Source organism: Desulfuromonas sp. KJ2020 (genome assembly GCF_024197615.1).
In the GTDB taxonomy this organism is placed as follows: domain Bacteria; phylum Desulfobacterota; class Desulfuromonadia; order Desulfuromonadales; family SZUA-540; genus SZUA-540.
Map to the genome: position 1 here is coordinate 517170 of NZ_JAKUKE010000001.1, position 230686 is coordinate 747855.

A 230686-nucleotide genomic window follows, 5' to 3' on the forward strand; every position below is an offset into this window, starting at 1 on the left:
GAGGAGCTGCGCGAATTGCGGCGCATCCTTCGCTACCGGAACATGGTGGTCCGTACGGCGGTGCAGATGAAGAACAAAATGGCCGGGTTGATGATGGAGGTGGGCGCGACCTATGACAAAAAACGCCTGTATGGGCGGAAATATTTCAACCAATTGATGGAACGTGTTGAAGAGGTTCCCGGCTCGGTCAAAGAGCTGTTACAGCTGAGTCGCAGTAACCTCGAATTGTTCACGGCAATTCAGAAGAAGCTGATCAAGGCCTTGCGGGAGAAGCCTCTGATTCGGGATCGGGTCCAGTGCTTGATGAGCATCGACGGCGTCGGTGAAATTATGGCGCTCACCTGGGTTCTGGAGATAGGCGACCCCACTCGTTTTAACTCAAGCCGGGAAGCGATTAGCTATTGTGGCTTATGCAGCGCCCAGCGGGAATCGGCTGGGAAAAACCACCGTGGACCACTCTCCAAAAAGCGCAACAAGCATCTACAGACAATGCTGATTGAAGCGGCGAAGTTGGCCCCCAAATGGAACCCATACCTGGCCGCTCTGCATGAAAAAGAATTGGCAAAAGGCAATCGCAACCGGGCAACTTTGGCTGTGGCGCGCAAGTTGGTCGAATATTTGCTAGCCGTTGATCGGCGCGGCACCCCCTTCGAGGAGAAACAGCCTCAGGTCGCCTAAGCCATAGTAAAAACGACATAACCCTTGTTCCAAACGATCTTCCCGCCGGGCCTTGCTGATTTAGGGACTACGTGAGCTTTGCTGCACGACATGGGTAGTGTTTCGAGGCCGGCGGGTTGGCCCTAACTCAATCTTCTGCGAAGGGATTTATCCCGGAGGCAGCACATGGATGTCTGGTCGCCGATCGGGCGGACCACAGGAACAGATCAAAAAGGTTGGAAGGTGTGAGGGGTTAGAAAGCTTAAAAATGTCCCGGGAGGATATCCTCGTGGTGCAGGGAAATCTCCGTTTTCCCATTGACTTTACTTATCATGGATGTCCCTAATTTTGAATTTTAGAGGTCATGTGGCGGGTTGTGGGTGTGAAATGGAAGCTCGTAACGAGCAAGAACGAAAAACGCTCTTCATCGTTCTTGGAATCAACGCCTTCATGTTCATCTTCGAGCTGGTGCTTGGTCTGCTTGCTCAATCGACTGGCCTCATTGCGGACTCCCTAGACATGCTGGCAGATGCTTCCGTATATACTATCAGCCTCTATGCTGTTGGGAGGAGCGATGCTCTAAAAAACAAGTCAGCCAAGTTCAGTGGTTTTGCCCAAATATTGCTGGCACTACTGGTGCTAGCTGACGTTCTTCGGCGATTTTTCCTCGGCAGTGAACCCGTCATCGCCCTCATGATGGGAGTTGGTGTCATCGCTTTGGTTGCTAATGCCATTTGCCTCACGCTCATTGCAAAACACCGAGAGGGCGGGGTCCACATGCGAGCGTCATTGATATTTTCCAAAAATGATGTCATTGCCAATATCGGCGTTATCGTGGCCGGCGCCCTCGTTTGGGTGCTGGGTAGTCGCTACCCCGATCTTATCATTGGTTCTGGCATCGCAATTGTCGTTCTCCGTGGTGGCTTCCAAATCTTAAGAGAGGCAGCAGAGCATAAAAATACTGCTTCCTCTGAATCGACCAAAAACACCTAATGGTAAATTCAATATGCAAGCATGGGGCAAAGGGGACAAATTTATTTTGGTTCTAAACCCTTCACCCCACCACCGCTTATTGCGAATTGCGCACCTGAGACCGAATCCATTCACCCCCGTAAGGAGTTTTCCCCATTGGATATTCCACGGATCTTCAACATTACCGAAAGTGCTCACCGCATCCATAACCCGTTCACACCCGAAAAGCTCGCCACTCTGGGCACGGCGCTGCGCCTGGAAGCCGGGACCAGAATACTGGACCTCGGCAGCGGTTCAGGGGAGATGCTGTGCACCTGGGCGCGCGATTACGGGGTCATCGGCACCGGTATCGACCTGAGTCAGCTATTCACCGCGCAGGCGAAACGCCGGGCGGTTGAACTCGGTGTCACCGACCAAGTTACGTTCATTCATGGCGATGCGGCCGGCTATGTCGCGGACGAGAAGGTCGGGGTGGCGGCCTGCCTCGGTGCCACGTGGATCGGCGGGGGCGTCGCCGGCACCATCGCGCTGCTGGCGCAAAGCCTGCGCCCCGGCGGGATCATCCTTATCGGCGAACCCTACTGGCGGCAGCTGCCGCCGACGGAAGAGGTGGCCAAGGGGTGTCTTGCCGGCTCAATCGCCGACTTTCTGCTGTTGCCGGAACTTCTCGCCTCTTTCAGCCGCCTCGGCTACGACATCGTCGAAATGGTTTTGGCCGACAAGGACAGCTGGGACCGTTACGAGGCGGCCAAGTGGCTCACCATGCGCCGATGGCTTGAAGCTAACCCCGACGACACGTTCGCAAAAGAGGTTCGCGCCCAACTGACCTCGGAACCCGCGCGCTACGCCGCTTACACGCGCGAATACCTGGGCTGGGGCGTCTTTGCGCTGATGAAGCGGTGATGTTGGGGAGGATTAACGGTCTTCGCTGGATCACTGGCTGCGTATTCCAAGTTTAACCATAGTTCCCGTACACATTCTTGCCGTCCTCTCCCCAGATGTTAAAGTTCCTCTATGCCCAGTGAAAGGCCCGGGCCGACCACGCAAGCTGGCATCTGATATCGTCGTTTCCCTGCCGCTTACCCCAATTCCGGAGGCCATTCGATACCGATGACCGATGTCATGTCCATCATATGGCTCACCGCGGGCGCGGGCCTTTGCATCCCCGCCGGTGGAGCCATCGCTCGCCTTGAAAAAATACAGCCGCACTGGCTGGAAAACGAGTTCCGTCATGCCTTGATCGCCTTTGGTGGCGGCATCCTTCTGGGGGCGGTAGCGGTGGTTCTCATCCCTGAAGGGCTAGCCCGCCTGGATGAGCCTGTCTATGCGATTCCCATCACGCTGGTCGGTGGTATCCTTTTTTTTGCCATAGAAAGGTTTCTCGGGTTACGTCGAAGGGAATCTCCGCAGCTGATGGGGATGATGCTTGACTATATTCCAGAATCGATCGCCCTGGGCGGGATGGTGGCCCTGCAGTCCCCCGTCGCGCCCTTGCTGGCTCTGCTCATTGGCCTGCAGAACCTTCCTGAGGGATTCAACGCCTACCGGGAGTTGAAGAATATCAACCATTCCAAGCCCGACAAGACTCTCATGGTGATGTTTTCTTTAGTCATGTTGGGGCCTGTCGCCGGTCTTTTCGGATATTTCTTTCTGCATGAGCATGAAGCCATTCTGGCGACCATCATGCTCTTGGCCGCGGGAGGCATACTCTATCTCATCTTTCAGGATATTGCCCCGCAATCGCGCCTGAAAAAGCACTGGGCCCCTCCTTTGGGTGCCGTGTTTGGGTTTTGCCTGGCCTTGTTCAGCAAGGTCCTTTTAGGAGCGGGCTGAACCGTGTAACGCCCAGAAAAAACGGGTTCTTTTTCTTCGTTTCACCGCTGGTCGAAAAGGCTCACACTAAAACAGAGATGAGGTCATGAACAATTCGGAGGATCGCCAAACCGAATACAAAGAAGGCAGTTTGACCCTGATGGGGGCCGTGTCTTTAGGGACAGGGGTTATGATCGGTGCCGGCATATTTGCCCTGACCGGCCAGATGGCGGAGATGACCGGGCCGCTCTTTCCTTTGGCCTTTCTTTCGGCGGCCGTGATCGTGGCGTTCAGCGCCTACTCGTACGTGAAGATGTCCAACGCCTTCCCCTCGGCGGGGGGCATCGGCATGTATCTCCACAAAGCCTATGGCAGCACCTTGCCGACGGCTTTTCACGCCTTGCTGATGTATTTTTCGATGGTGATCGCCCAGAGTTTTCTGGCCCGCACCTTCGGCTCCTATACCGTTCAGCTTATGGAGGCGGGGGACCAGAGCCTGCTCGTTCCGGGACTGGGGATTGGCCTGCTGCTGGTGGCTTTCGTTATCAATTTGTCGGGCAACCGTCTGATTGAAGGGGTGGCTTCTTTTATTGGCCTGGTGAAAATCGGCGGCATTGTTCTCTTCGGGGTCGTCGGCGTATGGCTGGCCGACAGCCTCGCGGTGGATTTCACCCCAGCAACTGCCGCGTCGACGACCTCCGGCTTTCTGGCTGCGACCGCTCTGGGCATTCTTGCCTTTAAGGGCTTTACCACCATCACCAACAGCGGCTCAGAGCTTAAAGACCCCCATCGCAACGTGGGCAGGGCCATTACCATTTCGATTGTCTTGTGCGTGGTTATTTACAGCCTGGTGGGGCTGGCGGTGGCCAGTAACCTTTCAATCAGCGAAATTATCGCCACAAAGGATTATTCGCTCGCGGCGGCGGCCAAGCCGGTTCTGGGCAAGTTTGGCCTCTGGTTCACCGTCGTTTTGGCCATGATGGCCACGGCCGGCGGGATCATTGCCAGCATTTTCGCGGTATCCAGAATGCTGGCCATGCTTACGGAAATGAAACTGGTCCCCCACAGTCACTTCGGCATGCCGGGACCTATCCAGAAACACACCCTGGTCTACACCGTGGTTCTGGGGCTGGTACTGACGGCCTTCTTTGACCTGTCGCGGATCGCCGCCCTGGGCATCATTTTCTACCTGATCATGGATGTCGCGATTCACTGGGGTATCCTGCGCTATTTGCGCCAGGACATCGAGGCCAAGGCCTGGGTGCTGATAACGGCCATTGCCCTCGACCTTGTCGTGCTCGCCGGGTTTGTCTGGTTCAAACTGAAGACGGATGCTCTGGTTGTCGGCGTGGCGGCCGTGGCCATGATCCTGATTCTGGTGGCTGAAAAAATCTTTCTCAGCCGTCAGCCTGCGCCCGCAAGCGAGTCGGATACCGAACAGGAATCGGCCTGAAAGCCTGGGAGCGGGCATAGCAGTAGAATCGAATTTTATTTTTTCACGGGAGGTTAAAAGTGAATCACAATCTCTATATTGTCTGGGACGAAACGAACAATACGGGCATCCCCATCATTGATGAGCAGCACCGGGCCATCATTTCAACCATCAACACACTGCACTATTTCATTACCAACAAAAAGGGAGTTCACGAAATAAACTCCATTATTGTCGTGCTGGATCAATACACGAAATTTCATTTTTCCACGGAAGAAGGAATCATGAAAGATATTGCATTTCCAGACATTTCAGAACACATCAAGTTTCATCATGCGTTGGCTGATGCATCCAAAAAGGTCTCTATTCAGGTAAAAGAGGAGAATGACCCGGAAATTCTTCTCCGGTTTCTGAGGAACTGGTGGCTTAGCCACATCTGCGGTGAAGACCGAAAGTATGCAGACTTCTTGAAGGAAACTCAGAAGTAGCCGTCAGCTGCAACCTCCCTTCCCCTGTCGTTACACTTCGCTTTTGGGTTTGGCCTTGCGGGGCTTCCGCCGACGTCCCCGCCGGCGGCGGTTAGGCGCTTCAGCTGGCCTGGCCTCTTCCTGCTCGGCGGCCTTGGCCAGCGCCTTCTGCCAACTGGCGCCCAGTTCCTGCCCTTCTCCCAGCACTTTGGTCCACAGCATGAAAAGCTCGAGCACCTGCGGGGTAAGGGGATGACGGAGCAGGCGTTGTTCGCCTCGCTTGCCGCGCCCGCGGGCCAGGCGGTAACAGCCGACCAGCAGTTCGCGGGCCAGGTGGCGGATGCCGTGGGCGACATGAAAATAGCCGCAGTGGGGGGACAGCACCAGGTTGGCGATGCGCACGACCTCGGTGATGGGGGCCCCGTCCTCCTGGGGACAGGCCCGCCAGAAGCGGGAGAGGTAAAGGGCGGCCAGAGCGAGGTGCTCTTCGATGGGCTGCCCGGAGGCGGTGCGCGCATCGATCAGGCTCAGCAGGTCGAAGGTATTGTTGTCGGCCTCGAACCCCGCCAGCAGATAAGAGAGCAGCCCCAGGGACTGGGCCTGGCGCAGCACGTCGGCGGCCACCCGGTGCCGGAAGAGCTCCATGAGCTCTTCGCGGATGCGGGCCGGGGCCGCTTCGGCGATAAGGGGCGCCCGGGCATAGATGCCCTCGCGGGTCTGTTCGTCGAGGGAGAAGCCGAGCCGCGCGGCAAACTCGATGGCCCGCAGCATACGCACCGGGTCTTCGGTGAAGCGGACCTCCGGCTTGCCGATCACCCGGATGCGGTGGGCCCGCAGATCTTCGAGCCCGCCGACATAGTCGATGATGGAGAAGTCGGCGATATCGTAGAAAAGGGCGTTAATAGTGAAGTCGCGGCGAAAGGCGTCCTCACAGGGGGTACCGAAGACATTTTCGGCGAAGAAAAAATGATCGTCCGGGTTCTCCGGCAGCTCGTCCTCGCGCGGCAGGCGACGGAAGGTGGCTACTTCCACCAGGCTGTCCCGGCCGAAACGCACATGGGCGAGCCGAAAGCGACGGCCGACGAGAAAACAGTTGCGAAACAGCTTTTTTACCTGGTTGGGCGTAGCGTCGGTGCCGACGTCGAAATCCTTGGGCGTGCGCCCCAGCAGCAGGTCGCGGACGCTGCCGCCGACGAGATAGGCCTTGTGCCCGTGGCTGCGCAGCCGGTAAAGCACCTTGAGCGTGTTTTCGTCGATCTGCTTGCGGGAGATGGTGTGTTCGCTGCGGGGCAGGATGACCGGTGCGGCCGGCTGTCGAGGTATGTTTTCGTGGTCTGGATTCATGAGGGGATCGTTTCCTGGTGTTTGTCTCGCTGGCGCCTGCGGCGCACCGACTGCACAATCTAGCAAAAACTGCCGGAAGTGAAAAGGATTTATCCCGATCCGCACCGGCCGTTGATCTTTGTCGGGAAAAACCTTAGATTAACGGACGCACTAACGATCATTGGCTTGCCACGGAGAGCAGCATGTCCTTCAATCTCGTTGTCATACTCGGGCCCACGGCTTCGGGCAAAACCCGCCTGGGGGTCGAAGTGGCCCGCGCCTTGGGCGGCGAAATCATTTCCGCCGACTCGCGGCAGGTATATATCGGCATGGATATAGGCACCGGCAAGGACCTGGAGGAATACGGCGAGGTGCCCTATCACCTCATCGACCTGGTGCCGCCGGGGCATGAATTCAACGTCTTCGAATTTCAGCGACGCTTCTACCAGGTTTTCACCGAGATTCACGAGCGCGGCGTTCTGCCGATTCTTGTTGGGGGCACCGGCCTCTACCTCGACGCCGTTCTGCGCGGCTACCGGCTGGTGGAAGTCCCAGAAAATCCGGCCCTGCGTCAAAAGCTGGCGCCTCTCGCCACCGAAGCGCTGCAGCAGCGGCTGCTGGAACTGCGGCCTCAGCAGCACAACACCACGGACCTGGAGGATCGTGATCGCCTGATCCGGGCCATCGAAATCGCCGAGGGAGAAGCGGCCGCGGCCGCCACCCTGCCGCCGCCCCCCGACATCCGTCCTCTGATCTTCGGCGTGCGCTGGCCCCGCGAGGTGCTGCGGCAGCACATCACCCGGCGCCTGCGCGATCGGCTGGAGCAGGGGCTGATCGAAGAGGTGGAAAGCCTGCAACAGGCGGGGGTGCCTTTCGAGACGCTGGAGTTCTACGGGTTGGAATACCGCTATGTCGCCCAATACCTGCAGGGGGAACTGAACCGCAACGACATGGTGCAGAAGCTTAACAGCGCCATCCACCAGTTCGCCAAGCGCCAGGAGACCTGGTTCCGCCGCATGGAGCGCCAGGGGACGACCATCCACTGGGTGGACGGCGGTGACAGGTCAGCCGCGGCCATTCTCGCCCGTATCGGAGAAGGCGGGGCATGATCCCTGACAGCATAGGCCGCTACCTGCGCCGCCGGGGCATGGATGGCCCTTGGACGCTGGAAGGGGCGACGGCTCACCTCTTTGCCGGCGCGGTGGTGATTCCCTCCCTGGCCGAAGGCAACCACCTTTTCGCTACCCTGGCGAGTCTGGCCGCCGCCACGCCGCCACCGCAGCCCTGGCTCACCATCGTGGTCGTCAACCATCGCCGCCAGGCGGACCCGTACCGCCAGCAGGTCAACCGGGACGACCTGGCCCGACTCCGCCACAGCGGCGGTTCTTGCTGGGGGCTTCCCCTGGCCTGGGTCGATGCCGCCACCGATGGCCGGGAACTTCCCGATAAGGACGGCGTCGGGCTGGCCCGCAAGATCGGCTTCGATCTGGCCCTGCCCTGTCTGGATTACCGCGGCGCCGCGCCCCTGCTCGCCTCCCTCGATGCCGACACCCTGGTGCGGCCCGACTATTTTCTTGCCCTGCATCGGCATTTTCGCCAGGCTCGGGCGGGGGCCGCCGTCATTCCTTTTTGCCATCAGCCCGCCGACACCCCGGCAGGGCAAGCCGCTATCGACCGCTACGAACTCTATCTGCACCACTATGCCCTGGGGCTCGAGCTGGCCGGCTCGCCCTACGCCTTCTGGACCATCGGCAGCGCCCTGAGCTTTCGGGCGGAGGCCTACGCCCGCATGGGGGGCATGAACCGCCGCCAGGCCGGCGAAGATTTCTACTTTCTGCAGCAGATGGCCAAAACGGCCGGGGTCGCCCGCCTGCACGGCACCGAGGTGTATCCTTCTCCCCGCCTCTCCGATCGCACCCCTTTCGGCACCGGGCCGACCGTCGGCCGTCTGCTGGCCGGCGAGCAAGAGGCCGTGCGATTCTACCACCCGGAGTGTTTTCGGCTGCTGGGTCGTTGGCTGGAGCTGGTCGGCAGCGCGTTGGTGCACCCAGCGACCGAAGTTCTGGCGCAAGCCCGCCGCCTCTCGAACGATCTGGGCGATTTTCTGGACGGTAACGACTTCGGCTCGGTGTGGGAGCGGCTGCAACAAAACCATCCGCAGCCGGACGGTTTTCGGCGGGCTTTTCACGGCTGGTTCGACGGGTTGAAAACGTTGCAGCTTATCCATTGGATGAGTGATCGCCGGTTCGGCCGTCTGGCGCCGCAGGCAGCCCTGCCTCCCCTGCTGGCCTGGGCCGGATTGACGCCTGCCGACCACTCCGCAGCGCAGCTTGCCACCCTCAGGCGTCATCTGGCCGGCACCTCGACTTAAAAAATCTAAATTTTCTTTGAATTTTAACGGTTTTTTTAATATATTGCCGGTTTAAGAAAATGACCTTCACTGATTGAGGCTCTTATGGGACAGGAAATAAGCGACCAACCGGTACGGGAAAAAGCCGACCCGAGGAAAACCCTGCGTTCCCCGCTGATCGCCCTGCGCGTTCGCATGGATGATGGACAGAAGTCCTTTTTCGGCTATACCAAGAATATCAGTCGCAGTGGCATTTTCATCGGCACCGTCAACCCCCGGGAGCCCGGCAGTCAATTCCGGGTGGAGATCCCCCTGCCCTCGCCGTTGAACCGAACGGTCGAGTGCACCTGCGAAGTCGTCTGGAAGCGCCACTTTACCAAAGGGGCTCCCTACGAACCCGGCATGGGTCTCCGGTTTACCGACCTGCCGGAAGAAATCGCCAACGCCATTGACACCTGGATCGACAGCCAGGGGGGTTAGTTAGCCGTTTTACCCCTCACCTCTCTCCCCGCTTCAGGGCCTGGCGCAAATCGGAGGCAGCTAAAAGCCGATCGACCCGTTCCGGACCAACGCGACAACATCCACCGTCCACCTCATTTCCTGCCTTCACCCGCAACCCGCAACTGGAGTTTTCCGTGAAAAAATCGTCATTACTCGTTATTTTGCTGTTGGTCGCCGTCGGCGCCGGCGCATTCTACTACTTCCGCGACACCAGTGCCCCGGCTGTCACCCTTTCCCCTGACAGCGGCGCCGTCTCTCCCGCCCGTCCCCTCGAGCTGCATCTTGAAGACCCCGGGGCCGGCATCCGGGAGCTGACCGTCGCGCTGCTGCAGCAGGGCGGCGCCCATACCCTGCTGAGCAAAAGCTATCCAGCCGGCACGCGTATGATCCGGGAGGATTTGGACCTCGCCGCGGCCAACCTGGCGGAAGGAGCATTCGAAATCCTCATCACCGCCGGGGATCATGCCGTCTATCATTTCGGCAAAGGCAATCGGGTCGAGCAGAGCTTCTCCTTTACCTTCGACCGGACTCCGCCTCTGGCCACCGTGATCAGCACCGGTCACAATTTCGTGCAGGGCGGCGTGTCCCTCGTCACCTTCCGTCTCGCCGAAGAGGTCAGCCAGGCCGGTATCGTCGTTGCCGATCGCTTCATCCCGGCCCACCGCCAGGATTCCGGACTCTATGCCTGCCTCGTGCCTTTTCCCAACGATTTGCCCGAAAAGGATTTCGTCCCCCGCATACAGGCCGTCGATCTGGCCGGCAACGAAGCAATGACCGGCATCTTCTACCGGGCCAAGGAGCAGACCTTCCGGCAGCGCCGCATCAACATCGACGACCGCTTCCTGCAGGCCAAAACCCCTGAGTTCCAGGCCCTGGTGCCCGAGGGCGGCACGCCGGTGGAGATCTTTCTGGCCGTCAACCGCCAGCTGCGCCAGAGCAACCGGGAAAAACTGACCGAATTCGCCGGGCAGACCTCGGCCGCCCCCCTGTGGGAAGGCGTTTTTCTCCGGCAACCCCAGTCGGCCACCCTCGCCCTGTTCGGCGACCGCCGCAGCTACTACTACAACGACCAGAAGATCGACAGTCAGATTCACCTCGGCATCGACCTCGCCTCCGTCGCCCAAGCCCCGGTTCATGCCGCCAATTCCGGGCGCGTGGTTTTTGCCGGTTACCTGGGGATCTATGGCCAGTGCGTCATCATCGATCACGGCCTCGGCCTGCAGACCCTGTACGGCCATCTGAGCAAAATTGACGTGGCGCAGGATGAGACCGTGAGCAAAAACCAGGTTATCGGCAACACGGGCCTGACCGGCATGGCGGGAGGGGATCACCTGCACTTCGGCGTCGTCGTGGCCGGCGTGCCGGTCAATCCCATCGAATGGTGGGATGCCCAATGGCTGAAGAACAACGTCGATTCCCGCCTGGCGACTCCCTGAGTCCCGGCGGGGAATACACGAAAACAAGGGCCTGGTCGCCGCAGCGATCAGGCCCTTTGTGGTTCTAGCGGATGTGCACGGGGGCGAAACCTCCCCCCGGTGTGCGCATATTGGTCACCTGCCCCTGGTAGAGTCGCGCCGTCACGCCAAGGACGCGATCGCGATAGACATAGAGGCGGAAATCCGTCTTCAGCATGGCGTCACCGCTGGCGGTAAGGGACGGTTCGACCAGGCGCTGCACGAGGGTCTGCTCCGGCTCGAGCTGGTCAAAGCGGCTGCGGGATATCTTGCGGCCCAGCAGCACGCCGCGGCTGCCGAAACGGTCGACGGGCTTGAACACCCACTCCTTGCGCTCCTGCCACAGAGAATCAGGGGCCATGGCCGCCATCAGCCGGCTTTCGGGCACCGTCTCCGCCAGCAGGTCGAGGACCGCCGGGGAAACCCCGAGGGAGGCAATGGCCTCCCGGTCCGTCCACAGCGCCAGCCGACGCTTGTCGGCCAACAGACCATAGACATGGGGGTTGGGGGAGAGGCAGACCTTGCGGGCCAGATAGGCGGCGCGGAGACCGGCCATGGGCTCGCTCTCCAGGTAGAAATCGCAATGCCGGTTGTAGATGAAGTCCACCGGCTTGCCGTCATGAAAGACGCCCTCGCCCCCCCCCTGCAATTCCTGCGGATCGGCAATCAGCGCCGGAATGCCCCAGCGCGTGAAAAGCTCACGAAACGCCAGCATCTCGGGATAGAGAAACTGCTCGGCCGGTTGCTCGTCGACGATAACGAGCCGCCGGGGCAGCTGCTGGCGGCCAGCGCTGAAAGCGGCCATTTCGCGCAAAAAGGATTGGCGCAGCTGTTCTTCCAGCCGTCGCGGCAGCGCCAGGGTTCCCGGCGCTTCACCGGAGTGATGGGCCCGGTGGGCGAGCAGCCCGCCGCCGGCATTGGTATTGACCTCGATGAGGCTGGGCACTACCCCGGTCACATGAAAGTCGAACCCCATCATCACCGCGTCGTGCCCCGGGTCGAAGCGGGCGACCTCGGGCAGCAGGGGCGAAAGACTGTCTCGGTAACGCCGGTTGCGGCTCAGGACGAAAAGCGTCTTCACCAGGCGTATCATACTTTTTAAGGCGGGGCGCGGCAGGGTGACCGGTGTCCCGCTGACCGCTTCTTCGAAACCGCTCATCCTTCCTCCATCCAGTCAGGTGCAGGCGGTCATCATGCCACACTCGCGGCCTTTTGCAAATGGCCGGCGGGGCCAGCATTGACAAAGATGACACCTGGCGTAAAATTCTTTGCATCTTTGAGCAACACGATCGTCAACTCATCCGGCAAAGGAAACGGTCCTCCATGAAATATACCTGCCTGATTCTGTTCGTCCTCATTCTGGGTCAGACCCCGGCCTTCGGCGCCAAGCAGATGGAAAATCTCGGCGCCATCACCCCGACGACAGTCGATGATTTCCACAAGGTCATCGATAACCGCTGCGGCATCTGCCACTCCCGCGAGCGCGTGGATGTGGCCATTGCCCAGCGTCGGTCCCTCGAAAAACTGCAGCAGCAGATGATCGAGCGGGGAGCGGTTCTCGACCCCCGCGACAAAGAAGTGCTGGGCACCTTCTGGGGCCGCCCCTTCGCGGGCGAGGACAAACCCGCCCCGCAACCGGTCCATTAGCCCTGCCGCCGTCTTTTTACCGCCAACACGCCAGCCTCGCGGCCACTTCCCTCTGGACTGTCATGCATCAGATCAAAAACTGGCCCGCCGACGAGCGGCCACGGGAGAAGCTTCTGCACAAAGGGCCCGAAGCCCTGAGCGATGCCGAACTTCTCGCCCTCATCCTGCGCACCGGCGACGCCTCCAGCCGCTGCAGCGCCCTTGACCATGCGCGCCAGCTGCTGGCGCGTTTCTCCACCTTACGCAGCATGGCCCAGGCTTCAGTGACGGAGCTGTGCGAACTCAAGGGAATCGGCCCGGCCAAGGCGGCCGAGCTCAAGGCCGTCTTCGAACTGGCCCGCCGCTTCGCCGCGGCGCCTTTGCAGCCCGGGGAAAAATTCAGCTGCGCCGAAGAGGTCTTCCAGCATTTTCACGAGCGCCTGCGGGATCGGAAAAAAGAGGTTTTTCTGACGGTGCTGCTCGACAGCAAGAACCGGGTGATCCGTGAAATCCAGGTTTCGGAAGGGAGTCTCTCGGCCAGCATTGTCCATCCCCGGGAGGTCTTCGCTCCGGTGGTGCGGGAATCGGCGGCGGCCCTTCTGCTGGTGCACAATCACCCCTCCGGCGACCCCTCCCCGAGCCGGGAAGATCTCGACATCACCAGCCGCCTCCGCAGCGCCGGCGAACTCATGGGGGTCAGGGTGCTCGATCACATCATCATCGGCAATGGCACCTATGTCAGTCTGGCCGACCGCGGCCTCATGTCCTGACCCACTTCGGCGTACTCGAAAAAGCTTTTCTGCGGCAGGCGCACTTCCTGCTGCAGGAGCAGGTCATTGATCTCGGCCGGTCCGTAATATTCGGCTTCGGCGGCGCGGCCGTGGGGCAGCAGGAAGCCGAACTGGGGCACAAAGGTGTTGCGCTTGACCGAATGATCCAGAGTCAGCCCGGCGATGGCCAGAATGTTGCGCTCGCCGCTGTCGAAGGAATCGGTCAGGTAGGAGGCCAGCCGGTGAAACTGCCGCCAGGTGTTGATGTCGGCAAGGCGGCGGTGGGGGCGTTCGGAGGTCACGATGTCCGGCAGGAAATCGAAGACGGTCACCTCCAGCATCGCCTTGATGTCCTGGCTCTGCGGATCAAGGGCACGACTGAAGACAAAATATTCGGCGCCGAGCAGGCTGCCGATGGCTTGGGGCTCGGCGCCCAGGCCAGCCAGCACCACTTCGTTTTTTTCCACGAAGGCCGGATGCAGGCGGTAGACCTTGCCGTGACTTGAATCCCGCAGGGCTTCGCCGTCCACCAGGCGACGCAGATGCAGGACGATGCGGGCCTCATCGCTCTGACCGTGCCGAAAGAGATATTTGTAGGGGATCTCAACCTTGAGCCCGCCGACCCCGCGAAAGAGGCGGATGGAGGCGGCCGCCCGCCGGTAGATGACCAGATAGCCTTCCAGCAAACGATAGAGCGCGCTGCAGCAGGGGGCGACCTCGCCGTGAATCCGTTCGACATAGCCGATGCCCTCTTCCTCCCGGATGCCATGATGGCTGCCGCCCAGGATGACAAGATCCTGGCCGTGATGGGAGGCCGGCACCAGGCGCTGGGGATCGAGCAGTCCGCCGACGCGGCCGAGGTTGAAGACCGGACAGTCAAAGACATAGCCGAACAGGGCCTTCTTGATCCCCTGGCTTTCGTCCGAGCACTGCCAGACGGCAGGCAGAATCTGGCGGAACCCTTTATGGGCGGCGAGAGCGTTCATGCGGCCATAAAGTTCCATCAGTTCCATGGGGGACTGGTGCAGAAAGGGTTCGGCAGGGGGGGATATCGGCATGACTCGTCTCCTTTTTCAGGAAGAATAACACTGTTATACCAAGGATGCCAGGCCTAACCTCCCGATTAACCGCTTGAATTGCTGACCGAGATCATGATATTTTACCTTTCGACACACCTCACCAGGCCGGGGGAAACCAACCCGGCTTGTTTTTTTCCAGCAACCGCCAGACCGTGGATAAACCTGTGACCTCACCGATCGTGCCCCCCGCCGCCAAAACCCGACCCGAACTCTTGTCCCCCGCCGGCAGCCTGGAGGCCTTTTTCGCCGCCATGGAAGCGGGCGCTGACGCCGTCTATGCCGGCCTGCGCGATTTTTCCGCCCGCGCCAAGGCGCGCAATTTCACCCTCGGCGACATGGAGAGGATGCTGGCCTACGCCCATGGGCAGGGGCGCAAGGTCTATGTCACCCTCAATACCCTGGTCAAAGAGACGGAACTGCCGCAACTGGTCGACACCCTGAGCGCCCTGGAGGCCATGGGCATCGACGCCGTCATTCTGCAGGATCTGGCCGTGTGGCGTCTGGCCCGCGAGCACTTTCCCGGTCTGGAGCTGCACTCTTCCACCCAGATGACGGTGCACAACGCCGCCGGCGTCCGCATGCTCGAACGCATGGGCTTTACGCGGGCGGTGCTGGCTCGGGAGCTGAGCCTGGCCGAGATCACTGCCATTCGCGCCCAGACCAGCATGGAGCTGGAGCACTTCATCCACGGTGCCCTCTGCTTCTGCTTTTCGGGCCAGTGCTATTTCTCCTCCTATCTCGGTGGCAAAAGCGGCAACCGCGGGCGCTGCGCCCAACCCTGCCGGCGCCGCTACCGCTATCGCCAGCAGGAGGGCTACTACTTCTCCACCAACGACCTCTCCGCCATCGATCTGCTGCCGGAGCTCACCGAGGCGGGCATCATCAGCCTGAAGATCGAGGGACGCATGAAGAGCGCCGAGTACGTCTCCAACGTGGTGTCTGCCTACCGCCTGGCCCTGGACGCGACCCCCGCCCAGCGGGCCGAAGCGGTGCGCCAGGCGAAGGAGCATCTCAAGGCCTCCTTCGGCCGCAACCCGACCAAGGGCTTTCTGCCCGGCGGCATCCCGCACGACATCGCCATCCCCTCCGTCAAGGGGGCCACGGGCCGCTTTCTCGGCGAAGTCAGCCAGGTCAAAGGGGGAACCATCTCGTTCAAGACCCGCGACCGTCTTCATATCGGCGACCGTCTACGCATTCAGCCCAAAACAGACAAAGCGGGCACGGCTTTCACCATCAAGGAACTCCAACAGGGACGCCGGGCAGTCAAGAAAGTGGCGGCGGGCACCTTTGTCTCCGTGCCTTCCCCCTTTGAAAACACCTTCAAGGCGGGGGACGCCGTTTTCAAGGTCTCGTCCGAACAGGCTTTCACCCTGAGCGAAGCCGCCTGCCGCCGCAAGCTGGAGCAGGCCGGCCCTGTTCTCGACAAGGTCGACCTGACCGTCTCTCTGGCGGCAGCTCGCCTGACCCTGCGCGCCCAGGTCGGCGACTTCGACCTGGAGCAGAGCTTCCCCGTCGAAACCTTTGCCGCCGAAGAAAGTCCCCTCAGCCACCAGACCCTGGAGGCAGTTTTCGCCAAATGCGGTCCGGAGCCTTTCCAGCTGGGCGAGCTTGCCACCGGCGAGCTGCCGCCGGTGATCATCCCGCCCAGCCAGCTCAAGCAGATCCGCCGCGATTTCTATCAGCAGCTCGCCCAGGCGCTGCGCCGTGAACGTCAGACCCGGCAGAACCGCCGGCGTCAGGCCGCCCTCGCTGCCCTGCTGCCGGCCGGACCGCCCCTGCAGGAACGACGCCAGCTCACCCTGGGCTTGCGCGATCCGCGGGATATCGGCTTGCTCCTCGACCCGGACGTGGACCGGGTCATGCTGCCGCTGACCCCGTCCAACGTCAACCAGCTGCGCCTCGGCAAGGGCCTGAGCGGCAAAGAAGACCGCATTATCTGGGATATCCCTTTTGTGCTGCTGGGAAACCAATGGGACGATACCCGCAAAGCCATCAAGATCCTGGTCAGCCGCGGCTTCAGCCATTTCAGCCTGGGCAATCTCGGGCATTTTCCGCTTTTTGACGGGCTCGACGGCCTGCATCTGCACGCCAGCTACCGCCTCTTCAGCCTGAACAGCCAGGCTATTCTCGCCTGGCGTGAGCTGGGGGCCGAGGAAGTGTCCGTCTATATCGAGGACGACCGGGACAACCTGGCCGAACTGCTGGCGCGAGACACGGGCGTTTCCGCCGCCGCCACCGTCTATACCCGCGTCCCCCTTATCACCTCGCGCATTCCGATCCGCTCGGTGCGCGCCGATCAGCCGGTGCTTTCCGACCGCGGCGACACCTACCGGGTCGACCAGCGCGGCGGCCTTACAGTTCTCTCCTCCACCGTCGACTTCTCGCTGCTCGGGCAGCTGGATGTTCTGCAGTCCCTGGGCTGCCACCGTTTTATCGTCGACCTCTCCCACCTGGGCCCCCACTCTCCCGAAGGCAAAAAAGTGCTGCAGGTGCTCAAAAAGGGGGGAGAGGTGCCGGGAACCTCTTCCTTCAACTTCGAGCAGGGCCTGGAATAGGAGCGGGGGCCATGCCAGGCACGTCGGAATATCTTCTCCTCGTCGAAAAGACCGCCGTCGAGCCGGAGGGGCTGGCAGATGTCCTCCGCTTTTTGTTGGCGCAGTACGGACTCGACAGCTATCAGGCCCGCCAGCGCCTGCTCGGCGCCGGCAAAGCCCTGCTGGCCCGGGGTGACCACGACCGCCTGACCGCCATGGCCGCGCCTCTGCAGCAGGCGGGTGTCGCCGTCTGGGTCGTGCAGCCAACCCGACCCACCTTCGCGCCCGCCCGGGTGCGGGAGATCCGCCTTACCCCGGAGACCCTTTATTTCACAACCGAAAAAGGCACGACCGCGCTGCCCCGGGGAGCCACCGTCCTGGCTGTGCTGGCCGACCTAAGCGGCACCCTGGCCAAACGCCACATCAAGAACCTCTTGGCCCAAAACGCCTACCGCGGCCAGGAGCACATCGTCCCTCTCGATTCCCGCCAACACTATCGCATCATCCTGCGGGCCCAGCCTGTACTCGACGTCTACCTGTTGGATGACGACGGGCGGATCGCCGAAGCCCTGCGTTTTGTACCCGGGCGCTTCAACCCCCAAGGGCTGGGTGAGCGGGCGGGCCTGAGTGGGGCGGAAAACCTCCATCAGCTGGTTCAGCTTTTGCGCCGCCAGACCGACGACTTTACCCTGAACACCGAATTCGGCCTGGCCCAGCTCCCCGGCTGTCTGCTCGACGAAACGAAACTCGGCGAAAAAGCGTCACCGGAGAATCTCAACCGGCTCACCCTCTTCGGCTGGCGCCTGGCCGATCTGCGGCGGGCTCAGGCCGAGGCGAAACCAGGCAAACCCGAACCGGAGGCAGGAGTCGCCCCCCTGCTGGCGGCCGTCGCCGGCGTAACGAAGATGGACGAGGCGGCTGCCGAAACGGAGCCCACGACGGCACCCAACCCTTCCTCCTGGCGGGGCCTGCCGCCCCCACCGCCGGATACCCGCCAATCGCGGCACTTTTTCACGCGGCCCATCGCGGTCTTTTTTACCATGGCGGCCGTCGGCGCTGGTTTCGCCCTGCTTATGGGGCATAACAACCGGCTGCTGGGCGAATTCTTCCGCCAGGGGATCAGAACCGGCGTGCTGCCAGCCCTCCTTTCCGCCATTCTGCTGGCGAGCGGCTTTCATTTCATCCGCCTCAAGCGTCTGCTGGAAAACACCCCCACCAGCCGCATACGCTCCCTGGCCCTGGGAATGGTCGAGGTCCACGGTCGCGCCCGGCGGCGCTATGCCCTGGTCTCCCCCATGACCCAGTCCCCCTGCGTCTATTACCGCCTGAAAAAATACCGGCGCGACGATCGTAACCACACCTGGAACCTGGTGAGCACGCAGGACAGCGGCTACGTCCCTTTTCTGCTCGACGACGGCAGCGGCCGCGTCATCATCGACCCCCAGGGCGCTCGCGTGCGGCCCAAGTCGAGCCAGGAAGGCTACCCCGGCCAGACGAGCCTGCTCGTGCGGGGCAAGGACCCCGATGAAAAATGGGTGGAGGAGTTGATTCACGAGGGGAGCCCGGTCTATATTCTCGGACAGGCCTACCAGGAGCGCTCCCCGGCACCGACCCTGCGGGAACGCACCCGCGCGATTCTGCAGGGCTATAAGCAGGATGCGGCGAAACGGCAGCAGTTCGATAAAAACCGGGACGGCCATCTCAGCCCGGACGAATGGGACGAGGCGCGGCAGGCCGCTGAAGAAGAGGCCCTGCACCAGGCGCTTCATGCCACCGACAGCCGCGGGCGGGGCACGGTGATTATCGGCCGCGATCCGCACCGCCGCCTGCCCTTCATCATCGCCGAAACACCCTCGGAGGCGCACCTGACCCGCAACTACGGCCTGACCGCCATTCCCCTTTTCCTCGCCGCCGTGGCGGCGGCTTTCTGGTCTCTGACTCGGCTGGTCCCGCTACTGACCGGCCCTTAACCTTCCCTTTCACGAGGAGATACTTATGACAGGCTGGATCGTTTTCGCCGCTTTCCTGCTCATTCTCGCGGCCCTGATTCTGTACGCCGTGGTCCTGTACAACGGTTTTATTCACCTGAAAAACACCATCGACAAGGCCTGGAGCAATATCGACGTGCTGCTCAAACAACGCTTCGACGAACTGCCCAAGCTCATCAAGGTCTGTGAAGGCTACATGCAGCACGAGCAGAAGACCCTGGAAGAAGTCGTCAAGGCCCGCTCGGCCATCAACAACGCCGGCAGCGACCAGGAGAGGATGGGAGCCCAGAACGCCCTGACCGAGACCCTGCGCTCCCTCTTCATGGTGGTGGAACGCTACCCCGACCTCAAGGCCGATGTCGCCTTCCGCAATCTCGGCGCCCGCATCAGCGACCTGGAGGACCAGATCGCTGACCGCCGCGAGCTGTACAACGAGTCGGTCACCTTCTACAATATCCGCCTCGACCAGTTTCCCGACCTCGTCATCGCCCGGCTTTTCCACTTCACCACCCGCCCCCTCTGGCAGATAGACCCGGCCCACCGGCAGGATGTTCAGGTCGTTTTTGCCCACCACTAAAGGGAAGGGCGGTGGTGCTGACCCCGCTCTTCATGGAGTCTTTTTCGTGTTCCGATTTGTGAAACAGCCTGGAGTCCACCCATGAGCGCCGTCGGCCTGACCTACCTGGTCCTCATTCTGATTGCCTACGGCTTCAGCTCCAGCAATTCTCCGGAGAAGACGCGCAAGAGCCTCAAGATCGCCGGGCTATCCCTGTGGCGCCTCTTTCCCCTGCTCGTCGCCGTCTTTGGACTGGTCGGCCTCTTTCAAGTCTTTATCCCGCCGGAACTGATTGAAAAAATCCTGGGGGAGTCCTCCGGGCCCATCAGCCTTCTCCTCGGCGGCGGCATGGGCGCTGTCGCCATCGGTCCGCCGGCGGCGGCCTTCCCCCTGGCCGGCACCCTGCTTTCCGCCGGTGCCTGGCCGCCGGCCATCGCCGCCTTCATCGTCTCCTGGGTCTCCGTCGGCGTGGTCACCCTGCCTTTTGAGATGGGCGTCTTCGGTGCCCGCTACGCCCTGCTGCGGAACGGCATGGCCTTTGTCGCCGCCCTTGTCATCGGGCTGCTCATGGGAGCGATTATATGACCCCGGCGGGCACTCTCCTCGACAGAGGGATCAAGCTGCTGCGCTCCCAATGGCTGCTGCTGTCCGTGGTCGTCCTCTACCTGTGGGCCTTTCAGGTCGCCCCGGAGCGGGCGCAGGAAGCCCTGGCGGTGAGCGGACGCACCTTCGGCTCCGTACTGCTTATTATCATTTCGGTCTTTGGTCTGATGGGTTTGCTGCAGGTGTGGATCAGCCGCGACAAGGTCGCCGCCATGCTGGGCAAGGAAGGGGGCTGGAAAGCCCTGGTGATCGCCGCGGCCTGCGGCACGGTGCTTATCGGACCGGCCTATATCATCTTCCCCTTGCTGCAGAGCATCCGCGCCCAGGGGGCGCGCTGGGCCGTCATTACCGCCGTGCTGGCCGCCTATGCCGTGAAGATTCCGATGATTCCTCTGGAGGTGCAGTTTCTCGGCTGGAGCTTCTCCATCTCTCGCTCCGTCCTCACCATTCTTACCGCCATCCCCATCGGCCTGCTGGTCGAAGCCATTATGGAGTGGCGGCCTGCGTCCTATGGCGACAGGCCGCGCTGAAGATCTCCAAAAACAGTTGCGGACGGTGAATCAGGGGCAGTCCCCGATTCTCTTTCCCGTCGTGTAACTGATCATTTTCATCGGTTCCTGCCCGGGAAGAACGGTCTCCATGCGGACCTGGCCCTTAAAACTATCCCCCTGATAGGTCACCTCGCCCCGGGCCGTCGTCGTGCCCTCGTCCGAGGTGCACTGCATCACCCATCGCACCATATTGCCGGACACCGTGTTTTCCAGCAGGCGACACTGCTGGTCGGACTCGGCCCGCTGCGGGACGAGATCTTCCTTGCTCAGGCATTGGGTGTGGGTCATCGCCGGCATCTGCATGGGCATCCCGGGCATCTCCAGCCGGCTGCTTATCTCCCATAGCCCCGGCCGCATCTGCACCTCCGCGGCAAGTGCGACACCCCCCAAAGACAAACCGACAGCCAGAAACCAGGTCGCGAACGTTCTGAACATGACAAACCTCCTTCCGCCGAAGGGAATCCGCAAGGCGCCATGCATTCCGCCCCCCCTCGGAACAGCTTTAGGCCATTATACCTTTGTCGGAGCAAGGCGTCGCTAGCGCGAAAAATAATTTTTTCGTAAACCTTTTTCAGCGGCAATCGTCCAACGGGGATCACCGTCTCCAGGAGGATCCATGTCCGCTGAATCCAGATGGCTCAAAACGCTAAAGCAGGTCCAGCGCTGGGAGGCTACCAGCGACCCGGAATATCCCTTCTCCACTACCTGGTGCAACCAGGAACTGCGCATCCGCTTCAACCGCGCCAGACACACGACGTCCATGACCCTCCTGGTTGACGGAAGTCCCGTTCTCGATTTTGACGACTGGCCTGACCGCTCTTTCTAAGTCTTGTCGACGAGAGATGAGGGAGGGCTTTGCAGACCCAGAGCCCGCCAATCGCAGGCCGTGTAATCGGCCAGCAGCGCAAGCGGGATGAAGGTGTCGACCTCGTGAACGGGATATCCTGTCAACTGCTGCGTCAACTCCCGCATCAACTGGAGCTGCTGGAGAAAGGTCTGGCGAAAGTGCCAGCGCAGCTCTGCCTTTTTGAGCGGATCCGTCCCGACAAAGTTTAAAGTGCACCACTCCTCGGCAAAAACCTCCCCACTCACATCGACGTGCGGCAGGCCGTGCAGACGGCAGGTCAGAGGCCGCGCCTCATAGACCAGGCACAGCCCCTGTTCATCGAGCAGCGAGCACGGGGTGAGATCGTCTTCGGGGGTCTCCATCCACTCTTCGTGGGGGAGCAGGTTGAGAAGATAGGGGGGTTGCAGCTGGGGCCACTCCTCCTGCAGAGCCTCCAAACGTACCAGCGCCTTGGCCAGCACCGGCTGGCGCACCGTGGCGGGCAGGCGATCGAAAGCCTCTTTGAGCAGCCAGGCATCGAGCAGGGTGATATCGAAGAGGCCCCGGCAACACTGGGCGCACCCCTTCCGGCAGGTGATGGCCTCTCCAGCGGCGCTGGTACAGGTATCGAACCAGCGATCGGCGCTCGCCAGCAATTTTTCGTATTCCCGTAGAATCCGGCGGATTACCATGGCGACCTCGACTCAGGCTCGTTTCAGGCGGGGTATGCGCTGCACGGCGACCAGGGAGATTAGGCTCATCACCGCCCCGGCCACAAAGGGAATGCTGTAGTCGACCATCCACAGAGCGCCGCCGATGGCGGGGATGACCACAGCGGCAATGTGGTTGATGGTGAAGCTCACGGCCATGCTCGGGGCGATATCCCCCGGCTCGGCAATCTTCTGGAAATAGGTGCGGATGGCGATGGCGAAGTTGAAAAGGATATGGTCGAGGATGTACAGGGCCACGACCACCCAGCGCGACTCGGTGGTGGCGTAGAGCAGAAAGATGACAATCAGGCCGGCGTATTCCACCGAGAGGATGGCGCGCTCGCCAAAACGCACGATGGCCCGGCCGATGGCGGGGCTGAGAAAGAAGTTGACGGCGTTGTTGACGACGAAGAGCAGGGTGATCTCCGTCACCGAGAAGGCAAAGACCTTGACCATGAGAAACACGGCAAAGGCCATGAAGATCTGACGCCGCGCCCCGGACATGAAGGTGAGGAAATAGAAGAGGGCATATTGGCGGCGAAAGACCATCTCGGTGCGCTGGGGGGCCAGGTTGCGGTGGGTGGGATCCTGCCAGAGTCCCCAGATGCCGGCCGCTGTCACCAGGGCGCCGATGACCAGAAACATCGTGCGGTAGCTCAGGCTCTGGCCCATGAGGAAGATCAGCAGGCCGACCAGGATGCTGGTGGCTGCAGCCAGGCTGCGCAGGCGGCCGAAAATGAGGGGTGAAACGGCGGTGCTGAAATACTGCAGGGTGAGGGACTGGTTGGTGGTCTCGTAGTAGTGAAAGCCGAAGCTCATGATGAGAGTGGTCAGGATGAGGCCAGAATAGCTGGGGAAAAAGCCCGTCAGCCCGACGCCCAGACCGAGCAGGGTCACGGATAGGGCCGAGAGACGGTGCTCCCGCAGGACGAGCAGGACGAAGACGGCCAGCAGGGCCAGAAACCCGGGAACCTCGCGAATGGAGCCGAGCATACCGATCTGCTGCCCGTTGAGACCGGCTTCCTCAACGGCGAAGTTGTTGAAGAGAATCATCCAGCCCTGCAGGCCGACGACGGAAGCCGTGCTCTGGACGATCAAAAAGCGCAGCATGGGGCGCTGCTTATCACCAATCATGGGTTTTGCTACTTCTTCTTACGGTCGGCCTGACGCAACAGATCGCCTAGGGTCCCCATGGAGGAGGCCGGCTGCTCCTTTAGGTAGGCGCCGAAATCTTCCTGGACCTCGACCGCTTTGCTCTCGGTTTCAGTACCGGCCAAAGCCAGGGAGATGCGGCGGCTCTGACTGTCCACCGATTCGACCCGCACTTCCAGGCGCTGCCCTTCTTGCACAACCTCGCGGGGGTGGTTGATGCGCTTGCCCGCGCCGAGCTTGGAGATATGAATGAGGCCGTCGATACCGTCGGCGAGGGTGACAAAGGCGCCAAAAGGCGTCAGGCGCGCGACCTGGCCCTGCTGCACGGAACCCTCGGGGAACTGCAGAGGCGCCCGCTCCCAGGGATCGGCCAGGGTCTCCTTCAGGCTGAAGGAAAATCGCTGATTGTCCCAATCGAGCTTCTTGATGACCACCTGCACCGGCTGGCCAACGGCGAGAACCTCGCCGATATCCTCAACCCGCCCCCAGCCCACTTCCGAGATGGGCAGTAGCCCCTCGAGGCCGCCAATATCGACAAAGGCGCCGAAATCGCGCAGAGAAGTAACGGTGCCAGCCACGGTCATCCCTTCCTGCAGGGTCTGCCGCAGCTGTTCCCGCTGCTGTTGCTGTTCCTCTTCCAGAATGACCCGGTGGGACACCACGATGTTGCGCCCCTGCTCTTCATAGCGGCTGATTTTGAAGGGCAGATGGCGCCCGACGAACTGACCCGGGTCCTCGGTGCGGCGCAGGGCCATCTGCGAGTAGGGGCAGAAGGCCCGCACCTGACCGGCCAATTTGACCTCGTAGCCCCCCTTGATCTCTTTTTCCACCAGGCCGTCCACGGGGATGCCGCTGCGCCAGGCTTCTTCCAGCTGGGCGCTGCCGGTGCCAGCGCCTCCCATGCGGGTGGTGAAACGCAGTTCCCCGCCGGCGCGAGAAACGAAATAGGCTGAGATCCGGTCACCTTCGGTGACAGTCAGCTTCCCTTCGGCATCAAGGAGTTCCTTGCGATCGAGCACCCCCTCGCCCTTCTGGCCGACATCGAGAAAGACCCAATCGGCCGTAATCTGGAGGATGTCCGCCTCCACCTTCTGGCCCGGTGTTAGACTCTTCCCGCCAACAAAGCTCTGTTCCAGCAGTTCGGCAAAGCTCTCTTCCCCGTCGTTTTCTTCGTCTTCCCAGCGATCATCCACCATGTTTTCCTCCCCGAGGCCTTATGCGCCATGCTTCTATGAGCCTGGCGCATTCTACGTGGGCCCCGGAAAAAGTGCAAGCAGACCCTCGCCGTCGCGCCGAAAAAAGACCTTGTTAGCACAAACAGGGGCATGATAAAGTGTATGATTTTCAACCGCCAAACCACAGAAAGAAATCCATTTGTCCCGCAACGACTTACACCATATTTTTTCTCAGATCAATCGCCCTTCGCGCTACCTGGGCGGCGAACTGGGCAGCATCAAAAAAGACCAGGAAACGGTCGACCTGCGCTTTGCCCTGGCCTTCCCCGATGTCTACGAAGTGGGCATGAGCCACCTGGGCTTCGCCATTCTCTACTCGGTGCTCAACACCCAGGCGTCCATTGCGGCCGAGCGGGTCTATGCGCCCTGGCCCGACATGGAGGCGCATCTGCGCGCCAGCGACACCCCCCTGGCTTCCCTGGAAACGGAACGCCCCCTGGCCGACTTCGACCTGGTAGGCTTCACCCTGCAGTACGAGCTGTCCTACAGCAACGTGCTTAACATGCTCGACCTCGGCGGCATCCCCCGCCGGCGCCAGCAACGCGCCGACACCCACCCCCTGGTGGTCGTCGGCGGCCCCTGCGCCTACAACCCCGAGCCCCTGGCCGACTTCTTCGACTGCGCCGTGATCGGCGACGCCGAGGAGGCGGTGATCGAACTCTGCGAGGCTGTCCGCGCCTCCAAGGCCGCCCAGGAGGATCGCGACACCTTGCTGCGCCGGCTGAGCGTCATCGAAGGCGTCTACGTGCCGTCTCTGTTTGAGGTACGCTACCACGAGGATGGCACCGTCGCCGCCATCCAGCCGGAAACAGCCGACTATCCCCGCGTCCACCGGCGCTTTCTCAACGACCTGGAGACCGCCCCTTACCCCACGGCGCCCATTGTCCCCTTCATGAATACCGTGCATAACCGCGTCGCCATGGAAATCGCCCGCGGCTGCACCCGCGGCTGTCGTTTCTGCCAGGCGGGTTATATCTATCGGCCGGTGCGCGAGCGCAGTCCGCAAAAGATTGTCGAACTTATCGACCAGGCGTTGGAAGGTTCCGGCTACGAGGAAGTCTCCCTCCTCTCCCTGTCAACCGGCGACTACAGCTGCATCGAACCGCTGCTTAAAGAATTGATGAACCGCTACGCCCGCCGCAAGGTGGCGGTGTCCCTCCCCAGCCTGCGCGTCGGCTCGCTGACGCCGGAGTTGATGGAAGAGATCAAAAAAGTGCGCAAGACCGGCTTCACCCTCGCCCCCGAGGCCGGAACCGAGCGCCTGCGCCAGGTCATCAACAAGGGGATCACCGAAGAAGATCTGCTCACCGCCACCCACAACGCTTTCACTTTGGGCTGGCGCCGCATCAAACTCTATTTCATGATGGGCCTGCCCACGGAGACCGATGAGGACATCGAGGCCATCATCGATCTGGCCGTCAAGGTCAAGCGCAGCGGCAAGGGGACGGAAGGCGGCGCCGACGTGGCCCCTTCCGTGTCGACTTTCGTGCCCAAGGCCCATACCCCCTTTCAATGGGAAGCGCAGATCGGTATCGACGAGACGCTACGCCGCCAGCACCTGCTGCGCGATGGCCTGAAAAACCGCAAGATGCGCCTGAAATGGCACGACGCCCAGCTCTCCTTTCTCGAAGGGGTCTTCGCCCGGGGCGATCGGCGCCTGGGCCAGGTGCTCGAACGGGCGGTCGATCTCGGCTGCCGCTTTGATGGCTGGCAGGAACACTTCAATTTTGAGCGCTGGATGCAGGCTTTCGCCGAGAGCGGCCTCGAACCCGCCTGGTATCTGCGCGAGCGCTCGGAGGAGGAGACCCTGCCCTGGGACCACCTCGATTGCGGCATCCCCAAGGCCTTTTTCAGGCAGGAACGTCAACGGGCTCTGACGGGGACCTATACCCCCGACTGCCGCACCGGGCCGTGCAGTCAGTGCGGCGTCTGCGATTTCGACCAGCTGCGCATGCGCCTGACTGCCACGACGGCAGTGGTCAAGTCCCTGGAAACCGCGGCGGATAATAAACCGGTCAGCGAGGAGCGCTACAAGGTGCGCCTGCGGGTGCGCAAAGAGGGCAAGGCCCGCTTCGTCGGCCATCTCGAATTCATGACCCTCTTTCACCGGGCGGTGCGCCGGGGGCACATTCCGGTCCGCTTCTCGGCCGGGTTCAGCCCGCAGCCGCGCATCTCTTTCCCCGACGCGCTGCCAACGGGGGTCGAAAGCGACGCCGAGATCATTGACCTCGAGCTCTTTCAGCCCTGGACGTCCCAGCAGGTCGTCAGCACCCTGAACGCCCAGCTGCCCGAAGGCTTCCGGGTGCTGGAGGGGGCCGGCCTGCCTTGGCAGACCCCTTCGCCCTCGGCCTGTATTCGGGAAGTTATTTATCGCGTCGAGCTACCGCAAGAGGTACCCGCCGATCTGCCGGAACGCCTCGCCGCCTTTCTGGACGCGGCCGAAGTGCCGCACAGCAAGGAGAAGGGTCGCCAGACCGTCAACGTCGATATGCGCCCCTGGGTCCTCGGCCTGGATCTGGCCGACGGTGCCCTGATGCTGCACATGAAGCAGGGCAGCCCCACCGCCCTGACCGCCCACCTGCTCGGCCTTTCGCCGGATCAGGTACGGGCGCTACGCATCCGCAAGACGGCGACGGTGCTCGACCAATAGAAAACGCATTTTCAGAAATTTTATATAAACCTTTTTTTGACAGGGAGGAGCCATGACCAAAGAGCTGGTCATCAACACCACCTCCCACGAAACCCGTGTCGCCCTGCTGGAGAGCGGGCACATCGCCGAACTCTATATTGAACGGAGTCGGGAACGGGGGATCGTGGGCAACATCTACCAGGGGAAGGTCATCCGGGTTCTGCCCGGCATGCAGGCGGCCTTCGTCGACATCGGCCTGGAAAAGGCCGCCTTTCTCTACGTGGCCGACGTCCTCGATGAAATGGAAGCGGTCGAGCAGTTCGTCGAAGGGGCCAGCCAGCACGCCAAGCCCAGCGAAGGCGGGGACGACGATCGACCGCCGCTGCCTCCCATCGAAGACCTGCTGCAGGAAGGACAGATCATCCTGGCCCAGGTCGCCAAGGAGCCCATCGGCACCAAGGGCGCCCGCATCACCTCCCACATTTCGCTGCCGGGCCGCCACCTGGTCTATATGCCGACCGTTGATCACATCGGCATCTCCCGCCGCATCGAAAACGAAGAGGAGAAGGATCGCCTGCGCCTCATCATTGAAAGCATCCGCCCCCAGGGCACCGGCTTCATCGTGCGCACCGCCGCTGAAGGCAAGAGCGAGGAGGATCTGCGCGCCGACGTCGAGTTCCTGGTCGGCCTCTGGAAGGACATCGCCAAGCGCAAGGAGAACAAAAAGGCGCCCTGCCTCATCCATTCGGATCTCGACGTCACCAGCAAGGTGCTGCGCGACATCCTGACCGAGGATGTACGCCGCATCGTGGTCGACTCCCAGGAGGAGCACGACAAGATCGTCCGATTTTTGCAGACCTTCATGCCCAAGCTTAATGTGGACATCGAGCTTTACGACCAGGATGAACCGATCTTCGACGCCTTCGGCCTGGAGGTGGAAATCGCCCGCGCCTTGGGACGCAAGGTGTGGCTCAAGAGCGGCGGTTACATCATCATCGAGCAGACGGAAGCCCTCACCGCCATCGACGTCAACACGGGTCGCTTCGTGGGCAAGCACAACCTGGAGGACACCATCCTCAAGACCAACCTGGAGGCCGTCAAGGAGATCGCCTTTCAGCTGCGCCTGCGCAACATCGGCGGTCTGATCATCATCGATTTCATCGACATGGAAAAGGAGCTGCACCGGGAGAAAGTTCATTCGGCCCTGGAAGAAGCCCTGAAGAACGACAAGAGCAAGACCAACATCCTGAAGATCTCCGAGCTGGGATTGGTGGAAATGACCCGCAAGCGCGTGCGCGAAAGCATCGGGCGCACCCTCTGCGAACCTTGTCCCTACTGCGAAGGCAAGGGCTACGTGAAAAGCCGCACCACCCTGGCCTACGAGGTCTTTCGGGAAATCCGCCGCGAAATCCGCGACCTGCCCGGCTACCGCCTGACCCTGCAGGTCCACCCCGATATCGCCGCCCTGCTCTACGACGAGGAGCGACACGGCATCGAGGAGTTGGAAAGGCAGTTCGAAAAGCAGATCAGCATTACGGCCCGCCCGAACTTCCACATCGAGCAGTTCGATATCCTGGTCGGCTGAGGCCTGACACTATTTTTATTCCTTGACAGACAGGTGGTTTGGGCCTATAGTGCCGCGTTACCTATCTAAAAAGCACAGAGAGAGTGAGGTGAAACGCATTATGTACGCGGTGATCAAAACCGGAGGGAAACAGTACAAAGTATCCGAAGGCGACCTGTTGAAGGTCGAAAAGCTGGAAGGCGCGGTGGGAGATTCCATCGAGCTGACCGAAGTCCTCATGGTTGGCGGAGAAGAGGTTAAAATCGGAGCACCTCTATTGCCTGGCGCGAAAGTCAAAGCGCGGATCGTCGAGCAGGATAAAGACAAGAAGATTCTCGTCTTTCATTCCAAGCGGCGCAAAGGCTATCGCAAGACCTATGGACACCGTCAGCCTATCACTCGCCTGAAAATTACAGGTATTGAGGCGTAAGGAGATTTACCATGGCACACAAAAAAGGAGTTGGTAGCTCTCGTAACGGCCGTGACAGCGCTGGTAAACGCTTGGGCGTCAAGCGCTTTGGTGGTGAAGCCGTAACCTCCGGATCCATCCTGGTCCGGCAGCGTGGCACGACCTTCCACCCCGGCAACAACGTGGGCTGCGGCAAGGATTACACCCTTTACGCGCTGATCGACGGCAAAGTCAAGTTCGAGCGCAAAGGCAAAGATCGCCAGAAAATCAGCGTCTACGCTGACTGATCGTCCTGCCGACAGATCCAACCAAGGAAAAACCCGAGGTTCGCATTGAGAACTTCGGGTTTTTTTATGGTAAAAATGGATACGAAAAGCAAGCCCGCCGAATTTCGGCTGACCCCCTTGCTTTTGGTCTCCAACTGAACAGAATACCCCAGGAAGCTTTTCATGCGTTTTGTTGATTCCGTAAAAATCTTTGTCAAGGCCGGCGACGGCGGTCGCGGCTGCCTCTCTTTCCGCCGGGAGAAATTCGTGCCCATGGGCGGTCCCGACGGCGGCGACGGCGGCCATGGCGGCGACGTGTACTTCGAAGTCGACTCCAACCTCTCGACCCTGCTCGATTTTCGCTACAAGGTTCACTACAAGGCCGAACGCGGCGGCCACGGCATGGGCAAGAACATGCACGGCAAATCCGGTGAGGCCCTGGTCATCCACGTCCCGGCTGGCACCCTCATCTACGATGCCGACACCGACGAGCAGCTGGCCGACCTTACCGAAGCCGGTCAGCAGGTGCGCCTCCTCAAGGGCGGCATGGGCGGACGCGGCAACGCCCGCTTTGCGACCAGCACCAATCGCGCTCCTCGCCATACCCAGCCGGGCACGCCCGGAGAGGAACGCGCCCTGCGTCTTGAACTCAAACTGCTGGCCGATGTCGGCCTGGTCGGTCTGCCCAATGCCGGCAAATCCACCCTGATTGCCGCCACCTCGGCGGCCCGCCCCAAAATCGCCGACTATCCCTTCACTACCCTGGTGCCGAACCTCGGTGTTGTGCGCTACGGCGGCTTCAAAACCTTCGTCATGGCCGACATTCCCGGCCTGATTGAAGGCGCCAGCGAGGGACAGGGGCTCGGAACCCGGTTTTTACGCCACGTCGAACGCACGGATCTTTTTCTGCACCTGGTCGACCTGTCGGGCATGCAGCAGGGGGACCCCCTGGAAAACTTCCGCATTATCAATCAGGAACTGGCCCGCCACAACCCCGAGATGATGCAGAAGACCCAGTTTGTCGTGCTGTCCAAACTCGATGTCACGGAAGTGCGGGAACAGGTCGACGCCGTTCGCCCTTTCTTTGAGCAGCAAGGCTTTCGTGTCTTCCCCCTCTCGGCCATCACCGGCGAGGGCGTCAAGGAGCTGGTGGAAAGTATTGGACAGGAACTGGACCGCCGCCGGGAAAGCCCCGTGGCCGACACCGTCAGCGAACCTTGACAGGCATTCGGACGGCGGCTATGATGGCCATTCGTTTTTCGTCCTGATTTCAAACACTTTACGCGCATATCTACCATGATCAAGAATCTGCTTTCCCATGTGCGGCGTGTCGTCATCAAGATCGGCAGCGGCGTCATCTCCAACGAGGAAGGCCTCGACCCCGCCGTCATAGCCAATCTGACCGACGAGGTCGGCCATTTGCTCGACCGCGGCTTCGAAGTCATCCTCGTCTCCTCCGGGGCCGTGGCGGCAGGCAAGGGCGCCCTCGGCATCAGCGGCCGCCCCCAGACCATCCCCCTGAAGCAGGCCGCCGCCGCCATCGGCCAGACCCGCCTGATGCGCTGTTACAAGGACGCCTTTCTCGAGCAGGGACGGACGGTGGCTCAGGTCCTGCTTACCCGCGACGATCTCGCCAACCGGCGCCGCTATCTGAATGCCCGCAACACACTGATGACCCTGCTCGACCACCGCATCATCCCCATCATCAACGAAAACGACACCGTCGTGGTCGAAGAGATCCGCTTTGGCGACAATGACAACCTCTCCGCCATGGTCACCAACCTGGTGGAAGCCAATTTGCTGGTTATCCTCTCCGACGTCAATGGCCTGCATGACCGGGACCCGCGCAAGGATCCCAAGGCCCGACTGATCCCCGTGGTCGAACGCATCACCCCCGAGATCGAAGAGATGGCCGGCGGCAGCGGCACCCTGGGAACCGGCGGCATGGGCACCAAACTCAAGGCCGCCAAACGCGCCACCCTCTACGGTGTCGGCACTGCCATCATCAACGGCACTATCCCCGGCAACCTGCGTCGCCTCTTTGAAGGCGAAGAGGTCGGCACCTATTTTCTACCCGCCCGCAACCGCATGGCGGCCAAAAAACACTGGATCGCCTTTACCAAAAAGCCGCGCGGCAAACTCTTCCTCGACGAAGGAGCCGTCAAGGCGCTGCTAGAAGGGCACAAAAGCCTGCTCCCTTCCGGAATCAAGGGCGTGGAAGGGGGATTCGACCGCGGCGACGCCGTACGCCTCTACACCTTGGCCGGCGAGGAACTTGGCAAAGGGGTCACCAACTACTCCCTGGCCGAACTCCTTCCCATCATGGGTAAAAAATCGACGGAGATCGAAAAAATCCTCGGCTACAAGTACGGCGACGAGATTATCCACCGGGACAACCTCGTTCTCAACGGCTGAGCGTGATCGGTAGATATTGACCCTGGTTCGACAGCCACCGGTGCCGGGAGGTGGTGGTACAGACAAGGAGACAACCATGAATATGGCAGAGCAGATGGTTCAACTGGCCCGCGCTTCCAAAGAGGCCGGGCGCGTTTTGGCGCGACTCTCTTCGGCCGTGAAGGACGATCTTTTGCGGCACATGGCCGACGCCCTGGAACAGAACGCCGAGGCCCTGATTTCCGCCAACGAGAACGACCTGGCCGCCGCCCGTGACAAGGGGATGGCCCCGGCCATGGTCGACCGGCTGGTGCTGGATGAAAAACGCATCGTCGCCATGGCGGAGGGCCTGCGCGAAGTGGCGGCCCTGCCCGATCCCGTCGGCGAGATCACCGGCATGTGGCGCCGACCCAACGGCATCCAGGTCGGCCGCATGCGCATCCCCCTGGGCGTCATCGGCATCATCTACGAATCGCGCCCCAATGTCACGGCGGACGCCGCCGGTCTCTGCCTGAAGAGCGGCAATGCCGTCATCCTGCGCGGCGGCTCTGAAGCCATTCACTCCAATACGGCCATCGGTGACATTCTGCGCCAGCAGCTGGAAAAACTGGGGCTGCCCAAGGCCGCTCTGCAGGTTGTCCCCGTGACCGACCGGGCCGCTGTGCTTGAACTGCTCAAGCTCGAAGAGGAAATCGACCTGATCATCCCCCGCGGCGGCGAAGGGCTCATCCGCTTCGTCAGCGAGAATTCCCGTATTCCGGTCATCAAACACTACAAGGGGGTCTGCCATACCTTTATCGACGCCAGCGCCGATTTTGACATGGCCGAGAGGATCTGCGTCAACGCCAAGGTACAGCGCCCCGGCGTCTGCAACGCCATGGAGACCCTGCTCATCCACAAGGACATCGCCGAGACCTTCGTGCCGCAGATTGCCGCCGTCATGCGTAGCCACGGCGTCGAACTGCGCGGCTGCCCCCTCACCCGTTCGTTTGCACCTCAGATCAAGGCCGCGACGGAGGAGGACTGGTCGGCGGAATTTCTCGATCTTATCCTCGCCGTGCGCGTGGTTGACGATATGGAGGAAGCCATCGCCCACATCCAGCGCTACGGCTCCCTGCACACCGAGACCATCGTCACCCGCGACTACGAGAACTCCCAGCGCTTTCTGCGCGAGGTCAATTCCAGCGTGGTCATGGTCAACGCCTCCTCCCGCTTCTCCGACGGCAACCAGCTGGGACTTGGCGCGGAAATCGGCATCTCCACCACCAAACTGCACTCTTTTGGTCCCATGGGGCTGGAAGATCTGACCACCCGGAAATTCGTCGTGCTGGGGGACGGGCAGGTCAGGGCCTAGGGAGTGGTACGCAAGGTGAAGGCGCTATGAAAATCGGCATTTTAGGGGGCACGTTCAACCCGGTTCATTACGCCCACCTGCGCATCGCCGAAGAGGTGCGGGAGGTCTGCGGCCTCGACCGTATCCTGTTTCTTCCCGCCGCCACCCCGCCCCACAAGGAGGTGGCGGCCAACATCGCCTTTGCCCATCGCCTGGCCATGGTCCAGGCCGCCATCGCCGACAACCCTTTTTTCGCAGCTTCCGATCTCGAGAACCGGCGTCCCGGCAAGAGCTATTCGGTCCACACCCTGGAGATTCTTCGCGAGGAAAACCCCGGGGATGACTTCTATTTCATCATTGGCATGGATTCCTTTCGGGACCTCTCCACCTGGAAGGAATATGACCGCCTCTTCGCGCTCGCCCACCTTGTGGTCGCCAGCCGTCCTGGCATTGCCTGCGCCGATCCAGCCAGCCTGCTTCCCGTTGCCATCCGGGGGGACTTCTGTTATCATGACTCCTCCAAAAACCTGAGGCATCGCAGCGGAAATCACGTCATTTTTCTGGAAGAGACGTTTCTGGATATCTCCTCCACCGACATCCGTCACCTGATCGCCAACAGACGCTCTATCCGCTACCTCCTGCCCCCCGCGGCGGAAGAATATATCTTCAAGAAACGCCTCTACCGAGGCTGAGAAAGGTTTTCTGACTTTTGCAATCCAAAGACCGCGCTATACTGTGTGCAGCCTACGCACTAGAAAAAAAGGCCGTCAACGTCCGAATTCTCGAAGTGCAGGGGATTTCCACCCTGACAGATTATCTGGTTATCGCTTCCGGTTCGTCCGATCGCCAGGTACAGGCCATCGCCGAATCGGTACACCTCGGTCTGAAAAAGGAGCATGCCACCCTGCCTCTCGGCGTGGAAGGCATGAACGAAGGCCGCTGGGTCCTTATCGATTACGGCGATGTCATGGTGCACGTCTTTCAGGAGAACGTCCGGGAGTTTTACGATCTGGACGGTCTGTGGTCCGAAGCCGCCGAAATCGACATCCCTGAGAAGTACCACTGGGAGCGCAAGGCCAGGAACCTGTGAAGCTCCACCTGGTTTGCGTCGGCCGACTGTCCGAATCCTACCTGCGCGATGCCGCCGAGGATTTCAGCCGTCGCGTCCAACGCTACCTTCCCCTGACGGTCACCGAACTCAAGGAGGAAAAAGGGGGAAAGAAGGCGGATCCCGGTTTTTTCCGGGAAAGGGAAGGGGAACGGCTGCTGGCCAGAATAGCCGATGAGACCTTCGTGATTGCCTTGGATGAAAAAGGGAAGATACGCACATCGGAGGAGCTGGCGGATTTTCTCGGCCAGCATATGGTGCAGGGGACCGGAGAGCTGGCCTTTGTCATCGGCGGGGCCTACGGCCTTAGTGACGCCGTCCGGCAAAGGGCAAATCTGGTGTTGTCTCTCTCGCCCCTGACCTTTACGCATCAGATGGCCCGGGTTATTCTGTTCGAACAGATCTACCGCGGCATGACTATTCTGCGCAACGAGCCGTACCACAATCGTTAATCCGATCTTGTCACAGGAGAGCCGGACCATGGATCAACAGGAACAGGACCGCATTGAAAAGCTGTTGCTTGACCTTCGCCGCAGCGTCATGCGCGAAGTCAGCGAAGCCAATGCGGCTTCCCAGGAACTGGGCACCGATGGGGTTCCCGACATCGGAGATGTGGCCGCCAACAGCTATCACCGGGACGTCCTGATGAATCTCAATGAAGCCCAACGCCAGAAGCTCCGTGACATCGACGCCGCCCTGGATCGACTGGCCGAAGGCGAATATGGCATCTGCGCCCGCTGCGAAGAGGAAATCGACTCCCGCCGCCTGCTCGTGCGCCCTTTTTCGCGTTATTGTATTGACTGCAAATCGGATATTGAAAAATTCGGAGAATAGTTCGTCCAACCCTTGGAGACCCTTCGGGACCCAGCCCAGGAGAAGAACATGACTCTCATGGCCTTTCTGTTGCTTATCATCCTGTTCCTTGTCTTTTTCATCTATTTCCTGGGCCTCAATCCTCAGGACATCACCCTCTTTTTCCTGCCCGACCAGCCGCTGACCTATCCGGTGGCCATTGTCGTGGTAGGAGCCGTCCTGCTCGGTCTTGTCCTGGGTTATGGCGCCTATATTTACAGCACCTTTGCAGGCTTTTTCCGCAACTGGCGCAAGGATCGCGCTGAGAAAAAGAACAAGGAGGTCACCTCCCTCTATCGAGAAGGGGTGGGACGTCTTCTCTCCGGCGACATTAAAAAGGCCCATACACTGCTCCAGAAAACCCTCGACCGGGATCCATCCCGCGTGGAAACCTATATCGCCCTGGCCAGTGTCTATATACAGGAAAGCGAACCTCGCGAGGCCATCAACCTGCTCCTGAAAGCCAAAAATATTGATCCGAGAAACCTCGAGATTTTCTTCAAAATGGCGACGACCTACGAAGAAATGGGCCTTCTCGACGATGCCGCCCTGGCCTACCAGGAGATCATCACCCTGGAGAGCGACAACCGCAAGGCGCTGAGAGCCCTACGCGACATCCACATCAACAGTCAGCGCTGGCCAGAGGCCCTGGAACTGCAGAAACGGCTGATGAAGGTGGGGGTCAGCAAAAATCGGCTGGCGGATGAAAAAGCCAAGCTTCTCTTTATCCGCTATGAGGTGGCCGCACAGGCTGTTGCCGCCGGCAAGGGCGACGAGGCCAAGGACACGCTCAAAGATATCATCAAGCAGGACTCCGGCTTCACGCCGGCTCGGGTTTCCCTGGGGGACATTTACCAGGCTGAAAACAGGGCCGAAGAGGCAGCCCGCACCTGGCAGGAAGGCTACAAAGCACTATCCAAAAGCATTTTCCTGTCGCGCCTGGAAGAGCTCTATATGGGCGAAGAAGATCCTTCCACTCTGTTGTCTTTCTATCGCTCTGCCATTGTGGAGAAACCGCAGGACCTTTTGCTCCGGCTCTTTTTCGGCCGCCTCTGCCTGCGTCTCGAAATGGTCGATGAGGCGCTGGAAAACCTCTATGCCGTGGAAAGCTCCGGGATTGAATTTCCCCAGCTGCATAGCCTGCTGGCCGAAGCTCACCGCCGCCGCAACCGTTTTGACGATGCTATTCGTGAGTATCAGAAGGCCCTCGGGATCAACGCCCACCTCAGCTTTGGCTACGTGTGCGAAGAGTGCGGTGATGAAGAAACGAGTTGGAAGAGCCGTTGCGCCCATTGCGGTACCTGGGGCAGTTTTGCCTTGCCTAACCGCTCCTTGATCACTGGGGCCCGCCCCCTGGAAGTGCGGGAAATCCATCACGGGGAGAGAGAGGCATGGCAGGAAGAGGACTAAAAAGACCGATCGCCCTGGTTATTCTCGACGGCTGGGGCATCAACGACGCCTGCGTCAACAATGCCGTCTGCCAGGCCAAAAAACCTGTCCTTGACGACCTGTTCAGCCGCTATCCTTCCACCCGGCTCAATGCCTCCGGGCTGGCCGTCGGCCTGCCCGAGGGCCAGATGGGCAACTCGGAAGTCGGCCATCTCAATATCGGTGCCGGACGCATTGTCTACCAGGATCTCACCCGTATCAGCAAAAGCATCCGCGAAGGGGATTTTTTCCAGAACCCTGTGCTTCGGCAGGTAATGGAAAAGGTCAAACTTGGCGGGAGCAAACTGCATCTCATGGGTCTGCTTTCCGACGGCGGCGTCCACTCGCACAACACCCACCTCTATGCCCTGGTGCGCCTGGCCAAGTCCCTCGGCCTTTCCCAGGTCTGCATCCATGCCTTTCTGGACGGTCGCGACACCCCCCCCAAAAGCGGAGCCGGATACCTGCGGGCTCTGGAAGAGGAGCTTGCAGCCATCGGGATTGGCCGGATAGCCACTGTCAGCGGCCGCTTCTGGGCCATGGACCGCGATAACCGCTGGGACCGGGTCGAGAAAGCCTACCGTGCCCTTGCCCTCGGCGAGGGGAAGCGCTCCGAGTCGAGCGCCAAAGCCATCGAAGAGGCCTATGCGGCCGGGCAGACGGATGAATTCGTCGAGCCCCACGTCATCGCGCCAGCCGACCTGACCGCCGGCACCATAGACAATGGCGACGGCATCATCTTCTTCAACTTCCGCGCCGACCGAGCCCGTGAAATTACCCGCGTTTTTACGGACCCGGAATTTTCCGGCTTCATCCGTGCCAAAACGCCTGAACTCGGCGCCTTTGTCTGCATGACCGAGTACGACGAGACCTTTGGCCTGCCCGTCGCCTTTCCGCCCGAAACCTATCCCAACCTGCTGGGCGAAGTGATCTCCAAGGCCGGTCTGACCCAATTGCGCATCGCGGAAACGGAAAAATACGCGCATGTCACCTTTTTCTTCAACGGGGGCAGCGAAACACCTTTTCCAGGGGAAGATCGCGTTCTCATTCCCTCGCCCAAAGATGTGGCCACCTACGACCTGAAGCCCGCCATGAGCGCCCCGGCGGTTACCGATGAGGTCGTCGATCGCGTCATGTCTGGTAAATACGACTTCATTGTGCTCAATTTTGCCAACCCTGACATGGTCGGTCATACCGGCAACCTCGAAGCCGCCACCACGGCCATGGAAACAGTCGATGCCTGCCTCGGTCGGGTAGTGGAGACCGTTCTTGCCGCCGGCGGCACCCTACTGGTCACGGCCGATCACGGCAATTGCGAGCAGATGACCGACGGCAACGGGCAGCCCCACACGGCCCACACCGCCAACCCCGTCCCCCTGTTGCTGATCGATCCTGATCTGCCCGGGGCCGCACTGCAAGAAGGCATTCTGGCTGACCTGGCACCCACCATCCTTTCACTCATGAAGCTGGAAAAGCCTGAGGAAATGACGGGACAGAGCCTGCTGGTCCCGGCCTGAAACCCCCCTGGACACCATGAGCCTGTCCCGCTCTTTTGCCTTCAGGCGCCTTAGACCTCTCTGGGAGGGCGTGAGGGGAGAAATCGGCGGGCTGGTGGACTGCTTCCTGCCGGTCTGCTGCGCTTTCTGCGATACTCCCCTCACCAGCTCAACCCAGCCAGCCCTCTGTCCTGCCTGCCAGAACGCCCTGGCCGAGAACAAACCAGCCGCCTGCCCGCGATGCGCTCTACCCTACCCCGATTACGGCGGCAGCGACCATCTGTGTGGCGATTGTCTGCAGCACCCACCGCCCTACAGAACCGTTTGTGCTTTGGGGATTTATGAAGGTCCGCTGCGCCAGGCCATTCACCGCTTCAAATATCAGCAAGACTTTACCCTCGCCGCCCCCCTGGGCCACCTCCTTGCAGCAGCCGTTCGGCGCCAGGGTCTTTTGCCCGACCTTATTCTCCCTGTTCCCTTACACCCCAGCCGACTTCGTCAGCGAACCTTCAATCAGGCTCTGCTGCTTGCCCGTATTTTGGGAAAGCAAAGCAGCACCCCTGTAGCCCGAAAGCTGTTGCGGCGTCTTCGGCCCACACCTCCCCAACAGGGATTGTCCCTGGATGGCCGCCGCCACAATCTCAACCGGGCCTTTGCGCTGAGCTCCCCTCTCGACGGGGAATCGGTTCTGCTGGTCGACGATGTCATGACTTCCGGGGCGACCGTAGCGGCCTGCGCCGCAGTTCTGCTGGAAAATGGCGCCCAAACCGTTGAAGTCGCCATTCTGGCCCGAGCCGCCAAAGGCACGTAAACCATCGGTGATTTTCTCCTTCATGAGAAAAAAGAACTATGATATAAGAGTTCTTGACTATTTCTCTCTTCTTCAGCAGGGCCAGGCACAGCCATTGATCTCCCTGGCGGCAGGCGCGTAACGGCCGCCCGACCAGCTAGACCATGATAGAGGAAATTCCTATGTCCAACCTCCTCAGCACTCTTGGCCTTGAGCACGTCCTGCAAACCATACCCAGCGGCCTTTTTCTGGTCGACCTGAATCGAAATATCGTCTATTGGAACGCCGAAGCGGAACGTCTGACCGGCTATGCCGCCCACGAGATTGTCGGCAAGCCCTGCACTGCCCTGGAAGGCATCGAATGTGACCTGACCTGCGGCCTCTTCAGCGGCACACTGCCCAAGCCGATTATCGGGGCACGCTGCACCATCAAAACTCGCAGCGGCGTCCCCTTGATCATGTACAAAAACATCGACTACCTGCGAGACAAAGAAGGCCGCATCGTTGGCGGCATCGAGTCCTTTATCGATCTCAGCAAACAGGTGGAGCTTGAACAGCAACTGCGCGAACAGACGGTTCATCTGGAAGCCGCCGTACGTCAGCGCACCCTTGAGCTCGAAAACGAACGCACGCGCCTGGTCACCGCCCTCGACGCCATGACGGACTTCGCCTACATTGCCTCGGCAGACTATCAGGTTCAGTTTATGAACCGAGCCATGCTCGAGGCATTTGGCCCTATTGAAGGTCGCCCCTGCTATACGGCCCTGCATGGGCACCAGAGCCCCTGCACAGGCTGCCCTATGCAGAAAGTGCTGGCGGGAAAAACGGTCAAGGAAGAGCGACATTACGGCAGTAAAGGCCAGACCTTTGAAATCATCCACACCCCACTGATCACCTCTGCCGGCACCACCCAGAAGATGGCGGTTTTTCGCGATATTACCGAACGCAAAGCAGCCGAAGAGAAACTTCGCCACGCCAATCGCGAACTCGATGCCTTTGTCTACACCGTCTCCCACGATCTGAAAACGCCCCTGACGCCCATTCTCGGCTATGCCGATTTTCTTCGTGAGGAATACGCCGACAACCTCGACGAGCGTGCCCTGGATATTCTGGCTGAGATTGAGGGGCAAGGCCGCAAGATGTTGGCCCTGATGGAGGATATTCTGACCCTGGCCCGGCTGGGCAGAGTGGAGCTTCCGCGTGTCCCCGTCGACCTCAACCGGGTCGTGGAAGATATTCTTGAGGATTACCAGGTTCTGCGGCAGGAGATGAAGGTGCACATAAAGCTCGACACCCTCCCCGCGCTCCGTTTTCCCGAAACCCTGCTGTCTTCCCTTTTTTCCAACCTCATCGGCAACGCCCTGCGCTACGGCGCCAAACCGGGCGGATCCATAGAGATTGGCTCCCTCTGTGAAGACGGCACCTATCACATTTTCGTGCGCGATCACGGCCCGGGGCTTGATGATCAAGACAAGGCACATATCTTCGATCTCTTTTACCGCTCCCGAAATACCCGCAACAGACCCGGCACGGGGGTGGGGCTGACGACGGCCAAAAAAATCATGAACCTCTACGAAGGCCAGATCCGCGTGGAGGACACTCCGGGCGGGGGGTGCACTTTCTGGCTTGACTTCCCCGCCACCGATGATTCTGTTTAACAACAAAGTTTCCCCAGCCTGTCACTTTCACTTTTTGCCAACAGGATAACTATGGACCGTTTGTTCAAAGGGCACATGAAGTTCAGGGAAGAAGACTTCGAAAGTCACCGGGAACTCTTCAAGGAGCTCGGCCGGACCCAGAAACCGCACACCCTGTTCATCGGCTGTTCCGACTCGCGGGTTGTTCCCAACCTCATTACCCAGACCCACCCCGGCGAACTCTTCATCGTTCGCAACGTCGCCAATATCGTGCCCCCCTACCGTCAGACCGAAGAATATGTGGCCACCACTTCGGCCATCGAATATGCTGTGCAGGCTCTGGAAGTCGACACCATTGTCATCTGCGGCCATTCCAACTGCGGTGGCTGCGCGGCCCTGAACCTGCCGCCGGAGAAACTTGACCATCTGCCCCATGTGCGCAAGTGGCTGGAAGTTTCGAAGGAAGTCAAGGGGCGTGTCGACCGCCTGATGACCGACGACTCTCCCGAGGAACGGGAGTGGCTCACGGAGCAGATCAATATCCTGGTGCAGATGCGAAATCTGCTGACCTATCCCTATATTGAAGAGAAATATCGCAAAGGCGCTTTGAACATCTACGGCTGGCACTACATCATCGAGACCGGTGAAATCTACAATTTCAACGATGCCAAAGAGGTTTTTGAACTGGTCAGCTGACTTCTCCCGGCGGGCCTGTCTTCATAACAGGCCTGCCATTCCCCCGCGCCCCCTTGCCGGCATTCCGTCCTATTTATCCCCGAAATTCCCTCGGGACTCTATGACATGAAAAGCGTGGCTCCCGTTTCCCTTAAATAGTAATTTTTACCTTGACTATTATCGGGCGAGTGATAGATTACCTCCAAAGTGCCACCCCATTCCCGGCATTACAGGAGGGCCTCATGGAAGACCTATGGAAGCTGCACACCATGGAATATCGTCTCACCGACCTGGCCGAAAGAGCCGAATATGAGAAAATCGTCCGCCGCTTTCATGAGGAGGAAGAACACAGCCACCGTTCCCAGCTTCTCTACGGGCAGGCCCGTCTACGGCCGGCCCCAAAATCAGAATCGGATCAGGACTGAATTTCTGCACCCGCTTTCGTCAAAGCGCAGCCTGAGCGTCTATCCTCATTAGCAGCGCCAAAATCCTTGCCTGCCCGCGCTTTCCTATGTTAAAAATTGCTCTTTCCTGATTCACCCCCAACACCCTTCGGAGGTTTTCATCTATGGAGCTGCAAATACTTCCCCTCACCGGGCAGAAGCCCCGCGTTACCGACGAGAGCAAACTGGTCTTTGGCAAGCAGTTCACTGACCGCATGTTCATCATGGAATTCGATCGGCCCAAGGGCTGGCATTCGGCGCGCATCGCTCCTTACGCCCCCTTTTCGCTGGACCCGGCCGCTCTGGTTTTGCACTATGCCCAGGAAATCTTCGAAGGGCTCAAGGCTTTCCGCCGTCCGGACGGCAGCATCGCCCTCTTCAGACCCATGGACAACATCCAGCGCTTCAACCGTAGCGCCCGTCGCATGTGCATGCCCGAGGTGGACGAGGCTTTCTTCTTTAAAGCCCTGAAGGAACTGATCCGCCTGGAAGCCGATTGGGTTCCCCACAGCGAAGGGACCAGCCTCTACATTCGCCCTACCATGATCGCTACCGAACCGGTGCTTGGCGTCAAGCCGGCGGACCAATATTTTTGCTACATCATCCTGTCCCCTGTCGGCGCCTACTACAAAGGGGGACTGAATCCTGTCAAAATCTGGATCTCCGATGAGTACATCCGCGTTGCCCCCGGTGGTACCGGCGAAGCCAAAACTGGCGGCAACTACGCAGCCAGTCTCTACGCTTCGACGGAAGCCGGCGCTCAAGGTTACGACCAGGTACTCTGGCTCGATGCCGTCCACCGCAAGTACGTGGAGGAGGTCGGCAGCATGAATATCTGCTTCCTCTATGACGGCAAGGTCGTCACCTCTCCTCTCAAGGGCACCATCCTCGACGGCATTACCCGTCGCTCCATTCTCACCCTGATCCGGGAAATGGGCCTGGAGATCGAAGAACGCGCCCTGTCGGTCGATGAAATCCTTGAGGGCGCCGAGAACGGTCGCCTGCAGGAAGCCTTTGGTACGGGCACCGCCGCTGTTGTCTCTCCCGTCGGCCAGTTCACCTACCGTAACCGGACCGTGAGCCTGAGCAATGGCCGCATTGGGGAACTCACCCAGAAACTTTACGATACCCTGACGGGCATTCAGTATGGCCGCATCCCCGATTCCCACGGCTGGATCGAAATGATCTAAACCCGTCCCGAGTCCACCCGTGCAATCAGAACCCTGTTCAGGCCCCGAGCCTGAACAGGGTTTTTTTTCGCCCCCACCGCCGCTCTGCCCCCTGCCTAACAACTAGCCCCAACTGAGTACAAGGACAGCACTGAAAAAACTCTTTGTGTAGGCCCAGGCTAGCCCCGTCTTCCAGCCCAAGCTCAAGCACAGCCATAACTAGCTGTTTTTATGGCCTTTGCTATGCCTTTAAAAACGGGCCTCCCGGTACATGTTTTGGGCACGATACTTGCTATTGAGTTGTATTGCATTACAAGACTCTCTACCGCCCTTAACCCATGCCTGGAGGTATCGCCATGTGTCGTATCGGCGCCATTAAAAGCCGGAATTATGTCCACCCGAGCCAGGCCTTGCTGCTCATGCAGTCCCAACAGAAAGGCCACGACAATTCGGGATTCGCCATGGTCATGCATGATCTTGGTGGCATTTTTGAAGGGTATAAACATCTCCCCACGCTCTCCCTCGCCTGCACCGACGAGGGCCTGAAAATCGCCGAAGACATCCTGCATGCCGCCGGTTTCCAGCGTGTTCTGCAGTGGGTACCCGAAACCAACGATCAGCCCGGGCTCGACATTATCACCATGCCCAACTACGTCTTTGAGACCTTCGACTATCCCAAGCATTACAAAAAAGCGGGACAGCGGGAAAAGGAGGAACTCCTGCTGGACATGCGCCTGAAAATTCGTCGTGCCCTGGAGAAGGACGAGACAGGTTTCGTCTATTCCTTCTGGCCCGACGTTCTCACCCTGAAAGAAATCGGTGATCCACGCGATATCGGCACCTATTTCAACCTGTGGGAAGTGGATAAACGCTTCATGGCCAAGGTCATCACCGCCCAATGCCGACAGAATACCAACTACGACATCGTGCGCTATGCCGCCCACCCCTTCTTTCTGCAGGGATATACGGCGCTGGCCAACGGCGAGAACACCTTCTACCTGAAAAACGTCGAGTTTCAGCAGAAACTCCACCGAGGCTATATCGGCTTTGAGTCGGACTCCCAGTGCTTTCTCTACACACTCCACTACGCCCACCGGGAGCTCGGCTGGCCTCTTTCTTACTTCAAGCATGTCATCACCCCACTCCCCTTTGAGGAGATCGAACACCGCGACGACAAGGATTCCCTCCTTTCTATCCGTCAGTCCCTCGCCCACCTGGAGATCAACGGGCCCAACACCATCATCGGGGTACTGCCGGATAACACCCTTTTCACCTGCTGCGATGCGAAGAAGCTGCGTCCCATTGTGGTCGGCCGCTCCGAGGACATGGTGGTCTTTTCGTCCGAGGTTTGCGGCATCAACGAGATTCTGCCCGAACGGGACTGGGAAACGGACATTTATCCCCACGAGCGTGAAATCGTGGCTATTGATGAGAACCTGGAGGTTCACCGATGGAGACAATGAAAATCCAAGACATCACACCCAATGACCTGCCCTGGAAAATCCGCTACGACGCCAGTCGCTGCACCTTGTGCGGTTCCTGCGTGGCGGCCTGCTCCTTCCGGGCCATTGTCCCCAAGGTCGAACGCCGCCGGCTGGTCTTTTCGGAAGGGGATCTGCCCGAACCGAAGGCCCGCTTCAGTGCTGTGCCCGTCATCCGCCAGGCCCACTCGATCAAGAACTACTGCCGCGGCTGCGGCATCTGTGAAAAGGTCTGCCCGAACGACGCCATCGGTCCGCTGCGCAACGTGGACAACCGCCACCCGATCGTCACCCGTTGCCTCGGGGGCGATTCCATCAAACGCGGCGGCCGCAAGAATCTGGAGGGGACCGTCCGTACCCTCGACCGCCTGCGCGTCGGCCGCATCTCCCAGATGACCGACCCCAGCCTCGACGCCCAGCGCCACACCTTCGACCTGCTGGCCCCTTTCGGCCGCATCATGCCGGCGAACAAGCTCCCCTTCGCCGTCAACGAGACCGGACAGCTGGCGGCCTCCGGGCAGACACCGCCGGTACGCTGGATCTACCCCGTCATCATCGGCGACATGTCCATCGGCGCGCTCTCCTGGCGCATGTGGGAAGCTGTCGCCATGGCCGTCGCCTATCTCAACGAGGAGTGCGGCCTGCCCGTCCGCATGTCCTCGGGCGAAGGCGGCGTGCCGGAGCGCCTGCTCAAGAGCCGCTACCTCAAGTACATGATCCTGCAGATCGCCTCCGGCCATTTCGGCTGGAACCGTATCGCCAAGACGATGCCGTACATGACCGAGGACCCGGCCGGCATTCTCATCAAGATCGGCCAGGGCGCCAAGCCTGGTGACGGCGGTCTGCTCATGGCCCAGAAGGTGGCTGAACACATTCAGGCCATTCGCGGCGTTCCCAAGGCGGATCTGCTCTCCCCTCCCAACCATCAGGGGCTCTACTCCATCGAGGAGAGCGTGCAGAAGATGTTCCTGTCCTTCAATGCCGCTTTCAAGTTCCGCGTACCCGTCGCCATCAAGGTCGCCGCCTCGGCGACTTCGGTCTCGGTCTTCAACAACCTGGTGCGTGACCCCTACAACATCGTCGGCGGCTTCTTCCTCGACGGCATCGACGGCGGCACCGGCGCCGCCCATGAGGTCTCCCTCGACCATACCGGCCACCCCATCGTCAGCAAGCTGCGGGACTGCTATCTGGCGGCGGTGGCTCAGGGCCGACAGGGCCAGATCCCCCTGTGGGCGGCGGGAGGACTGGGCAAGACCGGCGACCTCGCCGCCGATGCCTTCAAGATGATCTGCCTGGGGGCCAACGGCGTCTTCACCGGCAAGCTGATTCTGCAGATGGCCGGCTGCGTCGGCAACGAAATGGGTCGCTGCAATGCCTGCAATACGGGCCTGTGTCCCGTCGGCATCACCACGCAGGAGCCAGCTCTGGCCCATCGCCTCGATGTGGAGAGAGCGGCCCAGAACATCGTCAACTACTTCCTGGCCATGGATCAGGAGCTGAAAAAGCTCATGGCGCCCATCGGCAACTCGTCCCTGCCCGTCGGCCGCGCCGACGCCCTTATTTCCACCGACCGGGCTGTGGCAGAGCGCTTGCAGATCCAGTACGTTTGCTAGGATCGTGAGGCCACGCCTCACTTTTTACGGGAGTTAATAATGGCGGCTCAAATCATCGGTTTCGACGAAAAAAAACAGCGCATTTCCACCCAGAAACTGCTGCAGCAGATCTATGCCTCCCTGGAAAAGGGCGAGACGGAATTTGAAATCCTCTCCTCCGGGCATCACAATATCGGCGGTCCCCTGTGGACTGCGGACGGCACGCCCCTGCGGTTCAAGGTGAAAAACCCCGGTCAGCGCGTCGGTTCCTTCGGCCTCGACGGCACCGAGATCATCGTGGAAGGCTCAGCCCCCGCCGATGCCGGCTGGCTTAATGCCGGCGCCACTCTGGTCATCAAGGGGGATGGCGGCGACACCACGGCCCACTGCGCCGCCAGCGGCAAGATCTATGTGGCCGGCCGCGTCGGTACGCGTTCCGGCTCGCTCATGAAGCACGACCCGGCCTATGAACCCCCTGAATTTTGGATTTTGAAAAATACCGGCAGTTTCTCTTTCGAATTCATGGGAGGTGGCCTCGGCATTGTTTGCGGAATCGACTGTGAAGATATGGACTCGGTCCTGGGTGATCGGGCCTGCATGGGTATGGTCGGTGGCACCATCTATGTACGCGGCCCCGTCCGCGGCCTTTCCGATGATGTCTGGCTGCTCGACCTCGACGAGGCGGATCGCGCCTTTTTAACAGCCGGCCTGCCGGTCTTTCTCGAAAAAGTCGACCGCCTCCATCGGCTTGAAACTCTGTCGGACTTTTCCTCCTGGCGCAAGATTGTCGCCAAAACCTATGAAGAGCGGCAGGTACACCACCGCATCACCATGCGGGAGTTCCGCCAGCAGAAATGGGTGGAAGGCGGCATCTTCGGCGATGTGGTTCAAGACGACTACCTGCATGTCGCCGGCCTGGTCAACAGCGGCGACGACCGCCTCAAAATTCCCCATTGGCAGGACAAAAAGTATGGCGCCCCCTGCCAGACTTCCTGCCCTTCGGCCATCCCCACCCAGGAACGCATCAAACTGCTGCGCCAGGGCAAGGTCAAGGAAGCCCTGGAACTGGTCCTGCACTATTCACCCTTTCCGGCCAGCGTTTGCGGCGAGGTCTGTCCCAACCTGTGCATGGATGCCTGCACCCGCCAGTTTCTCGATCACCCGGTCGCCATGAAGGAACTGGGTCGCCTGTCCCTGGAAGCCGAATCCCCCCGCCCGCAAGTCGACAGCGGCAAGTCCGTGGCCGTCATCGGCGGTGGCCCGGGAGGGCTTTCCGCCGCCTGGCAGCTGCGCCTGGCCGGCCATCAGGTCACCATCTACGAAGCCGACCAGGAGGTTGGCGGCAAGCTGCGCCAGGCTATCCCCTCGTCACGATTGCCGGAAAACTCCCTGAAGGCCGAAATCGAGCGGGTGAAAGACCTGGGAGTAACCATCCACACCCATACGCGGGTCGATACGAAAAAGTTTGAGGAGATCCGCCACAGCAGTGACGCCGTGGTCATCGCCAGCGGCGCGCACAATGCGGTCGTCATCCCCTTCCCGGGGCACGACCGCCTGGTCAAGGGCCTCGACTTCCTCAAGGAAATCAACGCCGGCCACCGTCCCGCCGTCGGTGAGAAGGTCGTGGTCATCGGGGCCGGCAACGCCGGTATGGACGTCTGCCTCGGCGCCTATGCCATGGGCGCCAAAAAAGTCACGGCCATCGACATCCAGCGCCCCGCTGCCTACAAACACGAAATCGATGGCGTCAAAGCCCTTGGCGGCGAAATCCGCTGGCCCGTCTTTACCGAGAAGGTAGACGCCAAGGGATTGTGGACCAAGCACGGCGAACTGATCGAGGCCGATACGGTCATCATCGCCATCGGTGAGCGACCCGACCTCTCCTATCTCCCCCGCGAATGGCTCACCGACCGGGGCATGATGGATGTAGACGCCTGCGGACAGGCGGTCAAAGCTCCCGGCGTGTTCGCCCTCGGCGACACGATCAAGCCAGGCCTGTTGACTCACGCCATCGGGCAAGGCGCTGATGTCGCCCGGATGATCCACGATTATCTGGCGGGCAAGGAGCTGACTCCTGTCAAGAAGCCGGAGGTCATCCCGCAGAGCTGTCTCTCCAAGGAGCTCTTCCGGCCCCAGAACCGCGGCCGTTTCTGCCTCACCGACGCCAAGGGCGAAACCGGCCGCTGTCTCTCCTGCGGCACCTGCCGCGACTGCTCCATGTGCCTCGAGGCCTGCCCTGAAGGGGCCATAAAACGGCTGGAGAAGGAGGATGGTTCCTTCGAATACCTATCGGACGACCACTACTGCATTGGCTGCGGCATCTGCGCCGGCATCTGCCCTTGCGGCATCTGGGCCATGGAACAGGTCGTCTGACTCTCGCCCTTGCGGCTCCCGGGGCCAACTATCCACCCCCGGGAGCCGCAATCCTCCTTAAAGCGCTTCTGATTTCCCACCCAAATCTCTGTCATTGCACGCGGCCGTTCCCGCAAAAACCTTGACCGCACGAGGTTTTTGCCTTAATTATTGTACTGTGCGCCGGCAGGAAAGGCACTTCTTCATGCCATCAAACGGCCAATGCGAAACCGACGGAGTTTCATGACCACCACCCAGCCATTACGAAAGCCTCTGATTCTTGTGGTCGATGATGCGGCGGTCATGCGGGAATTCTGTCGACAGGTACTGACAGAAGCCGACTTTGACGTGGCCCTGGCCGAAGGAGGAGAGGAAGCTCTTGACCTCTTCGCTCTGCTCAAACCCGATCTCGTCCTGCTCGACGTGGTCATGCCGGATATGGATGGTTTTGCCGTCTGCAGCGCGCTGCGGCAGATTCCCCACGGCGCCGGCATCCCCATTATCATGGTGACAGGACTGGATGACCCCGAGTCCATTCAGACGGCCTTCGAAATCGGCGCCACCGATTTTATCACCAAACCCATCAACGAAATCGTGCTGGCCAATCGCACCCGCTATGTCCTGCGAGCCAACAAGGCCTTTTCTGACCTCGCCGAGAACAAAACGCGACTGGCCACCGCCCAGCGCATCGCCCGTCTCGGCTACTGGGAACTCTCCTCCGAGGAAAATCTCGTCCGGTTGTCGGCCGAAGCCAGTTGCCTGCTGGGTTTGGGACTTTCGTCCATGGAAGTCAACTACGGCGACTTTTTCAGCCATATCCACCCAGACGACCAGATACGGGTCAAGGAAGTCTTCCGATCATCTCTGACGGCGCGCACCCCCTTCAGCCTTCACTACAAGGCGCTCCTGCCCCAGGGGCACGAACGCATCATTTTCAGCCAGGGCGAGTTTTCCCACGAGGGGGAAAAAGGCAACCCGCCACTGATCGGCATCATTCAGGATGTCTCCGCCTTCAAACAGGCGGAAGAGCAGATCCGCATGCTGGCCTTTTACGACAGCCTGACCGGCTTGGCCAACCGTCTCCTCTTCAAAGACCGCTGTGAGCAGGCGCTATCCTATGCCGCCCGCCAGGACAGACACGCGGCGCTGCTTTACCTCGACCTCGACCGTTTCAAGCGCATTAACGACACCTTCGGCCACGCCATCGGCGATCTCCTCCTGCAGGAAGTGGCCAAACGGCTCAACCATTGCCTGCGCCGGACGGATACCGCCTCGTTTATCGGCGCCGCCAGCCTCGATTCCTGCGTGTCGCGGCTGGGCGGCGATGAATTTTCCATCCTCCTCGGCGACCTGGGCAGTGCCCGCGATGCGGCGAAAATCGCCCGGCGACTCATTGCCGCCGTCTCCCAGCCCCTCCACCTTGAGGGCTTCGAATTGTGCGTCACCACCAGTATCGGCATCAGCCTCTTCCCCGCCGACGGCAACACGGTTGACACCCTGCTCAAAAACGCCGATACCGCCATGTATTACGCCAAGGATCAGGGTCGGGACAACTTCCAGTTTTATCAGGAATCGATGAACGCCTCGGCCCTTGAGCGTCTGGGTCTCGAACGGGACATCCGCAAAGCGCTGGAAAGGAACGAATTTCAACTCTATTTCCAGCCTCAGCTCAACTGTGAGACCGGCGAGGTAGTGGGGGGCGAGGCTCTGATCCGCTGGAATCATCCCGAAAGGGGGCTCATTTATCCCGATGAATTTATCCCTGTCGCCGAGGACTCGGGCCTGATCATCGCCATCAACGAATGGGTACTGCGGGCCGCCTGCCAGCAGAGCAAGGCGTGGGCGGAGGCCGGCTATGGCCGCATACGCATCGCCGTCAACCTGTCGGGCCGGAACACGACCATCCTGCAGATTGCCGAAACGGTGACCCGCGCCTTGCGCGAAAGCTGCCTTGACAGCCACCGTCTGGAGTTGGAAATCACCGAAAGCACCATCATGCAGAAGGAGGAGGAGACTACCGCCGCCCTGCACATGCTCAAGGACATGGGGATGCAGATCGCCATCGACGACTTCGGCACCGGCTACTCATCCCTGAGCTATCTGAAGAACTTTCCCATCGACACCCTCAAAATCGACCGCTCCTTTATCACCGACCTCTCTGCCGACCACAAAAACGCCGCCATCATCAAGTCGATTATCACCATGGCCCACAGCCTGGACCTCAATGTCGTCGCCGAGGGCGTCGAGAACAAGGAGCAGCTGTCCTTTCTGCGCAAACTCGGCTGCAACGAGATCCAGGGATTCCTGTTCAGCCGCCCCGTTACCGCCGATATTTTCGTCGGGCTGCTCAAACGGGATCACGTCTGGTAACGGACGCTTTTTCCCTTGATCCCTCTATCCCCCTCTGTTTTAATCCTGGGGCGTATCCCGCGATGATGTCGATTTTTCTTGAGTACGGAGATCCTCTTGCCCGTTTTGGAAGATAAACTTTTTCAGCGTATCAAAAAGCTCACGGGTCAGGCCATTGGCGACTTCAATCTCATCGAGGACGGCGACCGCATCCTCGTCGGCGTCTCGGGAGGCAAGGACTCCTACACGCTGCTGCACATTCTCGACCGCCTGCGCCGCCGCGCCCCCATCCGCTATGAGCTCGTGCCCGTCACCGTCGATTCCGGCTACCCCGGCTTCCGGACGGACCTCATCGCCGAACACCTGCGCGAACACGGCTTTGCCGACCGCGTGGAGCATACGGACTGTTACCGCATTATCACGGAAAAAAGGCGGCCTGGCTCGTCTTTCTGTGCCTTCTGCGCCCGGTTGCGCCGCGGCGTGCTGTACAGCGTGGCGGACGAACTCGGCTGCAACAAGCTGGCCCTGGGGCACCATCTTGACGATGTCATCGAGACCCTGCTGTTAAACCAGTTCTACATCGGCACCCTGGGGGCCATGAGCCCCAAGCTGCTGGCTGACAATGGCCGCCACACGGTCATCCGCCCCCTCGTCTACGTCCCCGAAGCGGATATCATCGAATTCGCCCGTCAAAACGCTTTTCCGCTCGTGTGCTGCTCCTGCCCGGCCCATGCCCGTCAGGACCAGAAGCGCCAGCGCATGAAAAAACTGATCAGCGATCTTTCCATCGAAATTCCCCATATCCGCCAGAGCATGATTGGCGCACTCGCCAACGTCCAGCCCCGCCATCTGCTCGATCGTCAGCTGAAGGATTTTGGGGCTGTGGAAAAATCGGCGAAGTCCGGTAAAGTGGATTGAAAGGTCAGAAGGGAGCCATTCAGGCTCACTGCGCCGGATCACCGTCCCTTTTCGAAACGATAGCATGATGCTGACTGATGCCCTTTGTCCGTCTTCGGCCACCAAAACCGTCTTTCTCGATCTGCCGCAGGCATCCCTTCAGGACGTGCTGCGCAGCCTGCTGCAACAATGGCACTTTGACCTGACCGAGTCCTCCACGAAGGCGAGGATGCAGCTCACGGCCCCCTCATCCCGCCAGCTGACCCTCCATGGACCAGCCGGTCTTTCGACCCATCTGTCCTTCCCGCTGCGCATTGAAGAGCTGTGGCGGGCCGTCGAAGCGCCTTTTTATCCTTTTCCCCGCGCCCATATCCGCCTGAACCTTGAACTTGCCCTCCTGCTCAATCTGCGGGGGCAACGCGAAGAGACCAGTCTGTCCAGCCTTTCCGACCGTGGCCTGCGTTTTCTCTGTGGGAGGGAGCTGGTCCCGGAGGAAGAGGTGGAAGCCGAAATGGAGCTTGAGGGGGAAGTCCTGCGCTTACAGGGAACAGTCATCTATGCCCAGAGCCGCGCCAACGGCTGGGAGACAGGGGCTGTTTTTCAGCACATCTCCCCGGCTGAGCGCCTGCGGGTGCGAAACTTCATCGTCCGCACCCTGCTGGCAAGAGTGCGGTCCGAGGTGGGGGAAGACTCTTTCCGCGAGGCTGTCGGCTATTTTCATCTGCCCGTTTCGGGCTGAACGGCATCTAGTCCGTGCACAGCAGCCGGGAGAAGACCTCGCGGATGTTTTCCGTGGTGCAATGATACTCTTCGAGGAAGACTTCATCGGGGCGGCGGGGGCGCTCGGGATACCCCAGACGCCGCGCCAGCTTGAGCAGATAAACGCGGTCGCTGGACAGCTCGCTGATCGACTGATCGTGCACCAGGCGTAATTTGTTTTCGAGGCGGCGCAAAAACTTGTAGCCGCTATCCAGCGCATCGAAGTCGGCGTCGGACAGCTTCTTGTGGTCATGGAGTACCTCGAGCCCCTTCAGGGTATTGGTCACCCTCAGCGCCTGGATGCGGCCGCCATGCCGCAACTGCAGATACTGGGCGATAAACTCCACATCCACCAGCCCGCCCCGGCCGGTCTTGATATTGAACCGACTGGCACCTTCGCGGGCGATTTCACTCTCCATCCGGTTGCGCAGCCGGCAGATCTCCTCCCGCAATTCCCCGGGCAAGGGCCTTTCATAGACGATATGCTCGGTAACCTGGGTAATGCGACGGGCCAGCGTCTCGGGGCCGACCACCACCCGGGCTTTGGTCAGGGCCTGACGCTCCCAGATCTGGGCTGAAGACTGATGGTAGCGCTCGTAGGCGGACAGACTCGTCACCAGCGGGCCCTGATTTCCCGAGGGTCGCAGCCGGGTATCGATCTGATAGACATAGCCCTCACGCGTCATGAGCGTCAGCACGGAAATGATGCGCTGGGCCAACCGGGCGAAATATTCCTGGTTGCTCTGCGGGCGAAAACGGTCGGGCTCCGTCCCCTCCACCGGCCGCGTCTGTCCTTCGCCTTCATAAATGAAGATGATGTCGAGATCCGAGTGGTAGTTGAGCTCCATACCCCCCAGTTTGCCCATGCCGACAACGGCAAAAGCCGCCTCATGCTCTTCCCCCTGCTCATCCGCGCAAAAAGGCAATCCAAAGCGGGGGATGAGTTCGGCCCGACTGATACGGTAGGCCTTTTTCAGACAGATGTCCGCCAGCTGGGACAACTGCAGCGTGCCTTCCCCCTGAGGCGTCTTGCCGTAGATGTCGTTCAGGGCGATGCGCAGCATCTCCTCGTTGCGGAAGCGCCGCAGTACATCGAGCTTGTCCTCGTAGTGGGGTGCCGTCTGCATCAGCGAGACCAGGTCCTTCTCCATGTCCACCGGCGGTTTGAAAGAGACGGCATAGGAGCGGGAGACGAGGGAATCGAGTATTTCCGGGTGCTGGATAAAAATACGGGAGAGGAACTGGCTGGTGCCGAAAAGAGAGATGAGAACACGGATAATCTCCCGGTTCTCGGCCAATAGAGCGAAAAAGGTGCCACGGGCCCGCAACGCCCCGAGGAAACGCTCGAGATTGAGCAGCGCCATATCGGGCTCGGGGGAGTCGAGCCCCTCCTGCATGAGCAGGGGCGCGATGCGTTCCAGCTGCCGGCGGGCCTTCTGGGTCAAATGGGCGTGGGGCGGGCCATCACGCAAAACCAGGAGGACCTCGTAAGCGGCATCGGGGTTTGTGCAGCCTTTCGATTCCAGAATATCCTTGACGTAATCGACCTCGGCGGCCGGGTCAAAAAGAAATCTGATCTCCGGGCGCACCTCTTCGCGAATCTCCTCTTCCGAGGTGTAGAAGAGGTCGAGATAGATGGCTTCCACCGCCTGACGGTGCTCTTCGAGGCAGCGGGAAAAAGCCCTTGCCTCCGGAAAACCGCAGCGCCTGGCCAGACTTTCGAGTTCCCGCTTGTCGACCGGGAGGGAATGCGTCTGCCGCTCCTGTACCACCTGAATGCGATGCTCCACCGTGCGCAGAAAGATATAGGCGCCGGTCAGCACCTGACAGTCGGCCTCTTCGATCAACCCTTCCTTATGCAGCACGGCGAGGGCCCGCAGAGAGTTCTTCTCGCGCAGGGCCATATTTTTGCCAGCATAAATCAGCTGCAGAGCCTGGATGAAAAACTCGATTTCGCGGATGCCGCCGCGCCCCAGCTTCAGGTTGAGCTCCCCCTCCTGTTCGCGCGTGAGGCTCTGGTTGATCTTCTGCTTCATGGTCTTGATGTCCTCGACCATGGCGTAATCGAGATAGCGGCGATAGATGAAGGGCTCCAGATTCCGCAGCAGACGCTCCCCCAGGGCGATGGACCCCGCCACCGGACGGGCCTTGAGCATGGCGGCCCGCTCCCAGCTCTGCCCCCAGCTTTCGTAATAGACCTCGGCGCTGCGCAGGGAGTTGGCCATCTCGCCGCTGTTCCCTTCAGGCCGCAGGCGCAGGTCGACGCGAAAGACAAAGCCATCGGCCGTCACCTCGCCGATGGCCCGGGTGATCATCTCGGCGAGCTTGACAAAGTATTGGTGCAGATGAAGGCTGTTCTTGCGGCCGCCGCGCCCGTCGTCGATGCCGGTGGTGCGACCCCGTTCGGAAGAATAGAAGTAGATGATGTCGATATCGGAGGAGAAGTTGAGCTCGCGGCCGCCGAACTTGCCCATGCCGAGGATGGTGAATTCCGGCTCCATGGGGCAGGTCCCGTCGGGGGCGTCGAGGAGAGGCGCGCCACATTCGTGACGCAGCAGGCGGTCACAGACCTCATAGGCCCGCTGCAGGGTCGCCGCCGCCAGGGCGGAGAGTTCGCCGGTGACCTCCTGCAGGTTGGCCAGGCCACAGAGATCGCGGCTGCCGATGCGAAGAACCTCACGGGCTTTGTACTGGCGCAGTCCCCGCTGCAGATCGTCAAATGAAGCCGCGTCGGGGATGCGCTGGCGCAGCTCGTCGAGCATGGCCGCCTCGTCCTTGGTCCGATCAAATTCACCGCCGGCAAAAAGGTCGTGAAAATAGATGGTTTTGCGACAGAGAATCGCCGTCAGAAAGAAGGACGCCCCCACCAGGGTCAGGAAGCGACGCCGCTGAACCGGGTCGAGTATGACTGCCAGAAAGGCGTCGCGGGGCAGGGTATCGGCCAGGCGCTCGCTGCCGTTGAGACATTGGTCGGGATCGGCGCTGTCGAGGGCTTCGGTCACCACAGCCGTCAGCAGGGTCGGATCGGCCAACAGCTGCCCCAACAGCCGCAGGTTGGTGGCACTCTTTTTCGGCTCGGCGAAACCGAGCTCCGCCGCCAAGGCCTGCAGCGAGGCATTACCCTTTTCCCCGTCGATCTCCTCAAAGCGGCGTCGCAACCTGGCAGGATCCATCTATTTCTCCTGGGCCAGCGCCCGCAATCCCCGCAGATAATCGCCTTTGACCACGCCGCGTTCGGTGATAATCGCCGTGATCAAGCGGGCCGGAGTCACATCGAAGGCCGGATTGCGGACGTCGATACCGTCCGGGGCCAGCTGCTTGTCGCCGACGTGGGTCACCTCGCGGCGGTCCCTCTCCTCGATGGGAATCAGGCTGCCGTCGGCCAGGCTCAGGTCGAGGGTGGATATGGGCGCCGCTACATAGAAGGGCAGTCCGTGCTCGCGGGCCAGCACCGCCACCGTATAGGTGCCGATCTTGTTGGCCGTGTCGCCGTTGGCGGCAATACGGTCGGCGCCGACGATGACGCAGTCGATCTCCCCGCGGCTCATGAGGTAACCGGCCATGTTGTCGCAGATGAGTGTCACCGGGATGCCGTCCTTGTGCAGTTCCCAGGCGGTCAGGCGCGAGCCCTGCAGGAAGGGGCGGGTCTCATCGGCGTAGACGCGGGTGACCTTGCCGGCAGCGGCCGCCGCCCGGATGACTCCCAGGGCTGTGCCGTACCCCCCGGTCGCCAGGGCGCCGGCGTTGCAGTGGGTGAGAATCCGCGCCCCGGTCGGAATGAGGGGTTCGCCGTGGGCGCCCATGGTCCGGTTGATCTCTTCGTCTTCGCGGCCGATCTCCTGGGCCTCGGCCAGCAGCAGACGCTTGACCTCGGCCAGACCCTGCTCCTGATGACGGACGGCGCAGGCCTTCATGCGGTCCAGGGCCCAGAAGAGGTTGACGGCGGTCGGCCGGGTAGCGGCCAGCTCGGCGCACACCTGCTCCCATTCCCGGAGAAAGTCCTCGAACCCTACCGTCTCGATGTCCCGGGCCCCGAAGGCCGCCCCGAAGGCCGCCGCCACGCCAATAGCCGGCGCTCCGCGTACCACCATGGTTTTGATCGCCTCGGCGACCTCCTGGTAATCGGTGTATTCGAGCCAGACTTCCTTGGTAGGCAGCAGGCGCTGATCGATCATGCGCAGGCGGCCATCCTTGAATTCAATCGGTTTGATGGACATGTGCTCTCCTCACCCTTTGAGTTTCTTCAGGAGCAGTTCGTTGACGAGGGCCGGATTGGCCTTGCCCCGACTGGCTTTCATGACCTGGCCGACCAGGAAGCCGAGAACCTTCTCCTTGCCGCCGCGGTACTCTTCCACCTGGTCGGCATTGGCGGCCAGCACCTCATCGACGATCTGTTCGATGGCGCCCGTGTCGGTCACCTGCTTCAGGCCCTTTTCCTCGATAATGGCGTCAGCCGCCTTGCCCGTCCGCCACATCTCCTCAAACACGGTCTTGGCGATCTTGCCGGAGATAGTACTGTCATCGAGGCGGGCCAGCAGGGCCGCCAGCCCCTCCGGCGTCACGGGACTGTCGCCAATGGCAATGCCGTCCTCGTTGAGGCGGCGCTGCACCTCCCCCATGACCCAATTGGCGCAAAGCTTGCCGTTGCCGTGCTTGGCGACCGTCGCATCGTAATAATCGGCCATGGCCCGATCGGCGGCGAGCACTTCGGCCTCCGTGCGGTTCAGGTCGAAGTCGCCCACAAAGCGCTCAATCTTGGCCTCGGGCAGTTCGGGCAGCTCGCGGCGAACCGCCTCAATCCACTCGGGGCTGACCACCAGGGGAACGAGGTCGGGATCGGGGAAGTAGCGGTAATCGTGGGCCTCTTCCTTGCCCCGCATGGAGCGGGTCATGCCGGTGGCGCTGTCGAAAAGGCGCGTCTCCTGCACGACCTTGCCGCCCTCGTCGAGAAGATCGGCCTGGCGCTCGACCTCGTATTCGATGGCCTGCTTGATGAAGCGGAAGGAGTTGATGTTCTTCAACTCGGCGCGGGTGCCGAACTCTTTCTGCCCCCAGGGCCGGATGGAGACGTTGGCGTCGCAGCGAAAGGAGCCCTCTTCCAGGTTGCCGTCGCAGACGCCGAGGTACATGACGATCTGGTGCAGCTTCTTCAGGTAGGCGATGGCCTCGTCGGCGCTGCGCATGTCCGGTTCGGAGACGATTTCCAGCAGTGGGGTACAGGCGCGGTTCAGGTCGACAAGCGAGCTGTTTTTGGCCTCGGGACTATCGCCGTGCAGCAGCTTGCCGGCGTCTTCCTCCATGTGAATGCGGGTGATGCCGACCCTTTTGCTCCCCGCCTCCGTCTCGATGTCGAGATGGCCGTGCTCGCAGATCGGCAGTTCGAACTGGGAGATCTGATAGCCCTTGGGCAGATCGGGATAAAAGTAGTTTTTGCGGGCGAAAATGGAGCGCGGCGCGATAGTGCAGTTCGTCGCCAAGCCGGTACGGATGGCGTATTCCACCACCTGCCGGTTAAGGACCGGCAGGGCGCCGGGCATCCCCAGACAGACGGGGCAGGTCTGGCTGTTGGGGGCGCTGCCGAAGCGGGTGGAGCAGCCGCAGAATATTTTGGTCTTCGTCGTCAGCTGGACATGCACCTCCAGCCCGATGACGACTTCATATTGGGAAGATTCCATGGTTGAACCTTTCTTGCCGTTTAGATGTCCGCTGTGCGGGTATGCCAGTCCGTCGCCTGCTCAAAGGCATAGCCTGTTCGCAGCAGGGTCTCTTCCTCGAAGGGGCGGCCGATGAGCTGCAGACCGATGGGCAGTCCCTCGCCCGAGAAGCCGCAGGGCAGGCTCAAGGCACAGGTGCCGGCCAGGTTGACGGGGATGGTGAAGATATCGGACAGGTACATCTGCAGCGGATCGGAAACCTTTTCCCCCAGGCGGAAGGCCGGGGTGGGGGCCACCGGCGTCAGCAGAACATCGACCTGCTCGAAAGCGTCGAGAAAATCCTGACGGATGAGCGTACGCACCTTCTGGGCCTTGAGGTAATAGGCGTCATAGTAGCCGGAGGAGAGGGCGTAGGTGCCCAGCATGATGCGGCGCTTGACTTCGGCCCCGAAACCGGCGGCGCGGGTCTGCTCGTACATGCCGATGAGCCCGCGGCCGGCGTCGACGCGGCTGCCGAAGCGGACCCCGTCGTAGCGGGCCAGGTTGCTCGACGCTTCGGCCGTGGCGATCAGATAGTAGCAGGCGACGGCGTAGTCCGTATGGGGCAGGCTGACCTCGACGAATTTGGCCCCCAGCTCCCGATAGGTGGCAATCGCCGCGTCCATGGCCGTCTTGACCTCGGGATCGAGTCCCTCGATGAAATACTCGCGGGGCAGGCCGATCTTCAGCCCCGTTACCCCCTCCTGGAGGTGGTTGCGGTAAGCGGGTACGGGACGATCCACCGAAGTGGAGTCGGCCGGATCATAGCCGGCCACAGCTTCGAGGAGAATGGCGCAGTCCTCCACGTCGCGGGTAACGGGCCCGACCTGGTCAAGGGAGGAGGCATAGGCGATGACCCCGTAACGGGAGACACGGCCGTAGGTGGGCTTGAGACCGACCACCCCGCAGTGCGAAGCGGGCTGGCGGATGGAGCCGCCCGTATCCGTTCCCAGGGTGGCCACCGCCTGCCGGGCCGCTACCGCCGCCGCCGAACCGCCGGAGGAACCGCCCGGGACCGTCGCCCTGTTCCAGGGGTTTTTGACTGCCCCGAAGGCGGAATTCTCGTTGGAGCTGCCCATGGCGAATTCATCCATGTTCAGCTTGCCGACAATCACCGCACCGCGCTCTTTCAGACGGGCCACCGCCGTGCCGTCATAGGGGGCGATGAAGTTGTCGAGAATCTTCGAGGCACAGGTGGTGCGCACCCCTGCCGTCAGAAAAATATCCTTGAGCGCCACGGGGATACCGGTGAGCACATCCGCATCGCCCGCGGCCAGACGGCGATCCGCTTCGGCCGCAGCGGCCAGGGCGTCCTCCCGGCACACGGTGACAAAAGCATTGATTTGATCATCGGTGGCGGCGATGCGGTCGAGAAAGGCCTGGGTGAGCTCGACCGACGTCGTCTCTCCCTGGCGCAGCAGCGCCTGCAGCTCGTGTATAGTTTTATTGATCAGTTCCATCGGTTCTCCTGTTCAGACGGAGGCTCATTCAATGACGCGGGGGACGCGGAAACAGCCGTTGTCGGCCTCGGGCGCATTGGCTAGGGCCTTATCCACGCCGATGGAGTCACGGACGACATCTTCGCGAAAGGCATTTTCCATGGGCACGGCATGAGCCGTCGGCACGATGCCGTCGGTGTCGAGCTCCTTGAGCTTCTCCACATAGTCCAGAATCGCATCCATCTGTCCGGTCAGGGCGTCCAGTTCTTCATCCTGCAGGGCAAGACGGGCCAGCCTGGCGACGTGCTCGACCTCCGCGCGGGTGATCTTCATAAGTTGTTCTCCTCCATGGGATTTTCACTCTCTGCAAGACCTGAAAAAGTAGCACGGGCCCGCGCAATTTTCAAGCATCAAGGCCCTGGTTGGCCCGGAAGACCGGACCGTATATATTGATTTTTTGGCCAGTCATGTTAAAAAGGAAGACAGTTCCCTTGTGTGCTCCGTCGACGACGGGCAAAACAATCCCCTAAAGGAGAAATGGAAAATGCGTAAAAACATCTGCTATCTACTTGTTGCCGGCCTCGTTTTGGCCGGTTGTGCCCAGCCCCAGACGAGGACGACTCAAGGCGCCATGGTCGGTACCGGTATTGGCGCCGCTGTTGGCGCCGGGCTTGGCCAGGTCATTGGCGGCGACACCGAAGCCACCCTCATCGGCGCCGGCATCGGGGCAGCCCTGGGCGGTGCCACCGGCGCCTCCATCGGGCGCTACATGGACAACCAGGAAGCTCTCATGCGCCAACAACTGGCCGGGGTCGAAGCGGCCAACATTCAGCGCAACGCCAACATGCTGGCCGTCACCTTCAAGTCCGACTTCATGTTCGATGTGAACTCCAGCAATCTCAAGCCCGGTTCCTACGACGAGATCGCCAGGGTGGCTCAGGTGCTCAACCAGTACCCACAGACCACTTTGCAGATTGCGGGTCATACCGATTCCACCGGCAGCGAAGCCTACAATCAGGATCTCTCGATCAAGCGCGCCAGTGCTGTCAAGAATGCGCTCACCGGTCAGGGGGTCAATCCCGCCCGCATGAATGTCATCGGCTTCGGCGAGTCCCAGCCTATTGCCGACAACAGCACCGAATACGGCCGTCAACTCAACCGCCGGGTGGTTATCACCATCGCACCTCAAGGCTGAGAGTCTCCCTGTTTCTACCATAAAAAACGGCTCCCGAGTTGTCCCGGGAGCCGTTTTTTATTTCATTGCGCCTGCCGCAAAGATTCACATACCGCTGATCCGCTCATCGGCCGGATAAGTGACATGAAAACGGGTAAGCAGGTCCTCTTTTTCCCCGGCGGCCAGCTCTCTGGTCCAGGTGACGGTGCCGTCCGTGGCGATCTCCGCTTCCGTCGCTTTCGGCGAGACGACGGTCACCGCAATCTTTTCGTGAACGGAGACGGGTACCTGGTCGCGGATCAGCAGACGCACAGGCCGCGCCTTGCCGTTGACAATCTCCGTCTTATAGGCGAAATGCTTGCGCGTCTGCTTGCTGAAGGCACCGATCTCTTCGGTGAACTGCTCCTGCAGACTGTGGGTGACCAGGATGGTTTCATCCAGTCCCAGAGCCAGGCGCATCTCCTCGCCGGTGGGGACAGAAGCCGTCACCCGGTTCGTTCCGACATAACGGCCATCCAGAAATATTTTCAGTTCCCCTTCCAGCAAGGGAAAGACGAAGGGATTCTTGAGGACTGCGGTCAGGGAGGCAAAGCGCGACAGTCGAGGCACGGCCAGATACTCAAAGGTCGATTCGGCCTCGGAGGTTGATATCAGAATCTTGTGGGGCTGGTTGTCGGACGGCAGCGCAATTTCCCGATTGAGCCGGTAGGACATGGACGTCGCCTCGCTTCGCACCTCGGGTTCATAGGCGCCTGCTGCAGCCATTTCCTCCATGGGCGCCGATTCCGCCATTTTCAGGCGATCCGCGGCCAGGGTGCGATAGGCCACCGGCGGCGGTTCATAGAGATCCACGCGCCAGGGAGAGAGAGGGGGAATTTCGCCGGAAACGCTCGGACGCGCCGTGGAAATTTCGACGCGGGCACCACCCAGATCCTCGCCCGTGGCCTGCTGGACCACCGCAAAGAAGTGGAGGGAAAGACGCTGCTGTGTCGAGTCGGCCCGCACCTCATACAGGGGTCGCCAGCGCACATCCGGGAGAAAGTAGGAATAGTCGAGTTCGATGGAAGCCGCCGTTTCGGCAAAGACCGTCACCCGCAGACTTTTCGAGTCCTCACGCAAGGGACCGAGGGCTTTCAGCTCCTTTTCCAGCTCCGTTTTTCTTCTCTCCAGTTCCGCAAGGGCTTGGTCGAGGCGGGCGATGTTTTCAAGCCGCGCCGCCACGGCCTTTTCCATCGCCCCCAGATAGCTCTGCACAACCTGGAAGGTCGTGTTCTGTTCCTGGGGAAAAGGCATCACTTTCTGCAGAAAAGCGATGGACTGGCTGTTGACTTCCCGCTCATTCTTATGACCGACGATCTCCATTTCAACCTCGTCGAGCTCCTTCTGCAGACCGCGCAGGCGTTCCTGCACCGGCTTCACCAGAGCCGTACGGCGCACCTGAATATCCAGAACGCTCACCTTGGCGGCCCCGCGGATACCAGCCTGCACCGAGTCATCCATGAGATTAGGCACCAGCCCCGTGATATCAAAAGAGGTCTCTCCCGGCGCTACGGAGACACGCAGGCTCTTTTTCACCATAGCCCGATCGGGATAGACGATCACTTCCCGCGTGGTCGCCGAGGAAGCTTCATACTCCGCCTGTCCCCAGGCGAGACAGGGCAACAGCAAAAACGGCACCAAGATGAGGCCTGAGACAGTTTTTCTCCACATATCCATCACCTCCACGCTACTGGGTTTGCCATATCAAGCGATTGGCAGTGAGCCGGGCTTCCTGACTCTTTAACGTGTCTTCATCAACGAAGAAATGTACTGAACCACCTGAGGGGAATTCCAGTCCAGTGCTCCGGTGACCGATTCCACAATCTTCCCGTCACGATCAATGATAAAGGTGTGGGGCAGACCGTAAACCTTATAGAGACTAGCCACGTCCTGGGTGCTGTCCAAAAGAATGGGGAAGTTCACTGGCACCTCTTTCAGAAATTGCTCCACAGCCTCCTTGCCGTCTTCCTGCACATTGATGGCGAGCATCACGAAATCACCCTCTTTGAACCCTTGGTAAAGCGCCTCCATAGACGGCATCTCTTCTTTGCAGGGTGGACACCAGGTCGACCAGAAGTTGAGAAAAACCACCTTGCCCCGATGCTGGGAAAGGGATACCGGCACACCCTGCATGTCCGTCAGGGTAAATTCAGGGGCCACCCCAAGGGAAGCTGACTCTGTCGCTGGCGTCGTCGACAGCTTGGTCTCGCGAAAACCCGGTCCTGTCACCAGAAAGTAAACAACAACCAAACCGATAATGACAGCGGCGATTATAAGCTTACGTTGCATGAAATAATTCTCCTTATGATCTTTTTCACAAAAACCGGCACCCGACCGGCCGTTGCGATAGAAACGATGTCGAGTTTTGACCGAAAAAAGAAGGGTAAAACAAAGCGGGAATAAAAAGCAAGGCTTGCCCGCGGAAGGTCAGTCTCACCTGGTGGGCCGCCGCTTTTTGACAGATTTCTTTTTTCGGCGATAATTTCATAAAGAACACTCAAGCCACCCATCAAGGAGGGATCTATGCCGCAAGAGTATAAAATGAAAGAAGCCCTGAAAATGGCCATCGAGGCCAAGAAGCATCTCATGGACTTTTATATCGAGGCCGCCGCGGCCACGGAAAATCCCAAGGGAAAAGTGGTTTTTACCCGCCTGGCCCAGGAGGTCCGCGAGAATGCCGGCAAGTTCTTTAAGCACTACAAATGGGACGACCTGGGTACCTTCGATGACTTTATGGCGAAGCCGGCCAGGGCGGACTCGGCCATGCTGCACGAACTGAAAAAGGCCATCGACAAGAACGTACACGAACGCAAGGCCCGCGAGATCGCCCTGCAGGAAGAGTCGGACATGGAGAAGAACTTCACGCTGGCTGCTTCGCACATCGTCGATCCGTCGGTGAAGGCCATTTTTATGGAAGTGGCCAAAGATACCCGTATCCATTATGAAATCATCGAATCGGAATACGCCCACACCATGGGCATGGTGCACGAAACGGATATCGATACTTACGTGCGCGAATAGAATCGCCTTCGTCGACACGTGAGTGATTTCGAACAACCAGAAGGACAAGGAGGAACGTAATGGCTGAAAAGGACGTGGTAAGCCACATTTTGAAATTCTGTCGGGATCACGCTTTTGCGAAAAAAGCTTTTCAGCAGATTGTCGTGGAAAAAAACAAGCGCATCCAATTGCCTGACGGCGAGGTGCAGTTGACGGACGAGGAGATGGCGGAATTCGTCGAGCGCTTCAGCGCCGAAATCGAGCCGACCCTCTATACCCCCAAACGCCTCTGATTCGCCCAGGTCGTCGTCTTTGGCCTTGTCGGCCCGGGACGGCGACCTTCACTTCATCAGACTGAAATCCCCCGTCAATGCGGGGGATTTCTCTTATCACGACCGAACCAGGCCACTATCGCCACCGCCTTGCCGAGAAACCACTCCCACAGGCGGTAGGTCCAGGGCCGAACTTGCCACTGCGTATATTCAACTTCATAGCAGCGGGGAAAATCCTCTTCGAAAAAGGCCTGAACCGCTTCGGTGATGTCCGGGGCTTCCACTTCCTGATTGGCTTCCAGGTTCCAGTGATCGTTCCAGCGGTCGCCATTGGCCGAGCCGATAGAGACCCAGTGGTCACACATAAGCACCTTGGCATGGAGAAAGTGGGGCTGGTATTCGAAGATACGCACCCCGTTACGCAGCATCCGCTCATAATGATGGCGGCCAATCCAGCGGATTTCCGGGTGATCCGTATAGGGGCCCGGCACCATCAGGCGCACATCCGCCCCATTGCCTGCGGCACGGATAAGGGCCCGGCGCAGCTTGGAGGAAGGGACAAAATAGGCCGTGGACAGCCAGACACGCTGACGGGCCTGGCGGATGTGGGCCACGAACGACCGTTTGATCTCGGAACGCCCCAAATAACGGGAATGAGCAGCCACCCGCCCCGCCTGGGTGCCGGGCGTTCGGTGAGCGGGCAGGGGATCCGGCAGTTGCAGGGGAACCGTTGACCAGCGGTTCCAGGTTTCCGCGAAAAGGGTCTGCCAATCCCTCACGCTCGGCCCCTCGATCTCAAGCATGACATCGTGCCAGAACCTCTCCGGCTCCGACTCTGGATCAAACTGGTTCTTCAGCCCCGTGCCGCCCGTGTAGGCCAGAACCCCATCCACCAGCAGCAGCTTGCGGTGGTTGCGAAAGAGATTGTGCTGGCCATGGAAAAACCGCAACGGATTGTAAAAGAGCAGATGTACCCCTGCCTGCCGCAGAAAGTCCCGATCACCCCGCGACAGGCCCAGACTGCCATAACCGTCGAAGAGGAGATAGACCGGCACCCCGCGTTCGGCCGCGTCGCCCAGCGCGGTGAAAAACCGGCTCGCCAGCATCCCGGATTCGACCAGATACATCTCCAGCAGGATATAGCGCCTGGCCTGCCGAATGCTGTCGAGCATGGCCGGAAAGAAACTGTCGCCATCCACCAGCAGCCGAAACCTGTGGCCGCTCTCCCATGACGCGCGCTCATCTTCTGTGGCTGGATTCGTCATAAAAGTCCTCTGCGACAAGCTGCGCCAGTCAGGCCTTGCGGGCCTTCAACAGTTGGCGCCCCACCCAGTGACTGGAAAATTGCAGGGCGGTACGACCACAGCGCTTGCTTTTGTCATGGGACCACTGGATGGCCGCCTCGCGCAGCTCCACCGACCAGTTCACCTGCAGGCCGTTTTGGGCCGCCAGCTTTTCCACACACTGCCGTACCACCCGCAGGTAGTGGTCCTGGGAAAAGACGTGGAAAGCCACCCACAGGCCGAAGCGGTCGGAGAGGGAAATCTTTTCCTCCACCCCTTCGCCGTGATGAATCTCGTTATTGACCATCTTGGCCCCGAGGTTGTCCGTCTCGTACTCGGGCAGCAGATGGCGACGGTTGGAGGTCGTGTAGATCCGGACGTTGTCGGGCGCCGAATAGACGGAACCGTCGAGGGCGCTCTTGAGCATCTTGTAGCTCGGCTCTCCCGGCTCGAAGCTGAGATCGTCGCACAGCAGGATAAACTTGAAGGGTTTGTCCTCGATGGCGGCAAAGATGTCCGGCAGGTAAGTCAGGTCGTCCTTGTCCACCTGCACCACCCGCAGCCCCTGGGGCGCGTAGGCATGCAGAAGGGCCCGCACCAGGGACGATTTGCCGGTGCCACGGGTTCCCCACAGCAGCACGTTGTTGGCCGGATAACCGGCGAGAAACTGGCGGGTATTCTCCTCCACGATCTCCTTCTGCTCATCGATCCCCAGCAACTCATCCAGACTGACCTTCYCCACCTTCTTCACCGGCTCCAAAGTGCCGGAAAAAGAATGGCGACGCCAGTTGGCGGCCAGGCAGGTCTTCCAGTCGATGATTTCCACCGGGCGGGGAAGGAGCTGCTCCAGAGAAGTCAGCACCCTCTCGAGCTGGGCGACTACTTCGGGCTTGAGGTTCATGGGGTTATCTCCTGTCGTCGTTGAGTGTAGCGAGTAAGCGCTGTCCCACAGGAGTAAGGAAGGTCGTGCGCCTGACGCCCCGACGCCGAGATGGGGCCCGGGGGCCTGCGGGAAGCAGGCCTATCATAACGCAAACAGGGCGAAGGGGATAAGTTTTTCTCAGACAGGAGGATGCAGAGGGATGGCGGGGAGCTAGTAGCCGATAAAAGTCCCCGCCGCATCCGCATCCACGGTGCCCACGTTGTTGGCACCGTCCGGTGAGACCAGGTAGGCTTCCACCTCCGCTGGCGAGGTGCCTTCCGTCATCCCCTTGATGGCGATGAGACCGTCACTGGCACCGCCGGTAGTGGTCAGGCTGAAGGTAGTGGCCGTATTGCTGTTGAGGTCGAGTCGCAGCGTGGAGCCATTGATAGAGGTGGCAGCAAAGCCACCGAGCCCGAGGGCATTGCCGGACACCGTCGCCGTCATGGTGCTGCTGGTATCCTGCAGCAGGGTGATGCCGCTGTCCACCAGGTTGAAGGCAATGTTCTTGGCGGCAAGCTCGCCGATGTTGCGGGCGTAGATACCCGTCGTACCGCCGGTGATACTGCCGCCGTTGACGGTGAATGAGCCGGCGCTGTTCTCCAGATGGAGGCTGTTGCCCAGAGATCCACCGATATCCACGTTGGCGACCGTCACATCGGCCAGGGAATTGGTGTAGGTGATGGTGTTGCCGCCGACGTTGTTGGGGTTGGTGACGGTGATGTCTCCAAAATTGATCAGACCGTCGGCGTCGTTGATTGCAATAGCCGAACCGATACGATCAAGGATGTCAACCTGATCGAAGGTGATGGCCGAACCCGCACCGATCCCGTCGATGTTGATGCTGGTGGTTGCCCCGTCGATGGAGGTATCGCCCAGGACCTGAAAGCGGGAACCAGCACTGAGATTGCTCAGGTTGATGCCGACGTCGCCGGCATTGACGGCACGGACCGAGGCCAGGGTCATGTTGGTCGTAATGGCATCCAGATCAATCGCCGGCGCATTGGTGGTATCGATGAGGCCATCGATCACCGTGAGAGTCGCCCCGGCGCTGTTGCGAGCCAGAATACCGGTGCCGCTGTTCGTGAAAATATCCAGATCCTTGAAAGTATAACGGCCGCTGTTGTTGTCAAGATAGAGGGGATCGTTGATCAGTCGGGTCGTGTCACTGCCCAGGGTGAGGTTGTCAAAGCTGACATTCCCCGCTGAATTGGTGATGCGCACCCCCTGGTTGTTCGCCGTCAGGGCCTGAATACGACTTTCAGGCGTGGCGGCAATAAAGTTGACCGAACCGCCGGCGCGCAGATCATTGATGTTGGCAATGTAGCCCGAGGCGCTGTCAATACGTCCACCGTAGCTGACGTTGGCAGCGCTGCCAGAGAGTCCAAAAGCCGTACCCGACTGACTGACAATCGTCGTATCGCTACCGAAGGTGAAGCGACCGTCCGAGCCATTGCGAATATCGATACCTACCGGGGAGCCCAGCTCTTCGAGCAGAGTAGAGCCTTCGAAACGATAATCACCATCGGCGTTGCTGAAGAGCAGGCCGCCGCCAGCCGTCGCTTCCAGGCTGCCCGTATTGAACGTCAGTGTGCCGCTGGCATGGTCGCTGACACGCACCAGGGCGGCGTCGCGGACCTGGGTCATATCCCCCTGATAGGTCACGCTGGCCGTGCTGCCATTGACGCGGAAAGCGTCGCCGGTGGGGCTGACAATGGACGTATCGGCACCGAAGGTGAAGCTGCCGCCGGAACCGGCCAGAATATCGACGCCGGCATCGCCGCCATCCAGGGTGGTCCGCCCCAGAAATTCATAGGTGCCGTCGGCGTTGACGAACTGCAGACCGTCGCCGTTGCTGGCCGTCACCGCGCCGTTGCGGAAAGTCAGCGTACCGCCGGCATGATTGGTCACTTCCACCGCACTGGCAAGATTGCCCTGGCCGAGCTGCCCTTCGTAGCTGACGGTGGCGCTGCTGTCCCGCACGGCCAAAGCGGAGCCTGTCGGATTGGTGATCCTCGTGCTGCTGCCGAAGGTGAAGCTGCCGGCCGAATCGGCCAGAATATCGATGCCGGCGTCCCCGCCATTGAGGCTGGTGACCCCCAGAAGTTCATAGGTGCCGTCGGCGTTGACAAACTGCAGGCCGTTGCCGTTGCTGGCGGTCAGATTGCCGGTCCGCAGGGTCAGAGTACCACCCGAGTGATTGGCCACATCAAGCAAGCTGGCCGCATTGGCCTGGCTCATGGAGCCGCTGTACACCAGATCGGCGGTGCTGTCACGCACCGTTAAAGCGGCGCCGGTGGGATTGACAATACTGGTGCCGCTTGAAAATTCAAAGCTGCCAGCCGAGTCGGCGAGGATATCAATACCGGCATTGCCCCCTTGCAACCTATTGGTTCCCAGGAAGGCGTAGAGGCCGTCCGCATTGGAGAACTGCAGGCCGTTGCCGTCAGTGGCCTCGATGGTGCCGGTGCGGAAGGTGACGGCTCCCCCCGTGTGATTGGCGACCTCCACGGCGTTGCCAGTGCCGTTCTGGGTAATCGTGCCGCTGTAATCGACAATAGCACTGCTGTCGCGCAGGGTGAAGGCGCTGCCGCTGGGCGTGAAAATACCCGTGTTGCTGCCGAAGGTGAAGCTGCCGGCCGAATCGGCCAGAATATCGATGCCGGCGTCGCCGCCGACCAGAGTCGTCGTGCCACGGAAATTGTAGGTGCCGTCCGCATTGCGGAACTGCAGGCCGTCACCGTTGCCGGCCACGAGCGTGCCGCTGTCGAAAGTCACCTCGCCACCGGTGTGATTGCGAATGGCAACGGTCGAGGTGGCACTGTCATGGCTCAGGTCCCCCTGATAGAGGAGATCAGCGCTACCGCCATCGACGGAGATGCCGACGCCGCCTGAATTGGCGACAGAGCTGCCCCGCCCGAAAGCGAGGGTGCCATCCGTCTCCACGATATCGACGCCCGTGCCGGCGGCGCTGTCCACCTGCAGACGGTTCGCCGCCAAGTCGAGCTGACTGTTGGCGATATGCACACCGGCATCGGTCGATCCCGTCGAGGCAATCGTTCCCGTTACGGTCATCTGCCCGGTCACGCCGGCAAAATCGAGGGCGCTGCCGCCGCCCGTCGCCGCCACCTCGGCCAGGGTCAGGTCGACAGCGGTCTCGCTCAGGACCAGCGCATCCCCGCCAACGGTACGCACGCCACCGGAAGCCACGCGCAGCGAGCCGCCGTTGCTGGCGACCAGCCCTTGCGCCCCGGCGGTTTGAATGCGTAAGTCGTCGATGGCGATCGTCGTCTGGTCATTGTTAAGCAGGGAAAGGGCCTCGCCGCTACTCGTTCCGGCGACATTCACCCGGCCAAAGGCCAGATCCGCGTTGCTGCCGTTCTGGATGCGCAGGCCCAGGCCGTCCTGATTCTCCAGGACAGTGCCACGAAAATCGAGGGCCCCCTGATGGCCGTCCAGGTCGATCACCCGTCCGCCCGTCTGAGCCAGCGTGCTGCCAGTGAAAGCCCCGCTCAGGTCACTGCGGGAAATCTGCAGGGCGGTGCCGCCGCCGGTAGAGGCCAGCAGACTGTCGGCCACGCTGAGGGTGCCGGTACTGTTGTCCAGGGCCAGGCCGGCAGTGGCGTAATCGCGCACATTGAGGTCGGCCAGGCCCAGAGAGTCGATGCCGTCGCCGACGATGCTGCGGGAACCGCCACTGATATTCAGGCCGGACAGGCGGTTGCCGCCAGCCAACGCCACCACGTCGCCCGTACTGGCCTGACTGAGCGTCGGACGGCCGCTGGCAGAGGCAATCGCCAGCTGATACTCCGGTCCTTCCGGTAACCCTTCAAAAGAAATAAGCCGGGTGCCGAGATTCCCGACCCCCATGAGCTGTTGCCGTTGCTGCAGGGTAAGGGCCGGACTTTCCGCGCCGCCTGAAGCGATCTGGCCGGCGTCGTTCACCAGAAAGAGGATATCACTGAGAGAGGAAGCCTGCTGGGCCTCTGCCAGAGTCATGGGGGCGCTCTGGGTACCGTCGGCCACGGAAAGGCCGTTGAGGCGCGTCCCGTCGGCATCGACGAAGAAGACATCAATGGGAGCTTCCGTTTCCGGATCGACCACGGCGTACTCGTCGGTAATGGTCACCGACGGCCCTTCCTCCGTCCCCGGCGTCTTGGCCATATTCTGGGCGAAGGTGACGATATCGACGTCACGAATGACCGGCCGCATCATGCGACGCTCAATCTCGGCCCGGGCATAGGTCGGCGGCGCTTCCTGGATAACTTTGCCCAGCGGGATGCGCATGTTGGCGAAACCGAAGCTCTGGGCCCCGCGCACCTGGTCATCCTGATATTCGACCCCCAGGCTCAGGCTGCTACCCAGGAGACTGAAGGGATCTTTGCGCTCGTAGGCCAGACGCAGGCGTGGCCCGGCCACTTCCGGAGTCAGCGCGTTGTCGAACCAGAAGTAGCCGGCGTGACCCCAGAGAGTGTTTTTCTCCCCAAATTCAAGACCGTAGCCGGCCTCGACGTCAAAACCATGCAGGGGCCTTTCGCGGGTCTCGTAGAGGGTGGTCCGCACGACCACGGCGGTGCGATCCAGTTCGACCCCCGTGGTGGAGAAGGCGTCAATCACATGGGAGGTGTTCTCGGGCAGATAGGCGTTGGCCCGGAGCTCCCAGTTGCGGCCCAGCAGTTCGGCCCCCAGGGTGAACTGCTGGAAGGAAAAGCCGTAGATACTGCTGCGATTGTCGTAGAAGGCGTAGGCGCCCCAGATGGCCTCACCCAGAAGAGGCAGGCCGTGGTCGAGAATCTTGCGGTAACCGAGACCGTAGTTGCCCTCGAGGCTCGAATCATCGGGCAGCACCACGCGCAGGTCGGCGAAGAAGATGGCGTCATCCGTCTGCCAGAAAGGCCACATCACGCTGAAGCGCCCCAGACTGCGATCCGTCCCCTCCTTGTACGTCATGTCCAACTGCGGCCCCCATTTGCCGGGCGGGGTGAAATAGGGAGCTACCATCCTTCCGGCCGCCAGAGACTTTTCCTGCTCATAGAAGGGAACATAGTCGTCCCTGTAGCTGGCCGGCAGGGGTTTTGGGGCGGTCGCCAGCGCCGGCGCGTCGACAGGATAGACGGCGCGATTGCTGAAAGCCTCGCCGGGCGGCGGCGTATAGGGCACCGGGACCGGCTCGCGGTATTCCTGCCTGGCCGCCGGCGGCGCACTGGCGACGACCCGGGGGGCGACCGGCCTGGCCGCTGGCGCCGGCACGGCTGCACGTTGACTCAGGAGGGTCTCTTCCCGGACGGGTCGGGGTACCCGTTCGGTCTGAATCCAGATTTCGACCCGGCGATTCTGGGCGCGGCCTTCTTCGCTGCTGTTGTCGGTGACGGGCAGGGTGTCGCCCAGGCCCTCTACCAGGACAGTCGCCTCGGGGGGAATTTCCAGAATACCCAGGAGATAGTCGGCCACGCTCTGCGCGCGCGCCTCGGACAGCTCGAAGTTATCCTTGAAGGGTTGTCCGGGGCTTCGCTGCAAGCGCCGGTCGTCCGTATGACCGGCCACGTAAATGTGAACGATGCGCAGGCCGTCGAGGGCCATGGACAGCCCCTTGAGCAAAGCCTTATCTTCAGCGCTCAGGGCATTGCTGCCGGAATCGAACCGGGGCCAAAGGACGTACTCCTTTTCCTCGAGGAGGGGCGCCGCCAGGGCCAGGTTATCCACCGCGGCTTCCCTGGCTAGCACGCCGCCGGGAGGCAAGGCGAGCAGCGTGGCCATCAGCAGGCTCAGCAGACGGCCAATTCCCGGCCTCAAGCCAGCCGCTTTATGGATCGTTTTGGGGAGAAAAATCATAAAAAGCATCCAAAAACCCCGGTGGCTGGGGTTAGGTTCGATCAGGGGACGGAGCTGCCCCAAGCTTCATATCGGTGCCACGGAGCCTAAAGTTTAGAAATAATGCCGCGAATTTTTCAGCGGCGAGAAAGGAAACGCCCGGGGGAAGCCGATTCCCCCGGGCGCGTTTTAAGGCGTGGTGCCGACATCCAGCGGCGCCAGCCGCCAGATATCGTCATTGTACTGGGTGATGGTACGGTCGGTGGAAAACTGGCCGCTGGCAGCCGTATTGAGGATGCTCAGGCGGGTCCACTGAGTCTGATCCAGATAGGCGGTGGCCACCCGCTGCTGGGCCTCGACGTAACTGCGAAAATCGGCGGCGACCAGCCAGGGGTCCTGGGGGTTGAGAATGGCCTGAACCAGGGGCTCGAAGAGGCCCGGCTCGAACTGACTGAAGTGGCCGCTCTGCAGCAGTTGCAAGACCCGCTGCAGGTCCGCATCGGCGGCGACGATGGCGTGCGGATCATAGTGCCGCCGCGCCTCCTCGACCTGCGCGGCATCCAGACCGAAGAGAAAAAAGTTGTCCGCACCAGCCTCTTCGCGAATCTCGATATTGGCCCCGTCCAGGGTGCCGATGGTGAGGGCGCCGTTCATCATGAACTTCATATTGCCCGTGCCCGAGGCCTCTTTGCCGGCGGTGGAGATCTGCTCGGACAGATCCGTCCCCGGACAGATGACCTCCATGGCGGAGACACCGTAGTCGGGGAAAAAGGCCACCTTGAGACGGTCGGCCACGTCCTCGTCCGCGTTGATACGGGCGGCGACATTGTTCACCAGCTTGATGATGAGCTTGGCGGTGGCGTAGCCGGGCGCCGCCTTGCCGCCGATGAGGACGCAGCGGGGCGTCCAGTTCTCACTATCCCCCCGCTTGAGACGGTCATAGAGATGAATCACATGCAGGATATTGAGGAGCTGGCGCTTGTACTCATGGATGCGCTTGACCTGCACATCGAAGAGCGCATCCAGGGGAAAATCGACCCCGCAGCGGCTCCGGACGACCTCGGCCAGGCGGGCCTTGTTCTGCCGTTTCACCTGGCGCCAGCGCGCCTGAAAGGCGGAATCGTCGGCCAGCGGCTTCAGCTGCCGCAGCCGGTCGAGTTCCGTCACCCAGCCCTCGCCCAGGGTCTCGTCGAGCAGGGCGCTCAGGCCCGGATTGGCCCAGAGCATCCAGCGCCGCGGGGTGACGCCGTTGGTCTTGTTGTTGAATTTTTCCGGCCAGAGTTCATAGAAATCGCGGAAAAGCCCTTCGGTGAGCAGGCGGGAGTGCAGAGCGGCGACGCCGTTGACGGAGAAGCTGCCGACGATGGCCAGATAGGCCATGCGGACCATGGGCTCCGGGCCTTCCTCGATGATGGACATGCGGCGCTGACGGTCGCTGTCGCCGGGCCAGCGCCGGGCCACCTCCGCCAGAAAGCGGGCATTGATCTCATAAATGATATCGAGCAGGCGCGGCAGCACCTGCCGGAAGAGACGCACGGGCCAGCGCTCCAGGGCTTCGGGCAGAAGCGTATGGTTGGTGTAGGCCAGCGTCCTGGTTGTGATCTCCCAGGCCTCGTCCCAGCCCAATCCTTTACCGTCCATGAGCAGGCGCATCAGCTCAGGGACGCTGCAGCTGGGGTGGGTATCGTTGAGCTGGAAGCAGTTCTTGGCGGCGAACTCGGCCAGGTCGCCGCCACAGACGCCGCACCAGCGTTGCAGCACATCCTGCAGGCTGGCGGAGGCGAGAAAATACTGCTGGCGCAGACGCAGCTCCTTGCCGTTCTCGCTGGCGTCGTTGGGGTAGAGCACCATGGTGATGTTTTCGGCGGCGTTCTTGGCGGCGACAGATTCGGGGTAACTGCCGGCATTGAACTCCCCCAGGTCGAACTCGTCGGTGGCCGCCGACTTCCACAGCCGCAGGGTGTTGACCATGCCGTTGCCATAACCGGGAACGGGGAGGTCATAAGGCACCGCCAGGACGTCGTGACTGTCGACCCAGCGGAAGCGCTGGCGACCCTCAGCATCCCGATAGGCCTCGCTACGCCCTTCAAACTGAATGCGCTGGGTGTATTCGGGGCGCTTGATCTCCCAGGGGTTGCCGGCCCGCAGCCAGTGGTCGGGCTCTTCCACCTGAAAACCGTTGACAATTTTCTGGCGGAACATGCCGTACTCATACCGGATGCCGTAGCCCATCACCGGCAGCCGCAAAGTGGCGCAGCTGTCCAGAAAACAAGCGGCCAGCCGGCCGAGGCCGCCGTTGCCCAGGCCGGCATCCTGTTCGGTATTCACCAGCTCCTCCAAATCGAGTCCGAGCTGATGCAGGGCCTGGGTCGTCGGTTCCGTCAGACCCAGGGCCAGCATGGCGTTCCCCAGAGCCCGCCCCATGAGAAATTCCATGGACAGGTAATAGGCCCGGCGGCAGTTATGCTCGTCGCAGGCATAGCGCGTCGTCTTCCAGCGCTCCATCAGGCGATCGCGCAGGGTCAGGGCCAGCGCCTCATAGATGTAGTGGCGGGAGCGACAATACTTGTCGCGGCCCAGGTTCAGCGTGTAGTAACTGCGGAAATCCTCGCTCAGACTCGCCGCATCCATCCCCAGGGGAGGAAGCTCGGTGAGGCTGGCGCAGGGACTGCTCTTGTCCAGGGGCTTGGTATACATGGATAGGTCCTCGGCCAAAAAAGGGGCGTCAACAGGGCGACACTCTATGCTTTACCATATTTTGACGCGATTGAAATACCGGCGGGCATTTTGATGCCCGCCGGCGGCGAGGCTCAGATCAGGCGGAGCAGGACGAGGTTGACGAGCCCGATAAGAAAACCGAGCAGGGCGCCGAAGAGGTTAATGTACTTGAACTGCTCTTTCATAATGCCCATAAGCAGCCCTTCCACCTTGAGGATATCGAGGGAATTGACTTTCTCCTCCACCATGCGGCTGACATTGAGGGTTTCCACCAGGGGCGGCACTTCCTTCTTGAGCAGCTCGGCCAGCTGCCCGTAGAGGCCGTCCACCAGCTCTTCGCGCACGTCCGTCGGGATACGGGACGACAGCTTGCCCAGGGGGCGCCCGAAAAGCCAGTTTTCCAGCCAGTTGGACAGCAGGGCATCGAGGGCGTCCCGTGCCTCGGTGGAACGCAGTAGAGCCAGCAGCCGGTCGGCGGCATAGTCGCGCCCCTGCTGCAAACCCCCGGACGGCAGGGCCTTTTCCAGCAGGGAGGCAAAGGAGCGATCCTTGATCTTTTCAAGACCGCTCTCGGTCAGCAGCAGCAGGGAATCGACGGCCTTGCGGCTCTGCACCATCGTCACCACACGCTCGCGGGCGAAGCGGCGCATTCCGGCGACTTTTTCATAGGAGACTTTTTCCAGGTAACTGGCCAGCGGCCGGTCGAGCAGGGCACCGACGCGCTCGCGCAGCAGGGCGGCCACTTCGGCCTGGGTCTTTTCTTCCCGCAGCCAGCGGGCGATTTCGTCCCCGGCCTTGTCGAGAAACTCGGGGATGCGGGCGTAGATCTTGTCCAGGTTGATAAAGCCGGCCAGCAGTCCCGACAGGCCGCCGAGGGAGTCGAGAAAACCCTCGATCCCTTCGCGCCCTTTCTGCACCAGACGCTGGCGGAAGTCGGGATCGTAGAGCATGCCGCCGAACTTCTCCAGCAAGGGAGGAATCTCCTTCTCCATCTGGACCAGGATGACCTCGACCAGATCCGCCGGCAGCAGTTCGCGGATCGACCGTTGCGAGGCCAGCAGGCGCTCGCTGCGACTGTCGACGAACGTGCCGACGGCGCGGCCGACGGCGGGGGAGGTCAGCAGCGTCGTGAGACGATCATCGAGATGGCCGCGCAGACCGCTGTAGCGCTCCGGCGTCAGAAAGCTCTCGAGATCGCGGGCCAGCAGTTCATCCCCCTTGCGCTGCAGATAACCGCGCAGCGCCTGCTCGAAGGCCTCGGAGTCGGCGTAGGCGAAGACCGACTTGACCACCTTGTAGCGCAGCAGGTCGACCAGGTCTCGAAAACGGCCACGAAAATCGACCGGCACCAGGGATTCGACGGTCCCCAGATCCCGGTCGAGGAAGCTGCCGAGCTTGTCGGCTACCGCCCCCTTGAGTTCACGGCGGAAGCCCTCTTTTTCCAACGCCCGGCCGACATCCTCGGACGTCAGCAGGTGGCTGCCGACCATCTCGCCCATCTTCTCCGCCAGTTCGCCGCGCTTGGCCGGAATGATCCCCGGCGTCAGGGGCAGGCGAATCCCGAGGAGGCGCCAAGGGTGCAAGGGGCGAAAGAGCATGCGGATGGCGATGTAGTTCGTCACATAGCCGATCAGGGCCCCAAGCAGGGGCGGCAGCAGATAAGGGAGGACCTGTTCGTAGGACATCGTCATAATCAACCGGCCAGAGCAGACTCAAGCAGAGACACTCAGCCCTCCATCTCGATCAGGGAGTGGTCGCCGATATTCATGCGGCGGGGCTTGCTCACCAGGGCGACGGCGTCGCCGAGGATCGAATCGCGCAGCACCATGCCGCGCACCTGGGAATCGGTGTTGATGATGGAATCGCGGATGACGCTCTCTTCGATGAGGCAGCCGGCCGCCACCGACACGTTGGGACCGATGACGCTGTTGCGTATCACCGCCCCCCGGCCGATATGCACCGGCTCAATGAGCACGGTGTTGTCCGCCTGACCGTGGCAGTGATGGCGCCCCTTGAGGAGGTAGCGGTTGGTCTTCAGCAGGGTTTCGGGCTTGCCGCAGTCGAGCCAGGCGTCGATTTCGGGGGCCCGGAATTTCAGGCCGTCGCCGATCATGTTCATGAAGACGGCGGGCAGATAATACTCCCCCTTGACCGTCTGGCCGGCCTCAATGGTCTTCTGCAGGTAGCCCATGAAGCGGGCGCCGTCCTTGAGATAATAGAGGCCAACCTGGGCCAGACGGGAGATGGGGGTGTCGGGCTTCTCCACCATGTCGACGATATAATCGCCCCGCAGCACGTTGACGCCGAAGCGCTGGTAGTCCTCGACCTCCTTGGAATAGATGAGGCCGTCGCAGTCACCGCACAGCGCCTGCAGGCGCGTCAGATCGGTGACGAAAATGGTGTCGTTGAACACCACCAGCACATCGTCGCCGGGGCGAATGCGCGGCGACGCCAGGGCGACGGCATGGGCCGGGCCGAGACGCTCTTTCTGCACGATATAGCTGCAGGACAGGTCCGGGAAAGTTTCGGTCATGAAGCGCTCGATCTGGGCGCCGTTTTCGTCGGTGATGAAGATGTACTCCTCGGCCTGCAGGGGCGCCAGCCGACTGACGATGTGTTCGAGCACCGTCTTGCCGGCAACATGGACGAGGGACTTGGCTTTGGTATGGGTATGGGGCCGCAGGCGTGTGCCCTTGCCGGCCACCGGCAGAACAATCTTCATGGTGCCTCCTGGGAAGGGATTGTCATCTTCACTAAGCTTGCGTAAGATGCATTCTTTTCAACGATAGTCCAGCCGCGCCAAGGCGCCGCCGTGGAAAGGATAAACGATGAAAGACCATCTGGTACGTATCGTCAGCCGGGACGGCTCCTTGCGGGCCGCCGCGGCTACCACCACCGCCCTGGCCGAAGCCATCTGTTCGCGGCAGGGAACCGACGCCACCGCCGCCGTCGCCCTCGGCCGCCTGGTCACGGGGACGGCGCTGCTCGGCAGCCTGCTCAAGGGCGATCAGCGCCTGGCCCTGATGATCGAGGGCAACGGCCCGCTGCAGAAGCTGCAGGCCGAGACCGATGCCGACGGCCATGTGCGAGGCTCCATCCGGATCCCCGTCGCCGACCTGCCCCTGCAGGAGGGCCGCTTCGACGTAGCAGGCGCCATCGGCCGCGCCGGTTTTCTCCACGTGGTCAAGGACCTGGGGCTCAAGGAGCCCTACCGCGGCATGGTCCAGCTCTATACCAGCGAGGTGGCTGAAGACCTCGCCTACTATCTGACCACCTCCGAACAGGTGCCCTCGTCGGTAGGGCTCGGCGTTTACATCGAAGCCGACGGCACCATCTCCAGCGCTGGCGGTTTTCTGGTGCAATCCCTGCCAAACGCCCGTGAGGAGACCCTGGTCCAGCTCGAAAAACGCCTTACCGACCTGCCGCCGCTGACCACCCTTCTCCGTCAGGGGTTGGCTCCCGTGCAAATCCTGGAGACCCTCTTTGCGGGCATCCCCTTTGACATCCTGGCGCAGACCGATCTGGAATTCCGCTGCCATTGTCGTCGGGACCAGGTCCGTCAGATGCTGCTTTCCCTGGGCCGGGAGGAGTTGCGGGAACTCAGCGAACGCGAGGAGCCGACCACGGTAACCTGTGAGTTCTGCAAGGAGGTCTACACCTTCAGCCGGGAGGAACTGCAGAAACTGCTTGAGACCTGAGAAGGGTCACTCCTCCTCGACGATCTCGCCGATCAGGTCATATTCTGAGGAGTCGGTGATGCGCAGGGAGACGATGTCGCCGACCTCGGCATAGCCGGCCGTGATATACACCTGCCCGTCGATATCAGGGGCTTGCCGAATGGAACGACCGCGCAGGAGCAGCTCCGTTTCCTCGCTGTAGCCCTCCACCAGCACCGGCTCGACGCGCCCCTTCAGGGCGCGGTTCTTGCGGAAGGAGACCCGGCTCTGGGCCTTCATCAACTTGTTGTAGCGGGCGTTTTTGGTCCGCTCGGGCACCTGCTCCTCCATGGCGGCCGCCGCCGTCCCTTCTTCCCGCGAATAGCGGAAGACCCCCACCCGTTCAAAATGTCCTTCGTTGACGAAATCGAGCAGGCGCTGGAACTCCTCCTCCGTCTCGCCGGGAAAACCGACGATAAACGAGGTGCGCAAGGTCAGGTCGGGAATGCACTGACGCATACGGTCGACCAGGCGGCGGATGCCGGCGGAGTCGATGCGGCGGTTCATCAGCCCCAGGATACGGTCGTCGAAATGCTGCAGGGGAATATCGAGGTAGTTGCAGATCTTCTCTTCGGCCGCGATAAGATCGATGAGTTCATCGCTCACGCCGTCAGGATAGGCATAGAGCAGCCGCAGCCAGGGCAGCTCCTCGATCTTGACCAGTTCGCGCAGCAGATCCTCCAGGCGGGCGCCGTCGTCGCGGTCGGTGCCGTAGGCGGTAATATCCTGGGCAATGAGATTGATCTCCTTAACCCCTGACGCCACCAGACGGCGCACTTCGCTCACCACCGAGTCGATGCTGCGGGAACGCAGGGTGCCGCGCAGCTGAGGAATGACGCAGTAGGAGCAATAATTGGCGCAGCCCTCGGCGATTTTGACATAGGTTGAATAAAAGGGGGAAGAGGTCACCCGGGGGGTCAGGTGGTCGTAGAGAAAATCCGGGGCGCTGACGGCGTACAAAGGCTCCTTGGCCGCCGAGCGTGCTTCGATCAGCTCGACGATGCGGGCCGCATCGGCCGTCCCCATGAAAAGGTCGACCTCCGGCAGTTCGGCCGCCAGTTCCTCCTGGTAGCGCTGCGGCAGGCAGCCGCTTACCACCAGCAATCGGCAGCGTCCCTCCTTTTTGTAGTCGGCCACTTCCAGAATCGTCTCGATGGACTCTTCCTTGGCGTCGTGGATGAAGGCGCAGGTATTGACGATGATGATGTCCGCCTGCGACTCGTCGGTGACGATCTCGAAGCGGTCGGCGGGAAGATGACCGAGCATGACCTCGGCGTCGACCAGATTTTTCGGGCAACCCAGGCTGACCAGACTGACTTTCTCTTTTTTCAAGGCCTTTATCCCGTCTCCATGTGATAGCTGTGCCGTTTTATTTGCTGCCCTGAAAAGACCCGAGCCCTAAGAGCGCATGTTGATGAACTGCAGTTCGACGTCGAGATCCTGCCCTTTGAGCAGTTGAATGACTTCCTGCAGATCGTCGATCTTCTTGCCGGCCACCCGGACCTGGTCTTCCATGATCTGCGGCTGCACTTTGAGTTTGCTGTCCTTGATGAGTTTGATGATCTCCTTGCCCTTTTCCTTGGAGATCCCCTGCACGATGGCGACCCGCTGCCGGACAGCACCGGCGGAGGCCGGCTCCTTCTTGCCGAAGTCGAGGCATTTGGGCGACACCTGGCGTCGCACCAGCTTGCCCTTGAGGATGTCAACGATGGCCTGCAGCTTGTAGTCGTCGGCGGCCAGAATGACGATGGCGTCCTTTTCCAGCGTCACCTCGTTGGTCGATCCCTTGAAGTCGAAACGCTGACTGATCTCCTTCACCGTCTGATTGACGGCGTTATCCACTTCCTGCATATCCACCTTGGATACGATGTCAAAACTCGGCATGTGACCCTCCCTGTGGCATGAGAATAAACGTCGACAAGAACGTCATTGAAACAGGTACTTATAGCATGTACCCGGATGAATTAAAAGTCTCTTTAGGTGGGTCTCGCCCCTAGAAGGACGGTCCGAACTGGTCGGGCGTCACCACTTCGACACCCTCGGGCACCTGAAAGGTAAACCGGCTGTCCGCCAGCTTCGGATTGATGCGCACCCCGGTAAAGGTCAGGTGGGTCCGGTTGCCGTTCGTGTCGATGATCTCTACCGTCCGCAGGGGAAAGACCGGCTCGCTACCCTGGCTCAGCATCGCTTCTTTTGCCACGGCCAGGCGCAGGGTCTGTATCATGGCCGAAGATTTTTTGGGCGCCAGCGCCAACAGGTAGTTGCCGTTCTGGTCCTGGCGCGGACTGGCCCAGGACAGGGTAAAATTTTCCGACAGGTTGCCGAGCCCGGTGATGAAGACCAGGGGATTTTCCTGGGCCTGACCGGCGCCGACCTCTGCGAGGGAGCTCTGGAGCACCTGCTGGTTCTCCGGCAGGTAAACCCAGACCGTCTCGCCATCGGAGACGATCTCCTGACGGGAGGGATTGGTATAGATCCAGCGGAACCTGACCTTGGCCGGCGTCTCTTTTTTCGGCGGGACAAATTTCACCTGCATGAGACCGCTGCCCTCCTGGCTCTGTTCGAGGGAGGCAATCACCGACTGCTGTGCAAAGGCGGCCTCGAAAGAAGCAATGGCCTGCCGCCCGCTGGAGTCGGGGCGAAAAGGAGCCTCCACGGCCTCAACCACGTGCGCCAGTTCCGGCTCCTGGGCGGGCGCCTCCCCGGCGACCAGCAGCAGAACGAGAGAACTAAAAATCGTCAAAAAAATCTTCAGGCGGTGCCATGCCATCGTATCAACCTCCGTATGGTCAAATCAGGTAATCGGACTGGGGTCCGCACACCGTTCTCACCCGAACCTGGCCCGTTGCCAGATCAAATTCCAGGGTGCGCCCGAAATCCCCGCCGACATCCTCACCCTGCAGGGGAATGCGCAAGGACTCCAGGGTCTGCCGGGCCTGGCGCACGTTGCGCGCCCCCACCCTGTCTTCGGCCGACCCCGGCAGCGAGGCAAACATGTGAGCGCCGCCGGCAATTCTGGCCCACATCCGTTGCCGGTCGGCCCCCAGGGCGGTCATCTCCGCCACCATGCCGAGGATGGCTCCGTCGACAAACTTGCCTGTTCTTTCCTCGGCCATCCCCGCCGGCGGGGCCGGCAACAGGGAATGAGCCAGGCCGCCGACCTTGACCGCCGGGTCGTAAAGCACAATCCCCAGACAGGAGCCGAGACCGGGGGCGATCAACCGCAACGGCGCCCTGGCCACGCGGCAGGCGGCGATGCCCACCTTTTCCCGGACCGGCGCCGTCATGCCTCCTCCAGCCTGCGCTCGAGGGCCGCCAGCAAAGAGGGGGCGGGGAGCAGAAAAAGATGCCCGACCATGGCTGCGGTCGCCTGCGGAGCGCCGACGAATTCGGTTTCCACCATCAAAACCGTATCGCCGCCCAGGCTCTGGGCGATGAGGATATCATCCACAATGGCCCCCAGCATATCGGCCGCCAGTGAGGGTGGGGAGGGTCGCAGCGCTATCCCCAGCAGGTCGCCAAGAACGCCAAGATAAACCGAGGCCAGAATGTTGGCAAGTTCCTGCAGCGCCGAAGAATCGAGCTCATCCAGATTCCGTTTCGGGCCCTGATGGGGACGCCCCAACAGACGGCTCAGCAACTCGCGGGCGCTCCCTTGCGAAAGAAGCAGCAAAAGATCGCCGCTGGCGTCGCCGACGATCTGCAGCGTCATGCCGACGACAGGCGTCTCGGCGCCGCCAAGCAGTTCGGGCACCTGGGCGATATCGACTTCAGCGACACGGGGCACCCGCAGTTCGACCCGTTCGGAGAGAAGCTGCGAAAGGGCCGTAGCCCCCTGCCCCATACCGATATGGCTGATTTCTCGCAGGGCGTCGAGCTGCAGGGCGGTGAGGCCTTGGCCCTTCATCGGGAATCCCCAGATGACTGGGCCTTAGGCGATTTATAGCGCTCCTCCAGCATGGCGGCAGGATCGATGATAAAGACCACCCGGCCGTCACCCAGCACGGTGGCGCCACTGACGCCGACCAGATGGTCAAGGGGAAAGCTGAGGCTCTGGACAAAAACCTGGCGGTGGCCAGCCAGCTTGTCGACCACCAGACCGACCCGCCGCCCGCGGATTTCCGTCAACACGACCGGAATGGATCCCGAAAAAGGGCGGGCCGGCAATCCGAGCATCTTGCGCAGGGACAGCAGCGGAACCTCTTCCTCGACCGGCTCTTCTCCCTCAAAGTCCTCGACCAGGCGAATGACTTTCTGGCGGCCGGATGAGAGGATATCCTCGGGCATGACCTCGAGGGGGCGCTGCACCCGGGTGACCGGAATGCCCATGAGCTGATCCTGGCAACGGACCAGAAGGATATGAATGATGGCTACCGACAGCGGCAGTTTGAGCAGAAAGCGCGTCCCCTGCCCGCGGGTACTGAAAATTTCCAGGGTGCCGCCGAGGTTTTCCACCGCCGACTTGACCACGTCCATACCGACCCCTCGTCCCGAGGTCTCCGTGACCGTCGAGGCCGTGGAAAAGCCGGGATAGCAGATGAGCTGCAAGGCGTCGGCATCGCGCAGGCCCCTAGCTTGCACAGGGGAAAGGAGGCCCTTTTCCACCGCGCGGCGCCGCAGCGCTTCGGGATCCATGCCGCGCCCATTGTCGGCAATCTCCACCAGGGCCAGGTCTTTGTCGCGCCAGGCCGCCACCCTGACTTCTCCGGCTGTTTCGATCCCGTGATCCACCGCATTGCGCACCATGTGCACGAGGGGGTCAGCCATCGCCTCCAGGATGGCCCGGTCCAGCTCGATATTTTCGCCGGCCAACTGCAGGGAGACGTTTTTCCCCGTGCTGCGGGCCAGGTCTCGGACCAGGCGGGGCAGCCGCCCCGTGATGCTCTCCAGCGGCATCATGCGCACCTGCAGCACATCGTGGTAAAGCTCGGAAATCAGCCGGTTGAGCTCATCCAGCCCGTCCCTGAGGCCGTCCCAGTTTTCGGTCTGGGAGGCGGCAAAAAGCTGATACCTGTTGGTTATGAGTTCCCCCGTCAACTGGATGAACCGATCGAGCAGATCGGTACGTACCCGGACGGAGCGGGCGGTCTCGGGCTTCTGTCTTTCCCGGGCCGATACCGATGGCGATGGTTCGGCAGGGGCGGGGGTCTTGGATTGCGACCCAGCCTCCGCCTGCCTTATGGCAACGCGGCTGACATCCCGGTTGCGCAGCAGGGCCGCACGCAGATCTTCCGCCGCCAATTCTGTATCCAGCAGCACATGCAGACGCCGCAGCGCCCCCCCCTGACGCAGGGTGGAGGCCGTCGGTTTACTGGCCAGCACGCTGCCGACGCTGGCCAGTTCTTTCAGCAGCACCATCGCCCGGATGGACGGCATTTCCGCATCCTGGGCCAATTCGATCGCAATCTGCATCCCCTGCAGGGGCACGGAGGGCCCACCGCCAGGGCTGGCGGGCGCCTGGGGGGAGGCCAGAAAATCGGCCACCGGCCGCTCCGGCCGGGAAGCCCTCAGATCCTCCAGCAACTTCTCCAGCCGGTCCAACCCGGCCATCAGGCGATCGACGGCTTCGACCGGCACCCGGCCACTCTGCCGGAAACCGGCCAGGTAGTCTTCCAGGTGGTGAGCCAGCTTGGCCGTCTGCTCGTAACCCATGGAAGCGGCCATCCCTTTGATGGAATGTGCCTCGCGGAAGAGGGCGTCGATCCCCGCCCGGTTGGCGGGATCCGCCTCCAGGGCGACAATCAGCTGCCCCATTTTCTCGAGATGCTCGGCCGCTTCGCTCAGAAACATCTCTTTGTATTTCGACATATCCATGTCAGTACCCGAAAAAGACCCGGTTAGCCGATTGAGGCGGCAGTCAGCCGGTTCGCGACCTCAAGCACCCGCTCGGCCTTGAACGGCTTGACGATAAAGTCCCTGGCCCCCGCCTCGACGGCTTCGGCCATCAGGGCCTCCTGCCCGAGGGCGCTGCACATGACGACCTGGGCCTGCGGGTGAAAGCTGAGGATATCCTTGAGCGCCTCGATGCCGCTGCGCTGGGGCATGACGATATCCATGGTCACCAGGTCGGGACGGAGCGTGCGGTACCGCTCCACCGCCTCTTCGCCGTTGGCGGCTTCGCCGACCACCTCATGCCCTGCCCCTGTGAATATCCCCCGCAGCATGTTGCGCATGAACAGAGCGTCGTCGACAATGAGGATTCTCAGCCCCATAATGCCCTCCTGTCTGGCGTCCTGGAATCACCCAGACCGCTTACCAGCTTTTCCACGTTCAGCAGGCACAGCTCCCTGTCTTCATGCTCCACCCGGCAACGAATATAGCCTTCTTCTTCCACCCCCGCGATGGCTTCGGGAATGGTGTCGGCTTCGAGCAGAACGAGCCCTTCTATGCTCTCTACCGTAAAACCCAGTACACACAAATCCGGATGGAGCACGACAACCCGCTTATCGCGCCGGGCACTGCCAGAGTCGATCAGGGCCGGCAGGTCCAGCACGGGGACGACCTTGCCGTGGAAATTGATGGCGCCGACATAAGGGAAGCCGGCCCGAGGGATAAAATAGAATTCGGGGGCCTTGACCACTTCCTGGATTTGGGCCACCTCCACTCCGAACAACCGGCCGCCGAGTGAAAAGGTGAGTATCTGTTCGAAATTCCCTTCGCTCATTCCCGTTCCGCCCCGATGTGAAATTGATCGACGGCCCGCATCAGGGAATCGGCCAGGGCCGAGAGTTCCTGAGCCGCATGGGACATTTCCTCCATGGCGGCGGACTGCTCCTGGGTCACGGCGGACACTTCCTCAGTGGAGGCGGCGTTATCCGTCACGACCCGGGAAATCTCGTCGATGGTCCGCACGATGCTGCTGGCCCCTTCCGCCTGCTTCACCGCCAGTTCAGCAATACTCGTGGCCTTGGTCTTGGTCTGAAGCGCCGTCTCGATAATCTCTTCGAAGGCGCTGCCCGTCACGTCCACGGCTTCATGGCCAGCGGCCATTTCACGGATAGTCTCCTTCATGGCCCCCTGCACCTTTTCGCTTTCGGCCTGAATTCCTTCGACCAGCGAGGTGATCTCTCCGGCCGAGCGTGCCGTCGAGTCGGCCAGCTTGCTGATTTCCTGGGCCACCACCGCAAAACCACGTCCCGACTCGCCCGCCCGCGCCGCTTCGATCGAAGCGTTCAGGGCCAAAAGGTTGGTCTTTTCGGCAATGCCCGTGATCACCTCGACAATCTTTTCGATCTTCTGCAGCCGCAAGCCGAATGAGAAGAGCTGATCCCCACCCTTTTCCACATCGCCCAGCACCTTCTTCATCCTCTCCATGGTCGAGCGGGCCGTTTGGCCGCCTTTTTGAGCCGTGGTTGCCGTTTCGGTAGCGGAGGAAGCGACCTTCTGAGCCGAAGCGGCGACCAGGTCGATGGACAGGGCTACCTCGCGGATCAGGCTTGAGGCCTTTTCCACCATCTCGGCCTGAGTCTCGGCGCCGCCGCTGATCTGCTCCACGGCGTTAGCGACCTCATGGGCCGAGGCCGTCATCTCCTCGGAGGTCGCCGTCAGTCCCTGGGCCGCATCGTTGACCTGCAGGGAGGTCGCCCGAATCTGGGTCACCAGTTGACGCAGGCTTTCGCCCACCCGGTTCAGCGAAGCCGCCAGATCGGCTGTCTCATCTTCCAGAAAGCTCGGCGGCACTTTGACGGCCCGTGAAAAATCGCCCTGGCTGAAACGTTCAGCCCCCGCATTGAGCAGGCGAATATTGGTACTGAAGGCCTTGGAAAAAAACCAGCCGATCACCAGACCGACCAGAAGCGCGCAGACGGTGGTAAAAAGCTGCTGCCACTGAGGGTCAACCCCCAGGTAGGGGACGATATAGGGGACAGCCACCGTTGAGGCAATGACGATGATGAACCCGATGACGAACTTGTAGGTGATCTCTACCCGCATCGATGCGCTCCTTTGCAAAGACTGACACTGTTCTTCATATCAAAGAGGCCTTGCGCCTGTAAATACGCTCGCTTAAACTTTCCGGTTCGAAACGGTCGCGACTCTTTCCCAGCAGAGTCTCGGACCTCCCCAGGACCAGCACCCCACCAGGGGGCAGGCTGTCGGCAAAACGCAGGAGAATTTTCTCCTGCTCCTCACGGGAAAAGTAAATCAGGACGTTCCGGCACATGATCAGATCGACCTTGGGATAGGCGGAATCGGCCAGGATGTTGTGATGGCGGAAGGAAACCAACTGCCGAAAGGACTCACGCAGACGATACTGCCCTTTCGACGGCTCGAAGCATTGCTCACGCAGAACCGCGGGCACCTCCGCCAGCCGCGAGGTGTCGAAGATCCCCTGACGCGCCCGCTCAAGGACCGCCTCGCTGACATCCGTACCGAGGATCCGCACCCTCATCCCTTCCTTGAGGAGTCCAGCCAGCAGAATCGCCAGCGAATAGGGCTCCTCGCCGCCGGCACAACCCACGCTCCACAGGCGCAGCTCCGGGCGCCCCTGCGCAGCAGGTGATGCCAGCAGATCGGGCAGGACCTTCTTCTCCAGCAGGACAAAGGTGCTGGGATTGCGAAAAAATTGCGACACATGAATGCTCAGGGCCGCCAGGAGAATATCTGCCTCTTCCGGCTGCCGGCGAAGCAGGTCGAGATACGCCGCGGCGTTATCAAACCCCAAGGCCCGCACTCGAGTGGCGATGCGCCGCTTGATGCAGCGGTCCTTGTACATCTCCAGGTTGAAACCTCGGGTTTCCCGCAAAAAGTCCGTCAGCTCGGCAAATTCCCGCTCTGGGAACTCACTGCCGACAAAAGGGGTTTTGCGCTTGGAGAGACCGTTTTCCACGGATATCCTTGCTTCGTCCCTCGGGCTGAAACCCTCAGGAAAAATGATTATAGCCTTTTGGGCTGCCGGTCGCCATCTGGCCGGAGCCGTTTCGAATACGGAGACCATCAGCCGCTGGGTCGATGTGTCCTATACGGGTCAGATCCAGATTGAACTGGCGCGAAAGTTCGCGCAGACGATCCTCCCGGTTGACCGGTACCGTAAAAAGCAGTTCGTAATCCTCGCCGCCGGCCAAGGCCAGGTCCAGCGAGGCCTGTCCCAGGGAGAGCGCCGCCTGAAAATCGGCGGAAAGGGGCAGTGCTGCCGCCTCGATGGTGGCGCCGGTTCCGGAAGCATCCAGTATGTGGCCGAGATCGGCCAGCAAGCCGTCGGACAGGTCGATCATGGCCGAAGGGATACCGGCAACCGCCAAGGCCCTGCCCAGTTCGGCCCGGGCCCGAGGGTCATGATGACGCGCGGCCAGATGGGAGGAAAGGGGTTGGCCCTGTTGCAGAAGCTGCAGAGCGAGGGCGCTGTCGCCCAGGGTGCCGGAAACGTAGACGGCATCGCCGGAGCAGGCCCCGTTACGACGGAGCATCTGCTCCGTCGGCACCTTCCCCTGCACCGTCACCGAAACGATCAATGGGCCAGGGGAGCGACAGGTATCGCCGCCGATGAGTCGCACCCCGTAGTCGCTAGCTGCCGCCAGAAAACCATCGATAAAGGCGTCGAGATCTTCCACCCTCAGGGTCGGCGCTACCGCCAGCCCCAGAAAAAGATACTCGGGATTGCCCCCCATCGCCGCCACATCGCTGACATTGACGGAGACACTCTTGCGCCCCAGACGGTAGAGGTCCGTCCAGTCCAGGCGGAAATGCACGCCTTCGATGAGCAGATCCTTGCTGGTGAGCAGAAGCTGACCAGCACGCACCTCGACGGCCGCGCAGTCATCGCCGATAGCCAGGTGCACCCCCGCCCCGCCGGCTCGCTGCCGGATCCGTTCGATGAAGCCGAACTCCCCGATCTCAGACAGTTTCATGACATCTTTCCAAAGCCACCTTCAGCACATCGTCCATGGTCTCGGCCAGGACAAAGTCTACCTTTTTACGCAGGTGGGGGGGGATGTCCACCAAATCCTTTTCATTGCGCCGGGGAATGATCACCGTCTTAATGCCGGCCCGCACAGCCGCCAGGGCCTTTTCCTTCAGACCGCCGATGGGCAGAACATGGCCGCGCAACGTCAACTCACCGGTCATGGCCACATCCTGCCGCACAGGAATTTCTGCCAGGGTCGAGATGATGGCCGTAGCCATGGTGATGCCGGCGCTGGGGCCATCCTTGGGAATGGCGCCAGCCGGCACGTGGACGTGGATATCCTTCTTGTCCAGAAAATCCTCCGCGATACCGAGAGCAGCGGCGCGGGTACGGGTGAAGGACAGGGCCGCCTGGGCGCTCTCCTTCATGACCTCGCCGAGTTGACCGGTCAGGGACAGCTGCCCCTTCCCCTTCATGATACTGGCCTCGACACTGAGGATCTCCCCCCCGACCTGGGTCCAGGCCAGGCCCGTGGCCACGCCGATCTCGCTCTCCCCTCGCTTCTCCTCCGGCAGAAACTTGGCCGGGCCTAGAAAACGGCTGACGGTGCCAGCGGTGACCTTCACCGACTTCTTGCGCCCCCCTTCGGCGAAACGGCGGGCGATCTTGCGGCAGATACTGCCCAGTTCCCGCTCGAGGTTGCGCAGCCCCGCCTCGGCCGTGTACTCGGCTATAACCTTCTGCAATGCCTGCCGGGTGAAGTCAGCGTCGCCCTGGCGCAGGCCATTGGCCTCAAGCTGACGGGGCACCAGGTACTTCTCGGCGATGAACAGTTTCTCCTCCAAGTCGTAGCCGGCCAGGCGGATGACCTCCATGCGATCTTTGAGGGCCGAAGGGATAGGATCCATCACATTGGCCGTGGCAATGAACATGACGTTGGAAAGGTCGAAGGGCAGGTTGATGTAGTGATCGGAAAAAGCGTGGTTCTGTTCAGGATCGAGCAGTTCCAGCAGCGCCGAGGAAGGGTCTCCCCGGAAGTCGGCCCCCAGCTTGTCCAACTCGTCGAGCATGAAAACCGGATTGTTGGTACCGGCCTGCTTGATCCCCTGTATGATGCGCCCGGGCAAGGCGCCGACGTAGGTGCGCCGATGACCACGGATTTCCGCCTCGTCGCGCACGCCCCCCAGGGAGATGCGCACGAACTGGCGACCCAGGGCCCGGGCGATGGACTTGCCCAGGCTGGTCTTGCCGACGCCGGGCGGGCCGACGAAGCAAAGCACGGGTCCTTTCAGGTTCCGGTTGAGTTTGCGTACGGCCAAAAACTCCAGAATCCGGTCCTTGACCTTTTCCAGATCGTAATGGTCTTCGTCCAGAATCTTTCGAGCCCGCTTCAAATCGAGCTTGTCGCGGGTGCCATGGCTCCAGGGCAAATCGGCGAGCCACTCCAGGTAAGTCAGCAGCATGGAGTACTCGGCAGCTTCGGGATGCATGGTCTCCAGGCGGCGCAGCTGTTTTTCCGCTTCGCCCATGGAATCAATCGGCAGACCGGCCTCGGCCAGGCGAGCGCGAAGCTCAGCCACATCCTCCGAGCGCTGATCGTTCTCGCCGAGCTCGGCCTGAATAGCGCGCATCTGTTCCCGTAAATAATATTCCCGCTGCGACTTGCTGACCTCCTCCTTGACCTGGCTCTGGATGCGTTCCTGCATGGTGAGCAGTTCCACTTCCCTGTCGAGGAGGGATTTGACCTTTTCCAGCCGCTGAAGCGGATCAAGTATCTCCAGGGTCTGCTGGGTATCGGCGACCTTCAGCCCGAGATTGCTGACCACGAGATCGGCGAGGTTGCCGGGGTCATCCACATTTTCCAGCACCACCGGGATCTCGGGTGGCAGACTCTTGCCCAGGGTCATGGCTCTGGTCAGAGAGTCGCGCACCGCGCGCATCAGCGCTTCGATTTCCAGAATCACCTTGACCGCCGGTTCAGGCGTCCTTTCCACCTGAGCCAGCAGGAAGGGCTCATCCTGCAGGACATCCCGAGTCCGGGCCCGGGAAACCCCCTGTACGAGGACCTTGACACGCCCATCCGGCAGCTTGAGCATGCGCATGATCATGGCCACCGTACCCACGCTGTAAATGTCTTCGGCCGCCGGGTCCTCGGCCTCGTCATCCTTCTGCGTCGCCAGGAAAATCAGGCGGTCACGGGCGAGGGCGGCGTCCACCGCCGCAATGGACTTGGGACGACCGACAAAAAGGGGAACAACCATGTGGGGAAAAACCACCACATCGCGCACCGGCAACAGGGGCAGATCTTCAGAGGTGATTTTATCCTTCTTGTTTTCTTTTTTTACCAACAGGACCTCCGCGGCCTTACGCCGTTTCATCAGGCTTTTCAACAGGAAACGCCCTGATGCGTCAAGATACAAAATCCACCGGGCAAAGTCCAGAAACTAACCGCCGGGGATACCCCGCCGAGAAAAAGGAGAAGGCTGAAAAAGACGAAGGGCGACCCCTTGAGGTCGCCCTTCGTCACATCCGTTGCTTTCAACCAGGCCTAGAGCTGCGGGCCGGCCTTGGTGAAATCGAAGTCGTCGCCATCCTTGACATACTTCTTGAAGTTTTCGATGAACATGCCGGCCAGCTTGTTGGCGGTAGCATCGAAGGCCTCTTTGTCGGCCCAGGCGTTGCGGGGGTTGAGCAGGGTACTATCCACACCCGGCAGGGCCTTGGGAATGTGAAGACGGAACCAGCGGGTCTGGTCGAACTCGGCCGTTTCGATGCTGCCGTCGAGTATGGCGTTAATGCAGGCGCGGGTGGCCTTGATGCTCATGCGCTGGCCGACTCCATAACCACCGCCAGCCCAACCGGTGTTGACCAGGTAGGCCTTGACGTCGTGCTTTTCCATCTTCTCGCCCAGGAGTTTGGCGTAAGCCGTCGGGTGCAGAGGCAGGAAGGCTTCGCCGAAGCAGGCCGAGAAGGTCGCCGAAGGCTCGGTGACGCCGCGCTCGGTACCTGCCACCTTGGCGGTATAACCGGAGAGGAAATAATACATGGCCTGCTCTTTAGTCAGCTTGGAAACAGGCGGCAGCACGCCAAAGGCATCGCAGGTCAGGAAAATGATGTTCTTCGGATGGGCGGCCTTGAGGCTTGCCTCGTGGTTTTCGATATGCTCGATGGGGTAGGAGACACGGGTGTTCTCCGTCTTGGCGCGGCTGTCGAAATCAATGACACCGTCGTCGTCGGCCACTACGTTTTCGAGCAGGGCATTGCGCTGGATCGCGTTGTAGATTTCGGGTTCGCTCTCCTGCGACAGGTTGATGACCTTGGCGTAGCAGCCGCCCTCGAAGTTGAAGATGCCGTCGTCGTCCCAGCCGTGCTCGTCGTCGCCGATGAGCTTGCGGGCCGCGTCCGTGGACAGGGTGGTCTTGCCGGTGCCGGAGAGTCCGAAGAAGAGGGCGACATCGCCTTTTTTGCCAACGTTGGCCGAGCAGTGCATGGAGAGAATCCCCTGCAGCGGCAGCCAGTAGTTCATCATGGTAAAGATGCCCTTCTTCATCTCGCCGCCGTACCAGGTGCCGCCGATAATCGCGACGTTCTTCTCGATGTTGAAGACGATGAAGACCTCGGAGTTGAGGCCGTGGCGCTCCCAGTCTTTGTTTACCAGATTGCTGGCATTGTAGACGGTGAAGTTGGGGGCAAAGTTCTGCAGGTCCTCCTCGCCGGGGCGGATGAACATGTTCCGGACGAAGTGGGACTGCCAGGCGAATTCGGTGACGAAGCGCACAGATTTGCGCGTCTTCTCGTTGGAGCCGCAGAAACCGTCGGTGACGTAAAGATCCTTGCCGGAGAGGTAGTCAAGGACTTCGGCATAGAGCTCGTCGAAAACTTCGGGGGCCATGGCCACATTAACCTTGCCCCAGGCGATGTTTTCGAAGGACGGCTTCTGGTGAACGAAATATTTGTCCTTGGGAGAACGCCCGGTGAACTTGCCCGTATCCACCATCATGGTGCCGTTGGAGGAGACCCGGCCCTCCTTGTTGGCGACTTCAGCCTCAAAAAGCTGGTCGTAACCCAGGTTATGATAGACCTTGCCAATCTGCTTCAGCCCCAGATCCTGTGCGGTAATTGCCACCGACTTTTCCATGGTTCTGTTCTCCCATTACCTTGGTTCAAAAGGTTTGAAAAGAAAAATCCTACGATTTCAGACAGACGGCACCCGGCAGTTTAGTCAAAGGTCGGCTGGAAAGGGCACCGCGCTTTCCCATATTTCTTCGAATTTCCCACAAAAGAGACAACGTTATACCCTTAAAAACCCGGTTCTTTTATCAAATTTAGCTCAAATAAAAAAGAAAAAATTGCCTTTTACCGTAAATAAAAAAGCAGATCCCTGGTGACAGCGACCCGCCTCCCTTCCCCAATCTATGACTGCTCCCATATTTTCAGTCTGACGAAACTTCCGAACGAACCCGCAGGTAGGCGACGATGGACCAGGTCTCCTCTTCGCTGAAATGGGCGCCGTAGGCCGGCATCACCGAACCACGGGAAAGATAAGGTTCGACCGTCTTCCCTTTGCGGATCCGCCAGAACAGATAGGCCGGATCGGCCTGACGGTAAAGAGGAGAAGTGAAGTTGGGGGCCGGGGGATAGAAAAAATCGGCACGTTGACTGCGCCCTTCCGACGGTCTGCCGTGGCACTCCGCGCAAAGCTGCCGAAAAATGCGTCGACCTTCCTCCTGGTTTTCAGCCCGCTGCAGATAACCGTCGGGCGGGGTCACCTTGGGGTAGGATGGGCCTCGGTCACTGCAGGCCACTACCAGCAGAAGAGAGAACAAAGAAACAGCGACGCGGCTAAACATGCACATCCTTTCCACTTTCAGGCGGCGGCCAGAGAGACTCCCCAGGTAGCCAGCTCGTCGGCTACGGCATCCACCACCTGCTCCAGGGCCCGGCCGACCGCGGGACTCAGCTCGAGCCCCGGCTCGATTGCGGCGACCTGCACCCCCCAGACCACGACCTCGGGCGGCAGATGTCCCTGCAGTTCCGCCACGGCGAGCAGATCCTGCAATCCCATCTGATGCACGGACAGTTTGCCGGCAAAGGCACGCGGCACCTCCTCGCCGGTCAGGCGCACGATCGTTCCGGCCGCCGTCTGCATGTCAAGGGCATCCACAATCAGCAGGCGTTCCACCCCTTCGAGCTGGGGGAGCAGGTCGAGACCCAGAGTCCCGCCATCGACCAACCGAACCTCCTGCGGAAAGACATAGCGCTCCTGCAGCCGCCGCACCACATGCACGCCCAGGGCATCGTCCCCCATCAGCAGGTTGCCCAGGCCCATCACCAGAATACCCACCTCAAAGCTCTCCCCGGTCAATGTACTTGTAGCCGCCGAAGATGCTGCTCATGGTGCCGTTCATTTCCTTCATGTCCATGAGCCAGGCACTGTAGATATGATTGATGACGAAACCGGCCAGCAGCCACATCACCAGATGATGAACGAGGCGCAGAGACTGATTGTCGATCAGCAGCCAGACCCACCCGAACAGGGAATCGTAGAGACCGCCGGGCGCATACTGTCCGTAGAGCGCGAAGCCGCTGATAATCTGCACAACAAAAAGGACGAAAACGCCGGCGTAGGCCAGAGTGGCCAGGGCATTGTGGCCAATTTCGTAGGGGATGCGCGAACCGGTGAAGGTGTAGTAGCGGAAAAATTCGAGGCCGTTCTTCTGCCCCTTGCGGGTGACCAGGGGCAGAAACATGCGCCAGGACGACCATTCGTTGCCCAGGAAAAACCAGATCATGCGGGCCAGCACGGAGAAGGCAAAGAGATAGGCGAAGACAAAATGGATAAAACGCATCCAACCCATGATATAGGCGGATGTCGTGTGGGCACCGACAAACGGATGACCGATGTAGATGCCGGTGACGGATAGAACCACCACGGACACCGCGTTGATCCAGTGCGTCAACCGAACCGGCAACTCCCAAACATAAAGGATGCGGATCATGAGCGGGCCTCCTTGTCAGAGAACTTTCACCTTGACGATCTCGCTGCCGCTCCCGTCGAGCAGGTGCACCGCGCAGGCCAGGCAGGGATCGAAGGAGTGAATGGTGCGCAGGATTTCCAGCGGCTGCTCCGGGTTGGCGATAGGCGTGCCGACCAGGGCCGCCTCGTAGGGTCCCATCTGCCCGAGCGGATCGCGCGGTCCGGCGTTCCAGGTGGAAGGCACCACGGCCTGGAAGTTGGCGATGGCGCCGTTTTCGATACGGATCCAGTGCCCCAGGGCGCCGCGGGGCGCCTCATGGTAACCGAAGCCCGCCGCCTCTTTCGGCCAGGTCGAGGGGTCCCATTTCTCGCCGCTGTGCACCTCGAGGATACCCCGCCCCATGTTGTCGGCGAGCTGGTCGAGCCAGGTCTCGTTCTTCTGGGCCAGCAGCAGGGTCTCGATCCCGCGGGCGGCGGTGCGGCCCAGGGTCGAAAAGAGCGCCTCCGGCCCCACATTCAGCTTGCCGAGGACAAAATCGACCACCTGCTTCACCTCGGGATGTCCCTTGGCGTAGGCGATGACCATACGCGCCAGCGGGCCGACCTCCATGGGCTGATCGAGATAGCGGGGGGCCTTGACCCAGGAATATTTGGCCTCGGTGTCGAGAAAATCGTAGGGCGGTTTGGGCCCCGTGTACTTGTGCGCGGTTTCCCCGTCGTAGGGGTGCAGCCCCTTGTCGTCACCAGCCTGGTAACTGTACCAGCTATGGGTGACGTATTCGGCGATCTTGGCCTGGTCCATCTCCAGCACATTGGCCAGGTCTTTGCCCAGCACGACGCCGCGCGGGAACCAGTTGGCCTCGACGCTGCCGCTGTTGTCCAGGGGGAAATCGCCGTAGGTGAGAAAGTTGCCCACGCCGCCGCCAATGCCGGCCCAATCCTTGTAAAAAGAGGCGACGGCCAGCAGATCGGGGATGTAGACCTGTTCGACGAAAGTCCGGGCCTTGCGCAGCAGCTTGCGGATGAAGGCGATCTTGTCGGCGTTGAGAGCGTTCTGGCTGTCGGGATCGACGGGGATGGACATGCCTCCCACCAGGAAAGTCTGCGGATGGGGGTTTTTCGAGCCGAGAATGGCGTGGATCTTGATGATGTCCTTCTGCCATTCCAGCGCTTCCAGATAGTGGGCCACCGCCATGAGGTTGGCTTCAGGCGGCAGCCGGTAGGCGCTGTGGCCCCAGTAGGCATTGGCGAAGGGCCCCAGGCGGCCGGTGCCGACGAAAGCGGCGATGCGCTCCTGGATCGCTTTGAAGTAGGCCGTTCCCGATACCGGCCAATCGGAGAGGGATTGGGCCAGCTTGGCGGTCGCGGCCGGGTCGGCCTTCAGGGCGCCGGTAATATCGACCCAGTCGAGGGCATGCAGGTGATAAAAATGGATCACGTGATCCTGGATGTTCTGGATACCCATGATCAGGTTGCGGATGAGGCGAGCGTTATCGGGGATCTGAATCCCCAGGGCATCTTCCACGCAGCGGATGCTGGCCATGGAATGCACCGTGGTGCAGACGCCGCAAAAGCGCTGGGTAAAATGGTGTGCGTCCCGCGGGTCCCGCCCCTTGAGGATGGTCTCGATGCCGCGAAAGGCCGTGGAGGAGCTCCAGGCATTGGCGATACGGCCATCCTCCAGTTGGGCCTCGATGCGCAGGTGCCCTTCGATGCGGGTGATCGGATCGACGACGATCTTCTTGGCCATGGCCTACTCCTCCTTGTCCTTTTGCACGAGGTTGTCCGATTTGAAGGCATGCCCCTTGCGGAACGCGCTGGCCACGCCATGGGCGGCAAAGGCCGCCGCCGTCCCTACCGCCAGGCCGACGCCGATCTGATCGGCGGTCACTTCGACCCCGAAACCCGGCACCTGCGGCAAACGACGGTAGAAGGGGGTCATGGTATCCCAGAAACCGGGCTCGGCACAGCCGATGCACCCGTGACCGGCCATGACCGGCCAGCTGGTGCCTTCGTTGTAGCGAATCGTCGGGCAGTTATGAAACGTCTCGGGTCCCTTGCACCCGAGCTTGTAGAGACAGAATCCCTTCCGATGCCCCTCGTCGCCGAAGGCCTCGGCGTACTGGCCGGCATCGAAATGGCTGCGGCGCTCGCAGTTGTCGTGAATGCGTTTGCCATAGGCAAAGAGGGGGCGGCCGAGGCGGTCGGTGGCCGGCAGGCGGTTGAAGGTGAGGAAATGGACGATGGTGGCGGTGAGGTTGTCGACATTCAGGGGGCAGCCTGGCAGGTTGAGGACCGTGGCGCCGGGGACGGCCTCCTGCACCGAGATGGCGCCGGTGGGGTTGGGGGCAGCGGCCGGCAGTCCGCCAAAGGTGGCGCAGTTGCCCACGGCGATGGTGGCGGCGGCATTACCGCACACCTTGCGAGCAATATTCAGGGCACTGTCGCCGGCGATGGTACAGTAGACGCCGCCATCTCCGGCGGGGATGGAGCCTTCGACCACGGCGATATACTGGCCTTTGTATTTATCCATGGCCTGGTGCTTGGCTTCCTCCGCCTGCTGGCCCGCGGCCGCCATGATCGTTTCATGGTATTCCACGGAGAGCAGATCGAGCAGGATCTCCGCTACGGTTGGCTGATTGGCTCGCAGCAGGGCCTCCGTATCCCCCGTGCAGCCTTGGAACTCCACCCAGATCACCGGCACCCGCAGATCTTCCAGGGCCTCGGCCACCCGGGGAACAAAAGACAGCGGCAACGCCAGCGTAGCCGTCATCCCCGTGCAGAATTTGATAAAATCACGACGGCTGACGCCGCGCGTCTCCCATTTCTGCAGGATCTTTTCAGGCAGCACAACGGCTTCAGCGGGAAAGTCTTCTTTCATCAGCCCAGCCTCCTCGATTCAAGGTAAAAAAAGCAGCGTTCGCATCACCCCAAGCCTCAAACAACAGCCAGCACCTTTTAATCCTAACCCTTCCATTATAGCGGCCTGACCTTCATGTCAAGCTTTCACCGAACACATTGTCTCCCCTTTTCGAGATTTCCATTAAGCCGTTGATCTTAAATGGTTATTTTTCCCATTTAGGGGCACCTCGCCGGACAGGTTGGCAACTGCGCCCATCTATACAAGATAGCCTTTGCTGTTATACTGATTTCAGCTTTCACAAACGTGGCAGAAAGGGGGAGCGAACATGCAAAAAGATGTAGGAAAATTCGGCATCAGTGATAAACGCGGCAGGGTCAAAACCAGTTCGGATCCTTATATCCCCGAAGAGGGGCGCAAGGAACCATCGCTCTGCAATGGCTGTAAGGCCGTGTATAAAAACAAGCGGTGGACCTTTGATCCCGACTTCTACGAAACAGCCAGCAAGGACTCCGGCTCGCACTGGGTCACCTGCCCGGCCTGTCAGAAAATCGAGCAGAAGTACGCGGAAGGCGTCGTGACCCTGCGTGGAGGGTACCTCTGGGAGCATGAAGAGGAAATCCGCAACATTCTCAAGAATGAAGAAACCAGGGCCATGGCCAAAAATCCCCTGGAGCGTATCATCCAGATCAGCCGACAGGACGACGCCCTGGTTGTGGAGACCACCGAAGAGAAGCTGGCGGAACATCTGGGAAGAGCCCTGCACAAAGCCCACCAGGGTGAAATCAACGTTTCTTGGACGGAAGACCACGCCAGATGCCGCGTCACCTGGGAGCGCGAAGCATAAAGGCGTGATCAACAGAACCGCGCGAAGGAACCGCGTCCTCTTCTCCCCGATCCTTCTTTGCCCTTCGCGGCCAGCTGATGGTCAAGGATGAGCATGTCTTCTTACCGTCTCTTGGAACATACGGCCGACATGGGCATCGAGGCGACCGCCGCGACCCTGGAGGACCTCTACGCGCAGGCCGCCAAAGGGCTCATTGCTATTATTTTCGGCAATACCAGCGGTCCGGCGCTGAGGGACCGCTTCATCGAACTGGACGGCAGCGATCTCGCCGACCTGCTGGTTCGCTGGCTCAATGAGATTCTCTACTTGGTCGAGATGGAGCATTTCCTTCCCTGCCAATTCACCCTCGACCCCATCCAGAACCATCACCTGCGGGGCAAGGTACGGGGCTTTCACTTTGATGAGGAGCGTGTGCAGGCGGAAAGGGAGGTCAAGGCCGTCACCTATCACCAGCTCGAGGTTCGCCGCCAGGCTGCGGGCTGGCTGGCTCGGGTCTACGTCGACCTGTGAGAGATGGAAAGATGAGCGTTAAGATCGAGCGAATCGATGCCTGCCGCTGGCGCATTCCCCGGGAAGGAGACATGCGTACCGACGGGCTGGTCTTCGCCAGCGAGAAGATGATCAATTTCCTGCGCCAGGAGCAGGCCCTCGAACAGGTACGCAACGTCGCCACCCTACCCGGCATCGTCGGCCCCTCCATCGCCATGCCGGACATTCACTGGGGCTACGGCTTTCCTATCGGCGGCGTCGCCGCCTTTTCGGCGGACGAGGGGGTCGTTTCTCCCGGCGGGGTCGGCTACGACATCAACTGCGGCGTACGCCTGTTGCGCAGTGGCCTGAGCGTGGCGGAAATCCGGCCCGTCGCCCAGAAGCTGGCCGACACGCTCTTTCGCAACATCCCCTCCGGGGTCGGCTCCTGCCGCCAGGATCTCAAACTCAGTTCATCCCAGGAGCTCAAGGTCCTGCGCCAGGGGGCCCGCTGGGCCGTGGAGCACGGCTACGGCAGTGAAGAGGATCTGCTCCATATCGAAGAGGGCGGCACCCTTGCCGGCGCCGACCCCGAACTGCTCTCCGAACGGGCCCTCGAACGCGGCCGTGCCCAGCTCGGCACTTTGGGCAGCGGTAATCACTTTCTCGAGGTGCAGGAGGTGGAAAGGATAGAGGATCCGGCCGCGGCGGAAGCTCTGGGCCTCTTTCCGGGGCAGATGACCGTCACCATCCACACGGGCAGCCGGGGGCTCGGCTACCAGGTGTGCGACGACTACCTGCGCCTCATGCAGAAGGCCAGCCAGAAATACGGCATCCACCTCCCCGACCGCCAGCTCTGCTGTGCCCCGCTGTCCAGCCCGGAAGGCAAGCAGTATCTGGCCGCCATGGCCTGCGCCGCCAACTTCGCCTTCGCCAACCGGCAGCTGATTACCGCCTGGGTGCGGGAATCTTTCGAGCAGGTGACGGGCAAGGGACCGGGAGACTTGCGCCTCTCCGTTATCTATGATGTCTGCCACAACATCGCCAAGTGGGAGAAGCATCCCGTCAAGGGCCGGGAGATGACCCTGTGCGTACACCGCAAGGGGGCCACCCGTGCCTTTCCTCCCGGCCACCCCGACACCCCGGCGCTCTACCGGCAGATTGGTCAGCCCGTGCTGATACCCGGCGACATGGGTCGCTATTCCTATGTTCTGGTGGGAACACAGGCAGGCTATGAAGAGACCTTCGGCTCGACCTGCCACGGGGCCGGCCGCGTTATGTCCCGGCATGCCGCCAAACGTGCCGCCCACGGCCGCAACATCGAGGCGGAACTGGCCAGGCAGGGTATCGTCATTCGGGCCGCCGGGCGGGCTACCGTGGCCGAAGAGATTCCGGAGGCCTACAAGGATGTCATGGAAGTGGTCGATGTGGTGCAGCAGGCGGGGATCGGTAAAATCGTGGCCCGGTTGCGGCCTGTCGTCGTCATCAAAGGCTGATTTCAGCCCGGAGTGATCTAAAAGAGGGAGATTTTCATGAAAGTATTCGTCACCGGAGCAACGGGATTTGTCGGCTCCGAGATCATCCGCCAGCTGACCGCGGCCGGACACACGGCTCGCTGTCTGGTCAGGCCGGGGTCGGAACACAAGATGGAGATTCTGAAGGGCGTGGAAATCCGGCACGGCGACGCCAGCCAACCGGAAACCCTGGTGGACGCCTTAAAAGGCTGTGAAGGGGTAATCCACCTCATCGGCATCATTCGCGAATTTCCCCACAAGGGAATCACTTTCAAAAAACTGCACGTCGAAGCGACCCGCCATATCTTACAGGCGGCCAGTGAACAGGGCGTCGGACGTTTCGTGCATATGAGTTCCAACGGTACGCGAGAGGGGGCGACCAGCGACTACCACCAAAGCAAATGGGCGGCCGAAGAACTGGTGCGGGATTCCGACCTCGACTGGACCATCTTCCGCCCCTCGGTCATCTTTGGTCCCGGCGACCAGTTCATCAACATGCTTGCCGATATGATGCACAAGCTCCCCGTCATGCCCGTCATCGGCGACGGCGCCTACCGCATGTCCCCCGTCGCCGTCGAGGATGTGGCCAAGGGCTTCATCAAAAGTCTCAAGCTCCAGGAAGCCAGCGGCCAGGTCTACCATTGCTGCGGTCCCCAGGCCCTTACCTACGATGAGATTCTCGACGAGATCGGGCGGGCTCTCGGCAAAACGTCCGTGACCAAGCTCCACCATCCCCTCTGCCTCATGAAGCCCGTGGTCGGCCTGCTGGACGGCTTTTCCTGGTTCCCTCTCACCCGCAACCAGTTGACTATGATGCTTGAGGGCAACGTCTGCGACCCTGAACCCTGGGCGAAGACCTTCGGGATCAAGCCGACCCCTCTGGCTGAAGGCATCGGCCGTTATCTGTCGTCCTGAGCCGCTTTATTTCGCCTCTTCCTGCCGCAGGGAGTCCAGATACTGGCGGATGCCGGCCTGCAGGGCGCTGGCGATCAGGTTGGAACAGTGCTCCTTCTCCTCGGGCAGGCCGCCGAGAGCGGCGATGACATCGGCATCCCCGACCGCCAGGGCTTCGCTCAGGGTTTTCCCCTTGACCAGTTCGCTCCCCATGGACGAGGTGGCGATAGCCGCCCCGCAGCCATAGATCTTGTAGCGGATATCGACCAGGCGGTCGTCCTCGATTTTGAGTGTCAGCAGCAGCGAGTCCCCACACCCGGGGTCGCCCACCTGCACCAGCACGGTGGGGTCGTCGATAATCCCCACATTGCGCGGATTGTTGAAATGATCCAGCACTGCTTCGGTATACATATTCCGGCTCTCCAACCTTTTCCCATGATGGCCGCCAATTAAGGTGATTCTTCCTCTGCAGGCTCTTCACCAACAACCAGGGCATAGCCTTCGATCAGGGCCTGGGCCGTTTTGCGGCGGGCGCTCGCCACCAGTCGCTGAACGGTGCCGCGAGAGATACCCATGCGTCCTCCGGCATCCTCCTGCGTCAGACCGAGCCCGTCGCAGAGATGCAGAGCTTCCAGTTCGTCGTGGTGAAGACGCAACCGCACCAACTCCTTCAGCGGGATGCCGGCGGGCTTGAATACCTGACTTGTTTCACCCTGAAAAGGGCAGCTGCAGTGGCGCGGTTTTTTGCTCCGTGGCGACATGCGGTGTCCTTCCCCTTAGCCGGCACACTTTTGCGGCTGCCCCGGTGAGGCGGCCGGGCCGAACACCCGGTCGGTATATTTGACGTACCAGGCGGCCGATTTAACCTGCACCACATAGGCCAGACTGATCACCAGAGCCGCCTCGGAACCCGCCGTCCCAAAGGCGTTGATGGCGACGGCCAAGGCGATGGAGAGGTTGCGCATGACCGTGCCATAGACCATGGCGATGGCATCTTCACGGGGGAGCAGCATCTTCCCGACCACCGTGCTGAGCACATAATTGAACAGGTACAGCAGCAGCAAAGGGATAAAGATCGCCACCAACTGTTCGGGGTGGGCCGCCACCGCCCTGGCCTTGAGGGCCAGGGCGATAAAGACGATCCCCAGCACGCCCAGCACCGACAGGGACGGGAAGAGCGGTGCCCAGGTGGTCTGAAAACGCTCCTGGCCGTAACGCCGGACGAGGGCGCGCTGGGTGAAATAACCGGCGATCATGGGCAGAAAGACCATAAGCCCAATCTGCTTGAGAATACTCAGCAGTTCGACCTCGACCTGCGCTCCCATGAGGCCGCGCACGTAAAAAGGCGTGGCCAGGGAACCGACGATCAGCCCGACCACCGTCATCTTCACGGCCGCGGCCAAATTCCCCTTGGCCAGACCGGTCCAGGAGATGGTCATGCCGCTCGTCGGCACCAGAGCCGCCAGCAGCAGACCGAGGGCCAGGTAGGGGCTGTTCGGAAAGAACAGCTGGCCAAAACCGAAGGCCACAAAAGGGATGATGGCGAAATTGACCACCTGGGTCAGCACCTGGGCCTTGGTATCCCCTCCCTCAAGCACCTTGCGGATCTTCAGGGTCACCATCATCGGGTAGACCATGAGAAAGGTGAAAGGGAGAATCAACGCCTTCAGAGGCCCCGCCTCCGCCAGCAGGCCATAGACGAAACCGGCGACCATCATCACCGGAATGGCGATGACCAGATTTTTACTGATCTTGTTCAACAGATTCCACATGAATTGCCACTCTTCCTTCCTCTACTTACGTGCCTCTTCCAGTATTTCCCGTATTTCCCTAAAGCTCTGATCGAGGGAAGTCGAAAACTCGTCATCCTCGACCAGGGCCGCCACCAGTTCCCGGGCGTAACTGAGAAAGCGGATCTGAGTCTTGCCATCTTGGGTGAAGGTCATGATGAACTTGGGCATCAGCACCGCCCGCTCCGGGTTTTTCATGAGACTCTGGGCTGCCCGCGTCGGTTTGCAGATCTGAATCATGTGCAGATCAAAATTCTGGCCCACCTCCAGACCATGCGCGCTGAAGGTATGCGCCATAGCCATTTTGTCTTCATTATGGATGGTGAAGCCCCGCCGACCAGCGGCCAGCGCCAGATCCTCCACAAAAAGGGGGAGCTTCTTGTCCGTCTCTGCTTTGTACAAGGTTGCCTGAGTCATGGATTTCGTCACCTTTTGTAATCGATTCTAGTGGTCGTGTCCACAGCCATGTCCGTGGCCATGGCCGCCGCAGGTGCCCTGCAGGGTCAACTCGGGCAGACTGTCTTCGCGCAGACAGGCGAGGTTGTCGGCCACCGTCACCCCCTGTGCCTGAAAAACCTTGAGGCCGACCCGGTTCAGGCCCATGAGAGCACCGCTGCCAATGCCGCCGACGACGATGGCATCTACCTGCTGTCCGCCGAGGGCGCGCAGGGGCTTGCACTGCCCGTGGGCATGATCTTTGTCACCGTTGTTCACGGCCTGAACGGCACGGCTCTCCGTATCGACGACCACGAACAAGGGGGCCGAACCGAAATGGCCAAAGACCACACTCTCCATCCCTTCATTACTCTCTACCGGAAAACAGATTTTCATGGCGTACCTCCTTGAGTTGTTTTGTGCATATGCACATTTAAACCGGGCCGCCATGATTGTCAACAGCTTTTTCGCCTAGGTTGGTGTATTTTATATTAAAAGAATTGTTGCATTTCATACCGTGCTTTAGCGTTCGGGGGAATCCACTTCGAAAAAACCTATCGCCCGCCCCCCGAAAAGACCCTGCCGCATAGACTTTATCCTTCTCTATTGCTTTTTAATATAGGTTTTATCGATATGTGTCATTGGTCAATACCTATACTTTCTCTTGACGGACGATACCATTCATGTCAGGATGTGCCGTCGCTCACATTCCATATCACGACGAATCTGGTCCAACCTGCCTCATCGACAAAAGGAGTGTTCTCATGTTCAAACGCCTCACCCTGACCTTCGCGCTCATCCTCCTCCTGTCCAGCGCCGCGCTGGCCGCCAACATGATGGAAGAAGACGCCGTAAAAAACCTGCTGGAGCAGGATAACGCCCTGATCCTGGTCGACATCCAACCCGCAGAGGCCTTTGCCAAGGCGCATATTCGCGGCTCACTGGAAACCAACGCTTTTCCCGCCAAAACCGCGGAGGAAAAAGCCCGACTGGATCAGGTGCTACCGGTGATCCAGTCCTCCGACCTGCCCGTTGTGATCGTCTGTCCGCGGGGAAAAAGCGGCGCCAGGAACAGCTACGACTATCTGCTCTCCAAAGGGGTGCCGGAAGACCGCTTATACATCCTGGAAGGCGGCATGGCCGACTGGCCCTTTGACGAACTGCTTGTGGAAGGCCGCTAGGCTTCATGCGTCTGGATCAACCCGATGATCTGGGGCGGCTGTGGAATGACATGGCCGCCCTTTGTACGTCCTGTGGGGTTTGCGTCACCCCCTGCGCTTTTCTGCGCCGCGAAGGGACGCCGGCGGCCATCTGCCGACGACAACCGCCAGCGGATCAACTGGAAACGGCCTACGACTGCTCCCTGTGCGGCCAGTGCGACGCCCTCTGCCCGGAAGGGCTGCGTCCCTCCGCCCTTTTTCTCGCCATGCGCCAGGCCCTAGTACGGCGCGGTGGCTTTGACGCCAGGGCCTACGCCGGCTGGCTGCGCTACGAAAAGCTCGGAAGCCACCCGCTCTTCCGCCGGCACCTCATTCCCCCGGGCTGCACGACCGTCTTCTTTCCCGGCTGTTCACTCCCCGGCTCACGCCCCGAAGGGGTACGCGACCTCCTTCGCCGCCTGCGCCAGCAGGACGCGTCCATCGGCCTCGTCCTCGACTGCTGCGGCAAGATTTCCCACGATCTCGGTCGCGAAGAATACTTCTCGGCTCTGTTCAACCGTCTCGCCGACAGTCTGCTGGCTCGGGGCGTTCGCCGCGTCCTCACCGCCTGCCCCGGCTGCAGTAAAATATTTCGGCACGCCGATTCACCTTTCGAGGTGAAAAGCGTGTACGAAGTGCTGGCAGCAGGAGCGGGGGAATCGACGCCCAGCGAAGCCGCATCGACGGTGGCCATTCACGACCCCTGTCCGGCCCGCTTTGACGCCGCCCAGCAGCAGGCAGTGCGCACCCTGGTAAGCCAAGCCGGCTGGCACATCGAGGAGTTGCCCGAGAGCGGCCGCACCACCCGCTGCTGCGGCCAGGGGGGGATGGTGGAGGGCAAACGACCCGGCACGGTCGTGAGCGAAGCCCGCCTCATCGCCGCCCAGGCCCAGGGACGCCCGCTGGTCACGTCCTGCGCCGCCTGCGCAAACGCCCTCGAACAGGCCGGCCCCGTCGCCCATGTCGCCGATCTGATGACCGGCGGGGGCGACTTTACCACCAAGGCGCCGCCCTCGGCCGTCCGCTGGCTGAACCGACTCGGGCTGCGCCTGCGGAGGACACTATGAAGCGCCCTTGGCTGCGGCTGTTTTGGCCTCTCCTCCTCATGCTTAGTGTTGCCGGTGCGGCTCTGGCGGCAGACGGCTTCTATCGGTTCACCGTTGAAGAGATGACTGGCTGGGAAGTTAAACCCTTCAAGGGGAACACGGATTATCGGCTGGTGGAGCAAGAGGGTCGCCAGGTTCTGCAGGCGAAAGCCCGGGGCACCGCCTCCGGCCTGGTCCGGAAGATCACCTTCGACCCCCATGAATACCGCTACCTGCGCTGGTCCTGGAAAATCGAGAGCCCCGTCGCCGGCGGCGACGCCCGTATCAAAAAAGGGGATGACTATGCCGCCCGAGTCTACGTGGTCTTTCCCGGCCGTTTCTTCTGGCAGACCAGGGCTCTCAACTACGTCTGGGCCAACCGGTTGCCCAAGGGCGACTTCATCCCCAACGCCTTCACCGCCAACGCCCGCCTGCTGGCCGTACAGTCCGGTGATGCCAAGGCAGGACAGTGGATAGACGAACAACGTGACCTCGTGGCCGACTATCGTCGCCTTTTCGGAGAAGAACCGCCCATGGCCGGAGCGCTGGCCATCATGACCGACGCCGACAATACCGGCGCCACCGCCATCGCCTGGTATGGCGACATCATCCTGTCGAAGAGCCCATGAAGTCCAAACATCTTCTCCTGCTACTGGTCGCGGCCCTCTTCGTCGGCCTCTTTTTCGCCCTGGATCTGGGACGCTTTCTTACCCTGGAAACCCTGCAGGACAACCGGCAGCGACTGCTCGCTGTGTACCGGGAGCATCCGCTGCTGATCGTCGCCACCTTCATGGCCCTCTATATCGTGCAGAGCGCCCTTTCTCTGCCCGGCGCCATCATTTTCGCCCTGTCGGCCGGGGCCATATTCGGCCCCTGGTGGGGGACCGTCACCGCCGTCACCGCCGCGACCGTTGGCGCCACCCTCTGCTTTCTCGCCGTGCGCACCCTCTGGTACCGGCAGGTAAGCGAACGCTTCGGAACCCGCCTTGAAGGCCTCAACCGCGAACTGGAAGCGCGGGGTCTGGGCTACCTGCTCTTTGTGCGCCTCGTCCCCGTCTTTCCCTTCTTCCTCATCAACCTGGCGGCCGGGCTTACCCGTCTGCCGCTGCGCACCTTTATGCTCGGCACGCTGGTGGGGATGCTTCCCGGCGGCTTTGTCTACGTCAACGCCGGCGCCAGCCTGGCCTCTGTCACCCGGGTGAGCGACATCGCCTCCCCCCGCGTCCTGGCTTCCCTCGCTCTCCTGGGCCTGCTCGCCCTCGTTCCCACCCTCTACATCCGTTTCAAAACCCGCCGGCGGCGAAACGCCGCTTGACCTTCTGACAGATATCCGCTCTATCCGTCCCGCCAGGATCATGAGTTTTCCTTTTTATCCTCCTTGAACCGTTTTAATAGGTAATAGGCTTCGCGATCTCTCTCACCGAGGCTTTGTGAAATGGTGCGGATGTGCCCTTCAATCTCGGGCATGATCCTTTCCTCCAGCACCCGGATCCGGCGTGTCAGGCGCAGCAGCTCCTCGCCCAGGCGTTTCAATTTGCCCTCGTAGGACGCCTGTTCCAGCATCTCCGCCAGGATCGTTTCAAACCCGTGGATGGCTTCTTCCAGGTGAACGGTGGTCTGGGCATAGTCGTAGGACCGCTGCGGCGGCGACCGAACCGGAGACCGGGTCGCCCGAACCTCCCGGTAGCGCAGCCCCAGAATATTGCCGGGGACCACGGTCACGCCGAGATCCTGGCGGCTGTCTCCGAGCAGAGAATCCAGCTCATTGGCTTCCTCGTTTCCCAGGCTGAGCCACAGTTCCGTCAATGCGCGCCGGTAGGTCTCCCGCAGGGCCTGCCGGCTCTCCAGCAGCGGTGTGGCCGTGGCCAGGAGCTCGCGGATCAGGGCCTGACGACGCCCCTTGAGAATGGCGACACTGCCGCCGACGGCCCGACGCCTGTCCTTGAGCCGCAGCATCTCGGTCCGGGTGGGGGGAATCATCCGCCCTCCAGATCAAATTCTTTCAGGAGCGCCGTGCCGATGTCGAGGGTCTCGGCGATGGTACGGCGCGCCTCCCCCTGATGAACGAGCCGGTTTTCGAAGGCCTCGGCAAAGGAGAGCACCTGGATATCCGCGCGGCTCATTCCTTCCCGACCGACGATAGCCTCGAGCTGTTGGAGCTCCCGCCCCCGGGCATAATGCCGATACAGCGCGTTGGCAAGATCCCGATGATCTTCCCTGGTTCGTCCGGCGCCAATGCCGCGCTGCATCAGCCGCGAGAGACTTGGCAGCACATCGATGGGAGGAAAAATCCCCCGCTGGTGCAGCTCCCGGGACAGCACCACCTGCCCTTCGGTGATATATCCGGTCAAATCGGGGATGGGATGGGTAATGTCATCCTCGGGCATGGTCGCCACCGGCAGCATGGTCACCGAGCCGGCCACCCCCTTCAGGCGCCCTGCCCGCTCGTAGAGGGAAGCCAGGTCGGAGTAAAGATACCCCGGGTAGCCGCGCCGGCCGGGCAGCTCTTCCCGTGAGGTGGAAATCTCCCTGAGAGCGTCGCAATAATTCAGCATGTCCGTCACCAGCACCAGCACATCCATGGCTTTTTCGAAGGCCAGGTACTCAGCCAGGGTCAGGGCAAGCCGAGGCGCCAGCAGGCGTTCGACCACCGGCTCGTCGGCCAGATTCACGAAGGCGACGAAGCCACCCCGCATGGTCTGTAGAACCTCCATGTAGAGGCTGTACTCGCGATGGGTCAGACCGAGCGCGGCAAAGACGACCACAAAAGGACCGCCGCCCCCCAGGCGGGCCTGACGCAGGATGCCGGCCGCGATTTCCCGGGCCGGCAGGCCGGCACAGGAGAAAACCGGCAGTTTCTGTCCGCGGACCAGGGTGTTGAGCCCGTCAATGGCCGAATACCCCGTTTCGATAAACTCTTCCGGTCGTGCCCGGGCCACGGGGTTGATCGGATAGCCGGTGATCGGCAGCCATTTCTCCGGCACGATGGTACGACGGCCGTCCACCGGCTGGAAAGAGCCGTTGAACACCCGCCCCAGACAGGCCGTGGATACGGGCGCCTTTTTGACCGCGTCGGAGAAGATCACCGTCGAATGCCCCAGGTCCAGACCCCGGGTCTCGCCGAAGACCTGCAGCAGGACAGTCTGGCCCTCGATCCTGAGGACTTCACCCTCCTGCCTCTCCCCCTGGGGGCCGAGAATGGTCACCGTCTCGCCGATACGTGCCTCGATGACGCCTTCCACGATCAACAGCGGACTGCGAATGGCGCCGATACTCTGATAGCGGTGTTCGCAAAGTCGCATCGTTCACTCCCTGTCCAGTTCCGCCAGGGCCTCATCGAGCAGGCCGTCGTCCTCAAGTCGCTGCTTCGCCCGGTCGTAGGCCTCCACAATGGCGGAAACTTTCTGCAAGGTCTGCTCCGGCGTACTGAAGGCCTCGGCCGTGTAGGCATTCTGACAGAGGAAGTCCCGCCGGAGGCGTTCGGCCACGCGGATGAGCAGACGGTCGGCATCCTGGAGCCCCTCCAGGCCGACGATCTCGGCCACCTCGCGAACCCCCTGTTCCCGCAGCAACAGGTCGCGGCAGCGGCGCACCAGCTCCGGCCAGCGCGGCGACACCGTCTCGGCAAAATGCTCCATCAGTCCCGAGGCATAGAGGGAATAGCTCTGCCCCCAGTGCACGGCGGGGAAATGTCGGCTGTGGGCCAGGGCAGTATCGAGCATATAAAAGGCGCCCGCCGCCCGTAGGCAGGCCTGGGTGACCGGTTCGGTAAAGTCGCCCCCCGGCGGCGATACCGCCAGCACCATGCTCAGAGAACCCAGGACCCCGGAACCCGTTTCCACCAGCCCGGCCCTTTCAAAAAACCCGGCCAGCCGCGAATTCAGATAGGTCGGATACCCTTCCTCGCCCGGCATCTCTTCAAGGGAGGAGGAGATTTCCCGCAGCGCCTCCGCCCAGCGCGACACGCTGTCGGCCAGCAACAGCACATGCAGCCCCATGTCCCGGTAATATTCGGCCAGGGTCACGGCCGTGTAGAGGGAGGCCTCCCGGGCGGCTACCGGCATATTGGAGGTGTTGGCGACAATCAGGGTGCGATCCATCAAGGCACCCCCGGTCCAGGGATCTTTCAGGGCGACAATCTCGTCCAGAAGCTCCGCCATCTCGTTTCCCCGCTCCCCGCAGCCGACATAAATAACGACATCGACATCGGCATATTTGGCCAGGGATTGCTCCAGCACGGTCTTCCCCGTGCCGAACCCGCCGGGGAAGATCGCCGTCCCCCCGCGCACCAGGGGGAACAGAAAGTCGAGACAGCGCTGGCCGGTCATCAGGGGCTGCCCGGGGGCGAGCTTGCGTTTGTAGGGACGCGGCTTACGGGCCGGCCATTCCTGCCAGCCGCGTAGCACCGTGCCGTCCTCCAGTTGCCCGAGGGGCTCCTGCAGGGACCATTCGCCACGGTGCAGCGAAGCGATTCGGCCAGCCGCCGGGGCAAAGAGGAGGTGACGGAAGGGCCCTTCCGCCACGGCAGCGAAAGGCTCTCCCGCTGTCACCGTCTCGCCGATCTTCTTGAGCGGCTCACATGGCCAGAGGCGATCACAATCGAGGGGAAAGGGGTCATGGCCGCTGCGGATAAAGGGGCCCGTGGCCTCCCGCAGGGCTTCGAGGGGTCTCTGCAGGCCATCGAAAAGCCTCCCCAGCAGACCCGGTCCAAGCTTGACTGTCAAGGGGAGGCCCAGCCCCTCGACCGGCTCACCGAGGGCCAGTCCCAGCGTATTTTCATACACCTGGACGACCGCCTTCTGCCGCTCGAGCCGCACCACTTCGCCGCAGAGGCGGTTCCGACCCACCACCACCCGGTCGTAGAGGCGCAGCCCCTCGCAATCGACGCTGACTGTGGGGCCGGATATGCCGACAATCCGTCCTGCCCTCTTCATGGCGATATCCTCACCTGGTAACCGAGCACCCGGGCCAGAAGCCGCTGCAGATAATTCTCTGCCTCAGCCTGCTGCGGCGCTGGCAAAATCAGCAGCACCCCGAACCAACGGCTCTCCAGTTCCCGCAGCCGTTCCGGTTCGATCTCGCTGAGAAGGCGCTCGTCGATCATCACCACGCCGGCATCCGGCTCGGACAGCGCCTCACGCAGCAACTCCTCCGCCTCTGTCGGCGCCGCCAGCCGCTGCTCCACCCCGGCCAGAGCGAAGCCGTAACGCGCATCCTGCGGGGTAAGAACTACCACCTTCTTCACGCCACCATCTCCTCTCGGCCGGCCTCTCCGGCCCTCGCCAAAAGGCTCAAATTGCGGGCCCGCAGGCGGCAGCGCCCCAGATAATCCAGCACCACCCCGGCCTGCAGCGGGTCCCTTCCCCAGCGCCGCAGCCGCCGCAGCAGGCCTCGCTCCAGCACAACCGACAGGGTCCTCCAGTCCTCCGGCGCCGCCTCCCCCGCCCAAGCGGCCGCGCAACGCAGCACTATGGTGAGATCCCCCTGTCGCCAAAGGGCTTCCAGTTCGGTCCGGGGCAGTCCGCCGCCAGGGAGCAATACCGGGGACTCAAGCCCCCAGCGCTGATGCTTGGCGAGGCGAAGCAGATTCCGGCGATCAACAAGGGCTTTGAAATAATCACCGACGACCCCCCGCAGCCGCCCGCGACCGGGAGCGACCAGAAAGCGGTCCATCAACTCCTCTTCGAAGCGCCGCCCCCCTTCCCGGCGATAGATCGCCTCCAGCCCCGCAAGGGCCGGCGACTCCTCCGAAAGAGCGGCGAGTGCCGCGGCGGCGGCCTCCGCACCGTCACGGCACTCGGACACGGTTCTTTGCCATCGCCCTAAGATCAGGCTGTCGGGAAACAGCGCCTCTTGCGTTAGCCCTTCTCCCTGACGGATAAAGCGAATCGCCCGGACCAGGCCCGGAAGTTCCCAGTAGGTCAGCAGCGGGGTAAAATCCTGCCGCCAGCGCGCATCCATCTGCCGAAACACCCAGGCACATTCCCGGCGAAAGGCTCTCCAGGGCGCCTCTGCCGAGGCCGGTTCCACCGGGGTTCGCCGATCGCTCAAAAGCTCCCGGCGGCGGGCGCGAAGCCGTGACAGCAGATAGTCCCGCGGATAACCGCCGCCTTCAGGGCTCTGCAGTAGGGGCATCGCCTTCCACCTCCTTGATGATCACGGCTATCAAGGCCGGCAGAAGATCCGGCCAGGCTCTGGCCAGCCGGACGGACAGGGTGTTGGCCACCTGAAACTGCCCGCCTGCCGCCCAGGCCTCCAGGCCGCCGACCATGGCCTCGTCGACGGCAATGGCCGCCTGTGGGAACAGCCGCTGCGCTTGTTCCCGCTCCCCCGGCACGACCCGCACCCTTTCCCAGGCGACGGGGGGAAGCTCCGCGGCCAGCCGTTCCAGAAGCGCCCCGTCGCTCTGGGCCAGCTCCGGCAGAAGCTCCCTCGCCAGCGCCAGGAGCCGGTCGGCCACATCCGCCAGTGCCTCCTCCCGCAGGCGTCCCGCCTCCTGCCGGGCCTGGGCCAGCATGTCTTCCCGTCGGGCAGCATGGCGAGAGGCCAGGGTACGCGCCTGCTCTTGTCGCAAGGACTCCTCCTGACCTCGCGCCTCGTCGCGCCGCCGGTCGGCCTCCCGGCGGGCCTCCTCCCAGAGAGCCTCTTCCCGCCGCCTCGCCTCAGCCCGCAGGCTGCTCATCAGCTCTTCATGGCCCATGGGCTAGATCATCATGATGATCATGGCCGCCACCACGAAGCCGAGGATGACCATGGTCTCGGGAATGGCCACCAGGATGATGACCGTGGCGGTCAATTCCGGCTTCTCCGCCAACGAGCCGGCTCCGGCGGCGCCAATGCGCGACTGGGCCCAGGCCGTGGCCAGGGCCGGCAGCCCGATGGCCAGTGCGGCGGCAAATGCGAGCCAAACCTTTTCCATAACCTTCTCCCTTCCTTAAGGCTCCCGCTTCTTTCGCAAAGGGGCAAAGGGGCGCCCCCCACCCTCGATAAACTTGCTGAAAAATTCAACATAATGCAGGCGCAGACCGTGGATGGTCGGCGCGAACACCCCCAGCAGCAGATTGAAGGCGTGCAGCAGCACGGCCACCAGCGTACCGACCAGGATGTCGCCGCTCATGCCGCCCAGGCGGTTGGCCACATGGGCCAACAGCACGCTGGATAAGCCAATGGCCATGATGCGCACGTAGGAGATGATGTTGCCGATGCTTTTGAGCAGCTCCAGGGGCGCCAGCAGCCCCCCCGCCAGAAAGAGCAGGGGGATGAGTACGGCCACCGTCACCAGCAGTGGGCGCAGTTCGAGTTCCGTCGAAGTCAACAGCATGAAGGCCACCAGTCCCGCCACGCCGACCATGACCCCCGCGGTGAGCAGTTTGAAGAGGGCCTGCCGGGAATGTCGTTGGCGAAAGGCACTCACCGCCCCGAACAGCAGGCCCAGGACCACATGCACCAGACCCACGGAGAGGGCAAACCAGATGGTCGGCACGATGGCCCTGGCGCGATCGAAGAGAAGGGGCTCCAGCCCGAGAACCTGCCCGCCCAGCTCGCCCAGGAATTCGCCGTAGAGAAAGCCGAAAAGGATAGTGTAGGCCGCACAGACCCCCAGGATGCGCGCGCCGTCCCGCACCAGCGGCCGGTTTTTGAACCACCACAGCAGCACCAGCGCCAGCAGCAGCAGGACCAGGCCATAGACGACATCCCCCAGGATCATGCCGAAGATCAACGGGAAAAAGATGGCCATAAAGGGGGTGGGATCAAAGGAGGCGTAGGCGGGCAGCGGCAAAAGTCGGGAGAAAATCTCGAAGGGAGCAAAATAACGGGGATTTCGCAACAGGACGGGCACCCGCTCCAGGTCCTCGGCCAGCAGGGCCAGCTCTTCCAGAACCACCTCCCCCTCGAATTCCGCCTGGAGGCGGGCCCTCAGGCTGTCGATCTGGCGAGCCGGCATCCAACCGATCAGCACAAAGCACAGATCCGTCTCATAGACCTGGCTGGTCGCCTGCAGAACGGCCAGACGTTCCTCGACGAGCTCCAGGCTGCTGGCGTAGATCGGCTTCCACTGTCGCGCGAACTGCTCCAGCGCCGCCTCAACCGTATGCTGCTGGGCCGCCAGTTCCTCGAGGCGGTCACCCAGAGAGGCTATTTTCTTGGCCAGGGGGAGGCCCGACAGCTCGGCCGGGAAGCTCAGCTCCGCCATCTTGGTCCGTTCAAGGGCCTCCCGCAGACGCGAGGCCTGTTCCGCCTCCGTCACCAGCAGCGCGACCTGGGTACCGTCCTCGGCCACCGCCGTCAGCATATCGAACCTGCTGCCGACCGCTTGGCTCACCGCCTCCCGCAGAACGTCGAGCAGCTCTGGCCGTCGAACCGTTACCCCAATCAATTCGACCTTGCCGGCGGCATCGACTCCTTCCACCAAGGAGCGCAGCGCCGGCAGCAGAACGACAAAGCGCCGCAGCTCATCCCGGCTTGCCCGACACTCCTCCAGAAGATTTTGCAGGCTGCGGCAGCGCTCCATGTGGCGGGGGAGGAGTTGAGCCAGAAGAGGGAGGAACTTGGCGGGGTCGAAATAGGTCTGTCGAAGGGGGGTGGGGGGCAGCAGGGCAAACAGATCGTGGACTTTGCGGCTGAAGTCCTCGTAGAAGAGCTTGGCGGACAGCTCACTTTCATCCAGAAGCAGCGTCCGGACGCGCCTGGCGTCGTCCTCGGGGACCAGCCCGTGGATGTCGGTCTCCAGCTGGACGATACCCTCGCGCCGGATCAGCGCCAATACCTCCAGCAGGCGTCCTTTGGGACCGGCGATTTCAACCTTGGACATCCCGATGATCATGCGCTTCCCCTGGCAGGATAAGGGCCAGGTGCACGCGCAGCAACTGGTTCAGCCAGTCATCTTCCAGACCGACCAGTCGCCGCGCAAAACCCTCTGCCTGTTCCCGCCTCTTCATGGCCTCGGCCCGGGCCTCGGCCGCCGCCCTCTCTTCCGCCTGCTGCGCCTCCTCTTGCAGGCGCGCCTCCAGATCGCGGGCCGCGGCGGCGAGTTCCTGCCGTACATCCGCCAGCCAGCGATCGACCTCAGCCGCCACCTCCTGGCGCCGGGCCTCCAGCTCCTTCTCCAGAGCGACAATATCCTGCAGCAAGGGGTCGGCCACGCAATCCTCCTGGCCCGCCGGCAGGGCCTGTCGTCACGGCCATGACGGGCTTTTCAGCTGAGGTGGGCATCCGTGAGGAAAGTATACCAGACTGTCCCCCGAATTCTGCAGAAAGGTCAAAGACTTAAAGGGCAGGGCGCCATCAGCGCCGCGACGTCAGCGCCATGAAGATCAGCAGATAGACGGTCGCGGCCAGAAAGGAGGACAGGGTGCCCCAGGCCACGCCGAAGGAGGGATAGGTGAAAGACACGGACAGGGCGTAGGTGATAAGAGCGCCCAGACCGAAGGGATAATTCTTGATGATGGTGTGAACCGGCTCTTTGCCGTAGGTGAAATGAATGATGAGCAGAAAGGGGAAAAGGGTGATGGGAAAGGCCGAGAGGATGCCGGCGGCATCGGGGCCGATGAGGCGGGCCAAGCCGGTGATCAGCAGGACGATGGAGGCGGCCGCCAGCCCGCGCAGCAGCAGCACCCAGCGGGTAAAGCGCACCGCCGTGGTCACGCGCACGTTCTTCAGGCGCCGGAAACGCCAGGCGTAAAAAGCCGTCACCGTCAGGGTGAAAAGCAGGCCCGACCCGAGGGAAAAATTGAAACGGTGCAGCAGCGCCGCCGCCAGCAGAAAGGCGGCCACGGCGGCGACCGCCGAAAAGAGCCGGGTATGGCGGTTTAATGACGCCGATACGACATAGTAGACATGCACCAGCACGAGGGAGGCACTGAGCCCCGCCACCGTATAGACGGCTCCCTGCGCCGCGAAGTCGCGGCCGTTTTCCAGCCCGATAAAAAAGAGGGCGATGGCGGTGCCGAGGGGATAGCCGGAGAGTATCCCCGCCACCCGCGGACTGACCCGCTCGGCCACCAGAGACAGGCCGACCACGGCGAGGATGGAAACCAGGATTTTGGCAAAAATGAGCAGGGTGGTCAAAGTAGGCTCCGGGTGTCGGCCTGACAGGCTCGCTGCAGCGACGGTGCTTATGGCAAAGCGCCCAAGGGTCTCATGGACGCCGTGTCACTCTAGCAGATTGACCTCTGTCTGCCTAGCCGCTGCCGCTGACAGGTGAGGCGCTTCCCTTTTCGCGCCCCTTTGCCTATAATGCCCCCTTCCCCAAAGGACATCCTCCATGAAACGCACTTTTTCCCCTGAAGTCCGCCTGCTGCTGCGGCAGGCCATTGACGATGCGCGCGGCAACGAGGTCTTCTTCCTCGGCCGCACCGATGCCGAGCGCCTGGTCGTCAGCGTCGAGGTGCTGGCCCGCGGCAACGCCGAGGCCGTTCCCGCCATTCTGCAGGAGTGCGCCTACGGCGACGTGGTCATCCACAACCACCCCTCCGGGCACCTGCAGCCCTCGGCAGCGGATCTGGAAATCGCCTCCCGGCTCGGCTCGCTAGGGGTCGGCTTCCACATTGTGGATAACCCTGTGGACAATGTGTACAAGGTGGTGGAAGCCTTCGCCTCGAAGGACGTGCAGCCCGTCGAGCCCCAGCGCGTGGACGACCTGCTCGGTCCCGCGGGGATCATCGCCCGTACCCTGCCGGGCTACGAAGACCGCCCGGAACAGCTGCGCATGGCCTTTGCCGTCGCCGAGGCCTTCAACAAGGGGCGCCTGACGGTCATCGAAGCGGGGACCGGCACGGGCAAAAGCCTCGCCTACCTGACCCCGGCCATCCTCTGGGCCCTGGGCAACGAAGAGCGGGTGGTGATCAGTACCAACACCATCAACCTGCAGGAGCAGCTCATCCGCAAGGATATCCCTTTTCTGCAGCGGGTCAGCAACCTGGAATTCCGCGCCGTGCTGGTGAAAGGGCGCGCCAACTATCTTTGTCTGCGCCGCAGCGAAAATATCCGTCAGGAGCCGGGGCTCTTCGACGACGAGCTGGCCGGCGAGCTCACCAGTATTCTCGAATGGGCCGGGCGCACCAGCGACGGCTCCAAGGAGGAGCTCCCCTTTATCCCCCGGGAACAGGTGTGGGAAGAGGTGCGCTGCGAAATCGACCAGTGCTCGCGGGTACGCTGCGCCCACTACAACCGCTGTTTTTTCCACAAGGCCCGCCGCCAGGCGGCCCAGGCCGACCTGCTGGTGGTCAATCACGCCCTGCTGCTCTCCGACCTGGCCCTGCGCCAGCAGACGGACAACTACACCGCCGCCGCCGTGCTGCCCCCCTTCGACCGTATCATTCTCGACGAGGCCCACCACCTGGAGGATGTGGCCACCCACTTCTTCGCCAGCCAGGTCACCCGCTTTTCCTTCGCCCGCGTGCTCAACAAGCTGCGCCATCCGCGCAAGCCGGAGAAGGGCCTGCTCCCCCGCTTCCTCAACGCCCTGGCCGCCAAGCTGCCCGACAGCCTGGACGAGCTCTACCGGGCCCTGCACGGCCGCGTCGAAAACCTTCTCGTCGACCGCCAGACCCTCTTCGACCGCTCGGTGCAAGAACTGGAAGGGATCGGTCAGGATCTCGCCGCCGCTCTCGGCCGCCCCATTCGCGAAAGGGAGGAAATAAAACAGCGGGTGGTGGCCGACTTCGCCGCCGGCGAGGTCTGGCAGACCCTCTGCGACCGGGTGCGCGCCCTGGCCAAAGAGACGGATCTGCTCGGCCAGGGCCTGCGCGCCCTGCTCAAGGACTGCGGCCGCCTGCCCGATGACGTGCATGAACACCTCGGCTCCAGCCTCACCGACCTGCGCGGCATCGCCGGCCGCCTGGAAAGCATCGCCGACGACCTGCGCTTTTTTGCCGCCGCCGAAGAGGGCACCTGCGCCTGGTTCGAGATCGTCGAGGGACGCATCGGCCGGGGCACCGGCGTCGTCACCCGCCTCTGTACGGCCCCTCTGGAAGTGGCCGGCAACCTCAAGGCCGCCGTCTATGACCGCTTCCGCTCGGTGGTCATGACCAGCGCCACCCTCTCCGTCGGCGGCCAGTTCATCTACTTCAAGCACCGGGTCGGCCTCGACCGCGCCGAACCGGCGCGCCTGGCCGAACTGCTGCTGGCCAGCCCCTTCAATTTCACCCAGCAAGCCCTGGTCGCCATCCCCACCGACATCCCCGAACCGGGACGCCCCGACTACCCGGCCAGCGTGCGCGATTTGGCTGAACGGGCCATCCTCACCGCCGACGGCCGCACCTTCGTCCTCTTCACCGCCTACTCGCTGCTGCGGCAGGTCTACGGCGAGGTCGCCCCGGTGCTCGGCGCCCGCGGCTATCACTGCCTGCGCCAGGGAGAGGAGAACCGCCATCGCCTGCTGAAAAAATTCGCCGGCGACCCCACCAGCGTCCTTTTCGCCACCGATTCCTTCTGGGAGGGGGTCGACGTGCCGGGGCGAGCCCTTGAGCAGGTCATCATCACCCGGCTCCCCTTCAAGGTGCCCACCGAGCCGGTGCTGGAGGCCCGGGCCGAGGCCATCGAGCTGGCCGGCGGCGATCCCTTCATGGAATACACGGTGCCGCAGGCCGTCATCAAGTTCAAGCAGGGCTTCGGCCGTCTCATCCGCCACCGCGACGACCGTGGCGTCGTGCTTATTCTCGACGCCCGCGTGGTCAAAAAGGGCTACGGCCGCATCTTTCTGCGCTCCCTGCCCGAGGCGCGGGTGGTCGCCGCCCCCACGGCGGAGGTCTTTGCCGCCATGACCGACTTTTTCACGGCGAGCGAACCTGAACCCACGGCCGAGGACCCCCCATGAACGATCGGTCTCGGCCGATCCGTCAGGTCGTCACCGCTTTTCTGCGGCACCAGGGCAAGATCCTGCTGCTGAAGCGCAGCGACCGGGTGCGCACCTACCGGGGCCGCTGGGCGGCGGTCAGCGGCTCTCTCGAGGAGCCGACTCCGCTGGCGCAGGCGCTACGGGAGATTCGGGAGGAGACAGGCCTGGGTGAAGACGACCTCTGCCTGGTCGCCGCCGCCCCGTGCCAGGAGGTGGTCGATGCGGAACTGGCGACCCGATGGCTCATTCATCCTTTTCTTTTTGAGGTGAACGGCTCGCCCGGAGTCCGCCTGGATTGGGGGCATGAGGAATGCCGCTGGGTTGAACCGACGGAGCTGGCCCACCACCGGACCGTGCCTGCCCTGGCCCAGGTACTCGCCACTTGCCTGCAGACGGAAGCCGGCAGCGAGGGCGACTGAATTCTTTTCTTTCACGTTGGGCAAGTCCTGCTATAATCCAGAAAGTTGTGCATACTGCCACCCTAAAATGAGGAAGGAGTCCCGCCATGGCCCGTCTCAAGAAGTGCAGAACCCTGATTCTTCTGTTCAGCCTCTTTTACCTGTTAAGCTCGGCGGCGACCGCCGTTGCCGGCACCGTTTCCATCACCAAGGCGGCCCAGGACGACGCCTTCCTCACCGACCTGGCCTATGACAACTTCTATCTCTCCAACAGCCAGCTGGCCCAGAGATATCCCTCCTACCAGGTGGCAGCCAACCAGGCTACCGCCGGCACCCTGGCCGCTGCGCCGGTAGAAAAGAAATCGAGTCTGAGCCTGCATAAGGTTCTCGGCTACAGTACCGTGCTGCTGGCCGCGGCCGCCGGTGTGGCTAACTCGGATGAAGATACCCACCATGCCCTGGCCTACACGGCCTCGGCCGCAGCGGCCGGCACCGTGCTGAGTGGGTATCTGCAGTACGGCGACCAGCTCGGCGGCGGTCAGGGGCTTTTCAGCGACCCCAATCTGCATGCCATTTTGGGAACTCTCGGCGCCGCCGCCCTCATCGCCGGCAGCGCCATGGCCGACGGCGGCAGCGAATCGAGCCACAGCGGCATCGCCGTCACCGGCGCCGGTCTCATGTTCCTCTCCATCATCGACATCAAGTGGTAAAGGCTTCCGATCCGCAGCATGGCCAAGATCCTGATTATTGACGACGACAAAACGTTTCTCACTTTCATGCAGGGATATGTAGCCGAAAACTATCCCTGCCTGGAAGTGGAAACCCGCCTCGACCCCCTGCAGGGGCTGGCCGCCATCACCGCGGATCTCAGTCTGCTGCTCCTCGACCTGGAGATGCCGGGGATGGACGGCGGCAAGATTCTGGCTTACGCCACCGCTAAAGGCTTAAACAAAAACCGCATCATCATCCTGTCGGGACGTGATGCCGATTACCTGCACGAACGTTTTCCTATGGGCTGCTGCCTGGCGGTGCTCAACAAGCACGAAGTCCGGCAGAAAGCCGTGCTCGACATGATCTTCAGTTCGCTGCAGCAAAAGGGCCAGTCCTAGGATTCGGACTCTGCAGTCGACCGGCCCGGGTGCAGCGCGGCATGAGAGGCGACCATGTCCCACCACACCCTCAAAACCGGCTATGCCAACCTGAGCGAACGGCTCAACCGCTTTCCCCAGGGGGCACCCCCCTCCCAGCTCCTGTACGACATCCTCGCCCTGCTGTTCAGTGAAAAAGAGGCCGACCTCGTCGCCCGCCTGCCCATTCGGCCCTTTTCCGCCGAAAAAGCGGCCAAGGCCTGGGGGGTCGGACTGGCCGAAGCCGAAACGACCCTGCAGCGCCTGGCCGATCGCGCCCTGCTCGTCGACATGCAGGTCAAGGGCCGCATGGAGTACGTGCTGCCGCCGCCCATGGCCGGCTTTTTCGAGTTCGCCCTCATGCGGCTGCGCGACGACATCGACCAGAAGCTCCTCTCCCAGCTCTACGAGCAATACATCAGCGTGGAAGAGGATTTCATCAAAGCCCTCTTCGTCAACGGCGACACCCAGCTCGGCCGCGTGCTGGTGCAGGAAGGCGCCCTCTCTCCCGAAAACGCCCTCTATGTGCTCGATTATGAACGGGCCACCGAGGTCATCGAGACCGCGACCGATATCGGCATCGGCCTGTGCTACTGCCGCCACAAGCGTTCCCATCTGGGCACCGCCTGCGAGGCCGAGATGGACATCTGCATGACCTTCAACACCGTGGCCGCCTCGCTCATCCGCCACGGCTACGCTCGCCGGGTGGAGCGTGGGGAGTGCCAGGAACTGCTGCACAAGGCCTGGGAGCAGAACCTGGCCCAGTTCGGCGAAAACGTACAGCAAGGGATGAATTTCATCTGCAACTGCTGCCCCTGCTGCTGCGAGGCCATGCTCGCCGCCCAGCGTTTCGGGCACATGAACCCGGTACACACCAGCAACTTCATCGTGCACGTCAAGGACAACTGCACCGGCTGCGGCCGCTGCCTGCCGACCTGCCCGGTCAAAATCATCCGCCTGGAAACGGAACAAGCCGACGGTCGGGGCCGCAAGACGGCGGTCATCGACGAAGAGCTCTGCCTCGGCTGCGGCGTCTGCGTGCGCAACTGCCCCCGCGGCGCCCTTCGTCTGCAGCCGCGCGCGCAGCGGGTCATCACCCCCGTCAACAGCGTCCACAAGGTGGTGCTCATGGCTATCGAGCGCGGCACCCTGCCCCATCTGCTCTTCGACAACCAGGTCCTGTGGAGCCACCGCGCCCTCGCCGCCGTCCTTGGCGTCATCCTCAAGCTGCCGCCGGTCAAGCAGCTGCTGGCCAGCGAGCAGGTGCGCTCTCGCTACCTGGCCTCTCTCTGCCAGCGGTTTCCCCTATGAGTGCTGCAGGCAAAACCGCTGGGCTCCGCTCCCTTTTCATCCTGGCTCTTGGGATCATTTGCCTTACGGCCCAGCCCCTGTCGGCAGCGGTCTACGAGCCGCCGCCCACTGCCATCCAGGCCCTCTTCGGTGCCGCGGTGTTTCACGACGACAGCCTGACTTTTCGGGAAGAATCCCCCGTTGACCCCGACGCTTACAAAGAGACGGACCTGTCGCAGATGCCAATGCTCGGCTTCGCCGCCCAGTATGCCCTGGCCGGGCAGAACAGCCAGGCCGGCTTCGAGGGGGGACTGCTCTTCGGCTGGCGTTCGCGCAGCACCTCCCTCACCAGCAACCTGGAGCAGACCAGCGTGCGCATCGAAACGTCTCTGTGGCTGCTCGATCTCTCCATGGGGCTCTACGCCAGCCACGTGATGGCCAACCGCCTGCGGCTCTCCGTCGGGGCCGGCCCCCTGCTGCTCTTCGCCACTTATGACGGCGAGAGGGAAGAAACCGACAGCCAGGGCGACACTGCCACCACCGATACCAGCGAAAACGCCTTCGGAATCGGCGGCTATGCGCGGGCCGCCATCGAATACCGCCTGCCGGATGGCGCCTTCATGGGCATCGGACTGCGCGGCGTCACCAGCAACCTTGAATTTGAAAAGGGGGTTGACACCTCGGGTCTTGAAGGAGTACAGGGTTTCATCAGCTATACGCGGCCCTTTTGAGTAAGCGGTCCTTTCATTTCCCTCCGGCGCGTTCCGGAACAATATCCAAGGAGGTAAGGTCACCATGAAGAAACTCGCAACCTGTCTGGCTCTTTTCATCCTCGCCCTGGGGACTGCCCTGCCGGCCTATTCGGCCGAATATATCAGCGGTCGCGCCGGTCTCTACTTTCCCGATGAAAGCGCCTTCGATACGGGTTACAACTTCGGAGTCGCCTACGGCTTTACTTTTACCCAAAACCCCCAGGTCTACGCCGAATTCGCCACCGGCTTCTACGGCGCCGAACTGGAGCGCAACAGCAGCGTCGATCTGACTGTCATCCCCTTTACCGCTTCTCTCATCCTCAATCATGCCATTGCCGGTACCCCCTTTGATCTCTACGCCGGGGCCGGGCCCGGTTTGTACCTGGCCATGATCGACTCCCCCTGGCACGACGATTCCGAACTCGAACTCGGCGTGCATCTGGTGGGCGGCGGCGCTTTCAACATCGACAGTCAGTTCGCCCTCTTCGCCGAACTGCGCGGCGACCTGGTGACGGATGACGTCGGCGGCGCTTTTCTCAACTTCGGTCTGAAATATAAATTCTAGGGCTGGCAGAAAACTCAGGTCTGACCTGGGAAACCAGGCTGGGGAAGGGCCTCGGCCTGGCTTCGTTATGAAGGGTGGCACCGCCAAAACATGGATATCGTACTGGGAATAGTGGGAGAATGCTGGGAGATCCTGGTTGAATCGGCCATCTACGTGCTCTTCGGTTTTTTTGCCGCCGGGGTACTCAAGGCCCTGATTCCGACTGAAGTCGTGGCCCGGCATCTGGGCCAGAGCAGCGCCGGCTCGGTGCTCAAGGCCTCGCTTTTCGGCGTTCCCCTGCCCCTGTGCTCCTGCGGGGTCATTCCGGCCGCCATCGGCCTGCGCCAGCAAGGGGCGAGCAAAGGGGCCTCGGCCGCCTTTCTCGTCTCGGTACCGGAGACGGGGGTCGACTCCATGGCCATCACCTGGGCCCTGCTCGATCCTCTCATGACCCTCATCCGGCCCCTCGCCGCCTTTGTCACCGCCACGGTGACGGGGCTGGCCATCAATCGCCTGCCGGACGAGGCCGGCGCCCCGGCAAAGCAGGGGACCGACACCACGACGCCGGGACAGGAGACGCCCGCACCCTTGCCCCTGGGCCGACGCCTGCGCGAGGGGATCGCCTACGCTTTCGGCGATCTGCTGGGGGATATCGGCAAGTGGCTGCTGCTTGGCATCGGCCTGGCCGGGATCATCGCCTATTTCGTCCCGGACGATTTCTTCGTCCGTTATCTGCATAGCGAACCGCTCTCTTTGCTGATCATGCTGGCTGTAGGCATCCCCCTCTACATCTGCGCCAGCGCCTCCACCCCCATCGCCGCCGCTCTGGTGCTCAAAGGTCTCTCCCCCGGCGCCGCCCTGGTCTTTCTGCTGGCCGGGCCGGCCACCAATGCCGCCACCATCACCGTGGTCTTCCGCTATTTCGGCCGCGCCGCCACCCTGGTTTATCTGCTCTCCATCGCCCTGTGCTCCCTCGCCCTCGGCTGGCTGACCAACCGCCTCTACGCCTTCAGCGGTCTCGACATCACGCGCTGGGTCAGCGAAGCGGGCGCCGCCACCGAGTCCCCCCTGATGGTGGTCGCCGCCGTTGTGCTGCTGGTACTGCTGGGGCGCTGCACCCTCCCCCGCAAAAAGGGCTGTAGCGGCAACCAGCCAGGCGGCACCTGAGGGCCTTCCTGCTGACCGACGGTTCGTCGGCCGGGATATCTCCTGAAAATCATAAAAAACCGGGAGCACGATGGTCATCATCATGTTCCCGGTTGCCCACTTTCTTCTACCGCTTTCTCAGCTCACCATTTTCCCAATGCTTCGTACAATCCCTTGCGGCCTTTGACGTCAAGCTTGTCGCATATCCGCTTCATGTAGGTTTTCACCGTCGATTCCGAAATAGCCAGATCCGAGGCAATTTGTCGATATGGCCGCCCATCGAGACTCTGGGCCAGTACCATGCACTCCCGCTCGGAAAGCAGCAGACGGATATTTTCCGGGAGAAGATCCTCGGCTGACGGAGCCGTAACCTCTGAGATTGCAGGGCGGGCACTATCCTCTGGCGCCCCCGATAACCCCTCGCCGCTGGCGGTCCGGTCAAAGGCCGCCAGGGGATGGCGTTGCCGGCTCAGAAAATAGAGCATGAGCACAGAAAGATTTAGAACGATGTGGCCGCTCAGGGCAATCGCCCCGGCCATGTCCTGCAAATGCCGCCCGAAGAGCTGTCCGCCGTAAATTCCCAGACACAAGATGGCCAGGCCGAGACCAAACGCGCGAACGGGACGCGCAAAGGACAGCAGAAAAGCCAGCAGGAACAGATCGACGAATCCCTGGCCGGCTTGCATGGCGAACATGCTCAGGTTGATGGTCAAAGGCTGGGGGTACTGCAACAGAGCAAAGGAGGCCATGCTCAGCACAATACCGAAGATCAGGGCCAGGTCCTGACTTTTCTCCGCCAGCCAGACGGCACCAAGAACTGTCGCCACATAAAAGAACAGTTCCAGGCCCGCGACCAGAGCCACGGGCTGATAGGCGGGATAAATCGAGCCATACATCAGCCCGCCGACGATATGAAAAACCAGCACGAAAGGGAGATAACGCCATAAAGGGACCGAAAAATGCGCGGCCTGCTTTTTTCCAACGGCCGGCAAGGGTGACAGCAGCAGCAAAAGGGGAAGTGTCACCAGGACAAAGTGACCGACCGACCCGCCGGGGAACCTGTGCAGGACAAATAACAACAGATTGGCCATAACCAGACCGGCGGCGGCCGCGAGGACCGGACGCCTGGTGCTGTGCAAGCGGCAGCAGGCCTCAACGGCGACAAAGGCGCCGGTAAAACTGAGTCCTGAGAGGAGCCAGGACCCCTGCCTCGGAAACAGAGGAATCGCCAGCGTGAGTGCCAAGGTGGCCAGAACGGCATAGGGGATCAGCTGCTTGAAGCGTTTTGGCGGCAACCATAGTGCCACCGCCATTAGAGTGAGGGCATGAGGCAGCAGAAAGTATCCTGTGGCTCCCCCCAGGCCGGCAGCCGCCGTCAAGGGACCGTCCATGGGAACAGCCAAAAGCCACAGAACAAAAGCCGCAAAAGGAAAAGAGGTTAGCATGGTGACATGAAACAATTATTAGAATTCTCGTGTGCGTAAAGACACATCCGTTGGGTTGAGACCTTTCCGTATACGGTCTCCAGTGTAGAAAATGAGGAGCAAAAGCACAAGGTTTACAAATAGTCGACTTTCAATCTATTGATATTTCTATAGAATCGCCCTTTGAAATGCGCACGCACCCTGATTTTTGCGTTTTTTAAGGAGGCAAAACAACCTTTAACCACGGGAGGTACTGTAATGTTCAAGGCAAGGTGGGTAACACTGCTGGCAACCCTCTTCGTTGGCACGCTGGCCATGTCCGGCTGCGGCAGCAGCGGGGGCGGGGGCGGAGGTGGTGGTGCTACAGTCACCGGCGGCGTCGTTGTCGATCCCTATATCGTCGGCGCTTCCTTTTTTGAAGACGCCAACGGCAACGGCCGCTGGGACGAGGGGGAGCAGATCTCCTCGTCTTCTGACGAAAACGGCCAGTTTACCTTTGCGACCACCATCCCCGCCGGTCGTACCATCATTCTGTATGAGCCCGGCAGCCACCAGGGCATCCCCTATACCGGCATGCTGGCCCGCACCATAAGAGCGACGGATGTCGATACTGTCGTGGTCTCCCCGCTGACCACCCTGGTCGCGCTGGGGCTCAGCGAGACGGAAATTGTCGACTATCTGACCGATGTCACCGACAACGGCACTGTTGCCCCTCTGGGAGTTGCCCTCACCGGCATCCCCACCTTTTCGGAGGAGCATATTTTTGCTGACCCCTACACCGGCCTCAACCAGCTGACCGCAGAGAACGTCACGGATGCGGATATTGCCTGCCTGCGCGCCAATGTCTACGCCGGGGCCCTGATGGAATTCTACCTGGCAGAACGCCTTGGTAGCACCCTGACGGAAGCGGAAGCACGCGGTTTATTCAGCGGCGCCTGGTTTGGCGCAAACCTGCTCACTTCGGCAGTCGAAGCGGTCTATTATGCCACCGCTCCGTCAGCGATGGCGCGCATCACTGCTGCCCTGCCCACAGGCTATGACTTTCCCGCCGTCACCATGCGCGATGTGGCCGACACCATTCCCGCCATTTTCACCTGGTGGAAACAGGAGGCCATCCGTCAATACATCGAGGATGAAGACAGCTATTTCGATCTGGGTGCCTTTACAGTCCAAGTCAATGCGGTTCAAGGGGGCGAGCTTGGCCTGAACTATTTCGCCATGAACAACGCGCAAAACGGTGCCGTGATCCAAGCGGTCACAGATGGCGCCTTCCCCCTGACCAACGACATCGGTCACCTCTACCTGCGGGAGGATGGCAGCGTCGGCAGCACCGGCGAACTTGCCTTTGCTGATGGACTTCTATCCGGCAAGGCCTTCTACCTGGGCAGCCTGTTCCGCTTTGCCGCCGATGGGAATCTGGAGCTCATCGGCCCAGTCGACGATAGTGGTCTCGCGGAAACCCAGACGATCCCCTGGAGCATCACCGCTGGCGTCCTCGATCTCGAATATACCGGCCTACCCTTCGACATGACCCTGGTGGCGGACTGGTCCAGCCACATCTACGCCCGCGCCTGGGGGGAACTTATGGATGGCCTGAGCGGGGCCACGGCCTTGCCTCTGGTCAAGATTCGCGAGCAGGATTCCGGAACCCTGTCCGGTGCTCAATTTATTGTCGATGACGGGATATGTACAAACAATCTGTGCGGCGGCTGGCTTGACCTGAGTTCTGAGACGACTGGCACCCTTCGCTACTATCCTGACGGCACCGCCTCCAGCTTCATCACCTGGGGCACCGATACCTACGGCGGCCTGGCTGTCACGCATGATGACGGCACCACCGACACCGTCTATTTCCTCAACGACAAAGGGGCGGTTGTCAGTCTGACCGACGCTGACAATGACGAAGTGGCTGACGAATACGATGACGACACCGAATTCAATCGGCCGCTTCTTTTCAGTGAAACAGCTCTCGATAATATCAGGCTTACCTTTTCAGGCTCGTATATTATCAATGAAAATGAAGAGTTCGAAACCCTGGAGCTTTGGGACAATAACGACTTTATGCTGAGCCACCCACTTGATGGAAATGTCTTCGGCGCCTGGGCTTACGATGAAGCTACAGGCCAACTGACCCTGACTCCCTCTGGTGCGACGAACGAAGAATTCCGTATCTGGTTTATAGAAAATTACGACGACGATGGCGCCGACATGCTCAGATTTTTCTATGAGGAAGATGACGAAAATGGCGAGCTGATTGAATCCGGTTTCGAGAGAGTGGAAAGAACCATTGCAATCCCACCTTACTAGCGCACATCCACGCCATAACCTGAATCCGGCCTGCACGGCTGGGTGAAAAAGTTAAAGAAAGAGGGGCCGGCAACTAGCTGGCCCCTCTTTCTTTATTGGTTCTCTTTTTTTCTGCTAGAAAGCCATATCCGGCTTCCACTCCTTCCACACCTTGCCGGCCAGTTCAGGACCGGGCTTCAGGGTAGGCTTGCCCGGCTGCCAGCCGGAAGGAGTTACCTCACCGGTCTTGGCCACATGCTGAAAGGCCTGCACCTGGCGGATCAGTTCGGAGACGTTGCGGCCGACCTCGGGGGTCAGCACTTCGGCGGCGCGGATGACGAAATCGGGGTCGATGAGAAAGCGTCCGCGGATATCGACGCCGGCCAGTTCTTCATAGACGCCGTAGGCCCGGCCGATGAGACCGCCGGCATCGGCGATGAGGGGGAAGGGCACGCCGCCGGGGACCATCTTGCTGAGCTCTTCTTCCTGCCAGATTTTGTGGCTGAAACGGCTGTCGGTGCTGGCCGCGAAGACTTCGACCCCCAGCTTTTTCAGTTCGGGATATTTGACGGCAACTGCCGTCAGCTCCGTCGGTCAGACGAAGGTGAAGTCGCCGGGATAAAAGCAGAGGACAATCCACTTGCCCCGGGAATCGGACAGCTTCATGTTCCTGAAGCCGCCATCCTGAAATACGGTTGCCTCAAAATCCGGGGCCTCTCGGCCTACACGTGCAGTCATGACGGCTTCCTCCTTTGCCATAGGTTGGGCCGACGGGGAAACTGCTTCAGGCTTCGCGCCTGCGACAGGACCTCCGGCCGGCTTGACACAGGACTCCTGCTTTGTGGGCATGATGAACCTCCTTGTCGTCTTGTTCACTCCCTGAAAAAAATCTTAGACGCCGGCGGCGGCATTGCAAGGCAGATTCTCATTTTCCCTGTCAGGATGCATCTCCGCCTTTCAGCGGTATAGTTGAAAGCAGAGCCTCAACCCTACAGGAGATGCCTGTGCCTGCCGCCCATTCCGCCCCTGACGCACCTCCCCCGGTCTTTGAAGCCCGCGACCTGACCAAAGTCTATGCCTTGGGCGAGATGGAGGTGCAGGCGCTGCGCGGGGTCGACTTCGATCTCCACGAGGGGGAGTTTGTGGTGCTGCTCGGCCCCTCGGGCAGCGGCAAGTCGACGTTGCTCAACATTCTGGGCGGCCTCGATGTGCCGACGAGCGGGCAGGTGCGCTACCGCGACCATGATCTCACCGCCTACGATGATGAAGCTCTCACCCGTTACCGACGCGATCACGTCGGTTTCGTCTTTCAGTTCTACAATCTCATACCCAGTCTGACCGCGCGGGAAAACGTGGCCCTCATCACCGAAATCGCGGCGAATCCCATGTCGCCCGAAGAAGCCTTGAAGCTGGTGAACCTGGGGGAGCGCCTGGATCACTTTCCGTCCCAGATGTCCGGCGGAGAACAGCAGCGTGTCGCCATCGCAAGGGCCATCGCCAAGCGGCCGGAGGTGCTGCTGTGTGACGAGCCGACGGGTGCGCTTGATGTAAAAACGGGCATCCTGGTGCTGGAGGTGATCGAAAAGGTCAATCGGGAACTCGGCACTACCACCGCCGTCATTACCCACAACGCCGTCATTGCGTCCATGGCCGACCGCATCGTTCACCTCTCCGACGGCCGTATCGTAAAGGAAGAGCATAATCGGGAGCGCGTCGCCGCCGAGCGCCTGCAATGGTGATCACCATGGGGATTTTACAGACAAAACTACGCCGCGATCTGCTGCAGATGAAAAGCCAGGCCCTGGCCATCGCCCTGGTCATGGCCTGCGGCATCGCCACTTTCGTCATGTCTCTCTCCACCCTGCAATCGCTGGAACGCACTCTGGACTCTTATTACGAGCAGTATGGCTTCGCCCAGGTTTTCACCCATCTCAAGCGCGCTCCGCAGGCCCTGGCCTCACGTCTGGCCCATATCCCGGGGGTCGCCCGGCTGGAGACCCGGGTCGTCGCCCAGGTGACTCTCGACATCGCCGGTCTGAGTGAACCGGCGACTGGCCGGCTGATCTCCCTTCCCCCAGGCAGACAGCCCCAACTCAACCGTCTGCACCTGCGGGAAGGCCGGTTACCCGCGCCCCAGCGGCGGGGGGAAGTGCTGGTCAACCAGCGCTTCGCCGAGGCCCATGGGCTTAAGCCCGGCGACCGGGTGCAGGCGATCCTCAATGGCCGCCGGCAGGCATTGAACATCGTAGGAATTGCCCTCTCGCCCGAATATGTCTATCAGATCCGTCCCGGGGAACTCATCCCCGACGATCGACGCTTTGGCGTCTTTTGGATGGGCTATGACGACCTGGCCGCCGCCTTTGACCTGGAAGGGGCCTTCAACGACGTCAGTCTCACGCTGGAGCCGGGAGCCATTCAAGCGGAGGTGCTGCAGCGGCTGGATGAGGCGACGGCGGACTACGGGGGGCAGGGGGCCTACGGCCGGGAGGATCAGATGTCCCACAAGCTGGTCTCCAACGAGATGACCCAGCTGCGTGGCATGGCGCTGATTCCACCCACCATTTTCCTGACGGTGGCGGCTTTCCTCATCAACGTGGTGCTCAGCCGCCTGATCAGCATCCAGCGGGAACAGATCGCCGCCCTGAAAGCCTTCGGCTACAGCCGTCTGGAAGTCGGCCTGCACTACCTGCGCTTCGGCCTGGCCATCTCCGTGGCCGGGGCCGTTCTGGGAACGGCGGCAGGGGCCTGGTTCGGACGAGGGATGACACGCATGTATGCCCGCTTTTTCAGTTTCCCCGTTTTCGACTACCACCTGGGCTTCGAGGTGGCCCTGATCGCCCTGCTGGTGAGCGGCGGCACGGCCGCCCTCGGCGTGTACGGCTCGGTGCGAAAGGCGGTGGAACTGCCCCCAGCCGAAGCCATGCGCCCCGAGCCGCCGGCGGCCTTCCGTCCCACCGTCGTCGAACGCCTGGGCTTGCAGCGATTTCTGACCCAGGGCGCCCGGATGATCCTGAGGCAACTCGAACGCCGGCCTTTCAAGGCCCTGTTCTCCTGCCTGGGCATCGCCCTGGCCGTGGCCGTTATGATCCTTGGCAGCTTTTCGGAAGATATTATCGAGAACCTCATCGATTTTCAGTTCTTTCAGGCGCAGAGACAGGACATGACAGTCACTCTGGTGGAGCCCGCCGATGGCCGCGCCCTGACCGCTCTCGCCCAACTGCCCGGTGTACGCCGGGCCGAACCGGTGCGCACCGTCCCCGTGCGCCTGAATTTCGGCCATCGCTCCCGACTGCTGGCCATCACCGGGCTGCCCCCCGACGCCAGCCTGCTGCGCCCTCTCAATCGCGATGGCCAGCCCGTTTTTCTACCGGAACAGGGTCTGGTCCTCTCAGCGGCCCTGGCCGAATTGCTGGAGGTGGCTCCCGGGCAGAAGGTGCGGGTCGACGTGCTGGAAGGGAACAGGCCGGTACGGCAGATCCCGGTGGCAGCCTTGGTCGAGGACTACACCGGCACCTCGGCCTATATGCGCCTGCGCACCCTCCAGAAGCTGATGCGGGAGGAAGATTCCATTTCTGGCGCCAATCTCCTGGTCGACAGCCGTTTTGAAGAAGAATTGTACCATCGCCTTAAAAAGACCCCGGCGGTGGCCGGAGTCACCCTCAAGCGGGGCGCCCTCGAGAGTTTCCGGAAAACCATGGCGGAAAACCTGCTCCGCATGCGCCTTTTCAACATGATTTTCGCCAGCATTATCGCCTTTGGAGTGGTATACAATAGTATGCGTGTGGCTCTTTCCGAACGCAGCCGTGAGCTCGCCACCTTACGGGTGATCGGATTTACCCGGACCGAGATTTCCTGGCTGCTGCTGGGAGAGGCCGGTTTGCTGACCCTGCTTGCCATCCCCCTGGGGCTGGTGCTCGGCACTGGGTTCGCCGCCTTGGCCACCTGGGCGCTGCAGACGGAGGTCTTGCGGTTTTCCCTCGTGGTCGACCCGTCCACCTACGGCACCGCCGCCCTGGTGATTCTCCTCGCGGCCGTGGCTTCGGGACTGGTCGTGCGGCGCAGACTGGACCGGCTCGACCTCATTGCCGTTCTCAAGGCCAGGGAGTAGACCCATGACCCCGACCATTCGCCGGCGCCTTTGGCTGGCCCTTCTTATCCTGATTCTCGGCGGGCTTTTCGCCTATGCCTTTGTACCCCGTCCCGTCGAGGTTGACATTGTTGAGGCCAACGAGGGCGCCCTGCAGATTAGCATCGACGAGGACGGCAAGACCCGCGTCAAAGAGCGCTACACCCTGGCCGCTCCTCTGGCTGGGCGTCTTCTCCGTATCGATCTCGATCCCGGCGATCCGGTTGAGGCCGGCCAGACGATGCTGGCCCTGGTCGAACCCGCGGTTCCCGCCCTGCTCGATGAACGGACCCTCGCCCAGAGTGAGGCCCGGGTCAAAGCGGCGGAAGCGGCCTTGAGCCGCAGTCTGGCCAACCAGAACAGTGCGGATCAGCGCCGCCGGCAGGCGGAGGCCAACCTCCAGCGGCGCCAGAAACTCTTCGATCAGCAGATGATCTCCCGCCAGGAGTTCGATGACGCCTCCTATGCCTCGCAGACGGCCCGCGAGGACCATCGGGCCGCTCTTTTTGCCGTGCAGATCGCCCGGGCCGAACTGACCCAGGCTAACGCGGCCCTGCTGCGCCTGCAGGAACTCAGGCCGGGCCAACCGCAGGACGCCTTCCCGCTGCTGGCGCCAGCCGACGGGCAGGTCCTGAGGGTTCTGCAGGAAAGCGCCACGGTCGTGACCCCCGGCACGCCCCTGGTGGAAGTGGGAAACGCCAAAGATCTTGAAGTCGTCATCGATGTCCTCTCCAGCGATGCCGTGCGCATCCGGCCCGGTCAGCGCGTCTTGCTCGAACAGTGGGGGGGAGGGGAGGCGCTGACAGGACGTGTCCGCCTGGTGGAACCGGCGGCCTATACCAAGGTTTCCGCCCTGGGCGTGGAGGAGCAGCGGGTCGACGTCGTCGTCGACCTGGAGGCTCCTCCAGACAGCCGGCCCACCCTGGGAGACGGCTATCGCGTCGAAGCCCGCATCATAGTCTGGGAGAAGGATAAGGTACTGAAGGTGCCTTCAGGCGCCCTCTTCCGCCGCGAAGGCCAGTGGGCCGTCTTCGTCGTGGACGGCAACCGCGCCCGCCTGCGCACCCTCACGACCGGCCAGAGCAATGGGTTGGAGACCGAAGTGTTGGCCGGACTGGAGGCCGCCGAGAGGGTGATCCTGCACCCCGGCGACAAAGTCGCCGAGGGAGTCCGCGTGCAGGTGCGCCGCTGACGCGGGAGTTGGTGGCCCCAAAGAAAGAGACCACCCCTTTTACCTCAATCATGGGAGACCTTTATGACTGATCCCCTGAAGTTCACCATCGGCGCCGCCGCCGGCGAACCTGTCAGCCAACTGGCCGCCATGTGCAACCGCCATGGCCTCATCACCGGGGCCACCGGCACCGGCAAAACCGTCACTCTGCAAATTCTGGCCGAGAGCTTCTCCCGCCTGGGAGTGCCCGTCTTTGCCGCTGACATCAAGGGCGATCTCTCTGGCCTCGCCGCCGCCGGCCAGCCCCACCCGAAAATCGACGAGCGGCTGACCCAGATTCCCCTCGAGAACTTTCAACTGCGCCCCTGTCCTACCCTTTTCTGGGATATCCACGGCGACAAGGGCCAGCCGGTGCGCACCACCCTCAGTGAGATGGGGCCGTTGCTGCTGAGCAACCTGCTGGAGCTTAACGATACCCAGGCCGGCGTCCTCTATGCCGGCTTCAAGATTGCCGACGACGAAGGGCTGCTCTTGCTCGACCTCAAGGACCTGCGCGCCCTGCTCAGCTGGATGGCCGAGAACGCCGGCACCCTGCGCCAGGGCTACGGCAATCTCTCGCCGGCCAGTATCGGCGCCATCCAGCGCAAGCTTCTCGTCCTGGAAAGTCAGGGGGCCGACCTCTTCTTCGGCGAACCGGCCCTGGTCCTCGCCGACCTCATGCAGACCGATTTTTCGGGGCAGGGCGTCATCAGCCTGCTCGACGCCACCCGCCTCTACGCCCAGGCGCCGCGCGTCTACACCACCTTTCTGCTTTGGCTGCTGTCCGAACTCTTTGAAAATCTGCCCGAGGTGGGCGATGCTGACAAGCCGAAGATGGTCTTCTTTTTTGATGAAGCCCACCTGCTCTTCGACCAGGCCCCCAAAGTCCTGCTCGACAAGATCGAACAGGTCGTCCGTCTCATCCGCTCCAAGGGGGTGGGTATTTTCTTCATCACCCAAAGCCCCCTCGACATCCCCGAGGACATTCTGGGCCAGCTGGGCCTGAAGATTCAGCATGCCCTGCGCGCCTTCACCCCCCGCGACCGCAAGGTCATCCGCGCCGTGGCCCAGACCTTTGCCGACAATCCGGCTTTCGATACCGAGGAAGCCATCACCGACCTCGGCACCGGCGAAGCCCTGGTCTCCACCCTCAGCGCCAAGGGGGCACCGCTACCGGTTCAGCGCACCCTCATCCGGCCGCCCGAATCGCGCATCGGTCCTTTGAACGAGGAAGAACGCCGCGAGCGCCTGCAGCGCTCGCCCCTCAAGGGCCGTTACGATACGCCGGTCGACCGCGAGTCGGCCTACGAAATTCTCAAGCAGCGCGCCGAAAGACAGCAGGTGGAAGCCGCGGCGACGCCACCGTCCAAACCGGCCGGTCGTGCCCGCCAGAGCCTGGGCGAGGCCTTTATGAAAAGCGCCGCCCGCACCATCGGCAACCAGGTGGGCCGTCAGCTCATCCGTGGCGTCCTGGGTACCTTGTTCGGCGGCGGCAAACGCTGAAAATATCTGTTTCCTTTAACTAAAAGCTTTTTTTGCTTCCGGCGCTGTGATAAGAAATAAAAATATCTAACTGAAAAAGAGTAAAATCGGTGGATGCGGTGGTGAACTCATGAACTATGGCGGTCTCGATTATCAATCCATCCTCGAAAACCTGTACGACGGGGTCTACTTTGTCGATCACGATCGCCGCATCACCTACTGGAACCGGGCGGCGGAGCTGATTACCGGCTACACGGCAGGCGAAGTTATCGGCAAACGCTGCTCCGACAACATCCTCATGCACGTTGATGACGCGGGGGTCAACCTCTGTGAAAATGGCTGTCCTCTGGCCCTGACCCTGAACGACTCCAACTACCGGGAAGCCGAATTCTATCTGCACCACAAAAAAGGACACCGGGTGCCTGTAGCCATCCGTATTTCGCCTTTAAAGGACCTGGGCGGACGACTGCTCGGGGCCGTAGAACTCTTTTCCGATTCGAGTCCCAAAAAAGCGATCATGCAGCAGGTCGCCGAACTGACCAAGCTGGCTATGCTCGATACCCTGACCCAACTGGCCAACCGCCGCTATCTCAAGATGGAACTGCAATCCCGCCTGGATGAACTCAAGCGCTACCACATACCTTTTGCCCTCGTCTTTATGGATATCGACCACTTCAAGAAAATCAATGACACCTACGGCCATAACACCGGCGACCTGATGCTGCAGATGGTGGCCAGAACACTGAGCATCAATGCCCGCTCTTTCGACCTGGTCGGCCGCTGGGGCGGTGAAGAGTTTGTCGCCATTTTGCGCAACGTCGACGGAGAGGGGATGCAGCAGATCGCCGAACGTTTCCGCCATCTGGTGGCCAAGGCCAGCTTGGAATATGGCGATATGAACCTGCAGGTCACTCTGTCCCTCGGTGGCACCCTGGCCATTCCCGGGGATACGATAGAGAGTCTGGTGCAGAGGGCTGACGCGCTCATGTATCTCAGTAAAAAGCAGGGTCGAAATCGCCTGAGCGTCGACGTGGGCAAGCCAGGCCACGGGAACACCAACAGTCGCCAAGCCCTTTCAAACGACGAACCCTTAAGTCCGGTGGGGGAGGCAGGCTGATGGGCGAGCGCCGCAACCACGAGCGATTCGATCTCAGTGTCGACATCAAGGTCATGGACGAAGGGGGCCGCACGACCCTCGGCATCACCCAGAACTTCAGCGACGGCGGCGCTCTGGTGCAAGTCGACCTTGAGCCGCCACCGGCCGTCGGCACGGTTATGAGCCTGCAGATCCACGATCCGGGGAGCGCCTTCGAACGCCCCGTTCTCAAGGCCCGGGTCATTCGTGTTTCCGCCGAGGGCATCGCCTTCGAACTGCTGCACGAGTAACATCGTCGGTTCATGGTTTTTATCTTCTGATGACTTACTCCTTTTAGCGCCACGGGAAATGTGCGGATGCTGACCAACCTTACCCTGGGCACCCTGTTGGGGTTGGCCGCCGGCTTCGCTCCCGGTCCTCTGCTCTTTCTCGTCCTGCGGGAAAGTCTGCATCACGGCAGCCCTGCCGGCATCCGCACAGCCCTGGCCCCGCTGATTTCCGACCCCCCCATCATCCTGCTCAGCTTTTTTCTCGTGGCCGAAATCGCCCGCTACGACCTTATCCTTGGCCTCATCTCCCTCGCCGGCGCTGCCCTGGTCGGCCATCTCGGTTGGGACAGTCTCAAAACGGCCGGCATCCAGATCGACCTGAACCAACCGGCTTCTTCCTCCCTGCGCAAGGGGGTCCTCATCAATATCCTCAGCCCGCATCCCTACATTTTCTGGTTCACCGTCGGCGCTCCCATTATCCTGCAGGCCAAAGACAGTGGTCCGCTGGCCATTGGCCTGTTTCTCGGCGGGTTTTATTTTTTTCTGGTCGGCTCCAAGATATTTTTGGCCGTTCTGATCGGCCGTTCCCGCGATTTTTTGGGGAGCCGCGCCTACCTGGCTATCATGCGCCTGCTCGGCGTCCTCCTGCTTCTTTTCGCCGTCCGGCTGCTGCTGGACGCCGCCGCTTTTTTTCTCTGAAAATTTCGACTGCCCGTTCTGGACCTTTTCCCACTTTTTTAATAGACTCTTCTCTGATGTGTTGCCTAAGGGGCTCACCACTCTACGCAACGGAGAACCTGCCATGGCGAAAATCGATACCCTGTTCAAGGTCTTAAAGGACAAGGGCGGCTCCGATCTGCACCTGTCTCCGACCAACCCGCCGCTGATGCGGGCTGCCGGCGACCTGGTGCCGGTGATGCCCAAGCCCCTCAGCCATGAGCAGAACAAGATGCTGCTCTACGAAATCATGACGGAGGAGCAACGGCAGAGCTTCGAGGAGAATCTCGACATCGACTTCGCCTATGAGGTACCGGCCCTGCAGTCACGCTTTCGCGCCAATATCTTTTACGGCCGTCTCGGCATCAGCGCCGTCTTCCGCCTGATCCCGACCCAGATTCTCACCGCCGAGCAGCTCGGACTGCCCCCTGGCGTCCTCAAGTTCACCCAGTACAAGCGGGGTCTGGTGCTGGTTACCGGCCCCACCGGCAGCGGCAAGTCCACCACCCTGGCGGCCATGATCGATCACGTCAACCGCACGCGACAGGAGCATATCCTCACCATTGAGGATCCCATCGAGTTCGTGCACGTCAGTCAGCAGAGCCTGGTCAACCAGCGTGAGGTCCGCCGCCATACCCAGTCCTTCGCCGCGGCCCTCAAGGCGGCCCTGCGCGAGGATCCCGACATCATTCTGGTCGGCGAAATGCGCGATCTGGAGACCATCGAACTGGCCATTACCGCGGCCGAGACCGGTCATCTCGTCTTCGGCACCCTGCACACCAACAGCGCCGCCAAAACCGTCGACCGCATCATCAACGTCTTCCCCACCAACCAGCAGGAGCAGATCCGCGCCATGCTCGGCGAATCTCTCAAGGGGGTCATCGCCCAGCAGCTGCTCAAGACCGTCGACGGCAAGCGCTGCGCTGCGCTGGAAATTCTCTCGGTCACCCCCGCCGTCGCCAACCTCATCCGCGAGGGAAAGACTTTCCAGATCCCTTCCATCATACAAACCGGCAAAGGGGAGGGGATGCAACTGATGGATCAGGCCCTGCAGACACTGCTGACCGAAAAGCGCATCACGGTGGAGGAAGCCCATCGCTATGCCGTCAATAAAGCCCAGTTCCCACTGCCCACCGGAAAAGGAGCCACCCATGGATGACGTCCGCATTGACAAGAACACCCGCCACCTCGAACTGCTGCTGGCCGATGGCAGCCACATTGAAGGCGAGGTTTTTCTCAGCCTTTACGGGGCGCGGCACAGCGGGCCCCAAAAGGTGATCGACCTGTTGCAGGAAACATCTCTCTTTCTTCCCATCAAAACATCCACGGGTACCATCCTGGTCAACCGCCAGCAGATCATGATCGTCCGCGTATCAGCCGACACGGAACTGGATGAGCTGATGACGCTGGGTCACAGGCGCCACCTTCGTATCCGCACCCTGGATCGGCAGGAAATTGAAGCCGACATTTACGTCGACATGCCCACCGGCTTCGGCCGGGTCATGGACTACCTCAACCAGCCCATGAAGTATTACACCTTTTTCGTACCCGACTACGTGCTCTATATCCACCCGCAGTTCATTCTCTCGGTTCAGGACTGACCCGGCCGGAGAGCCTAGCCGTCAGGAGGTCTTATGAAAAGCCGCATCGCCCAGGCCATCGATCTGCAGCACCAGCCCGTCGCCCTGCTCTGGAGCGACAGCAAGCCTGAAGGGGCCGTGCAGTTCAGCCCCGGCAAGTGGGGGTGTGTCATGTGGCTGGCGGCCGGGGCGGCCAGGGGAAAAGCCGGGGCTTGCGACCGTCAGACCTTCGGCTGTGTCGGTGGCGGGGTCGGCCTGGGTTTCGGCGACCAGTACGTCAACTTTCCCGGCGGCAAAGACTGTTTCTGCCACTTCCTCTCCTCGGGCAACGCCAACTGGGAGCAGGGAAGAAAGGCCGCCGAGCAGCTCAAACCCTTCATGCGCCCTGAAGCCCACGATAATTTCCTGCACGGCGAACGCTACCGCAAAACTCCCGAACGCGTGGAAAGTTTCATCCACAACCTCCCCATCACCGAGATCCCTAAACCCTACGTCGTCTTCAAGCCTCTGGACAGCGTCGACGAAAAGACCGAAAAACCGGAAGTCGTCATCTTTTTCGTCAATCCCGACCAGTTCGCCGCCTTGACCGTGCTCGCCAACTACGACCGCCCCGACAACGAGAACGTGCTCATCCCCTTCGCCGCCGGCTGCCAGGCTCTCGGCATCTACCCTTACCGCGAAGCGCAGCGACAACGTCCCCGGGCCGTGGCCGGCCTTATCGATCTGTCCGCCCGCCTGCAGGTGCGCAACCAGCTGGGCGAAAACCTGCTCAGCCTGGCCCTGCCCCTGGCCCTCTACCGCGAGATGGAAGCCAACGTTTCCGGATCCTTCCTGCAGCGACACACCTGGCAGGCTTTGGCGAAGGAAGACTCCTGAGCCCTTTCGAAAAATTAAACTTGACAAACCATTTCGACCGCCTACAATTATGACCAATTTGGTTATATTTGGACGGGCGAACGAGATCTCCCCTGCGCTATCGCTGGCAATATGGTGAGAACCCGTTAAAATTCATGCTGTCGTCCGTCGACAATCGCTCCAGAGGAGAAGGTTTTCATGGTTATCAGGCGCGTCTACGCATTCTACCGGGACGGCTTTCGCTCCATGGTGCTGGGTAAAACCCTGTGGAAGCTCATGCTCTTCAAGCTTTTCATCATGTTCGCCATCGTCAAATGGCTCTTTTTCCCCAACTATCTCAACACCCGCTTCGACACCGACGCCGAGCGGGCCAACCATGTCCTGGAAAATCTCACACGCAGCCAGGGCCATTAATTCTATTTCAGGGAGGTTACCGTGCTGGAACAAATCGACATGTCCATGGTGAACTGGGCGCGCGGGCAGTTTGCCCTGACCGCCATGTTCCACTGGATCTTTGTCCCCTTGACTTTGGGGCTCTCTTTTCTGCTGGCTTTTTTCGAGAGTCTCTATGTCAAGACCGGCAATGAACAGTGGAAGCGCATCACCAAATTCTGGATGCGGCTCTTCGCCGTCAATTTCGCCATCGGCATTGCCACTGGCATCATCCTCGAATTCGAGTTCGGCACCAACTGGTCCAACTACTCTTGGATGGTCGGCGACATCTTTGGCGCCCCCTTGGCCATCGAAGGCATTTTCGCCTTCTTCATCGAGGCGACCTTTTTCGCCGTCATGTTTTTCGGCTGGGACCGGGTCTCGAAGAAATTTCACCTCTTCTCCACCTGGATGGTGGCGGTCGGCTCCAACCTGTCGGCCCTGTGGATTCTGGTGGCCAACGGCTGGATGCAGAATCCCGTCGGCATGAAGTTCAACCCCGACACCGCCCGTTTCGAGATGGAGAACTTCTGGGAAGTCCTCGGCTCGCCCGTCGCTATCGGCCACTTCACTCACGCCACCAGTTCCGGCTTTCTGCTCGCTTCCCTTTTTGTGGTCAGTATCTCCAGCTGGTTTTTGCTCAAAAACCGGCATATCGAAATGGCCAAACGCAGCATTATGGTTGCCGCGGTCTTCGGCTTGATCTCCTCGGCCTACGTCGCCTTTACCGGCGACGAAACGGCCTATACGGCCGCCCAGGTGCAGCCCATGAAACTCGCCGCCATCGAAGGGCTTTACCAGGGAGAGGAAGGGAGTTCGCTGGCGGCGGTCGGCCTGCTGCGACCGGACATGCAGCCGGGGGATGACAAGGATCCCTACATCTTCGCCATCAAGATCCCCTATCTGCTCTCCCTGCTGGCCAACCGGGATCCCAACAGTTTCGTCCCCGGCATCAACGACCTGGTTTACGGCAACCCGGAGCAGAACATCGTCGGCGTCAATGCGCGCATGATCGAGGGCAAAACCGCCATCGAGCAGCTGGCCCTCTACAAAAACGCCCGGGGCAACGGGGATGAGGCGACCGCGGCCGCAGCACTCTCCCGCTTCGAGGCCGTCAGCGCCAACCTCGGCTACGGCTATCTCAGCAGCCCCGAGCAGGCCGTCCCCCCCGTGGCCCTCAATTTCTACAGCTTCCGGATCATGGTGGCGCTCGGCACCTTCTTTCCTCTGCTCTTTCTGGCCTACCTCTTCTTCACCTATCGCGGCACCATCGCCAAGCAGAAATGGCTGCTGATGGCAGGGGTCGTTTCCCTCTTCCTCGGCTACATCGCTCAGGAAGCCGGCTGGATCGTGGCGGAAGTCGGCCGTCAACCCTGGGCCATCCAGGGGTTGCTGCCGGTGCACGTCGCCACCTCCAATCTCACCACGGCAACGGTGCAGACCACCTTTTTCATGTTCCTGGGTCTTTTCACCCTGCTGCTGATTGCCGAAATCCGCATCATGCTGAAGCAGATTCACATCGGACCGGAGGGGAAATAATATGTTCGGAAATCTTGCGCACAGCCAATTGCAGCAGCTCTGGTGGATCATCGTCGCCACCGTGGGCTCCCTCTTTCTGTTCATGACCTTCGTACAAGGAGGACAGACCCTGCTGGCCACCGCCGCCAGGACGGAAGAGGAGAAATCCCTGATCATCAACTCCATCGGCCGCAAGTGGGAACTCACCTTTACCACCCTGGTGCTCTTCGGGGGCGCTTTTTTCGCCGCCTTTCCCCTCTTTTACGCCACCAGCTTCGGGGGCGCCTACTGGGTGTGGATTCTCATCCTCTTTACGTTCATTGTGCAGGCGGTGAGCTTTGAATACCGTCGTAAGCCAGGCAATCTGCTGGGAACCAAAACCTACGACGCCTTCCTCTTCATCAACGGCAGCGTCGGTCTGTTACTGATCGGGGCCGCCGTCGCCACTTTTTTCAGCGGCTCCAATTTTCAGCTCAGCGCCTATAACTCGGTCACCTGGCAGCATCCCCTGCGCGGCCTGGAAGCGGCCTTCAGCCTGTTCAATCTCTCCCTCGGCATCTTCCTGGCCTTTTTAGCCCGCATTCTTGGCGCCATGTACCTGCTCAATCATATTCACCACGATTCCCTGGAGGAGCGTCTGCGCAAAGCAGCCTTCAACAATCTGTTGTGCGCCCTGCCGTTCCTCCTGTATTTTCTGGCCCGTCTCCTCGTCATGGGCGGCTATGCCGTGGAGCCGCAGACAGGGGCCGTGGCGCTGGTCGCCGGCAAATACCTGAGCAACCTGCTGGCCATGCCCCTGGTGTTGATCCTGCTGCTGGCAGGCTTGGTTCTGGTGGTGGCCGCCGTGGCCCTCACCCGCTTCACGCCGCGACGCAGCGGCATCTGGCTGGCTGGACCCGGGACCGTTTTTGTCGGCCTTTCCCTCTTCTTCCTGGCCGGCTTCAACCACACGGCTTTTTACCCGTCCAAATTTGACCTGCAGAGCAGTCTGACCATCGCCAACGCCTCCAGTAGTCACTACACCCTGACGGCCATGAGCTATGTGGCAATCGCCGTCCCCTTCGTCCTGGCCTACATTGCCTATGTCTGGCGACTGATGGACGCCCGCAAACTGACCGTGGATGACCTGCAGGGCGAAGAAGCCGAAGACCTTTACTAGGAGGATATCGTCATGATTACTGTACTCGTTATCGGCTGGTTTGCCGTTATTCTGGTCTCCTATAAAGGAGCTGAATGGCTGCTGAAAAAGACCGACCTGCTGTAAGTTGTTTCGGCGAAGAGGAGCGGCAAGCTCCTCTTCGCCCCGTTCCGCCTCACTGGTGCCCCGCCCGTTTCCCCAAAGACCCTCGCCCACCCTGATTCACCGTATTTTTAAGAGGTTGCAAAAAATCCCCCGGACAGCTAGTCTATGGGGGTTTTTTGCGTGCCGGCGCCCAATGCCGGCGACTCAGAGCCAAGGAGGAAAGTTCTATGCCGTATGTACGTAATGTGGCCGTAATGGCTTTTCTTGTTCTACTGACCCTGCCCCTGGCGGCAGCGGCGGAAACCCGCTACGTGTCCGATCAGCTCGTTGTCACCCTGCGCCAGCAGCCGGCGGATCAGGCCGAGGTAATCGCCACGATGCGCACGGACACTCCCCTGGAAATCCTCGCCGAGGAGGGGCGCTATCTCCAAGTACGGATTCCGAGCGGGGAAAAAGGCTATGTTCTAAGTCAATATGTTACCAGCGAGCTGCCTAAACCCCTGATCATCGCTCGGCTGCAAAAAGAGCTGGCCGGGCTCCAGCAGAAGCTTGCCGCGGCGCAAAAAGCCCGTGAAGCCGCCATAAACGAGCTTCAGAATATCCAGGCAACCCTGGCAGAAGAAAGCCGGACCACGGAACAGCAGGTGACCGAGCTGCAAACCGCCCTCGACCAGACCCGCCGCGAACTCCAGGAGGCTACCGAGCGCTACGACACGCTCTTGGCCAACTCGCGCGAAGTCGTCAACATCACCAACGCCCGTAACCAGCTGGAAGAGGATAACGCCCGTCTAAACACCGAGATCGAGACGATCCGTCAGGAAAACAAGAAGCTGCTGACCACCGGCATGATCCAGTGGTTCCTGGCCGGCGGCGGGGTTTTTCTGATCGGCTGGCTGGTCGGAAAACTCTCCCGTAAGAGAAGAAGCTTCTGATGGCCACAGACGGCCGTCCTCCCTGTCTGATGCAGGAAAGCATTGACTTTCCGCAAACACTGTGTTAACCAAGCAATCCAACGTAAAAGGAGAGCTTCACGTGATGTTTTCCGGCAAAGGGCACAACATGGCAGCGGCGGCAGCCGCGGCGAAGGCGGCGGCAATTGGCCGCACCTGTGCCCATACCTTTGCTGGCTGACCGCAAGCGGTCCTTGAAAAGCGAGCAGGCCATGGGCGCAACCGTCCATGGCCTTTTCATATTCAGCTGTTTTTTCGCCGCAGGGCGACGCTACTACCAAGACGGGGAGACAGGTTATGCGCAACAATATTGTGCACATCGGCGCCGGAGAACTGACTTACGAGATCCGGGCTATTGTCGAGATTGCCGAGAAACTGAACAAGCTCGGCATGAAAACGAACATGGAAAACATCGGCGACCCCATCGCCAAGGGTGAGAAGATCCCCGACTGGATGAAGAAGATCGTCGCCGACCTGGCCATGAAGGACTGCTCTTACGGCTACTGCCCGACCCGGGGCGTGCTGGAGACCCGTGAATTTCTGGCCGAGTTGACCAACAAGCGCGGCAAAACGCAGATCAGCGCCGACGATATCCTTTTTTTCAACGGCCTCGGCGACGCCATCCAGAAGGTCTACGGCTTTCTGCGCCGTGAGGCCCGCGTCATCGGCCCGTCGCCGACCTATTCCACCCACTCCTCCGGCGAAGCGGCCCACGCCGGGCAAAAGCCGGTCTCCTACCGGCTCGATCCCGACAACAACTGGTACCCTGATCTCGACGATCTGCGCCTGTCGGTCAAATACAATCCGGCCATTGCCGGCATCCTCATCATCAATCCCGACAACCCCACGGGCGCGGTCTACCCGGAGCGCATTCTCAAGGAGATGATCGCCATCGCCAAGGAGTATGACCTCTTCATCATCTGCGATGAGATCTACCACAACATCGTCTACAACGGTCAGTCGACCAAGCCCATCTCCGACCTTATCGGCGACGTTCCCGCCATCGCCATGAAGGGGATCAGCAAGGAAGCGCCCTGGCCGGGGGCACGCTGCGGCTGGATCGAGGTCTATAATGCCGACAAGGACCCCATCTTCAAACAGTACGTGCAGAGCATCGTCAACTCCAAGATGGTCGAGGTCTGCTCCACCACCCTGCCGCAGAAGGCCATTCCGCCCATCATGAGTCACCCCAAGTATCCGGCCTATCTCGAAGAGCGCAAGAGCCGCTACGAGAGGTACTCCAACATCGCCTACGACCTGCTTAAGGAGGTCCCCGGCATCAAGGTCAACCGTACCAACGGCGCTTTCTACATGAGCATCGTCTTTGAAAAGGGCCGACTCAACGACCGCCAGAGCCTGCCTATCGAAATTCAGGAAGTCAAAAACCTGGTGGAAGACCTGGTCGGCCAACCGGGCGTCTCGCTGGATAAGCGCTTTGTCTATTACCTGCTGGCTTCCACGGGCATCTGCGTCGTCCCCATTTCCTCCTTCTGCACGCCGGAAATGGGCTTCCGCATCACCCTGCTCGAACGCAATGAAAAGGAATTCACCAGCATTTTCGAACGCATCGGCGCCAGCATTACCGCCTATCTTCAGTCCGCGCCTTAATAGAGAGCCGGCCCTCGGGCCGGCTTTTTCGTCGCCGCTGAAAGAGAGTCCATGACGACCTTCATCAAACCCAACCTGGAGCAGATCATCGACTCCCGGCAGGACCTCATCGCCTACCTTTCCCGCGGTGCCAAGCCGCGGGAGACCTGGGGCATCGGCGCCGAAATGGAAAAGCTGGTGGTCGACGCCGACACGGGCCAGGCCGCGACCTATGACCGTATCCGGGCCCTGCTTGAATCGCTGCTGGCTGACGGCGCCTGGATCGGCATTTACGAAGGCCCCCATCTCATCGCCCTGAAAGACGCCTCTTCTTCGGTGACCCTGGAACCCGGCGGCCAGTTGGAACTTTCCGGCGCCCTCTGTGCCGACATCCATTGTTGCCAGCAGGGATTTTCCCGTCATATCGACGACATCATAGGCGCCGGCCGCACCCTCGGGCTGCGTTTTCTCGGTCTGGGCGTGCAGCCCTTCAGCCGCCTGGAGGAGATCGGCTGGGTTCCCAAGGCCCGCTACGACATTATGGGGCCCTACATGCAACGCACCGGCGACATGGGACAGCGCATGATGAAGCAGAGCGCCGGCCTGCAGGTCAACCTCGACTACAGCAGTGAGGAGGACTGTTTCCGCAAGCTGCGTCTGGCCTTTCAGCTCTCCCCGCTCTTCTACGCCCTTTTCGCCAATTCCCCCCTCATGGATGGCAGGCCCAGCGGCTTCCTCTCCACCCGGGGCGAAATCTGGGCGCGCACCGATGCCGACCGCAGCGGCCTGGTCCCCCGTCTGCTCCTGCCGGGAGCCACCTTTGAGGACTACGCCGACTACGCTCTCGAAGTACCGATGTATTTCATCATTCGCGACGGGAAGTATGTTGATCTCACCCCGGAGCGCTTCAGCTTCCGTCGTTATCTTGAGGAAGGCTTCGGTCCGCATCGAGCCACCCTGGGCGACTGGGACCTGCATCTCTCCACCCTCTTTCCCGAGGCGCGCCTGCGCCCGCAGATCGAAATCCGCTCCGCCGACAGCCTCCCCTCCCGAATGACGCTGGCGGTGGCCGCCCTGGTCAAGGGACTCTTTTACGATGACCAGGCCTTCGCCGACAGCCAGGTCCTTTTTGCCAGAATGGATGTCGACACCCTCACCTCTGCCTACCGCCAGTCCTGGCGTCTCGGATTGCAGACCCCCTTTGGCGCCGGCACCCTGCAGACCCTGGCCCGGGATATCCTGACCATTGCCCGCGACAGCCTGCGACGACAAAAAGCCCTGGATGAAAACGGCCAGGACGAGACGATCTACCTGCAGGAGGTCGACGAAATCGCCCTTACCGGTAAAACCCTGGCCGAACGTCTACTCGAGCGTTGGCAGGGCTCCCCTGCGGACAAGCTGAACGCCCTCTATGCCCATTGCGGCTTCTGAATCGGCCGCGGACTGTCCATTTGCACAGTCCGTCACTGTCTCTTCGCAAATCAATCTTTACGCATCGACACGTAGGCAGCCCTGGTCAAAAGGGATATAGTCAGAACCATCAAAGGCTTGTTGTGGCAGGCGAGCTGGCGATACAAACCTCCTTTCGTTATCTCTGTTGGTTATCGGGCCGGTCAAACGGGATGCCTCCCCCACTTGACCGGCCCGAAATCTTTTCAGCCCCACCCACGGCACTCACCCCGACTGCACAAAAGCACAGTTCACCGGCGTGGCTCCTTATCCCAAGGTTTACGCAATGGCACGTGGAAAAGCGTGACGCCACCCGGTATAGTCATAACCATCAAAGGCTTGTTGTGGCAGGCGAGCTGGCGATAACTTCTTCATTGAAAACCTCCCGAACGCTCAAGGCCGAATGCAGGGATGCCTCCCCCTGAATTCGGCCTTGCGTCTTTTCAGACACCGAAATTTGCGGTCATCCGAGTTTTCACTGGCAGATCCCTTGAAAACGGGGGGCTTTCCTGCTTCAATGGAGCAGAACCCGCATCCCGCAAGGAGACGCCATGAAAAACCCCGACTTCAAAAATCCCGTCGTCAAGGCTTCCATCGATACCCTGCGCCTGCTGTCGGCGGATATGGTGGAAAGGGCCAACTCCGGCCATCCAGGCACCCCCATGGAGGCGGCACCGCTGGCCTATCTCCTCTTCCAGCGCCACCTGCGGCACAACCCGGCCAATCCGGCCTGGCCGGGCCGCGACCGCTTCATCCTCTCCTGCGGGCACGCCTCGGCCCTGCTCTACAGCCTGCTGCACCTGAGCGGCTACGACCTTTCCCTCGACGACCTCAAAAATTTTCGCCAGCTCGACAGCCGCACTCCCGGCCATCCCGAGTTCGGTCACACCCCCGGGGTCGAGACGACCACCGGGCCGCTGGGTCAGGGCTTCGCCGTCGGCGTCGGCATGGCCATGGGCGCCCGCCATCTCGCCGAAAGGATCGACGCCCGTCTCTTTGACGCCCGCGTCTACACCCTCTGCTCCGACGGCGACCTTATGGAAGGGGTGGCGTCCGAGGCGGCGTCCCTGGCGGGGCATCTGCGCCTGGGCAACCTCATTGCCCTCTACCTCGACAACCGCATCACCATCGAGGGGGAAACCGACCTGGCTTTCAGCGAAGAGGTCGCCACGCGTTTTCTCGCCTACGGCTGGCAGGTCCTGCGGGTGGAAGGGGAGAATCTGGCAGAGATCGACGCGGCCATCGAGGCGGCCAAAAACGATCCACGTCCGTCCCTCCTTATCGCCCGCACCCATATCGGCTTCGGCGCTCCCACCAAGCAGGACACCGCCGAGGCCCACGGCGCCCCCCTCGGCACTGACGAACTCGCGCAGACCAAGCGGGCCTTCGGCCGCCAGCCCGACGAGCACTTCGTCATCCCCGCCCGTGTGTGCCAGCACATGGGTCAGGCCGTTCGCCGCGGCCTCGCCCTGGAGCGCCAGTGGAGGCGCCGCTTCGACCGCCTGAACCAGTCCCTGCATTCACCCCTGACGGCCTGGCTGCAGAGCCGCGAAGGCGGCCTGCCCGATGGCTGGGGGGAGGAGCTGCCGACTTTTGAACCCGCCGACGGCCCCATGGCCACCCGCAAGGCGAGCGGCATCGTCCTCAACGCCCTCGCCGCCCGACTCCCTCTGCTGTTGGGCGGCTCGGCCGACCTGGCCCCTTCCAACAACACCGAACTCAAGGGGGAAGCCGCCTTTGGTCCCGGTCACAGCGGCCGCAATATTCACTTCGGCGTACGGGAACACGCCATGGGCGCCATCCTCAACGGCCTCGCCCACACCGACGGCCTCATCCCTTTCGGCGGCACCTTTCTCATCTTCTCCGAGTACATGCGCCCACCCATGCGGTTGGCCGCCATGATGGGACTGGCCCCCGTCTACGTCTTTACCCACGATTCCATCGGCCTTGGCGAAGACGGCCCCACCCACCAGCCGGTGGAACAGCTCGCCGCCCTGCGCGCCGTGCCCAATCTCCGGGTCATCCGTCCCGGCGACGCCAACGAAACGGCGGTCGCCTGGCACGAGGCCATCGCGCACCGAAGCGGTCCCACCGCCCTTATCCTCTCCCGCCAGAACCTGCCCATTCTGGACCGCAGCACACTCGCCTCGGCTGAGGGTCTGCGGCACGGTGGCTATGTGCTCGCCCGGGAAGAGGGCGACCTGGACATCCTGCTGCTGGCCAGCGGTTCAGAAGTCCCTCTCGCCCTGCAGGCCCGTAATATCCTGCAGCAGCAGGGGAAGGGGACCCGGGTCGTTTCTCTGCCCTGCTGGGAACTCTTTGAGGCTCAGGATGAAACCTACCGCCGGCAAGTGCTGCCCCCTTCCTGTCAGCGGCGCCTCGCCGTGGAAGCCGCCAGCCCCTTCGGCTGGGAGCGCTACGTCGGCCTGCAGGGTGCCGTCATTGGCCTCAACGGCTTCGGCGCCAGCGCCCCCGCTGACCAGCTTTTTGAGCGCTTTGGCTTCACCGCAGCCCAAATCGCCGCCCGCGCCCTGGCCCTGTAAACCTTTTGGCGGCCGCAACGTCTAATGAAACAAAATCACCGTGGCGGCAGTCGCCGGTCTTTAACCGATAACCGCCGCCGCGTTGACAGCTGAAGACCCTGGGGATACTCTCTGCGCATGGATGAAGGGACGGAAAAAATTATCCTCGAGCAGATACTCCAGGGCAATGACCGCGCTTTCGAGCAGTTGGTTCAGGGGCATGCCGCGCAGATACTGTCCCTGGCCACCCGTCTCATCGGGGACCGCGACGAGGCCGAGGATATCGCGCAGGAAGCCTTCCTGCGACTGCACCGCTCGCTGGGGACCTTTCGCGGCGACAGCAAAATATCGACCTGGCTCTACCGCACCGTCAGCCGCCTGGCCATCGACCACCTGCGAAGGGAGCAGAGGCGACGGAAGCTGTTCTTTTTCCGTAAAAGCGACGACGAAGAGCAGCCCGATCCGGTTGAAAGCGCCGCGGCACCCGATCCTTCGCCGCGGGAGGCGCTGCTGGCGCAAGAGACGCAGCGACGCCTCAACACCGTGCTGAAAAAACTCTCGCCCCGGCAGCGGGCCGTCTTCATCCTGCGTCACCAGGAGGAGCTGCCGCTGAAGGAGATTGCCCGGATACTTGAATTGGAAGAGGGAACGGTCAAGGCCCATCTGCACCGCGCCGTCACCGTCCTGCGCCACGAACTGCACGATCTGAAGGAAGGTTCGCCATGACCAGAGCCGACACAGGGCGCTGCCCGGAAGAGGAACTCACCCTCTATTATTATGGGGAGCTGGAACCGGACGAGCGCCGCGCCATTGAAAAGCACCTGGAAGGCTGTGCCGCCTGTCGCCAGCAGCTGGCCGCCCTGGAACCGCTGCTTGGCGCGCTGCCGAAGCCGGTCATCGAACTGGGCACCAAGGAAAAACAACGATTCAGCGCCCAGGTCATGGAACGCCTCGACCGGCGGCAAAAGCGGCGCTTTTTACCCCTCTTCGGCGGCGGGCTCGCCACGGCGGCGGCCGTGCTCCTGCTGCTGCTCAATACGGGTTCGCCCCCTGACTTGGCGCCACCGGCCGGCAACAACGGCATGGTCGCCGAATTGGAGGGACTGCCGGAGATGGAACTGCTGCGCAACCTGGAGATCCTGGAGGAATTCGAGCTGCTGCAGGAACTGGGGGATGTGAATGACCATGCCTGAACGGACGCTCGCCCTTGTGCTGCTGCTGGCGTCTCTGCTGCTCAGCCCCGGTTCTTTGTCGGCGGCCGAGACCCACACCAGGGATGGAAAGCCGGCCGAGGAAGAACCCCTGAGCGCTACGGATCGCGAAATCGTCGAGATGCTTGAGCTACTGCAAATGCTCGAACTGCTGCAGAATATGGACGTGCTGGCCATGGTGGAGGAGAACGAATGAAACGTATAGGAATGGCCCTTTTGCTGCTGATGGCTATGCTTGGGCTGGCCGGGCCGGTACTGGCCGACTCGCCGCCCCCGGCGACCGCACCGACCACCGAGCGCCAGCAGGCCCTGGAGCGCTGGCAGAATCTTTCGGACGCCGAACGCCAGCAGCTGCGCGAACGCTACCAGCAGTTTCAGGCTCTGCCCGCCGAGGAGCAGGAGCTGCTGCGCCAGCGTCTGCAACAGTTCCGGCAGGCGCCGCCCGAGCAACAGCAGCAGCTGCGCGAACGCTTTCAGCGCTGGCAGCAGCTCTCCGCCGAGCAGCGTGAACAGCTGCGCGCCACCTACCAGCGGTTCCAGTCGCTGCCCCCCGAAGAGCGCCAGCAGCTGCGACAGGAGATGGAGGAATTGCGCTCCCTGCCCACTGAACAGCGCCCGCAGCGCCGACAGGAAATCCGCCAGCGCTATTTTGGCAGCCCGGCGATGCGCTCCGGCGGCGGCACCCGCCATAACGGCGGCATGCACCGATGACGGGGCCGACCCGTCCCGCCCCCAGAGCCATGGCCCTCCGTTATGCGGTGCAGGGGGGCTTTTTGCTGTTCTATCTGTGGATCGGCTGGCGCTTCGCTCTCTGGGCCGCCGCCCTGGCTGGCAGCCAGACGCCCGCCGTGCCCCGGCCCGCCGCCGTCGACGGTTTTCTGCCCATCAGCGGCCTCATGGGCCTGCGGCACTGGACGCAGACCGGCGAACTGCACCCCGTCCACCCTGCCGCCGCCCTCATCCTGCTGGCCGCCCTCCTCACCGCCCTCCTGCTCAAACGGGGCTTCTGCTCCTGGGTCTGCCCCGTCTTCCCGCTGTCGGAAGGGCTCTGGCGCCTGGGAAAGCGCCTGACCGGGCGCACTTTGGCGCCGCCATTCTGGCTTGATCTCCCCCTGCGCAGCCTCAAATATCTGCTGCTCGGGTTTTTCGTCTATCAGATTCTGTGGATGATGCCGCTGCCCGCCCTGCGGTCCTTTTTGTCCTCCCCCTACCACAAGATCGCCGACGTGCGCCTGCTGCACTTCTTCCAGGATCCGTCCCTGACTTTTCTTGCCTTTCTCGTCGTCATGGGTCTGCTCAGCCTCTTCGTGCAGATGCCCTGGTGCCGCTATCTCTGCCCCTACGGCGCTCTCCTCGGCCTCTTCTCCCTGCTGTCCCTCAGCAAGATCCGCCGCAACGAACGCCACTGCATCCGCTGCGGCCTCTGCTCTTCCCGCTGTACCGCCTGGCTACCGGTCATGCACAAGCGCACCATCCGTTCGGCCGAGTGCTATGGCTGCTACCGCTGTGTGCAGGGCTGCCCGGCCCCCGGTGCCCTGCAGATGCAGGCCGGCGGACGTACCATCCCCTCCGTCCTTTTCGGCCTGGCCGTCGTCGCCCTCTTCGTCGTCATCTCTCTGGCTGGACGTTTCAGCGGTCACTGGCACAGCCAGGTGCCGCTGCAGGAAATCTCCCACTGGCTGCAGCTCCCCCGCTGAATCTTGCCTCGCTTCGGACGCGTGCGCTATTTTCATCCCTTGACATACGCCAAACTTACGCCTATAACTAGGGGCATCCCCAGCAGAAAGGAGGTCCCGTCAATGAGTCCGCTGACGCCGAAGCAGAAACAGATTTTCGACTACATCCGCAGCCATCTTGACCAGCACGGCTATGCCCCTACCCAGATGGAAATCGCCCGCGCTTTCGGCTTCACTTCCCTGGGCACGGTGCAGAACTATCTCAAGCGCCTGGAACGGGACGGCTATCTGGCCCGCGACTGGAACGCCCGCCGCGGCGCCCGCCCCCTGGCCCGGCGGCGCGACAGCTGGGAACTCCCTCTCGCCGGCTGGGTGGCCGCCGGCAAGCCCATCGAAGCGGTGGAACAGCAGGAGAGCATCGAGGTGCCGCCAGCCATGCTCGGTCCCGGCGAGCATTTCGTCCTGCGCGTCAAGGGGGATTCCATGATCGGCGACGGCATTCTCGACGGCGACTACGTCATCGTGCGCAAGCAGACCGAGGCCGTCAACGGCCAGACCGTCGTCGCCCTCATCGACAACGAGGCGACAGTTAAACGCCTCTACCGCAAGGGGGCCGCCATCGAACTGCATCCGGCCAACCCGGCCATGGCTCCCATTCTGGTCGACCCCACGGGCGATTTTCGCCTTGAAGGGGTGGTGGTCGGCGTCATCCGCCACTGCGCCTGAAGACCGGGGCCGATTTCGCCCCTGCCACTATGCCCCGCGATATCCTGCACCTGCATATTCCCGACTTTGCCGTCGCCGTCGCCCGCGTCATCGACCCGGCCTTGCGGCAACGCCCCGTCGCCCTGGCCTCCGGCACCTCGGAACGGGCCCTGCTGCAATGCGTCTCCACCGAGGGCCGCGCCGAAGGCCTCGTCCCCGGCATGGCGGTGCGGGTGGCCAGGCGCCTGTGTCCGCGCCTCACGCTTATCCCGCCCGACCCGGTCGCCCTGTTCCGGGCCCAGGCCGCTCTCTGCCGACTCGGTGCCGAAATCTCGCCCCTGGTTGAGCCGGAAATCGCCGGCCGCCTCTACCTCGATATCTCCGGCAGCCGCCGCCTGCTCGGTCCCGGCCGTGATGTCGCCGCCCGCCTGGAAGGGGAAGTCGACCGGCAGCTGCGCCTGAGCGGTGCTGTCGGCCTGGCCGGCAACAAGCTGGTGTCCCGTATCGCCGCCGGCTATCTGGAACGCCCCGGCGTCTGCGACGTCCTGCGCGGCAGCGAGGCCCCCTTCATCAGTACTCTGCCCGTCAGTGTCCTCCCCGGCGTGGGACAGACCCGCGCCAGCCTGCTGCTGCGTGAGCTCCACCTGCGCCGCGTCGGGGATTTGGCCGCGCTCTCCCTGGAGGAACTGCGCCTGCTCTTCGGCGGGTTCGCTCCCCTGCTGCGCCAGCGCGCCTGCGGCATCGACCCCTCGCCGGTGAGTCCGCCGGCCCGGACGCCGGAGGTCAGGGAGCAGGGCTTTCTGCCCCAGGCCGACAATGATGACGAGGCCCTGCTGGCCACCCTCGCCCGCCTGGTGGAAGGCTGCGCCTATCGTCTGCGTCAGCGCGGGCAAAGGGCCGGCCTCCTCGTGCTGACCCTCTACTACGAGGACGGCGTCACCGCCCGCCGCAGCCGCCGCCTGCCCAGCCCGGTCGCCGCCGACACGGCCCTTATGGACTCCGCCGAAGCCCTCTTTTACGCCACCTGCCAGCGCCGCGTGCGTCTCAAGGGGATGCGTCTGGCCTGCCGCGAGTTGGGCACCGCCCGACAGCTCGATCTTTTTGCGTCGGCCGGCGGGGAGCCCTCACGGCGGGAAGGCACCCTGCTGCAGGCTCTCGACCAGCTGCGCCAGCGCCACGGGGTCGATGTCGTCCGGCGCGGGCGCACGCTTCTCAGCCACCACCGGGAGGGCTGAAGTCATGCCCTTCGTCCATCTTCACTGCCAGTCGTCCTTCTCCCCCGGCTGGGGCGTCCACACCCCCGATGCCCTCTGCGAGCGGGCCGCTGCCCTGGGCCTCTCCCATCTGGCCCTGACCGACCGCAACGGGTTATACGGCATCCCCCATTTTCTCGAACAGGCCAGGCATCACGGCCTCAGGCCCCTTATTGGCGCCGAAGCCGTGACCGGGCAGCACCGGGCCGTGCTCCTGGCCCGCACGCCGGAAGGCTACGCCAATCTCTGCCAGCTCCTCTCCGACCTGCACACCCAGGCGGAATTCTCCCTCCCCCAGAAACTGAGGGAGCGGCGCCAGGGCCTCACCGTCCTCAGCGACGACCACGACCTGTTGGCCGCTCTGGCGGCGCAGGATCGTCGCCACCTCTACGTGGAAATCTCCCCGGGCCACGCCATGGAGGCGGCCCTGGCCCGCGCCCGCCAGCTGGAGTTGCCGCCGGTGGCCACCGCCCGCGCTCTGCTGCTGGAGGCAGCGGATTTCCCCCTGCACCGGGTGCTGCGAGCCATCGCCCTCAACCGCACCCTGTCGCGCCTGCGCCCCGAGGAGACCGCCAGCCCGCGTGACTGTCTCTACAGTGCCGAAGAGATGATCGCCCTCTTTCCCCACTGCCCGCAGGCCGTAGAGAACAGCCGGAAGATCGCCGCCGACTGTTGTACGGACTGGGACTTCTCCACCACGGTTTTCCCCCGCTTTCGCGATCTCGACGACGGCGCCGCCGCCCAGGAGCTGCGCCAGCGCGCTCACCAGGGGGCCCTGAGCCGCTACGGCCAGCTGACCGAGGGGGTTCGCCAGCGTCTGCACAAAGAGCTGGCCATCATCGAGGCCAAGGGCTTCGCCCACTACTTTCTGGTGGTGGAAGAGCTGGCCCGTCTGTCGCCCCGTACCTGCGGACGCGGCAGCGCCGCCGCTTCCCTGGTCGCCTACTGCCTGCAGATCACCCACGTTGATCCCATCCGCCACAACCTCTTCTTCGAGCGCTTTCTCAACGCCGAGCGGGTCGACCCGCCCGATATCGACATCGACTTCCCCTGGGACGAGCGCGATGCCGTCCTCGATGCCGCCTTCGCCCGCTACGGCAACCGCCGCGCCGCCATGGTCGGTGCCCATATCGGCTTTCGCGGCCGTGCCGCCCTGCGCGAAGTGGCCAAGGTCTACGGCCTGCCCGAGGCCGACATCGGCGCCATGACCGAACGCGTCTCCGGCTACTGGAAAGCCGAGCAGACTGCGGGCGCCGTCACCAGCCATCCCCTCTTTCGCGATGCCCCCCTGTCGCCGGAATGGCAGGAAATCCTCGCCGTCGCTCGCCGCCTGCAGGGACAGATGCGCCACCTCGCCCTGCACTGCGGCGGTCTGGTCATCGTGCCCGAGGAGATCCGCCGCCACGTTCCTGTCGAGAGGGCCGCCAAGGGCCGACCCGTCATCCAGTGGGAGAAGGATCAGGCCGAAGCGGCGGGGCTGGTCAAGATCGACATTCTCGGCAACCGTTCCCTCGCCGTCATCCGCGACGCGGCCGCCGCCATCCGCGCCTACGGCGGTTCCGACCTCGACCCCGCCCGCTGGTCTCCCCTTGACGATGAGGCGACCCGCCGGCTGCTGCAGCGCGGCGGCAGCATGGGCTGCTTCTACATCGAGTCGCCGGCCACCCGCCAGCTGCTACGCAAGATGTGGCAGGGACGCGCCGACGGGCAGCTCAGCGCCGAAGAACTCTTCGAGCACCTGGTCATGGCCTCTTCCATCATTCGACCGGCGGCCAACCGCTACATCCGCGAATTCGTCGCCCGTCTGCACGGCAAACCCTGGCGTTGCCTGCACCCGCTACTGGAGAGCGTCCTTGGCGAAACCTACGGCATGGCCATCTACCAGGAGCAGATCACCCAGATGGCCATGGCGCTGGCCGACTTCACCCCCTTCGAGGGGGACCAGCTGCGCAAGATCATCAGCAAGAAGCATCCGGGCCAGAAACTGGCCGATTACCGGCAGAAGTTCTTTCAGGGGGGAAAAAAGAAGGGATTGTCACCGGAACTGCTGGAGCAGGCCTGGCAGGAGGTGCTCTCCTTCGCCGGCTACTCGTTCTGCAAACCGCACTCGGCCTCCTACGCCCTGGTCAGCTGCCAGTCGGCCTGGCTCAAGACCCATTACCCGGCCGAGTTCATGGCCGCCGTCATCTCCAACCAGGGCGGCTACTATTCACCGCTGGCCTATCTGTCGGAGGCCCGGCGGCTCGGTCTGCGCATCCTGCCGCCGGACATCAATGCCAGCGACCGGGCCTATCGGGGCGAGGGCAGGGAGCTGCGCATCGGCCTCATGCAGATCAGCGGGCTCTCGCGGGGGACGTTGAAGGGAATTTTGGTAGAGCGGGAGCGGGGCGGGGATTTCAACAGTTTAAGTGATTTTCTGCGGCGGGTCGCCGTGCCGGTGGAGGACGGTCGCCTGCTCATCAAGGCCGGCTGCTTCGATGCCTTGGAGGGCAGGGAGGCGCGTGCCAATCTGCTGTGGCAGCTTCTGCGCGGCCGCAGCCAGACGCCGTCGGCCGCCAGCGGCTTGCTGTTTGCGGAAGAGCCGCGCCGTCAGATGGCCAGGCCGGCTCTCAGCGCCGACGAGATGGAGCGTCAGGAGGTGGAAGTTCTGGGGATGCCCATCTCCCGCCACCCGCTCAGCCGCTATCGCACCTTGCTGGCACGTCACCAGACCATCGCCGCCGCCGACCTCCCCCGCTGGGTCGGCCGTCACGTCAGCCTCGCCGCCTGGTGGGTGACGGGAAAGGTGGTGCAGACCGCCAAGGGGCAGCCCATGGAATTCATCTCCTTCGAAGACACCACCGCCATCTTCGACACCACCTTCTTCCCCCGCGCCTACGCCCGCTTCTGCCGCCTGCTGTCGCACCAGCGCCCCTACCTGCTCAAGGGCAAGGTCGAAGAGGAATTCGGCGTCTGCACCCTCAATGTCGAGTGGGTCGGTTTTCTCGACGAGGCTTAGGGACTTAAGGCAATTCGTAGAGGACGAGGCGGGATTGACGCTTGCCGAACACGCCCAGGTCGCCGGAAACGCCCACGGCCATGACGAGTTCGGCTTGACCGTCATTGTCGGCATCGGCCAGGCGAAAATCGGCGAGATAGCCCGGTTCCTCCTGCGTCTCCCACTCCGGCGTCATGTCCATGCCGTTCCAGCGCAGCGCCTTGATCTCAAAGCTCTTGAAGCGCCGGATCTTTTCCAAAAAGCCGCCGCCATGATTGGCCGGCACCAGCAGGGTGCCCTCCGGACCGGCCAGCAGACGCGGCTTCAGATAGCGGATTTCGCTGATCTGGCCCCGCTGGCGCGAGGGATAGCTCATGGTGGTCTCACTCCCCCCGAAAGATTCTTCGCTCCACCACAGGCGCTCCCCCCCGGCTCGCTGCACACGCAGTTGCCCACTGTCGGCGAGCTCGGCATAAAGCAGCTCTCCCCGAAAGGAGAAGGGCTTAAGCGCCAGCAGCTCGGCCCCTGCCGGCACCGTCAGGCTTTCGGCTTCGATCAGGCTCTCCCCCACCCGCGCCAGGCGCACCAGTGGCCCATCGAATTCTTTGCTGGAGGGGGTTTTTCGCTGCCCCAACAGGCGAATATGGCCCTGGCCGTCGTCATCCTTGCGAAAGAACCAGGGCAGCTCCTTTTCCACCACGACATAGGAGGCCTGCTCCCAGGCGACGACCACGGAGGCAAGACGCCCTCCCTCCACGGCCGAGACGTAGAGCTCGGTGCGGCCGTTCCCGTCCAGATCCAGCCCGTCCACCGCCAGGGCAGCCAAGCCGGAAGGCAAGTCGATCCGGCCCAGGGCTTCATAAACCCCTTGGCGCAGGCGACTGATTTCCAGCCGGTCCTCGTAGGCCAACACCGTCTCCAGGCTGCCATCCCCATTCAGGTCGGCCACCTCGACACCCACAGGTGTGCCAGACTGAAATGGCCCTTTCCACACCGCAGCGGCCGGCGTCTCGGCCCGGGTGATGACAGGGCTCGGCGGCGCTGCCGCCGTCATAGGGGGAGCCGCCAGGGCTTCTGTTGCCGGCAAGACGGCAGGCGCGCTTTCTTCCTCCTCCTCCAACAGGGGGTACCGTCGCAGCAACTGTCCCTGCCCGTCACGCACCTCCAGCAGGTCAGCCTGGAAGTGGAAAAGCAGCAGGGGTTTTTCTGCAGCCGTGGTGGAGAGACTTCCGTTTTCTACTCTCTCGTAGCCGCGCCATTGCAGATGGGGCAGCTGCGCCTTGAGCTCCAGATAAAGCGCCTCTCCCGTGCCTTTTTCATCCAGAAAGCGGGCCGGCACCGCCGTGAAACGCTGCAGCGAGTCCCCCACCGCCGCCTGCACTTCTGCCAGCGGCCGCACCTGCGACAGGCCACTCAGCACGAGGCTCACCTGTACATAGCCCCGAGGAGCCGCGTAGACGCCCAACACCTTGCCGGTGACGGGATGCACCACCGATTCGCCACCATCCGTCACGGCGAACAGGTCACCACTCACCACCCCATGGCTGTCATCCAGATCGATGAGGTAACCGCCGTCCACCGCCTTGACCACGGTCGCGGTCAGGGGCGAAAAATCGTCGGCGACTTGTGCCGCCAGATTTTCTGGCTGGGCAAGAGCCTGACTGGTCAGCCAGCCCAGTCCGATCAGCATCACAGCCAGCATCCGCAAGGTAGTGATCATCCGGGTCCTCCTTTATTTCCTGTTCGGCATAGGTTCCAAAAAGAAACGCATTCTACCACCGGTACCTTGACATTTCCATCCCGGAAACAGGAAAGCCCGCGGCGCGGGGCCACGGGCTTTCCATTTTTCGATTCAACACTTGAGCAGTTGAATTAGAAGTCGATCTGCCACTTGATGCCGGCAAAATACAGATCGCCCTGATCGTTGCCATTTCGATCATCCATCAGGTCATAGACGGTGTAGTGGGGGATGACGTTGAAATTTTCGGCCAGAGGAATGTGAGCCTGCACGAAGTAACCGAACTGCTCGTCCTTCTCGGCATAAGCGTCGCTGTCGTCAGCTTTGTAACCGACCCCGGCCACGCCTAAAACTTTTCCAAAGGCATAAGACGCCTGGACATAGCCAGCCAAGGTGGTAGCATCTTCGTCTAGAGCAGCGTCATAGTAGCCATAGCCCTCGCCATTATCCAGATCGGAAACCCAGTCCTGCATACCGAAGTCACCCAGGTTCTGACCGTAGAAGATGTTGCCCTGCAGCGCTACGGGACCCGCGTTGGTCTTCCAGTTAAAAGCGGCCATATAGGAATCGACCGACTCTTCGTTGAGCTCGTAATTCTGATAAGCCAAAGAAGCGCCGTAGGCCAAATAGCCTACGTCATGAATGTAACCGACAGCCAGCTTGGGCAGCCAATAATCAAAGTCTGCAGTGGTGTTTTTCATTTCCTGTGCATTGTTTTTAATGGCTGCGAACCAGAAACCGTTTTCCATGTCGACACGAATCTGCGGCAAACGGCCGTCATAGCTGTCGCCAAGACCGGCAAAGCCGTTGTCCACATTCGCTACTTCCCAGGAGCCAAAGCCATAGGGCGTGTAGTCCTGACCGACCAGAACGGTGCCTTTGCCAAAATCCCAGGTGCCATAAAGAAGTCGCAGGTTGACACCGGTGCCATACTCGAACCGACCACCAATCGCTTCATGGTTGAACTTGCCGCCGATACGGCTATTGCTCTGTAATTCCCAGTTCACATCGGAATCAAAGTCATGATACTGCCCCGTGCCCTCCATCAGGTACGTGGCCATACGGGCCGAACCGTATAGGCTGTATTCGGCCAGGGCCGGTGTTGCCACCATCAGAGCCAGAGCACTGAAGAGCAGAGCCATCGAAATACGCTTCATGGTTGAGAACCTCCTGAATTTGAAATGTGTTCATAAAATGGGTCGCGTTGGAAGCAATGGGTCAACACCTCAGCTGCCCCCACTCGACACGGATTTAATGGGCCTGGAACTCATACCCGCAGGCAGGACACTTCACCTTGACCGGCTCGCTGGTTGTCTGCTTGGCGCAGGCGCCCAAAGAGAGCGCAAAAAGGGTGACGAGTACCATGGCAATCAACTTCTTCATGATGTTCTTCTCCTTTCCTGATAGTGGATGTTCATTTCAAAAAACCCGTGAACATGGAACGCTCATTCACGGAATGACAACGAAAACCTTATACCATAGTCCCGTTTCTACACAACAGGGTTTTTCAATTTATCCTTTGTTTTAGCTAAACTCAGCAAGATTGACGCAAAAAGGCCCCCGGTGACGAGGGCCTTTTTGGTTTTGTGCTATGAAACCGTGCATTATTTCTCGACGGTGAACTGGCCGTCGGGAGCAATATTGCACTTGGCGTCGAGGTACTGCATGTTTTCCTTGTTGGTGTACTCGGACTCCAGCAGGGCGTAGAAAGAGCTGGCGCTGCGGCCGCCGGTGGTGCAGTAGAAGACAACGCGGCCCTCTTTATTCAGCTTCGCTACCGACTCCTTGGTGCGGAAGATGAAGTCCTCTTCGGTGATGTTAATGGCGCCGGGGATGTGGCCGGCGGCAAATTCTTCGGGATCACGTACGTCAATGAACTGGGCGCCTTTGGTCTCGACCAGCTTCTTAAACTCCTCGGGAGCGATCGCTTCGGGCAGAGCGTTGGCTTTGGCCGAAGCGGCCTCTTTCACCACACCGGAGGCCTCGTCGCCCCACAGGGGCAGACCGGCTTTTTTCCAGGCCGGCTCGCCAGCGGCATAGACCATGACATTTTTGTAGCCGAGGGAGAGAGCGGTAGCGGCCGCCTTATGGCTGAGCACGCAGTCATAGCCACCGCAGTAGAAGACCAGCTTGGTGGCCTTGTCTGCGGGCAGCAGACCTTTTTTGAGCTCCATTTCCACATTGGGGATGCTGACGGCCGTGGGGATGAAGGACTTGCGGTATTTGACCGCCGGACGGGAATCGACCAGCATGTAGGGGTCCTGGCTGGGCTTCATGACCAGCTTTTCAACGAACTTGGTCTCGACCTCGGTGTAGTGGCCTTGCTTGACCCACTCGGGCTCGCCTTCATACCAGACCTTGACGTTGGTAAACCCGGCCTTCATGGCGATTTCGGCCGACTCGGGGCTGAGCTTGCAGGTGACGCCGCCGCAGTAAAAGATAATCAGTTTGTCTTTAGGCAGCTGGTCCAGGCTGTTCTGCAGCTGCACCTTGGGGATGCTGATGGCGCCGGGTACGTGGCCAGCCTCGTATTTCACCGCTGGACGGGCATCAACCAGCACGAAGGTGCCGGCTTTGGCCGGATCGTTCATCAGAGCGGCGACTTCTGCGGTGGTTATAACCAGGGCCGGGTCTTGGGGAACGGGTTTTTCTTCGACCTTCACTTCGGCCGGCTGGGCTGACGTTGCAGCCAGGTTGGCACTGGGCGCCGTCGTGGTGCAGGCGCTGAAGGCAAAGGCGGCCAAGAGGGACAAGGCCAGGGTACGGATCATTTTGGTCATGCGTGTCTCCTTCAATGTGTTGATGTGTGACATGTATTGCCCTGGATCGGCATTCGTTTTGTGCCTCATTAAAAGCAGATTCTGTGCCACAACCAGAAAGATCATTCTTCTTTTCCGCATGTGATCTCTCGCCCACCCTGTTCTCTCAATTTTTACGAGAGTTTAGCCTGTACTTTTTCGTTGCGGTCCAATCTAAAAACAACGGACTTCCCCGCGCGGAGGGCGAGGAAGTCCGTCAAAATACGCTCTTTAGCCAAATAAAACAGTTTTTTGGAGAAATCCCCTACTGCAGTTCGTAGGCTACCACGTTGGAACGTCCTTTCGACATAAGGCTTTCCCGGGTGAAGGTGACCAGGGTCACCAGCTCTGCGGCGCCGTCATTGTCCACATCGCCCAGACGGAAATCGCTGAGATAGCCCTCACGCTGCTGGCTGTGCCAGGCCTCGTATAGCGTACGTCCGTCCCAGATCATGGCCCGCACCCGTCCTTTGGTAAAAGAAGGAGAACGGCTAAGGAAACGACTTCCCTCATGAGCTGTGACCAGCAGGTTTCCCCTGCCGTCCACTTCCAAGCGAGGAGGGATAAAGACGTAGCGCGGCGTCTTGAGAACAGGGTCACTCATGGGATCGGGGCGTTCGGAGTAGATCTCACTGCCGCCGTAAAGCTCTTCCGACTCCCAGAGGGTTTTACCCTCTTTAGACAGTACCACCAGTTTGCCCGAGGTTTTAAGCATGGCCACCAGTTCTTTGCCGTTGTCACCTATAAAGGGGGTGAAGCCGAAGAGGCTGACCCCTTTGGGAAGGGGTAGTGGTTTTCCTACCTGCCAATCCCCATTTTCATAGCGCACACGAAAGATCGGGCCGGAATAGTCGGTCGACGTATCGCCCCGGCGCTGTCCCAACAGAACGCGGCCTTCGCCGGGCAAGGTAACCGCCCGCAGATGCCAGGACAGCGTCTTGTCGTAAATTTTATAGGCACCATCCTGCCACTCGACTACTCGCGACATGAGCATGTCGTTGCGTACGGCGGTCAGGTAGATTTCGGGACGACCGTTGCCGTTCAGATCGGCTGCGTCGATGGTCATGATCGACTGGCCGAGGCCGAGGTCGACTTCCGCCACATGCTGGTAGCTTCCCTGCACATTCCGACCGATCGTGATCCCCGTCGGTAAGGCGACGGCCAGTTCCTGCTGTCCATCCCCATCGAGATCAGCGACTTCCACACCGACCGGGCGGCCCTGAATATCGGGGCCATACCATAGGCCCTGCTGGTCAGGGGTTGCATTGCGCACAATCGCGGGAGAGGTTGGCGGTGGGGCCATCACCAGGGCGGGAGCACTTATCGGGGCTGGGGTGGGAGCAGGCAAGGCGACGGGGGCCGGGGTGGCAGCTGCCGCTTTCGGCAGGGGCGCGTCGAGAGGATAGGCGTGAATCGGAGCGAAATCGGGGCCGCGGACCACCAGGCCGTCAGTCTGAAGGATGAAATAGAGGTCGGCATCGTTGTGGCCCTGTTCATCGGCCCGAGGCGGACGCGAAGCCTGGGCAGCATCGTAGGCCTGCCATTCCAGGGCCGGGGCGGCAGACTTGAGTTGGACGAAGAAATCCTCGCCGCCGCCGGCATAGTCGCGGAAAGTGGCCCGGACATTCTCAAAACGGCGAATAGCGTCCCCCGCCTTGAGATCTTCCCCTCCGGACACCGGGCGAGCGTAGGAATAGCCCCCCTTGACCCGCGTCACCTGCAGCAGCGCCTTGACCTCGTCGAGGGTGCCCATCACTTCTTTCGTCACGGGATGCACGATAGGTTCGCCGGGAACGACCACCGAAAAGAGATCGCCTACGGCGACGCCACGGCTGGCATCGAGATCGATGAGGTATTCGCCGTCCACCGGCATGATCACGTAACCGGACAGGGAAGCGAAGTCACGACCCAGGTCCTCGCTCAGCCCGGCAAGGGCCGGCAGCGAAAAACAGAGGGAGGCGAGCAGGGCACAGAGAGCAAGAACGAAGCGCCGGAGGCTGAGCATGGTCTTTCTCCTTGGTTGCAGCGGTTCAGATGCGGGCGAAGGTTTACACCCCGGGCGGGTAAAAAAAGGCCGGGCACAGGGCCCGGCCAAAAGCATAACAAAATCGTACTGTGGAGACAATCTTAGAAGACGTAGGTCAGCTTGGTTCCCAGCTTCCACATATTGTCAGATGCCCCGGTACCGGAAAGAGCCTCTCCAAATTCATCGTCAACAAGCAGATAGCCGCCGCCAGTGGTCCACTTAAGACCCTTGGTGATGGCGTAGTCGAAGTAAGCGTCAATCTCGTGACCGAAGGTGATGGAGCTAACAGGACCCATGTCGGCAGCCTGCTGGGCATAGATGTAAGCCGCACGGATGCCGGATTTCTCGTTAAAGAGGCGGGTGCCGGCGTCAAGGCGCACATACATGTAGTTGGAGTAGTACAGACCAGGCAGATTGTCTTTGCCAACACCGTCAAGGGCAGCAATACCGGCAGTAGTCAGCTTGCTGAACTCACCACCAGTCAGAACTTCTGACCAGTTCTGCAGGCCTTCGACGTCAACAAACTCACCCGTGGGGGTATCCTCATCACCGACATAGGCTGCGGAAATCCCGAAAGAGGTCGGCCCGTCAACATACAGCGCTTTAGCGAAGGCAGCGGTACCCAGACCATCGTCACCACCATCAACATCCCAGCTGCTGAACATCAAGCTGGCCTGCAGAGAGAGTTTGTCCATCTGGCCTTTAGCACCAGCGCCGAAGAAGTAAACATCCATGTTGGCGTCGCCGTCCTTCATGTAGCCCACTTCCGGAACCAGGGTGAAGTCACCAGCCTTTACAGCGTAGTTTACGCCATAGTAATCTTTTTCAAGTCCTTCACTGTCAGGCGTGTATCCATTATCGTAGGCAGTATTTGTCTGCTCATCGATTTTAATCCAAGAAAGACCAAGCCCGCGGTACTTCACGCTGATACCGCTCGCCTGTTCGTTGATGATATAGCCGCTGCCAAGATTGAAGGTGTGGGTACCCACCTTGAAATTGGCGTCCATGGTAGTGAAGTCAAGATAGGCGGATCTCAACTCAAGCTCATTTGTCTGATCTGCTCTCAAAGCACCGTTACCTTGGCCCCAAGCATAATCGGATTCGAGCTCAATAACTGCCTTGACTGCATCGTTGAGGGCAGCAGTGGTCATCAGACGGAAACGCTGCTCTACTGCGGCACTGGAGTCATCGTTGTCGTCATCGGCATCCCGGACGTTATCCGACATGATACCTGCCACTATAAACAGACCCTTGGCATCAAGGGTCAGAGCCACAGCAGGGGTGGCCAGGGCTACGGCCGCGAGGGTCGCAACCAGAATTTTAAGATATTTGCTCACAGTGTGCCTCCTGAAATGAAATAAATGATCACATCCTTAGCCTTCTTGACCGACAGGCGCTTCGAATTCATACCCGCAAGCAGGGCATTTTACACGGACGGAGTCCCCTTTGCCGGCAGGAGCGCAGGCAGCGAGTGACAGGGCGAACAGACTGACGAGAACCAACGAGATCAGTTTTTTCATGCGGCTTTCACCTCCTTCCCCAGAGTCAGATAAATGTGGCGGTCTTTGACAAGACCATCAGTTTGGCTGGCAACAGCCATGCCTTTTTCACATATCTGTTTCGATTAAGCAAAAAAAGCGCCAACCTCATTAAAATACAAAACAAAAACTACATGCGCAACTACCCGTATTCACTGAACCTTGAAAAAGACCCCGTGCGCAGGCGACACGAGGCTCTCATGATGCTTCTCAAATAACCACATCGCGTGGTGAATTCACCACACATTCTGGCGGTTTTTCTCTCCACATACAGCGCGACAACCACTTCGCCACCAGCGAAAACACCGGGAAGCCCGGTACAGGCTAAACGGGGAGACATATCGGCCGCGTGCCACATCACTCTTTGGTCTCCGCGGGCTTCGGCTGCTCCTCGGCCGCCTTGTGGGTTTTGGCCCGGGCCTTCATCAAATCCTTGATCTTCAAGCGCAGGTCATAGGCGGTAATAAGACTGCCGTCGCGCTGCACCTTCATATCGGGGTCGATGATCAGCACGCGGGGAATCAGGTAGACGTTGTAGGCCTTGAGGGCGGAGCCGTCATCGACCAGAGGCACATAGGGCAGGGTCTCCACCAGAGAGCCCACATGCCCCTTCACCATGGAGGGCGAATCCTGCACGTAAACGTCGACGATCTGCACATTGTTCTCTTTGAGGAAATCGCGGACGTCGTTGAATTCCTGCATCTGCTGCTTGCAGGTGGGGCACCAGGTGGTGGCCAGCTTGAGGATGATGAACTGCCCTTGGTAATCGGAAAGGTGGACTTCTTTGCCGTCGAGGTTTTTGAGCTTGAAATCGGGGGCGGGGGCACCCGCCTCAAGGGCCGAGGCCAAGGCGGGAGTAAAAAGCAGCAGGAGCAACAGGGGGAGGGCGGCGAACCAATGTTTTTTCATCAATTTGTCTCCGCGTCGCTGAAGGAAATAGGGGTTCACTGACGCCTCAGTCTATCAACCCAAATCGACAAGTCAAGAAAACCCGTTTTATTCTCCCTGTTTTAACTTTCGAGACTCCAGTATATTTTTATAAATACCAAAGTCAAGGCAAAAATGCCCAAGAACAGCAACCATTTGTTTTAAATGCATATTTAACAGACAAACATTGTTTTGTTTTTATTTTTACACCTCGCACAACTCCGTCAAAACGCCCCCGGTGGCCTTGGGATGCAAGAAGGCGATACGGGTGCCATGGGCGCCCCGGCGAGGCTTTTCATCGATAAGGCGAACCCCCTGGGCAGCCAGATCAGCCAGAACTGCGTCCAGATTGTCCACTTGATAAGCGAGGTGATGCACCCCTTCGCCGTTTTTCTCCAAAAACTTGGCTACAGGCGAATCTTCGCTGGTCGGCTCCAGCAGTTCGATGCGGCTTTCGCCCACGGCCAGAAAAGCGACGCGCACCTTCTGTTCGGCCACCTCTTCGGTGCCCTCGAAGGCCATCCCCATGACATCACGATAGAGCGGGAGGGCGCTCTCCAGACTTTTGACGGCAATACCGATGTGATTGATCTTTTTGGTCATGATCGCTCCTGAAAAGACGAAAGCCAGAGAACCGGGGGCCGGCTTCTGGCTTTCGTGAATCGCATTGAATTACAGAACCACGGTCTCCTGATGCTCGCCGAAGACATCCCGCAGCGTGTTGCAGATTTCGCCGAGAGAGGCGTAAACCCGCACGGCCTCCAGAATGGGCGGCATGAGGTTGTCCGTCCCCTGAGCGGCAGCCTTGAGAGCGGCCAGTTTTTCGTCGACGGCCTTTGGATCGCGGCCGGCCTTGACCGCGGCGATGGCCACCCGCTGTGCCTGCTCGACCTCAGGCTTGATTTTGAGCAGATCCTTGGGCGGCGCCTCTTTGATGGCGAACTGATTCACGCCGACGATGATCTGCTCTTTGCTTTCAATGGAGCGCTGATAGGCGTAGGCGCTGTCCTGGATTTCTTTCTGCTGGAAGCCCCGATTGATAGCCTCGGCGGCGCCGCCGAGATCGTCGATCTTCTGGATGTACTCCAGAGCCTTGGCTTCGATCTGGTCGGTAAGGCTCTCGACCAGGAAGGAGCCGGCCAGAGGATCGATGGAATCGGCCACGCCCGACTCATAGGCGATGACCTGCTGGGTGCGCAGGGCGATGCGGACGGAATCTTCCGTCGGCAGAGCGAGGGCCTCGTCGCGGCTGTTGGTGTGCAGCGACTGGGTGCCGCCGAGCACGGCGGCGAGGGCCTGAATGGTGACGCGCATGATGTTGTTGTCGGGCTGCTGGGCGGTGAGGGTACAGCCGGCGGTCTGGGTGTGGAAGCGCAGCATCTGGCTACGGGGATCCTTGGCGCCGAAGCGCTCTTTCATGATCTTGGCCCAGATGCGGCGGGCGGCGCGAAACTTGGCGACCTCTTCGAGGAGGTTGTTGTGGGCGTTGAAGAAGAAGGCCAATCGGGGGGCAAATTCATCGACATCGAGCCCAGCCTTGATGGCGGCCTCGACATAGGCGATCCCGTCGGCGAGAGTGAAGGCGACTTCCTGCACGGCGCTGGAGCCGGCCTCGCGGATGTGGTAGCCGGAGATGGAGATGGTGTTCCACTTGGGCACATGGTCTTTGCAGTAGGCGAAGATGTCGGTGATGATACGCATCGATTCGCTGGGGGGATAGATGTAGGTGCCGCGCGCCATGTATTCTTTGAGGATGTCATTCTGGATGGTCCCCATGATCTTGTCGGAAGAGACCCCCTGTTTTTCGGCCACGGCGATGTACATGGCCAGCAGCACGGCGGCGGAGGCGTTGATGGTCATGGAGGTGGAGACCTTGTCGAGGGGGATCTGGTCGAAAAGGATCTCCATGTCGGCCAGGGTATCAATAGCGACGCCGACCTTGCCCACTTCGCCCTCGGCCATGGCGTCGTCGGAGTCGTAGCCCATCTGGGTGGGCAGGTCGAAAGCGACGGAGAGACCGGTCTGACCGGCGCCGAGCAGGTAGCGATAGCGCTCGTTGGACTCTTTGGCGGTGCCGAAACCGGCGTACTGGCGCATGGTCCAGAAGCGCCCGCGATACATGGTAGGCTGCACGCCGCGAGTGAAGGGATATTCACCCGGGAAACCCAGCTTACCTTCGTAATCCGGAAAGTCAAAGCCGGGGAGAAAGACCCGCTCCATGTCCAGGTCGGAGGTCGTGGAGAAATCCTCGCGGCGCTCCTTGGCCTTATCCATCACTTTTTTAAGGGTCGTCGATTCCCAGTTTTTTTTCTGGTCCTGAATGCTCATGTAAAGCTCCTTCAAAACAGAGAGTAAGATATCGACTGCCGAGACAAAGGCCGTGGCGGTCGACTCAGTCGGTCATAATCCTAAGGGGTTCAGCGGGTCACCACGGCCAGCACCTCGACCTCCTGGCCGTCGAGAGAGAGCAGGCGGTGGCGAAGATCGGAGTCGAAGTAGATGGCGTCCCCTTCTTCTAGGATGAAACGCTGGTCTTCGAGGATGACTTCGGCGGTCCCGCGCAGGATCAGCAGAAACTCCTCGCCCTCGTGATTGTAGAGGGTTTCCTCTTCGGCCCGCTCGGAAACGGTGAGGACAAAGGGCTCCATCTTCTTGTTCTGCTTGTGGAAAGACAGGGCCTCGTAGGTATAGCCATGGCCCGTCCCCGCCTTGGAAATCACCCGGCTGATGACCCGTCGTTCGCCGCGGCGCACGACTTCGTATTTGCGATCCTCTTCGTCATCTTCAAAGAAATGCCCCATTTTGACGTCGAAAAAGCGGGCGATCTTGGAGAGGGTGGCGATGGGGGGCGAGACGTTGTTGTTCTCGATCTGCGAGATCAGGGCGGGTGAAAACCCGGTTTCCCGAGCGACATCCTGCAGCGTGAGTTTGCGGGCTTTGCGCAACGCCTTGATCTTGGTGCCGATATTGAATTCGAGAGCCATGAGCCATCCAGCGAAAATAGAAAATGGTTTTATAAGGGTTTTTTCTTAGCGGAAAACCCCATGATTGTCAATGTAATTATTTATCGTCAGTAAATGCACTTTATCGAAAATAAAGAGGATTTAGCTGACATTCCCCTGCGTCGAAATCACCCCTGTTGTGCGTTTTTTGCGCTGCCGCTCTTGCGACTCTCCCCTCACCTTTTATACTTTTTGAAAATGAAACAGTGAGGATCACCCACCGGCTGCCATTTGACCCATACCATCATCTTTTTTGCCTGAGGGGGTTTGCCATGACCGGACTTGAACTGGCCAAAAAACTGGAAGAGCACTCGGACAACCGTTACATCTTCATCCGCTGGTGGGGTGAAGACGCCGGACAGGATGAATACGAAACCCTGGATGCCTTTATCGAAAACGCCTCGGCAGAGCAGCAGATTGCCGGCTATGAGCTTCTCGATCTGGAAGGGATGTGGGACACCTTGAATCGCCTGCACCCCGATCAGGTCACCCGGGAGAAACGCCTGAACGGAGAATTCATCGTCTGGGCTCACGACAGCGGCGCCGGGGAAATGGTCATCGAGGACTGTCCCTATACGCCGGAAGCGCTGATGACCATCTTCAAGCTCGAACTGCTGCAGGAGCGCCCCCTGAGCTGAGCCAGCCGCCTATAAAAACGCCCCGCCCGACAATGGGCGAGGCGCCAGCTTTCAGGCTCCCCGACCACGGGGAGCCTTTTTTGTGGATCAGAGGATCACTTTCAGATACTCGCTGGTGCGGGCCCGCTTTTCACGCTCGATCTCTTTGGGATCGACCTCGACGAATTTCTCGTCGGGGGTGATCTTGAACAGGGGCTGTCCTTTGGAGACGATGATGCCGTCGCCGCCGGAGATGAGGATTTTGTCGATGGTGCCCGAGAAGGGCGCCCGCACCGTATTGAACATCTTCATGACTTCGATGATGTAGAGCGGCTGCCCCTTCTCGAAGTGCATTCCTTCCTCGACAAAGTGGGGCAGGCCCGGCGCTTCCTGGGCGTAATACATGCCGCCGCAGACCGCCACGATCTCGTCGGCCTTGGTCGCCGGCGGCGGCACCAGCACTTTTTTCATGCGCGCCTGCAGGTCGGGGTCGGTGAGATGGTCGGGGATGGTGATCTCGAGGTCGTCCTCGACTTTCAGATCCCAGAACTTGGTGTTGAGGGCAACCAGGAAGACCATGCCGAGCAGTTCGAGCCCGGCTTCGTAGCCAAAGTGGGAGGCGCGGATCTGCTCCCACATGTCGGCATCGAAACCGCCCTGCGGCTTGTCTTTCTGCAGCATCTCATTGAGCTGGAAGTAGTCTTCCTCGTGCAGACCGAAGGCCTCGTTGAGCTTGGCGTAGAAACGCACGGCTTTCTGCAGCAGCTCGTCGTCGTGGCTCCAGATCACTTCGGCGGCGGGGTCTTTCGGATTGTAGAGCTTGTTGAGGTAGTCGTAGGTCTCACTGAGCACGACCACGGGATTGCGCAGCCAGATGACCTTGCCTTTTTCCAGGCGGAAGTTCCGCTTGTTGAGGCTGAGCCAGCCCGAGAGCATGTGGGGATCGTCCAGCAGCTTCTCGATGGGGCGGGTCAGCAGCGTGCCCTTGCGGTCGAGGAGTTCGGACATGTTCTTGAGCTCTTTGCCGAGCACCTCGGGCTGATCGGCAAACTGCTCGGAGACCAGCTGGGCATAATGTTTCTTCATCTGCAGGAAGGCATAGACCGGGTCGAGCTTGTTGGCTTCTTCCTTCAGCATGCCGACGAGGGTGAGGTAAGGCACGACAAAACGGGTGGTCGGCTTGGCGTTGACCGTATTGCCGATAAACCAGTTCACCAGACCGTAGTGGAATTCAAGGTTGGTGGCCAGGTCGGTGCCGCGGATTTTGGTGTTGCGCAGCACTTTCGACAGATACTTGTAGCTCTCGAGGCGATTCTCCCCCTTGGTCAGCAGCAGGGCGATGTTGGAGTCGTAAGCCCCGGCCACCCGGTACTTCATGAACAGGCCGGTGTCGGGATTGAGGGCACTGATGCCCTGGTCGTCGCGGATTTCGCCCTCGATGGGGCGAGACCAGTAACGAATCACGCCCCCGGCATGAGGAGACAGGGAGGCGTCCGTGGCGTTGAGGCGGGCTTCCACGGCGGCGTTGAAGCGCACCACCCGTTCGGGCTTGGGCAGCCGCTTTTTGTGGCGGGCCATCAGCGCCATGGCTTCGACGAGGGATTCGACGATGAAATAATCGCTCTTGTCGTCGGGGTTGGTGAACTTGAGGCTGTAGCAGAGCTCGGTCACCCGGTGTTCCACCTGGATGCGGGTATTGACCTCCATGAAATAGTGGCGGTCGCGGTCGACAATGCACTCGAAGGTCGAGGCCGAGTCGAGGCCGACGGCCTGGCCGAAGCGCTCGGCCTCTTCTTCCATGCGCTTGAGCACGGTCAGGTCGGTCTCCAGGGCTTTGGCGGCCTGCTCTTCACCGGCGGCGCGGGCTTCGGCTATGCGCGTGGCCAGCCCTTCCTGGGTAACGGAGACTTCGAGCAGCTTCTGCTCGTGCATCTGCAGAGAGCAGTCGCGGCCGCCAAGAGCGATGCACCACTCGCCGTTGCCCAGCAGCTGGATCTCGTTATGGCGGGTCTGCTCGATGTTCAGCTCGATGAGCACGTTCTTGTTGTCACCAATGCCGTTGGCCTTGACTTCGTTGAGGACTTCCCGCACCAGGGTCGGCGCCTGGGAGGCCTCCTGCTCGATGAGAGCGGCGTTGATGTTTTTGGCCGTGAGCAGGGAAGCCCCGAGGATGCGCTGCCCCTTGCCGCCGCCACCGCCGATGGCCTTGAGGCGCACGCGGCTTTTGGGGTACTTGCGGAACATCTCGGTTACTTCAAACTGCACCTGGGCGCAGAGCTCTTCGATAGAGAAAAGATCGATCCCCTTCTGATAGGAAGCATAGAGGATGTGGTCGGCCAGCTCTTCGAGGGAAAGATCCTTATTGTCGAGGACCGCCTTGTCGCAGTCAAGGCTTTCGGCGTCGACCAGGGCCAGCAGCTTCGCACGGGTCGGGTGTTTTTTGACCAGGGTACGGGCGGTGACGTTGTCGATGCCGGGGGTGACGCTGACGTTGACGCTGAGGGCGGTGCGCTTGGCCTCGTCCTTTTTGCCGGCATTGGCCTGGGTGGAGGCGCAGGGGCCGATAAAGTTCAGGCCGGCTTTTTCGATAGCGGCGACGAATTCCTCATCCTCGGCCATGAAACCGTAGCCGGCGAAGATGGAATCGTAGCCGTTGTCCTTGGCGATGCGAATAATCTGATGGATACGCTCGACGCGTTCCTCCTTGCTCGCCCCTGAGTAATCGGGCACCCGGTGCACCCGGCGCGAATCGGTCAGCTGACGAAGCTCCGGCGACAGGGCATTGGGGTAGACAATGGAGTCCTTTTCCGAAAGCAGAATGCCGTAGTGGGTGATTCCCATTTCGTCATAGACGTCCATGGCCTCTTTTCGGATGGGGCCCCGGCAGACGATGAGGGGCTTGAGATCCTCGCAGGCAAAGGAGCGCACCCACTCGGAAGCGGCCTTGCCCAGGCGGCGGTCTCGGTGAATCAGGGGATTGTCATTATAGTAATCTCTTTGTTGAGCCATCGGTATATATCTCCAATCTGATTCCTTAGATAGGGTTCCGGTGAGGGCTTAATAAAACTCGCGCTGCACGCTCTGCATCGGGCCGGGTTTGTAGTGGCGCAGGAAGAAGTTGAGATTCTCCCCGAGCACCTTGCGCAGATCCGTCGGCATGACGATGCTGGAGATGGAGCCGAGGCTCAGAGCCTCTTTCGGGTTCATCAGCTCTTTCTCGTAGCGCAGATTAAGCTCGGCCTCGGCCGCCTTGAGCCAGTCGGCCGCCTCTTTTTCGGCGTCCTTCTTGGCCACATCGTCGCGCAGACCGGCATCGAGGCGTTCCTGAATGCCCCTCTTGACCCGCTCGGGAATCGATCCGCGCAGCTTGCGCAGTTCATCCTTGTAGACGAACTCCTTGCCGGCCGGCCCCATGACCGCCAGACGGGTGGTGGGCAGGGCCAGCACCAGGTCGGCCCCCGTCGGGTAGTTGTTGTAGGAGGCGTAGGCGCCACCGAAGGCGTTGCGGATGATGAGCAGGATGCGCGGCGTGCGGATATCGACGATGGAGTCGAGCATGGCGCGGCCGGCCTGCACGATACCGCGGGATTCCTGCTCGCGGCCGGGGAGGAAGCCGGTGGTGTCTTCCATGAAGATGAGCGGAATATTGTAGATATTGCAGAAACGGTTGAAGCGGGCGATCTTGTAGGCCGCGTCGCAGTCGATCTGACCGGAGTCGACGGCGCTGTTGTTGGCCACGAAGCCGACGACGTTGCCGCCGAGGCGGCCGAAAGCGGTGATGACGTTGCGGGCCCGGTCCGGCTGCATCTCGAAATAATCCCCGTGATCGCAGATCTGCTGGATCATGAGGGACACGTCGAAGGGGGTATTGAAGCCGGTGGGCGAATTGAAGGTCTTTTTCAGCAGGGTGTTGATCTCCCAGGTCTTGCGGTCGAGGGGATCGCTGGTCTCCTGGAAGGGCGCCATGACGCTGTTGTTGTCGGGCAGGTAGCTGAGCAGGCTGATGGCCGTGCGCAGGGCGGAGACTTCGTCCTCGACGGTGAGGTCGGCGACGCCTGACTTGCCGTGTACCTGCGGGCCGCCCAGCTCTTCCGGGGTGATGTCTTCACCCAGCACCGACTTGACCACGCCGGGACCGGTGAGACCGAAAAAGGTGTCGTTGGGCTGAATGACAAAACTGCCCTGCCGGGGCAGGTAGCTGCCGCCACCGGCATTGAAGCCGAACATGCACATGATGCTGGGCACCACACCGCTGATCTTGCGCAGGGCGGTGAAGGCTTCGGCGTAGCCGTCGAGGCCACCGACGCCGGCGGGGACGTAGGCGCCGGCACTGTCGTTCATGCCGATAAGGGGAATCCCCTTCTCGCCGGCCATCTGGAAGAGGCGGGCCAGTTTCTGGCCATTGGTGGCGTCCATGGAACCGGCGCGCACGGTGAAGTCGTGGCCGTAAAGAGCGACGTCGCGCCCCTTGATGTTGAGGATGCCGGTGACCAGCGAAGCCCCGTCGAGATTCTTGCCCCAGTTCTGGAAGAGGATGTTGGGATCTTTGTCGGTGAGCACGCGAATGCGCTCCCAGACCGTCATGCGCTTTTTGAAGTGCTGTTTTTCAATCTGGGCCACGCTGACCGATTTGATGGGCCGCTGAATGAGGTCATGTCCCTCTTTCATGGCCTCTTCATAGCCACCAGCGACGCCGGCGATTTCGCCGGGAATAGTGAATTCGACTTTTTCCGGTGGATCAAATGGATTCTTCAGTGAAGGTTTAATCGCTTTTTTCGACATTTCGGTTATCCCTCTGATTTGATAAGAACGATCTTTGCGGTACGCGTCACCCGGGCTAACCAGGCTTCACGGACCAACCCATCCTGTCTTTGCGGCAAAAAACAAAATTCCGCCGTACCGGAGAAGCCTCCGAAGCTGGGCGGTGATTTTTTCTTCAGCTCGAAAACCAGACCCCAGGGCAAGCCGCCGTCGAGTCTGCATTTTCGTCTAAAAATAAAAAGTAGTTTTATTTCCGCACCGATATAGCGAAAATGGCTGGAATTGTCAATAAAATAATTTATTGTCGATAAAAAGATTTAACGCTAATAAATGTTAATTTCAGGGGAGTTAGCCCTTCGGGGCGGCCTTTCCTCCCCCATGTATACGGCATCCTTTCTCCAAACTTTTGTTTTGTTATCCATCAACTTTTGCAAAGGGGAAAGGTGAAAGGCAACCGATGCCACCATGGGTGGCGATATTGACTTTTCTGCCGTGATCAACTACTTTGACGGCTGGGCGCGACCACCGGATTGGCGCGCATCTCGCGTCCGCGCAATACTCCAGACAGCAGGCTCTCTTTTGACTCCTTTGACGTTCAATCTGCCTATCGGGCTGCGGCTTTGGGAAAACGAATTCCGCCGCGGCAAATCCCCCCTCCACCGGGGCTACGCCTTCTCGCCACTGGAGGCCTCTTCGGACGCCTATCGCATTACCGTCATGGCCGAAGCGGACCAGATTTCCCGCCTTTTCCACAGCATTAGCCGGCTCTTTGGCCCCGAGGCCTTTCTCATCCTGGAATTTTATCCCCACGAAATGGAGGCTCCCGGCGAAGAGCCCAGCGGGCCCACTACTTTCTACAGCCCTTATCTGCCGACCGCCGAGCTGCTCCAGGCCCTTGATACCTACCTGCCTCGCCTGATTCACGATGGTTTCGTCGGTTTCGGCCTGGCCAACAACCGGGCCGGGCTCGAATTTTTCTATTCCGAAGAAAAGGTGCTGACCTGCTTTTCCGGCAACCACCTGCGCGTCATCGATCTGCTGAACCAGCATGGCCTGCCCCATCGCCCCGACCTGCTCACCCCCGGCGATTTTGGCCACGACCATCTTTCGCTCCTCTGCCTTCCCGCCGACGAGCTGCCTCCGTTTCTGGCCGAAATGGGTCAGGATGATCTCGACTACGTGCTCTTCTGTCAGGAAATTGTCGAGGCTCTCGACATGTATCCCGTTGAGGAGACCCTCAGCTTTTTTCTGTCCAAGAAGGAACAGGATGCCATCGAGGCCTGCCTGAGCCGCCACAGCGAATTCTCCGAGTTTGCCGAGGAAGATTTCGGCAGTCTGCTGCTGGACTGGAACGACTTTGTCAGCGAGTGTGAGGCCGCCTTTGAAGGCGACCTCTGGGAATATCAACAGGGGCTCAAGCTGCGCGACATGATCCAGTATGTTATCGAGGGGATCCCGCCGTCACTCGCGACCAAACTCAAGGAGATCCTGGCCGAACCGGATGCCCAGTTCCAGCGCAACCTGATCGACCGCCGCAAGCGGCTCGATGCCCCCGGCGACATTCCGGTGCGAGAGGAACGCTTCTGGTACCAGGGCGTGGTTCGCAACCAGGGAGCCTACCTGCGCCGGGACCTCATCCGCTGCGGCTGGTTCAAGCCCTGATCGCCACCGCTTCTTTGCTTTCATCTTTTCCCATGAGACACGCGCATGATTGCCCTGATCGCCGCCGTACCGCTTGAAACCGAGCTGCTGCGCCAGACCCTGTCGCCATGGGAAGTGCGCCAGTGCGCCGGGTACGACCTGTTTCGGGGCAGCTATGGGGGACGCTCCATCGGTCTGCTGCACTGCGGGGTCGGCAAGGTCAACGCGGCGGCGGCGACGAAGGCGCTCATCACTGCCTGTACGCCAAGCCTCATCCTCTCTTTCGGCTGCGGCGGCGCCTACCCCGGTGCCGGCCTGCTCACGGGAGACCTCGCCCTGGCAACGGCAGAAATCTACGGGGATGAGGGCGTTTTGACCCCCGGTGGTTTCTGCGATATGGAAGCCATTGGCTTTCCCCTGGCCCGCCGGGGCGGGGAAGCTTTTTTTAACCGGTTTCCACTGAAGGCCGCCCTGATCGAACACGCCGCCCCGCTCCTGAAGACGCTCTGCGACAGCAGAGGCTGCCGCTTTGCCTCCGGACCGTTTGTCACCATCTCTACTTGTTCGGGTACTTTGGCGGCCGGCCTGGCCATGGAAGAGCGCACCAGCGGGATTTGCGAAAATATGGAAGGGGCGGCTATCGCCCACGTCTGCCAACTGCACGACACCCCCTTTCTGGAGGTGCGGGGCATCTCCAACCTCACCGAAGACCGGGATTTTTCCCGCTGGGACCTGCGCGGTGCTGCCGCCATGGCCCAGCAAGGGGTGCTGACCCTGCTGGAAAACCGGCCGGAAAGGGCTATCTCCGCATGAGCCAGCAACTGACCCTGGGCTACTCGCCCTGCCCCAATGACACTTTTATCTTTCACGCCCTCATTCATGGCCTGATTCCAACGGGGGATCTGTGTTTTCGCGAACGCCTGGAGGATGTGGAGACTCTCAACCGCCTGGCCCTGGAGGGCACCCTCGATCTGACCAAAATCAGCTACCATGCCTTGGGCCATCTGCGCGACGATTACGCCCTCCTGCGCAGCGGCGGCGCTCTGGGGCGCGGCTGCGGTCCGTTGGTGGTGACAACCGGCGCCACCACCATGGAGGAGCTGAAAGGGAAAAAGATCGCCATCCCCGGCCGCCTGACGACCGCCAATCTCCTGCTGCAGCTTTATGGTGAAGGGTTCGAGGACGTGCTGATTCTGCCTTTCGATCAGATCATGGCCGTGATCCGGTCGGGGCAGGTCGAGGCCGGGGTGATCATTCACGAATCCCGCTTCACCTACCAGGCTCACGGTCTGACCCAGGTGGCCGACCTCGGGGCCTGGTGGGAACAGGAGACCGGTCTGCCCATCCCCCTGGGAGGCATTCTGGCCAAACGTTCCCTGGGCGCCGCCACGATCGCCCGCGTCGAAGCGGCTCTGCGCGCCAGCGTGGCCTACGCCCAGAGTCACCCGGAAAGCTCGCGGGCCTATATCCGTCAGCACTCTCAGGAGCTGGCCGATGACGTCATTGCCAGCCACATCGCCCTTTACGTCAACCCCTTCTCCCTCGACCTGGGCGAAGAGGGGGTGCGGGCGGTTGAAACCCTGCTGCAGCGGGCGGAGGAGCGCGGCATCGTCCCGCCCAGCCGACAGCCTCTCTTTGTGACCTGAAAGGGTCTGAAAAGACACAAAAAAAAGCGACTCCCGGCATGGGGTCGCTTTTTTTGTGTCAAAATGACAGGCGGTTTACCGCGCCATATGGACAGCTTTGATAAAGTGCGCGCCTACCGCCTCGGCCAGTCGGGCGACAATCTCCTCCGGGATGGGGGCATCGAGGGAGAGAACCACCATGGCTTCGCCGGCCTTCTCGCGGCGCCCCAGGTTGAGGGAGCCGATATTGATGTCGGCTTCGCCCAGGATGGTCCCGATTTTCCCGATCAGACCCGGCTTGTCATCATAGGTGATGACCAGCATGTGTTCTTCCGGCTGGAAATCGGTGTTAAAGTCGCGCATCTTGACGATTTTGGGAACACCGTCGAACAGGGTGCCGGCGATGATGCGACGTCCCTCGGGGGTCTCGATGGTCAGGGTGATGAGGTTCGAGAAGGAGCCGGCTTCGGTGTTGCGCACCTCTTCCACGTCAATCCCCATATTGCGGGCGATGAGGCGGGCGTTGACCATGTTGACTTCCTGCTCCGTATGGCGGTTGAGCAGTGCGGCCAGGCCGCACACGGTCAGGGGAGCGCAGTCGTAGCGGGCCAGCTTGCCGTTGTAGGTGAAAGTGACCTTGTTGGGGTTGGGGGTCGCCAGCTGGGAGATAAAGTCGCCGATGCGGCTGACCAGGGCCATGAAGGGTTTCATATGGTCCATGAGGTCGGGATCGAAACGGGGGATGTTGAGGGCGTTTTCCAGGGGGCGGCCGTCCAGGTAATTGACGATCTCCCGGCTGACATCGATCGCCACATTCTTCTGCGCTTCGAAGGTGTTGGCCCCAAGGTGGGGGGTGACGATCATCCTGGGGTGAGCGATGAGCTTCTGCAGGGTTTCGGTGCGCGGGGGCTCCTCGCTCCACACGTCGAAAGCGGCGCCGGCCACCTTGCTGCTTTCAAGGGCAGCCAGCATGGCCTCCTCGTTGATAATGCCGCCACGGGCGCAGTTGACAATGATGACGCCATCCTTCATGCCGGGGAAGTGCTCGGCACCTACCAGGTCGCGGGTTTCTTCGTTCAGAGGCGTATGCACGGTGATGATGTCAGCATAGCGCACGATGTCTTCGAGGGAGACCAGCTTGACCCCGAAATCTTCCGCCCGCTTTTCAGCGATGTAGGGATCACAGGCGATGACGTCGGCCTCGAAGGCCTTGCAGCGCAGCGCCACGCGGCCACCGACCTTGCCGAGGCCGATGATGCCGACGGTCTTGCCCTTGAGTTCATAGCCGGTAAAGGGCGCCCGCTTCCACTCGCCGCTTTTGAGGGAGGCGTTGGCCACCGTGACGTTGCGGCACAACGAAAGCAGAATGGCCATGGTATGTTCGGCCGCCGAATTGACGTTGCCGAAAGGGGCATTGACCACGATCACCCCTTTGCCGCTGGCCGCTTCCACATCGACATTGTCGATGCCAACCCCGGCGCGGGCGATTATCTTGAGCCTGGTGGCGTGATCCAGCAGCGGCTGATCGACCTGGGTGCCGCTGCGGGTGATGATGGCGTCGTAGGCTCCAATCGTCTGATGCAGCTCGGGAACGGACAGGCCGAGCTTGACGTCGACTTCGATACGGGGATCATCGAGAAGGGGCTGGAGCCCTTCCTGGGAAATTTCATCGGTAACAAGGACCTTCATGACGGCTCCTTTTGCGGGGGATGGGGACAGCCAAAAGACCCTGTCCCTTTTTTAGGCAAGCGCAAATCTTAAAACTTTACAGCGCCTCTGTCAACGCCGTATACCACGCCCAAAGCCTGTCCGAGGCAGAGCCCGACGATCATTTGATGCGTTTGAGATGACCCCCTTTTTCCCCATCCTTTACCGGGGCGGCGACACCTTCCTCCTCCCGCGCGCCCTCTTCTGCGTCTTCACCGAGAAAGGGCAGGGATTTTGTTTCAATCATGGTCTCAATGGAGGTGGCGATGGAGAGACACTGCTTCATACAGACGCGGCGCGCCGGGCAGCTGGTGCAGTCCGCTTCGCCGCCGGCGACCCGCAGGGCATGCACGACCAGTTCAACACTTTCGACCTGGGACAGCGGAATAAAAAACATATTTTTCCTCCTAGCGACGGGCAGACTGAACTGGCGCAACCGCACGCCGGTTCAATCTGCCCGAGTTTCGGCCGAACACTCTACCCTCTTTTACAGGGTTTTGCCAGCGACCGCCGCGTACTGCCGCAACTTTTCCATGACGGCGGCGAACTCCTGGGGCCGCAGGGACTGAGGCCCGTCACTGGCCGCCTTTTCGGGGCAGGGATGCACCTCGATAATGAGGCCGTCGCAGCCGGCGGCGACAGCGGCATAGCTCATGGAGGGGACGAGGCTGGCATGGCCGGTGGCATGGGAGGGATCGATCATCACGGGCAGGTGGGTCTGCTCCTTGAGAACCGGCACCGCCGAAATATCCAGGGTGTTGCGGGTGGCAGTCTCGAAGGTGCGGATCCCCCGTTCGCAGAGGATGACGCGACGGTTGCCCTCGGCCAGAATGTACTCGGCACTCATGAGGAACTCCTGGATGGTGGTGGCCATGCCGCGTTTGAGCAGCACCGGCTTGTCGAGCTTACCCAGCATTTTGAGCAGGGCGAAGTTCTGCACGTTGCGCGCCCCCACCTGCATGATATCCGCATAGCGGGCCACCAGCTCGACGTCCCGGGGGTTGACCACCTCGGTGACGATGGGCAGGCCGGTCTCCTGCCGCGCCAGATCGAGCAGCTTCAGCCCCTCTTCCTCCATCCCCTGGAACGAATAGGGGCTCGTCCGCGGCTTGAACGCCCCGCCGCGCAGCACCTTGGCGCCAGCCGCCTTGACCGCCCTGGCCGTCTCGACGATCTGCTCTTCGCTTTCCACCGAGCAGGGTCCGGCCATGACCACCAGGGAAGAACCGCCTATGGTCACACCCGGCGCCAGCTCGATTTCACTGGGAGCGGGGCACACTTCCCGACTAGCCAGTTTGTAAGGCTTAAGAATGGGGACCACGCTCTCCACGCCGGGCATGGACTCCAGAGACTGCAGCACCATCTTGCCCCGCTCATCCCCGACGGCGCCGATGACATTGCGGGTCTCCCCGTGGATGACGTGGGGCTTGTAACCGAGTTCGCGAATGCGTTTTTTCACTTCGGAAAGTTCTTCCTTGCCGACGCCTTGCTTCATGACGATGATCATTTTTTTGCCTCCTGGTGTGTGATCGCCTTGCCGTTAAATGAAAAAGGCCCCGGAGCTGGTCCCGGAGCCTTTTTGATTTCGATCACAAGCAAAAAGACCACGGGAAAACCCTCTGCCGGTCTGCCCATGGTCTCTGTCGGTTTGGTGTGTGGAGTCTTCTTACGCCAGCAAACCTCTTCCCAGGGCAGACGGTCTAAAATAACCGTACCAAAAGAAAAAGCGGCTAAAGATGGCGAAGGAAGAAAACATGTTCTGCTCCATTAAAAATCAATGATTTTTTCTTTTAGCAGTATTCAGGAGAGATAGCAAGAACTAAGTTGACCCCCTGCAAAGACCCCTTCGTCAGAATCCTGATATTTTTTCTTGACAGCACAAAGCGATTTAGCTATAAACGGGCTTCCAAACGCCCAGGTAGCTCAGTCGGTAGAGCAGAGGACTGAAAATCCTCGTGTCGGCAGTTCGATTCTGTCCCTGGGCACCAGAAATATCAAGGGCTTGCCATACCGACGGCAAGCCCTTTTTCTTTTTGTGTGTAATTTTGGTGTAATGCTGTCAGGAATCCTAAGAAGCACCTTCTAACCTCTGCTCCAGCCTGTCCATAGCATCCTGAATATGCTCCCCGTTCTGGTGTGCATACCTTAGCACCATAGCCAAAGTCTTATGCCCTGATATTCTCATGACCGTTGGCAGGTCTATGCCTTCCTGAACAAGATGCGTTACAGCAGTGTGCCTCATGGTGTGACGGACAATTTGCGAAGGGTCCAATCCTGCCGCCGCAACAACCCGCCTGAATGCTTTGTCCAGGTTGGTCACATGACCTGTTTTTGATTTGGCAGACGGGAACAGCCACTCCTCCCCCTCTTCTGCATTCTCTATGACTTCTTTCAACACATCGGCAAGCCGTCCGGTGATTGGCTGCTCTCTCGTTCCGGCCTTGCCCTCAGGGACATGAATCTGCTTTCTATTAATGTCTATATGCTCAAGCCGGATAGCGAGAATTTCTGATTTACGCATTCCCGTATCAATGCCTATCAGTATGAACAGATGGATGTGGGGGTTCTCGTCTTCCAGGGACATTTGTTGCAGAGATGATATTTGCTCTCTCGTGAGGTAGACAATCTTGTTCGATTCTTCAGGGAGCAGCTTAACCTTGCATGGCCTGTAAGGAATCCACTTCCAGTCTATAGCCTTATTAAACAGATGAGACAGCACCGCCAACTCTCGGTTGATTGTTCCATTACTCGTATTCTTCAGTGTAGAGATATCGAGGGGCTTATTCTTCTCCCCCCCTGGCACAGCCTTCTCTTTTGACCGCTTTTCCTTATAACGTTCAATGTCGCTAACTGTAATTTTCGACAATGGCTGATTACCGAAATACGGAACAAGATGCTGCTCCAGGCGGCGCTTTTTGTTCTTAATATCCTTACCGCCTTCCTCTTCCAGGTTTTCAATATATTTCTTGGAAGCCTCTCGGAACCCCATTGCAACCTTACGCCCTTGGGGGAGGTTCAAACGGTCTTCCCTGGCTTTTGTTCTCAACCCTGCTATGGCAGCCTCTACATGCTCACGGGTCACACCTTCGGATTCTTTCCCGATAGCCCTGTGAATCCGTTGGCCGTCTACCATGACATTGATTGCAAAACGACCGTCACCATTATTCAGCCGAGTGAATACAATGCCATGCTCTTCAATCTTCTCCCCCGCTTCTAGCCTTCTCATTTGCGGACGTGTGAGCTTTTCGTATTTGATTGCCATATCCCTGCCCTGTCTGCTTAATGCCTTGCCTTTATCGCCTGCTCGTTTATTTCATCCCAATTGGCTTTTATCTTTTCGTAGTTGGGTGTTCTATGAGCCTTCCAATATGTCTTCTTGTCCGCTTCGATTACCCGCCAAATCAGTTCTTCATCGTAGGTCAGTAACTCTGGGCAATGAAGACAGAGGTTAACAAAGCAAGTCACCTCGTCTTCATCGAATATGAGGTCTGGGAGATATTCTCCCTTTCCATTTGTCAGCCCCATTTCCTTGTCATGAAGAAGCCGTTCCAGTGCAAGTTCGATTACTGCCGTTATTGAAGTCCTTCGCTGAATACGGGCCAAGAGTTCAACGGAATATCTCATCTTCGGAGTAAGCCTTACCGTCAAGAGTTTCCCTTTTCCGCTGCTTGGCCTTCCTGCCTTTGCCATAGGTCCACCTCCCTGTGAGTGTTCATTCTGGGCAAATCTTAACAGCAATCTTTTTGTCTTGCAATATATTTTTTTATCTTGTATATTTTGTCTTACGAAATGGAGGACGGGCAATGAAGGTCACAGAAATTGAAATGCTTCCCGATGGGAGAATGGACGCCAACAATGCCGCACTGTATTTAGGCATGGCACCCAAAACCCTTGCCATGATGCGTTACCAGGGCAAAGGGCCTCTCTTCATCAAACGAGGCAGAATTTTCTATCGCAAGGACGACTTGGACCAATGGATTGCCGAAGGCTCAGGCATGAAAAGCACTGCTCAGGCAAGACTGGTCAAAGCATAAAATCTTTCTGTCCGTGGGCGGCTCAATACGTTGGCACGGACAGTTTCAAAAGTCGCTTACCAAGGAACCCGACAAAGGCGACACCGTGGGAGCAAAATCTCAGGGCGGGTCGGGGGCGGTCATGCAACCGCAGGCCTTTAGGCTACCTGTAAGAACCAGCAATGTTGCATGGGATTTGCTGGCCTCAGTTGGGACCTGAGGAAAACCGCTCACCCTCCCATTGATGCTTGGGTAGGGGGAGCTTTGTTCCTAATTGGTTTAGAAGAAAAAAAAGAAAAAACAAAAAATGGGTAGGGGCTAAAGGTAAGGGGAATAATAGAGGGATTGGATAAGGTAGGTAAGAGTAGATGAGGCTATTGATACTGATACTGTTCTTACTTCTATTCATTGCCCTACCTATGCCTAATTTCTGATTTCAGTAGATTGCAATTAACTGCATTCACTGTTTTTCCCGCCGCCCCGCCGTTGGAGGCATTAATGAGCAAGGGTGCATCTCAGTACAAGGGGCTTGTGGAGGCTCAGCAGGCTTCGCAGAACCCCCAGCATGACAAGTTCGGGCGTCTCACCAGTCTCTCCCCAGATAAGCTGGAGAAGGTGCATTCTATGGCCGTTCACGGCCATTCCCCACGCTTGATAGCCAGAAGTGTGCAAGTGGACATGGGGGAATGCTTGGACATAACGGAAAAGCACCTGGCACGGATTATTGAGAGATACAGGGTAGCCCACGTCCCTATTGACCAAATGATTGACCCTTACGTTTTGAGCCGGTTCACGGAGAAGGTCCGCCGCAACGTCAATCACATATCGGAACTGAGCGCCCTGATTGATTTGCAGAAGGAACGGCTCCGACAAGTCAGGCTAGAAGAGCTGGAGGCGGGGAAGCCTCTACAGATAACGGATAAGCAGATAGCCTTGCTCAACAGGCTTCTGAGGAGCTATTCCGATGCGGCCTGCAAGTCTGGGTTGGTTGATATCTTCGCCTCCGACTACAGGCGGGAAATCGAGGGTCAGGACGATGAACACGTATTCAGCATGGAAATGGTCTACAAGGGTTTTGTCAGACAACTTCATGCTACTGACCCTCAGAACTTCGAGCAGAACTTGCTTGAGTTCCTGGCTTGGAGCAAGGACTGATGTGGAACCAGCGCACAGGGAATTTCAGTTGCACTTAATTGCAATCATACGGCTGGAATCAGGGACATCCCTTGTTCCCCAGCCCGAATTTCCGTGATGCAGTCACCAGAAAAAAATTTCAGATTTAACACCAAAGGGGAACAGTATGAATGCAGCTAATTGCAATGGCGTAATCGGTCCTGATGAACTCATGCTCCTGGCACAGGCTCATATTGAAATACTCATTCGAGTTGGGAAACTGGGGGAGGGCTTTGCACGGCCTCACCGCATGAGCGAACAGGCCTTTAAAGAGGCAAGGGACCTCTTCAGGCAGATAAGAGCGAGGGGCCTTGATTGGAGCATGAGCGAATGGATTGAGGTCTTCCAGGAACTCTACGACGGAGACATGGAAAAGGTAAAAATAGTCCTATATCAAGGCCTGTCAATTCCTGTCTTGCATTAAGCTGGCGGTGGAGAAGTCGAAGGGTGTGAAGCTGGGAACCACATCCTCAACTCCAGGTAAAATTAAACATTATTATTCGTCTTCGTCAGTGTCAGAAACAGAATCATCTTCACATCTTTCGATTAATTTAACAATTTCTCCTAACTTAATTTCTATGTTTCCGTCTTCATGCCGTTTCGCTGCGAAATCAAGTAGATGATTTTCATAATTAGAGACTTGCCTAATGGGTTCACGTACATATCGTTCAATGAAATTAGCCATTGTATTTCCGGCTTCTTGTTCAAGGTGCTCCCATGCTGCATCACCAACATAGGCTTCCCCCCCTGATTCTCTAAATGCATTTTCTAAATCAGCGAGCCTATGGTTGGGTGTTGGGTCTAGTACAATAAGAATTGGTCGGTAGCCAGAGTTAATGCAGTCATTAGCAAAGCCAACCTCTTCTCCAAATCTCCCTTGTCCGCTTGCTGCAATAGTCACACGCAGCTTGAATTCGTAAGCTACCCTTGCTCCGTCGGGTCTTATGAGAACGCAATCCACTTGACGGCGTTTGTTTTGTTCCCCTGTCCTTAGTATGGGTGAATTGCGACCACTTGCAGGCTCACCGCCCAGTGCAGACGCAAGAATTGGCTCAAAAAGATAGCCGCTTTCTTGGGCAGAGCGATTGTCGATATCAAAAAACCATTTGCGCCAAGTTATCCATGATGCTAAAGCGTCAACCTGTAAACCACCATATTCGAGTAGAGAACGTGGTGAAACTTGAACCATAGTTGGAATTGGTTGTGCAACAAGTATTTTTGCGTATTTTTTGCGTCGTTTGTGTAGTTCAGAAAGGCAACGTAAATATGTTATGAAGTCTGGTATGTCCCTTTTCCCATCAAGAAAAAGGTTGATATAATCAATCCCATTCATGTTTGTGGTATCTTCAAACCACTCAAAATCAATATCATAATAATTTTGATTAGGAACGATTACATTTCTTATGTTTTCGGGAAGACGTTGAGTATTTTCTGTGTCCCTGTAGATGATTCCTATCAGCTTAGATAGTTCAGTGCCCAACAGCTCTATAGGAAGAGCTGTCTGGGGGCCAAGAAGCATTAACTTGGTAAGGAGCCTGTTTTCGTCTGCAGTTAATCGGCTATCTCTTGGCATAGTATCTCCTAACTAAAATCCATTTCAGTTTGTACGAGTTTTTCAAGGTTTCTATATGTCAATTCAAGCGCAGGACTCATGCCGGAAGCCTCTGTAAGTTGGAATCCCAACAATCGTGGTGATACATGATGTTGGGTATCCGAGCGAGAAGAGCCAAACTTTCCGTCAACTTCTATAAGATGCTTAGCGAATATAGAAGCCATCAATGGAGGAACTGCATTCCCAATCTGTTGAGCCTGTGATGCGGAATTACCATGAAATTCGAAGCAATCGGGAAATGATTGTATCCTGGCACATTCTCTTAATGTGAGTGCCCTGTCATAGTGTGGGTGGATGAATTCTCTTGAAGCCGCACCCGTTATAGTAAGGCAATTTAAATTACCGAATAACCGCTTAATCCCCGACGGGGCACCGCCACGCTTTTCTGTTGGCGTTCCATCTTTAACTCTTCTGTTTGCACGTCGTTTAAAGCTCTCGTGCCAGAGTTCTTCTGGTAAGTCCTTCATTGTTTCGCCACATTTTAGTTGACTGAATTTGACAGTATCTTGCTCAGTTGTCGTGTGGTAATGCATTGTCACGAATTTAGACTGGTTATTCCTACGCATAAACGAATCGTAACGGTTCGAAGGGGTTTCTGATTCGTATCCTACAAGAGTATCTTTTGATGAAGAGGCCATACCTAATCCTGCAGTAGCCTCATCAAATGTTGGAGCTAATGGCTTTCCGTTTGATTTTTTTGATTTGCCAGATTTATAAGAGTGGGTTTCTTTTGGAAAGACAAAATCTATTCCGACCCTATTGCCGATAATAAGAACCCTTTTCCGTGTCTGAGGTAAGCCATAACCAGCAAAGTTTACTTTTTGTATTCGAATTGAATAACCGATTCTTATAAATTCTGAGGCCAAACCAACTATTGCTTGTCCACTGCCTGAAGTTAGAACACCCTCCACATTTTCAAAGATGAACCATCGGGGCTTAAGTGTCTCTACTATATTTAAATAACTGAAAATGAGCTTATTTCTTGGGTCATTAGCCTGTCTGTTCCCTGCTGTGCTGAATCCTTGGCACGGAGGACCACCAATAATAACGAAGGGGGATGTGTTCCCGGTTAGTGACTTAAGGTATTGTGGCTCTAGAGAGTTAATATCTGCTTCGTGGCAGGGGCTGCCAATGTTGTGGCGATATGTTTCACACGCATCTCGGTTAATTTCAATGCCAGCTATTGGCTTAAGTCCGGCCATGGAAAAGCCCAAAGAGAAGCCGCCAGCCCCAGAAAATAACGAGAGAACGCAATCCTCAGAATTTTTAATAATCATCATGTTATTGTAGTTTTAAGGCCTTGTGTCACGAAAGTTGTTGGCTGATGATAGCACGAACCAGGGAGAAGAAGACCGGATTCTTGCCTATCCGTGGGGGAGGATGGAGGGCAATGAAGCCCCTCATGATTGAATCGGCAGATAAGGTCTCTTCAGGGGAACTCAATTGCATATCATCCTTTTGCACATTCACCCCATGATTATCAGATAGTTGCTTTAATCTCAAGCGTGGCATTGCAACCAATTGCAAACAATCCTATTGACAAACCCAAAAAACGAGTGTATAAAAACAGTAAATGGTCATTTGCTGAATTTACACAGGGAGGTGTGAACCATGAACGGATACATTGCTTACTACCGAGTCAGCACAGACAGGCAGGGAAAAAGCGGCTTAGGTCTGGACGCTCAGAAGAAGCAGGTTCGTGATTTCATCTCTAACGGTAATGGCACTTTGACCGCTGAATATGTTGAGGTGGAGTCGGGCAAGAACAATGACAGGCCGGAACTTGCAAAGGCAATCCGTCAATCTCAGCTCACCGGCAACAAACTTGTTATTGCCAAGCTGGACCGCCTCAGCCGTTCCCTGCACTACATTACCTCCCTTGCTGAGAGCAAGGTTGACTTCATCGTATGTGACCTTCCAGGTTGCGACCAATTCACCATCAACCTTTACGGCGCTCTTGCTCAGCGGGAGCGGGAACTTATCTCTACTCGCACGAAATCAGCCCTACAAGCTTCGAAAGCTCGTGGGAAGGTCCTGGGTAGCCCTCAGAACCTCACTGAGGATGCAGCGGCTAAAGGGCGGGTCCTGGGGGTGGAAGCAAGGAAGCAGAAGGCTGATGAATTTGCCGAGAAGGTAGCCCCGATTATCAATGGTTATATCAATGACGGCCTGAGCCTGAACCAGATTGCACGGGAACTGAACAAGGACAACATCTTGACCGCAAGGGGCAAGGCAGGTAGCTGGACCCCAACGGCAGTTAAGAACGTGCTGGACCGCCTTGCAGCTTAACCGCTGCAATCAATTTCACCGAACTCATTTCTGGCACAAGCAGCCCTAGACAGAAAACGCTTGATTTTTTCAGTGCGTGACACTATATATGGTGTCTCATTTTGCGTTGGTTAAAATTTGGCTTTGATACGGGTTTTGATTTGTGACACTACATACGGTGCGTAATGTCTGGTAAACTAAAAGTAGAAAATGTCATCCAGGAGCTACAAGACGCAGGCGCATCAATGCGTTGCTCCGAGATGAAGGCCCTTCTTGAGTCGCTAGGGTTCACGGTAAAGGACGGCAAGAGAGGTGGGCACAAGCTATATTTCCATGACGCCTTAGATGGGTTTTACTCTGGTTCGTATAATTGCGAACACGGCAAGAACCCTGAGCTGAAAAGGACATATATAAACAAGGTAGCTAAAGTTCTTGAGAAGTACAAATCAGAACTTATAGAAGCAAACAACGGGGAGCCAAAAAAATGATAGACGCAGAAAAATACAACATTTCAATAAAGAAGATTACAGAAGACGGGGAAATTTGTTACGAAGCAAAAGTCAAAGAGCTTCCAGATATCGCTGAGTACGCTGACACTTTTCAGGAAGCCTATGATTTAGCTTTGGATTCGATAAACACTACTTATGAATACTTTGAGGAGAAAGGGAAGCCCTTTCCCGCACCTTATGTTTCAAATGAAGAATATAGCGGTAGGGTGACTCTAAGGACCTCAAAGACTCTTCATAGATTCCTGGCTGAAAGCTCTGAAGAGGAAGGTGTCAGCTTAAATCAGCACATAGTGAATATTCTGACTTTCTACTCAGGCATCTATGCAAATCCAATTAAAGCCTTCAACTGGTTTGCAGCAGACAACCCTAAGCAACAAAGCTATGAGCTTCAAGTCAAACCACAAACAAGAAATCTAAGATTGGTTCAAAGAAACGATAGAGTATTGCCACACCAAGAGAGTGTTGGCTGGAGACGATAATGAAGGAACTTCTAAAAGCTGCTATAGACTCCCTAGAAATTCAAGACGTATACGTTGCCGGATTTTATAGCTGGTTAAAAGAAGATTTTGACCCTAAATACTCCCTAGAGAAAGATGACCTCACTGTTCAGTATAAACATGTTGTAGAAAAAGCTGTAATTGCTGAACTGCGTGATGAAGACGAGGACAACGTAATGAGACTATATAAAGTTTTCATTACTCTAGGGGCGAGATGGGTACATGGCGACCTTGAGGAAGATGATGATTCTCAGGACCCAACTAACCCTGATGAGAAAATCAAGGCCCTAATAGAGGCTCATTATATTTTGGAATACCGAATGGAGAATGAGGTCGAAGAGGGTAGCTTAGACGCTTTTGCCTTAAACAATGCTAGCTATCATGTATGGCCATACTGGAGAGAGCTGCTGATGAATCATTGCCTTAGGATGAACATGCCTAAGCTAGCCCTTCCCACTTTGCAACTTGCTAGCAACCGCAAATAGCGTACCTTTTGGGCCTCAAACTGTGTGTAATTTTGGTGTAATCGTGCCAAGAAAACACAAGAAATCGGCAGAACCCGAAAGAACGAGACAGAACTGCAATTAATTGCAACAAGTTGAAATAAAAACAAAAAGTGCGATTCAGAGTCTCAATGAGGGTTTTGAAAATTCCTTCGGGTTATTCTGAAAATCCTCGTGTCGGCAGTTCGATTCTGTCCCTGGGCACCAGAAAAATCAAGGGGTTGGCCTACTCAGGCCAACCCCTTTTTCTTTTGACGGCATACTGGCAGATTCGGCAAGGAAGGCGAAGTTGCTCATGACGTCGGATAGGGGGGGAATTGGTTGCTGTCCTGCGACATCAGTCGCACCAGTTTCGTATGCATGAATAATTTCTCCTTGCCGGCGGCCTTTTCTTCCAGTACGCCAATATCCACCAGCTTATTCAGGTAAACCGAGGCCGTTTGCCGTTGGGCGATATCCCGCTCCACCAGCGAGCTGATGCGACAATAGGGTTGTTCAAAGAGTACCTGCATCAACTCGTGACTGTATATCTTAGGGAGCTGCTCTTTGACGTAAAGAGACGTTTGCTCCATCAACTCCCGTACGGCGGCAATTTTCAGACAGGTCCAGCGCGATACCTGCGCGACCCCTTCGAGCATGAAAAGAATCCACTCCTGCCACTGATCATCCCGTGTTACCTGATTCAGCAAGCGGTAGTACGCCGATTTGTTCTGCACGATATAGCGGCTCAGATAGAGTATCGGCAGAGTCAGCAGCCCCTGTTCGATCAGATAGAGGACATTGAGGATACGTCCGGTGCGGCCATTGCCATCGTAAAAGGGGTGAATGGCTTCGAACTGGTAGTGGCTGATGGCCATCTTGATCAGCGGGTCCAGATCGTCTTCGGCATGGATAAAGCGTTCCCAGTTGCTCAGTAGATCACGGATGATCGATTCACCTTCAGGCGGCGTATAGATCACCTCGCCGGTGGTCTGATTGCCAATAACAGTACCCGGCAACCGGCGCAGCTCCATGGCCTGATTCTTCAGGGTACTGCAGACCTCGATGGCGGTTGCGGTGGACAGGGGCCGATCCTGCAGTTGCCGGAAACCCTGATACAGGGCGGTACGGTAACGTAGCGCCTCCCGGGTGGCCGCATCGGCTTCACTTTCCCGCTGGGCGTGGCGAAACAGCTTGTCGGTGGTGGTCAGGATATTCTCGATTTCCGAGCTGTCTTTAGCTTCCAGCAGCGGTAGCAGATTGATCAACAGATCCTGGTCCGGCAGCAATTCCCCCGCCTGCTTGAGCTCGGCAAGGGCGGCGCGAGCCGGGATGCAGGCCTTGAGAATTGTCCGGGTTTCGACCGCTTCCACCGGGGGAGGCAGGGGCGGCAGGGTGTTGTAGGGGTGATCTGGCTGCCATTTCATCTTTGTAAATTCGCCTTTTATCGACACATTGTGGGTAGCCGGTCCACGATATGTCGATAATATCGCCATGTCAATCCCTCGATGTCGAAATAAATCGATTCTGTCGACATAAGATGCGCTGACGCCCGGTTAAGGTTCATGGTATCGACATGAGCGGATGGATGTGTCGATATAGTTGAAATTTGTCGACACGTCCCAACCGACTGCCCGCTCTCGTCACGCCTCTCCGTTGAAGGCTCGGGTATCAAACGGCATCGAAATTTGTCCCATTACCGGCATCTAATCTCGTTGGCTTGTAATTTTTACACTGTTGGGCCATGTGCTTATAGTGGGACAAAATTAACAGCCGATCAACATGCTAGCCCCGTAGTGATTCTTGACCCAAAATTGACGCGACTTTTGTCATTTGTTGCAAGTTTTTGCAACAATCTATCGCTGTAAGAAGCAAGTTTAATTGAATTCACAGTCACGAGAACCAACTGAAAATCCTCGTGTCGGCAGTTCGATTCTGTCCCTGGGCACCAGCAATAACGACGGGCCAGCGATTTTTCGCTGGCCTTTTTTGTTACCGCATAAAATTTTGCTGAGGCATTCCAAAGCACCTGACTTTTCTATTAAATTTCTACCATATTCGGGCGCCAGCCTTTACCGCGCACCGGACGACAAAAGCCCCACGGCGCAACAGGCAACGGAAAACAGGCTCTTGACTTTGCGCCTAAAGCAGGTTTAATTAGTCGGGTCCCTTTTCATTGTCCATTACATCAAAAAGGAGGTTTACACATGAAAAAAATTCTCGTAGCAACTCTGGCCCTTTCCCTTCTGGCCACCACGGCTTTTGCCGCCGGTCAAGCCGACCGAAACACGGGCTGCGGCCTCGGTTCCCTGCTCTGGGAAGGCAAAGCGGACGGCTCCGTTATCTCCCAGTCCCTGCAGGCGACCACCAACGGGACCTTCGGCAACCAGACTTTCGGCATCACCTCCGGTACCCTCGGCTGCGAGCAGCCGGCCAACATTATCAAGAATGACCGCGCCCTCGCTTTCACCCGCGACAATCTCGACCCCCTGGCTCGTGACATCGCGGCCGGCGGCGGTGAGACCCTGGAGACCCTTGCTGAGCTGCTGGAAGTTCCCGCTGCTGAGCGCGCCAATCTCTACAGCCGCCTGCAGTCCAATTTCGAGCAGATTTTCGTCACCGGTCAGGAAAGCAGCGCCGACGTGATCGACAGCATCATCACCATCGCGGGTTAATGCGTTTCGCTTTTCACGACACCGTACAGGCACCTGAAAAGGGCGGGCTCGGGATTTTCATTCTCCCGGGCCTTGCCCTTTTTCTGTGCCTGATTTTTATCGGCTCCGCCGTCCAGGCTGCTGAGATCAGCGCCGAAGGGCTGCGCGAACGCGCTCGCCAGCAGCAGCTTCACCAGGATCCCTACTGGCTTACCTTGCTGCACTATCGCCCCTCCCTGCGGGGGCTGGGCAGCCTGATCGACGACCCCGACTTCTTTGTGGCGGACAACGGCAAGTGGGACGCCCAGGCGGAACTGGACGCCACCCTGCAGGCTTTCTTTGCACCACCACCTATCGACCAGTCCCCGGCCCGCTGCCGTTTTCCCGCCCGCTATGAATGGCTGAAAGAACAGCTGGGGGCCGAGGACGACGATTTTCCTGCCGCCACCTGCAGTGAACTCGACGAGGCCATCGCCCAGGTCGATCCCCGCTCGGCCGTCCTCATCTTTCCCGGCACCCACAACAACAGCCCTGCCTCCATGTTCGGGCACACCCTGATCATCATCGAAGGTCCCTACAAGAGCCGGCTGCTCTCCTACGCTGTCAACTATTCCGCCTTTACGGATGAAACCAACGGCTTCGCCTATGCGGTCAAGGGAATTTTCGGTCTTTACCGCGGCTACTTCTCGGTTCTTCCCTACTATCAGAAGCTGCGGGAATACAGGGATCTGGAACGACGGGATGTTTGGGAATATCCTCTCGATCTTGACGAGGACGAGACACGGCGCATGTTCCTGCACATTTGGGAGCTGAAAGACATCTACTCCGATTACTTCTTTTTCGATGAGAACTGCGCCTATCAACTGCTCTTCCTGCTGGAGGCAGCCCGTCCCGGCCTGACCCTCATCGACCACACCCGCCCCTGGGTCATCCCCATCGACACGGTACGGATTGTTCGCGAAGAGGGATTAATCGAAGCGAGCCTTTACCGTCCCTCCAAAGCCACCCGTATCGCGCGGATCGCCGCGCAAATGAGTGACGAGGAGCAAAAGACCACCTTGAGCCTGCTCGACGGCAGCATCGCGCCGATGGAACTGGCGGAGGCCGGGCTAAACCAGGCGGCTCAGATCCGGGCCCTGGACCTGGCCACCGAATCGGTCGAATTCAGCTACTTCAAAAAACAGCTCGGCCAGGACGAATACCGCTCCCGCTACATTGCCTTGTTGACCGCCCGCAGCAAGCTGGGACCGGCCAGCCCCGAGCCCGACTGGCAGGAGCCCGTGCGCCCCGACCGGGGGCATGGTTCCAACCGTTTCAGCCTGGGCACCGGTTTTCGGGCCGACGACTATTATCTGCAGGCCAAAATCCGTCCGGCCTACCACAATTTGCTGGATGCCGACGCCGGCTACATTGCTGGCTCGCAGATTGACTTCGCCGACCTGGTGCTGCGCTACTATCCCGAGGACAACCGGCTCAGACTTCATAACCTCAATCTCATCGAGATTGTCTCCCTGTCGCCACGCAGCCGTTTCTTCAAACCGATTTCCTGGAAAGTGAAGACCGGCCTCATTCAGCGGCCAGCCGATGACGGCGGCGACCATCTGGTCTACGAGCTGTCGCCGGGAGGGGGATTCAGCTATGGCAACGATGCCGTGCTGGGATACGGCATGGTGGAGACGGAGCTGCTGGTTTCAGGACACTTTCGCGACAGCTTCGCCCTGGGGGGCGGTGGTTCCCTGGGGGTGCTGGTCAACCTGGCCGACCGCTGGAAAGTCCATGCCGCCGCCCGGCACATCTGGCACGAAGCGGGTGACCCTCACCGCAGCGCCGAGGCCCGGCTGGACCAGACCCTGGTCACGGGAAGATCCAGCAGCCTGACCCTGAATCTATCCAGGCAGAAGGTCCATGGACGCTACCTGACCGATGCTGGGCTGAACTGGAACTTCTTCTGGTAGGCGGCTTAAGCCGCCGCCCCTCTTCACCGAAGCCTCACCTTGAGAAATCCGGCCAGCTCTTCGAAAGAGGCCAGCCAGCGACGCGCTTTCTTGTCGCCGGCCGCCGCCCGCCGTTCCATCTCCGCCGTCAGCGTTCTGTGCAAGCCGAAACAGATGTTCTGCGCCTTCCAGAGGTCGACCTGGAGCGGGGGCCGGGTCATACAGGCCGCCAGCTCGACGGCCGTCTCCAGACGGTCGGGATCTTCCTCTTCGCCCGGCAACCGTTCCAGCTCGGCGGTCAGTCGACGCTCCGCCCGGTAATCGAGCAGAGGCTGTTCCAGGGCTAACCCTAACAGCTCGATTTCGGCCAGGGTCTGCCGGAATTGGTTCGCCTCAAAGGGTTCCTCGTCCAGCATCGTTCGTAATTGCCTGTTCAACACAAAACCGACAGGCAAAGCCAGCTGGGACGGCGCCGGCATGTCGATGCCATGCAGAAAGCGCATGAGGACGTAGTGTTCGTCATGGACCTCCTGAAAAGATGTCTCGATTTCCCGCAGCGTCTCGCGCAGAATCTTGTCCATGACCAGTCTCTGATCATCTCGAAAAAGATGCTCCAGGCCAAAGGTTCCCTGCGGAAAGAGGTGGTCCAGCAGGCGGAGAACCCGAGGGATGTCTCCTTGTCGGAACGCCTCGACCACCTTGTCTGCCGCGACAGCCGTTTCTCCTGCTTCGGCTGAGCTTCTTACGCCGGCCACCAGGCTGTGTCCGCCCAAATAAAGCGCGTGGAAGGTAAAATCCCCCTCCTTGCGGGTCGCCCGGGAGCGGATGACGACACGGCCGCAAGCCAGCTTCATCTTGCCGGCCCGATACTCGTCATATTGTCGTCTTTGCGTCGAATAACTGTACATTTGCCCGTCGGCACCAGCCTGGAAGAGGGAAAGCATAGCGTGGTGGGCGGCGACTCGGGCCAGGTCCACCCGCATGGGCTTGACCGCCTGACGATAGATGGTGCCGCCGTCCTGCCAGGCTGCCACATTGCTTCGCGCCGCCCCGAGCCGCTGGATAAAGGTCTCCTCCAAAGGCCGGGCACCGATATCCTCGGCCAGCTGCAGGGCGCGACTGGCGTAGGCCAGAACCTGCACCGTCTCTATGCCCGAGATATCATTGAAGAACCAGCCGCAGCTGGTGAACATCAACATGGCGTGGCGCTGCATTTCCAGCAGCGCCAGAGCCTTGGAGCGCTCCGCCACACTCAGCCGGTGAACGGCCTGGGCATCCAGCCACAAATCGATCCGGTCTTCGGCCGGGTCGAGCAGCAAGTCGATGTAGTGGTCCCGGCTCTGCCAGGGGTCACGTAGAAGCGCTTTGCCTTCCTGTTCAAACACAATGGCCAGCTCATCTCGCAGCCAGTCCAGCGCTTCGCGCAGCGGCCGCCGCCACTGCTGGTTCCAGCCCGGTTTTCCCCCCGTGTGACAGCCACAGTCAGACCGCCAGCGCTCGACACCGTGGCTGCAGCTCCAGGACGAGTTTTCCTCGATTTCCACCTCATGGGTCGGCGGATGTTTTTCCAGGTATTCCCCATAGATCGTCACCCGAGCGAACCGGGAGGTGTCGACGTGACGCAAGGCATAGGCCAGAGCCATCTCGCCAAAAAGATGATGGTGCCCATAGGTCTCGCCATCGGTGGCAATATGGGCCAGCTGGGGCTCGGCCGACGAGACCAGGGTGCCCGTCAGGCGGTCGGCCAGGGTCTCCCCGCGCTTGAGCAGATCGGAAAAAGCCACTTCCTGGGCAATCGCGCCGTCATAGAAGAAGATCGTGAGACTTTGCCCGTCCGGCAGACGACAGAGATAGGGGCGGCGCGGATCGACTCGACCGCCGCGCACATCCTGCCAGCGCTTTTCGGTGAGGCCCTTCACCCTCGCCGCCTGGCGGGGGGCCAGCACGGTAAAGCGGATGCCGTTCGTAGCCAGCATCTGCAGGGTTTCCAGGTCGACAGCCGTTTCCGGCAGCCACATCCCCTCCGGCTTCCGCCCGAAACGATGGCGAAAGTCACGGATCCCCCACAGGATCTGGGTCTGTTTGTCACGACGATTGGCCAGCGGCATGATCAGGTGACTGTAGGCCTGCGCCATGGCCGCCCCGTGGCCGGAAAAACGCTCTTGGCTCAGCCGGTCCGCCTCCAGAATGGCCGCATGGATTTCGGGCCGGCACCGCTGAAACCAGCGCAGCAAGGTCGGCCCAAAATTGAAGCTGATGCGGGCATAGTTGTTGACGATATCCTGAATGTAGCCTTCGTCGTCGAGAATGCGAGCCGCCGAGTTCGGCTCGTAACACTGTTCGGTGATGCGCTCGTTCCAGTCGTGGTAGGGCTGGGCACTGTCCTGCTGCTCAATGTGATCGAGCCAGGGGTTTTCCCGGGGGGGCTGATAAAAATGGCCGTGTATGCATAGGTATTTTTCCATCATTCCCATCTGCCGTCTTGAAAGTTACCGTCCGTTGCCTCTCCTGCATTCTAACAGCCCCGCCCGCCCCAGCAAGGCGAAGAACAGAACTCACGAGACAACCACGATTTTTCTTTTATTTAATGCGGACTTGTGGCAGTATCCGCTATTGGCGACAAAAATGCTAGGGTATACGCCTTGCTTCAACCGGTTCCAAAGGATAGAGAGATGCCACCCCTTGATCGTTTTATGAAAATAAACAGTAAACACTATGCATGCACTCTTTTTACCCTGGGCGGGGCCCTCCTGCTCTGTCTTCTGACCCTGGCCCATGAATATTTCCTGCACCCTGAACCCATTCTGTTCAGCCATCTGTGGATTTCCGGCCTGGCTGGCGGCCTGATTGGGGCTTGGATCGGCAGGCGCGGCCAGCTGGCGCACGGTACCTTGGATTCCCTGCGGGAAAGCGAAGAGCGCTATCGCGATCTCTTCGAGAACGCCAACGACCTCATCCAGTGCGTCGGCGCCGACGGCCGCATCCTCTATGCCAACCGCGCCTGGCGGCAGACCCTGGGCTACGAGGAGGAAGAACTACGCCATCTGAACATGCTCGACTTTATCCACCCGGACAGCCGCAGCCACTGCCTCGACATTTTTCAACGCCTGCAGGAGGGGCAAAGCGAGGCGTGCGGCGAATTTCAGTTCATCAGCAAGGACGGGCGCGCGATCAGGGTCGAGGGCAACTGCAACTTTCGCTTCGAAAACGGGCGCGCGGTTTCGTCCCGCGGCATCTTCCGGGACATCACCAGCCGCCATCAGATCGAAACGGCCCTGCTCGAAAGCGAGGAATCGCTCTCCCGCTCTCTCGCCTTTACACGCACCATCCTCAACAGCATGAACGATGCCATTGCCATCATCGATGTGGAAGACCGAATTCTGCTGGGCGCCAACAATGTGCTGCTTCAATCCCTGGGCAAAGAGGAGCATGAAATTATCGGCAGAAAATGTGCTGAGATCACCTGCCTGGGTTCAGCCCCCTGCGACGCGGCCGACAAGCCCTGTCCTCTGCACCTGGTGCTGGAGACCGGCGAACACTGCCAGGTCGAACATGCCTACCAAGATCAGCAAGGGCATCTCCGCTATGCCGAAATCTCCGCCTCGCCCGTCAGGGACAAGGAAGGAAAGATCGTCCATGTGGTGCAGGTGAAAAAAGACATCACCCAGCGCAAAAACGCCGAACTGAGGGTCAAGCAGCTGGCCTATTTCGATTCCCTCACCGGCCTGCCCAACCGGCTGCTGCTGCTGGACCGTCTGAGCCAGGCCTTGGGCCGGGCCCGGCGGGACGAACTCAAGGTGGGCGTCCTTTTTCTCGACCTGAACGGCTTCAAAGCCATCAACGATACCCTCGGCCACGAAAAGGGAGACATGGTGCTCAAGGAAGTTTCCAGACGGCTGAAAAGCTGCGTTCGCGCCACGGATACAGTGGGGCGCCTCGGCGGCGACGAGTTTGTCGTGGTAATTGCCGGCATTCAGGACATCGAAGTCGTCCGGGAGATCGGCGCCAAGATTCTGGACAGTCTCTCCCGCCCTATTTCCCTCGACGGTCTCAACCTTTCGGCCACGCCGAGCATCGGCGCCGCTATCTTCCCCGATCATGGCGCTAACGCCGGCTCTTTGCTGCGTGTGGCCGACCAGGCCATGTATCAGGCCAAAGAGATGGCGAACGACCAGATCCTCTTTTACGATCCCGCTGGCGAGGCGGCTGCCCAGGCCCCGGCGCTCCCTTTACATTAGTCCGGCAGCTGATACTATTGCCCTAAAATCCGACCAGAAGGAGGGCATCATGACCTACGGCGCAGAACGGACCTACAAGAAGGTAGAAGTCATCGGAGTTTCCGGCCAAAGTATCGAGGCGGCCATTCAGGCGGCGGTTGGCCGCGCCCACAAGACGCTGGAAGGCCTCTCCTGGTTTGAAGTGCAGGATATTCGCGGTCATGTCGGACCCGACGGACAAGTCAGTGAATACCAGGTCGTCCTGAAGGTCGCCTTTGAACTGAAATAGGATGGCGGCGGTCCGACGGGCTCAGGGCTCTGCCGACAGCAGGGCGCGGATGACTTCGCCGGCCATGGTCATGCCGAAAATAGGCGGCAGGTAGGAAGAGCTCCCCAGTAGAAGCTTGGTGAAATCCGGCGTGCCGCGGCCATCGCCCCGGCCGCCGATGGCTGGCAGCTGGCCCGGCGGCGGCTCATATTCTTCTGTCGAATAGACGACCTGGATGCCGGAGGTGATGCCGCGACGCCGCAGCTCTTTGCGAAGGACTCGCGCCAGCCGGCATTTCTGGGTGTGAAAGAGGTCGCCGACACTGATTTTGGACGGGTCGAGCTTGTTGCCGGCCCCCATGGCCGAGATGACCGGCAGTTCCCGCTGGCGACAGCTTTGCAGCAGGTGCAGCTTGGACGTAATCGTGTCGATACAGTCGAGCACGTAGTCGTATCCCCGGCTGAGAAGTTCTTCCGCCGTGGCGCTGTCGTAAAAGACCTTCAGTGGCTCCACCTGCACGGCCGGGTTGATGGCCTCGCAGCGCCTGGCCATCACGGCCACTTTGGCCTGACCCAGCGTGTCCTCCAGGGCATGAATCTGGCGATTGATATTGCTGGGATTGATGACGTCGAAATCGACCAGGGTCAGGCGGCCGACACCGCTGCGGGCCAGCGCCTCCACGGCGTAACTGCCCACGCCGCCGACACCGAACACGGCTACGGAGGCCTGGGCCAGCCTCTGCAAACCTGTTGATCCTACGAGAAGTTCCAGCCGACTGAAACGGTGTTCTTCCATTGTTTTAGGACCATCCTTTCCTGCGAAAATACGGTTTCCCCTCTTCCTTCTGTACCAGATTCAGAATGCGCTTGGCATTGGCCGTGGTAGTGACCGCGGTTTGTGCCAGGGTCCACCCCCTGAGATGCGCCACCCGCTCTGCAATGAGGGGAAGGTAGGAGGGGCGGTTGTCCTCCTGTCGGTGAGGATGGGGGGAGAGATCCGGCGCATCCGTCTCCAGCACGATCCACTCCTCCGGCAGCGCCGACAGCACCTCGGGCCCCCGCCGGGCTTCCGGATAGGTCAGGGGACCGCCGAAACCGATGGCGAAATGGAGCTTTACCGCCTGCAGGGCCGTTTCCCGGCTGCCGGAAAAGCCGTGAAAGATCCCGCCGACCTTTTGGGCGTCTTCCTGGTGCAGAATGTCCAGCAGACGCGCGGTGGCTTTGCGGCAGTGGATGAGCAGGGGCAGTCCCGCCTCGACCGCCAGGCGAATCTGGTGCCGGAAGGCTTTTTCCTGCTGTTCCGGCGATACCCCCTGAATAAGGCCGTCCAGCCCGACCTCGCCGACGGCGACGACGGCAGGATTCGCCAACAGCGCGGCCAGCGCCTTGGCCACCCCGGCATTCCAATCGGCGGCCGCCAGCGGATGGACACCCGGCGCTGCCAGGGCCTCGGGAAAATGGCCGACGGTTTGCAGCAGTCGCGGCCAGTCCCGGGGATGCACGCCGGGAACCAGAAAGGCGCCCACCCCGGCCCTACGGGCCAGACGCACCTCACGCTGAATCATCGGTTCGTCGCCGAGGGCATCGAGATGGATATGGGTGTCGAAGTACACCGGTTCGCTCATGGCGCCAGATGCTATCACAATGGGGGGCTCGGCGAAAGATTCCTTTGTTTTCCCACTTGCCACATGCGCCTTTCTATGTTAGGTCTAACAGACTGAAATTGCGCCATTAACGTCATTTTTTCTGCGAAAGGATTTTCCATGGACCCCTTGGGAACCCCGCAGTTTTCCACCATGAAAAAAGTATTTCTCATCACCCTGTCCGCCGGGCTGGTGGCCGGGGCCGTTTTTCCGCTCTTTGCCGCTTTGATCATTGGTCGGCAAGCGGTCAGCCTGCCTTTTATCGCCGCCTGCCTGTGCATGGGGTTGACCCTCGGCGTCCTGATCTACCTGTTCATCCGTCTTACCCTGCAGAAGATTTTCCGCCAGCTGCTCAGTCGCCTTCATCCCCTGGCCGGTGGCAATCTTCATGTTGAGGGCGACACGGTGGAAGCCCTGAATGGAGCCGTCGAAAAGGCGGTCTGCAAAGCCGAAAAGCTGGTCGACAATCTGCTCTCCTCCGTCGACGAGATCAACTCCCTGTACCGCTCCATGGCCGAATCAAGCCACTATCTCTCCGAAAGAGCCCGGGAAGGACTGGCCGCCGCCATCGATACGCACCGGGACGTGCAGTCCATGGATGACAAGCAGCAGCAGATCACCGAGCAGATGGAAATTCTTTCCCATCGCACCCAGGATGAATCCGCCCTGTCCCGTCAGCTGTTCGCTTCTCTCGAGCAGATGTCGACCGCCATCGACCATTCCACGGCCCAGTTCATGGAGACAACGACCAGCGTGGAGGAAATGGCGGCCAGCGTCAAGGAGGTCGCCGGGCAGGCGGAAGAAATCTCCCGCGCCGTGGAAGAAACCTCCCATGACCTCGATTCCATCGGTGACTCCCTGGCCAAAATTCACACCGGGTCCCTGGCCAGCGCTCAGGCCGCCAACACGGTCAGGAAGGATGCCGAAGACGGTCTGCGAGTGGTACGGACCTCGATCGAGGAGATGGAACGCATCGACCGCGAAAGCCAGAAAACCCGGGAAGCCATGGGTCGTCTTTCCCGGCAGACCGGCGACGTCGTCAAAATTATCGAGGTCATCAAGGAACTGGTTTCAGACACGGAACTGCTCGCTTTCAATGCCGCCATCATTGCCGCCAAGGCCGGCGAAGAAGGCAAGGGCTTTTCCGTCGTGGCGGAAGAGATCCGCGACCTGGCCGACCGGACGACCACCAGCGCCACCGATATCCATCACATCGTCAAGGCCATTCAGGGGGACACCAAGGAGATGACGGAAGCGGTGGAAGCGACCAGCAAGCGGATTTCGCGGGGGAGGGAACTGTCCCTGTCCACCGGGGAGGCCCTGAACAAGATACTCAAAAGCTCCAGCCAGGCGGCCGACAGTTCCGACGAAATCGCCAACCTGACCGCCCGTCAGGGCGAACGGGCCAAGGCCCTCATTCATGAAGCGGGAGCGAGTCTGCGTTCCGTCAGAGCCATCGCCCGCGCGCAGAATGAGCAGCAGATCGCCATCAGCCGCATCATGGAAGGGGTCAACCAGATGAATGCCGCCGCCGTACAGATCCGCCGGGGCATGGAAGAACAGGTCAAGGCCAATCGCGAGTTTGACCGCAGCCTGGCCGAGCGCGAGCAGCAGTTTCTGGCCATCAACGAGGCCGCGCGTTTTCTGCGGGAGACCTCCACGCGGGTTTTCGCTCACTTCGCCCGCTCCGAACAACGGCTGCGGGGGAACGCCGACAAAGGCGCCGCGCTCTCCAGAGAGATCCACAGCCTGGAGGCCCTGGTTCGCAACCTGCGCCAGCTGGCCGATGCCTACCGGCGTGATGACGAAGACTAGAAGCCAAACCGCCCACACCAAAAAACCGGAGATACCCTCGAGGATATCTCCGGTTTTTTATTCGCCGACAGCCTTACTTTTCCGGAACGCCCAGTTTGCGCAGAATGGTCATCAAAGGGCACCAGTTGGTGAAAGCGCTCTGCAGCAGGTTCAGCCCGACAAAGGCCGTAAACCACAGCCAGTGGGGCGAATGCACCCGCGACAACACCAGGCTCAGCAGGATAAAAAACCCCGCCGCCATCCGCAAATATCTGTCTACTGTCATGATCTGTATCTCCTCTCATGTTGTTCGGCGTTTTTCCCGTAAACCAGCCAGTACACCACCGGGATCACCACCAGGGTAAAGGCGGTCGACGCAAAAACCCCGAAGATGATCGACCAGGCCAGCCCGGAGAAGATCGGATCGAGGGTGATGATCCAGTTTCCCAGCAGGGCGGCGCCGGCTGTCAGCAGAATGGGGCGCAGCCGCACGGCCCCGCTCTCGATGATCGCTTCTTTAAGGGAAACGCCTCGCTTGAGGGCATGGTGGATGAAGTCGATGAGAATGATGGAGTTACGCACCACGATCCCGGCCAGGGCGATCATGCCGATCATGGCGGTCGCCGTGAAAAAGACCGGGTTGTCGTAGCCCCCGACAGGGCGGTCCATGATGAGGTTCAGCAGCCAGAAGCCCGGCATGATACCGATCATGGTCAAGGGGATAGCGCCCATGATAATCAGCGGCAGCACATACGAACCGGTCTCAATCAGCAGCAGGATGAAAATGAGGATGAGGGCGGCGCCAAAGGCGATGCCCAGATCGCGGAAGGCATCCACGGTGATCTTCCATTCTCCCTCACCGCCCCAGACCACCCTGGCCCCCTCGGGCAGGGGGTTTTCCTTGAAATGCGAGGAAAGATTCAGGATCGCATTGACCGGACTCTTGCCGGCCATTTCGCCAAAGACATAGACGACCCGCTCCAGGTTTTTGTGATAAATGGTCGGTTCCAGTACTTCCTCTTCAAAATGACCGAGTTCGGACAGGCGCACCATCTTCCCCGAGGGGGTCCGAATCTGCAGTCCTTCGAGGGCTGCCAGCGAGGAGCGTTCGTCCAGGGGGAGACGCAGCATGATGTGCAGTGGGTGCCGCTCACTGGGCAGATGGACTGCACCGACCTTTTCCCCGGCCAGCGCCAGGGCCAGCGTCTGCGCGATCTGGGCGTCGCTCACCCCCGACAGGGATGCACGGGTCCGGTCAGGCACGAACTGAAAGCGCCGTTGCGGAGCCTCGACGGAATCGTCCACATCGACGACCTTATCCTCCGTGGCCATGCGCTCCTTGACCAGACGGGCGGCAGCGATCTGTTCAGCGTACGACAGGCCCGGCTCCGCATACACCTCAGCCGCCAGGGTGCTGATGACCGGCGGTCCCGGCGGCACCTCGACAAGCTTGAGCAGGGCTCCGTGGGCGGCGGCGATACGGGTCAGATCGTCCCGCAGCCGCAGCGTGATGGCATGGCTCTGCTGTGCCCTACGTTCCTTGTGGGCCAGATTGACGCGGATATCGGCCAGGTTGGGCGCTTGGCGCAGGTAGTAGTGCCGCACCATGCCGTTGAAGTCCATGGCGCTGGCCGTACCGACATAGGACTGGAAATCGGTGACCTCGTTGACCGTCACCAGGTAGTCTTCCAAAGCGCGCACCGCCCGATCCGTCTCTTCCAGCGTGGCCCCTTCCGGCAGATCGACCACCAGCTGAAACTCGTTCTTGTTGTCGAAGGGGAGCATCTTCAGCGGCACCAGGTTGAAGGCCGGCATGGCGACCGAGCCCAGAAAGAGCAGCACTACCAGGCCCACCAGCAGCCAGGCACGACCGCGGGACTCCAGAAAGGGGAGCATGAGGCGGCGATAGACCCGGTAGATGCGGCTTTCTTCCAGCACATACTCTTTTTCCTGCTTGCCGTACTCCCCCTTGAGGACATGGTAGGTCATCCAGGGTGTCACCGTAAAAGCCACCAGCAGGGACATCACCATGGTCAGGGGCACGTTCACGGCCATGGGCCGCATATACGGCCCCATCATGCCGGTGATGAATAGCATGGGCAGAAAGGAGACGATGACGGCCAGGGTGGCCAGAATGACCGGCGGGCGGACCTCATCCACAGCAGTCAGCACCGCATCGCGGGGGGGCTCCTTCTTCATCTTGAAGTGGCGGTAGATATTCTCCACATCGACGATGGGATCGTCGACCAGCAGGCCGAGGGCCAAAACCAGGGCAAAGAGGGTCACCCGGTTGATGGTGTAGCCGAACCAGTAATTGACCAGCAGGGTCAGCGAATAGATGATGGGAATCGAGACGGCAACGATGAGGGCCTCCCGCCAGCCAAGGGCAAACAGGATGAGCGCCAGCACCGTGACAATGGCGATGACCAGGTGTTTGATGAGCTCGTTGACCTTGTGGTTGGCCGTTTCACCGTAATTGCGCGTGACCCGCACCTGAATCTCGGCGGGGATGATTTCACCCCGCATCGACTCCACCGTCTCGATGACCTCCTCGGCCACCCGCACCGCATTGGTTCCCTTCTGCTTGGACACGGCGATGTGCACGGCCTGGTATTCCGTACCGCGATCGGCCCCGGGTTCCGCCGGGCCAAAGCGCAGACGGGTATAGCTTTTGACTTCCTCCGTGCCATCATTCACAGCGGCTACATCCCACAGAAAGACCGGTTTGCCGTTCTGGACGCCGATAACGAGATCTTCCATCTCGGCGGCGGAGTTCAGGAACGTGCCGCCGCGCACGAGGATTTCCTCGTTATTTTGTTGAAAGGAGCCCGCTGGCAGATCGAGGTTGGCAGCTTGCAGAGCTCTTTTCAGATCCAGCAGATCGAGACCCCGTGCGGCCAGGGCGCCCGCATCCACCGCGACCTGCACCTGCCGGGAGCGCCCGCCGATCACCGAGGTCACCGAGGTGTTCTTAACCGACTGCAGACGGTCCACCACTTCTTCAGCGACGCGGCGCAGATCGTGGTCGGAGAAGGTCTCCGCATAAAGGGTCAGGTTGACGATGGGGACATCATCCACCTCCACCGGTTTGATGACCCAGCCGCTGACCCCCGGCGGCACGATATCGATGTGGGTGATGATCTTGTTGTGCAGCTTGACCAGCGAGTCGATACGATCCTCGCCGACATAGAACCGCACGGTGACAATCGCCAGATCCGGCCGGGACATGGAATAGACGTACTCGACCCCGTCGACCTGCAGCAGCAGCTTCTCCAGGCGGGTGGACACCTGTTTTTCCACTTCTTCGGCGCTGGCGCCCGGCATGTGCACGTAGACATCGGCCAAAGGCACCACGATCTGCGGCTCTTCCTCCCGGGGGGTGAGCATGAGGGCGGCGATACCGGCGATGACGGACAGCAGGATAAGAATGACTGACAGGTTGCCATCCAGAAACTTGTCGACAATCCGGGTCGGCAGGGAGAGCTTCTTCTTCGCCGTCATCGCTCCTCCTCCACCCTGGCCCCGTGGCTGGCTTTACCCACATTATCGGCCAGGACACGTTCGCCGGCGGATAGGCCGGAGAGAATCTCCACTCTATCCGCGAACTGACGGCCGGTTTTAACCAGACGGTAGTGCAAAATGCGGTCTTCCAGCACATAGACTCCGGCCAGCTGCCCCCGTTGCAGCAAGGCCGAGCGGGGGATGAACAGGCTCGTGCGTTCCGTCCCCGGCACAAAAACCCGCGCGAACATCCCCGTGGTCAGTCCCTCTGCGGCGCCAAGTGTTGCTTTGACCTGAAAGGTGCGACTCTGTGGATCGGTCGCCGGCAGCACTTCGGTCACCGTCCCATCCAGCTGTCTGGACAGGGAAGGGATTTCTACCCGCACCGGCGTGCCGGGAACAAAGCGGCCCCGATAGGATTCGGGCACTTCGACCCTGACCCGCCAGGCGCCGAGGCGTTCGAGTTCGAGCAGAGGGGTGCCGGGCAGAATCGTGCTCCCTGCCTCGACCAGGTGTCTCAACACCCGGCCGTCATAGGGGGCCGCAATACGGGTGTTGGCCGCGGCGATTCTGGCGGCTTCGACCGCGGCAGCCGCCGCCGCTTTTCCGTCCCGGGCGACACGCAGGTCGGCGGCCACCTGATCCAACTCCTGCGGGGTGACCGCTTCTTTTGCAGACAATTTCTGATAACGATCGAAGGTTTTTTCCGCCAGCTCCAATCGGGCCGCGGCCATCCCTAGAGCGCCTTCGGCCTCCTGCAGTTTTCTGCCGGCCATATTGTCACCGATAGTCGCCAGCAGTTCGCCTTTTTTCACCAGGCTCCCCTCTTTAGCGGCCAGGTGTAAAAGACGCCCTTCGGTACGCGCGGTCAGCAGCGCCCGATCCGAACTCTCCACGGTCGCCACCAGCGCCCCCGAATCTGCCGAAGTCGACAGCGTCACGGCCTGAAAGGGCAGGCCCTTCAGGATGGTCGCTTCCCTCTCCGTCTGCCCGGGAGGGATCTCCCCGCCGCAGGCCGCCAGAAAAAGAAGGGTCATCGCGCTGCAATAGGTCGTCAGTTTTTTCACGGATTCATCTCCTCGGAAGGCAGAAAGGTTTGCAAAAAGGTGCCTTGCTGAAAATGGCGGCTGGCCAGGGAAAAAATGAGCTGGGCCTCGGCCCTGATGGTCTCCAGGCGGGTTCGTTCGACCGCCGTCTGGGCCGCCAGTAGGTCGGCCATGTCCGTCAGCCCGACCGCGTAACGCTCTTGCAGAAGCCTCAGACTCTCGGTGCCCTGTTTCTCACTTTGGCGAGCTGTCTCCAGGTTGAGGCGGGCTTCCTCAATGCGGCGCCCGGCTTCGTCCCTCTGCTGAATCGCCTGCCGGATCGCCTCCTCGCGCCGCCACTGGATGGCTTCACGGGTGGCTTCGGCCCGACTCCGTCCCTGGGAGCGTCGGAAACCGTCAAAAAGCTCCCAGGTCAGGCCGGCGTGTAGCATCCAGCTTTCCGCCTCCGTCCCCAAGGGAGTCGAACCGTCGTGGAAGACATAGGAGGCGCCAAGCCCTACCCTGGGGAGATAGGCGGCCCGGCTTTGCTTCACCGCCAGCCTGGCTTCTTCTTCGCGCAGAGACAAGGCCTTGAGATCACTCCGCTCCGGCGCCCCCACCGAGGCGGGAGCGTCGAAATCTTCCGGCTGCAGGGGACGGCCCAGGCTGACCTCGCGGCCATCCCGTCCCAGGGCCAGAGCCAGGGCCTGTTGCGCCTGGGCGACATCGTTGGCGGCACTTCGCTCCCGACGCCGCGCGTCCGCCAGAAAGACCGCCGCCTGCAAAGTATCGGCCTTCAACCCGAGCCCTTCTGCTTGACGCGCCTGCGCCAAACGGTGCACCTCTTCGGCCTGACGGCGCGCGCTGGCGGCCCAGTCCTGCGCCCCCATGGCCTGCTGCAGACCCAAATAGGCGCGGAAGAGGGCAAACCCCGCCTCCTCTTCGGCCCAGCGCGCCTGCTCATTGGCGGCAGCGGCCCCCTTTTGGGCCCGCCGATAGCCATAGGAGACGTCCGAGTCATAGAGCACCTGATTCAGGTCAAGCCGTGTTTCAAAATCCCGACGGTCGTCAGGGTTATTGTAGTAGTCGGCCTCCCGAATAATGAGATCCTCCTGGTTCAGGCTGATAAAGAGGCTGCTGCCCGGTTCATTGGTCCAGGTGAACCGTTCGGAAAAAGTCAGCCGCGGAAGATAACGGCTGCGCGCCTCGCCTGCCGCTCCTGCCGCGGCTTCGGCGTCCTTGCGGGCCGCCTCGGCGAAAGGCCGTTTCTCGATGGCCTCCTGCAGGGCCGTGGGAAAATCGAGAGCTTCCGCCCAGAGGGTGGCGGGCCACAACAACAGAAACAGGGATATCACGATGGGCATCAGAATCACCTCTCATATATTCAGAAAAAAATATATATCTATTTTGCAATCATTAGTCAAGGCCCGCGCCTCATGAATCGTATACTTTTAAAAATATCCAACTTTCTACTTACTTCAAGCGGGCTATCTCCCCTTAGGCCCGTCGGTTTTTCTGTCGGTTTTTTCTTGACCACCCCCAGGTTAGGCTTTAGTCTTCTTGACCATGGCTGTTTGTTGCTGCAGTGTCCGACCATGAAAAGGGGGTTTCTATGAAAGACCATGTGCGACTGATCCTGCCTCTTGTTCTGCTCTTTCTCTGCCTGACCGGCACCCTGGCCGCCGCCAGTCAGCAGGAACTGCTGGACCAGTGGAAGCCGAAGTTCGATCCCAGCGGAGCCAAATACACCTATATCCTTTCCAACGTGGACCATCCGGCCATCGAGGGCATTGCCGTCGGCTATCACATTCGGGATCGCCTCTGGGAACGCAGCAACGGCCAGATCTATGTGGACTTTCGCCCCTTCGCCCAAATGGGCGGTGAGAAGGATGTCATCAGCAAGCTGAAAATGGGGGCCGTGCAAGGGATGCTCTGTTCCTCGGTGGCCGCTGTCAATGTGGCGGGAACGCTCGGCATCGTGAATCTGCCCTTTGTCATCGACAGCTTCGACAAACTGGAACGCTTCCGCAACGAGCCCGAACTCTTCGGCCCCTTCAGCCAGAGCGCCGAGGCCCAGGGGGTCAAGGTGGTTGATTTCACCGGCTACGGCACCTACGGTTGGGCTACCACCACTCCGGTCCGCACGCTGGCCGATGCCAAAAACACCAATTTTCGGGTGGCCCAGGCCCCGGTCAACGCTGACAGCTACAAGGCCTGGGGCCTCAAGTTTACCGTCATGCCCTGGCCCGATGTGCCGCAGGCTCTGCAGACGGGCGTCATTACCGGCCTTGACCACACCCCCATCGTCTGCAATATTACTCACAAGTTCGATGTGGCCAAATACTTTACGCGTCTCGACTATGCCCAGGGTCTGTACATCCACCTCATGAACAAGAAGTGGTTCGAAACCCTCCCCGTCGACCTGCAAACGATCATGCTGGAAGTCATTGCCGAAGAGAGCGCCAAGGCCCGTGCGCTGACCATGAAACAGCAGGATGAGCAGATTGACGCCGCCAAGGAGCAGGGCGTCGAATTTATTACCCTGTCTCAAGCCGACCGCCAGCAGCTCATTGAACAGAGCGAACCCGTTTACCAGAAATGGGGCGAAAAGATCGGTGTCGATTATCTGAAAAAAGTGCGCGAGACGCTGGCTCAATAGCGCACGTTCATCCCTTCTGACAAGCCCCCGGGTGGCAGGAAGACCCTTTTTGCCGTCCGGGGGCTCATTTTTACGTTTCACCTCCCCAAAAAAGTTTCCATACCTTCAAACCTACTGTTTTTACGAACTTTTCATCCAAAATTTCTTTGCTTTAAAACAGGGTTTGTAATAGCATGATTTTTCATTTCAGGCTGATGCATGTCCCTTTTACCGCCACAGGAGTTTTTATGAAAAAGTCCATTTCGATCTTATTGACCCTCGTCGTCCTGGCCTGGGGGGGAGCTGCCCTGGCCGCAGACCCCAATGATCCCCTGGCCGCCTGGAAGCCCGCCTTTGATCCGAAAGGGGCCGAGTTCACCTATATCCTCTCCAACGTGTCGCACCCCGCCATCGAAGGCGTCGGGGTTGGCTACCGCATTCGCGACAAGGTCTGGGAGCGCAGCGGCGGCCGTCTTTATGTGGACTTTCGCCCCCTCTCCCAGCTCGGCGGCGAGAAAGATGTCATCAGCAAACTGAAAATGGGCGCTATCCAGGGGATGCTCTCCTCATCCGTGGCCGCCGCCAACGTTGCCGACAAACTCGGCATCGTCAACCTGCCCTACGTCGTCGACAGCTTTGACAAGCTCGATCGGTTCCGTCAGTCCGAAGAACTCTTCGGCGAGTTCAAGCAGAGCGCCCTGAACAGCGGCATCATGGTCGTCGACATTACCGGCTACGGCACCTACGGTTGGGCCACCACCACCCCCGTGCGCAATCTGGAAGACGCCAAAAAGGTCAATTTCCGCATTGCCCAGGCGCCGGTGAATACCGATATCTATAAGAGCTGGGGGCTCAAATTTACCGTCATGCCCTGGCCTGACGTTCCCCAGGCCCTGCAGACCGGCGTCATCAATGGCCTGGACCACACGCCGATTGTGTGCAACATCACCAAAAAGTTCGACGTAGCCAAATACTTTACCCAGGTTGACTACGCCCAGGGACTTTTCGTGCACCTGATGAACAAGCGCTGGTTTGACAAGCTGCCGAAAGACCTGCAGACCGTTCTCATCGACGTCATTGAGGAGGAGAGCGCCGCCTCGCGCGACCGCACCAGAATCCAGCATGACGAGCAGGTGGCCGACGCCAAGGCCAAGGGCGTTGAGTTTTACGCCCTATCGGCCGACGACCGGGCCCGCCTGATCGAAATGGCTGCGCCCGTCTATCAGTCCTGGGGTGCGAAAATCGGCCCTGACTACCTGCAGAAAGTGCGCTCCACCCTCGGTCCCTGATCGGCTCACGGCAGGGCCCTGACCTATGTCGGGGCCCTGCAAATTCCTTGATTTTGCCCCCTTCCTCCGCTATCCTGCCCCCATTTACTGCTTTTTACCGCCCGAAACATCGGTTCAGCCAGCATCCTGTGCCAAACGTGGCGGACGGCCGGAACCGCGAACCGGGCTCTTATCCCTTGAAATGTGAGCCATGATCAAAAAAACCTTCCGGGTCATCGATCGGACCTTCGCTTTCGTGGAAGACTGGTCCCTTTTTCTGACGGTGGCAATCGCCCTGACCGCTGCCATGGCCAACGTCATCCTGCGCAAGACCACCAGCATCAACCTCTACTGGTCCGACGAGGTGGTACGCAAGGTTATTTTCTTTTCCACCTATGTCGGCTGCAGTGCCGCCATTCGTCGACGGTCCCTCATCCGCATCGATGCGCTGCCTCAGCTCATGCCTGTGCTGCGCAAGCCCCTGACCCTGTTCAGTCACCTGATGGTTCTGCTCTTCGGCGCCATTATGATGTGGCTTGGCTATCAGCTCACCAGGCAGGTCTATCTGGATGAATACGCCCGCACGGCGACTCTCCAGATTCCCGAGTGGTACTTTTATGCCGTCCTGCCCGTTATCGGTTTCATGATGTTTGTGCGGACGCTTGTCGTCATGGTCGAGGACTGGCGCGGCCCCCTCAAAGACTAGTCGATTCATTTTTTGCGGCTCTGAACCAGGATTACTCTCATGGAAGCCAATCACCTGCTCATCCTCGCTATTCTCATCGGCGCTCTGGCCACGACAGTCCCCGTCTTTATGGCGCTCTTTTTCACCGGACTCGTCGGGCTGACCTTTCTGGTCGGCATTGACCCGCAGATCGTGGTCGAGGTGCTCTACCGCAGCATGGACAAGTTCGCGCTCATTGTGGTGCTCTTTTTTGTCCTGTGCGGCAATATCATGACCACCGGCAGCATCGTGCAGAAGCTCATCAAAACCGCCAACGTGGTGGTCGGCTTCCTGCCCGGCGGTCTGGCCATGGCCGGTATTCTCGCCTGCGGCTTTTTCGGCGCCATCTCCGGTTCCACCGTGGCCACGGTGGTCGCCATCGGCGGTTTCATGATTCCTGCCCTTGTCCAGAACGGCTATGACGAGAAGTTCAGTGTCGGCGTCATGACCACCGCCCCCATCCTGGGCGTCATCATCCCGCCTTCCATCGCCATGATCCTCTACGCCATGGTCACTAACGACTCGGTGGAAGCGCTCTTTCTCACCGGGTTTATTCCGGGCCTGCTCATCATGGCCGCCATGTCCCTCTACGCCTATATTTTCTGCAAAAATAAGGGACTGGCCACTCAGCCTAAGCCGAGCTTCCGTGACCTCGTGGCGGTACTCAAAGAAAGCATCTGGGCTCTGCTGCTGCCCGTGCTGATTTTTGGCGGCATCTACTCGGGCCTGTTCACGGCCAACGAAGCGGCCGTCGTCGCCTGCTTCTACGCCTTTTTTGTGGAGATCGCTATCCACCGGGACATGAAGATCCGCGACGTCAAGAAGGTCGTGGTCTCCTCGGCGGTCACCTCGGCAACCCTGCTCATTATTGTCGCCGGCGCTTCGGTCTTCGGCGAGTACTTGACCTTCGAACAGATTCCCGACCGCATCGCCAACGCCGTTGTCGCCAATATCGAGTCCCCTCTGGTCTTTCTGCTGGCCGTCAACATTCTGCTGCTGGTGATCGGCATGTTCATGGACATCATCTCGGCGACCCTGATCCTGACCCCGATCTTTCTTCCCCTGCTGGCTAAATTTGGCGTCGACAGCCTCCACTTCGGTCTGCTCATGACCATCAACCTAGGTATCGGCTACTGTACTCCCCCGCTGGGAGTCAGTCTGTACATATCCGGTGCCGTGGTGGACCGGGGCCTGCTCTACGTCAGCCGTGCCGTCATGCCTTTTCTGCTCATCCAGATCGCGCTGCTGCTCGTGTTCACCTATTGGCCCGACCTCGTCCTGCTGCTGCCGCGACTGATCTACGGTTACGGCAGCTGACACCCCTTACCCTTTGCAAGGATTGGATATGGAGCCCAGAATTCTCGTTCCCATAGACGGTTCAGCCACCTCCGAAAAGACCATGCAGGCGATTCTGGCCGACAGGGACCGTTTCCCGCTGCCCCTGGTGCTGCTGCATGTTCTGGATGTCGACAAGTTCGCCTATCGGATGATTCCCGACTTTCAGGTCGAAATGATCCGCGAAAACGCCCGCAGAGCCGGTGAGCAGCTCCTGCAGAAACAGCTCCCGCGCTTCCTTGAAGCCGGGTTCCAGGCCGAAACCCGTTTGGAAATGGGTTCGCCGAGGGAAGTGGTCACGCGCCTCGCCAACGAGGAAAACATTGCCCTGGTCGTCCTGGGACGGCGGCGGCAGGGCGAAGTTCGGGACATTCTGTTCGGCTCGGTCGCCAACTACGTTCTGCACCATGTACGCTGCCCGGTGCTGCTCTTCTGATTCCCGCGACCAATCTCTCCCGTTCAAACGACAAAAGCTCCGGCCATGACCGGAGCTTTTGTCGTTTAAGGAATAGCAGGTGCCTTTTGGGCTCAGTGCCCCTGGCTGCTGCGCACCAGCGCGAGAAATTCGGTGAATCCCGTGACGCCACCAGCCTTTTCCCGCACCTCCCTCGACTTGAAGGTGGTGGCAATGTCGGAAAGAATCTCGAGCTGCGCACCATTATCCACCGTCGGGGTCAGAATGAGGAAAATGATATTGGCCGCCGTGTCGTCCGGGGCATCGAAATCGATGCCGACCGCCGGCAGCCCCACGGCCACCACCGGCACTTTCAAATCTGGGAGCCTTGCGTGGGGCACGGCCAAGCCATTGCCGATGCCGGTCGGCATCAGGCGCTCCCGGGCCATGACCGCCTCGCAAATGGCCTCGCTGTCCAGGTCATAGGCTTCGGCGGCCGCCTGGGCCAATGACGCGATCGCCTCGGCGTGGGTATGGCAGGAAAGGGGGCAGAGAAAGGTCCGTGAGATCAGGAAATCGGTAAAGTGCCGAGGTTTTTTGAGGCGTAGAATCCCCTGCAGCATGGGCCCGCTCACTAGCGAGGTGATCAGGGCCATCACCACCAGGGAGACGAAAACCTGCTCGCTGATCAGACCATACTGCAGAGCCAGCACGCCAAGGATTATCCCCATAGTTCCCTGCGCGCTCATGCCGAAACCCACCGCCAGTGAATCGCGCTTGGACAGCCCTCCCAGTCGCCCGCCAAGAGCGCTGCCGATAACCTTGCCGCTCAGGGCCAGGCTGAGAACCGTCATGGTCAGTAGCAGATCAAAATTGGCGGCAAAATTCACCTTGAGGCCGATGCTGGCAAAAAAGAGGGGCGCGAAGATAAAGGAAACAAACTGGTCGATGGTGGTCCGGGTACGCTCCCGCAGGTGACTGGAGTGACCAAGGGCCACCCCGGCCAGAAAGGAGCCGAAGATGGCGTGAATGCCGATCCACTCGGTGAAGGCCGCCGCCAGCAGCCCGAAGGAGAGGGCAAAACCGAGCACGCCGCCGGGCCAGCTGGCATGAGCCTGAACCCAGGGGAGCAGACGGTGAATCACCCAGGGAACCACCGTGAGCATGGCGGCGGTGAAGACCAGAGTGAGCCAGAGGGTGTGAGCCAGGGGCATGCCGCTGCTGGCCCCCAGCATACCCAGAATCACGGCAAAAACGAGCCAGCCCAGCAGATCGTTGAAAACCGCCGCCGCCACCACCGTCACGCCCAGGTCGCTTCGGTAGATGTTGAGATCCATCAGGATCTTGGCAATGATGGGCAGGGCCGAGATGGAAAGCGCTGTGGCCATGAAGAGGGCGAAGGCCAGGCGATGGACTCCCGGTTGGTAACCCACCAGCCCCGGCAGCCACCAGGCCACGGCAAAGCCGAGGGCAAAGGGAAGCAGCATCCCGGCCAGAGCCACCCAAAGGGCCACCTTCCCCTGACGCCATACAGTGGAAAGATTGACCTCCATGCCGGCGACCAGCAAAAAAAGGACGATGGCCAAGGTCGTCAGGGCATCGAAGGCGACGGCGCCACCACCCGTACGGGGAAAAAGAAACAGGTGCGCGGCGGGGGCGAGGACGCCGAAGATGGTCGGCCCCCACAGAATGCCGGCGAGGATCTCGCCGAGGACGGAAGGCAGATTGAAGCGGCGGGCCGTCTCCCCCAGCAGGCGGGCGGTGGCCAGCAGCAGCCCCAGGGCGAGGAACAGGGCCGTTATTTCATGGTGGCTGAGAACTTCCATGGCTCCTCAAGCGGAAAAGGGCGTCTTCGTTCCGGCTTCACAACTTCAAAACACAGTTCTGTTGTTGCCAATGAAACGTCAATTTATCCGCAGAAATGTCTTCTTGGCAAGCAAAAAGCCCGCGAGCATCCCTGCCGCCTACGGGCGATGACCAAAGTTGCCTGGAAACCGGCAGGCATTGACACAGGGCGAGGGCTAGAAGAAACTGAACAGCAGACGGGTGCCCATAACCATCAGGAATAGGGCGAAAATCCGTTTGAGCCGCGCTACCGGCAGGCTATGAGCCAGTCGCACCCCCAAAGGGGCCGTCAGCACACTGGCCAGACAGATGCCGGCCAGGGCGGGAAGATAGACAAATCCGAGGCTGCCCGCCGGAAGCTCCGCAACGGCCAGCCCGTTGAGAACATAGCCGGCGGTGCCGGCTACGGCGATGGGAAAGCCGATGGCGGCGGAGGTGCCAACAGCCGTGTGAACCGGCAGGTTACAGCGTACGAGAAAAGGGACGGAAAGACTGCCACCGCCGATGCCGACCAGGCTGGAAACGCCGCCGATGACATTGCCGACAGCAAACAGACCGGCGGGCTTCGGCAGGGTCATGGACGCCTTGGGACGGACATTGAAGAACATGCGCAGGGAGACAGTATAGAGAAAGACGACGAAGAAGGCGCTGAGAAACCGCCCGCTCAGTTGGGCGGCCACCCAGGAACCGAAAAAGGTGCCGGTGAGGATGCCGAGGGAGATGCCGCGCACCACCCCCCAGTGCACCGCGCCGCGGGCGTGATGCGCACGAAAGCTGGAAATCGAGGTCAGGATGATGCTGGCCAGGGAGGTGCCGAGGGCAAGGTGAAGAATATAAGCTTCCGGCATCTGCTGGCTGGTGAAGACAAAGGTCAGCAGCGGCACGACGATCAGACCGCCGCCCACGCCCAGCAATCCGGCAAAAACCCCCGTGAAAGCGCCAGTGGCCAGGTAAAGTAACCAGAAAGTCAAAGGAATCTCCCACCTTTTACAGGCTTCTTGGCCGAGCGGCACGAAACATCTTATCTTGACGAAGGGGTATATGAGAAATCGCTTGCGCGGGCAGACATAAACATATCCGGATTATTTCGGGCAAGGCAAGCTAAAACTCTCTTTTGAAGCCGGCACAGGACACACCGACTCTCCCATAACCGCATTCCCACGATTAAGTATTTAGCCCCAAGGTGATTGTGAACCAACCGCCTTGCGGTACTATTTTTAGAATTTCCATGACTTCGAATTTTAGCGGACCCGACTTAATCGTCATTGTTCGCGGGAGTGACCGGATGACCCACGATCAGATTCTGATCATTGCCATTTTGCTGGTGACTATCGTGCTTTTTCTGTGGGGACGCTGGCGCCACGATATCGTGGCGGGGGGGGCTCTGCTGGCCTGTGTCATCGCCGGGCTGGTGCCAGCCGGAGAGGCTTTTCTCGGCTTCGGGCATCCCGCCGTCATCACCGTGGCGTGTGTGCTGGTGTTGAGCCAGGGCTTGCAGATGACCGGTGCCGTCGATGCTCTGGCGCAGAAAGTCCTGCCCTCTTCCGCCGGACCGATAATGACCATTACCGCCCTGACCGCTCTCGGCGCCGTTCTCTCTGCCTTCATGAACAATGTCGGCGCCCTGGCTCTGCTGATGCCGGTCGCCTTTCAGCTTGCCGACAAAAAAGGCCTTTCACCCGGCAGAGTCCTCATGCCCCTATCCTTTGGCACCATTCTGGGAGGCATGACCACCCTGATCGGCACGCCGCCGAACCTGATCGTCGCCAGCTTTCGCCAAACCAACGGGGTGAATGGATTTTCCATGTTCGACTACACGCCGGTAGGACTGACGGTCGCCGTGACCGGCATCATTTTTATTGTTCTGCTCGGCTGGCGCCTGGTTCCCCTTCGCAAACAGGAAGGGATCAGCGGCTTCGAAACAGGCGCCTACTTTACAGAAGTGCGCATCGGCGAAGACAGCAAGATCGTGGACAGGCCGCTACGCGACCTGGAACACGAACTGGAGGAGGCGGATGCCCAGATCGTCGGCATGGTGCGCCACAAAATGCGGGTGATCGCCCCCAACCCGCGCCGACTGCTGCACGCCGGCGACATTCTGGTCATCGAGGCCGACCCGGAAGCGCTGGCTGGCCTGCTCTCATCTCTGCATCTTGAACTGGAGGAGGCCATCGCTTCGAAAAAAGGGGCAGAGGAGGACGATGACCCGTCAGACGAGGCGCCCCTGACCGCCCAGGTCCAGGCCGCGGCAACGCCAACAACGGGCGATAAAACGGAGAAGGAACCGCATCGGCCCGAAAGCGAGGAAACGGTTATTCAGGAACTGGTGGTCATGCCCAACGCCCGGCTGATCAGTCGCACGGCGACCGATCTGCAGCTGCGCACCCGCTACGGCCTGAACCTGCTTGCCCTGTCGCGTCAGGGTCGCCGCTCCATCAAACGGCTGCGGGTCACGCGCATTCTGGCCGGCGACCTGCTGCTCATGCAGGGTTCACCAGAAGCCCTCTCCGCCTTTGCCTCTGAGTTCGCCTGCGTACCGCTGGCGGCGCGCTCCATCCGCATCCCGGATCGCCGCAAGGCCCTGGTCGCCACCCTGACGATGCTGGCCGCGGTCGGCGGCGCGGCCTTTGGCCTGCTCCCCGCCGCCATCGCTTTTGCGGCCGGAGTCCTGGTGATTATGACTCAGCGGATTATTCCCCTGCAAAAGCTCTACGAAGCCATTGACTGGCCTGTTATCGTCCTGCTGGCCGCCCTTATCCCCGTGGCCGGCGCCATGGCCAGTACCGGCACCGCCGACCTACTGGCCAAGGGCCTTCTGCAGAACCTGGCCCAGGGCCGACCGGTTCTCGCCCTGGCCCTGATCCTCATCACGACCATGACCCTGTCCGATTTCATGAACAATGCCGCCACAGCGGCCGTCATGTGCCCCCTGTCCATCAGCACCGCGACGCAACTGAACGCCAGCCCCGACGCTTTTCTCATGGCTGTCGCCGTCGGCGCCTCCTGCGCTTTTCTCACCCCCATCGGCCACCAGAACAACACCCTGATTCTCGGCCCTGGCGGCTTCCGCTTTGGCGACTACTGGCGCCTGGGGCTGCCCATGGAAATCCTCGTCGTCGCCGTCAGTATCCCCATGCTGCTGTGGGTCTGGCCCCTGTAATCGCGTCATCCACCGCTAGAGGCCGGCGCTTTCCAGCCAGGCCAGCAGCAGCACGATAAGCAGGGACACCGGCGCCACCACGGCCCAGTCATTGACCCGGAGCAGTTTCGGCAAGGTCCGATCGCCAAAGTCACCTTTTTGCAGGATGCCTTTCTGCAGCCTCGGATAGAGGGCGGCAAAGAGCGCGGTGCCGATGATGATACCGGCCAGCCCGCCCACCAGAGCATCGAGGTAACCGTTGCCGATGGCGCCGGCGATGGTACCGGGGCAGTAGCCGAGCACGGCAAACCCGACCCCGAAGAGAAGACCGCCAGGGATGTTCATGCCCAACGAGCCCGCCTTCGGCGAGAGGGTGACCCACCCCCGCCCCTTCATGAAATAGATGCCGATCATGCCCGTCACCACGGCACTGAGCATGATCTTGAGGACGGTAAAATCCTCCAGCAGAAGCTGGCCGAGAATGACGTCGTATTTGGTGGCCCCTCCCTTGTGCAGGAGAAAGCCGAAGATCAGCCCTATAAGCAGGCCCCAGGCGGGCGACCGCTGCTGTACTTGCTTCCGTGTCATGTTCCCCCCTATCCAGCCAGTGCAAAGAGCCCGAAGGCCGCCAGAATACCGCCGATAAAGAAGCAGATGGCCGATATCCAGCTGGAGACGGCGAGCTGCAGGGTGCCGCTGATGCCGTGCCCGCTGGTGCAGCCCCCGGCCCAGCGCGCCCCGAAACCGAGAAAGATGCCACCGACCAGGGCAACGACCACCCGCCGGAGGGGACTGTCACCAAAAGCCAGAGCCCAACGCGTCGGCACCCACTGCCAGTGAAAATCTCCCGACAGCAGGGCCGAGACGAACGCGCCCAGCACGACCCCCAGCACAAGCAGCCCCTGCCAGCCCAGCGCGAGGCCGATTTTCTGATAATAGGGTCTATCTTCCACCCCTTGGCCCTGAAGAGCCTGCAGGATGCGGCCGCCCAGGCGGGCAAAGGTCGTCGAACAGGCGAGGGGCTTGCCTGACACCAGAAAACTGAACCAGCTCAACACCCCCAGACCGATCCCGACTGTATAGGGTGACCAGCGTACTTCCATGAGAAAATCCATTAAGGTCTCCTCCTCTCAATTCTCTTCGTTCCAGTCCTGCTTGCCATCGATCACGCTGGAATAAAAACGCGAACCGTGGGGATTGACGCAGGCCCGGCACTCCTTGACAAATCCGGCGGCGCTGTAGCCGGTAAGGCCGCCCGCCACGTTGAACAGCTGCCTGAAGCCGTTTTTCGCCAGGATGCTGGCGCCCAGACTGGAACGGTTTCCCGAGCTGCAGATCACATAAATATCCTTGTCCTGGTCGAGCTCCTGGTGGCGGCTCCGCAGTTCGGCCACCGGGATATTGACGGCCCCCTCAATATGGCTGTCGGCAAATTCGAGGGGGGCCCGCACATCGAGAAGGACAAAGTTCGAGTCCCCCTGCATGCGCTCATGCAGTTCTTCGGCCGAAACCTGCCGGAAGGAGGTAGAACTCAGGCCGGAGGTAGCCCAGGCCGACATGCTGCCGGCCAGGGTCCCGACGATGCGGTCCACCCCCACGCGCCGGGCCCAGCCCAGGGCCTCTTTCGCCTTGGAAAAATCGTCGGCCACCAGCAGAATGTCCCGGTCCGTCGGCAGCACCCAGCCGGCAAAGGTCGGGAAATTCCCCTTGAGGTCGAGATGCCAGGCCCCCGGCACATGTTGGCTGCTGAAGGCGTGATAGCTGCGGGCGTCCAAAACCTCGTAGTCGTCCTCCTGCAGGCGGGCGCTGAACCGGGCCGGCTCCAGCTCTTCCAGGCGTGGCAGCTCGGCCAGGCGCGCCGGCCCTTGCCGGTTGATGTCGCTGCAGCGGCTGAAGTGATCGGGCGCCGGCGGCATATCCTCAGTGAGGGAGCGGATGAAGGCGTCCTTGTCGGCGATCTGCAGGGCGTTATTGAAGCGGCGTTCGTAACCGATGGTGCTGCGCCACTTGGCCCCCATGGCCCGCCCGCACAGGGAGCCGGCCCCATGGGCGGGGTAGACCTCGCAATAGTCTGGCAGTTTCAGCAGTTTATCGTGCAGGCTGTGATAGAGCTTGCCCGCCAGTTCTTTGGCCTGGTCCGGAAAGAGATCAGGCCGGCCGACATCGCCGACGAAAAGGGTGTCGCCGACGAAGACGCCGATGGGGCTGTCGGCGCGGGAAGTATCCACCACCACATAACTGAGATGTTCCGGCGTGTGTCCCGGTGTCTCCAGCACCTCCAGACGCATGTCCTCCAGCTCCACCCGGTCCCCTTCCACCAGGGGAACGTGATCGAAGGTACAGTTGGCCGAACGGGCCACGTAGATTTTTGCTCCCGTCTTCTGGGCCAGATCCATATGCCCCGAGATGAAATCGGCATGCAGGTGCGTCTGCAGGATATGGGTTATTTTCACCCCCAGGGCACGAGCTTCCTTGAGGTAGAGATCGACGTCGCGCTGAGGATCGATAATGGCGCAGTTCTTCTGTCCGGCCAGCAGATAGGAACTGTGCGCGATCTTTTCGATAAAATAATGCTTAAGCAGCATGGACTTTCTCCTTTCTCGAAGGTTAAAGATAAAAGAAATAAAAGAGGGTGACGACGACCAGCAGAAAGAGCAGGGTGAGGCCGCCGCCGGCCCGGATATAGTCGGCATTGCGGTAGCCACCGGGCGACATGTACAGGACGTTGACCTGATGGGTGGGCAGCATAAAGGAGTTGGCGGCGCAGATGGCGGCCAGGAGCACCAGGGGACGAGGGGGCAGTCCGGCGAGCTCGGCCATGCCGATGACCAGAGGAGCCAGCACCACGATGGCCCCCACGTTGGACATGAACAGGGAGAAGAGGGTGGAGAGGATGGCCACGCTCAGCAGAAAGAGCAGGGGATGGGCCCCCTGCACCAGGGTCATGACCTGACGGGCCAGAAATTCGGCAGCCCCGGTCTTCTGCATGGCCAGCCCCAGGGGGATGAGGCCGGCGAGTAAAAAGACAACCTTCCATTCGATGGCCTCGTAGGCCGCCTCGATAGAGAGCACTCCCGTCAGGATCATGGCCAGAGCGCCGGTCAAAAAAGCCTGGGACAGCGGAAACCCCGCCAGGGCCAGGCCCACGGCCCCCGCAAAGCACAGCAGGGCCGGCCAGGATTTGACGTCGGCCTGTTTAGGCGGCGAAAAGGGGGTAGCCACGAGGAAATCGCCGCCGCCTTTCAATTCATCGATATTCTCCCACAGCCCATACAGGATGAAGGTGTCGCCGGGGGCGATGTCGCGATCGGAAAAATCCCCCCGCACTTCTTCCCCCCGGTTGAACATCAGGACCGGCTCGACGGCGTAACGGCGACGCAGGGCAAAACTGCGCAGGGTCTGGCCGACCAGGGCCGAGCGGGGCGGAATGATGACCTCGGCAAAGCCGGCCCGTTTCGGGTCGCGCAGGGGGGCAAAGCGGCCCTTTTTCGCCTCCTGTCGCAAGTCAAAGGTCGCCGCGAACCGTTCCGCTTTGGCCTCCTCTCCCAGCAGGGCCAAAGTCTGACCGGCTTCGAAGCGCGTCTGCCGCCAGGGGGCATAGTGGATCTCACGGTCACGGGCCAGCCCAAGGAGGTTGAGACCGAAGCGGCTCCACAGGCCGGCCTCCTCCGGGGTCTGCCCGACCAGGGAGCTTGAGGCGGGGATGGTGTAGAGCCAGATATGGTCGGGCAGGTGCAGGGCCTCAACGAGCCGCTCCTGTTCGGATGGGGCGACCTCCCGAGACGCCGTGTCTGGCAGGACCATCTTGCCCAGCAGCACGAAATAGAAAATGCCGGCGCCGAGCAGGGCCAGACCCACGGGAGTCACACTCAGCAGCCCGTAAGGCGCCTGGCCGCCGACCCGCAGCAGATCGTTGATCAGGATGAGGGGCCCGGAGCCGACCATGCTGAGCGTGCCGCCCAGAATGGCGGCGAAACCGATGGGCATGACCAGGGTCGAGGCCGGGATCCGCTGTCGCCGGGAAATATCCAGAATGGCTGGCAGAAAAAGAGCGGCCGCGCCAACATTCTGGATAAAGCCCGACAGCAGCCCGACGGACAGGGACAGCAGCGCCACGATACGCGAGGGTTTGTCTCCCACCTTCCTGACAAAAAAGCGGGCGAAGCGATCCATCAGGCCCGTTCTGGCCAGGCCGCGTCCAAGGATCATCACCGCCATCATGGCCACCACCGCATTGCTGGCAAAACCCGACAGGGCTTCCTGCGGCTCCAGCACGTCGGTCCAGGCCAGCGCCAGCAGGCAGAGGAGAGCCGTCACGTCGAGACGAAAGATCTCCAGCGCCAACAGGGTCACCGTCACGGCCAGAATCAGGAGTACGGTCAGGATAGAGGCATCCATGCTCGTAGGTCTCCGTTTCCCTCTTTTTTCCTAGAGCTCCTGCCGCAAAGCGGCGATGCGCTCTTCGAGGGGAGGGTGGGTCATGAACAGCCGTTTGAGGCCCCGGCCGATGTTGCCGGAGATGCCGAAGGCGGCCATCTGGTCGGGGAGGTGAGGCTGACCGGCGGAAAGCCGCAGCCGCTCCAGCGCTGCCACCATCTTCTCGCGGCCGGCAAGGTTAGCGGCACCGGCATCGGCCCGAAACTCCCGCTGGCGGCTGAACCAGAAGACGATGATGCTGGCCAGAATGCCGAAGACCATCTGGGCGACGAGGGTGGTGATAAAGAAGCCGGGCCCATGCCCCCGCTCCGTCTTGAAGACAACGCGGTCGACCAGGTGCCCCACTACCCGCGAGGCGACAATAACGAAGGTATTCACCACCCCCTGAATAAGTGCCAGGGTGATCATGTCGCCATTGGCGACGTGGCTGACCTCATGGGCCAGCACCGCCTCGGCCTCGTCGCGATTCATGGCCCGCAGCAGGCCAGTGCTTACCGCTACCAGGGCACTGTTCCGGCGCATGCCGGTGGCAAAGGCGTTGACGTCCGGCGCGTTATAGATGGCCACCTCGGGCATGCCGATCCCCGCCGCCGCGGCCTGACGCCGCACCGTCTCCACCAGCCAGATCTCCTGCTCGCTGGAAGGCTGAGTGATAACCTGGGCACCGGTGAGACGCTTGGCCGTCCATTTGGAGATGGCCAGGGAAATGAGGGAGCCGCCAAAGCCAAAGACCGCCGCAAAGGCGATGAGGCTTGGCATATTCAAACCCTCTTCCCGCAGCATCGGGCCGACCCCCAGCAGATTGAGGACCAGGCTCAGCACCAGAAGAATGGCGATATTGGTAATAACAAACAGACCTATGCGTTTGAACATGGCAAACTCCTTCTCTATCTTCCTTGCTCCCTGAAACTTACTCGGCTGAAGAATCTTCTTCGCTTTGCGCTTCGATGGCCTGGGCCCGGGCCGGATTGCGCAGCAGCCGGTCGGCCTTGACCAACTGTTCTACCATGCGCCGGGTCGTGCTGAGGACCCCCAGCAGCTGCTCGGCCTGCGCTACCGGCAGCCGCCTGGCCACGGCTGCCGCCAGAATTTCCCCTTTCGCCTGCTGATAGGCCTCCTGAAAACCGTCCAGCGCCTGCTGCCGATGGCCATCGGCACCTGCCAGATCTTCGTCACGGCCCGTCAGCTCGCAGCAGATCTTCACCCTAGCGATGAGCTGTTGGAGAATGTCGATGACCGGGCGATCACTTATCGTCGTCATCTCCCGTCGCAGCTCCACGGCATTGCCCGACAGGCGCGCCGCTTCGTCCAGATAGCGGGCGATGCGCAGATCCCGGGCCAGGCTCTCCCCCACCTCCCGGGACATGCTTTCGGCGCGCACCTTGCTGATAAAGTCCGTGATGGCGGCGACCAGGGTGCGCATGGCCGCCGCCTGCTGTTCCACCAGCGCCGCCGGCTGTTCGGGCCGCAGCAGGGCGTCGTACACCGTTTGATTGGCCATCAGCCGCAAGCGAGCCAGTTCGGCCGCCAGAGCCGATTCGGCCAGATCGGGGGTGGCCGTCAACGTCGCATCGAGGTGACGCGGGCGTCCGGCTTCTTCCTCCTGGCTGCGGAAGAGCCGCTGCAGCCAGCGGGTCAACAGACCGGCCGCAGGCAGCATCAGCAGCACACCCAGCACGTTGAAAACCGTGTGAAAAAGCGCCAGCACCGCCGCCGGACTCCCCTCCAGCTGGAGGCCGTCCGCCAGCAGATGGATGCCCCACATGAGCAGGGGCAGCAGCGCCAGGGCGACGACGCCGGTAATGAGGTTGAAGAGGATATGACCGAGGGCCAGACGCTTGGCGTTGGGAGTAGCGCGCAGCACCGCCATGGCCGCCGTCGAGGTGCTGCCCAGATTGGCGCCGATGATGGCGACCGCGGCCGGATACATGCCGACCACGCCGCCGCTGACCGCTGTCAGCACGATGGCGATGGAGGCACTGGAGGACTGGGTCAATACCGTCGCCACAAAGCCGAGGATCAGAAAGAGCAGGGTGCCGCCGCGCTCGCCATCCATCAGTGCTGTACTGTAGCTCTGCGCCAGGCCGCCGAAACCGTCTTTGAGAATGGACAGGCCGAGGAAGAACAGCCCGAATCCGGCCAGGGCTTCCCCCAACCCGCGCAAGCGTTTGTCGGCAACGCCAAGACGGAGCGCTACCCCCAAGGCCAGGATCGGCAGGGCGAAATTCTCGATCTTGAAACCGAAGCCGACCAGACTCACCAGCCAGCCGGTGACGGTGGTGCCGATATTGGTGCCGAAGACCACCGTCAGGGCCTGGGCCAGGGTGAAGACCCCGGCATTGACGAAACCGATGGTCGCCACGGTAACCGCCCCGGAGGACTGCACCAGCCCTGTCACCAGGACGCCGGCCAGCACGCCTCGCAGCGGCGTAGAGGTATAACGGTTGAGCAGCTGTTTCAGGCTGCCGCCGGCAAAAACTTTGAGGCCTTCGGTCATCATCATCATGGCGAGCATGAATAGCGCCAGCCCGCCCAGAGTGTTCAAGGCAATCTGCATCATCTCCCGTATCCGGTGCGCATCTGGTGTTGGAATAACAAGAGTTTACTTGGCTTCGACGGCAATGCAAGACACCCCTGCCACCCCTTGAAGGCAAAAAGGCCCGCCTTTGCTCGGAAAGGCGGGCCTTGCGATGGTCTGCATGTTAACGATCGACTATTTGACGTCCTGCAGGTATTTGTAGAAGGGGGAATCGGTGCCGATCACCAGGCGGCCGTTCTTGCCGATGACCTTCTTGTAGGACTCGAGAGTGCGCAAAAAGGAGTAGAATTCCTTGTCGCGGCTGTAGGCCGTGGCGTAGATGCCTGCGGCTTCAGCGTCGGCCTTGCCGCGGATCTCCAGGGCCAGGCGGTAGGCCTCGGAATTGATCTGCTTGAGTTCGCGCTCCATCTTGCCCAGAATCTCGGCTTTTTCTCCTTCGCCCTCGGAGCGATATTCCGCCGCCACCTGGTTACGCTCGTTGATCATGCGTTCGTAAACGCGGGTCAATACCTGGTCGACGTAGTTGATGCGTTTGATCTGCACGTCGATCAGCTCAATCCCGTACTCGGGCGTGCTGGCCCGCGCCTTGCCGAGCAGACTATCCAAAATCTCCTCGCGACCGACCAGCTCGCTTTCGCTGACCACCTCGCCCTCGATCTCAAAGACCTCTTTCTCCCCCGGACCTCTCGGTGACTGGTAATCGCTGCCGCGCACCAGTTCGGCCAGCAATCGGCCGGACACGGCATCGCGCACGACCGAGTCGATGATGTCGTCGAGTCGGCTCTGGGCCCCTATTTCCGTGGCCACGGTCTTGTAGAAGAGCAGGGGATCGACGATGCGCCAGCGGGCTGTGGTGTCGACCCAGATGAAGCGCTTGTCCTTGGTCGGAATCTGGTTGGGGTCGCTGTCCCACTTCATGATGCGCTTTTCGAAGCGCTTGACCTCCTGAATGACGGGAATCTTGACGTGGAGACCCGGTCCCTTGACATCCCCCACCGGTTTGCCGAACTGGGTGACGATAGCCTGCTCGGCCTCATTGACCACGAAAAGACTGCTGCTGATCCCGACGAAGGCAACAAAGGCCAGAATGATGAGTGCTGGTGCTTTTTTCATTGTTTCCCTCCCTGGCTCTCGCTGCGCATCGGCAGCAGCGGCAGCAGGTTGCTCCCGGCGCCGTCCATCACGTAGATCTCTTCCAGCTTCGGCAGCACTTCTTCCATGGTTTCGAGGAAAATGCGGCGCCTGGTCACTTCCGGCGCCTTGCGGTATTCGAGCAGCAGGGCTTCGAAACGGTTGGTCTCGCCGCGGGCCTTGTTGATACGCTCGATGGCGTAGCCTTCGGCCTCTTCCACCGTCTTCTTGGCTTCGCCCCGGGCCCGGGGCACTTCGCGGTTGAACTGTTCGCGGGCCTGAAAGATCATACTCTCCTTCTGCTGCTCGGCCTCGTTGACCTCGTTGAAGGCCTTCTTGACCGGATCAGGCGGCGTGACATCCTGGAATTTCACGGTGACCACACGCACACCGATATCATACTGATTGAGGGTTTGCTGCAGGTCCTGCTGGATGAGGGAGGCCAGCATGGCACGCTCGGTGGTGAGCACGTCGGTGACGTTGCTGTTGCCGATGACTTTGCGCACCATGGCCTCACTGACGTCGCGGATGGTGTCCACCGGATTTTTCAGCTGAAAAACATACTTGTAGGGGTCGGTCACCTGAAACTGGACGATCCACTCCACGTCACTGACATTGAGGTCGCCGGTCAGGGTGAGGGATTCCTCCTCGAGCCCCCTCTTGGTGTAGGTGGAGCGCTCGCCCGGCATGACCGTGCGGAAACCGAACTCCTCCTTAAAGACGCGACCCGTCTTGACCAGGTAGACGCGGTCAATGCCGAAAGGCAGCTTGAAGTGAAGTCCCGGCTGTGAATAGCCGGTAAACTTGCCGAAGCGCAGAATGACCCCGGTTTCTTCCGTATCGACCTTGTAAAAGCTGCTCATGCCCACAAAAACAGCCAGAACGGCCACTGCCACGAGCAAGAGATTTTTACTGGGGCGAAACTCTTTCTTGAGCTTCTGCCCTATATCGATGATTTTCCTTTCAAAGTCCTCTGCCGAGGGACCTTCTCCCCAATTTTGCATTGATCCTCCCTGTCTGGGTTTCTGGGCCGCCTGTGGCTGGGCCCCTGTTGCGGATAAAGGCAAAGGGTAACATAAAAGAATCCGCTTACCTAGCAGATCCGGTCGGATTCCGGTCGCTTTTCCTTCAAGCTATTCTCCTGGAAACGACAGCCGGCCTCTGGCCAGCTCTTCCGCCAGGCTGGCCAGAATCAGGCCCCGCTCGGCTTGACGGAGCAGGCTGCGGGCCTGCAGCAAAGCGGCTTCCGCGTCGAGCACCTCGTTGACCGATCCTTTCTGCGCCTCGTACTTGAGCCGTTCCAGACGCACAGCTTCGCGGGCCTGTACCACCCCCTTGCCATGGGCCTGCTGCCGGGCCTGGGCGCTGGCCACCTCGGCCTGGGCGACGGCCAGTTCACGCCGCGCGTTGAGTTGAGCCTCGCGCAGGCGGGCCCGAGCCCTATCTGCTTCAGCGCGGGCCTGCGCCACCTGGCCGGCCCGCAAACCGCCGTCCAACAGCGGAACGGTCAGCTTCACGCCGACCGTCGCATCGGTTTGGCTGTCGTCGCCGGGTATCCCAGCCGCCATCGACTGGGGATCGTCGGCCCCGTAATATCCGGCACTGGCAAAGAGCCGCAGTTCCGGCAGGTAAGCCCGCTTCGCCCCGGCGAGCTGTCGACGGGCAGACTCGACCTCGGCCTGCCGCGCTGCCAGGTCATCGCGGGGGCTCACCCCATCCCTGTTTTCCGCCGAGGTTTGGGTCACTGCGCCGGGATCGACCTCAGTCAACGGCGGCAGTTCACCCTCACATCCCAAGAGAGCCAGCAAGGCGTATTCCGCCTCGACGAGGGCAGCCTCCACCTCGGCCAGCTGACTTTCCACCTCGGCCAGACGCACCTCGACCTTGAGCTTGTCCACCCGCGCCGTCCGCCCCTGCCGCCACAGCTGCTCGGCAGCGCGGTCGAGAGCAGACAGACTGTCCAAAGAGGCGAAGGTGGCCCGGCGAATATCGCCCAGGGACAATACCTGCAAAAACTGTTGGGAAATCTGAAAGGCCACTTCGTCCCGGGCTCGGGCCGCCTGATGCCGGACCCCCTCCTGCGCGGCCCTGGCGGCCTTCAGACGGGCCCGGGTCGCACCGAAGTCGGCGAGAAGCAGATCGGCGCTGGCCGTGGCCTGATAGACGCGATGGGCAAACCCCTGATTCTGGGGCGCCAGCCCCGGCGCCATGTTGTGACGCTCCTGCGACCAGGCGGCGCTCCCTTCCAGGCGCAGCTGCACCCCGCGCGGGGCCTCGGCACTCCGCACCAGGCCCTGGCCGCGCTCCACCTCGGCAGCGGCCTGGGCCAGAGCCGGACTGTGTTCGAGGCCATAGGCCACCGCCTCCGTCAGCGACAGCGGCGAAGGGAGTTCGGCCGCCGAAGCGGGATCGACCTGGGGCGACAGCAGGACGCCGAGCAGGAGGAGTGAGGTCACCGCTTTTCTGGCCGCGCGCCCCAGCGTCCTCAGCTTCTCCTGGGCGTCATCCAGCAGCACGTAGACCAGCGGCAGATAGACCATGGTCACCACCGTCCCTACCAGCAGACCGGAGGCGGCGGCAATCCCCAGGGGGCTCATGCGCTCCAGTCCGACGGCCATCTCGAAGATCAGGGGGGAAAAACCGATGACCGTGGAGGTGGCCGTCATGAAGATGGGGCGTAGGCGCAGACGCACCGAGGCGATAATGGCCTCGTCGCGGCTCATCCCTTCCCGGCGCGCCTCCAGAATAAAGTCGAGCATGAGGATGGCGTTATTGACGATGGTGCCGCCGAGCAGAATAATCCCCATCAGGGCCGGCATGCAGAAAGGTTTGTCAAAGAGCAGCAGGCCCCACACCGCCCCGGCCACGGCCAGGGGAATGGAGAGCACGATGGCCAAGGGCGGCAAAAAAGAGCGAAACATGGCAAATAGCAGAATGAAGAGGAGCACCAGGCCGATGAGCAGCGCCCGCCCCATTTCGCCCTGGCTCTGGCCCATGTCGCGGGCCGTGCCGGCGATCTCCAGCGCGTAGCCGGCTGGCAGGGGCATGTCCCGCAGACGCTGCGCGGCCAAACTGGTGACCTGGGCGATGGTCAGCACCTGGTTGCCCGCCGTCAGATCGATGGTCGGACTCAAGTTTTCGCGGGTAATGAAGGGGGGCTGCACTTCGCTGCGCACCTGTGCCAGGGTGCCGAGCTTGATCGGCCCCTGGGCCGTGGGAATATCCACCTGCAGCAAAGCCTCGGGATTGTCGATCTGGCTCTGTTGATAGCGAAGGCGGATGGGGATATCGAGATAGCCCTGCAGGCGCAGCTCGCTGCCCGCCGTCCCCTGCACCGCCTGGCGCAGCGATTCGGCCACTCCGCCGGCGGAGGTTCCGTAGAGGCGGGCCAGCTCGGCATCGACCGCCACCGTCTGCTGCACCTTATCGCGGTACCAGGAACGCCGCAGGTCCGTCAGACCGGGGAGGCCCCGCAGGCGCTGCAGCGCTTCGTCCGCCAGGCTGTCGAGCATCGGCAGCTCCGGACCCGTGATCATCAGGTTGAAGGGGGCCTTGGTGGTCGCCACCGGGGTGGCACCATACTCGGAGACCCGGAAGGTGCGCACCCCCTCGATCCGCCGCAAACCCTGCCGCCAGCGCTCCTGAATCTGCCAGATATCAGCCTCGCGCTCGGTACGGGAGATGAGGTGAATGGTGAGCTTGGCGCTCTGGGTGGTGGTCCCACCGCCGCCGAAGCTAACCGCCTGCGGCTCCGACCCGACCACGGCCGAAATGCTCTTGACCTCCGGGGATTGCCCAATCAGCGCTTCCACCCGGCTCAGCACCTCTTCCACCTGGCGGGGGCTGGCCGAGGCATCGGTGTCGAACTCCACCAGGGCGATCCCCGTGTCCATGGGGGGCATCTGCTCGCCCCCCAGCAGAGGCCGCACCACGCGCAGGGTGAAAACCAGAAAAACCAGGGCGAGGATGATGAAAAGCAGGCGCCGGCGCAGGACCAGGCCCACCAGGCCGACGTAGAAATCGCTCAGCCTGTCGAGGCCCTTCTCCACCGGATTCGCCAGCCGCTCCAGGCCCCGCCGCTGCGGACGTTGCCCGCCAAGCAGGCGGGAGGCCACCAGGGGGATGACGGTCAGGGAGACAAGGAGCGAGGTGACCAAGGTGGCGATAATGATGATATTCAAGGGGGCCATCACCCGGCCCGTGTAGCCCTGGGTGAAGATCACCGGCACAAGCACCACCACCGTGGTCAGCATGCCGGCGGTGACGGCCAGGGAGACCTGGCGTGTTCCCTCCAGCGCCGCCTGGGCGGGGTCTTCGCCCGCCAGGTCGTGATGACGGCGGTAGATGTTCTCCAGCACCACCACCGAGGCATCGACGACCATGCCGACGGCGATGATCAGCGCCGACAGGGTCACCATGTTCAGCGTGTAGGGGCTGAACCACAACACCACCAGCGCCCCCAGAAAGGAGAGGGGAATGGAGACACTCACCGTCGCCGCCGCCCGCAGGTTGCCGAGGAAGAAAAAGATGACCAGCACCGTGAGGATGACGGCCTGCACCAGGGAGGAGCGCATGCCGCTGACGTTGAGATCGATGAGCGGCTGCTGGTCGTCTGTGATCTCGAAAAGCAGGTCGGGATAGCGGGCCTCGAGACCCGGCAGGGCGGCTTTAAGATTTTTGATCGCCTTGACCGTCTCCCCCTTTTCCGGGCGCAGCAGATTTAAGGCGATGGCGGCCTTGCCGTTGCCATGGTAGAGGCTGCGGGTATCGGCCGTTTCCAGCCGAACCTCGGCGACATCGCGCAGATAGACCGACCGGCCCTGGGCGCTGCGTAGCGGCAGGTTCTTGAGGGCCGCCGCCGAAGGAAATTCGCCGGCGACGTTGACCAGATATTCCCGGTGATCGCCATAAATAATCCCGGCCGGCGCCGAGACGTTTTGTCCCGCCAGGGCCGCCATCACCGCTTCCAGACCGAGGCCGTGGGCGCGCAGGGCCTCCCGGTCAAGGCGCACGGACACCTCGGCCCGGTGGCCGCCGAAAATCTGCACATCGCCGATGCCGTCGAGACGCAACAGACTGTCCTTGAGATCGTTTTCGGCCAGCAGGCGGACATCCGCCAGCGTCTTCAGACTGTCCGGCCGGGGGGAGAGGGCCAGGGTCAGCAGAGGGCGATTGGCGTCGGTAATGCGAAAGAGCCGGGGCTGGGCCGCGCCGGCCGGCAGACTCCCCTGCACGCGGGCGACGGCATTTTGCACATCGGTGACCGCCTCGCCGATCGATTTGTCGTAGGCGAACTCCACGTTGATGGAGGAGACCTCATCGCGGGAGGTGGAGCTGACCCGGGTGACGCCCGAAAGGGTGTGCAGCTCCTTTTCCAGTATCTGGGTCACCTGGTCGGCCATGTCG

At 60.5% G+C, this 230686-nt stretch carries 204 protein-coding genes and 2 tRNA genes (2 of these 206 only partly in view); 112 read left to right on the top strand and 94 right to left on the bottom strand.

The window, feature by feature from the left end; genetic code table 11:
* The 6 genes from MJO47_RS02370 to MJO47_RS02395 all read left to right on the top strand — a co-directional run.
* Nucleotides 1–678: the 3' portion of an IS110 family transposase gene (locus tag MJO47_RS02370; RefSeq protein ID WP_253959512.1), read on the top strand. 351 nt of this gene lie to the left of the window's left edge; only the last 678 of its 1029 coding nucleotides appear in the window; the start codon falls outside the window, past its left edge; the stop codon is at nucleotides 676–678.
* A 345-nt stretch (nucleotides 679–1023) separates the two neighbouring features.
* Nucleotides 1024–1650, top strand: a complete 627-nt coding sequence (locus tag MJO47_RS02375; protein WP_371926640.1) for a cation transporter — start codon at nucleotides 1024–1026, stop codon at nucleotides 1648–1650.
* A gap of 135 nt (nucleotides 1651–1785) precedes the next feature.
* Nucleotides 1786–2532 (top strand): cyclopropane-fatty-acyl-phospholipid synthase family protein, encoded by a 747-nt coding sequence (locus MJO47_RS02380; protein WP_253959514.1) that lies wholly within the window; start codon nucleotides 1786–1788, stop codon nucleotides 2530–2532.
* 219 nt (nucleotides 2533–2751) lie between these two features.
* Complete coding sequence (locus MJO47_RS02385; protein ID WP_253959515.1) at nucleotides 2752–3462, top strand: ZIP family metal transporter; 711 nt, start codon at nucleotides 2752–2754, stop codon at nucleotides 3460–3462.
* A gap of 85 nt (nucleotides 3463–3547) precedes the next feature.
* The gene (locus MJO47_RS02390) at nucleotides 3548–4894 is read left to right on the top strand and encodes an APC family permease (RefSeq protein ID WP_253959516.1); all 1347 of its coding nucleotides are present in this window, start codon (nucleotides 3548–3550) and stop codon (nucleotides 4892–4894) included.
* 59 nt (nucleotides 4895–4953) lie between these two features.
* Nucleotides 4954–5361, top strand: coding sequence for a bacteriohemerythrin (locus MJO47_RS02395; protein WP_253959517.1), 408 nt, complete (start codon nucleotides 4954–4956; stop codon nucleotides 5359–5361).
* A 30-nt stretch (nucleotides 5362–5391) separates the two neighbouring features.
* Here the strand turns inward: MJO47_RS02395 and pcnB are convergent, their stop codons facing one another.
* Nucleotides 5392–6684 (bottom strand): polynucleotide adenylyltransferase PcnB, encoded by a 1293-nt coding sequence (gene pcnB / locus MJO47_RS02400; RefSeq protein WP_253959518.1) that lies wholly within the window; start codon nucleotides 6682–6684, stop codon nucleotides 5392–5394.
* A gap of 182 nt (nucleotides 6685–6866) precedes the next feature.
* On the opposite strand from pcnB, the gene miaA reads away from it, so the two are divergent.
* The 4 genes from miaA (at nucleotide 6867) to MJO47_RS02420 (ending at nucleotide 10950) form a co-directional block, all read left to right on the top strand.
* Nucleotides 6867–7772 (top strand): tRNA (adenosine(37)-N6)-dimethylallyltransferase MiaA, encoded by a 906-nt coding sequence (gene miaA, locus MJO47_RS02405; protein ID WP_253959519.1) that lies wholly within the window; start codon nucleotides 6867–6869, stop codon nucleotides 7770–7772.
* A complete protein-coding gene (locus tag MJO47_RS02410) occupies nucleotides 7769–9034 on the top strand; it encodes a glycosyltransferase family 2 protein (protein ID WP_253959520.1) in 1266 nt (421 codons plus the stop codon). The genes miaA and MJO47_RS02410 overlap by 4 nt, the downstream gene beginning before the upstream one ends.
* Before the next feature lie 84 nt (nucleotides 9035–9118).
* Complete coding sequence (locus MJO47_RS02415) at nucleotides 9119–9493, top strand: PilZ domain-containing protein (protein ID WP_253959521.1); 375 nt, start codon at nucleotides 9119–9121, stop codon at nucleotides 9491–9493.
* A 155-nt stretch (nucleotides 9494–9648) separates the two neighbouring features.
* Nucleotides 9649–10950 carry a peptidoglycan DD-metalloendopeptidase family protein gene (locus MJO47_RS02420; protein ID WP_253959522.1) on the top strand — a complete coding sequence of 434 codons (1302 nt, stop codon included), beginning with the start codon at nucleotides 9649–9651 and terminating at the stop codon, nucleotides 10948–10950.
* Between the two features lie 64 nt (nucleotides 10951–11014).
* Here the strand turns inward: MJO47_RS02420 and MJO47_RS02425 are convergent, their stop codons facing one another.
* Complete coding sequence (locus MJO47_RS02425) at nucleotides 11015–12127, bottom strand: hypothetical protein (RefSeq protein ID WP_253959523.1); 1113 nt, start codon at nucleotides 12125–12127, stop codon at nucleotides 11015–11017.
* A 164-nt stretch (nucleotides 12128–12291) separates the two neighbouring features.
* Here MJO47_RS02425 and MJO47_RS02430 point away from each other — a divergent pair, with 164 nt between their 5' ends.
* Nucleotides 12292–12615: a hypothetical protein gene (locus MJO47_RS02430; RefSeq protein ID WP_253959524.1), complete on the top strand. Its 324-nt coding sequence runs from the start codon at nucleotides 12292–12294 to the stop codon at nucleotides 12613–12615.
* 62 nt (nucleotides 12616–12677) lie between these two features.
* Nucleotides 12678–13364 carry a DNA repair protein RadC gene (gene radC / locus MJO47_RS02435; RefSeq protein ID WP_253959525.1) on the top strand — a complete coding sequence of 229 codons (687 nt, stop codon included), beginning with the start codon at nucleotides 12678–12680 and terminating at the stop codon, nucleotides 13362–13364.
* Here radC and MJO47_RS02440 read toward each other — a convergent pair.
* Nucleotides 13328–14422, bottom strand: coding sequence for a hypothetical protein (locus tag MJO47_RS02440; protein ID WP_253959526.1), 1095 nt, complete (start codon nucleotides 14420–14422; stop codon nucleotides 13328–13330). The genes radC and MJO47_RS02440 overlap by 37 nt on opposite strands.
* Before the next feature lie 185 nt (nucleotides 14423–14607).
* On the opposite strand from MJO47_RS02440, the gene MJO47_RS02445 reads away from it, so the two are divergent.
* The 5 genes from MJO47_RS02445 (at nucleotide 14608) to MJO47_RS02465 (ending at nucleotide 20654) form a co-directional block, all read left to right on the top strand.
* Nucleotides 14608–16998: a DUF3656 domain-containing protein gene (locus MJO47_RS02445; RefSeq protein WP_253959527.1), complete on the top strand. Its 2391-nt coding sequence runs from the start codon at nucleotides 14608–14610 to the stop codon at nucleotides 16996–16998.
* Between the two features lie 11 nt (nucleotides 16999–17009).
* Nucleotides 17010–18947 (top strand): E3 ubiquitin ligase family protein, encoded by a 1938-nt coding sequence (locus tag MJO47_RS02450; protein ID WP_253959528.1) that lies wholly within the window; start codon nucleotides 17010–17012, stop codon nucleotides 18945–18947.
* A 25-nt stretch (nucleotides 18948–18972) separates the two neighbouring features.
* Nucleotides 18973–19542, top strand: coding sequence for a LemA family protein (locus MJO47_RS02455; protein WP_253959529.1), 570 nt, complete (start codon nucleotides 18973–18975; stop codon nucleotides 19540–19542).
* 81 nt (nucleotides 19543–19623) lie between these two features.
* Nucleotides 19624–20106 carry a permease gene (locus MJO47_RS02460; protein WP_253959530.1) on the top strand — a complete coding sequence of 161 codons (483 nt, stop codon included), beginning with the start codon at nucleotides 19624–19626 and terminating at the stop codon, nucleotides 20104–20106.
* Complete coding sequence (locus MJO47_RS02465; protein WP_253959531.1) at nucleotides 20103–20654, top strand: permease; 552 nt, start codon at nucleotides 20103–20105, stop codon at nucleotides 20652–20654. The genes MJO47_RS02460 and MJO47_RS02465 overlap by 4 nt, the downstream gene beginning before the upstream one ends.
* A gap of 30 nt (nucleotides 20655–20684) precedes the next feature.
* Here MJO47_RS02465 and MJO47_RS02470 read toward each other — a convergent pair whose 3' ends face one another.
* Entirely contained in the window at nucleotides 20685–21110 is a 426-nt protein-coding gene (locus MJO47_RS02470; RefSeq protein WP_253959532.1) for a DUF3617 domain-containing protein, read from the bottom strand.
* 181 nt (nucleotides 21111–21291) lie between these two features.
* On the opposite strand from MJO47_RS02470, the gene MJO47_RS02475 reads away from it, so the two are divergent.
* Complete coding sequence (locus tag MJO47_RS02475; RefSeq protein ID WP_253959533.1) at nucleotides 21292–21501, top strand: hypothetical protein; 210 nt, start codon at nucleotides 21292–21294, stop codon at nucleotides 21499–21501.
* Here MJO47_RS02475 and MJO47_RS02480 read toward each other — a convergent pair.
* The 3 genes from MJO47_RS02480 to rpsA are packed head-to-tail and all read right to left on the bottom strand — an operon-like array spanning nucleotide 21498 to nucleotide 24559.
* Nucleotides 21498–22193 (bottom strand): YkgJ family cysteine cluster protein, encoded by a 696-nt coding sequence (locus tag MJO47_RS02480; protein ID WP_253959534.1) that lies wholly within the window; start codon nucleotides 22191–22193, stop codon nucleotides 21498–21500. The two genes, MJO47_RS02475 and MJO47_RS02480, sit on opposite strands and share 4 nt — an antisense overlap.
* Nucleotides 22194–22205: 12 nt before the next feature.
* A complete protein-coding gene (locus tag MJO47_RS02485) occupies nucleotides 22206–23345 on the bottom strand; it encodes an MFS transporter (RefSeq protein ID WP_253959535.1) in 1140 nt (379 codons plus the stop codon).
* A gap of 8 nt (nucleotides 23346–23353) precedes the next feature.
* Nucleotides 23354–24559, bottom strand: coding sequence for a 30S ribosomal protein S1 (rpsA, locus tag MJO47_RS02490; protein ID WP_253959536.1), 1206 nt, complete (start codon nucleotides 24557–24559; stop codon nucleotides 23354–23356).
* A 178-nt stretch (nucleotides 24560–24737) separates the two neighbouring features.
* Between rpsA and MJO47_RS02495 the strand changes: the two genes are divergently transcribed.
* The 24 genes from MJO47_RS02495 (at nucleotide 24738) to MJO47_RS02610 (ending at nucleotide 52201) form a co-directional block, all read left to right on the top strand.
* Nucleotides 24738–27248, top strand: a complete 2511-nt coding sequence (locus tag MJO47_RS02495) for a TIGR03960 family B12-binding radical SAM protein (RefSeq protein ID WP_253959537.1) — start codon at nucleotides 24738–24740, stop codon at nucleotides 27246–27248.
* Nucleotides 27249–27300: 52 nt separating this feature from the next.
* Nucleotides 27301–28812: an Rne/Rng family ribonuclease gene (locus MJO47_RS02500; RefSeq protein ID WP_253959538.1), complete on the top strand. Its 1512-nt coding sequence runs from the start codon at nucleotides 27301–27303 to the stop codon at nucleotides 28810–28812.
* Between the two features lie 100 nt (nucleotides 28813–28912).
* A complete protein-coding gene (gene rplU, locus MJO47_RS02505) occupies nucleotides 28913–29221 on the top strand; it encodes a 50S ribosomal protein L21 (RefSeq protein WP_155877758.1) in 309 nt (102 codons plus the stop codon).
* An 11-nt stretch (nucleotides 29222–29232) separates the two neighbouring features.
* Nucleotides 29233–29487, top strand: a complete 255-nt coding sequence (gene rpmA, locus MJO47_RS02510; protein ID WP_155877351.1) for a 50S ribosomal protein L27 — start codon at nucleotides 29233–29235, stop codon at nucleotides 29485–29487.
* A gap of 162 nt (nucleotides 29488–29649) precedes the next feature.
* On the top strand, nucleotides 29650–30687 hold the full coding sequence (obgE, locus tag MJO47_RS02515; protein ID WP_253959539.1) for a GTPase ObgE: 1038 nt from the start codon (nucleotides 29650–29652) through the stop codon (nucleotides 30685–30687).
* 75 nt (nucleotides 30688–30762) lie between these two features.
* Nucleotides 30763–31881 carry a glutamate 5-kinase gene (gene proB, locus MJO47_RS02520; RefSeq protein ID WP_253959540.1) on the top strand — a complete coding sequence of 373 codons (1119 nt, stop codon included), beginning with the start codon at nucleotides 30763–30765 and terminating at the stop codon, nucleotides 31879–31881.
* A gap of 76 nt (nucleotides 31882–31957) precedes the next feature.
* On the top strand, nucleotides 31958–33214 hold the full coding sequence (locus MJO47_RS02525; protein WP_253959541.1) for a glutamate-5-semialdehyde dehydrogenase: 1257 nt from the start codon (nucleotides 31958–31960) through the stop codon (nucleotides 33212–33214).
* A gap of 26 nt (nucleotides 33215–33240) precedes the next feature.
* Entirely contained in the window at nucleotides 33241–33885 is a 645-nt protein-coding gene (gene nadD, locus MJO47_RS02530; RefSeq protein ID WP_253959542.1) for a nicotinate-nucleotide adenylyltransferase, read from the top strand.
* Nucleotides 33886–33902: 17 nt separating this feature from the next.
* Nucleotides 33903–34283 (top strand): ribosome silencing factor, encoded by a 381-nt coding sequence (gene rsfS / locus MJO47_RS02535; RefSeq protein ID WP_253959543.1) that lies wholly within the window; start codon nucleotides 33903–33905, stop codon nucleotides 34281–34283.
* Nucleotides 34280–34753: a 23S rRNA (pseudouridine(1915)-N(3))-methyltransferase RlmH gene (locus MJO47_RS02540; RefSeq protein ID WP_253959544.1), complete on the top strand. Its 474-nt coding sequence runs from the start codon at nucleotides 34280–34282 to the stop codon at nucleotides 34751–34753. Before rsfS ends, MJO47_RS02540 begins: the two co-directional genes overlap by 4 nt.
* A 28-nt stretch (nucleotides 34754–34781) precedes the next feature.
* Nucleotides 34782–35135, top strand: coding sequence for a TraR/DksA family transcriptional regulator (locus tag MJO47_RS02545; protein WP_253959545.1), 354 nt, complete (start codon nucleotides 34782–34784; stop codon nucleotides 35133–35135).
* Between the two features lie 48 nt (nucleotides 35136–35183).
* Complete coding sequence (locus MJO47_RS02550) at nucleotides 35184–36563, top strand: tetratricopeptide repeat protein (protein ID WP_253959546.1); 1380 nt, start codon at nucleotides 35184–35186, stop codon at nucleotides 36561–36563.
* A complete protein-coding gene (gene gpmI, locus MJO47_RS02555) occupies nucleotides 36545–38098 on the top strand; it encodes a 2,3-bisphosphoglycerate-independent phosphoglycerate mutase (protein ID WP_253959547.1) in 1554 nt (517 codons plus the stop codon). The genes MJO47_RS02550 and gpmI overlap by 19 nt, the downstream gene beginning before the upstream one ends.
* A 70-nt stretch (nucleotides 38099–38168) precedes the next feature.
* Nucleotides 38169–38888, top strand: a complete 720-nt coding sequence (locus tag MJO47_RS02560) for a phosphoribosyltransferase family protein (protein ID WP_253959548.1) — start codon at nucleotides 38169–38171, stop codon at nucleotides 38886–38888.
* Between the two features lie 161 nt (nucleotides 38889–39049).
* Nucleotides 39050–40525, top strand: a complete 1476-nt coding sequence (locus MJO47_RS02565; protein ID WP_253959549.1) for a PAS domain-containing sensor histidine kinase — start codon at nucleotides 39050–39052, stop codon at nucleotides 40523–40525.
* A 51-nt stretch (nucleotides 40526–40576) separates the two neighbouring features.
* Nucleotides 40577–41200, top strand: a complete 624-nt coding sequence (locus tag MJO47_RS02570) for a carbonic anhydrase (protein ID WP_253959550.1) — start codon at nucleotides 40577–40579, stop codon at nucleotides 41198–41200.
* A 221-nt stretch (nucleotides 41201–41421) separates the two neighbouring features.
* On the top strand, nucleotides 41422–41604 hold the full coding sequence (locus tag MJO47_RS02575) for a hypothetical protein (protein WP_253959551.1): 183 nt from the start codon (nucleotides 41422–41424) through the stop codon (nucleotides 41602–41604).
* A gap of 143 nt (nucleotides 41605–41747) precedes the next feature.
* Nucleotides 41748–42812 carry a branched-chain amino acid aminotransferase gene (locus tag MJO47_RS02580; RefSeq protein WP_253959552.1) on the top strand — a complete coding sequence of 355 codons (1065 nt, stop codon included), beginning with the start codon at nucleotides 41748–41750 and terminating at the stop codon, nucleotides 42810–42812.
* A gap of 335 nt (nucleotides 42813–43147) precedes the next feature.
* On the top strand, nucleotides 43148–44254 hold the full coding sequence (locus tag MJO47_RS02585; RefSeq protein ID WP_253959553.1) for a glutamine amidotransferase family protein: 1107 nt from the start codon (nucleotides 43148–43150) through the stop codon (nucleotides 44252–44254).
* Nucleotides 44242–45885, top strand: coding sequence for a glutamate synthase-related protein (locus MJO47_RS02590; RefSeq protein WP_371926615.1), 1644 nt, complete (start codon nucleotides 44242–44244; stop codon nucleotides 45883–45885). The genes MJO47_RS02585 and MJO47_RS02590 overlap by 13 nt, the downstream gene beginning before the upstream one ends.
* Nucleotides 45886–45924: 39 nt before the next feature.
* Nucleotides 45925–48237 carry an FAD-dependent oxidoreductase gene (locus tag MJO47_RS02595; RefSeq protein WP_253959555.1) on the top strand — a complete coding sequence of 771 codons (2313 nt, stop codon included), beginning with the start codon at nucleotides 45925–45927 and terminating at the stop codon, nucleotides 48235–48237.
* Between the two features lie 222 nt (nucleotides 48238–48459).
* The gene (locus MJO47_RS02600) at nucleotides 48460–50586 is read left to right on the top strand and encodes a bifunctional diguanylate cyclase/phosphodiesterase (RefSeq protein WP_253959556.1); all 2127 of its coding nucleotides are present in this window, start codon (nucleotides 48460–48462) and stop codon (nucleotides 50584–50586) included.
* Between the two features lie 96 nt (nucleotides 50587–50682).
* Nucleotides 50683–51483: a tRNA 2-thiocytidine(32) synthetase TtcA gene (gene ttcA, locus MJO47_RS02605; RefSeq protein WP_253959557.1), complete on the top strand. Its 801-nt coding sequence runs from the start codon at nucleotides 50683–50685 to the stop codon at nucleotides 51481–51483.
* 64 nt (nucleotides 51484–51547) lie between these two features.
* Nucleotides 51548–52201 carry a PilZ domain-containing protein gene (locus MJO47_RS02610; RefSeq protein ID WP_253959558.1) on the top strand — a complete coding sequence of 218 codons (654 nt, stop codon included), beginning with the start codon at nucleotides 51548–51550 and terminating at the stop codon, nucleotides 52199–52201.
* Between the two features lie 7 nt (nucleotides 52202–52208).
* On the opposite strand, the gene glnE is transcribed toward MJO47_RS02610, so the two are convergent.
* The 5 genes from glnE to gatC are packed head-to-tail and all read right to left on the bottom strand — an operon-like array spanning nucleotide 52209 to nucleotide 59686.
* Nucleotides 52209–55394 (bottom strand): bifunctional [glutamate--ammonia ligase]-adenylyl-L-tyrosine phosphorylase/[glutamate--ammonia-ligase] adenylyltransferase, encoded by a 3186-nt coding sequence (gene glnE / locus MJO47_RS02615; RefSeq protein ID WP_253959559.1) that lies wholly within the window; start codon nucleotides 55392–55394, stop codon nucleotides 52209–52211.
* Nucleotides 55395–56438: an S-methyl-5-thioribose-1-phosphate isomerase gene (gene mtnA / locus MJO47_RS02620; protein WP_253959560.1), complete on the bottom strand. Its 1044-nt coding sequence runs from the start codon at nucleotides 56436–56438 to the stop codon at nucleotides 55395–55397.
* Between the two features lie 9 nt (nucleotides 56439–56447).
* Complete coding sequence (gene gatB, locus MJO47_RS02625) at nucleotides 56448–57896, bottom strand: Asp-tRNA(Asn)/Glu-tRNA(Gln) amidotransferase subunit GatB (protein ID WP_253959561.1); 1449 nt, start codon at nucleotides 57894–57896, stop codon at nucleotides 56448–56450.
* Nucleotides 57897–57916: 20 nt separating this feature from the next.
* A complete protein-coding gene (gene gatA, locus MJO47_RS02630) occupies nucleotides 57917–59374 on the bottom strand; it encodes an Asp-tRNA(Asn)/Glu-tRNA(Gln) amidotransferase subunit GatA (protein WP_253959562.1) in 1458 nt (485 codons plus the stop codon).
* 24 nt (nucleotides 59375–59398) lie between these two features.
* Nucleotides 59399–59686, bottom strand: a complete 288-nt coding sequence (gene gatC, locus MJO47_RS02635) for an Asp-tRNA(Asn)/Glu-tRNA(Gln) amidotransferase subunit GatC (RefSeq protein WP_253959563.1) — start codon at nucleotides 59684–59686, stop codon at nucleotides 59399–59401.
* Between the two features lie 211 nt (nucleotides 59687–59897).
* On the opposite strand from gatC, the gene MJO47_RS02640 reads away from it, so the two are divergent.
* The gene (locus tag MJO47_RS02640) at nucleotides 59898–60548 is read left to right on the top strand and encodes an OmpA family protein (protein ID WP_253959564.1); all 651 of its coding nucleotides are present in this window, start codon (nucleotides 59898–59900) and stop codon (nucleotides 60546–60548) included.
* An 84-nt stretch (nucleotides 60549–60632) separates the two neighbouring features.
* On the opposite strand, the gene MJO47_RS02645 is transcribed toward MJO47_RS02640, so the two are convergent.
* Complete coding sequence (locus tag MJO47_RS02645; protein WP_253959565.1) at nucleotides 60633–62237, bottom strand: mucoidy inhibitor MuiA family protein; 1605 nt, start codon at nucleotides 62235–62237, stop codon at nucleotides 60633–60635.
* 69 nt (nucleotides 62238–62306) lie between these two features.
* Nucleotides 62307–62855, bottom strand: coding sequence for a TlpA disulfide reductase family protein (locus MJO47_RS02650; protein WP_253959566.1), 549 nt, complete (start codon nucleotides 62853–62855; stop codon nucleotides 62307–62309).
* A 234-nt stretch (nucleotides 62856–63089) separates the two neighbouring features.
* Between MJO47_RS02650 and MJO47_RS02655 the strand changes: the two genes are divergently transcribed.
* Both MJO47_RS02655 and MJO47_RS02660 read left to right on the top strand, forming a co-directional pair.
* Nucleotides 63090–63587 carry a ferritin family protein gene (locus tag MJO47_RS02655; protein WP_253959567.1) on the top strand — a complete coding sequence of 166 codons (498 nt, stop codon included), beginning with the start codon at nucleotides 63090–63092 and terminating at the stop codon, nucleotides 63585–63587.
* A gap of 59 nt (nucleotides 63588–63646) precedes the next feature.
* Nucleotides 63647–63859, top strand: a complete 213-nt coding sequence (locus MJO47_RS02660) for a hypothetical protein (RefSeq protein ID WP_253959568.1) — start codon at nucleotides 63647–63649, stop codon at nucleotides 63857–63859.
* Between the two features lie 74 nt (nucleotides 63860–63933).
* Here the strand turns inward: MJO47_RS02660 and MJO47_RS02665 are convergent, their stop codons facing one another.
* The 6 genes from MJO47_RS02665 to MJO47_RS02690 form a co-directional block, all read right to left on the bottom strand.
* The gene (locus tag MJO47_RS02665) at nucleotides 63934–65103 is read right to left on the bottom strand and encodes a phosphatidylserine/phosphatidylglycerophosphate/cardiolipin synthase family protein (protein ID WP_253959569.1); all 1170 of its coding nucleotides are present in this window, start codon (nucleotides 65101–65103) and stop codon (nucleotides 63934–63936) included.
* A gap of 28 nt (nucleotides 65104–65131) precedes the next feature.
* Nucleotides 65132–66022 carry an ATP-binding protein gene (locus MJO47_RS02670; RefSeq protein WP_253959570.1) on the bottom strand — a complete coding sequence of 297 codons (891 nt, stop codon included), beginning with the start codon at nucleotides 66020–66022 and terminating at the stop codon, nucleotides 65132–65134.
* A gap of 192 nt (nucleotides 66023–66214) precedes the next feature.
* The gene (locus MJO47_RS02675; protein ID WP_253959571.1) at nucleotides 66215–71875 is read right to left on the bottom strand and encodes an OmpA family protein; all 5661 of its coding nucleotides are present in this window, start codon (nucleotides 71873–71875) and stop codon (nucleotides 66215–66217) included.
* A gap of 168 nt (nucleotides 71876–72043) precedes the next feature.
* A complete protein-coding gene (locus MJO47_RS02680) occupies nucleotides 72044–74551 on the bottom strand; it encodes a glycogen/starch/alpha-glucan phosphorylase (protein WP_253959572.1) in 2508 nt (835 codons plus the stop codon).
* A gap of 113 nt (nucleotides 74552–74664) precedes the next feature.
* Nucleotides 74665–76257 carry a DUF445 family protein gene (locus MJO47_RS02685; protein ID WP_253959573.1) on the bottom strand — a complete coding sequence of 531 codons (1593 nt, stop codon included), beginning with the start codon at nucleotides 76255–76257 and terminating at the stop codon, nucleotides 74665–74667.
* A 41-nt stretch (nucleotides 76258–76298) separates the two neighbouring features.
* Nucleotides 76299–77294: a sugar phosphate nucleotidyltransferase gene (locus MJO47_RS02690; RefSeq protein ID WP_253959574.1), complete on the bottom strand. Its 996-nt coding sequence runs from the start codon at nucleotides 77292–77294 to the stop codon at nucleotides 76299–76301.
* Between the two features lie 106 nt (nucleotides 77295–77400).
* On the opposite strand from MJO47_RS02690, the gene hslO reads away from it, so the two are divergent.
* Nucleotides 77401–78270, top strand: coding sequence for an Hsp33 family molecular chaperone HslO (hslO, locus tag MJO47_RS02695; protein WP_253959575.1), 870 nt, complete (start codon nucleotides 77401–77403; stop codon nucleotides 78268–78270).
* 6 nt (nucleotides 78271–78276) lie between these two features.
* On the opposite strand, the gene rimO is transcribed toward hslO, so the two are convergent.
* From rimO to MJO47_RS02785, 18 genes are all read right to left on the bottom strand, one after another.
* Nucleotides 78277–79629, bottom strand: a complete 1353-nt coding sequence (gene rimO, locus MJO47_RS02700; protein WP_371926641.1) for a 30S ribosomal protein S12 methylthiotransferase RimO — start codon at nucleotides 79627–79629, stop codon at nucleotides 78277–78279.
* Between the two features lie 57 nt (nucleotides 79630–79686).
* Nucleotides 79687–80172 carry a YajQ family cyclic di-GMP-binding protein gene (locus tag MJO47_RS02705; protein WP_253959577.1) on the bottom strand — a complete coding sequence of 162 codons (486 nt, stop codon included), beginning with the start codon at nucleotides 80170–80172 and terminating at the stop codon, nucleotides 79687–79689.
* A 109-nt stretch (nucleotides 80173–80281) separates the two neighbouring features.
* Nucleotides 80282–81058 carry an outer membrane lipoprotein carrier protein LolA gene (locus MJO47_RS02710; RefSeq protein WP_253959578.1) on the bottom strand — a complete coding sequence of 259 codons (777 nt, stop codon included), beginning with the start codon at nucleotides 81056–81058 and terminating at the stop codon, nucleotides 80282–80284.
* Between the two features lie 19 nt (nucleotides 81059–81077).
* Nucleotides 81078–81575, bottom strand: coding sequence for a chemotaxis protein CheD (locus MJO47_RS02715; RefSeq protein ID WP_253959579.1), 498 nt, complete (start codon nucleotides 81573–81575; stop codon nucleotides 81078–81080).
* Entirely contained in the window at nucleotides 81572–82195 is a 624-nt protein-coding gene (locus tag MJO47_RS02720) for a chemotaxis protein CheC (RefSeq protein WP_253959580.1), read from the bottom strand. The genes MJO47_RS02715 and MJO47_RS02720 overlap by 4 nt, the downstream gene beginning before the upstream one ends.
* A complete protein-coding gene (locus tag MJO47_RS02725; RefSeq protein ID WP_253959581.1) occupies nucleotides 82192–84102 on the bottom strand; it encodes a chemotaxis protein CheA in 1911 nt (636 codons plus the stop codon). The genes MJO47_RS02720 and MJO47_RS02725 overlap by 4 nt, the downstream gene beginning before the upstream one ends.
* A 23-nt stretch (nucleotides 84103–84125) precedes the next feature.
* Nucleotides 84126–84500, bottom strand: a complete 375-nt coding sequence (locus MJO47_RS02730) for a response regulator (RefSeq protein ID WP_253959582.1) — start codon at nucleotides 84498–84500, stop codon at nucleotides 84126–84128.
* Complete coding sequence (locus MJO47_RS02735) at nucleotides 84491–84952, bottom strand: chemotaxis protein CheW (RefSeq protein WP_253959583.1); 462 nt, start codon at nucleotides 84950–84952, stop codon at nucleotides 84491–84493. The genes MJO47_RS02730 and MJO47_RS02735 overlap by 10 nt, the downstream gene beginning before the upstream one ends.
* Entirely contained in the window at nucleotides 84949–86220 is a 1272-nt protein-coding gene (locus MJO47_RS02740; RefSeq protein WP_253959584.1) for a methyl-accepting chemotaxis protein, read from the bottom strand. Before MJO47_RS02740 ends, MJO47_RS02735 begins: the two co-directional genes overlap by 4 nt.
* A 34-nt stretch (nucleotides 86221–86254) precedes the next feature.
* Entirely contained in the window at nucleotides 86255–87115 is an 861-nt protein-coding gene (locus MJO47_RS02745) for a protein-glutamate O-methyltransferase CheR (RefSeq protein WP_253959585.1), read from the bottom strand.
* Between the two features lie 34 nt (nucleotides 87116–87149).
* Entirely contained in the window at nucleotides 87150–88133 is a 984-nt protein-coding gene (thiL, locus tag MJO47_RS02750; RefSeq protein WP_253959586.1) for a thiamine-phosphate kinase, read from the bottom strand.
* A complete protein-coding gene (gene lon / locus MJO47_RS02755) occupies nucleotides 88120–90507 on the bottom strand; it encodes an endopeptidase La (RefSeq protein WP_253959587.1) in 2388 nt (795 codons plus the stop codon). The genes thiL and lon overlap by 14 nt, the downstream gene beginning before the upstream one ends.
* A gap of 170 nt (nucleotides 90508–90677) precedes the next feature.
* Nucleotides 90678–92267 carry a phosphoenolpyruvate carboxykinase (ATP) gene (pckA, locus tag MJO47_RS02760; protein WP_253959588.1) on the bottom strand — a complete coding sequence of 530 codons (1590 nt, stop codon included), beginning with the start codon at nucleotides 92265–92267 and terminating at the stop codon, nucleotides 90678–90680.
* Between the two features lie 295 nt (nucleotides 92268–92562).
* On the bottom strand, nucleotides 92563–92979 hold the full coding sequence (locus tag MJO47_RS02765; RefSeq protein WP_253959589.1) for a cytochrome c: 417 nt from the start codon (nucleotides 92977–92979) through the stop codon (nucleotides 92563–92565).
* 17 nt (nucleotides 92980–92996) lie between these two features.
* Nucleotides 92997–93473, bottom strand: coding sequence for a HyaD/HybD family hydrogenase maturation endopeptidase (locus tag MJO47_RS02770; protein ID WP_253959590.1), 477 nt, complete (start codon nucleotides 93471–93473; stop codon nucleotides 92997–92999).
* A gap of 1 nt (nucleotide 93474) precedes the next feature.
* Nucleotides 93475–94128: a Ni/Fe-hydrogenase, b-type cytochrome subunit gene (cybH, locus tag MJO47_RS02775; protein ID WP_253959591.1), complete on the bottom strand. Its 654-nt coding sequence runs from the start codon at nucleotides 94126–94128 to the stop codon at nucleotides 93475–93477.
* Nucleotides 94129–94143: 15 nt separating this feature from the next.
* Entirely contained in the window at nucleotides 94144–95856 is a 1713-nt protein-coding gene (locus MJO47_RS02780) for a nickel-dependent hydrogenase large subunit (protein WP_253959592.1), read from the bottom strand.
* A gap of 3 nt (nucleotides 95857–95859) precedes the next feature.
* Nucleotides 95860–96987, bottom strand: a complete 1128-nt coding sequence (locus MJO47_RS02785) for a hydrogenase small subunit (protein WP_253959593.1) — start codon at nucleotides 96985–96987, stop codon at nucleotides 95860–95862.
* A gap of 307 nt (nucleotides 96988–97294) precedes the next feature.
* Between MJO47_RS02785 and MJO47_RS02790 the strand changes: the two genes are divergently transcribed.
* The 4 genes from MJO47_RS02790 to MJO47_RS02805 all read left to right on the top strand — a co-directional run bounded on the left by MJO47_RS02790 (nucleotide 97295) and on the right by MJO47_RS02805 (nucleotide 100710).
* Nucleotides 97295–97813, top strand: a complete 519-nt coding sequence (locus MJO47_RS02790; protein ID WP_253959594.1) for a BCAM0308 family protein — start codon at nucleotides 97295–97297, stop codon at nucleotides 97811–97813.
* Between the two features lie 93 nt (nucleotides 97814–97906).
* The gene (locus MJO47_RS02795; protein ID WP_253959595.1) at nucleotides 97907–98323 is read left to right on the top strand and encodes an archease; all 417 of its coding nucleotides are present in this window, start codon (nucleotides 97907–97909) and stop codon (nucleotides 98321–98323) included.
* Nucleotides 98324–98334: 11 nt separating this feature from the next.
* The gene (locus tag MJO47_RS02800) at nucleotides 98335–99777 is read left to right on the top strand and encodes an RtcB family protein (RefSeq protein ID WP_253959596.1); all 1443 of its coding nucleotides are present in this window, start codon (nucleotides 98335–98337) and stop codon (nucleotides 99775–99777) included.
* 36 nt (nucleotides 99778–99813) lie between these two features.
* Nucleotides 99814–100710: a complex I NDUFA9 subunit family protein gene (locus tag MJO47_RS02805; RefSeq protein WP_253959597.1), complete on the top strand. Its 897-nt coding sequence runs from the start codon at nucleotides 99814–99816 to the stop codon at nucleotides 100708–100710.
* Nucleotides 100711–100716: 6 nt separating this feature from the next.
* On the opposite strand, the gene MJO47_RS02810 is transcribed toward MJO47_RS02805, so the two are convergent.
* Genes MJO47_RS02810 through MJO47_RS02830 form a run of 5 tightly spaced genes read right to left on the bottom strand, consistent with a single transcriptional unit; the run spans nucleotide 100717 to nucleotide 103310 of the window.
* The gene (locus MJO47_RS02810) at nucleotides 100717–101100 is read right to left on the bottom strand and encodes an iron-sulfur cluster assembly scaffold protein (protein ID WP_253959598.1); all 384 of its coding nucleotides are present in this window, start codon (nucleotides 101098–101100) and stop codon (nucleotides 100717–100719) included.
* Between the two features lie 38 nt (nucleotides 101101–101138).
* Nucleotides 101139–101450, bottom strand: a complete 312-nt coding sequence (locus MJO47_RS02815; protein WP_253959599.1) for a DUF134 domain-containing protein — start codon at nucleotides 101448–101450, stop codon at nucleotides 101139–101141.
* Nucleotides 101451–101465: 15 nt separating this feature from the next.
* The gene (locus tag MJO47_RS02820) at nucleotides 101466–102461 is read right to left on the bottom strand and encodes an arsenic resistance protein (protein WP_253959600.1); all 996 of its coding nucleotides are present in this window, start codon (nucleotides 102459–102461) and stop codon (nucleotides 101466–101468) included.
* A gap of 21 nt (nucleotides 102462–102482) precedes the next feature.
* Entirely contained in the window at nucleotides 102483–102896 is a 414-nt protein-coding gene (locus MJO47_RS02825) for a DUF302 domain-containing protein (RefSeq protein ID WP_253959601.1), read from the bottom strand.
* Nucleotides 102897–102923: 27 nt separating this feature from the next.
* Nucleotides 102924–103310: a NifB/NifX family molybdenum-iron cluster-binding protein gene (locus tag MJO47_RS02830; protein WP_253959602.1), complete on the bottom strand. Its 387-nt coding sequence runs from the start codon at nucleotides 103308–103310 to the stop codon at nucleotides 102924–102926.
* A 368-nt stretch (nucleotides 103311–103678) separates the two neighbouring features.
* Between MJO47_RS02830 and MJO47_RS02835 the strand changes: the two genes are divergently transcribed.
* From MJO47_RS02835 to MJO47_RS02850, 4 genes are read left to right on the top strand one after another with little or no spacing between them, the layout of a single operon-like run.
* Nucleotides 103679–104095, top strand: a complete 417-nt coding sequence (locus MJO47_RS02835) for a rhodanese-like domain-containing protein (protein ID WP_253959603.1) — start codon at nucleotides 103679–103681, stop codon at nucleotides 104093–104095.
* A 5-nt stretch (nucleotides 104096–104100) separates the two neighbouring features.
* Entirely contained in the window at nucleotides 104101–105180 is a 1080-nt protein-coding gene (locus MJO47_RS02840) for a (Fe-S)-binding protein (protein WP_253959604.1), read from the top strand.
* Nucleotides 105177–105827: a DUF3047 domain-containing protein gene (locus MJO47_RS02845; RefSeq protein WP_253959605.1), complete on the top strand. Its 651-nt coding sequence runs from the start codon at nucleotides 105177–105179 to the stop codon at nucleotides 105825–105827. The genes MJO47_RS02840 and MJO47_RS02845 overlap by 4 nt, the downstream gene beginning before the upstream one ends.
* Nucleotides 105824–106513: a TVP38/TMEM64 family protein gene (locus MJO47_RS02850; protein ID WP_253959606.1), complete on the top strand. Its 690-nt coding sequence runs from the start codon at nucleotides 105824–105826 to the stop codon at nucleotides 106511–106513. Before MJO47_RS02845 ends, MJO47_RS02850 begins: the two co-directional genes overlap by 4 nt.
* A gap of 38 nt (nucleotides 106514–106551) precedes the next feature.
* Here MJO47_RS02850 and MJO47_RS02855 read toward each other — a convergent pair whose 3' ends face one another.
* The 10 genes from MJO47_RS02855 to MJO47_RS02900 all read right to left on the bottom strand — a co-directional run bounded on the left by MJO47_RS02855 (nucleotide 106552) and on the right by MJO47_RS02900 (nucleotide 115266).
* Nucleotides 106552–107178, bottom strand: coding sequence for a V-type ATP synthase subunit D (locus MJO47_RS02855; RefSeq protein ID WP_253959607.1), 627 nt, complete (start codon nucleotides 107176–107178; stop codon nucleotides 106552–106554).
* A complete protein-coding gene (locus tag MJO47_RS02860; RefSeq protein WP_253959608.1) occupies nucleotides 107175–108500 on the bottom strand; it encodes a V-type ATP synthase subunit B in 1326 nt (441 codons plus the stop codon). Before MJO47_RS02860 ends, MJO47_RS02855 begins: the two co-directional genes overlap by 4 nt.
* 3 nt (nucleotides 108501–108503) lie before the next feature.
* Entirely contained in the window at nucleotides 108504–110132 is a 1629-nt protein-coding gene (locus MJO47_RS02865; RefSeq protein ID WP_253959609.1) for a V-type ATP synthase subunit A, read from the bottom strand.
* Complete coding sequence (locus MJO47_RS02870; RefSeq protein WP_253959610.1) at nucleotides 110129–110443, bottom strand: V-type ATP synthase subunit F; 315 nt, start codon at nucleotides 110441–110443, stop codon at nucleotides 110129–110131. The genes MJO47_RS02865 and MJO47_RS02870 overlap by 4 nt, the downstream gene beginning before the upstream one ends.
* Nucleotides 110440–111333 carry a V-type ATPase subunit gene (locus MJO47_RS02875; protein WP_253959611.1) on the bottom strand — a complete coding sequence of 298 codons (894 nt, stop codon included), beginning with the start codon at nucleotides 111331–111333 and terminating at the stop codon, nucleotides 110440–110442. Before MJO47_RS02875 ends, MJO47_RS02870 begins: the two co-directional genes overlap by 4 nt.
* Nucleotides 111311–111898, bottom strand: coding sequence for a hypothetical protein (locus tag MJO47_RS02880; protein WP_253959612.1), 588 nt, complete (start codon nucleotides 111896–111898; stop codon nucleotides 111311–111313). Before MJO47_RS02880 ends, MJO47_RS02875 begins: the two co-directional genes overlap by 23 nt.
* A gap of 3 nt (nucleotides 111899–111901) precedes the next feature.
* The gene (locus MJO47_RS02885; RefSeq protein ID WP_253959613.1) at nucleotides 111902–112117 is read right to left on the bottom strand and encodes an ATPase; all 216 of its coding nucleotides are present in this window, start codon (nucleotides 112115–112117) and stop codon (nucleotides 111902–111904) included.
* 15 nt (nucleotides 112118–112132) lie between these two features.
* Nucleotides 112133–114022, bottom strand: a complete 1890-nt coding sequence (locus MJO47_RS02890; protein ID WP_253959614.1) for a V-type ATP synthase subunit I — start codon at nucleotides 114020–114022, stop codon at nucleotides 112133–112135.
* Nucleotides 113997–114341, bottom strand: a complete 345-nt coding sequence (locus tag MJO47_RS02895; RefSeq protein WP_253959615.1) for a hypothetical protein — start codon at nucleotides 114339–114341, stop codon at nucleotides 113997–113999. Before MJO47_RS02895 ends, MJO47_RS02890 begins: the two co-directional genes overlap by 26 nt.
* 142 nt (nucleotides 114342–114483) lie before the next feature.
* Nucleotides 114484–115266 carry a hypothetical protein gene (locus MJO47_RS02900; RefSeq protein WP_253959616.1) on the bottom strand — a complete coding sequence of 261 codons (783 nt, stop codon included), beginning with the start codon at nucleotides 115264–115266 and terminating at the stop codon, nucleotides 114484–114486.
* A 196-nt stretch (nucleotides 115267–115462) separates the two neighbouring features.
* On the opposite strand from MJO47_RS02900, the gene MJO47_RS02905 reads away from it, so the two are divergent.
* The 8 genes from MJO47_RS02905 (at nucleotide 115463) to MJO47_RS02940 (ending at nucleotide 123314) form a co-directional block, all read left to right on the top strand.
* Nucleotides 115463–118015, top strand: a complete 2553-nt coding sequence (locus MJO47_RS02905) for a helicase C-terminal domain-containing protein (RefSeq protein WP_253959617.1) — start codon at nucleotides 115463–115465, stop codon at nucleotides 118013–118015.
* Nucleotides 118012–118455: an NUDIX domain-containing protein gene (locus tag MJO47_RS02910; RefSeq protein ID WP_253959618.1), complete on the top strand. Its 444-nt coding sequence runs from the start codon at nucleotides 118012–118014 to the stop codon at nucleotides 118453–118455. The genes MJO47_RS02905 and MJO47_RS02910 overlap by 4 nt, the downstream gene beginning before the upstream one ends.
* 86 nt (nucleotides 118456–118541) lie before the next feature.
* The gene (locus MJO47_RS02915; RefSeq protein WP_253959619.1) at nucleotides 118542–119144 is read left to right on the top strand and encodes a hypothetical protein; all 603 of its coding nucleotides are present in this window, start codon (nucleotides 118542–118544) and stop codon (nucleotides 119142–119144) included.
* Nucleotides 119145–119162: 18 nt separating this feature from the next.
* Entirely contained in the window at nucleotides 119163–119543 is a 381-nt protein-coding gene (locus MJO47_RS02920) for a response regulator (protein ID WP_253959620.1), read from the top strand.
* A 54-nt stretch (nucleotides 119544–119597) separates the two neighbouring features.
* A complete protein-coding gene (locus tag MJO47_RS02925; RefSeq protein ID WP_253959621.1) occupies nucleotides 119598–120872 on the top strand; it encodes a 4Fe-4S dicluster domain-containing protein in 1275 nt (424 codons plus the stop codon).
* Nucleotides 120869–121582, top strand: coding sequence for a hypothetical protein (locus MJO47_RS02930; RefSeq protein ID WP_253959622.1), 714 nt, complete (start codon nucleotides 120869–120871; stop codon nucleotides 121580–121582). The genes MJO47_RS02925 and MJO47_RS02930 overlap by 4 nt, the downstream gene beginning before the upstream one ends.
* A gap of 64 nt (nucleotides 121583–121646) precedes the next feature.
* On the top strand, nucleotides 121647–122168 hold the full coding sequence (locus MJO47_RS02935; protein ID WP_253959623.1) for an outer membrane beta-barrel protein: 522 nt from the start codon (nucleotides 121647–121649) through the stop codon (nucleotides 122166–122168).
* Between the two features lie 90 nt (nucleotides 122169–122258).
* Entirely contained in the window at nucleotides 122259–123314 is a 1056-nt protein-coding gene (locus MJO47_RS02940; RefSeq protein ID WP_253959624.1) for an SO_0444 family Cu/Zn efflux transporter, read from the top strand.
* Nucleotides 123315–123436: 122 nt separating this feature from the next.
* Here MJO47_RS02940 and MJO47_RS02945 read toward each other — a convergent pair whose 3' ends face one another.
* The gene (locus tag MJO47_RS02945) at nucleotides 123437–124684 is read right to left on the bottom strand and encodes a LuxR C-terminal-related transcriptional regulator (protein WP_253959625.1); all 1248 of its coding nucleotides are present in this window, start codon (nucleotides 124682–124684) and stop codon (nucleotides 123437–123439) included.
* A gap of 291 nt (nucleotides 124685–124975) precedes the next feature.
* Between MJO47_RS02945 and MJO47_RS02950 the strand changes: the two genes are divergently transcribed.
* A complete protein-coding gene (locus MJO47_RS02950; RefSeq protein WP_253959626.1) occupies nucleotides 124976–127024 on the top strand; it encodes a hypothetical protein in 2049 nt (682 codons plus the stop codon).
* Nucleotides 127025–127138: 114 nt separating this feature from the next.
* On the opposite strand, the gene prxU is transcribed toward MJO47_RS02950, so the two are convergent.
* Nucleotides 127139–127852: a thioredoxin-dependent peroxiredoxin gene (gene prxU, locus MJO47_RS02955; RefSeq protein WP_253959627.1), complete on the bottom strand. Its 714-nt coding sequence runs from the start codon at nucleotides 127850–127852 to the stop codon at nucleotides 127139–127141.
* Between the two features lie 149 nt (nucleotides 127853–128001).
* On the opposite strand from prxU, the gene MJO47_RS02960 reads away from it, so the two are divergent.
* The 25 genes from MJO47_RS02960 to MJO47_RS03080 all read left to right on the top strand — a co-directional run bounded on the left by MJO47_RS02960 (nucleotide 128002) and on the right by MJO47_RS03080 (nucleotide 155882).
* The gene (locus tag MJO47_RS02960; RefSeq protein ID WP_371926617.1) at nucleotides 128002–128742 is read left to right on the top strand and encodes an ABC transporter ATP-binding protein; all 741 of its coding nucleotides are present in this window, start codon (nucleotides 128002–128004) and stop codon (nucleotides 128740–128742) included.
* Between the two features lie 5 nt (nucleotides 128743–128747).
* On the top strand, nucleotides 128748–131111 hold the full coding sequence (locus tag MJO47_RS02965) for an ABC transporter permease (protein ID WP_253959629.1): 2364 nt from the start codon (nucleotides 128748–128750) through the stop codon (nucleotides 131109–131111).
* 4 nt (nucleotides 131112–131115) lie between these two features.
* Nucleotides 131116–132321: an efflux RND transporter periplasmic adaptor subunit gene (locus MJO47_RS02970; RefSeq protein ID WP_253959630.1), complete on the top strand. Its 1206-nt coding sequence runs from the start codon at nucleotides 131116–131118 to the stop codon at nucleotides 132319–132321.
* Between the two features lie 63 nt (nucleotides 132322–132384).
* On the top strand, nucleotides 132385–133842 hold the full coding sequence (locus MJO47_RS02975; protein WP_253959631.1) for a helicase HerA-like domain-containing protein: 1458 nt from the start codon (nucleotides 132385–132387) through the stop codon (nucleotides 133840–133842).
* A 109-nt stretch (nucleotides 133843–133951) separates the two neighbouring features.
* Complete coding sequence (locus tag MJO47_RS02980; RefSeq protein WP_253959632.1) at nucleotides 133952–134938, top strand: sensor domain-containing diguanylate cyclase; 987 nt, start codon at nucleotides 133952–133954, stop codon at nucleotides 134936–134938.
* On the top strand, nucleotides 134938–135207 hold the full coding sequence (locus MJO47_RS02985; protein WP_253959633.1) for a PilZ domain-containing protein: 270 nt from the start codon (nucleotides 134938–134940) through the stop codon (nucleotides 135205–135207). The genes MJO47_RS02980 and MJO47_RS02985 overlap by 1 nt, the downstream gene beginning before the upstream one ends.
* A 66-nt stretch (nucleotides 135208–135273) precedes the next feature.
* Entirely contained in the window at nucleotides 135274–135885 is a 612-nt protein-coding gene (locus tag MJO47_RS02990) for a LysE family translocator (protein ID WP_253959634.1), read from the top strand.
* A gap of 103 nt (nucleotides 135886–135988) precedes the next feature.
* Entirely contained in the window at nucleotides 135989–137062 is a 1074-nt protein-coding gene (locus MJO47_RS02995; RefSeq protein ID WP_253959635.1) for a type IV pilus twitching motility protein PilT, read from the top strand.
* Nucleotides 137055–137504: a hypothetical protein gene (locus MJO47_RS03000; protein ID WP_253959636.1), complete on the top strand. Its 450-nt coding sequence runs from the start codon at nucleotides 137055–137057 to the stop codon at nucleotides 137502–137504. Before MJO47_RS02995 ends, MJO47_RS03000 begins: the two co-directional genes overlap by 8 nt.
* A 33-nt stretch (nucleotides 137505–137537) precedes the next feature.
* Entirely contained in the window at nucleotides 137538–138359 is an 822-nt protein-coding gene (locus MJO47_RS03005) for a DUF169 domain-containing protein (RefSeq protein WP_253959637.1), read from the top strand.
* Between the two features lie 177 nt (nucleotides 138360–138536).
* Complete coding sequence (locus MJO47_RS03010) at nucleotides 138537–138752, top strand: DUF4492 domain-containing protein (protein ID WP_253959638.1); 216 nt, start codon at nucleotides 138537–138539, stop codon at nucleotides 138750–138752.
* Between the two features lie 21 nt (nucleotides 138753–138773).
* On the top strand, nucleotides 138774–140309 hold the full coding sequence (locus MJO47_RS03015) for a cytochrome ubiquinol oxidase subunit I (protein ID WP_253959639.1): 1536 nt from the start codon (nucleotides 138774–138776) through the stop codon (nucleotides 140307–140309).
* A 1-nt stretch (nucleotide 140310) separates the two neighbouring features.
* A complete protein-coding gene (cydB, locus tag MJO47_RS03020; RefSeq protein ID WP_253959640.1) occupies nucleotides 140311–141447 on the top strand; it encodes a cytochrome d ubiquinol oxidase subunit II in 1137 nt (378 codons plus the stop codon).
* Between the two features lie 311 nt (nucleotides 141448–141758).
* Nucleotides 141759–142463 carry a TIGR04211 family SH3 domain-containing protein gene (locus tag MJO47_RS03025; protein ID WP_253959641.1) on the top strand — a complete coding sequence of 235 codons (705 nt, stop codon included), beginning with the start codon at nucleotides 141759–141761 and terminating at the stop codon, nucleotides 142461–142463.
* Nucleotides 142464–142778: 315 nt separating this feature from the next.
* Nucleotides 142779–144089 carry a pyridoxal phosphate-dependent aminotransferase gene (locus MJO47_RS03030; RefSeq protein ID WP_253959642.1) on the top strand — a complete coding sequence of 437 codons (1311 nt, stop codon included), beginning with the start codon at nucleotides 142779–142781 and terminating at the stop codon, nucleotides 144087–144089.
* A 51-nt stretch (nucleotides 144090–144140) separates the two neighbouring features.
* A complete protein-coding gene (locus MJO47_RS03035; protein ID WP_253959643.1) occupies nucleotides 144141–145499 on the top strand; it encodes a glutamate--cysteine ligase in 1359 nt (452 codons plus the stop codon).
* A gap of 569 nt (nucleotides 145500–146068) precedes the next feature.
* Entirely contained in the window at nucleotides 146069–148060 is a 1992-nt protein-coding gene (tkt, locus tag MJO47_RS03040) for a transketolase (protein ID WP_253959644.1), read from the top strand.
* 117 nt (nucleotides 148061–148177) lie between these two features.
* Nucleotides 148178–148765, top strand: a complete 588-nt coding sequence (locus MJO47_RS03045; protein ID WP_253959645.1) for an RNA polymerase sigma factor — start codon at nucleotides 148178–148180, stop codon at nucleotides 148763–148765.
* Nucleotides 148762–149232 carry an anti-sigma factor gene (locus MJO47_RS03050; RefSeq protein WP_253959646.1) on the top strand — a complete coding sequence of 157 codons (471 nt, stop codon included), beginning with the start codon at nucleotides 148762–148764 and terminating at the stop codon, nucleotides 149230–149232. The genes MJO47_RS03045 and MJO47_RS03050 overlap by 4 nt, the downstream gene beginning before the upstream one ends.
* Nucleotides 149219–149446 (top strand): hypothetical protein, encoded by a 228-nt coding sequence (locus MJO47_RS03055; protein ID WP_253959647.1) that lies wholly within the window; start codon nucleotides 149219–149221, stop codon nucleotides 149444–149446. Before MJO47_RS03050 ends, MJO47_RS03055 begins: the two co-directional genes overlap by 14 nt.
* Nucleotides 149443–149961, top strand: a complete 519-nt coding sequence (locus MJO47_RS03060; protein ID WP_253959648.1) for a DUF3106 domain-containing protein — start codon at nucleotides 149443–149445, stop codon at nucleotides 149959–149961. Before MJO47_RS03055 ends, MJO47_RS03060 begins: the two co-directional genes overlap by 4 nt.
* Nucleotides 149958–150947 carry a 4Fe-4S binding protein gene (locus MJO47_RS03065; protein ID WP_253959649.1) on the top strand — a complete coding sequence of 330 codons (990 nt, stop codon included), beginning with the start codon at nucleotides 149958–149960 and terminating at the stop codon, nucleotides 150945–150947. The genes MJO47_RS03060 and MJO47_RS03065 overlap by 4 nt, the downstream gene beginning before the upstream one ends.
* A 102-nt stretch (nucleotides 150948–151049) precedes the next feature.
* Nucleotides 151050–151652, top strand: coding sequence for a transcriptional repressor LexA (gene lexA / locus MJO47_RS03070; RefSeq protein WP_253959650.1), 603 nt, complete (start codon nucleotides 151050–151052; stop codon nucleotides 151650–151652).
* 29 nt (nucleotides 151653–151681) lie between these two features.
* A complete protein-coding gene (locus MJO47_RS03075) occupies nucleotides 151682–152866 on the top strand; it encodes a DNA polymerase IV (protein WP_253959651.1) in 1185 nt (394 codons plus the stop codon).
* A gap of 4 nt (nucleotides 152867–152870) precedes the next feature.
* The gene (locus MJO47_RS03080) at nucleotides 152871–155882 is read left to right on the top strand and encodes a DNA polymerase III subunit alpha (protein ID WP_253959652.1); all 3012 of its coding nucleotides are present in this window, start codon (nucleotides 152871–152873) and stop codon (nucleotides 155880–155882) included.
* Between the two features lie 4 nt (nucleotides 155883–155886).
* Here MJO47_RS03080 and MJO47_RS03085 read toward each other — a convergent pair whose 3' ends face one another.
* From MJO47_RS03085 to MJO47_RS03130, 11 genes are all read right to left on the bottom strand, one after another.
* Nucleotides 155887–157581 (bottom strand): VCBS repeat-containing protein, encoded by a 1695-nt coding sequence (locus tag MJO47_RS03085; protein WP_253959653.1) that lies wholly within the window; start codon nucleotides 157579–157581, stop codon nucleotides 155887–155889.
* A 152-nt stretch (nucleotides 157582–157733) separates the two neighbouring features.
* Entirely contained in the window at nucleotides 157734–158756 is a 1023-nt protein-coding gene (locus MJO47_RS03090; RefSeq protein WP_253959654.1) for a hypothetical protein, read from the bottom strand.
* 94 nt (nucleotides 158757–158850) lie between these two features.
* Nucleotides 158851–158982, bottom strand: coding sequence for a hypothetical protein (locus MJO47_RS15455; protein WP_256502159.1), 132 nt, complete (start codon nucleotides 158980–158982; stop codon nucleotides 158851–158853).
* Nucleotides 158983–159203: 221 nt separating this feature from the next.
* On the bottom strand, nucleotides 159204–160379 hold the full coding sequence (locus MJO47_RS03095) for a rhodanese-like domain-containing protein (RefSeq protein WP_253959655.1): 1176 nt from the start codon (nucleotides 160377–160379) through the stop codon (nucleotides 159204–159206).
* Between the two features lie 283 nt (nucleotides 160380–160662).
* Nucleotides 160663–162402, bottom strand: coding sequence for a VCBS repeat-containing protein (locus MJO47_RS03100; RefSeq protein WP_253959656.1), 1740 nt, complete (start codon nucleotides 162400–162402; stop codon nucleotides 160663–160665).
* A gap of 122 nt (nucleotides 162403–162524) precedes the next feature.
* Entirely contained in the window at nucleotides 162525–163760 is a 1236-nt protein-coding gene (locus MJO47_RS03105) for a hypothetical protein (protein WP_253959657.1), read from the bottom strand.
* 36 nt (nucleotides 163761–163796) lie between these two features.
* Nucleotides 163797–163943 (bottom strand): hypothetical protein, encoded by a 147-nt coding sequence (locus tag MJO47_RS03110; RefSeq protein ID WP_253959658.1) that lies wholly within the window; start codon nucleotides 163941–163943, stop codon nucleotides 163797–163799.
* Nucleotides 163944–164318: 375 nt separating this feature from the next.
* Nucleotides 164319–164870 carry a peroxiredoxin gene (locus MJO47_RS03115; protein ID WP_253959659.1) on the bottom strand — a complete coding sequence of 184 codons (552 nt, stop codon included), beginning with the start codon at nucleotides 164868–164870 and terminating at the stop codon, nucleotides 164319–164321.
* Nucleotides 164871–165092: 222 nt separating this feature from the next.
* Entirely contained in the window at nucleotides 165093–165491 is a 399-nt protein-coding gene (mce, locus tag MJO47_RS03120; RefSeq protein WP_253959660.1) for a methylmalonyl-CoA epimerase, read from the bottom strand.
* Between the two features lie 69 nt (nucleotides 165492–165560).
* Nucleotides 165561–167216: a methylmalonyl-CoA mutase gene (locus tag MJO47_RS03125; protein WP_253959661.1), complete on the bottom strand. Its 1656-nt coding sequence runs from the start codon at nucleotides 167214–167216 to the stop codon at nucleotides 165561–165563.
* Between the two features lie 89 nt (nucleotides 167217–167305).
* A complete protein-coding gene (locus MJO47_RS03130) occupies nucleotides 167306–167872 on the bottom strand; it encodes a helix-turn-helix domain-containing protein (RefSeq protein ID WP_253959662.1) in 567 nt (188 codons plus the stop codon).
* Nucleotides 167873–168162: 290 nt separating this feature from the next.
* Here MJO47_RS03130 and MJO47_RS03135 point away from each other — a divergent pair, with 290 nt between their 5' ends.
* On the top strand, nucleotides 168163–168528 hold the full coding sequence (locus tag MJO47_RS03135) for a hypothetical protein (RefSeq protein WP_253959663.1): 366 nt from the start codon (nucleotides 168163–168165) through the stop codon (nucleotides 168526–168528).
* Nucleotides 168529–168615: 87 nt separating this feature from the next.
* On the opposite strand, the gene MJO47_RS03140 is transcribed toward MJO47_RS03135, so the two are convergent.
* Nucleotides 168616–171516 (bottom strand): biotin/lipoyl-containing protein, encoded by a 2901-nt coding sequence (locus tag MJO47_RS03140; RefSeq protein WP_253959664.1) that lies wholly within the window; start codon nucleotides 171514–171516, stop codon nucleotides 168616–168618.
* Nucleotides 171517–171564: 48 nt separating this feature from the next.
* A complete protein-coding gene (locus tag MJO47_RS03145) occupies nucleotides 171565–173289 on the bottom strand; it encodes an acyl-CoA carboxylase subunit beta (RefSeq protein WP_253959665.1) in 1725 nt (574 codons plus the stop codon).
* A 558-nt stretch (nucleotides 173290–173847) separates the two neighbouring features.
* Between MJO47_RS03145 and MJO47_RS03150 the strand changes: the two genes are divergently transcribed.
* Genes MJO47_RS03150 through MJO47_RS03160 form a run of 3 tightly spaced genes read left to right on the top strand, consistent with a single transcriptional unit; the run spans nucleotide 173848 to nucleotide 176555 of the window.
* A complete protein-coding gene (locus MJO47_RS03150; RefSeq protein ID WP_253959666.1) occupies nucleotides 173848–174930 on the top strand; it encodes a hypothetical protein in 1083 nt (360 codons plus the stop codon).
* A 45-nt stretch (nucleotides 174931–174975) separates the two neighbouring features.
* Nucleotides 174976–175722: a futalosine hydrolase gene (gene mqnB / locus MJO47_RS03155; protein ID WP_253959667.1), complete on the top strand. Its 747-nt coding sequence runs from the start codon at nucleotides 174976–174978 to the stop codon at nucleotides 175720–175722.
* The gene (locus MJO47_RS03160; RefSeq protein WP_253959668.1) at nucleotides 175719–176555 is read left to right on the top strand and encodes a 1,4-dihydroxy-6-naphthoate synthase; all 837 of its coding nucleotides are present in this window, start codon (nucleotides 175719–175721) and stop codon (nucleotides 176553–176555) included. The genes mqnB and MJO47_RS03160 overlap by 4 nt, the downstream gene beginning before the upstream one ends.
* Before the next feature lie 75 nt (nucleotides 176556–176630).
* Here MJO47_RS03160 and serA read toward each other — a convergent pair whose 3' ends face one another.
* The 3 genes from serA to aroF form a co-directional block, all read right to left on the bottom strand.
* Nucleotides 176631–178223, bottom strand: coding sequence for a phosphoglycerate dehydrogenase (gene serA, locus MJO47_RS03165; protein WP_253959669.1), 1593 nt, complete (start codon nucleotides 178221–178223; stop codon nucleotides 176631–176633).
* 139 nt (nucleotides 178224–178362) lie between these two features.
* The gene (locus tag MJO47_RS03170; protein ID WP_253959670.1) at nucleotides 178363–178638 is read right to left on the bottom strand and encodes a hypothetical protein; all 276 of its coding nucleotides are present in this window, start codon (nucleotides 178636–178638) and stop codon (nucleotides 178363–178365) included.
* Between the two features lie 90 nt (nucleotides 178639–178728).
* On the bottom strand, nucleotides 178729–179748 hold the full coding sequence (aroF, locus tag MJO47_RS03175; protein ID WP_253959671.1) for a 3-deoxy-7-phosphoheptulonate synthase: 1020 nt from the start codon (nucleotides 179746–179748) through the stop codon (nucleotides 178729–178731).
* A 405-nt stretch (nucleotides 179749–180153) separates the two neighbouring features.
* On the opposite strand from aroF, the gene MJO47_RS03180 reads away from it, so the two are divergent.
* Nucleotides 180154–180229, top strand: a tRNA-Phe gene (locus MJO47_RS03180).
* A gap of 80 nt (nucleotides 180230–180309) precedes the next feature.
* Here MJO47_RS03180 and MJO47_RS03185 read toward each other — a convergent pair.
* Both MJO47_RS03185 and MJO47_RS03190 read right to left on the bottom strand, forming a co-directional pair.
* Nucleotides 180310–181503: a site-specific integrase gene (locus tag MJO47_RS03185; protein ID WP_253959672.1), complete on the bottom strand. Its 1194-nt coding sequence runs from the start codon at nucleotides 181501–181503 to the stop codon at nucleotides 180310–180312.
* 17 nt (nucleotides 181504–181520) lie between these two features.
* The gene (locus MJO47_RS03190; protein ID WP_253959673.1) at nucleotides 181521–181931 is read right to left on the bottom strand and encodes a hypothetical protein; all 411 of its coding nucleotides are present in this window, start codon (nucleotides 181929–181931) and stop codon (nucleotides 181521–181523) included.
* A 113-nt stretch (nucleotides 181932–182044) separates the two neighbouring features.
* Between MJO47_RS03190 and MJO47_RS03195 the strand changes: the two genes are divergently transcribed.
* From MJO47_RS03195 to MJO47_RS03205, 3 genes are all read left to right on the top strand, one after another.
* Nucleotides 182045–182275: a helix-turn-helix domain-containing protein gene (locus tag MJO47_RS03195; protein ID WP_253959674.1), complete on the top strand. Its 231-nt coding sequence runs from the start codon at nucleotides 182045–182047 to the stop codon at nucleotides 182273–182275.
* A gap of 477 nt (nucleotides 182276–182752) precedes the next feature.
* Nucleotides 182753–183409 (top strand): hypothetical protein, encoded by a 657-nt coding sequence (locus tag MJO47_RS03200; RefSeq protein ID WP_253959675.1) that lies wholly within the window; start codon nucleotides 182753–182755, stop codon nucleotides 183407–183409.
* A 145-nt stretch (nucleotides 183410–183554) separates the two neighbouring features.
* Nucleotides 183555–183851 carry a hypothetical protein gene (locus MJO47_RS03205; protein ID WP_253959676.1) on the top strand — a complete coding sequence of 99 codons (297 nt, stop codon included), beginning with the start codon at nucleotides 183555–183557 and terminating at the stop codon, nucleotides 183849–183851.
* Nucleotides 183852–183923: 72 nt separating this feature from the next.
* Here MJO47_RS03205 and MJO47_RS03210 read toward each other — a convergent pair whose 3' ends face one another.
* Nucleotides 183924–185000, bottom strand: a complete 1077-nt coding sequence (locus MJO47_RS03210; protein WP_253959677.1) for a hypothetical protein — start codon at nucleotides 184998–185000, stop codon at nucleotides 183924–183926.
* Nucleotides 185001–185008: 8 nt separating this feature from the next.
* Entirely contained in the window at nucleotides 185009–186319 is a 1311-nt protein-coding gene (locus tag MJO47_RS03215; RefSeq protein ID WP_253959678.1) for a DNA cytosine methyltransferase, read from the bottom strand.
* Between the two features lie 331 nt (nucleotides 186320–186650).
* On the opposite strand from MJO47_RS03215, the gene MJO47_RS03220 reads away from it, so the two are divergent.
* The 4 genes from MJO47_RS03220 (at nucleotide 186651) to MJO47_RS03235 (ending at nucleotide 188798) form a co-directional block, all read left to right on the top strand.
* Nucleotides 186651–187328: a recombinase family protein gene (locus tag MJO47_RS03220; RefSeq protein WP_253959679.1), complete on the top strand. Its 678-nt coding sequence runs from the start codon at nucleotides 186651–186653 to the stop codon at nucleotides 187326–187328.
* 164 nt (nucleotides 187329–187492) lie between these two features.
* Nucleotides 187493–187795 (top strand): hypothetical protein, encoded by a 303-nt coding sequence (locus MJO47_RS03225; protein ID WP_253959680.1) that lies wholly within the window; start codon nucleotides 187493–187495, stop codon nucleotides 187793–187795.
* A complete protein-coding gene (locus MJO47_RS03230) occupies nucleotides 187792–188295 on the top strand; it encodes a toxin-antitoxin system HicB family antitoxin (RefSeq protein WP_253959681.1) in 504 nt (167 codons plus the stop codon). Before MJO47_RS03225 ends, MJO47_RS03230 begins: the two co-directional genes overlap by 4 nt.
* A complete protein-coding gene (locus MJO47_RS03235) occupies nucleotides 188295–188798 on the top strand; it encodes a hypothetical protein (RefSeq protein WP_253959682.1) in 504 nt (167 codons plus the stop codon). Before MJO47_RS03230 ends, MJO47_RS03235 begins: the two co-directional genes overlap by 1 nt.
* Nucleotides 188799–189109: 311 nt before the next feature.
* On the opposite strand, the gene fic is transcribed toward MJO47_RS03235, so the two are convergent.
* Nucleotides 189110–190222, bottom strand: coding sequence for a protein adenylyltransferase Fic (gene fic, locus MJO47_RS03240; protein ID WP_253959683.1), 1113 nt, complete (start codon nucleotides 190220–190222; stop codon nucleotides 189110–189112).
* A gap of 447 nt (nucleotides 190223–190669) precedes the next feature.
* On the opposite strand from fic, the gene MJO47_RS03245 reads away from it, so the two are divergent.
* The 3 genes from MJO47_RS03245 to MJO47_RS03255 all read left to right on the top strand — a co-directional run bounded on the left by MJO47_RS03245 (nucleotide 190670) and on the right by MJO47_RS03255 (nucleotide 193404).
* Nucleotides 190670–190746 (top strand) — tRNA-Phe (locus MJO47_RS03245).
* Nucleotides 190747–191002: 256 nt separating this feature from the next.
* Nucleotides 191003–191470, top strand: a complete 468-nt coding sequence (locus tag MJO47_RS03250) for a DUF3015 family protein (RefSeq protein WP_253959684.1) — start codon at nucleotides 191003–191005, stop codon at nucleotides 191468–191470.
* On the top strand, nucleotides 191470–193404 hold the full coding sequence (locus tag MJO47_RS03255; protein WP_253959685.1) for a DUF4105 domain-containing protein: 1935 nt from the start codon (nucleotides 191470–191472) through the stop codon (nucleotides 193402–193404). The genes MJO47_RS03250 and MJO47_RS03255 overlap by 1 nt, the downstream gene beginning before the upstream one ends.
* Nucleotides 193405–193427: 23 nt before the next feature.
* On the opposite strand, the gene MJO47_RS03260 is transcribed toward MJO47_RS03255, so the two are convergent.
* A complete protein-coding gene (locus MJO47_RS03260) occupies nucleotides 193428–195851 on the bottom strand; it encodes a DUF3536 domain-containing protein (protein ID WP_213194643.1) in 2424 nt (807 codons plus the stop codon).
* 204 nt (nucleotides 195852–196055) lie between these two features.
* Between MJO47_RS03260 and MJO47_RS03265 the strand changes: the two genes are divergently transcribed.
* Both MJO47_RS03265 and MJO47_RS03270 read left to right on the top strand, forming a co-directional pair.
* Complete coding sequence (locus MJO47_RS03265; RefSeq protein WP_253959686.1) at nucleotides 196056–197621, top strand: diguanylate cyclase domain-containing protein; 1566 nt, start codon at nucleotides 196056–196058, stop codon at nucleotides 197619–197621.
* 49 nt (nucleotides 197622–197670) lie between these two features.
* Nucleotides 197671–197889 carry a dodecin gene (locus tag MJO47_RS03270; RefSeq protein ID WP_155877504.1) on the top strand — a complete coding sequence of 73 codons (219 nt, stop codon included), beginning with the start codon at nucleotides 197671–197673 and terminating at the stop codon, nucleotides 197887–197889.
* 21 nt (nucleotides 197890–197910) lie between these two features.
* On the opposite strand, the gene MJO47_RS03275 is transcribed toward MJO47_RS03270, so the two are convergent.
* Nucleotides 197911–198663 carry a ThiF family adenylyltransferase gene (locus MJO47_RS03275; RefSeq protein WP_253959687.1) on the bottom strand — a complete coding sequence of 251 codons (753 nt, stop codon included), beginning with the start codon at nucleotides 198661–198663 and terminating at the stop codon, nucleotides 197911–197913.
* Between the two features lie 4 nt (nucleotides 198664–198667).
* Nucleotides 198668–199492, bottom strand: coding sequence for a TatD family hydrolase (locus MJO47_RS03280; protein WP_253959688.1), 825 nt, complete (start codon nucleotides 199490–199492; stop codon nucleotides 198668–198670).
* 138 nt (nucleotides 199493–199630) lie between these two features.
* Here MJO47_RS03280 and MJO47_RS03285 point away from each other — a divergent pair, with 138 nt between their 5' ends.
* Entirely contained in the window at nucleotides 199631–201325 is a 1695-nt protein-coding gene (locus MJO47_RS03285; protein WP_253959689.1) for a methyl-accepting chemotaxis protein, read from the top strand.
* Nucleotides 201326–201398: 73 nt separating this feature from the next.
* Here MJO47_RS03285 and MJO47_RS03290 read toward each other — a convergent pair whose 3' ends face one another.
* Genes MJO47_RS03290 through MJO47_RS03305 form a run of 4 tightly spaced genes read right to left on the bottom strand, consistent with a single transcriptional unit; the run spans nucleotide 201399 to nucleotide 207194 of the window.
* Complete coding sequence (locus tag MJO47_RS03290) at nucleotides 201399–201590, bottom strand: DUF2892 domain-containing protein (RefSeq protein ID WP_253959690.1); 192 nt, start codon at nucleotides 201588–201590, stop codon at nucleotides 201399–201401.
* Complete coding sequence (locus tag MJO47_RS03295) at nucleotides 201587–204805, bottom strand: efflux RND transporter permease subunit (RefSeq protein WP_253959691.1); 3219 nt, start codon at nucleotides 204803–204805, stop codon at nucleotides 201587–201589. The genes MJO47_RS03290 and MJO47_RS03295 overlap by 4 nt, the downstream gene beginning before the upstream one ends.
* Entirely contained in the window at nucleotides 204802–205872 is a 1071-nt protein-coding gene (locus MJO47_RS03300) for an efflux RND transporter periplasmic adaptor subunit (RefSeq protein WP_253959692.1), read from the bottom strand. Before MJO47_RS03300 ends, MJO47_RS03295 begins: the two co-directional genes overlap by 4 nt.
* Nucleotides 205869–207194, bottom strand: coding sequence for a TolC family protein (locus MJO47_RS03305; RefSeq protein WP_253959693.1), 1326 nt, complete (start codon nucleotides 207192–207194; stop codon nucleotides 205869–205871). Before MJO47_RS03305 ends, MJO47_RS03300 begins: the two co-directional genes overlap by 4 nt.
* A 248-nt stretch (nucleotides 207195–207442) precedes the next feature.
* Between MJO47_RS03305 and MJO47_RS03310 the strand changes: the two genes are divergently transcribed.
* The 5 genes from MJO47_RS03310 to MJO47_RS03330 all read left to right on the top strand — a co-directional run bounded on the left by MJO47_RS03310 (nucleotide 207443) and on the right by MJO47_RS03330 (nucleotide 212231).
* On the top strand, nucleotides 207443–208489 hold the full coding sequence (locus MJO47_RS03310) for a TRAP transporter substrate-binding protein (protein WP_253959694.1): 1047 nt from the start codon (nucleotides 207443–207445) through the stop codon (nucleotides 208487–208489).
* A gap of 227 nt (nucleotides 208490–208716) precedes the next feature.
* Entirely contained in the window at nucleotides 208717–209757 is a 1041-nt protein-coding gene (locus MJO47_RS03315; protein ID WP_253959695.1) for a TRAP transporter substrate-binding protein, read from the top strand.
* A gap of 190 nt (nucleotides 209758–209947) precedes the next feature.
* Entirely contained in the window at nucleotides 209948–210442 is a 495-nt protein-coding gene (locus MJO47_RS03320; protein WP_253959696.1) for a TRAP transporter small permease, read from the top strand.
* 39 nt (nucleotides 210443–210481) lie between these two features.
* Complete coding sequence (locus tag MJO47_RS03325; RefSeq protein ID WP_253959697.1) at nucleotides 210482–211777, top strand: TRAP transporter large permease; 1296 nt, start codon at nucleotides 210482–210484, stop codon at nucleotides 211775–211777.
* A 28-nt stretch (nucleotides 211778–211805) separates the two neighbouring features.
* Nucleotides 211806–212231, top strand: coding sequence for a universal stress protein (locus MJO47_RS03330; protein WP_253959698.1), 426 nt, complete (start codon nucleotides 211806–211808; stop codon nucleotides 212229–212231).
* Between the two features lie 92 nt (nucleotides 212232–212323).
* On the opposite strand, the gene MJO47_RS03335 is transcribed toward MJO47_RS03330, so the two are convergent.
* Both MJO47_RS03335 and MJO47_RS03340 read right to left on the bottom strand, forming a co-directional pair.
* The gene (locus tag MJO47_RS03335) at nucleotides 212324–214015 is read right to left on the bottom strand and encodes a cation:proton antiporter (protein WP_253959699.1); all 1692 of its coding nucleotides are present in this window, start codon (nucleotides 214013–214015) and stop codon (nucleotides 212324–212326) included.
* A 195-nt stretch (nucleotides 214016–214210) separates the two neighbouring features.
* Complete coding sequence (locus MJO47_RS03340) at nucleotides 214211–215005, bottom strand: sulfite exporter TauE/SafE family protein (RefSeq protein WP_253959700.1); 795 nt, start codon at nucleotides 215003–215005, stop codon at nucleotides 214211–214213.
* Nucleotides 215006–215319: 314 nt separating this feature from the next.
* On the opposite strand from MJO47_RS03340, the gene MJO47_RS03345 reads away from it, so the two are divergent.
* On the top strand, nucleotides 215320–217194 hold the full coding sequence (locus tag MJO47_RS03345) for an SLC13 family permease (RefSeq protein WP_253959701.1): 1875 nt from the start codon (nucleotides 215320–215322) through the stop codon (nucleotides 217192–217194).
* Between the two features lie 15 nt (nucleotides 217195–217209).
* Here the strand turns inward: MJO47_RS03345 and MJO47_RS03350 are convergent, their stop codons facing one another.
* From MJO47_RS03350 to MJO47_RS03390, 9 genes are all read right to left on the bottom strand, one after another.
* Complete coding sequence (locus MJO47_RS03350) at nucleotides 217210–217761, bottom strand: YeeE/YedE thiosulfate transporter family protein (protein WP_253959702.1); 552 nt, start codon at nucleotides 217759–217761, stop codon at nucleotides 217210–217212.
* A gap of 8 nt (nucleotides 217762–217769) precedes the next feature.
* Nucleotides 217770–218288 carry a YeeE/YedE thiosulfate transporter family protein gene (locus MJO47_RS03355; protein ID WP_253959703.1) on the bottom strand — a complete coding sequence of 173 codons (519 nt, stop codon included), beginning with the start codon at nucleotides 218286–218288 and terminating at the stop codon, nucleotides 217770–217772.
* Nucleotides 218289–218303: 15 nt separating this feature from the next.
* Nucleotides 218304–219758, bottom strand: a complete 1455-nt coding sequence (locus MJO47_RS03360; RefSeq protein WP_253959704.1) for a rhodanese-like domain-containing protein — start codon at nucleotides 219756–219758, stop codon at nucleotides 218304–218306.
* Nucleotides 219759–219780: 22 nt separating this feature from the next.
* A complete protein-coding gene (locus tag MJO47_RS03365) occupies nucleotides 219781–221571 on the bottom strand; it encodes an SLC13 family permease (protein ID WP_253959705.1) in 1791 nt (596 codons plus the stop codon).
* A 30-nt stretch (nucleotides 221572–221601) separates the two neighbouring features.
* Nucleotides 221602–222483 (bottom strand): protease HtpX, encoded by an 882-nt coding sequence (gene htpX / locus MJO47_RS03370; RefSeq protein WP_253959706.1) that lies wholly within the window; start codon nucleotides 222481–222483, stop codon nucleotides 221602–221604.
* Between the two features lie 37 nt (nucleotides 222484–222520).
* The gene (locus MJO47_RS03375) at nucleotides 222521–224170 is read right to left on the bottom strand and encodes a Na/Pi cotransporter family protein (protein WP_253959707.1); all 1650 of its coding nucleotides are present in this window, start codon (nucleotides 224168–224170) and stop codon (nucleotides 222521–222523) included.
* 153 nt (nucleotides 224171–224323) lie between these two features.
* Nucleotides 224324–225262, bottom strand: coding sequence for a protease modulator HflC (hflC, locus tag MJO47_RS03380; protein WP_253959708.1), 939 nt, complete (start codon nucleotides 225260–225262; stop codon nucleotides 224324–224326).
* Complete coding sequence (gene hflK, locus MJO47_RS03385) at nucleotides 225259–226284, bottom strand: FtsH protease activity modulator HflK (RefSeq protein WP_253959709.1); 1026 nt, start codon at nucleotides 226282–226284, stop codon at nucleotides 225259–225261. The genes hflC and hflK overlap by 4 nt, the downstream gene beginning before the upstream one ends.
* Nucleotides 226285–226413: 129 nt before the next feature.
* A protein-coding gene (locus tag MJO47_RS03390; RefSeq protein WP_253959710.1) for an efflux RND transporter permease subunit crosses the window boundary here: on the bottom strand, nucleotides 226414–230686 show its 3' portion. It continues 170 nt past the right edge of the window; 4273 of the gene's 4443 nt are visible here — the last part of the coding sequence; the start codon falls outside the window, past its right edge; the stop codon is at nucleotides 226414–226416.

Coding starts and splice junctions, on each gene's coding strand:
- MJO47_RS02385 (WP_253959515.1), top strand. CDS start 2,752: ATGTCCATCATATGGCTCACCGCGGGCGCGGGCCTTTGCATCCCCGCC.
- MJO47_RS02390 (WP_253959516.1), top strand. CDS start 3,548: ATGAACAATTCGGAGGATCGCCAAACCGAATACAAAGAAGGCAGTTTG.
- pcnB (WP_253959518.1), bottom strand. CDS start 6,684: ATGAATCCAGACCACGAAAACATACCTCGACAGCCGGCCGCACCGGTC.
- miaA (WP_253959519.1), top strand. CDS start 6,867: ATGTCCTTCAATCTCGTTGTCATACTCGGGCCCACGGCTTCGGGCAAA.
- MJO47_RS02410 (WP_253959520.1), top strand. CDS start 7,769: ATGATCCCTGACAGCATAGGCCGCTACCTGCGCCGCCGGGGCATGGAT.
- MJO47_RS02415 (WP_253959521.1), top strand. CDS start 9,119: ATGGGACAGGAAATAAGCGACCAACCGGTACGGGAAAAAGCCGACCCG.
- MJO47_RS02425 (WP_253959523.1), bottom strand. CDS start 12,127: ATGAGCGGTTTCGAAGAAGCGGTCAGCGGGACACCGGTCACCCTGCCG.
- MJO47_RS02430 (WP_253959524.1), top strand. CDS start 12,292: ATGAAATATACCTGCCTGATTCTGTTCGTCCTCATTCTGGGTCAGACC.
- radC (WP_253959525.1), top strand. CDS start 12,678: ATGCATCAGATCAAAAACTGGCCCGCCGACGAGCGGCCACGGGAGAAG.
- MJO47_RS02440 (WP_253959526.1), bottom strand. CDS start 14,422: ATGCCGATATCCCCCCCTGCCGAACCCTTTCTGCACCAGTCCCCCATG.
- MJO47_RS02450 (WP_253959528.1), top strand. CDS start 17,010: ATGCCAGGCACGTCGGAATATCTTCTCCTCGTCGAAAAGACCGCCGTC.
- MJO47_RS02455 (WP_253959529.1), top strand. CDS start 18,973: ATGACAGGCTGGATCGTTTTCGCCGCTTTCCTGCTCATTCTCGCGGCC.
- MJO47_RS02460 (WP_253959530.1), top strand. CDS start 19,624: ATGAGCGCCGTCGGCCTGACCTACCTGGTCCTCATTCTGATTGCCTAC.
- MJO47_RS02465 (WP_253959531.1), top strand. CDS start 20,103: ATGACCCCGGCGGGCACTCTCCTCGACAGAGGGATCAAGCTGCTGCGC.
- MJO47_RS02470 (WP_253959532.1), bottom strand. CDS start 21,110: ATGTTCAGAACGTTCGCGACCTGGTTTCTGGCTGTCGGTTTGTCTTTG.
- MJO47_RS02475 (WP_253959533.1), top strand. CDS start 21,292: ATGTCCGCTGAATCCAGATGGCTCAAAACGCTAAAGCAGGTCCAGCGC.
- MJO47_RS02480 (WP_253959534.1), bottom strand. CDS start 22,193: ATGGTAATCCGCCGGATTCTACGGGAATACGAAAAATTGCTGGCGAGC.
- MJO47_RS02485 (WP_253959535.1), bottom strand. CDS start 23,345: ATGATTGGTGATAAGCAGCGCCCCATGCTGCGCTTTTTGATCGTCCAG.
- rpsA (WP_253959536.1), bottom strand. CDS start 24,559: ATGGTGGATGATCGCTGGGAAGACGAAGAAAACGACGGGGAAGAGAGC.
- MJO47_RS02500 (WP_253959538.1), top strand. CDS start 27,301: ATGACCAAAGAGCTGGTCATCAACACCACCTCCCACGAAACCCGTGTC.
- rplU (WP_155877758.1), top strand. CDS start 28,913: ATGTACGCGGTGATCAAAACCGGAGGGAAACAGTACAAAGTATCCGAA.
- rpmA (WP_155877351.1), top strand. CDS start 29,233: ATGGCACACAAAAAAGGAGTTGGTAGCTCTCGTAACGGCCGTGACAGC.
- obgE (WP_253959539.1), top strand. CDS start 29,650: ATGCGTTTTGTTGATTCCGTAAAAATCTTTGTCAAGGCCGGCGACGGC.
- proB (WP_253959540.1), top strand. CDS start 30,763: ATGATCAAGAATCTGCTTTCCCATGTGCGGCGTGTCGTCATCAAGATC.
- MJO47_RS02525 (WP_253959541.1), top strand. CDS start 31,958: ATGAATATGGCAGAGCAGATGGTTCAACTGGCCCGCGCTTCCAAAGAG.
- nadD (WP_253959542.1), top strand. CDS start 33,241: ATGAAAATCGGCATTTTAGGGGGCACGTTCAACCCGGTTCATTACGCC.
- MJO47_RS02545 (WP_253959545.1), top strand. CDS start 34,782: ATGGATCAACAGGAACAGGACCGCATTGAAAAGCTGTTGCTTGACCTT.
- MJO47_RS02550 (WP_253959546.1), top strand. CDS start 35,184: ATGACTCTCATGGCCTTTCTGTTGCTTATCATCCTGTTCCTTGTCTTT.
- gpmI (WP_253959547.1), top strand. CDS start 36,545: ATGGCAGGAAGAGGACTAAAAAGACCGATCGCCCTGGTTATTCTCGAC.
- MJO47_RS02565 (WP_253959549.1), top strand. CDS start 39,050: ATGTCCAACCTCCTCAGCACTCTTGGCCTTGAGCACGTCCTGCAAACC.
- MJO47_RS02570 (WP_253959550.1), top strand. CDS start 40,577: ATGGACCGTTTGTTCAAAGGGCACATGAAGTTCAGGGAAGAAGACTTC.
- MJO47_RS02575 (WP_253959551.1), top strand. CDS start 41,422: ATGGAAGACCTATGGAAGCTGCACACCATGGAATATCGTCTCACCGAC.
- MJO47_RS02580 (WP_253959552.1), top strand. CDS start 41,748: ATGGAGCTGCAAATACTTCCCCTCACCGGGCAGAAGCCCCGCGTTACC.
- MJO47_RS02585 (WP_253959553.1), top strand. CDS start 43,148: ATGTGTCGTATCGGCGCCATTAAAAGCCGGAATTATGTCCACCCGAGC.
- MJO47_RS02590 (WP_371926615.1), top strand. CDS start 44,242: ATGGAGACAATGAAAATCCAAGACATCACACCCAATGACCTGCCCTGG.
- MJO47_RS02595 (WP_253959555.1), top strand. CDS start 45,925: ATGGCGGCTCAAATCATCGGTTTCGACGAAAAAAAACAGCGCATTTCC.
- MJO47_RS02600 (WP_253959556.1), top strand. CDS start 48,460: ATGACCACCACCCAGCCATTACGAAAGCCTCTGATTCTTGTGGTCGAT.
- MJO47_RS02610 (WP_253959558.1), top strand. CDS start 51,548: ATGATGCTGACTGATGCCCTTTGTCCGTCTTCGGCCACCAAAACCGTC.
- glnE (WP_253959559.1), bottom strand. CDS start 55,394: ATGGATCCTGCCAGGTTGCGACGCCGCTTTGAGGAGATCGACGGGGAA.
- mtnA (WP_253959560.1), bottom strand. CDS start 56,438: ATGTCCATCAAACCGATTGAATTCAAGGATGGCCGCCTGCGCATGATC.
- gatB (WP_253959561.1), bottom strand. CDS start 57,896: ATGGAATCTTCCCAATATGAAGTCGTCATCGGGCTGGAGGTGCATGTC.
- gatA (WP_253959562.1), bottom strand. CDS start 59,374: ATGGAACTGATCAATAAAACTATACACGAGCTGCAGGCGCTGCTGCGC.
- gatC (WP_253959563.1), bottom strand. CDS start 59,686: ATGAAGATCACCCGCGCGGAGGTCGAGCACGTCGCCAGGCTGGCCCGT.
- MJO47_RS02640 (WP_253959564.1), top strand. CDS start 59,898: ATGCGTAAAAACATCTGCTATCTACTTGTTGCCGGCCTCGTTTTGGCC.
- MJO47_RS02645 (WP_253959565.1), bottom strand. CDS start 62,237: ATGTGGAGAAAAACTGTCTCAGGCCTCATCTTGGTGCCGTTTTTGCTG.
- MJO47_RS02650 (WP_253959566.1), bottom strand. CDS start 62,855: ATGCAACGTAAGCTTATAATCGCCGCTGTCATTATCGGTTTGGTTGTT.
- MJO47_RS02655 (WP_253959567.1), top strand. CDS start 63,090: ATGCCGCAAGAGTATAAAATGAAAGAAGCCCTGAAAATGGCCATCGAG.
- MJO47_RS02660 (WP_253959568.1), top strand. CDS start 63,647: ATGGCTGAAAAGGACGTGGTAAGCCACATTTTGAAATTCTGTCGGGAT.
- MJO47_RS02665 (WP_253959569.1), bottom strand. CDS start 65,103: ATGACGAATCCAGCCACAGAAGATGAGCGCGCGTCATGGGAGAGCGGC.
- MJO47_RS02675 (WP_253959571.1), bottom strand. CDS start 71,875: ATGATTTTTCTCCCCAAAACGATCCATAAAGCGGCTGGCTTGAGGCCG.
- MJO47_RS02680 (WP_253959572.1), bottom strand. CDS start 74,551: ATGTATACCAAGCCCCTGGACAAGAGCAGTCCCTGCGCCAGCCTCACC.
- MJO47_RS02685 (WP_253959573.1), bottom strand. CDS start 76,257: ATGTCCTACGAACAGGTCCTCCCTTATCTGCTGCCGCCCCTGCTTGGG.
- MJO47_RS02690 (WP_253959574.1), bottom strand. CDS start 77,294: ATGAAGATTGTTCTGCCGGTGGCCGGCAAGGGCACACGCCTGCGGCCC.
- hslO (WP_253959575.1), top strand. CDS start 77,401: ATGAAAGACCATCTGGTACGTATCGTCAGCCGGGACGGCTCCTTGCGG.
- MJO47_RS02705 (WP_253959577.1), bottom strand. CDS start 80,172: ATGCCGAGTTTTGACATCGTATCCAAGGTGGATATGCAGGAAGTGGAT.
- MJO47_RS02710 (WP_253959578.1), bottom strand. CDS start 81,058: ATGGCATGGCACCGCCTGAAGATTTTTTTGACGATTTTTAGTTCTCTC.
- MJO47_RS02715 (WP_253959579.1), bottom strand. CDS start 81,575: ATGACGGCGCCGGTCCGGGAAAAGGTGGGCATCGCCGCCTGCCGCGTG.
- MJO47_RS02720 (WP_253959580.1), bottom strand. CDS start 82,195: ATGAAGGGCCAAGGCCTCACCGCCCTGCAGCTCGACGCCCTGCGAGAA.
- MJO47_RS02725 (WP_253959581.1), bottom strand. CDS start 84,102: ATGGATATGTCGAAATACAAAGAGATGTTTCTGAGCGAAGCGGCCGAG.
- MJO47_RS02730 (WP_253959582.1), bottom strand. CDS start 84,500: ATGGGGCTGAGAATCCTCATTGTCGACGACGCTCTGTTCATGCGCAAC.
- MJO47_RS02735 (WP_253959583.1), bottom strand. CDS start 84,952: ATGAGCGAAGGGAATTTCGAACAGATACTCACCTTTTCACTCGGCGGC.
- MJO47_RS02740 (WP_253959584.1), bottom strand. CDS start 86,220: ATGCGGGTAGAGATCACCTACAAGTTCGTCATCGGGTTCATCATCGTC.
- thiL (WP_253959586.1), bottom strand. CDS start 88,133: ATGAAACTGTCTGAGATCGGGGAGTTCGGCTTCATCGAACGGATCCGG.
- lon (WP_253959587.1), bottom strand. CDS start 90,507: ATGAAACGGCGTAAGGCCGCGGAGGTCCTGTTGGTAAAAAAAGAAAAC.
- pckA (WP_253959588.1), bottom strand. CDS start 92,267: ATGGAAAAGTCGGTGGCAATTACCGCACAGGATCTGGGGCTGAAGCAG.
- MJO47_RS02765 (WP_253959589.1), bottom strand. CDS start 92,979: ATGTTTAGCCGCGTCGCTGTTTCTTTGTTCTCTCTTCTGCTGGTAGTG.
- cybH (WP_253959591.1), bottom strand. CDS start 94,128: ATGATCCGCATCCTTTATGTTTGGGAGTTGCCGGTTCGGTTGACGCAC.
- MJO47_RS02780 (WP_253959592.1), bottom strand. CDS start 95,856: ATGGCCAAGAAGATCGTCGTCGATCCGATCACCCGCATCGAAGGGCAC.
- MJO47_RS02785 (WP_253959593.1), bottom strand. CDS start 96,987: ATGAAAGAAGACTTTCCCGCTGAAGCCGTTGTGCTGCCTGAAAAGATC.
- MJO47_RS02790 (WP_253959594.1), top strand. CDS start 97,295: ATGCAAAAAGATGTAGGAAAATTCGGCATCAGTGATAAACGCGGCAGG.
- MJO47_RS02795 (WP_253959595.1), top strand. CDS start 97,907: ATGTCTTCTTACCGTCTCTTGGAACATACGGCCGACATGGGCATCGAG.
- MJO47_RS02800 (WP_253959596.1), top strand. CDS start 98,335: ATGAGCGTTAAGATCGAGCGAATCGATGCCTGCCGCTGGCGCATTCCC.
- MJO47_RS02805 (WP_253959597.1), top strand. CDS start 99,814: ATGAAAGTATTCGTCACCGGAGCAACGGGATTTGTCGGCTCCGAGATC.
- MJO47_RS02810 (WP_253959598.1), bottom strand. CDS start 101,100: ATGTATACCGAAGCAGTGCTGGATCATTTCAACAATCCGCGCAATGTG.
- MJO47_RS02815 (WP_253959599.1), bottom strand. CDS start 101,450: ATGTCGCCACGGAGCAAAAAACCGCGCCACTGCAGCTGCCCTTTTCAG.
- MJO47_RS02820 (WP_253959600.1), bottom strand. CDS start 102,461: ATGTGGAATCTGTTGAACAAGATCAGTAAAAATCTGGTCATCGCCATT.
- MJO47_RS02825 (WP_253959601.1), bottom strand. CDS start 102,896: ATGACTCAGGCAACCTTGTACAAAGCAGAGACGGACAAGAAGCTCCCC.
- MJO47_RS02830 (WP_253959602.1), bottom strand. CDS start 103,310: ATGAAAATCTGTTTTCCGGTAGAGAGTAATGAAGGGATGGAGAGTGTG.
- MJO47_RS02835 (WP_253959603.1), top strand. CDS start 103,679: ATGTTCAAACGCCTCACCCTGACCTTCGCGCTCATCCTCCTCCTGTCC.
- MJO47_RS02840 (WP_253959604.1), top strand. CDS start 104,101: ATGCGTCTGGATCAACCCGATGATCTGGGGCGGCTGTGGAATGACATG.
- MJO47_RS02845 (WP_253959605.1), top strand. CDS start 105,177: ATGAAGCGCCCTTGGCTGCGGCTGTTTTGGCCTCTCCTCCTCATGCTT.
- MJO47_RS02850 (WP_253959606.1), top strand. CDS start 105,824: ATGAAGTCCAAACATCTTCTCCTGCTACTGGTCGCGGCCCTCTTCGTC.
- MJO47_RS02855 (WP_253959607.1), bottom strand. CDS start 107,178: ATGATTCCCCCCACCCGGACCGAGATGCTGCGGCTCAAGGACAGGCGT.
- MJO47_RS02860 (WP_253959608.1), bottom strand. CDS start 108,500: ATGCGACTTTGCGAACACCGCTATCAGAGTATCGGCGCCATTCGCAGT.
- MJO47_RS02865 (WP_253959609.1), bottom strand. CDS start 110,132: ATGAAGAGGGCAGGACGGATTGTCGGCATATCCGGCCCCACAGTCAGC.
- MJO47_RS02875 (WP_253959611.1), bottom strand. CDS start 111,333: ATGCCCCTACTGCAGAGCCCTGAAGGCGGCGGTTATCCGCGGGACTAT.
- MJO47_RS02880 (WP_253959612.1), bottom strand. CDS start 111,898: ATGGGCCATGAAGAGCTGATGAGCAGCCTGCGGGCTGAGGCGAGGCGG.
- MJO47_RS02885 (WP_253959613.1), bottom strand. CDS start 112,117: ATGGAAAAGGTTTGGCTCGCATTTGCCGCCGCACTGGCCATCGGGCTG.
- MJO47_RS02890 (WP_253959614.1), bottom strand. CDS start 114,022: ATGATCATCGGGATGTCCAAGGTTGAAATCGCCGGTCCCAAAGGACGC.
- MJO47_RS02905 (WP_253959617.1), top strand. CDS start 115,463: ATGAAACGCACTTTTTCCCCTGAAGTCCGCCTGCTGCTGCGGCAGGCC.
- MJO47_RS02910 (WP_253959618.1), top strand. CDS start 118,012: ATGAACGATCGGTCTCGGCCGATCCGTCAGGTCGTCACCGCTTTTCTG.
- MJO47_RS02915 (WP_253959619.1), top strand. CDS start 118,542: ATGGCCCGTCTCAAGAAGTGCAGAACCCTGATTCTTCTGTTCAGCCTC.
- MJO47_RS02920 (WP_253959620.1), top strand. CDS start 119,163: ATGGCCAAGATCCTGATTATTGACGACGACAAAACGTTTCTCACTTTC.
- MJO47_RS02925 (WP_253959621.1), top strand. CDS start 119,598: ATGTCCCACCACACCCTCAAAACCGGCTATGCCAACCTGAGCGAACGG.
- MJO47_RS02930 (WP_253959622.1), top strand. CDS start 120,869: ATGAGTGCTGCAGGCAAAACCGCTGGGCTCCGCTCCCTTTTCATCCTG.
- MJO47_RS02935 (WP_253959623.1), top strand. CDS start 121,647: ATGAAGAAACTCGCAACCTGTCTGGCTCTTTTCATCCTCGCCCTGGGG.
- MJO47_RS02940 (WP_253959624.1), top strand. CDS start 122,259: ATGGATATCGTACTGGGAATAGTGGGAGAATGCTGGGAGATCCTGGTT.
- MJO47_RS02945 (WP_253959625.1), bottom strand. CDS start 124,684: ATGGACGGTCCCTTGACGGCGGCTGCCGGCCTGGGGGGAGCCACAGGA.
- MJO47_RS02950 (WP_253959626.1), top strand. CDS start 124,976: ATGTTCAAGGCAAGGTGGGTAACACTGCTGGCAACCCTCTTCGTTGGC.
- MJO47_RS02960 (WP_371926617.1), top strand. CDS start 128,002: ATGCCTGTGCCTGCCGCCCATTCCGCCCCTGACGCACCTCCCCCGGTC.
- MJO47_RS02965 (WP_253959629.1), top strand. CDS start 128,748: ATGGGGATTTTACAGACAAAACTACGCCGCGATCTGCTGCAGATGAAA.
- MJO47_RS02970 (WP_253959630.1), top strand. CDS start 131,116: ATGACCCCGACCATTCGCCGGCGCCTTTGGCTGGCCCTTCTTATCCTG.
- MJO47_RS02975 (WP_253959631.1), top strand. CDS start 132,385: ATGACTGATCCCCTGAAGTTCACCATCGGCGCCGCCGCCGGCGAACCT.
- MJO47_RS02980 (WP_253959632.1), top strand. CDS start 133,952: ATGAACTATGGCGGTCTCGATTATCAATCCATCCTCGAAAACCTGTAC.
- MJO47_RS02985 (WP_253959633.1), top strand. CDS start 134,938: ATGGGCGAGCGCCGCAACCACGAGCGATTCGATCTCAGTGTCGACATC.
- MJO47_RS02990 (WP_253959634.1), top strand. CDS start 135,274: ATGCTGACCAACCTTACCCTGGGCACCCTGTTGGGGTTGGCCGCCGGC.
- MJO47_RS02995 (WP_253959635.1), top strand. CDS start 135,989: ATGGCGAAAATCGATACCCTGTTCAAGGTCTTAAAGGACAAGGGCGGC.
- MJO47_RS03000 (WP_253959636.1), top strand. CDS start 137,055: ATGGATGACGTCCGCATTGACAAGAACACCCGCCACCTCGAACTGCTG.
- MJO47_RS03005 (WP_253959637.1), top strand. CDS start 137,538: ATGAAAAGCCGCATCGCCCAGGCCATCGATCTGCAGCACCAGCCCGTC.
- MJO47_RS03010 (WP_253959638.1), top strand. CDS start 138,537: ATGGTTATCAGGCGCGTCTACGCATTCTACCGGGACGGCTTTCGCTCC.
- cydB (WP_253959640.1), top strand. CDS start 140,311: ATGTTCGGAAATCTTGCGCACAGCCAATTGCAGCAGCTCTGGTGGATC.
- MJO47_RS03025 (WP_253959641.1), top strand. CDS start 141,759: ATGCCGTATGTACGTAATGTGGCCGTAATGGCTTTTCTTGTTCTACTG.
- MJO47_RS03030 (WP_253959642.1), top strand. CDS start 142,779: ATGCGCAACAATATTGTGCACATCGGCGCCGGAGAACTGACTTACGAG.
- MJO47_RS03035 (WP_253959643.1), top strand. CDS start 144,141: ATGACGACCTTCATCAAACCCAACCTGGAGCAGATCATCGACTCCCGG.
- tkt (WP_253959644.1), top strand. CDS start 146,069: ATGAAAAACCCCGACTTCAAAAATCCCGTCGTCAAGGCTTCCATCGAT.
- MJO47_RS03045 (WP_253959645.1), top strand. CDS start 148,178: ATGGATGAAGGGACGGAAAAAATTATCCTCGAGCAGATACTCCAGGGC.
- MJO47_RS03050 (WP_253959646.1), top strand. CDS start 148,762: ATGACCAGAGCCGACACAGGGCGCTGCCCGGAAGAGGAACTCACCCTC.
- MJO47_RS03055 (WP_253959647.1), top strand. CDS start 149,219: ATGACCATGCCTGAACGGACGCTCGCCCTTGTGCTGCTGCTGGCGTCT.
- MJO47_RS03060 (WP_253959648.1), top strand. CDS start 149,443: ATGAAACGTATAGGAATGGCCCTTTTGCTGCTGATGGCTATGCTTGGG.
- MJO47_RS03065 (WP_253959649.1), top strand. CDS start 149,958: ATGACGGGGCCGACCCGTCCCGCCCCCAGAGCCATGGCCCTCCGTTAT.
- lexA (WP_253959650.1), top strand. CDS start 151,050: ATGAGTCCGCTGACGCCGAAGCAGAAACAGATTTTCGACTACATCCGC.
- MJO47_RS03075 (WP_253959651.1), top strand. CDS start 151,682: ATGCCCCGCGATATCCTGCACCTGCATATTCCCGACTTTGCCGTCGCC.
- MJO47_RS03080 (WP_253959652.1), top strand. CDS start 152,871: ATGCCCTTCGTCCATCTTCACTGCCAGTCGTCCTTCTCCCCCGGCTGG.
- MJO47_RS03085 (WP_253959653.1), bottom strand. CDS start 157,581: ATGATCACTACCTTGCGGATGCTGGCTGTGATGCTGATCGGACTGGGC.
- MJO47_RS03090 (WP_253959654.1), bottom strand. CDS start 158,756: ATGAAGCGTATTTCGATGGCTCTGCTCTTCAGTGCTCTGGCTCTGATG.
- MJO47_RS15455 (WP_256502159.1), bottom strand. CDS start 158,982: ATGAAGAAGTTGATTGCCATGGTACTCGTCACCCTTTTTGCGCTCTCT.
- MJO47_RS03095 (WP_253959655.1), bottom strand. CDS start 160,379: ATGACCAAAATGATCCGTACCCTGGCCTTGTCCCTCTTGGCCGCCTTT.
- MJO47_RS03100 (WP_253959656.1), bottom strand. CDS start 162,402: ATGCTCAGCCTCCGGCGCTTCGTTCTTGCTCTCTGTGCCCTGCTCGCC.
- MJO47_RS03110 (WP_253959658.1), bottom strand. CDS start 163,943: ATGAAAAAACTGATCTCGTTGGTTCTCGTCAGTCTGTTCGCCCTGTCA.
- MJO47_RS03115 (WP_253959659.1), bottom strand. CDS start 164,870: ATGAAAAAACATTGGTTCGCCGCCCTCCCCCTGTTGCTCCTGCTGCTT.
- mce (WP_253959660.1), bottom strand. CDS start 165,491: ATGACCAAAAAGATCAATCACATCGGTATTGCCGTCAAAAGTCTGGAG.
- MJO47_RS03125 (WP_253959661.1), bottom strand. CDS start 167,216: ATGAGCATTCAGGACCAGAAAAAAAACTGGGAATCGACGACCCTTAAA.
- MJO47_RS03130 (WP_253959662.1), bottom strand. CDS start 167,872: ATGGCTCTCGAATTCAATATCGGCACCAAGATCAAGGCGTTGCGCAAA.
- MJO47_RS03135 (WP_253959663.1), top strand. CDS start 168,163: ATGACCGGACTTGAACTGGCCAAAAAACTGGAAGAGCACTCGGACAAC.
- MJO47_RS03140 (WP_253959664.1), bottom strand. CDS start 171,516: ATGGCTCAACAAAGAGATTACTATAATGACAATCCCCTGATTCACCGA.
- MJO47_RS03145 (WP_253959665.1), bottom strand. CDS start 173,289: ATGTCGAAAAAAGCGATTAAACCTTCACTGAAGAATCCATTTGATCCA.
- mqnB (WP_253959667.1), top strand. CDS start 174,976: ATGATTGCCCTGATCGCCGCCGTACCGCTTGAAACCGAGCTGCTGCGC.
- MJO47_RS03160 (WP_253959668.1), top strand. CDS start 175,719: ATGAGCCAGCAACTGACCCTGGGCTACTCGCCCTGCCCCAATGACACT.
- serA (WP_253959669.1), bottom strand. CDS start 178,223: ATGAAGGTCCTTGTTACCGATGAAATTTCCCAGGAAGGGCTCCAGCCC.
- MJO47_RS03170 (WP_253959670.1), bottom strand. CDS start 178,638: ATGTTTTTTATTCCGCTGTCCCAGGTCGAAAGTGTTGAACTGGTCGTG.
- aroF (WP_253959671.1), bottom strand. CDS start 179,748: ATGATCATCGTCATGAAGCAAGGCGTCGGCAAGGAAGAACTTTCCGAA.
- MJO47_RS03185 (WP_253959672.1), bottom strand. CDS start 181,503: ATGGCAATCAAATACGAAAAGCTCACACGTCCGCAAATGAGAAGGCTA.
- MJO47_RS03190 (WP_253959673.1), bottom strand. CDS start 181,931: ATGGCAAAGGCAGGAAGGCCAAGCAGCGGAAAAGGGAAACTCTTGACG.
- MJO47_RS03195 (WP_253959674.1), top strand. CDS start 182,045: ATGAAGGTCACAGAAATTGAAATGCTTCCCGATGGGAGAATGGACGCC.
- MJO47_RS03200 (WP_253959675.1), top strand. CDS start 182,753: ATGAGCAAGGGTGCATCTCAGTACAAGGGGCTTGTGGAGGCTCAGCAG.
- MJO47_RS03205 (WP_253959676.1), top strand. CDS start 183,555: ATGAATGCAGCTAATTGCAATGGCGTAATCGGTCCTGATGAACTCATG.
- MJO47_RS03210 (WP_253959677.1), bottom strand. CDS start 185,000: ATGCCAAGAGATAGCCGATTAACTGCAGACGAAAACAGGCTCCTTACC.
- MJO47_RS03215 (WP_253959678.1), bottom strand. CDS start 186,319: ATGATGATTATTAAAAATTCTGAGGATTGCGTTCTCTCGTTATTTTCT.
- MJO47_RS03220 (WP_253959679.1), top strand. CDS start 186,651: ATGAACGGATACATTGCTTACTACCGAGTCAGCACAGACAGGCAGGGA.
- MJO47_RS03225 (WP_253959680.1), top strand. CDS start 187,493: ATGTCTGGTAAACTAAAAGTAGAAAATGTCATCCAGGAGCTACAAGAC.
- MJO47_RS03230 (WP_253959681.1), top strand. CDS start 187,792: ATGATAGACGCAGAAAAATACAACATTTCAATAAAGAAGATTACAGAA.
- MJO47_RS03235 (WP_253959682.1), top strand. CDS start 188,295: ATGAAGGAACTTCTAAAAGCTGCTATAGACTCCCTAGAAATTCAAGAC.
- fic (WP_253959683.1), bottom strand. CDS start 190,222: ATGAAATGGCAGCCAGATCACCCCTACAACACCCTGCCGCCCCTGCCT.
- MJO47_RS03250 (WP_253959684.1), top strand. CDS start 191,003: ATGAAAAAAATTCTCGTAGCAACTCTGGCCCTTTCCCTTCTGGCCACC.
- MJO47_RS03255 (WP_253959685.1), top strand. CDS start 191,470: ATGCGTTTCGCTTTTCACGACACCGTACAGGCACCTGAAAAGGGCGGG.
- MJO47_RS03260 (WP_213194643.1), bottom strand. CDS start 195,851: ATGATGGAAAAATACCTATGCATACACGGCCATTTTTATCAGCCCCCC.
- MJO47_RS03265 (WP_253959686.1), top strand. CDS start 196,056: ATGCCACCCCTTGATCGTTTTATGAAAATAAACAGTAAACACTATGCA.
- MJO47_RS03270 (WP_155877504.1), top strand. CDS start 197,671: ATGACCTACGGCGCAGAACGGACCTACAAGAAGGTAGAAGTCATCGGA.
- MJO47_RS03275 (WP_253959687.1), bottom strand. CDS start 198,663: ATGGAAGAACACCGTTTCAGTCGGCTGGAACTTCTCGTAGGATCAACA.
- MJO47_RS03280 (WP_253959688.1), bottom strand. CDS start 199,492: ATGAGCGAACCGGTGTACTTCGACACCCATATCCATCTCGATGCCCTC.
- MJO47_RS03285 (WP_253959689.1), top strand. CDS start 199,631: ATGGACCCCTTGGGAACCCCGCAGTTTTCCACCATGAAAAAAGTATTT.
- MJO47_RS03290 (WP_253959690.1), bottom strand. CDS start 201,590: ATGACAGTAGACAGATATTTGCGGATGGCGGCGGGGTTTTTTATCCTG.
- MJO47_RS03295 (WP_253959691.1), bottom strand. CDS start 204,805: ATGACGGCGAAGAAGAAGCTCTCCCTGCCGACCCGGATTGTCGACAAG.
- MJO47_RS03305 (WP_253959693.1), bottom strand. CDS start 207,194: ATGCCCATCGTGATATCCCTGTTTCTGTTGTTGTGGCCCGCCACCCTC.
- MJO47_RS03310 (WP_253959694.1), top strand. CDS start 207,443: ATGAAAGACCATGTGCGACTGATCCTGCCTCTTGTTCTGCTCTTTCTC.
- MJO47_RS03315 (WP_253959695.1), top strand. CDS start 208,717: ATGAAAAAGTCCATTTCGATCTTATTGACCCTCGTCGTCCTGGCCTGG.
- MJO47_RS03320 (WP_253959696.1), top strand. CDS start 209,948: ATGATCAAAAAAACCTTCCGGGTCATCGATCGGACCTTCGCTTTCGTG.
- MJO47_RS03325 (WP_253959697.1), top strand. CDS start 210,482: ATGGAAGCCAATCACCTGCTCATCCTCGCTATTCTCATCGGCGCTCTG.
- MJO47_RS03330 (WP_253959698.1), top strand. CDS start 211,806: ATGGAGCCCAGAATTCTCGTTCCCATAGACGGTTCAGCCACCTCCGAA.
- MJO47_RS03335 (WP_253959699.1), bottom strand. CDS start 214,015: ATGGAAGTTCTCAGCCACCATGAAATAACGGCCCTGTTCCTCGCCCTG.
- MJO47_RS03345 (WP_253959701.1), top strand. CDS start 215,320: ATGACCCACGATCAGATTCTGATCATTGCCATTTTGCTGGTGACTATC.
- MJO47_RS03350 (WP_253959702.1), bottom strand. CDS start 217,761: ATGACACGGAAGCAAGTACAGCAGCGGTCGCCCGCCTGGGGCCTGCTT.
- MJO47_RS03355 (WP_253959703.1), bottom strand. CDS start 218,288: ATGGATTTTCTCATGGAAGTACGCTGGTCACCCTATACAGTCGGGATC.
- MJO47_RS03360 (WP_253959704.1), bottom strand. CDS start 219,758: ATGCTGCTTAAGCATTATTTTATCGAAAAGATCGCGCACAGTTCCTAT.
- MJO47_RS03365 (WP_253959705.1), bottom strand. CDS start 221,571: ATGGATGCCTCTATCCTGACCGTACTCCTGATTCTGGCCGTGACGGTG.
- htpX (WP_253959706.1), bottom strand. CDS start 222,483: ATGTTCAAACGCATAGGTCTGTTTGTTATTACCAATATCGCCATTCTT.
- MJO47_RS03375 (WP_253959707.1), bottom strand. CDS start 224,170: ATGATGCAGATTGCCTTGAACACTCTGGGCGGGCTGGCGCTATTCATG.
- hflC (WP_253959708.1), bottom strand. CDS start 225,262: ATGAAAAAAGCACCAGCACTCATCATTCTGGCCTTTGTTGCCTTCGTC.
- hflK (WP_253959709.1), bottom strand. CDS start 226,284: ATGCAAAATTGGGGAGAAGGTCCCTCGGCAGAGGACTTTGAAAGGAAA.